This is a genomic window from Pantoea sp. B566 (assembly GCF_024793925.1).
Lineage (GTDB): Bacteria > Pseudomonadota > Gammaproteobacteria > Enterobacterales > Enterobacteriaceae > Pantoea > Pantoea ananatis.
Map to the genome: position 1 here is coordinate 402,388 of NZ_JANUQL010000003.1, position 230,686 is coordinate 633,073.

207 protein-coding genes, 2 tRNA genes, 3 other RNA genes, 3 pseudogenes and 1 other annotated feature (1 of these 216 cut by a window edge) are annotated in these 230,686 nt (G+C 53.9%); of the genes and pseudogenes, 106 read left to right on the top strand and 109 right to left on the bottom strand.

Translation table 11 applies throughout. From position 1 onward, the window contains the following. The 3 genes from NYE92_RS03600 to NYE92_RS03610 form a co-directional block, all read right to left on the bottom strand. Nucleotides 1-736: the 5' portion of an MFS transporter gene (locus tag NYE92_RS03600; RefSeq protein WP_013025797.1), read on the bottom strand. Its footprint begins 494 nt before the window's first position; 736 of the gene's 1,230 nt are visible here — the first part of the coding sequence; the start codon lies at nucleotides 734-736; the stop codon falls past the left edge of the window. Nucleotides 737-847: 111 nt separating this feature from the next. Continuing rightward, the gene (locus tag NYE92_RS03605) at nucleotides 848-1,285 is read right to left on the bottom strand and encodes a GNAT family N-acetyltransferase (RefSeq protein ID WP_029568780.1); all 438 of its coding nucleotides are present in this window, start codon (nucleotides 1,283-1,285) and stop codon (nucleotides 848-850) included. Next, the gene (locus NYE92_RS03610) at nucleotides 1,282-2,616 is read right to left on the bottom strand and encodes a glycoside hydrolase family 10 protein (RefSeq protein WP_170934914.1); all 1,335 of its coding nucleotides are present in this window, start codon (nucleotides 2,614-2,616) and stop codon (nucleotides 1,282-1,284) included. Before NYE92_RS03610 ends, NYE92_RS03605 begins: the two co-directional genes overlap by 4 nt. Nucleotides 2,617-2,770: 154 nt before the next feature. Here NYE92_RS03610 and NYE92_RS03615 point away from each other — a divergent pair, with 154 nt between their 5' ends. The 7 genes and pseudogenes from NYE92_RS03615 to NYE92_RS03645 all read left to right on the top strand — a co-directional run bounded on the left by NYE92_RS03615 (nucleotide 2,771) and on the right by NYE92_RS03645 (nucleotide 9,462). After that, nucleotides 2,771-2,935 (top strand): DUF2256 domain-containing protein, encoded by a 165-nt coding sequence (locus NYE92_RS03615; RefSeq protein ID WP_013025800.1) that lies wholly within the window; start codon nucleotides 2,771-2,773, stop codon nucleotides 2,933-2,935. 152 nt (nucleotides 2,936-3,087) lie between these two features. Then, nucleotides 3,088-5,415, top strand: a complete 2,328-nt coding sequence (locus NYE92_RS03620) for an FdhF/YdeP family oxidoreductase (RefSeq protein WP_014593727.1) — start codon at nucleotides 3,088-3,090, stop codon at nucleotides 5,413-5,415. Nucleotides 5,416-5,724: 309 nt separating this feature from the next. Beyond that, nucleotides 5,725-6,438 carry an MgtC/SapB family protein gene (locus NYE92_RS03625; RefSeq protein ID WP_014605821.1) on the top strand — a complete coding sequence of 238 codons (714 nt, stop codon included), beginning with the start codon at nucleotides 5,725-5,727 and terminating at the stop codon, nucleotides 6,436-6,438. 627 nt (nucleotides 6,439-7,065) lie between these two features. Continuing rightward, nucleotides 7,066-7,683, top strand: a complete 618-nt coding sequence (locus NYE92_RS03630; protein WP_259018542.1) for a hypothetical protein — start codon at nucleotides 7,066-7,068, stop codon at nucleotides 7,681-7,683. Between the two features lie 92 nt (nucleotides 7,684-7,775). After that, the gene (locus NYE92_RS03635; protein ID WP_259018543.1) at nucleotides 7,776-8,465 is read left to right on the top strand and encodes a hypothetical protein; all 690 of its coding nucleotides are present in this window, start codon (nucleotides 7,776-7,778) and stop codon (nucleotides 8,463-8,465) included. 31 nt (nucleotides 8,466-8,496) lie between these two features. After that, nucleotides 8,497-8,745: a hypothetical protein gene (locus NYE92_RS03640; protein ID WP_259018544.1), complete on the top strand. Its 249-nt coding sequence runs from the start codon at nucleotides 8,497-8,499 to the stop codon at nucleotides 8,743-8,745. A gap of 180 nt (nucleotides 8,746-8,925) precedes the next feature. Beyond that, nucleotides 8,926-9,462, top strand: a pseudogene (locus NYE92_RS03645) (C40 family peptidase). Nucleotides 9,463-10,568: 1,106 nt separating this feature from the next. Here NYE92_RS03645 and NYE92_RS03650 read toward each other — a convergent pair. The 10 genes from NYE92_RS03650 to NYE92_RS03695 form a co-directional block, all read right to left on the bottom strand. After that, the gene (locus tag NYE92_RS03650; RefSeq protein WP_019105202.1) at nucleotides 10,569-10,979 is read right to left on the bottom strand and encodes a VOC family protein; all 411 of its coding nucleotides are present in this window, start codon (nucleotides 10,977-10,979) and stop codon (nucleotides 10,569-10,571) included. A gap of 414 nt (nucleotides 10,980-11,393) precedes the next feature. Next, complete coding sequence (locus NYE92_RS03655) at nucleotides 11,394-11,855, bottom strand: NUDIX hydrolase (RefSeq protein ID WP_210494471.1); 462 nt, start codon at nucleotides 11,853-11,855, stop codon at nucleotides 11,394-11,396. Between the two features lie 35 nt (nucleotides 11,856-11,890). Beyond that, nucleotides 11,891-13,087 (bottom strand): PotD/PotF family extracellular solute-binding protein, encoded by a 1,197-nt coding sequence (locus NYE92_RS03660; protein WP_013025806.1) that lies wholly within the window; start codon nucleotides 13,085-13,087, stop codon nucleotides 11,891-11,893. A gap of 4 nt (nucleotides 13,088-13,091) precedes the next feature. Then, nucleotides 13,092-14,111: a GTP-binding protein gene (locus NYE92_RS03665; RefSeq protein ID WP_105087553.1), complete on the bottom strand. Its 1,020-nt coding sequence runs from the start codon at nucleotides 14,109-14,111 to the stop codon at nucleotides 13,092-13,094. Nucleotides 14,112-14,134: 23 nt separating this feature from the next. Continuing rightward, nucleotides 14,135-14,419: a hypothetical protein gene (locus NYE92_RS03670; RefSeq protein ID WP_014605818.1), complete on the bottom strand. Its 285-nt coding sequence runs from the start codon at nucleotides 14,417-14,419 to the stop codon at nucleotides 14,135-14,137. Between the two features lie 10 nt (nucleotides 14,420-14,429). Continuing rightward, nucleotides 14,430-15,176: an SDR family NAD(P)-dependent oxidoreductase gene (locus NYE92_RS03675; protein WP_259018545.1), complete on the bottom strand. Its 747-nt coding sequence runs from the start codon at nucleotides 15,174-15,176 to the stop codon at nucleotides 14,430-14,432. 9 nt (nucleotides 15,177-15,185) lie between these two features. Next, nucleotides 15,186-15,959: an SDR family NAD(P)-dependent oxidoreductase gene (locus tag NYE92_RS03680; RefSeq protein ID WP_259018546.1), complete on the bottom strand. Its 774-nt coding sequence runs from the start codon at nucleotides 15,957-15,959 to the stop codon at nucleotides 15,186-15,188. Between the two features lie 9 nt (nucleotides 15,960-15,968). Then, the gene (locus NYE92_RS03685) at nucleotides 15,969-17,339 is read right to left on the bottom strand and encodes an MFS transporter (protein ID WP_014605815.1); all 1,371 of its coding nucleotides are present in this window, start codon (nucleotides 17,337-17,339) and stop codon (nucleotides 15,969-15,971) included. 34 nt (nucleotides 17,340-17,373) lie between these two features. Beyond that, nucleotides 17,374-18,249: a polysaccharide deacetylase gene (locus NYE92_RS03690; protein WP_013025811.1), complete on the bottom strand. Its 876-nt coding sequence runs from the start codon at nucleotides 18,247-18,249 to the stop codon at nucleotides 17,374-17,376. A gap of 19 nt (nucleotides 18,250-18,268) precedes the next feature. After that, on the bottom strand, nucleotides 18,269-19,645 hold the full coding sequence (locus NYE92_RS03695; protein WP_259018547.1) for an amidase family protein: 1,377 nt from the start codon (nucleotides 19,643-19,645) through the stop codon (nucleotides 18,269-18,271). Between the two features lie 284 nt (nucleotides 19,646-19,929). On the opposite strand from NYE92_RS03695, the gene NYE92_RS03700 reads away from it, so the two are divergent. Both NYE92_RS03700 and NYE92_RS03705 read left to right on the top strand, forming a co-directional pair. Continuing rightward, nucleotides 19,930-20,976, top strand: a complete 1,047-nt coding sequence (locus NYE92_RS03700; RefSeq protein ID WP_019105199.1) for a GntR family transcriptional regulator — start codon at nucleotides 19,930-19,932, stop codon at nucleotides 20,974-20,976. 364 nt (nucleotides 20,977-21,340) lie between these two features. Then, nucleotides 21,341-23,221: pseudogene (locus tag NYE92_RS03705) on the top strand (M48 family metallopeptidase). 81 nt (nucleotides 23,222-23,302) lie between these two features. Here NYE92_RS03705 and NYE92_RS03710 read toward each other — a convergent pair. The 4 genes from NYE92_RS03710 to NYE92_RS03725 are packed head-to-tail and all read right to left on the bottom strand — an operon-like array spanning nucleotide 23,303 to nucleotide 27,692. Further along, nucleotides 23,303-23,692 (bottom strand): RidA family protein, encoded by a 390-nt coding sequence (locus NYE92_RS03710; protein WP_064373800.1) that lies wholly within the window; start codon nucleotides 23,690-23,692, stop codon nucleotides 23,303-23,305. A 10-nt stretch (nucleotides 23,693-23,702) separates the two neighbouring features. Then, the gene (locus NYE92_RS03715; protein WP_064373802.1) at nucleotides 23,703-25,034 is read right to left on the bottom strand and encodes an FAD-binding oxidoreductase; all 1,332 of its coding nucleotides are present in this window, start codon (nucleotides 25,032-25,034) and stop codon (nucleotides 23,703-23,705) included. 24 nt (nucleotides 25,035-25,058) lie between these two features. After that, on the bottom strand, nucleotides 25,059-26,531 hold the full coding sequence (locus NYE92_RS03720) for an aldehyde dehydrogenase (protein ID WP_064373804.1): 1,473 nt from the start codon (nucleotides 26,529-26,531) through the stop codon (nucleotides 25,059-25,061). A gap of 30 nt (nucleotides 26,532-26,561) precedes the next feature. After that, complete coding sequence (locus tag NYE92_RS03725) at nucleotides 26,562-27,692, bottom strand: DSD1 family PLP-dependent enzyme (RefSeq protein ID WP_015700275.1); 1,131 nt, start codon at nucleotides 27,690-27,692, stop codon at nucleotides 26,562-26,564. 92 nt (nucleotides 27,693-27,784) lie between these two features. Here NYE92_RS03725 and NYE92_RS03730 point away from each other — a divergent pair, with 92 nt between their 5' ends. After that, entirely contained in the window at nucleotides 27,785-28,693 is a 909-nt protein-coding gene (locus NYE92_RS03730) for a LysR family transcriptional regulator (protein WP_064373806.1), read from the top strand. A gap of 36 nt (nucleotides 28,694-28,729) precedes the next feature. Here the strand turns inward: NYE92_RS03730 and NYE92_RS03735 are convergent, their stop codons facing one another. Further along, nucleotides 28,730-29,125 (bottom strand): cupin domain-containing protein, encoded by a 396-nt coding sequence (locus tag NYE92_RS03735; RefSeq protein ID WP_081091685.1) that lies wholly within the window; start codon nucleotides 29,123-29,125, stop codon nucleotides 28,730-28,732. Between the two features lie 226 nt (nucleotides 29,126-29,351). On the opposite strand from NYE92_RS03735, the gene NYE92_RS03740 reads away from it, so the two are divergent. The 3 genes from NYE92_RS03740 to NYE92_RS03750 are packed head-to-tail and all read left to right on the top strand — an operon-like array spanning nucleotide 29,352 to nucleotide 31,154. Next, nucleotides 29,352-29,915, top strand: a complete 564-nt coding sequence (locus NYE92_RS03740; protein ID WP_014593752.1) for a fasciclin domain-containing protein — start codon at nucleotides 29,352-29,354, stop codon at nucleotides 29,913-29,915. A gap of 40 nt (nucleotides 29,916-29,955) precedes the next feature. Further along, nucleotides 29,956-30,510 (top strand): RNA polymerase sigma factor, encoded by a 555-nt coding sequence (locus NYE92_RS03745; protein ID WP_013025822.1) that lies wholly within the window; start codon nucleotides 29,956-29,958, stop codon nucleotides 30,508-30,510. Next, complete coding sequence (locus NYE92_RS03750) at nucleotides 30,507-31,154, top strand: anti-sigma factor domain-containing protein (protein WP_014605805.1); 648 nt, start codon at nucleotides 30,507-30,509, stop codon at nucleotides 31,152-31,154. Before NYE92_RS03745 ends, NYE92_RS03750 begins: the two co-directional genes overlap by 4 nt. Before the next feature lie 80 nt (nucleotides 31,155-31,234). Here NYE92_RS03750 and NYE92_RS03755 read toward each other — a convergent pair whose 3' ends face one another. Continuing rightward, complete coding sequence (locus tag NYE92_RS03755) at nucleotides 31,235-32,875, bottom strand: methyl-accepting chemotaxis protein (RefSeq protein WP_064373810.1); 1,641 nt, start codon at nucleotides 32,873-32,875, stop codon at nucleotides 31,235-31,237. 873 nt (nucleotides 32,876-33,748) lie between these two features. On the opposite strand from NYE92_RS03755, the gene kup reads away from it, so the two are divergent. Together kup and NYE92_RS03765 are read left to right on the top strand one after the other, a co-directional pair. Further along, the gene (gene kup / locus NYE92_RS03760) at nucleotides 33,749-35,617 is read left to right on the top strand and encodes a low affinity potassium transporter Kup (protein ID WP_259018548.1); all 1,869 of its coding nucleotides are present in this window, start codon (nucleotides 33,749-33,751) and stop codon (nucleotides 35,615-35,617) included. Between the two features lie 450 nt (nucleotides 35,618-36,067). Beyond that, a complete protein-coding gene (locus tag NYE92_RS03765; RefSeq protein WP_014605803.1) occupies nucleotides 36,068-36,484 on the top strand; it encodes a GFA family protein in 417 nt (138 codons plus the stop codon). Nucleotides 36,485-36,529: 45 nt separating this feature from the next. Here the strand turns inward: NYE92_RS03765 and NYE92_RS03770 are convergent, their stop codons facing one another. Then, the gene (locus tag NYE92_RS03770) at nucleotides 36,530-37,639 is read right to left on the bottom strand and encodes a HipA domain-containing protein (RefSeq protein WP_064373812.1); all 1,110 of its coding nucleotides are present in this window, start codon (nucleotides 37,637-37,639) and stop codon (nucleotides 36,530-36,532) included. Further along, nucleotides 37,639-37,878: a type II toxin-antitoxin system antitoxin HipB gene (hipB, locus tag NYE92_RS03775; RefSeq protein WP_013025828.1), complete on the bottom strand. Its 240-nt coding sequence runs from the start codon at nucleotides 37,876-37,878 to the stop codon at nucleotides 37,639-37,641. Before hipB ends, NYE92_RS03770 begins: the two co-directional genes overlap by 1 nt. Nucleotides 37,879-37,992: 114 nt before the next feature. Here hipB and NYE92_RS03780 point away from each other — a divergent pair, with 114 nt between their 5' ends. After that, nucleotides 37,993-38,436, top strand: coding sequence for a GNAT family N-acetyltransferase (locus NYE92_RS03780; protein WP_013025829.1), 444 nt, complete (start codon nucleotides 37,993-37,995; stop codon nucleotides 38,434-38,436). A 63-nt stretch (nucleotides 38,437-38,499) separates the two neighbouring features. Here NYE92_RS03780 and NYE92_RS03785 read toward each other — a convergent pair whose 3' ends face one another. Next, a complete protein-coding gene (locus tag NYE92_RS03785; protein ID WP_259018553.1) occupies nucleotides 38,500-40,875 on the bottom strand; it encodes a glycoside hydrolase family 3 N-terminal domain-containing protein in 2,376 nt (791 codons plus the stop codon). 22 nt (nucleotides 40,876-40,897) lie between these two features. Beyond that, the gene (locus NYE92_RS03790; RefSeq protein ID WP_014605798.1) at nucleotides 40,898-42,286 is read right to left on the bottom strand and encodes an MFS transporter; all 1,389 of its coding nucleotides are present in this window, start codon (nucleotides 42,284-42,286) and stop codon (nucleotides 40,898-40,900) included. 526 nt (nucleotides 42,287-42,812) lie between these two features. On the opposite strand from NYE92_RS03790, the gene NYE92_RS03795 reads away from it, so the two are divergent. Continuing rightward, nucleotides 42,813-43,445 carry an acyl-homoserine-lactone synthase gene (locus NYE92_RS03795; protein ID WP_019105188.1) on the top strand — a complete coding sequence of 211 codons (633 nt, stop codon included), beginning with the start codon at nucleotides 42,813-42,815 and terminating at the stop codon, nucleotides 43,443-43,445. Here the strand turns inward: NYE92_RS03795 and NYE92_RS03800 are convergent. Continuing rightward, nucleotides 43,417-44,166 (bottom strand): LuxR family transcriptional regulator, encoded by a 750-nt coding sequence (locus NYE92_RS03800; RefSeq protein WP_013025833.1) that lies wholly within the window; start codon nucleotides 44,164-44,166, stop codon nucleotides 43,417-43,419. The genes NYE92_RS03795 and NYE92_RS03800 overlap by 29 nt on opposite strands. A 610-nt stretch (nucleotides 44,167-44,776) precedes the next feature. On the opposite strand from NYE92_RS03800, the gene NYE92_RS03805 reads away from it, so the two are divergent. Then, nucleotides 44,777-45,670 (top strand): SDR family oxidoreductase, encoded by an 894-nt coding sequence (locus NYE92_RS03805; protein WP_064373816.1) that lies wholly within the window; start codon nucleotides 44,777-44,779, stop codon nucleotides 45,668-45,670. Nucleotides 45,671-45,728: 58 nt separating this feature from the next. Here NYE92_RS03805 and ampC read toward each other — a convergent pair whose 3' ends face one another. Then, nucleotides 45,729-46,871 (bottom strand): class C beta-lactamase, encoded by a 1,143-nt coding sequence (gene ampC, locus NYE92_RS03810; RefSeq protein ID WP_013025835.1) that lies wholly within the window; start codon nucleotides 46,869-46,871, stop codon nucleotides 45,729-45,731. A 532-nt stretch (nucleotides 46,872-47,403) separates the two neighbouring features. Continuing rightward, nucleotides 47,404-48,585 carry a glycosyltransferase gene (locus NYE92_RS03815; RefSeq protein ID WP_105080250.1) on the bottom strand — a complete coding sequence of 394 codons (1,182 nt, stop codon included), beginning with the start codon at nucleotides 48,583-48,585 and terminating at the stop codon, nucleotides 47,404-47,406. Nucleotides 48,586-48,845: 260 nt separating this feature from the next. On the opposite strand from NYE92_RS03815, the gene hpxO reads away from it, so the two are divergent. Continuing rightward, nucleotides 48,846-50,003 carry an FAD-dependent urate hydroxylase HpxO gene (hpxO, locus tag NYE92_RS03820; protein ID WP_013025837.1) on the top strand — a complete coding sequence of 386 codons (1,158 nt, stop codon included), beginning with the start codon at nucleotides 48,846-48,848 and terminating at the stop codon, nucleotides 50,001-50,003. Between the two features lie 30 nt (nucleotides 50,004-50,033). Here the strand turns inward: hpxO and dcp are convergent, their stop codons facing one another. From dcp to guaD, 5 genes are read right to left on the bottom strand one after another with little or no spacing between them, the layout of a single operon-like run. Beyond that, entirely contained in the window at nucleotides 50,034-52,076 is a 2,043-nt protein-coding gene (gene dcp / locus NYE92_RS03825) for a peptidyl-dipeptidase Dcp (protein WP_014593762.1), read from the bottom strand. 48 nt (nucleotides 52,077-52,124) lie between these two features. Next, complete coding sequence (xdhC, locus tag NYE92_RS03830; RefSeq protein WP_029568799.1) at nucleotides 52,125-52,913, bottom strand: xanthine dehydrogenase accessory protein XdhC; 789 nt, start codon at nucleotides 52,911-52,913, stop codon at nucleotides 52,125-52,127. After that, nucleotides 52,900-55,266 carry a xanthine dehydrogenase molybdopterin binding subunit gene (xdhB, locus tag NYE92_RS03835; protein WP_029568800.1) on the bottom strand — a complete coding sequence of 789 codons (2,367 nt, stop codon included), beginning with the start codon at nucleotides 55,264-55,266 and terminating at the stop codon, nucleotides 52,900-52,902. Before xdhB ends, xdhC begins: the two co-directional genes overlap by 14 nt. Further along, nucleotides 55,256-56,695 carry a xanthine dehydrogenase small subunit gene (gene xdhA, locus NYE92_RS03840; protein ID WP_259018556.1) on the bottom strand — a complete coding sequence of 480 codons (1,440 nt, stop codon included), beginning with the start codon at nucleotides 56,693-56,695 and terminating at the stop codon, nucleotides 55,256-55,258. The genes xdhB and xdhA overlap by 11 nt, the downstream gene beginning before the upstream one ends. Continuing rightward, nucleotides 56,692-58,020 (bottom strand): guanine deaminase, encoded by a 1,329-nt coding sequence (guaD, locus tag NYE92_RS03845; protein WP_014605790.1) that lies wholly within the window; start codon nucleotides 58,018-58,020, stop codon nucleotides 56,692-56,694. Before guaD ends, xdhA begins: the two co-directional genes overlap by 4 nt. 372 nt (nucleotides 58,021-58,392) lie before the next feature. Between guaD and ydfG the strand changes: the two genes are divergently transcribed. Further along, on the top strand, nucleotides 58,393-59,139 hold the full coding sequence (ydfG, locus tag NYE92_RS03850; protein ID WP_014605789.1) for a bifunctional NADP-dependent 3-hydroxy acid dehydrogenase/3-hydroxypropionate dehydrogenase YdfG: 747 nt from the start codon (nucleotides 58,393-58,395) through the stop codon (nucleotides 59,137-59,139). A 28-nt stretch (nucleotides 59,140-59,167) separates the two neighbouring features. Here ydfG and NYE92_RS03855 read toward each other — a convergent pair whose 3' ends face one another. After that, entirely contained in the window at nucleotides 59,168-59,494 is a 327-nt protein-coding gene (locus NYE92_RS03855; protein ID WP_028715174.1) for a YnfA family protein, read from the bottom strand. Nucleotides 59,495-59,626: 132 nt separating this feature from the next. Here NYE92_RS03855 and NYE92_RS03860 point away from each other — a divergent pair, with 132 nt between their 5' ends. Beyond that, nucleotides 59,627-59,950 carry a DUF1283 family protein gene (locus NYE92_RS03860; RefSeq protein WP_259018557.1) on the top strand — a complete coding sequence of 108 codons (324 nt, stop codon included), beginning with the start codon at nucleotides 59,627-59,629 and terminating at the stop codon, nucleotides 59,948-59,950. A 45-nt stretch (nucleotides 59,951-59,995) separates the two neighbouring features. Then, the gene (locus tag NYE92_RS03865) at nucleotides 59,996-60,292 is read left to right on the top strand and encodes a DUF1161 domain-containing protein (protein WP_013025845.1); all 297 of its coding nucleotides are present in this window, start codon (nucleotides 59,996-59,998) and stop codon (nucleotides 60,290-60,292) included. 85 nt (nucleotides 60,293-60,377) lie between these two features. Here the strand turns inward: NYE92_RS03865 and NYE92_RS03870 are convergent, their stop codons facing one another. After that, nucleotides 60,378-61,841 carry an MDR family MFS transporter gene (locus NYE92_RS03870; RefSeq protein WP_014605787.1) on the bottom strand — a complete coding sequence of 488 codons (1,464 nt, stop codon included), beginning with the start codon at nucleotides 61,839-61,841 and terminating at the stop codon, nucleotides 60,378-60,380. A 377-nt stretch (nucleotides 61,842-62,218) separates the two neighbouring features. On the opposite strand from NYE92_RS03870, the gene NYE92_RS03875 reads away from it, so the two are divergent. The 4 genes from NYE92_RS03875 (at nucleotide 62,219) to osmV (ending at nucleotide 65,656) form a co-directional block, all read left to right on the top strand. Then, nucleotides 62,219-62,935, top strand: a complete 717-nt coding sequence (locus NYE92_RS03875; protein WP_013025847.1) for an ABC transporter permease — start codon at nucleotides 62,219-62,221, stop codon at nucleotides 62,933-62,935. A gap of 64 nt (nucleotides 62,936-62,999) precedes the next feature. Beyond that, a complete protein-coding gene (locus NYE92_RS03880) occupies nucleotides 63,000-63,863 on the top strand; it encodes a glycine betaine ABC transporter substrate-binding protein (protein WP_227008738.1) in 864 nt (287 codons plus the stop codon). A 9-nt stretch (nucleotides 63,864-63,872) separates the two neighbouring features. Next, entirely contained in the window at nucleotides 63,873-64,520 is a 648-nt protein-coding gene (osmW, locus tag NYE92_RS03885; protein WP_013025849.1) for an osmoprotectant ABC transporter permease OsmW, read from the top strand. Further along, nucleotides 64,520-65,656, top strand: a complete 1,137-nt coding sequence (gene osmV / locus NYE92_RS03890; protein ID WP_013025850.1) for an osmoprotectant ABC transporter ATP-binding protein OsmV — start codon at nucleotides 64,520-64,522, stop codon at nucleotides 65,654-65,656. Before osmW ends, osmV begins: the two co-directional genes overlap by 1 nt. 124 nt (nucleotides 65,657-65,780) lie before the next feature. Here the strand turns inward: osmV and bioD are convergent, their stop codons facing one another. The 3 genes from bioD to NYE92_RS03905 form a co-directional block, all read right to left on the bottom strand. Beyond that, complete coding sequence (gene bioD / locus NYE92_RS03895; RefSeq protein ID WP_019105177.1) at nucleotides 65,781-66,479, bottom strand: dethiobiotin synthase; 699 nt, start codon at nucleotides 66,477-66,479, stop codon at nucleotides 65,781-65,783. Between the two features lie 115 nt (nucleotides 66,480-66,594). Beyond that, nucleotides 66,595-67,812, bottom strand: coding sequence for an ROK family transcriptional regulator (locus NYE92_RS03900; RefSeq protein WP_110021506.1), 1,218 nt, complete (start codon nucleotides 67,810-67,812; stop codon nucleotides 66,595-66,597). Nucleotides 67,813-67,945: 133 nt separating this feature from the next. Beyond that, nucleotides 67,946-68,833, bottom strand: a complete 888-nt coding sequence (locus NYE92_RS03905) for a LysR family transcriptional regulator (RefSeq protein WP_014593769.1) — start codon at nucleotides 68,831-68,833, stop codon at nucleotides 67,946-67,948. Between the two features lie 94 nt (nucleotides 68,834-68,927). Between NYE92_RS03905 and NYE92_RS03910 the strand changes: the two genes are divergently transcribed. The 6 genes from NYE92_RS03910 to NYE92_RS03935 all read left to right on the top strand — a co-directional run bounded on the left by NYE92_RS03910 (nucleotide 68,928) and on the right by NYE92_RS03935 (nucleotide 73,601). After that, nucleotides 68,928-70,175: an MFS transporter gene (locus NYE92_RS03910; protein ID WP_014605783.1), complete on the top strand. Its 1,248-nt coding sequence runs from the start codon at nucleotides 68,928-68,930 to the stop codon at nucleotides 70,173-70,175. 165 nt (nucleotides 70,176-70,340) lie between these two features. Next, entirely contained in the window at nucleotides 70,341-70,598 is a 258-nt protein-coding gene (locus NYE92_RS03915; RefSeq protein ID WP_014605782.1) for a hypothetical protein, read from the top strand. Nucleotides 70,599-70,800: 202 nt separating this feature from the next. Next, nucleotides 70,801-71,346, top strand: coding sequence for a cytochrome b561 (cybB, locus tag NYE92_RS03920; RefSeq protein ID WP_014593771.1), 546 nt, complete (start codon nucleotides 70,801-70,803; stop codon nucleotides 71,344-71,346). Nucleotides 71,347-71,511: 165 nt separating this feature from the next. Further along, entirely contained in the window at nucleotides 71,512-72,696 is a 1,185-nt protein-coding gene (locus NYE92_RS03925; RefSeq protein WP_259018564.1) for a sugar transporter, read from the top strand. A gap of 456 nt (nucleotides 72,697-73,152) precedes the next feature. Continuing rightward, nucleotides 73,153-73,476, top strand: a complete 324-nt coding sequence (locus tag NYE92_RS03930; RefSeq protein ID WP_259018565.1) for a hypothetical protein — start codon at nucleotides 73,153-73,155, stop codon at nucleotides 73,474-73,476. A gap of 26 nt (nucleotides 73,477-73,502) precedes the next feature. Beyond that, nucleotides 73,503-73,601, top strand: a complete 99-nt coding sequence (locus NYE92_RS03935) for a YoaK family small membrane protein (protein WP_015700245.1) — start codon at nucleotides 73,503-73,505, stop codon at nucleotides 73,599-73,601. Nucleotide 73,602: 1 nt separating this feature from the next. Here NYE92_RS03935 and NYE92_RS03940 read toward each other — a convergent pair whose 3' ends face one another. Then, a complete protein-coding gene (locus tag NYE92_RS03940) occupies nucleotides 73,603-73,869 on the bottom strand; it encodes a DksA/TraR family C4-type zinc finger protein (RefSeq protein ID WP_014605780.1) in 267 nt (88 codons plus the stop codon). A 102-nt stretch (nucleotides 73,870-73,971) separates the two neighbouring features. Next, entirely contained in the window at nucleotides 73,972-75,567 is a 1,596-nt protein-coding gene (locus NYE92_RS03945) for an ABC transporter substrate-binding protein (RefSeq protein WP_014605779.1), read from the bottom strand. A gap of 127 nt (nucleotides 75,568-75,694) precedes the next feature. Here NYE92_RS03945 and pepT point away from each other — a divergent pair, with 127 nt between their 5' ends. Next, nucleotides 75,695-76,921 carry a peptidase T gene (gene pepT / locus NYE92_RS03950; protein ID WP_014605778.1) on the top strand — a complete coding sequence of 409 codons (1,227 nt, stop codon included), beginning with the start codon at nucleotides 75,695-75,697 and terminating at the stop codon, nucleotides 76,919-76,921. Between the two features lie 56 nt (nucleotides 76,922-76,977). Here pepT and NYE92_RS03955 read toward each other — a convergent pair whose 3' ends face one another. Further along, complete coding sequence (locus tag NYE92_RS03955; RefSeq protein ID WP_013025862.1) at nucleotides 76,978-78,648, bottom strand: methyl-accepting chemotaxis protein; 1,671 nt, start codon at nucleotides 78,646-78,648, stop codon at nucleotides 76,978-76,980. 210 nt (nucleotides 78,649-78,858) lie between these two features. After that, nucleotides 78,859-80,379, bottom strand: a complete 1,521-nt coding sequence (locus NYE92_RS03960) for a carboxylesterase/lipase family protein (RefSeq protein WP_259018566.1) — start codon at nucleotides 80,377-80,379, stop codon at nucleotides 78,859-78,861. 172 nt (nucleotides 80,380-80,551) lie between these two features. On the opposite strand from NYE92_RS03960, the gene NYE92_RS03965 reads away from it, so the two are divergent. Continuing rightward, complete coding sequence (locus tag NYE92_RS03965; protein WP_014605776.1) at nucleotides 80,552-80,986, top strand: DoxX family protein; 435 nt, start codon at nucleotides 80,552-80,554, stop codon at nucleotides 80,984-80,986. Nucleotides 80,987-81,019: 33 nt separating this feature from the next. Here the strand turns inward: NYE92_RS03965 and NYE92_RS03970 are convergent, their stop codons facing one another. Both NYE92_RS03970 and NYE92_RS03975 read right to left on the bottom strand, forming a co-directional pair. Beyond that, nucleotides 81,020-82,360: a VOC family protein gene (locus NYE92_RS03970; RefSeq protein WP_029568809.1), complete on the bottom strand. Its 1,341-nt coding sequence runs from the start codon at nucleotides 82,358-82,360 to the stop codon at nucleotides 81,020-81,022. Between the two features lie 67 nt (nucleotides 82,361-82,427). After that, nucleotides 82,428-83,768 carry an aromatic acid/H+ symport family MFS transporter gene (locus NYE92_RS03975; protein ID WP_259018568.1) on the bottom strand — a complete coding sequence of 447 codons (1,341 nt, stop codon included), beginning with the start codon at nucleotides 83,766-83,768 and terminating at the stop codon, nucleotides 82,428-82,430. Nucleotides 83,769-84,086: 318 nt separating this feature from the next. Here NYE92_RS03975 and NYE92_RS03980 point away from each other — a divergent pair, with 318 nt between their 5' ends. Further along, a complete protein-coding gene (locus NYE92_RS03980; RefSeq protein WP_013025867.1) occupies nucleotides 84,087-85,007 on the top strand; it encodes a LysR substrate-binding domain-containing protein in 921 nt (306 codons plus the stop codon). Here NYE92_RS03980 and smrA read toward each other — a convergent pair. Next, nucleotides 85,004-85,570 carry a DNA endonuclease SmrA gene (gene smrA, locus NYE92_RS03985; protein WP_014593778.1) on the bottom strand — a complete coding sequence of 189 codons (567 nt, stop codon included), beginning with the start codon at nucleotides 85,568-85,570 and terminating at the stop codon, nucleotides 85,004-85,006. The genes NYE92_RS03980 and smrA overlap by 4 nt on opposite strands. A gap of 318 nt (nucleotides 85,571-85,888) precedes the next feature. Between smrA and NYE92_RS03990 the strand changes: the two genes are divergently transcribed. Continuing rightward, a complete protein-coding gene (locus NYE92_RS03990) occupies nucleotides 85,889-86,629 on the top strand; it encodes an FNR family transcription factor (protein ID WP_013025869.1) in 741 nt (246 codons plus the stop codon). A gap of 119 nt (nucleotides 86,630-86,748) precedes the next feature. Further along, nucleotides 86,749-87,702 carry a universal stress protein UspE gene (gene uspE / locus NYE92_RS03995; protein ID WP_013025870.1) on the top strand — a complete coding sequence of 318 codons (954 nt, stop codon included), beginning with the start codon at nucleotides 86,749-86,751 and terminating at the stop codon, nucleotides 87,700-87,702. A gap of 48 nt (nucleotides 87,703-87,750) precedes the next feature. Here the strand turns inward: uspE and pntB are convergent, their stop codons facing one another. Then, nucleotides 87,751-89,139 (bottom strand): Re/Si-specific NAD(P)(+) transhydrogenase subunit beta, encoded by a 1,389-nt coding sequence (gene pntB, locus NYE92_RS04000; RefSeq protein WP_013025871.1) that lies wholly within the window; start codon nucleotides 89,137-89,139, stop codon nucleotides 87,751-87,753. 3 nt (nucleotides 89,140-89,142) lie between these two features. Then, entirely contained in the window at nucleotides 89,143-90,675 is a 1,533-nt protein-coding gene (gene pntA / locus NYE92_RS04005; protein ID WP_259018570.1) for a Re/Si-specific NAD(P)(+) transhydrogenase subunit alpha, read from the bottom strand. Nucleotides 90,676-91,208: 533 nt separating this feature from the next. On the opposite strand from pntA, the gene ydgH reads away from it, so the two are divergent. Together ydgH and NYE92_RS04015 are read left to right on the top strand one after the other, a co-directional pair. Beyond that, on the top strand, nucleotides 91,209-92,162 hold the full coding sequence (ydgH, locus tag NYE92_RS04010; protein WP_013025873.1) for a DUF1471 family protein YdgH: 954 nt from the start codon (nucleotides 91,209-91,211) through the stop codon (nucleotides 92,160-92,162). Nucleotides 92,163-92,372: 210 nt separating this feature from the next. After that, entirely contained in the window at nucleotides 92,373-93,761 is a 1,389-nt protein-coding gene (locus NYE92_RS04015) for a basic amino acid/polyamine antiporter (RefSeq protein WP_015700238.1), read from the top strand. Here NYE92_RS04015 and NYE92_RS04020 read toward each other — a convergent pair. Then, a complete protein-coding gene (locus NYE92_RS04020; protein WP_013025875.1) occupies nucleotides 93,758-94,168 on the bottom strand; it encodes a hypothetical protein in 411 nt (136 codons plus the stop codon). The two genes, NYE92_RS04015 and NYE92_RS04020, sit on opposite strands and share 4 nt — an antisense overlap. Nucleotides 94,169-94,342: 174 nt before the next feature. On the opposite strand from NYE92_RS04020, the gene rstA reads away from it, so the two are divergent. From rstA to NYE92_RS04045, 5 genes are all read left to right on the top strand, one after another. Further along, entirely contained in the window at nucleotides 94,343-95,068 is a 726-nt protein-coding gene (rstA, locus tag NYE92_RS04025; protein ID WP_022623195.1) for a two-component system response regulator RstA, read from the top strand. Then, nucleotides 95,065-96,366 (top strand): two-component system sensor histidine kinase RstB, encoded by a 1,302-nt coding sequence (gene rstB / locus NYE92_RS04030; RefSeq protein ID WP_013025877.1) that lies wholly within the window; start codon nucleotides 95,065-95,067, stop codon nucleotides 96,364-96,366. Before rstA ends, rstB begins: the two co-directional genes overlap by 4 nt. An 18-nt stretch (nucleotides 96,367-96,384) precedes the next feature. Beyond that, complete coding sequence (locus NYE92_RS04035) at nucleotides 96,385-97,872, top strand: carboxypeptidase M32 (protein WP_259018571.1); 1,488 nt, start codon at nucleotides 96,385-96,387, stop codon at nucleotides 97,870-97,872. 166 nt (nucleotides 97,873-98,038) lie between these two features. Beyond that, complete coding sequence (asr, locus tag NYE92_RS04040) at nucleotides 98,039-98,536, top strand: acid resistance repetitive basic protein Asr (protein ID WP_013025879.1); 498 nt, start codon at nucleotides 98,039-98,041, stop codon at nucleotides 98,534-98,536. 278 nt (nucleotides 98,537-98,814) lie between these two features. After that, complete coding sequence (locus NYE92_RS04045) at nucleotides 98,815-99,624, top strand: serine protease (protein WP_013025882.1); 810 nt, start codon at nucleotides 98,815-98,817, stop codon at nucleotides 99,622-99,624. An 88-nt stretch (nucleotides 99,625-99,712) separates the two neighbouring features. Here NYE92_RS04045 and hrpA read toward each other — a convergent pair whose 3' ends face one another. Beyond that, nucleotides 99,713-103,612, bottom strand: coding sequence for an ATP-dependent RNA helicase HrpA (gene hrpA, locus NYE92_RS04050; protein ID WP_259018572.1), 3,900 nt, complete (start codon nucleotides 103,610-103,612; stop codon nucleotides 99,713-99,715). A gap of 247 nt (nucleotides 103,613-103,859) precedes the next feature. Here hrpA and azoR point away from each other — a divergent pair, with 247 nt between their 5' ends. Next, a complete protein-coding gene (azoR, locus tag NYE92_RS04055) occupies nucleotides 103,860-104,459 on the top strand; it encodes an FMN-dependent NADH-azoreductase (RefSeq protein WP_013025884.1) in 600 nt (199 codons plus the stop codon). A 71-nt stretch (nucleotides 104,460-104,530) separates the two neighbouring features. Here azoR and NYE92_RS04060 read toward each other — a convergent pair whose 3' ends face one another. The 3 genes from NYE92_RS04060 to NYE92_RS04070 are packed head-to-tail and all read right to left on the bottom strand — an operon-like array spanning nucleotide 104,531 to nucleotide 107,681. Continuing rightward, a complete protein-coding gene (locus tag NYE92_RS04060) occupies nucleotides 104,531-104,851 on the bottom strand; it encodes a YdbL family protein (protein ID WP_259018573.1) in 321 nt (106 codons plus the stop codon). Between the two features lie 11 nt (nucleotides 104,852-104,862). Beyond that, nucleotides 104,863-105,051, bottom strand: a complete 189-nt coding sequence (locus NYE92_RS04065) for a YnbE family lipoprotein (protein ID WP_014605768.1) — start codon at nucleotides 105,049-105,051, stop codon at nucleotides 104,863-104,865. Then, a complete protein-coding gene (locus NYE92_RS04070) occupies nucleotides 105,048-107,681 on the bottom strand; it encodes a YdbH family protein (RefSeq protein ID WP_309600930.1) in 2,634 nt (877 codons plus the stop codon). Before NYE92_RS04070 ends, NYE92_RS04065 begins: the two co-directional genes overlap by 4 nt. Before the next feature lie 142 nt (nucleotides 107,682-107,823). Here NYE92_RS04070 and NYE92_RS04075 point away from each other — a divergent pair, with 142 nt between their 5' ends. Beyond that, nucleotides 107,824-108,816, top strand: coding sequence for a 2-hydroxyacid dehydrogenase (locus tag NYE92_RS04075; protein ID WP_015700235.1), 993 nt, complete (start codon nucleotides 107,824-107,826; stop codon nucleotides 108,814-108,816). A 33-nt stretch (nucleotides 108,817-108,849) separates the two neighbouring features. On the opposite strand, the gene NYE92_RS04080 is transcribed toward NYE92_RS04075, so the two are convergent. Then, a complete protein-coding gene (locus NYE92_RS04080; RefSeq protein WP_014605765.1) occupies nucleotides 108,850-109,125 on the bottom strand; it encodes a DUF333 domain-containing protein in 276 nt (91 codons plus the stop codon). 182 nt (nucleotides 109,126-109,307) lie between these two features. Between NYE92_RS04080 and NYE92_RS04085 the strand changes: the two genes are divergently transcribed. Beyond that, the gene (locus NYE92_RS04085) at nucleotides 109,308-109,964 is read left to right on the top strand and encodes an MgtC/SapB family protein (protein WP_013025890.1); all 657 of its coding nucleotides are present in this window, start codon (nucleotides 109,308-109,310) and stop codon (nucleotides 109,962-109,964) included. A gap of 440 nt (nucleotides 109,965-110,404) precedes the next feature. Further along, nucleotides 110,405-111,340, top strand: coding sequence for a tRNA 2-thiocytidine(32) synthetase TtcA (gene ttcA, locus NYE92_RS04090; RefSeq protein ID WP_014605764.1), 936 nt, complete (start codon nucleotides 110,405-110,407; stop codon nucleotides 111,338-111,340). A 54-nt stretch (nucleotides 111,341-111,394) separates the two neighbouring features. Here the strand turns inward: ttcA and NYE92_RS04095 are convergent, their stop codons facing one another. The 3 genes from NYE92_RS04095 to NYE92_RS04105 all read right to left on the bottom strand — a co-directional run bounded on the left by NYE92_RS04095 (nucleotide 111,395) and on the right by NYE92_RS04105 (nucleotide 114,534). After that, on the bottom strand, nucleotides 111,395-111,523 hold the full coding sequence (locus NYE92_RS04095; protein WP_022623200.1) for a hypothetical protein: 129 nt from the start codon (nucleotides 111,521-111,523) through the stop codon (nucleotides 111,395-111,397). Between the two features lie 290 nt (nucleotides 111,524-111,813). Further along, nucleotides 111,814-112,797, bottom strand: coding sequence for a zinc transporter ZntB (gene zntB / locus NYE92_RS04100; RefSeq protein ID WP_013025892.1), 984 nt, complete (start codon nucleotides 112,795-112,797; stop codon nucleotides 111,814-111,816). Between the two features lie 117 nt (nucleotides 112,798-112,914). Further along, nucleotides 112,915-114,534 (bottom strand): ABC transporter substrate-binding protein, encoded by a 1,620-nt coding sequence (locus NYE92_RS04105; RefSeq protein ID WP_014605763.1) that lies wholly within the window; start codon nucleotides 114,532-114,534, stop codon nucleotides 112,915-112,917. A 152-nt stretch (nucleotides 114,535-114,686) separates the two neighbouring features. Here NYE92_RS04105 and mpaA point away from each other — a divergent pair, with 152 nt between their 5' ends. After that, nucleotides 114,687-115,418, top strand: a complete 732-nt coding sequence (gene mpaA / locus NYE92_RS04110; RefSeq protein WP_029568816.1) for a murein tripeptide amidase MpaA — start codon at nucleotides 114,687-114,689, stop codon at nucleotides 115,416-115,418. Here the strand turns inward: mpaA and ycjG are convergent. Next, nucleotides 115,369-116,352: an L-Ala-D/L-Glu epimerase gene (gene ycjG, locus NYE92_RS04115; RefSeq protein WP_210451557.1), complete on the bottom strand. Its 984-nt coding sequence runs from the start codon at nucleotides 116,350-116,352 to the stop codon at nucleotides 115,369-115,371. The two genes, mpaA and ycjG, sit on opposite strands and share 50 nt — an antisense overlap. A gap of 150 nt (nucleotides 116,353-116,502) precedes the next feature. Here ycjG and tpx point away from each other — a divergent pair, with 150 nt between their 5' ends. Next, nucleotides 116,503-117,006, top strand: coding sequence for a thiol peroxidase (gene tpx / locus NYE92_RS04120; RefSeq protein WP_029568818.1), 504 nt, complete (start codon nucleotides 116,503-116,505; stop codon nucleotides 117,004-117,006). A gap of 37 nt (nucleotides 117,007-117,043) precedes the next feature. On the opposite strand, the gene tyrR is transcribed toward tpx, so the two are convergent. The 7 genes from tyrR to pspA all read right to left on the bottom strand — a co-directional run bounded on the left by tyrR (nucleotide 117,044) and on the right by pspA (nucleotide 122,887). Then, entirely contained in the window at nucleotides 117,044-118,609 is a 1,566-nt protein-coding gene (gene tyrR / locus NYE92_RS04125; protein ID WP_024471800.1) for a transcriptional regulator TyrR, read from the bottom strand. A gap of 252 nt (nucleotides 118,610-118,861) precedes the next feature. After that, complete coding sequence (locus tag NYE92_RS04130; protein ID WP_013025899.1) at nucleotides 118,862-119,929, bottom strand: YcjF family protein; 1,068 nt, start codon at nucleotides 119,927-119,929, stop codon at nucleotides 118,862-118,864. After that, complete coding sequence (locus NYE92_RS04135) at nucleotides 119,926-121,323, bottom strand: YcjX family protein (protein WP_028715187.1); 1,398 nt, start codon at nucleotides 121,321-121,323, stop codon at nucleotides 119,926-119,928. The genes NYE92_RS04130 and NYE92_RS04135 overlap by 4 nt, the downstream gene beginning before the upstream one ends. Beyond that, on the bottom strand, nucleotides 121,304-121,552 hold the full coding sequence (gene pspD, locus NYE92_RS04140; RefSeq protein ID WP_014605759.1) for a phage shock protein PspD: 249 nt from the start codon (nucleotides 121,550-121,552) through the stop codon (nucleotides 121,304-121,306). Before pspD ends, NYE92_RS04135 begins: the two co-directional genes overlap by 20 nt. Before the next feature lie 57 nt (nucleotides 121,553-121,609). After that, on the bottom strand, nucleotides 121,610-121,960 hold the full coding sequence (gene pspC / locus NYE92_RS04145; RefSeq protein WP_014593793.1) for an envelope stress response membrane protein PspC: 351 nt from the start codon (nucleotides 121,958-121,960) through the stop codon (nucleotides 121,610-121,612). Further along, a complete protein-coding gene (pspB, locus tag NYE92_RS04150; protein WP_013025903.1) occupies nucleotides 121,957-122,184 on the bottom strand; it encodes an envelope stress response membrane protein PspB in 228 nt (75 codons plus the stop codon). The genes pspC and pspB overlap by 4 nt, the downstream gene beginning before the upstream one ends. Before the next feature lie 37 nt (nucleotides 122,185-122,221). Next, nucleotides 122,222-122,887: a phage shock protein PspA gene (pspA, locus tag NYE92_RS04155; RefSeq protein ID WP_014605758.1), complete on the bottom strand. Its 666-nt coding sequence runs from the start codon at nucleotides 122,885-122,887 to the stop codon at nucleotides 122,222-122,224. Between the two features lie 162 nt (nucleotides 122,888-123,049). Here pspA and pspF point away from each other — a divergent pair, with 162 nt between their 5' ends. Then, a complete protein-coding gene (gene pspF, locus NYE92_RS04160; protein ID WP_015700227.1) occupies nucleotides 123,050-124,063 on the top strand; it encodes a phage shock protein operon transcriptional activator in 1,014 nt (337 codons plus the stop codon). Between the two features lie 278 nt (nucleotides 124,064-124,341). On the opposite strand, the gene NYE92_RS04165 is transcribed toward pspF, so the two are convergent. Continuing rightward, nucleotides 124,342-124,818: a GNAT family N-acetyltransferase gene (locus NYE92_RS04165; protein WP_242640113.1), complete on the bottom strand. Its 477-nt coding sequence runs from the start codon at nucleotides 124,816-124,818 to the stop codon at nucleotides 124,342-124,344. 191 nt (nucleotides 124,819-125,009) lie between these two features. Between NYE92_RS04165 and sapA the strand changes: the two genes are divergently transcribed. The 7 genes from sapA to NYE92_RS04200 all read left to right on the top strand — a co-directional run bounded on the left by sapA (nucleotide 125,010) and on the right by NYE92_RS04200 (nucleotide 132,516). Beyond that, the gene (gene sapA, locus NYE92_RS04170) at nucleotides 125,010-126,638 is read left to right on the top strand and encodes an ABC transporter substrate-binding protein SapA (RefSeq protein ID WP_019105147.1); all 1,629 of its coding nucleotides are present in this window, start codon (nucleotides 125,010-125,012) and stop codon (nucleotides 126,636-126,638) included. After that, a complete protein-coding gene (gene sapB / locus NYE92_RS04175) occupies nucleotides 126,639-127,604 on the top strand; it encodes a putrescine export ABC transporter permease SapB (RefSeq protein ID WP_014605757.1) in 966 nt (321 codons plus the stop codon). Then, nucleotides 127,591-128,481 carry a putrescine export ABC transporter permease SapC gene (sapC, locus tag NYE92_RS04180; RefSeq protein ID WP_013025909.1) on the top strand — a complete coding sequence of 297 codons (891 nt, stop codon included), beginning with the start codon at nucleotides 127,591-127,593 and terminating at the stop codon, nucleotides 128,479-128,481. Before sapB ends, sapC begins: the two co-directional genes overlap by 14 nt. Then, complete coding sequence (gene sapD, locus NYE92_RS04185) at nucleotides 128,481-129,476, top strand: putrescine export ABC transporter ATP-binding protein SapD (protein ID WP_013025910.1); 996 nt, start codon at nucleotides 128,481-128,483, stop codon at nucleotides 129,474-129,476. The genes sapC and sapD overlap by 1 nt, the downstream gene beginning before the upstream one ends. 1 nt (nucleotide 129,477) lies before the next feature. Continuing rightward, a complete protein-coding gene (gene sapF, locus NYE92_RS04190) occupies nucleotides 129,478-130,281 on the top strand; it encodes a putrescine export ABC transporter ATP-binding protein SapF (RefSeq protein WP_014593797.1) in 804 nt (267 codons plus the stop codon). A 141-nt stretch (nucleotides 130,282-130,422) separates the two neighbouring features. Then, the gene (gene fabI / locus NYE92_RS04195) at nucleotides 130,423-131,211 is read left to right on the top strand and encodes an enoyl-ACP reductase FabI (protein WP_014605755.1); all 789 of its coding nucleotides are present in this window, start codon (nucleotides 130,423-130,425) and stop codon (nucleotides 131,209-131,211) included. Between the two features lie 189 nt (nucleotides 131,212-131,400). Continuing rightward, nucleotides 131,401-132,516 (top strand): oxidoreductase, encoded by a 1,116-nt coding sequence (locus NYE92_RS04200; RefSeq protein WP_029568819.1) that lies wholly within the window; start codon nucleotides 131,401-131,403, stop codon nucleotides 132,514-132,516. Here the strand turns inward: NYE92_RS04200 and NYE92_RS04205 are convergent. The 3 genes from NYE92_RS04205 to NYE92_RS04215 form a co-directional block, all read right to left on the bottom strand. Beyond that, nucleotides 132,513-133,409 carry a LysR family transcriptional regulator gene (locus NYE92_RS04205; protein ID WP_033774475.1) on the bottom strand — a complete coding sequence of 299 codons (897 nt, stop codon included), beginning with the start codon at nucleotides 133,407-133,409 and terminating at the stop codon, nucleotides 132,513-132,515. The two genes, NYE92_RS04200 and NYE92_RS04205, sit on opposite strands and share 4 nt — an antisense overlap. Before the next feature lie 271 nt (nucleotides 133,410-133,680). Further along, complete coding sequence (locus NYE92_RS04210) at nucleotides 133,681-133,818, bottom strand: hypothetical protein (protein WP_187664306.1); 138 nt, start codon at nucleotides 133,816-133,818, stop codon at nucleotides 133,681-133,683. A gap of 256 nt (nucleotides 133,819-134,074) precedes the next feature. Next, nucleotides 134,075-135,661: a PTS transporter subunit EIIC gene (locus NYE92_RS04215; protein WP_013025915.1), complete on the bottom strand. Its 1,587-nt coding sequence runs from the start codon at nucleotides 135,659-135,661 to the stop codon at nucleotides 134,075-134,077. 250 nt (nucleotides 135,662-135,911) lie between these two features. On the opposite strand from NYE92_RS04215, the gene NYE92_RS04220 reads away from it, so the two are divergent. The 5 genes from NYE92_RS04220 to pdeR all read left to right on the top strand — a co-directional run bounded on the left by NYE92_RS04220 (nucleotide 135,912) and on the right by pdeR (nucleotide 144,943). After that, the gene (locus NYE92_RS04220) at nucleotides 135,912-138,215 is read left to right on the top strand and encodes an FdhF/YdeP family oxidoreductase (protein WP_029568821.1); all 2,304 of its coding nucleotides are present in this window, start codon (nucleotides 135,912-135,914) and stop codon (nucleotides 138,213-138,215) included. Between the two features lie 111 nt (nucleotides 138,216-138,326). Then, nucleotides 138,327-140,261: an exoribonuclease II gene (locus NYE92_RS04225; RefSeq protein WP_015700221.1), complete on the top strand. Its 1,935-nt coding sequence runs from the start codon at nucleotides 138,327-138,329 to the stop codon at nucleotides 140,259-140,261. 190 nt (nucleotides 140,262-140,451) lie between these two features. After that, nucleotides 140,452-142,518, top strand: coding sequence for a carbon starvation CstA family protein (locus NYE92_RS04230; protein WP_013025918.1), 2,067 nt, complete (start codon nucleotides 140,452-140,454; stop codon nucleotides 142,516-142,518). Continuing rightward, nucleotides 142,511-142,801 carry a YbdD/YjiX family protein gene (locus tag NYE92_RS04235; protein ID WP_014605743.1) on the top strand — a complete coding sequence of 97 codons (291 nt, stop codon included), beginning with the start codon at nucleotides 142,511-142,513 and terminating at the stop codon, nucleotides 142,799-142,801. The genes NYE92_RS04230 and NYE92_RS04235 overlap by 8 nt, the downstream gene beginning before the upstream one ends. 156 nt (nucleotides 142,802-142,957) lie before the next feature. Next, the gene (gene pdeR / locus NYE92_RS04240; protein WP_014605742.1) at nucleotides 142,958-144,943 is read left to right on the top strand and encodes a cyclic di-GMP phosphodiesterase; all 1,986 of its coding nucleotides are present in this window, start codon (nucleotides 142,958-142,960) and stop codon (nucleotides 144,941-144,943) included. A gap of 4 nt (nucleotides 144,944-144,947) precedes the next feature. Here pdeR and NYE92_RS04245 read toward each other — a convergent pair whose 3' ends face one another. After that, the gene (locus NYE92_RS04245; protein WP_013025921.1) at nucleotides 144,948-145,814 is read right to left on the bottom strand and encodes a crotonase/enoyl-CoA hydratase family protein; all 867 of its coding nucleotides are present in this window, start codon (nucleotides 145,812-145,814) and stop codon (nucleotides 144,948-144,950) included. 307 nt (nucleotides 145,815-146,121) lie between these two features. Beyond that, nucleotides 146,122-146,820, bottom strand: a complete 699-nt coding sequence (gene araD / locus NYE92_RS04250) for an L-ribulose-5-phosphate 4-epimerase (protein WP_022623210.1) — start codon at nucleotides 146,818-146,820, stop codon at nucleotides 146,122-146,124. A gap of 346 nt (nucleotides 146,821-147,166) precedes the next feature. On the opposite strand from araD, the gene osmB reads away from it, so the two are divergent. After that, complete coding sequence (gene osmB / locus NYE92_RS04255; RefSeq protein WP_014593802.1) at nucleotides 147,167-147,382, top strand: osmotically-inducible lipoprotein OsmB; 216 nt, start codon at nucleotides 147,167-147,169, stop codon at nucleotides 147,380-147,382. A gap of 82 nt (nucleotides 147,383-147,464) precedes the next feature. Here the strand turns inward: osmB and yciH are convergent, their stop codons facing one another. The 5 genes from yciH to pgpB form a co-directional block, all read right to left on the bottom strand. Continuing rightward, nucleotides 147,465-147,788, bottom strand: a complete 324-nt coding sequence (gene yciH, locus NYE92_RS04260) for a stress response translation initiation inhibitor YciH (protein WP_014593803.1) — start codon at nucleotides 147,786-147,788, stop codon at nucleotides 147,465-147,467. Further along, nucleotides 147,785-148,498, bottom strand: coding sequence for an orotidine-5'-phosphate decarboxylase (gene pyrF / locus NYE92_RS04265; RefSeq protein ID WP_014593804.1), 714 nt, complete (start codon nucleotides 148,496-148,498; stop codon nucleotides 147,785-147,787). Before pyrF ends, yciH begins: the two co-directional genes overlap by 4 nt. A gap of 194 nt (nucleotides 148,499-148,692) precedes the next feature. Then, nucleotides 148,693-149,862, bottom strand: a complete 1,170-nt coding sequence (gene lapB, locus NYE92_RS04270; RefSeq protein WP_259018603.1) for a lipopolysaccharide assembly protein LapB — start codon at nucleotides 149,860-149,862, stop codon at nucleotides 148,693-148,695. A 6-nt stretch (nucleotides 149,863-149,868) separates the two neighbouring features. Then, nucleotides 149,869-150,180, bottom strand: coding sequence for a LapA family protein (locus NYE92_RS04275; RefSeq protein ID WP_014593805.1), 312 nt, complete (start codon nucleotides 150,178-150,180; stop codon nucleotides 149,869-149,871). A 129-nt stretch (nucleotides 150,181-150,309) separates the two neighbouring features. Then, nucleotides 150,310-151,074: a phosphatidylglycerophosphatase B gene (gene pgpB, locus NYE92_RS04280; RefSeq protein WP_259018606.1), complete on the bottom strand. Its 765-nt coding sequence runs from the start codon at nucleotides 151,072-151,074 to the stop codon at nucleotides 150,310-150,312. Nucleotides 151,075-151,302: 228 nt separating this feature from the next. Here pgpB and ribA point away from each other — a divergent pair, with 228 nt between their 5' ends. After that, nucleotides 151,303-151,896, top strand: coding sequence for a GTP cyclohydrolase II (ribA, locus tag NYE92_RS04285; protein WP_015700216.1), 594 nt, complete (start codon nucleotides 151,303-151,305; stop codon nucleotides 151,894-151,896). A gap of 31 nt (nucleotides 151,897-151,927) precedes the next feature. Here the strand turns inward: ribA and acnA are convergent, their stop codons facing one another. The 5 genes from acnA to topA all read right to left on the bottom strand — a co-directional run bounded on the left by acnA (nucleotide 151,928) and on the right by topA (nucleotide 159,609). Next, the gene (gene acnA, locus NYE92_RS04290; RefSeq protein WP_014605739.1) at nucleotides 151,928-154,609 is read right to left on the bottom strand and encodes an aconitate hydratase AcnA; all 2,682 of its coding nucleotides are present in this window, start codon (nucleotides 154,607-154,609) and stop codon (nucleotides 151,928-151,930) included. A 400-nt stretch (nucleotides 154,610-155,009) separates the two neighbouring features. Then, a complete protein-coding gene (locus tag NYE92_RS04295) occupies nucleotides 155,010-155,156 on the bottom strand; it encodes a hypothetical protein (RefSeq protein ID WP_227022862.1) in 147 nt (48 codons plus the stop codon). A 36-nt stretch (nucleotides 155,157-155,192) separates the two neighbouring features. Continuing rightward, entirely contained in the window at nucleotides 155,193-155,351 is a 159-nt protein-coding gene (locus NYE92_RS04300; RefSeq protein ID WP_013025931.1) for a YmiA family putative membrane protein, read from the bottom strand. A 495-nt stretch (nucleotides 155,352-155,846) separates the two neighbouring features. After that, nucleotides 155,847-156,821 (bottom strand): HTH-type transcriptional regulator CysB, encoded by a 975-nt coding sequence (gene cysB / locus NYE92_RS04305; RefSeq protein ID WP_013025932.1) that lies wholly within the window; start codon nucleotides 156,819-156,821, stop codon nucleotides 155,847-155,849. 190 nt (nucleotides 156,822-157,011) lie between these two features. Beyond that, nucleotides 157,012-159,609: a type I DNA topoisomerase gene (gene topA / locus NYE92_RS04310; protein ID WP_013025933.1), complete on the bottom strand. Its 2,598-nt coding sequence runs from the start codon at nucleotides 159,607-159,609 to the stop codon at nucleotides 157,012-157,014. A 368-nt stretch (nucleotides 159,610-159,977) separates the two neighbouring features. On the opposite strand from topA, the gene NYE92_RS04315 reads away from it, so the two are divergent. After that, the gene (locus NYE92_RS04315) at nucleotides 159,978-160,226 is read left to right on the top strand and encodes a YciN family protein (RefSeq protein WP_105080272.1); all 249 of its coding nucleotides are present in this window, start codon (nucleotides 159,978-159,980) and stop codon (nucleotides 160,224-160,226) included. A 30-nt stretch (nucleotides 160,227-160,256) separates the two neighbouring features. Here NYE92_RS04315 and sohB read toward each other — a convergent pair whose 3' ends face one another. Continuing rightward, nucleotides 160,257-161,303 (bottom strand): protease SohB, encoded by a 1,047-nt coding sequence (gene sohB / locus NYE92_RS04320; protein ID WP_019105137.1) that lies wholly within the window; start codon nucleotides 161,301-161,303, stop codon nucleotides 160,257-160,259. 173 nt (nucleotides 161,304-161,476) lie between these two features. Between sohB and NYE92_RS04325 the strand changes: the two genes are divergently transcribed. From NYE92_RS04325 to NYE92_RS04335, 3 genes are all read left to right on the top strand, one after another. Then, the gene (locus NYE92_RS04325; protein ID WP_064373868.1) at nucleotides 161,477-162,238 is read left to right on the top strand and encodes a YciK family oxidoreductase; all 762 of its coding nucleotides are present in this window, start codon (nucleotides 161,477-161,479) and stop codon (nucleotides 162,236-162,238) included. Beyond that, on the top strand, nucleotides 162,238-162,828 hold the full coding sequence (gene cobO / locus NYE92_RS04330) for a cob(I)yrinic acid a,c-diamide adenosyltransferase (protein WP_259018623.1): 591 nt from the start codon (nucleotides 162,238-162,240) through the stop codon (nucleotides 162,826-162,828). Before NYE92_RS04325 ends, cobO begins: the two co-directional genes overlap by 1 nt. A 531-nt stretch (nucleotides 162,829-163,359) precedes the next feature. Beyond that, the gene (locus NYE92_RS04335; RefSeq protein WP_013025938.1) at nucleotides 163,360-164,673 is read left to right on the top strand and encodes a CitMHS family transporter; all 1,314 of its coding nucleotides are present in this window, start codon (nucleotides 163,360-163,362) and stop codon (nucleotides 164,671-164,673) included. 92 nt (nucleotides 164,674-164,765) lie between these two features. Here the strand turns inward: NYE92_RS04335 and rluB are convergent, their stop codons facing one another. After that, nucleotides 164,766-165,650 (bottom strand): 23S rRNA pseudouridine(2605) synthase RluB, encoded by an 885-nt coding sequence (gene rluB / locus NYE92_RS04340; RefSeq protein ID WP_014593812.1) that lies wholly within the window; start codon nucleotides 165,648-165,650, stop codon nucleotides 164,766-164,768. Nucleotides 165,651-166,136: 486 nt separating this feature from the next. Continuing rightward, nucleotides 166,137-166,346, bottom strand: a complete 210-nt coding sequence (locus tag NYE92_RS04345; RefSeq protein WP_259018624.1) for a hypothetical protein — start codon at nucleotides 166,344-166,346, stop codon at nucleotides 166,137-166,139. A 466-nt stretch (nucleotides 166,347-166,812) separates the two neighbouring features. Here NYE92_RS04345 and NYE92_RS04350 point away from each other — a divergent pair, with 466 nt between their 5' ends. Next, the gene (locus NYE92_RS04350; protein WP_014605735.1) at nucleotides 166,813-167,454 is read left to right on the top strand and encodes a hypothetical protein; all 642 of its coding nucleotides are present in this window, start codon (nucleotides 166,813-166,815) and stop codon (nucleotides 167,452-167,454) included. Between the two features lie 5 nt (nucleotides 167,455-167,459). Here the strand turns inward: NYE92_RS04350 and NYE92_RS04355 are convergent, their stop codons facing one another. Beyond that, a complete protein-coding gene (locus NYE92_RS04355) occupies nucleotides 167,460-168,080 on the bottom strand; it encodes an L-threonylcarbamoyladenylate synthase (protein ID WP_013025941.1) in 621 nt (206 codons plus the stop codon). A gap of 9 nt (nucleotides 168,081-168,089) precedes the next feature. After that, the gene (gene rnm / locus NYE92_RS04360) at nucleotides 168,090-168,977 is read right to left on the bottom strand and encodes an RNase RNM (protein ID WP_014605733.1); all 888 of its coding nucleotides are present in this window, start codon (nucleotides 168,975-168,977) and stop codon (nucleotides 168,090-168,092) included. Between the two features lie 154 nt (nucleotides 168,978-169,131). Then, nucleotides 169,132-169,236, top strand: a sequence feature (Trp leader region). Between the two features lie 23 nt (nucleotides 169,237-169,259). Here rnm and NYE92_RS04365 point away from each other — a divergent pair. The 6 genes and pseudogenes from NYE92_RS04365 to NYE92_RS04390 all read left to right on the top strand — a co-directional run bounded on the left by NYE92_RS04365 (nucleotide 169,260) and on the right by NYE92_RS04390 (nucleotide 176,279). Next, nucleotides 169,260-170,822, top strand: coding sequence for an anthranilate synthase component 1 (locus NYE92_RS04365; RefSeq protein ID WP_014605732.1), 1,563 nt, complete (start codon nucleotides 169,260-169,262; stop codon nucleotides 170,820-170,822). After that, nucleotides 170,822-172,415: pseudogene (trpD, locus tag NYE92_RS04370) on the top strand (bifunctional anthranilate synthase glutamate amidotransferase component TrpG/anthranilate phosphoribosyltransferase TrpD). Before NYE92_RS04365 ends, trpD begins: the two are co-directional and overlap by 1 nt. Before the next feature lie 2 nt (nucleotides 172,416-172,417). Further along, entirely contained in the window at nucleotides 172,418-173,779 is a 1,362-nt protein-coding gene (gene trpCF / locus NYE92_RS04375; RefSeq protein ID WP_259018625.1) for a bifunctional indole-3-glycerol-phosphate synthase TrpC/phosphoribosylanthranilate isomerase TrpF, read from the top strand. 47 nt (nucleotides 173,780-173,826) lie between these two features. Further along, a complete protein-coding gene (trpB, locus tag NYE92_RS04380; protein WP_022623219.1) occupies nucleotides 173,827-175,017 on the top strand; it encodes a tryptophan synthase subunit beta in 1,191 nt (396 codons plus the stop codon). Continuing rightward, the gene (gene trpA / locus NYE92_RS04385; protein WP_014605730.1) at nucleotides 175,017-175,820 is read left to right on the top strand and encodes a tryptophan synthase subunit alpha; all 804 of its coding nucleotides are present in this window, start codon (nucleotides 175,017-175,019) and stop codon (nucleotides 175,818-175,820) included. Before trpB ends, trpA begins: the two co-directional genes overlap by 1 nt. 144 nt (nucleotides 175,821-175,964) lie before the next feature. Beyond that, nucleotides 175,965-176,279 (top strand): BON domain-containing protein, encoded by a 315-nt coding sequence (locus NYE92_RS04390; protein ID WP_014605729.1) that lies wholly within the window; start codon nucleotides 175,965-175,967, stop codon nucleotides 176,277-176,279. Between the two features lie 47 nt (nucleotides 176,280-176,326). Here NYE92_RS04390 and ompW read toward each other — a convergent pair whose 3' ends face one another. Continuing rightward, nucleotides 176,327-176,959 (bottom strand): outer membrane protein OmpW, encoded by a 633-nt coding sequence (gene ompW / locus NYE92_RS04395; protein WP_015700211.1) that lies wholly within the window; start codon nucleotides 176,957-176,959, stop codon nucleotides 176,327-176,329. A 251-nt stretch (nucleotides 176,960-177,210) separates the two neighbouring features. Between ompW and NYE92_RS04400 the strand changes: the two genes are divergently transcribed. From NYE92_RS04400 to yciA, 4 genes are read left to right on the top strand one after another with little or no spacing between them, the layout of a single operon-like run. After that, complete coding sequence (locus tag NYE92_RS04400) at nucleotides 177,211-177,627, top strand: YkgJ family cysteine cluster protein (protein ID WP_024471791.1); 417 nt, start codon at nucleotides 177,211-177,213, stop codon at nucleotides 177,625-177,627. 27 nt (nucleotides 177,628-177,654) lie between these two features. Continuing rightward, nucleotides 177,655-178,389, top strand: a complete 735-nt coding sequence (locus NYE92_RS04405; RefSeq protein WP_013025951.1) for a YciC family protein — start codon at nucleotides 177,655-177,657, stop codon at nucleotides 178,387-178,389. 56 nt (nucleotides 178,390-178,445) lie between these two features. Beyond that, nucleotides 178,446-178,985, top strand: coding sequence for a septation protein A (locus tag NYE92_RS04410; RefSeq protein ID WP_014605727.1), 540 nt, complete (start codon nucleotides 178,446-178,448; stop codon nucleotides 178,983-178,985). Nucleotides 178,986-179,040: 55 nt separating this feature from the next. After that, a complete protein-coding gene (gene yciA / locus NYE92_RS04415) occupies nucleotides 179,041-179,463 on the top strand; it encodes an acyl-CoA thioester hydrolase YciA (RefSeq protein ID WP_013025953.1) in 423 nt (140 codons plus the stop codon). Between the two features lie 115 nt (nucleotides 179,464-179,578). Here the strand turns inward: yciA and tonB are convergent, their stop codons facing one another. Then, a complete protein-coding gene (gene tonB / locus NYE92_RS04420) occupies nucleotides 179,579-180,331 on the bottom strand; it encodes a TonB system transport protein TonB (RefSeq protein ID WP_015700208.1) in 753 nt (250 codons plus the stop codon). A 197-nt stretch (nucleotides 180,332-180,528) separates the two neighbouring features. Between tonB and NYE92_RS04425 the strand changes: the two genes are divergently transcribed. Both NYE92_RS04425 and NYE92_RS04430 read left to right on the top strand, forming a co-directional pair. Continuing rightward, nucleotides 180,529-180,825: a YciI family protein gene (locus NYE92_RS04425; RefSeq protein ID WP_014605725.1), complete on the top strand. Its 297-nt coding sequence runs from the start codon at nucleotides 180,529-180,531 to the stop codon at nucleotides 180,823-180,825. A gap of 69 nt (nucleotides 180,826-180,894) precedes the next feature. Beyond that, complete coding sequence (locus NYE92_RS04430; protein WP_013025956.1) at nucleotides 180,895-181,068, top strand: hypothetical protein; 174 nt, start codon at nucleotides 180,895-180,897, stop codon at nucleotides 181,066-181,068. A gap of 29 nt (nucleotides 181,069-181,097) precedes the next feature. On the opposite strand, the gene NYE92_RS04435 is transcribed toward NYE92_RS04430, so the two are convergent. After that, nucleotides 181,098-181,271: a YciY family protein gene (locus NYE92_RS04435; RefSeq protein ID WP_006119368.1), complete on the bottom strand. Its 174-nt coding sequence runs from the start codon at nucleotides 181,269-181,271 to the stop codon at nucleotides 181,098-181,100. 162 nt (nucleotides 181,272-181,433) lie between these two features. On the opposite strand from NYE92_RS04435, the gene cls reads away from it, so the two are divergent. Both cls and NYE92_RS04445 read left to right on the top strand, forming a co-directional pair. Then, on the top strand, nucleotides 181,434-182,894 hold the full coding sequence (gene cls / locus NYE92_RS04440) for a cardiolipin synthase (protein ID WP_013025958.1): 1,461 nt from the start codon (nucleotides 181,434-181,436) through the stop codon (nucleotides 182,892-182,894). 38 nt (nucleotides 182,895-182,932) lie between these two features. Further along, nucleotides 182,933-183,262 carry an HI1450 family dsDNA-mimic protein gene (locus NYE92_RS04445; protein WP_196492568.1) on the top strand — a complete coding sequence of 110 codons (330 nt, stop codon included), beginning with the start codon at nucleotides 182,933-182,935 and terminating at the stop codon, nucleotides 183,260-183,262. A gap of 46 nt (nucleotides 183,263-183,308) precedes the next feature. On the opposite strand, the gene oppF is transcribed toward NYE92_RS04445, so the two are convergent. The 7 genes from oppF to NYE92_RS04480 all read right to left on the bottom strand — a co-directional run bounded on the left by oppF (nucleotide 183,309) and on the right by NYE92_RS04480 (nucleotide 191,907). Next, the gene (oppF, locus tag NYE92_RS04450; RefSeq protein ID WP_013025960.1) at nucleotides 183,309-184,310 is read right to left on the bottom strand and encodes a murein tripeptide/oligopeptide ABC transporter ATP binding protein OppF; all 1,002 of its coding nucleotides are present in this window, start codon (nucleotides 184,308-184,310) and stop codon (nucleotides 183,309-183,311) included. Then, a complete protein-coding gene (locus tag NYE92_RS04455) occupies nucleotides 184,307-185,320 on the bottom strand; it encodes an ABC transporter ATP-binding protein (RefSeq protein ID WP_013025961.1) in 1,014 nt (337 codons plus the stop codon). The genes oppF and NYE92_RS04455 overlap by 4 nt, the downstream gene beginning before the upstream one ends. Before the next feature lie 11 nt (nucleotides 185,321-185,331). Continuing rightward, the gene (oppC, locus tag NYE92_RS04460) at nucleotides 185,332-186,240 is read right to left on the bottom strand and encodes an oligopeptide ABC transporter permease OppC (protein WP_013025962.1); all 909 of its coding nucleotides are present in this window, start codon (nucleotides 186,238-186,240) and stop codon (nucleotides 185,332-185,334) included. Between the two features lie 14 nt (nucleotides 186,241-186,254). Next, nucleotides 186,255-187,175, bottom strand: coding sequence for an oligopeptide ABC transporter permease OppB (oppB, locus tag NYE92_RS04465; RefSeq protein WP_013025963.1), 921 nt, complete (start codon nucleotides 187,173-187,175; stop codon nucleotides 186,255-186,257). An 87-nt stretch (nucleotides 187,176-187,262) separates the two neighbouring features. Continuing rightward, nucleotides 187,263-188,903: an oligopeptide ABC transporter substrate-binding protein OppA gene (gene oppA / locus NYE92_RS04470; protein ID WP_029570076.1), complete on the bottom strand. Its 1,641-nt coding sequence runs from the start codon at nucleotides 188,901-188,903 to the stop codon at nucleotides 187,263-187,265. Nucleotides 188,904-189,060: 157 nt separating this feature from the next. Further along, nucleotides 189,061-190,677 carry an ABC transporter substrate-binding protein gene (locus tag NYE92_RS04475; protein WP_259018626.1) on the bottom strand — a complete coding sequence of 539 codons (1,617 nt, stop codon included), beginning with the start codon at nucleotides 190,675-190,677 and terminating at the stop codon, nucleotides 189,061-189,063. 582 nt (nucleotides 190,678-191,259) lie between these two features. Beyond that, complete coding sequence (locus NYE92_RS04480) at nucleotides 191,260-191,907, bottom strand: YchE family NAAT transporter (RefSeq protein WP_013025965.1); 648 nt, start codon at nucleotides 191,905-191,907, stop codon at nucleotides 191,260-191,262. A 437-nt stretch (nucleotides 191,908-192,344) separates the two neighbouring features. Here NYE92_RS04480 and adhE point away from each other — a divergent pair, with 437 nt between their 5' ends. Beyond that, a complete protein-coding gene (gene adhE, locus NYE92_RS04485) occupies nucleotides 192,345-195,032 on the top strand; it encodes a bifunctional acetaldehyde-CoA/alcohol dehydrogenase (RefSeq protein WP_259018627.1) in 2,688 nt (895 codons plus the stop codon). 65 nt (nucleotides 195,033-195,097) lie between these two features. On the opposite strand, the gene NYE92_RS04490 is transcribed toward adhE, so the two are convergent. Together NYE92_RS04490 and tdk are read right to left on the bottom strand one after the other, a co-directional pair. After that, nucleotides 195,098-195,232: a mediator of RNA polymerase II transcription subunit 1 gene (locus NYE92_RS04490; RefSeq protein WP_246871566.1), complete on the bottom strand. Its 135-nt coding sequence runs from the start codon at nucleotides 195,230-195,232 to the stop codon at nucleotides 195,098-195,100. A 32-nt stretch (nucleotides 195,233-195,264) separates the two neighbouring features. Continuing rightward, nucleotides 195,265-195,888 (bottom strand): thymidine kinase, encoded by a 624-nt coding sequence (tdk, locus tag NYE92_RS04495; RefSeq protein ID WP_176697735.1) that lies wholly within the window; start codon nucleotides 195,886-195,888, stop codon nucleotides 195,265-195,267. 415 nt (nucleotides 195,889-196,303) lie between these two features. Between tdk and hns the strand changes: the two genes are divergently transcribed. Beyond that, nucleotides 196,304-196,711: a histone-like nucleoid-structuring protein H-NS gene (gene hns / locus NYE92_RS04500; RefSeq protein ID WP_014605719.1), complete on the top strand. Its 408-nt coding sequence runs from the start codon at nucleotides 196,304-196,306 to the stop codon at nucleotides 196,709-196,711. Nucleotides 196,712-196,795: 84 nt separating this feature from the next. On the opposite strand, the gene NYE92_RS04505 is transcribed toward hns, so the two are convergent. The 5 genes from NYE92_RS04505 to rssA form a co-directional block, all read right to left on the bottom strand. Then, on the bottom strand, nucleotides 196,796-197,803 hold the full coding sequence (locus tag NYE92_RS04505; RefSeq protein ID WP_014593826.1) for an NAD-dependent epimerase: 1,008 nt from the start codon (nucleotides 197,801-197,803) through the stop codon (nucleotides 196,796-196,798). Between the two features lie 14 nt (nucleotides 197,804-197,817). Next, on the bottom strand, nucleotides 197,818-199,158 hold the full coding sequence (locus tag NYE92_RS04510) for a UDP-glucose/GDP-mannose dehydrogenase family protein (protein WP_013025970.1): 1,341 nt from the start codon (nucleotides 199,156-199,158) through the stop codon (nucleotides 197,818-197,820). 21 nt (nucleotides 199,159-199,179) lie between these two features. Beyond that, complete coding sequence (galU, locus tag NYE92_RS04515) at nucleotides 199,180-200,088, bottom strand: UTP--glucose-1-phosphate uridylyltransferase GalU (protein ID WP_014593827.1); 909 nt, start codon at nucleotides 200,086-200,088, stop codon at nucleotides 199,180-199,182. A 195-nt stretch (nucleotides 200,089-200,283) separates the two neighbouring features. Then, entirely contained in the window at nucleotides 200,284-201,300 is a 1,017-nt protein-coding gene (rssB, locus tag NYE92_RS04520) for a two-component system response regulator RssB (RefSeq protein WP_013025972.1), read from the bottom strand. A gap of 99 nt (nucleotides 201,301-201,399) precedes the next feature. Then, a complete protein-coding gene (rssA, locus tag NYE92_RS04525) occupies nucleotides 201,400-202,311 on the bottom strand; it encodes a patatin-like phospholipase RssA (RefSeq protein ID WP_014593828.1) in 912 nt (303 codons plus the stop codon). A gap of 97 nt (nucleotides 202,312-202,408) precedes the next feature. Here rssA and NYE92_RS04530 point away from each other — a divergent pair, with 97 nt between their 5' ends. From NYE92_RS04530 to xthA, 8 genes are all read left to right on the top strand, one after another. Continuing rightward, a complete protein-coding gene (locus tag NYE92_RS04530) occupies nucleotides 202,409-202,864 on the top strand; it encodes a YchJ family protein (RefSeq protein WP_072138097.1) in 456 nt (151 codons plus the stop codon). A gap of 56 nt (nucleotides 202,865-202,920) precedes the next feature. Further along, nucleotides 202,921-203,769 (top strand): formyltetrahydrofolate deformylase, encoded by an 849-nt coding sequence (gene purU / locus NYE92_RS04535; protein WP_013025975.1) that lies wholly within the window; start codon nucleotides 202,921-202,923, stop codon nucleotides 203,767-203,769. A gap of 144 nt (nucleotides 203,770-203,913) precedes the next feature. Beyond that, nucleotides 203,914-203,998: transfer RNA gene (locus NYE92_RS04540), tRNA-Tyr, on the top strand. Between the two features lie 35 nt (nucleotides 203,999-204,033). Further along, nucleotides 204,034-204,118, top strand: a tRNA-Tyr gene (locus NYE92_RS04545). 41 nt (nucleotides 204,119-204,159) lie between these two features. Then, a non-coding RNA gene (locus NYE92_RS04550) (RtT sRNA) lies at nucleotides 204,160-204,287 on the top strand. 41 nt (nucleotides 204,288-204,328) lie between these two features. Then, nucleotides 204,329-204,456: non-coding RNA, RtT sRNA (locus NYE92_RS04555), on the top strand. Nucleotides 204,457-204,497: 41 nt separating this feature from the next. Beyond that, nucleotides 204,498-204,610, top strand: a non-coding RNA gene (locus NYE92_RS04560) — RtT sRNA. A 112-nt stretch (nucleotides 204,611-204,722) separates the two neighbouring features. Beyond that, nucleotides 204,723-205,529: an exodeoxyribonuclease III gene (xthA, locus tag NYE92_RS04565; RefSeq protein WP_022623226.1), complete on the top strand. Its 807-nt coding sequence runs from the start codon at nucleotides 204,723-204,725 to the stop codon at nucleotides 205,527-205,529. A 35-nt stretch (nucleotides 205,530-205,564) separates the two neighbouring features. Here xthA and NYE92_RS04570 read toward each other — a convergent pair whose 3' ends face one another. The 3 genes from NYE92_RS04570 to NYE92_RS04580 form a co-directional block, all read right to left on the bottom strand. Further along, nucleotides 205,565-205,861, bottom strand: coding sequence for a YnjH family protein (locus NYE92_RS04570; RefSeq protein ID WP_013025978.1), 297 nt, complete (start codon nucleotides 205,859-205,861; stop codon nucleotides 205,565-205,567). Beyond that, on the bottom strand, nucleotides 205,861-207,777 hold the full coding sequence (locus tag NYE92_RS04575) for a DNA topoisomerase III (RefSeq protein ID WP_014593831.1): 1,917 nt from the start codon (nucleotides 207,775-207,777) through the stop codon (nucleotides 205,861-205,863). The genes NYE92_RS04570 and NYE92_RS04575 overlap by 1 nt, the downstream gene beginning before the upstream one ends. Nucleotides 207,778-208,026: 249 nt before the next feature. Beyond that, complete coding sequence (locus NYE92_RS04580) at nucleotides 208,027-208,578, bottom strand: NAD(P)H nitroreductase (protein WP_013025980.1); 552 nt, start codon at nucleotides 208,576-208,578, stop codon at nucleotides 208,027-208,029. Between the two features lie 173 nt (nucleotides 208,579-208,751). Between NYE92_RS04580 and sppA the strand changes: the two genes are divergently transcribed. The 3 genes from sppA (at nucleotide 208,752) to pncA (ending at nucleotide 212,338) form a co-directional block, all read left to right on the top strand. Further along, a complete protein-coding gene (gene sppA / locus NYE92_RS04585; protein WP_014605713.1) occupies nucleotides 208,752-210,614 on the top strand; it encodes a signal peptide peptidase SppA in 1,863 nt (620 codons plus the stop codon). 85 nt (nucleotides 210,615-210,699) lie between these two features. Next, the gene (gene ansA, locus NYE92_RS04590) at nucleotides 210,700-211,713 is read left to right on the top strand and encodes an asparaginase (protein WP_013025982.1); all 1,014 of its coding nucleotides are present in this window, start codon (nucleotides 210,700-210,702) and stop codon (nucleotides 211,711-211,713) included. 16 nt (nucleotides 211,714-211,729) lie between these two features. Then, nucleotides 211,730-212,338: a bifunctional nicotinamidase/pyrazinamidase gene (pncA, locus tag NYE92_RS04595; protein WP_013025983.1), complete on the top strand. Its 609-nt coding sequence runs from the start codon at nucleotides 211,730-211,732 to the stop codon at nucleotides 212,336-212,338. A gap of 83 nt (nucleotides 212,339-212,421) precedes the next feature. Here pncA and NYE92_RS04600 read toward each other — a convergent pair whose 3' ends face one another. Then, nucleotides 212,422-212,703, bottom strand: a complete 282-nt coding sequence (locus NYE92_RS04600; protein ID WP_013025984.1) for a YeaC family protein — start codon at nucleotides 212,701-212,703, stop codon at nucleotides 212,422-212,424. A 2-nt stretch (nucleotides 212,704-212,705) separates the two neighbouring features. Further along, complete coding sequence (msrB, locus tag NYE92_RS04605) at nucleotides 212,706-213,116, bottom strand: peptide-methionine (R)-S-oxide reductase MsrB (protein ID WP_259018628.1); 411 nt, start codon at nucleotides 213,114-213,116, stop codon at nucleotides 212,706-212,708. Nucleotides 213,117-213,456: 340 nt separating this feature from the next. On the opposite strand from msrB, the gene gapA reads away from it, so the two are divergent. Both gapA and NYE92_RS04615 read left to right on the top strand, forming a co-directional pair. After that, on the top strand, nucleotides 213,457-214,455 hold the full coding sequence (gene gapA / locus NYE92_RS04610; protein ID WP_014593833.1) for a glyceraldehyde-3-phosphate dehydrogenase: 999 nt from the start codon (nucleotides 213,457-213,459) through the stop codon (nucleotides 214,453-214,455). A 72-nt stretch (nucleotides 214,456-214,527) separates the two neighbouring features. Continuing rightward, nucleotides 214,528-215,406 (top strand): D-hexose-6-phosphate mutarotase, encoded by an 879-nt coding sequence (locus NYE92_RS04615; RefSeq protein ID WP_015700203.1) that lies wholly within the window; start codon nucleotides 214,528-214,530, stop codon nucleotides 215,404-215,406. Between the two features lie 8 nt (nucleotides 215,407-215,414). Here NYE92_RS04615 and NYE92_RS04620 read toward each other — a convergent pair whose 3' ends face one another. Beyond that, nucleotides 215,415-216,266, bottom strand: coding sequence for an aldo/keto reductase (locus tag NYE92_RS04620; protein ID WP_015700202.1), 852 nt, complete (start codon nucleotides 216,264-216,266; stop codon nucleotides 215,415-215,417). Between the two features lie 70 nt (nucleotides 216,267-216,336). After that, on the bottom strand, nucleotides 216,337-217,086 hold the full coding sequence (locus tag NYE92_RS04625; protein WP_259018629.1) for a MipA/OmpV family protein: 750 nt from the start codon (nucleotides 217,084-217,086) through the stop codon (nucleotides 216,337-216,339). A 420-nt stretch (nucleotides 217,087-217,506) separates the two neighbouring features. On the opposite strand from NYE92_RS04625, the gene yeaG reads away from it, so the two are divergent. From yeaG to NYE92_RS04655, 6 genes are all read left to right on the top strand, one after another. Further along, the gene (gene yeaG / locus NYE92_RS04630) at nucleotides 217,507-219,441 is read left to right on the top strand and encodes a protein kinase YeaG (RefSeq protein WP_259018630.1); all 1,935 of its coding nucleotides are present in this window, start codon (nucleotides 217,507-217,509) and stop codon (nucleotides 219,439-219,441) included. Between the two features lie 92 nt (nucleotides 219,442-219,533). Next, on the top strand, nucleotides 219,534-220,808 hold the full coding sequence (locus NYE92_RS04635; RefSeq protein WP_259018631.1) for a YeaH/YhbH family protein: 1,275 nt from the start codon (nucleotides 219,534-219,536) through the stop codon (nucleotides 220,806-220,808). A gap of 246 nt (nucleotides 220,809-221,054) precedes the next feature. Then, on the top strand, nucleotides 221,055-222,782 hold the full coding sequence (locus tag NYE92_RS04640) for a potassium/proton antiporter (RefSeq protein WP_013025993.1): 1,728 nt from the start codon (nucleotides 221,055-221,057) through the stop codon (nucleotides 222,780-222,782). A gap of 76 nt (nucleotides 222,783-222,858) precedes the next feature. Further along, the gene (locus NYE92_RS04645; protein ID WP_013025994.1) at nucleotides 222,859-223,092 is read left to right on the top strand and encodes a DUF1480 family protein; all 234 of its coding nucleotides are present in this window, start codon (nucleotides 222,859-222,861) and stop codon (nucleotides 223,090-223,092) included. A gap of 376 nt (nucleotides 223,093-223,468) precedes the next feature. After that, the gene (gene wbaP / locus NYE92_RS04650; protein ID WP_014605710.1) at nucleotides 223,469-224,935 is read left to right on the top strand and encodes an undecaprenyl-phosphate galactose phosphotransferase WbaP; all 1,467 of its coding nucleotides are present in this window, start codon (nucleotides 223,469-223,471) and stop codon (nucleotides 224,933-224,935) included. A 121-nt stretch (nucleotides 224,936-225,056) separates the two neighbouring features. Next, nucleotides 225,057-226,250, top strand: a complete 1,194-nt coding sequence (locus NYE92_RS04655) for a multidrug effflux MFS transporter (RefSeq protein WP_014593839.1) — start codon at nucleotides 225,057-225,059, stop codon at nucleotides 226,248-226,250. On the opposite strand, the gene dadX is transcribed toward NYE92_RS04655, so the two are convergent. After that, on the bottom strand, nucleotides 226,243-227,313 hold the full coding sequence (dadX, locus tag NYE92_RS04660) for a catabolic alanine racemase DadX (protein WP_259018632.1): 1,071 nt from the start codon (nucleotides 227,311-227,313) through the stop codon (nucleotides 226,243-226,245). The genes NYE92_RS04655 and dadX overlap by 8 nt on opposite strands. Before the next feature lie 18 nt (nucleotides 227,314-227,331). After that, nucleotides 227,332-228,633: a D-amino acid dehydrogenase gene (locus NYE92_RS04665; RefSeq protein WP_064373891.1), complete on the bottom strand. Its 1,302-nt coding sequence runs from the start codon at nucleotides 228,631-228,633 to the stop codon at nucleotides 227,332-227,334. Nucleotides 228,634-229,136: 503 nt separating this feature from the next. Here NYE92_RS04665 and NYE92_RS04670 point away from each other — a divergent pair. Next, nucleotides 229,137-230,672, top strand: a complete 1,536-nt coding sequence (locus tag NYE92_RS04670; RefSeq protein WP_013025999.1) for a SpoVR family protein — start codon at nucleotides 229,137-229,139, stop codon at nucleotides 230,670-230,672. The last annotated feature ends 14 nt before the right edge of the window (nucleotides 230,673-230,686 follow it).

The following is a 230,686-nucleotide window of genomic DNA, read 5'->3' on the forward strand; positions in this document are numbered from 1 at the left end:
TATAGGTAAATTTTGCCAGCAGCAGCACGCCAACCACGGACAACGCCACTTTGACGTCCCGCGAAGAAAGCGACCGCAGCGCCTGAAGGTTGTGTTTTTTCATGTGCGCATGGCCGTGTTTCACCGTCCAGCGGCTGATGCCGGAAAGAATAATGACCGCAAACAGCGCAATGATCATCAGCCAGCCGACCGCTATCTGTCCGTGCGGAATAATCAGCATCGCCGCCACTAAAGGCGCAAACGCCGTGCCAATATAACCGCCGACCTGAAACGTTGACTGTGCCGTACCAAAGCGGCCGCCCGATGCCATCCTTGCAACCCGCGAGGCTTCCGGGTGAAAGGTTGCAGAGCCAACGCCAATCAGCGCCGAAGCAACCAACACCACGGAAAAGTGCGGGGCCATCGCCAGGAGTCCGATGCCAATCAGGGTCGAAACCATGCCAGACGGCAGCAGCCAGGGTTTGGGATGTTTGTCGGTGTACAGGCCGATCCAGGGCTGCAACAGCGACGCCGTCATCTGATAGATCAACGTGATCAAACCAATCTGCGCGTAGCTCAGCGTAAAGTTGGTTTTCAGCAAGGGATAAATCGATGGCAGCATGGCCTGGATAAAATCGTTACAGCAGTGGGAAAATGCGACCGCGCCAAGAATCGACACCAGAATCTTCTGGCTGTCGTCAACGGCGGGGGACAGATCCGGCTGGCTTGATTTTACGTCACTGGTGTAATCAGACATGAAGATTTCCGCTTAAGGCTTTACGTTTATTGACGTATCTTACTCCACGAAAAAATGGCGGTGCTGACAAACGTGCTATTTATGGCAAATTAGTAAAATAATTGTTAATGCTCATAGCGTTTTACTCAGGCAAACCGACACAGGCTTATCCTTGTACACACCATAGCGCGCGGTTTGTTGATAGCCGTGACGCTGGTAAAACGCCACCGCACGGGTATTAACGACGCGGGTAGAAAGGCGAATTGCCTTGTAGCCGCGCGCCCGGGCAAGCTGCTCTAGGGCTGAGAGCAGCGCCGCGCCGGTTCCCGCGTGCTGTCGGGTTGAAAACATGCGTTTCAGTTCGGCGGTTTCAGCGGAAACATGCACGAGTGCGCCGCAGCCAACAGCGTTACCCACTTCATTGGTGGCAAGTATCCACAGCGCCCCGTCTGAGGGATTAAAGTGATGGGTTCCGTTGTCGCCGGTTATTGCCAACAGCTCGGCTGACAGGCGGGCCGTCAGCGTCTGTAGCGCGGGTGCGCTGCCGGGGACGATGTCGGTATGAATCATCGAGTCTGCCCCCAACGGCTGCGCAGATAATTCACGGCATCCTGCGTTTGCGGCTGATTCAGGAAATCTTCACGAAACAAGATAGTGCCATCAATCTGCGGGAGGGAATCGTTAAGATCCAGCTGTCTTTTCAGCTCCGGCACGCCACCGTTAATCGTCCATTCCGGCTCATTTTTGGCCGGCACGCCAACTTTATATAAGGCGATACCGATATACAGGCGAGTTTTGGTCGGCTTGACGACGTTAGCCCACCAGTTTGCCAGCACATCATAGCGGGCAGCGCTGCGCGAGAAGGGCCAGTAGATTTGCGGCGCGATATAGTCCAGCAACCCTTCCTGCACCCAACGGCGCGTATCCGCGTAAGATTCATCGTAAGCCGCCGCGCCGCGCGTGTCTGAGCCTGCCGCATCATGTGAGCGGTTGCGCCAGACGCCCGCAGGGCTGACGCCAAATTCTACATTCGGCTTGAGCTGCTTGATGGTGTGGGAAACCTGCTCGATTAACAACTGTGTATTATGTCTGCGCCAGTCTGCTTTGGACGCAAAGCCCTGACCGTATTTAATAAAGGTCTGGCTGTCGTTCAGGGCAGAGCCGGGGGACTCGGCATAGAAGTAATCGTCAAACTGCACACCATCGATGTCATAACGCTTGACCACCTCAGCCACAATACTGGTTATCCAGTCACGGGCATCGGGAATGCCCGGATCGAGCACATAGCGATCCCCCGCGGTACGAATCCAGTCACGATGGAGCACAAATACGCTGGCAGGGTGTTGCGACAGCGTGCGGTTTAGCTCGGCTACCGTTGAAGGTTTGGTATTCACCGATACACGGTAGGGATTGAACCAGGCATGTACCCGCATACCGCGCCGGTGCGCTTCATCGAGCATGAACTGCAGCGGGTCAAAGCCCGGATTCTGCCCAATTTTCCCGGTCATCATGTCTGACCAGGGCAGGATTTTTGAGTCCCAGAGCGCGGTTCCGTCAGGTTTAACCTGGAAGAACACCGTGTTGATTCCCAGACTTTTCAGTTTATCCAGCTTATCCGTCAACGCTTTTTTCTGCACCCGAATGCGCACGTCGTCGCTGCTGATATTCACCGAGGCGAGCGGCGGCCAGTCGAGGCGTGAAACCGTGGTGAGCCAGACGCCGCGCATGGGTGCGTTGTGCGGCACCGGTTGAGAAGGCGGCGCAGGTTTACTGGCGGGCGGAAAAGGCGTAACCAGAGACTTAGGCGGCGTCGAGGCACAGCTGACCAGCAGTAAAGCCGAGGCTAACAGGCCGGGTTTTACCGCCGCGTTAAGGCGGAAAAGATCGCGAAGGCTGATGATGATAAACTCCGTGTAGCGCAGTCCTTGATGCAGGCTATTCTGATCCTATTTGCCGCAAAGTCAATCAACCCTGCCAGCATCTGGTCACGCAGTTTGCCTTACCCGGCGCCTGAACTTTTTATGCTGAGGCGTAACCTGAGCAAAGGAGCGATAAATGAAAACATTTAAAGGCAATAAACAGTCATTGCCGGTTCGCTATTGCAAACAGTGCCAGAAACCGATGACCTGGCGCAAAAAGTGGGAAAAGTGCTGGGAAGAGGTGCAATATTGCTCCGAGCGCTGCCGTCGGCAGCGGCGAGCCACAAATGCCGATGCCTGAAAGCCGGTAAAATCCTGTGGTTTTGCCTGCGATAACCCGCCATGTAACATTTAGCAAAAGTTATCCTGGCTTTTACATCACTGTTCCCACGCACCAACGCAATTACTGTACCAGGCTTAAAGAAAAGCCAATAACAGTGATTGTGGAGCAATATGAAAGAGCAAGAGAGCACATCAGGCATTCATACCTATGACGGTGCGGCGGGCGGCTGGGGCGCGTTAAAAGCTGTGGCCGGTGCCATTCGCGGACAGATGGCGGTAACCCAGGATGTCATTGCGCTGTTCAAGGTCAACCAACCTGAAGGTTTTGACTGTCCGGGCTGTGCCTGGCCCGATCCCAAGCATACTTCATCGTTTGAGTTCTGTGAAAACGGCGCAAAAGCGGTTTCATGGGAAGCGACCAGCAAACGCACCACACCTGAATTTTTTGCGGCGCATACCGTTACCGAGCTATGGGGGCGTAATGCCCATGAGCTTGAGGGAGAGGGCAGACTGACGCATCCGATGAAGTATGATCCCGCCAGCGATACCTATCAGCCCATTGCATGGGAAACGGCCTTTAACGAAATTGGCGAGCGACTGCGGAGTTATCAGGATCCCGACAGCGTGGAGTTTTACACCTCGGGCCGCGCCTCTAACGAAGCGGCGTTTCTCTGGCAGCTGTTTGCCCGCGAGTTTGGGACCAACAATTTCCCCGACTGCTCAAACATGTGCCATGAGCCAACCAGCGTAGGCTTGCCAGAATCCATTGGCATCGGCAAAGGCACGGTGGAGCTGGATGATTTTGACCACTGTGATCTGGTGATTTGCATCGGTCACAATCCTGGAACCAACCATCCCCGCATGCTGGCAACCCTGCAGGAGGTGTCAAAACGCGGTGCCAAAATCGTCGCCATCAACCCACTGCGCGAGCGCGGTCTTGAACGTTTTACCGCGCCACAGAGTCCGGTTCAGATGATAACCCTCAGCTCAACGGAACTCGCCTCAACCTATTATAAAATTCGGGTAGGCGGCGATGCCGCGATGCTGAAAGGCGTGATGAAATGTTTGTTGGCGATGGATGATGAAGCTAAAGCGAACGGCAACCCTGGCATCTTCGATGAGACCTTTATTGAACAACATACGCAAGGCATTGACGCGTTAAAAGCCGATTTGGCTGCGACAGACTGGGATCATATCCTGAAAGTGTCCGGTATGACGCGCGAGCAAATCCAGCATATTGCTCACCTTTATGCCAATGCTGAACGCACAATCATTTGCTACGGCATGGGGATTACCCAGCACCAGTATGGAACGCAAAATGTTCAGCAGATTGCCAATCTGCTACTGTTGCGCGGCAATATGGGCAAGAAGGGCGCAGGAATCTGCCCTTTGCGCGGTCACTCTAACGTGCAGGGCGATCGTACCGTTGGCATCACTGAGATTCCCTCCGAAAGCCTGTTGAACAGCCTCGAAAAGGTCTTTGGCTTTACGCCACCGGCCAAACATGGTCACAGTGCGGTACAGGCCGTTCAGGCGATACGGGATGGAAAAATCAACGCGTTGCTCTGCCTCGGCGGTAACCTGGCCGAAGCGATGTCCGATCCCCAGGTGACGTTCCCTGCCATGCGCAAGCTGGACATGGTCGTGCATATGGCCACCAAGCTGAACCGGTCGCATTTGCTTCTGGCAAAACACAGCTATCTGTTCCCGGTGTTGGGCCGCACAGAGATCGATCGGCAGCAATCCGGCGCGCAGAGCGTCACGGTTGAAGACTCCATGTCGATGGTGCACGCATCACGCGGTACCCTTGATCCTGCCTCACCGCATCTGAAATCCGAACCCGCGCTGGTTGCCGGCCTGGCGAAAGCCACGCTTCCGGGCACGGTAGTGGACTGGGACAGCATGATCGCCGATTACAGCCTCATTCGCGATGCCATCGAGAAAGTGGTGCCGGGCTTTGAAAACTTTAATGAGCGCCTCCAGCAGCCGGGCGGGTTTCGTTTACCCAACGGCGCCTCCGAGCGAGTCTGGCACACGTCCTCGGGCAAAGCGCAGTTCCTGGTCATGGAAGGCATCAATGAAGATCCGCGTTCGCTGAAGTGCCACGACCTGGTGTTGACGACATTGCGCAGCCACGACCAATATAACACCACGCTGTACGGCCTTGACGACCGCTATCGCGGAATCAAAGGACGCCGTGATGTGTTGTTTATCAGTGAAAATGAGGCGGAAAAAAACGGTGTCCGCATGGGCGATCGGGTGAATGTGATTGCGCTGGATCCTGACGGAAACCCAACGCATCGTCGTATTGATAATCTCACCATTGCCGTACATGACATGGCTGAAGGTTCGGTCGCAGCTTATTATCCCGAGGCTAACGTACTTATACCGCTGGACAGCTACGACACGAAAAGCGGTATTCCTTCCTATAAAAGCACCCCGGTAATGATGGAACTGGCCCAGACAGAGGCGCCAGCGGATAGTGCAACGCGCCGCTAACGGTTTTCTGCTGGTCTAAACCAAACCTTAACGAACGGCCATCTGAGTGGAAATCTCTACTCAGATGGCTATACAATCGCCGGGAATTTTACTCATGAGGCAATCAACCTTGGACACAAGTCCCGAACGATTACACCTGGCTTCTGCAGTAAGATAGTCTTCTGGCTGTCTTAACTGCGCGTTAAGATGGCGGCTCAATCTTCCCTCCATAACGTGATGTGCTCTGTGCATCAGCGCCCGCTGTAATCCATTTTATTCATCTTTATTTTTCCGTACTGCGCATACGTGCGTGGCGGAGAGAGGTTTATCATGGACTGGAAAATATTTTTACTGCGCGTGTCGGCTGCGCTGATTCTTGGCGCGCTGATTGGCAGCGAACGCCAACTGCGCCAACGTATGACCGGCTTGCGTACGAATGCGCTGGTGAGCACCGGCGCCTGCTTGTTTGTTCTAATGACCCAATGTGTGCCGGGCATTGCCAGCGACGCGACGCGCGTTGCCGCCTATGTGGTTTCTGGTATTGGTTTTCTCGGCGGCGGGGTGATTATGCGCGACGGATTAAACGTTCGTGGCCTGAACACTGCCGCCACCTTGTGGTGTACCGCGGCCGTTGGGGTGCTGTGCAGCATGGGATTATTGCTTGAAGCCGCGATTGGCTGCATGGTGATTCTGTGCGCCAATATCCTGCTGCGCGAGCTGGCGCTGGGCATTAATCGTCAGTCCATCGTCTCCGCCGACGAAGCGGTGCAACATTATAAAGTACAAATTGTCTGTCTGGCTCAGGATGAAGTTCAGGTACGCAGCCTGATGCTGCACAGCCTGGGCAACAGCGGCTTGCGCCTGCAGTCGCTCCATAGCGAAGATATGGATCCGCCACATCGTATGGAAGTGAATGCTGAAGTGATGGGACAGCCCAGCATGACCGGACAGCTGGAAAGTCTGGTGAGCCGCATCAGCCTGGAGAAAGGCGTCAGTTCCGTGCGCTGGCAGGTGTGCGGGTTGGATCCGAGTGAAAACGGATAGAACAAAAAACAGGCGTCGCTACGTGAATTCTGAGGAACGGGCAGGGGAAGTTATGGGTCAGAATTGGCGTAGCGTTGTTATCCTGCTTTTAAAATACTTAGCTAAAAACATCCAAAATTTAATTTTTATGTAAAATAAAATGCTGAGGAAAACGCCTTTAAGTATATCTTATTTTGGCATGAGATATCTGAACATAAAATAAAGAGTTAACACCCTCGGGGGGGATGTTAATCTCGCTAATGTTTTTCTTTCTTAATACATTAAAGAGATGTGTTTGTGTTACTAGATGTATATTTTTATATTTTAATGTTGGATGTTGTGTCAATAAATTTCCGTCATTGGGGTCTAATTGCGCAATTCAATTCAGGAGGCTAATGGATTTCCGTATTTAAACAGAGTGTAAACAAAGGGTAGGAAAAAAAATTATCTAATAAGAAATTCATTATGATTTTATTTATTTTGAACATGCTCAAATTAACCATGTTTTAGTTTAACATTTACCAGTCAAGTTTTTGAGCGTTTTAAATTTACGACTCATGAGCGGTTTATATTTTTAATAAATTATAGGTTTGATGTTAAAAAAAGGAAGTTTTTCCGCCACGGCTTCATCATTATAAAGGATACGGAATGTCGCACTTTATACATTCATTCATTTTCTGTTCTACATTCGCATTGAGTACTCTGGCTACCAAAGCCTATTCCTCTGATCATATCAGCGCCTCAGCGTGGAGAGAGACAAAGGAAACTGCCTATCCAACGCTCTGTGATAAACATCAGATTGAATTATTCTCATGCCCTGATAAATCACGGCACACTATTGCATTGTGCATGACTAGAAAAGATGAATTGATAAGCTTTGTCTACCGGCAGCATCGAATAAAGAAAAGCATTCAGCTGAACAGCATCCAACGGGCTATGGATAGCCCGTCAAATGGACCATCTACCATATTGCAAGCTGAAACAGGAAAAGGCTTATTTCGATTTTATCTTGATGAAAATTCTTCAGATTCAGATGAAAATTATCTAGGAGTGGTGACTCTGAACGGAAAGGTCGCTTTCGCATGCATCCACGACCAGAGAACATATCGAACCCCTACATATATTATTAAATCGAAACAAGGTGAAGATGATCTGGTAAATCTCTGGCATATTAAATTCAATGCTTTTTTTGAAAAAGAACAAAAAGATAATCCAGAATTACATGAAGATAAAATGTATGATCTATGGGGATCATGGCCGGAGTAATCATTTAATTTGTAAGCGAGTGCATTTTAAATTAAGAGTGAATTAAGGGTTACTTAAACCGATTATGCCGTTAAGTCAATGATGAGGAAAAAATGGGATTTTGTAAGGAAAAAAAAGAAAGTAATTATAAATTCAGAAAAAAAGTAAAGCCAACTATGTTTACATTGGTTTTACTCCTGTCGCTTCCTGGTGCTTATATATATTTTGACTTCACAAAATACAGCGCTTTTGGCCATTTAAACTCAACAATAGAATTCATTATTATTATTTTATATGTACTGATTTTCTTTTTTAGCTTAATAAAAAGGAAGTGGCATTATTTATTTGTTCTTGTGTTGTCAGTTACCATGGTCGTTATTTATCCTTATTCAGGTTTGAAAGATTTAATTATTCATAAAGGATTTTATACACTTAGAGGTCAGTTTTATAAAAACTTATCACACTGTGCTCTGGAACATTATGGTAAAAATCAGGAGCAAACACTCGCCTATTGTTTTAGAACATACCCTGAAATAGAGGGGGGGAATTATGATGTTTTTTATGATACTGGTGGAGAATTGATGTTACCGGAAGATAGTCGTTCTTGCTCGTGGTATAAAGCCTGGTACTCAATTGCCAGAGAAAAGAATGACAGCATACTCTACGGTGTTGCTAAAGAAATAAGTATGCCTTCAATACTCTTTAAAACATCTGATGTTGGTCATTCTTTTTACGCTGTTGAATATGATTTGTTTGATAAAAATTTCAATTATTACCCCAGCTATCACTGCGCCATAAAATAAAAAACCATAATATTGTCTCAAAGAGCGTAAGGTGGTTGTAACTAAAGAAGGGCATGATGCTGCTTCAGTCGGTGATGAATTACAAGCAAGAACGGCCTGGTCACAGTCTAAAACTGAGAAGGGGAAAGCAGAAAATACGCTTGAGAATGATTTAGGTGTTATTGTTATTTCTATCGATATGGGGTTATGCCCAGACTGTTACATAAATCTGGCAAATGCCCAGGAAGGTCTAAAACCAGATTTTAGATTTAAGGAATCAGTTACAGCATCAATCGAATAATCAAAGAACAACTGCAACGGAATGTGAAGAAATGTAACTATCAAAGTATGAGTAAAATCTAAGCAGCCTGCTATTGTAAGTTTCAGTAAACCAGACTACTGTTGTTTATATAAGATTCTGAATAGGTTATAAAAGCCCTTAACTTTGCTGACTCTTTATCTTTACTGTGCGGATCACTCGATGAAGCGTAGAACATCTTTCTTTTTACTTTCCGGCCTTATATTGCTGATTTCCGGCTGCAGCCATCATCCTCGTCCCGAAGCTCCAGAGGACGTATCCGCATCGGATTCAGCTCAAAATCCTGATTTAATTCCCATTGTTGCTGCACTTCACGACCAAATGCACACCTGGCATGATACGCCATACCAATGGGGCGGCACGCAGCTGTCGGGCGTGGACTGCTCTGGTTAGGTCTGGCGTACTTTGCATGACCGCTTTAATCTGCCGATGGACCGCGTGACTACCGCCGATCTGCTGCATATGGGCGTACGCGTAGCACCGGAACATTTACAGCCGGGCGATTTGGTGTTTTTCCGTATCGGCGGTGGTATGCATGTCGGCTTCTATGACACAGACCATCAGTTTATTCATGCCTCGGCCAGCAAAGGCGTGATTCGTTCGTCACTGGATAACCCATACTGGAAATCCGTTTATTACCAGTCGCGCCGGCTGACGCGTGAATACGGCGCGCAGGTGACGTTGAACCGAACAAGTTGACGCGAAGAACGCAAAGCGGTTTGCTGGCGAGTGCGTAACTGGAAAACTTGCTGCCGTAGAGCTGAAAACACAGTGCTGAAACTACAACGCCGAAATCTGTGCAGCGGCAGTTTGCGCGCGGGTGATTATTCTTCGCGTTGTTATGATTGCTTGCTGATGAGTACGTGCGAGAGCAGCCTGAACGATCAAAGCGCATGACGCATGAATAACGGAGTGTGATGACGCTGCCGTGCAGCTGAAAGTGGGCAATAGTCAGATCATGACAGGCAACGCTACGTGAATTATGTATAACCCGCAGGGGTTCTGTGCGCCAGTTTTCACGTAGCGCGCCCGGTGATTAACGGGCTTCAGGTCCAGAGGGGACGCAGGTGAGGTGCCGGGTACGTGTCGGGATGTATTATTTAACATAATATACATTATGCGCACTTTTGCAGGTAGACTTTGATATGGCCGTTTAGCCCGTCTTTTTCGGATACGAAGCCATTTCTGTCTCTTTTCGCCCTGGCTTTAAGTTTTCCTGATGACCTACATCTCATTCATTTCGTCATCAGGCCACAATCGAAAAAACTGCTTTGTCGTTTTGCGACTTTCCTCTTTACTCAGTGAGATTAAATGATGATGAACTTTTGCGACGCATGTTCATGGTTCGAAATGCGCATCAGCATCTCTGCTCTATCGAGATTCACTTAGCATAGAGAAAGCGTGTTTATGGAAGATGCACACAGTCCCGGCATGTCGCATCTTAATTTTTTTATCAGGCTGCATGGGCTGCATGGGCTGCATGGGCTGCATGGGCTGCATGGGCTGCATGATTACCTGCAAACCAAACTGACGCTGCCAAATAAAAGTTAGTGCACCAGGTTGCCAAATTCTCCACAGAATTCAGCATAATCGATCAAGGCGAAATTTATACGATTGCCAATTGAGGTCTGTTTATAGGTATGATTATTCAGGAACATGTCAGTTCACCTGCAATGACAACCTTACAACGGATACTTTCACCTGTTTACACCATAACGATATCCCTTAAATAACCGCGCTGCCCTTTTCTTCTTTGTCATGAATGAGAACTAATGGCTTATGATCTGACGTTGTTACCGTCCAATTTAACCCTCCCGCAGTCTCTCCTGAGACATCGCCAGGTTTTCCTTCGCTTCTGAGTACTGATAAGACGTCAGTTCAATCTGATTTCCATCAGGATCGGAAAAATAAACGGACATCGACACCTGATGATCGCTGACTATAAAAGGTATGGATTGCGCTGCCAGAATGTGCAGTAACGGACAAAAACTCGTGGCTTCAAGACTGAATGCCACGGTATTGCCGGGCGGCTGATGTGTTCTTAAAAACAGCGAAATCGCTGCAGCGTTATTTTTTAAAACCAGAGGGCCACCTTGCTTAAACCAGAACAGCAACGACTCATCGCGTGAAAACCCCAGTACGTCGTTATACCAGCGCTCGGCCTTATCCAGGTCATGCACATAAATGTGGACGTGGTCGATTTTAACTAAGTTCACTTTCACCTCAATGACAACCTATAAAGAGAATCAGCATCGAACATATCGTGCAGTGATGCAAAATAATGCGCACACCATGAGCTCTGATTTAACATAACTGGGTATGGAATATAGAAGCGCGCCCATTCTCTGATGCATCCCCCCTTTCAGCATGTTCTTAAACTTAGAGCGAATAAGGGATGTTTTCCTGATGATGTCTGTGTGGGTTAGCGCTATGATCAATAAAAAGTAATTTCAGCATCCTATATGCTTAGCCTATGAAATTAATAAATACATCATTAGATGATGTATTTAAATTTTCAAGTATCGTCGATATGTCTTATTTATGGTCTGGATAATTGCATGATCGTATCGCTATAAACGGGTTAACCGACCTTCTTCTGGCTTAGTCAGTTTTTCCAGCATTTATTTTTTCTACTTCCCAGATGAATCTGAATCCATGCTGGTCAACATTTCTACGAGATCGCCTGGATATACCGTTTCGGTTGTGGCATTAAGTGCACTAATCGACCACCAGTGATAGCTGGCAATAACCGACTTTTCGTTTTCACTCCAACCCAGGGTATCAATCTCGTCTCCCGAGACATTAATGATAAAAAAACGCTCATGTGCCTGAACGCGTTCGCCCGAGGGCAGCGTCATGACAAAGCATCGCTCTCTTCGGGACGGGCCAGGATCGTTCCGGCGAATACCGGTTTCTTCATAAAGTTCTCTGAGCGCCGCCTGCTCGAAGGATTCGCCCTCCTCTACGCCGCCGCCCGGCGTTGCCCAGTAAGCATGGCCTGCGAGTGCATCCTGTGTATGCACAAAACGAAACAACAACAGGTTATGCGAAGCATTGAGGATCAGTAGTCGGGCCGAGCGGCGCGTACGCATGCCTTCTTCCTTCTGTTTTAGCTTGGCGCAGTCCTTCAACTGGCCCGCAAAAAATCCTGCCAGCGGCGCGTCAGGTAGTTATGTTCATCCATGACGGCGTTCCAGACGGCAATATGGCTCATGCGCGCGTCGTAGCTACCACCGTCGCGCACTTCACCCTGGGGGATCAGCGGTGCGCCCCATGCATCCAGTAGCACCTCTCTCGCAGGCTGGCCGCCGTACCAGAAATCCCACTCTGCAGCTGACAGATGCGCCCGGCTGCGTTCCGCGTTGGAAATATAGTAACCCTGCCGCGCCATCACTGCGCCAGGCCAGCCGGACTGCCACCAGTTTAAATAGTCGTAGGCCGCGTCTTTTATTCTGCCGGTCGCGCAGCGCGAAAGCGACATGCCGCCGTACCAGGCGCGGTAGCCTTCACGCGGACGTGCCATTTTATAGCCACGTTGATGAAAGTGATGACGGAAATAGATGGGCGCCCACAGGCTCTGCACTTCCACCTGCTGATTGGCAATGAGGTCGCAGGCTTCATCCTGGGAGGCCCAGAATGCCGCAAAATGCCCGTTACGATTGAGGCGCGCCAGTTGCTGCGTCAGCAGGTCGATCTCTTCGAGCGTCAGATTGCCCGTGTTGGCAAAGCGCGCCAGACCTGCGCCCTGCATGGCAAGCGCCGCATCGATGCCGCCCATTGCCGCATCTTCCTGTAAGGCAACCTGGCCCGTTAGTGAAGGATGCAACAGCCATCCCCAGCTTTCCTCCTGCTGCTGCAACGCGGCCGGGAGCCTGTCGGCGTGATAGGCAAAGCTGTCAACGTTGTGCGTCAGCGGCAACATGCTGATGTGATCGCTGGCATGGCTGCCCAGATGCCTGTCGCGCTGCACATAAAGCCGTTCAGAGGGCACGCTGCCGTCAGCGAGCGGCAGATCCGGACGCAGCCTGCCGGTTTTAGCCAGCGGGGTGATCTCGTCCCAGTATTTGAGTCGTTTAATCTCCAGCGGCTGAATGGCCTGCGCGGGCCAGACAAAATCAATATTGTGAAACCACTGATCGTAAAGGTCATAGCTCTCAGGCTGCATGACGGCAATGCGCTGCGCATCTTCCACACTGTGCAGCAAATATTCAATGCGAATGCCCAGATCTTTCTCGGCGCTGACGCGTAGCATTTCGAGCAACGTGACGGAGGTCCCGAGCACGCGTAAAGTGAGTTGATCGTTGACCTTCGCTGCAGAATTCATCGTTTTACCTGTCCTTTAACGCCTGCTGGAAGCGGTTAAATCCCTGTTTCAGCCGCTCTGCGTCGAGTCCGCGCAGAATAAAAACCAGTTTGGAAGTGTCTAAATCCCCCGGCCAGTCGTTCATATGTACGGGCGGATGCAAGGTATGCTGAACGCCGTGAATCACCACCGGCGCACTGGTGCCGCTAAAACGCAGAATGCCCTTCATTCTCAAGACCGATTGCCCATGGCTATGTAACAGCATTGACAGCCAGATAGCAAACGCGGGCCAGTTCAGTTCGTCTTCCAGAGTGATCACGCAGGTCTGGGTTAGAGGGTGATGATGCGTTTTTTGTCCGGGAGTCAGATTGTAGCGGGCATCGCCCACGGCACCAAGCCAGCGAAACCGCTGTGCGTGTGTTCCTTTGGCGAGGCGAAGCGCGAATAACTGCCCGGGTTCGGCCAGCGCGTGTTGCGTATCGCCTGGCTCCGCCAGAGGGTTTAAACCGCCAAGCCATGTCTGGAGGGCGAGCAAACCGTCGTGATCGATCCGATCGCATTTGCTGAGCAGCAGTTTGTCAGCCGCGCTCACCTGGGCTAACCATTCGGGGTGATGGGCCGACTGTAAACGGGCGTGCTCTGCATCGACCAGCGTCACCAGCGTGCCCTGACTGAAATGGTGTTTAAGCTGCGGATCGTGCAGCAAGGTTGACAGAATGGGTGCAGGATCGGCCAGCCCGGTGGTTTCGAGTATCACCTGACTAAACGGTGGTAGCTCGCCGCGCGTACGGCGTTCGTAGAGGTCCAGTAGCGCCGTTTTCAGTTCACCGCGAATTTGGCAGCATACGCAGCCGCTGGGTAACAGCACCGTATCCGGTGCCACTTCATTTAACAGATGGTGATCAATCCCGACTTCGCCAAACTCATTCACCAGCAGCGCAACATCGTTAAGATTCTGGTGCGTCAGCCAGCCCTTCAGCAACGTGGTTTTACCACTGCCGAGAAAGCCGCTCAGGATATGCAGCGGCAGTTTTTCATTTCGCATCGCGGACTCTCCGTTACTCGCCATCAAAGCGCCGCCAGCCAGGTCTCATCCAGCGGATCGAGAGTGCGTCGGGTCATCTTCTCGGCTTCTTTCCACAGCAGGTCCAGCGAGCTCACCATGACCTGCTGCCCCGTGGGACTGGACAGCACCCAACTGGTGTGAAACTCGGTTAAGCTCAGTCGCCAGGGCTTAAGCGCCCGGTTAAGCAGCGCCAACTGCTGCAGGCGGAGCTGACGCTGGGGCAGATTGTTTTCCAGCGCATCGCTCCACTGCGGCCCATTATCCAGCAATCCGCACATTCCACACATCGCGTGCTCCTTAGGGCATTACATCGCCAGAATTCGGCCCCAGCGTCTGACCGACAAACAAGTTGCCGCCCGGCTCACTGGCCAACAGCAGCGCAACCGGTGCCACTTCTTCTGCCCGGCCGAAACGCCCCAGCGGTAGCTCAGCGGCCTTGGCGGTTTTCCACGCCTGATTGATGCCATCGATCAGCGGGGTTTCAATTGGCCCCGGCGCGATCGCGTTCACCAGCACGTTATCGGCAGAGACTTCCAGCGCCAGAGACTTGGTAAAACCAATCACCCCCGCTTTGGCGGCGGCATAATGGCTTAGTTCGGCGCCGCCCTTTATTCCCAGTTGCGAGGCGATATTGATCACCCTTCCCCAGCGCTGCGCCAGCATGGAAGGCAGCGCACGTTGGGTGGCGAGAAAGACGCTGCGTAAATCCACCGCCATCATCTGCTCCCACATGGTCAGCGTGATATCCGTGCAGCGGGCCTGCGTGAGCATACCGGCATTGTTAACCAGAATATCAATCCCATCGAACCGTTCCAGGCAGGCATCCACGCCCGCCGTGGCCCCGTCGACCTCCCCGACATCCGCTACCACACCAAAACAGGGCACACCTAAGGCGCGACAGCGTGTCACCATGGCCTCCAGGTACTCGCTGTTCCGGTCGGTCAGTATCAGGTGTGCGCCCTCGCGGGCGAACAGCGTAGCGATGGCGGCCCCGATTCCGCTGGCCGCCCCGCTGACAACGCAGCGTTTGCTTGCTAACTGCATACTCTCTCCTTAATCAGGCCAGCGGACGGTCAGCCCGCCGTCGACAATCAGGCTTTGCCCGGTGAGATAACTGCTTTCTTCGCTGGTGAGAAACGCGATTGTTTTTGCCACCTCGTCCGCCCGGCCGACTCGCCCAAGGGGAATCGCGTGCGCCGCTTTCGCCAGCCCTTCCGGGCCAAGCGAGTTGTGTTTATCCAGCGACTGCGGCGTTTCGATCAGGCCGGGAATAATGGCGTTACAGCGGACGCCGCGCGGTGCCAGTTCCACCGCCAGCGACCGGCAAATGCCCGGTACGGCGGCTTTCGCCGCCGCGTAATGAGCATGGTCCTGCCAGCCATAAACCCCGCCTGCAATCGATGACACAGCAACCAGGCTGGCCCCGGAATGCAGATGCGCGGCGGCAGCGCGGAACAGCCGCATCACGCCCGTCAGATCGACATTCAGCATCTCATCCCAGCGTGCATCGCTCATCTCATCAATGCCTGCGCGGCGCAGAATGCCGGCGTTAGCCACCACGTAGTCAAGCCGACCAAAGTGCTGAACGCCCTGGGCGATAAATGCATCGACGGAGGCGGTGGAGCCAACGTTGAGCGGCAGCCAGAGTGCCTCTCCGCCCGCGGCTTTAACCTGTGCTGACGCCAGCGCCGGATCGTGCGGATCCTGCGGGTAATAACCCGCAATCACCCGCACGCCACGCTGCGCATACAGCGTGGCCAGCGCCAGACCAATGCCGCTGGCGGCACCGCTGATAGCGGCGACCGGCGTTCCGTTTTCATTCTGCATATGCTGTCCTTAAGCCTGAGGCTGGGTCGAGGTGGCGCTGACCTGGGTATCCAGTTGCGCCGCCGGTCGTGCAAACAGAATAATGATGCCGGAGACAAAACAGGGTACGGCACCGAACCAGAGAGCGGCTTCCTGCCAGTGGCCGCCCTGACTCAGCACCGAGGTAGTACCAATACCGGCTACGATGGCACCGACCGGTCCCATAGCCATGATGAGGGCACCCGCCGTCGCGCGGATTGCGGTAGGAAAGCTTTCACTGATAAAAAACAGGGCAGCGGCATAGGGTCCGATCAGGAAGAACAGACCGACGCTGTACAGCGCAACGATGATGGCAAAGTTGTCCGGACAGAACAGCATGGCGGCAAAGGCAATACCGCCCAGCATCCAGCCTCCGGCAATGGTGTTGCGGCGGCCAATCCGATCGCCGAGCCAGCCGTGCGCCAGGTAACCGCAGTAACCCACCAGATTCGACAGAATCAGGATCAGCAGCGAGTTATTGAACGACACATCGTGGGTTTTGGTGATGACCGTCGTGCCCAGCACGCTAAAGATCTGGATTGCGAACCAGTTCAGCAGAATGGCAATGCCGAGCACTAAGGTCGAACGCAGGGCGGTGCCACGAAACGCCGAAGCAAAACCCGATTTAGGCTGATCTTCATACGGCACCAGATAGTCGGCAGCCACCTGACGGGCATCCTTGTCTTTGCCCTGCTCGCGCAGCGTTTTGATTTTTTTCTGCACTTCAAACTGTGGCGTTTCTTTGAGTCTGAGCGCCAGCAGCGCAATGACCAGCGAGGGGAACGCGGCGAAAATAAAGCTCCCCTGCCAGCCAATGATCGGCAGCAGAATCGCGGTCAGGGCTGATGCGACCAGCGCACCCACCGGCCATCCGCCCTGCACCAGGCTGTAAACGAAGCCCTTGCGCTTGTTGAGTTTAGGATCGTCGAGTGCGGTATAAAGCTCAGATAAATAGGTGGCGTTTACCGTCTGCTCTGCATAGCCCAGGCCAGCGACGGAGCGAATAGCGGTTAACGCGCCCTTGCCCCACAGGCCGCCAATTGCGGTCAGCAGCGAGCACAGCGCCGCGCCGCCCACCGTAATCACGATGCCCATGCGACGCCCCAGCCGGTCGACAAGTGGCCCAATGGCCAGGGCGATGACCGCCCCGCCGAAAGCGACCCAGGTGGCAATCTCCGACTGCTCAACTTCACTCCAGCCAAAATGGCCGCCGATTTCCGGCAGTAACGTGCCGAAAAGAATGAAGTCGTAAACGGCAAAAATCCAGGCGAAGAAGGCAATCCATGTGGCGAATTTCACATCCCTGATGGTTAACTGCTGTGGCTGCCAGCCGTTAACGGATTTTTTTTTGTAGATGCTCATGTCGTGATCGCTCTGCAAGATAAAGGAAAGAAACTTAACGCGGTTTGCGCGCTAAGAAGTCATCTGCGATTTCGTCGAAGGTGACAAATCGCACACCCTGGTGGCTCTGGATGTACTTGATCAGACGTTCCAGCATCAGCAGCACCTGCGGACGACCTGAAACGTCGGGATGAATGGTCATGGTAAACACCGCGTAGTCATTTTCGCGGTAGACCCAGTCGAACTGGTCGCGCCAGATCTCTTCCAGATGACGGGGGTTCACAAAGCCGTGGCTGTTTGGCGATTTTTTGATAAACATCATTGGCGGCAGGTCATCGAGATACCAGTTAGCGGGGATCTCGACCAAATCGGTCTCTTCACCACGCGTCAGCGGCTTCATCCAGCTGTCGGGATGCTGGCTGTAATCAATTTTGGTCCAGCTGTCGCCGACGCGAACGTAATAAGGATGAAAGTCGTTGTGCATCAGACTGTGATCGTATTTGATGCCCTTTTTCAGCAGCAGCTCGTTGGTCACGTTGCTGAATTCCCACCAGGGCGCCACATAGCCTGTCGGACGTTTTCCGGACAGCTGGGTGACCAGCTCAATGCTGCGGTCCAGTACGGCTTCTTCCTGCGCGGGTGTCATGGCGATGGGGTTTTCATGGCTGTAACCGTGAACGCCAATTTCATGCCCTGCGTCCACCACCGCTTTCATCTGCTCAGGAAAGGTTTCAATGGAGTGACCGGGGATAAACCAGGTTGTACGCAACTGGTGTTCAGCAAACATTTTCAGCAGGCGCGGTGCACCCACCTCCCCGGCAAACAGTCCGCGTGAGATATCATCCGGCGAGTCTTCCCCGCCGTAAGAACCCAGCCAGCCCGCAACCGCATCCACATCAACACCAAATGCACACAAAATTTCTTTAGCCATGAGTCTTTCCTCTAAGGAGTTAAGCGCAGACGGAATGGTCTGCCGTAAACGTGCCTGCGACCGTGCTGGCAGCGTGAAGAAGCCGGCGATCCTCGCCAGCAGGAAGGGAAAAAAGCAGGCTGGTATACAGCCCGTTTGCGTCTTTGCCGGTCGGCAAAGCGATTCCCGGCATATCCAGCAGACTGCCCGGCATGGTTAACCGCAGCGTGGCAAGATTGGTCTGGGCAAACAGATCGTCGTCTTGCATCAAGGGGGCCAGTTCCGGTGCGGTGTGGGCAACGGTAGGCGTAATCAGCACCGCCCCGTCCAGTTCTGCCGCCAGTACCTGTTGCCACGACTTGCGTTGCGCCAGAAACGTTTCAAGCACCGCAGGATCCTGATGGCTGGCGGCAAGCAGGCGTTCCCGTACGCGCGCATCCATCAATGCCGCGTCAGGCGAGGCTAACAGTTCGCGATGCAGCAGCCAGGCCTCACGTCCACCGGGCCAGCCCTTATCGGCAATCCAGGCCAGTGCCTGGTTAAAGGCCTGAAGTGGCGCGTGATCAATTCTGAACCCGGCGGCCGTCAACTGGGCTATCCGGCGACAAGCGTTCTCACGCACGGCCGGCTGGCACGCGGCCAGTAAGGCCTCGTCGACACGAAAGTGCGGCGCAGGAAAGCGCATTTTTTGCGCGCCGCACAGAATGTCATCCAGGGCAATAGCATCACGTACGCTTCGGCATAGCGGCCCCACCGTGTCCAGCGAGTGCGCCAGAGGATAGACGCCCGTTGTCACATAGCGCTGGCGACTGGCGCGATAGCCAATCGTGCCGCTGAATGCGGCAGGAATCCGTATTGAGCCGCCGGTGTCGGTGCCAAAGGCGATACAGGCGAGACCTTCCGCAATTGCCCGTCCCGCGCCGCTGGACGATCCTCCGGGTGCAAAAAGCTGCGACGTGGTGCCCCGGATGGCCGGCGTACCAAAACTGGGATTGAGTCCAAGGCCGGAAAACGCGAATTCACTCAGGTTGGTTTTACCCAGCGTCACCAGTCCTGCTGCCGAACACTGTGCCACCAGCGCGGCATCCTGTGGTGCGACAGGGACATTGCTTCGCGTGGCCGACCCGGCGGAGGTCTGGCTTGACTGAATATCGAACAGATCTTTCCAGGCCACCGGAATACCATCCAGTGGGCTCAGCGGGCGGCACGCTTGCCAGCGCAGCGTTGAGGCTTCGGCCTCTTCGCGGGCACGGGCGGCGGTCATTGAGATGAAAACGGAAGGCGCGTTTTCAGCCGCTTTTAGACAGGCTGTGGTAAAGGCCAGCGGCGACAGGCGCTGTTGTGCATAGAGCGCACTGATTCCCAGCGCATCAATCTGACCAGCCATGAATAACTGACGAACATTTTCGGCCTGCACAGCATCACCTTTAAATGTATATTACGTTTCAATGTACATTTGAAGATAGCAATAACGGTGCCATAAAAAGCACTGTTAAGTTGCATAATTGTGATCATGTCGATCCTTATAATTAAATATTATGAGTTATCAAGGGGTTATTTGCCGCATTTTCGATAATTTCGTCACGTCACAGATGAAATTGCGCGCAGACATTAAATGTATTAATTTAAAAGTGATCCATTATTGGGCAAGGTGCACTACATCAGTGCTGTTGATAGCCTGCACCGGGAGTGCTGTCAGATATGCTAATGTGGCTGGCAGGACGGAGAGCAGAAGATGAAACAATGCAAAACAAGGTGACGGGAACGGACATGGACGATGCAGGCTCTGCGCGTTACGAAAGTATTCGCCAGGTTTTACTGAAGGTTTTTCAGCAGAATAGCGTGCCTGCGGGGCTGGTGCTGCTGGAAGGTCCGCTGGCGCAGCTGTTTGGCACCAGTCGTGTTCCCGTCCGGCGGGCGTTAAGCATGCTGCATGATGAAGGCTGGATTGCTCGTTTTGAAGGTCGGGGATTTATCGTTGCGCGCGATAATGAGGACGTTGAGCCGGTTCGCATTGCGCTGACGCGCGAGCTGTTCGGCCTTGAACAGCGCGACGAGCTGGTTGATACGCGCAGCACGGGTGAAAAAGTGCTGGAAAACCTGCAGGGGATCCTGTCTACCGCGATGGTATTCGGCTGCTACCAGGTGGATGAAACGGGCGCGGCGAAGCACTATAACACCAGCCGCGCGGTGATACGTGAGAGCCTGATGCGCCTGCGCGACAAGGGGCTGGTAGAAAAAGAGCCCTATTCTCAGTGGCTGACAGGCCCCTTAACCGCGCGCGAACTGGCTGACCATTTTGAAATCAGGGCGCATCTGGAGCCGGCCGCATTACGAAAAGCAGGCGAACGGTTAAGTGTTGCCTGGCTTAACGCGCGGCTGGATAACGTGCAAACCTGCCGGGGCAAACAGCTTAATGCCGCGGAACTCGAAATGCTGGAAGAAGATCTGCACATTCGCAGCCTGGAGCCTGCGGGCAATAAGCTGATGATGCAAATTTTACGGCAAAATCAATCGCCGTTTATCGTCACCCGAATTTTTTACGAGCGGCTCAGCATTCCTGTCGACAGCGCAATGCTGGATGAACACAGCCTGGTCTATGAATTTTTACTGAAAAGGAACTGGGAACTGGCGGCCGCCTGTATGCGCGATCACCTTGAGCGGGCGCAGGTCAGAACATTACAGCGCCTGAAAGTCTTATCCGTGTTACCGGTGCCTGAATTGCCGGTCTTTATGGAGCGCCAGTAAGCCCTTCCAGCGAAAAAATCCAAAACGAAACGCGCCGCATTAATCAGGTTCAATCATAAATTATCAGACGAAAATCGCGTGACTGATGAACATGCGGCCATCCTGCCGCAGGATCGCTTTCCTGTGAGCCCTGCCGCGAGCCTCTCGCATTGACAGATCGGCTGTCTGCCGCTGAACGCCACGAGTGTTAAGAAGACGTAAAGTAATTGCTGGCATATAATCCATCTTGCTCTTCTAAGACACGCACAAATAAGACACGCACAAAGCTGAAGCATGCTGAGACGGATCTCACGCCATTTTCCTGATGTCGGAAACGCCCTGTCAGTATCGCCAGATAATAAACAGCTTGTCCCCTCCACCGACAATGAGCGAGCGAATTATTGTGAATAAATTAACGGCATTGAAAAAAGGATATGCAAAAGTTTTCTTATGGCTTTTGCTCACGCTGTTTTTAACCCCTGCGATTACATTGGTTTTTGCTCACTACGGCAGTCACGAACTCGATCAGGAATACACCCAGATTTTTATCGATAATGCGCGTGCGCAGAATCAAAGTCTGGGTAAATTAATGCAGTTTCTGCAAGCCAATCCGCCTTCCAGCGTCTGCGGACCGGTCGCCGACAATTTGATTGACTATAAAAATGCCGTCTGTGGACCGGGTTCCGAACTGTCGCAATTTTATCTCATCGGCAAAGTCGCTCTATGGACGATGGTTTTCAGCGGCGTCATTCTGCTGATGATCCTTCTGTTCAGTGCGCTGGCATTTAAAAGCCGCCGGGGGCAGTTACTCAGCCTCCGCCTGGCGCGTCCCTTTCTGATGCTGGCGTGCTCGCTGCAGGTGCTGGTATAGGGCGCCATGTTGGTGTGGCTTTCTTTCTGGGGCACCGCCTTTTTCACGCAAAAATACTATCCAAAGCTGGTGATCCTGGTCGCGCTGCTGGTGTTGGCTGCGATGTATTACATGATCAAAGGCATCTTTAAAAAGCTGCCGCCGGAGGAGAGCATTGAAGGCGACGTGGTCAGCCGCGAAGCAGCCCCGGCACTCTGGGCGCGTGTTGACGCGCTGGCGGCCAGCGTGGGCACTATCCCGCCGGATCACATCATCGCCGGTATCGATACCAACTTCTTCGTGACAGAAGCACCGCTGAGCGTGAACGACCAGCCACTGCAAGGCCGAAAACTGTATGTCAGTATTCCCCTGCTGCGTCAGCTGAGTACCGCGCAGGCTGACAGCGTGATGGTGCATGAACTGACACACCTGCACGAAGGCGATACGGCATCGGGTGCCTTGCTGGGTCCAAAGCTCCATCGGTTCGATATGTATACGCAGTTAATGAGCGAGAATCTGTCCACGCTTATTGTCTTTTATCCGCTCTATCTTTATCGCCTGTTCTTCGAACTCGCGTGGCAGCGTAACAGCCGTGAACGCGAATTTATCGCCGACCGGAACGCCGCCGCGCGCGTCTCCTCTGCGGCGATTATTGAATCGTTAATCAAAATCTCAGCCTATGCCAGCTATCGTTACGAAGTTGAGCGTAAGCTTTTTGCAAATAAAACGCTGTATGAAAATGCACCCGGGATCAGTCAGGCCATCGCCGTTGGCCTGCCGCAACACGTGAGTTCCGCGGACTTTGTCAGCACGATGCGTGAACAGAATATCCCTCATCCCTTTGATTCCCATCCCCCCCTGTCTGAAAGAATGCGCAACGTTAACTATGCCGTGGAAGAGGCGGATTACGCCGTCATCGCCGCGACATCACCGGCGGACAGTTGGGTCGATGTAATCCCGGTCGCCGATCAGATTGAGCAGCGGCTCTGGCAAAAATATGAGCGAGACTTCACCTTGCAACATGAAGAGAGCCTGGCCTGGCGTTACCAACCGACGGGTGAAGAAGAGACCGCGCTGGTCTTAAAGTATTTTCCGGATGTGCCTTTTACACTTAAAGATGGTTCGCAGATGATCATTACCTGGCAAGGCATCGTGCAGCCGCATTCAGCCGGTTTGCTTGAGTGGGATAACGTCAAAAATATTAACGTGCTGCGTCAGTTCGGCAGAGACAGTGTGTATGTGCAGCATGTTCAGCCCAATGCACAGGGCAAAAAGCGCAGCAAAATCCGCCTGCCCGGTCTGAAAAAAGAGATTGAACACGTTAAATACACGCTCAACTATTACTGGCATCGCCATCAGACGGTGCGGGCGCTGAAAGAACAGGTGCAGCCGGAAACCACGCAAGGCACGGCCTGACCTCTGCCGTCGCGGGCGCGCCTGCGACGGTTTTTATTTTTTTACACACCACGGCTGCCGGACAGGCTCACGTCCGGCGTTTTAGCGGCCCGTTGCCGCCGTTGCTTCAACCTCCAGCAGCACGCCGTAGTGGAGTTCCGGCACCGGCACGATAGCTCTGGCGGGTTTCCACTCGCCGAGCCATTGTGCATACAGCCTGTTAAATTCTGCCCACAGCCCGACATCCACCAGATAAACCCTTACCATCACCAGATGATGCTTATTGAGGCCTTCCTGCTGCAGGCAGGCCTCCAGATTGGCCAACACCTGCGACGTCTGCTCAGCAAAGGAGGCCGTGCTGCGCATTTCTCCGGCTGGCGTGACCGGCAACAGGCCGGAGATAAACATCAATCCCGAGCCCAGAGCATAGTGCGAATAGTGGCCCGGATGCGGTGTGTCCTGTATATCGCGCGTGCGTATTAATGGTTGCATCTTCACCTCTTTACATCATGCCCGGCTTTTTCAGCGTTGTGCCGTCGCGGAAACGCGAATAGCGGAACGCGGTGGGATCGACAATCGGCGCATCCCCGGTGACCAGGTCCGCCGTGAGACGTCCCGCACCGGGGCCAATACCAAATCCATGGCCGCTGTAGCCGCAAGACAGGATCAGCCCCGGAAGCTGCGGTACGGCAGAAATGACCGGAATGTCGTCCGGCATGCAGTCAATCACGCCGCCCCAGGCCTGAGTCACCCGCAGCCCGGCCAGCGCCGGAAACTCCCTGCCTATCGCCGCCAGCCCCTTTTCAACGATGCCGTCTGAAACCTGAGGATCCAGCACCCGAAGTTTCTCGAAGGGTGAAAGGCCATCCATAGACCAGCTTGCCCGGGATTCAGGGCCTTGCAAAAACGATGAGAACCGGATTTTGGTTTCCAGATTTAACCGGCGGGCTTTGTATAAGGGGAAAAACTCTCGGGCATAGCGTAAGCCCTGGAACCCCGGCTCCAGCCGTCCGGTTCCAGACAGCGCAATGGTATAACCTCCGTCCTGGCGTGGACGACAGGCAAAGGCATCCGTATAGAAAGGCAGAGTGAGCGGCTGCTCTGCAGGATGGGTACGAAACGCACTGCCAATGACGTTACCGGCGGGCAGATCGATGCCGTGGCGGCGGCAAAACAGCGATGTCCAGGCGCCCGTGGCGCATACGACCTGGGCGGTTTTGATCAGGCCGCGTTCGGTTATCACCCCACTGACCTGTCCTGCCGAGATATCCAGCCCGCGAACCGCACAGCGCTGAAACAGAAACGCGCCCTTTTTCACCGCGGCTTCCATCAGCCCCGGCGCGGCTAAAGCCGGGTCGGCATAACCGTCGTCAGGGGAATGTACGCCGCCATGCCAGTTTGTGGTACTGCCCGGCGTCATCGTTTTGGCCTCGGCGGCACTCAGCATTCGACTGCGAATGCCGTACTGCTTTGCCATCTTGCCCCAGTTATCCCAGTTGCGAATATCCTTCTCCGTTCGCGTGGCATAGACCAGCCCGCTGGCGCGAAACCCTACGTCCATTCCGATGTCGTCGCTCAGCGCATGCCAGCGTTGCAGGGCGTGCAGAATGAGCGGAATTTCCCGCTCGTCGCGGTTAAGCTGACGGCACCAGCCCCAGTTACGGCTGGACTGCTCTGCGCCGACAAGGCCCTTTTCGATCACGGCAACCCGATAGCCTTTTTTGGTCAGCTCCCAACAGGTCGCTGCACCTGCAATCCCGGCACCGATAATCACCACATCCACCGAATCGGGGAAATGTGTACTGTCCTGAACAAGCCTGAGCGGTGCGGGCATCGTCTGTGATCTCCAGTAAAGGTGTTAAAAATCGATTAAGACACTCTTGTAGCGCTGACATGACTCAAAGGCCTGGCGCCCAAGATCTTTGCCAAAACCGGACCCCTGAAAGCCGCCGGTTGGAATGATAAAGTCCCAGGTTCGACGATAGCGGTTGATCCAGACCGTACCGCTGTCCAGGGCTTTCATCAGCCGCATCGCACGTGGCATGTTGAGCGTATGCACGCCTGCACATAAGCCAAAAACGCGATGCTGTGCGAGCGCCAGGGCTTCTTCTTCATCGCTAAACGTCTGGATGGTCAGCACCGGTCCGAAGATCTCCTCCTGAATCGCGACGTTATCCTGATTCACATTGGCTAACAGCGTCGGTTGCCAGAACCAGCCCTGCGCGGTGTTTTCGTAACGCTGGCCGCCGGCCAGAATGCTGGCCCCCTGCGCCACGGACCGCGCGATAATCGTCGCGACTTTTTCCCCCTGACGTTGATCGATCAGCGGACAGTAACGCGTGGCGGCCTGCCAGGTCATACCGGGCAGCGGTGTTTTGCACAGGGCGATAAGCTTTTCGATGACCCGTTCCGCGATACCTTTCTGAATGATCAGACGCGTCCCTGAAACACAGGCCTGACCGGCGTTGACGGTGAAGCCCAGAAACAGGCGCTTGGCGATTTCATCCGCATCGCCTGCATCGTCAAAAACCAGCTGCGGGCTTTTTCCGCCCAGTTCCAGCGTCACGGGCTTGGTACCCTGTAACGCGGCCTGGCTCATGATCGCCGCCCCGGTCGCGGTTGAACCGGTAAAGGACACCTTTCTGACCAGAGGATGGGTCACCAGTGCATTGCCGGTGACCTGTCCGCCGCCCTGAACGACGTTGAGCACGCCGGGCGGAATACCGGCCTGCACGGCCAGCTCAGCCAGCCGGGCGGTGGAGAATGGCGTCAGCTCAGAGGGCTTGAGCACCACCGCGTTTCCCGCAGCCAGCGCCGGGCCGCACTTCCACGACGCCATCGACAGCGGGAAATTCCACGGCGTGATCGCGCCGATCACGCCATAAGGTTCCGGCACCAGCATTCCCAGGCTACTGTTCTGGGTTGGAAACACATCTCCGCTGTACTTGTCTGCGCATTCTGCATAAAAACGCAGAGCAGCAGCGGTGAAAGGCACTTCAATATTGATCGTGTCCGTTATCGGACGCGTGGAGCCCACCGCCTCAAGCTGCGCCAGATAATCTTTGTCGGCATCGATCAAATCCGCCCAGCGGGAAATGGCCGCGCCCCGTTCGCGTGGCGAGCAGCTTGACCAGCCGCTGCGAATGCGCGCGTCTTCCGCGAGGCTTACCGCCTCGCGGACCGTTTCTGCGCCCGCTTCGTTGATGTCGGCATAATGCTGGCCATCCGAGGGACGTTTAATCCCCATTGTTTTGCCGGATGCCGAAACAAACTGGCCGTTGATAAAATGTCCGGTCGAAAGACGGACCTTATCAGGATCAAAATCTGACATGATGTCCTCTCACAATGAATGGAAAAAACGCTACCAGCCAACGATGCGTTGCCAGACCTCATGTTCGCCGTTTCGGGTGTCGATCACCTGATAGTGCGTATGCATCGCGGCGGTCGCGCAGGCGTGGTTGGGCAGAATGCGCAGCAGGGTACCGAGTGGAAAATCTCCGGTGGAATACGCACTGTCGCGCGGCAACGCAATAATTCCGTGCTCCTGATTGGTGGTTGTCAGCAGCAATCCCAACGGACAACCCGCGTCGTCGCACACCAGCCCGTAGCCATAATCGGTATCCTGTGAGGCGGTGCCGCGATCGCGTGACATGGCCATCCAGCCGGCATCAACAAAAACCCAGCCCTTGTCGTGGTTGTGGCCGATCACCGTTGTCACCACCGAAAGCGCAATGTCGTCCTGGGTGCAGACGCCCAGATTGTGCATAAACAGATCGAAGGTGGAAAACACCCCGGCCCTCACCTCGGTTACGCCCGTGAGGTCCGTAGCCGCATGCGCCGTGGGCGTGGAGCCAACGCTGACGACCGGGCACGGGATCCCTGCGGCACGGATATGCTGGGCAGCGGTAATGGCAGCCTGGCACTCTTGCTGCGCCGCCCGCTGAATGTCTTGCGGCGTGCGGCAATGGTAGGACTCGCCCGCGTGGGTCATTACCCCTTCCACCACCATCCCGTGCTGATGCAGATGACCGGCAATCTCGGCCAACGTCCCGTCGTCAGGTCGAATGCCGCCGCGATGGCCATCGCAGTCGATCTCAATGAAAACGGAAAACGTTACCTGATGCTGTAAAGCGTAATCGCTGATGGCCTGCGCCTGCGCCATGCTGTCCAGCAACACATGCACCTGTTTGCCGCTGCACCGCAGGGCGGCAATACGCGGCAATTTAGCGGGCGCAATCCCCACGGCGTAAAGCACATTGCTGAAGCCAGCGGCGACAAAGGCTTCGGCCTCTGCCAGGGTAGAAACGGTGGCAGGTGAAGAGGATGCTTTGAGCAGATAAGGCGCAGACTGGAGAGTGCGAAGCGTTTTCAGATGCGGGCGAATCTGACAGCGTTGCCCTTCGATTCGCTGATACAAGCGGTTGATATTGCGTTCAAACTTAACTTTATCTAACAGCAGATAAGGCGTGGTTATGGTTAAGTGATTGAGCATCTTTGAATTCCTGTAAGGTTTTATTGATGCTCTCATCGTTTAAATCTGTTTAAAATGCCGTCAGGCCCAATTAATGATTAGGTTTGAACCTAATGATCAACAGCGAAGATTTACGTTTTTTTCAGGTCATTGCCCTGCATCCGACGCTGGCGGCGGCGGCGCGCCATCTGGATATCACGCCGCCTTCCGTGACGCAGCGCCTGCAAAGTATTGAACAAAAGATCGGGGTGAAGCTGATCCTGCGTCCGGCAAAACGCATCATTCTGACCGATGAAGGCGAAGCTCTGCTGGGTCGCGCCCGGGTGATTTTGCATGAGATAGACCAGTTGCAGGATGTGATCGATCAGACGCGAAACCGCATCAGCGGAACGCTGAGAGTGCTGGCCCCGTTGGGCTTTGGTTCCGAACACATTGCCCCGCTGCTGGCGGAGTACGCCGACAGCCATGCCGATCTCAGTATCGATCTCACCCTCTCCGATAACCCTGACTGGATGCAGGCCGATAAGTGGGATGTGGTGATCTATATCGGCCATCTGCGCGACTCCACGCTCTACAGCACCCGGCTCGCCGCCAATCCGCGTTTACTCTGCGCCTCGCCGGCTTATCTGCAGCAGCAGGGTACGCCGACGCATCCTGATGCGCTGCAGCACCATCACTGTCTGGTGATCAGGGAAAATGCGGAAGATGTGACGCGCTGGACATTCAGCCACAACGGGGACGAAACGACCGTAAGGATTACGCCACGTCTCGCCAGCAATGATGGTCGTATCATTAAAAAATGGGCGCTGAGCGGTAAAGGGATTATGGTGCGCTCCGCCTGGGATATCAGCCGCGAGATCCGCCAGGGCCTTCTTGTTCCCTTGCTGCCCGCGTTTACCTTGCCGTCTGCCGATATCGTCGCCCTGACCAGCCTGCAGGAAAAAAAGCGGCTTCCCCGCACTCAGGGCTTTATCGATCTGATGAAACACACCTTCAGCGCACCGCCTTGGGAGATCGATTAGGCCTCCCTGGTGTTGCACCGGCTCAACAGGTGTTGCTTACGATAAAAACTCGTGCTCCGTGACCTTCTCAAGCCAGGTCACCGGACTGCCGTTAAGGGATTCCGCGATGGCAATATGCGTCATTGCATGGCTGTCGGTGGCGCCGTGCCAGTGACGAACATCCTCCGGTATCCAGACGATATCGCCCTGATTAATCGTCTGCTTCTCTTCGCCTTCACACTGAATCCATCCCTGACCGGCGGTGACGATCAGCGTCTGACCCAGTGGATGCGTATGCCAGGCCGTACGGGCACCGGGCTCAAAGGTGACGGTAGTGCCGCCAACCCGTGCCGGGGCCGCTGTGCTGAAAGGGGAATCAATGCGGACCTGGCCGGTAAAATACGCCTCAGGACCTTTCGCTGAGGGAACGGCGGCATTTTTGATGATTTTCATTATCGGCTTACCTTTGATGTCGTGTGACAGAGGACAGGGACGGACGTCTCTCATTCTGGCCGCTGCTTGCTTGTGCGCACAGGGCCGAAAAACACGCGCAGGCTGATGAATTGGGCAGGCTAAGCGCAGAGTTAAAAATATTTAATTTTTTCTGCATCCACTTTCGTCCCCCTACTCGTATATCTCATTGAAAGCCACTTACTCCACGCTCTAATGAGGATTTACGATGAAAAAGCTAATCGCTGTGACTGTTGTATCAAGTGCATTACTGTTTACCACTGCCTCTCTTGCCGCTATGGAGTCGGGTTCTGTCATGGTAGGCGGTGCCGCCATGTTCCCGCAAAAAAATATTGTTGAAAATGCGGTTAACTCAAAAGATCACACCACCCTGGTGGCTGCGGTAAAAGCAGCCGGTTTGGTTGATACCTTACAAGGTAAAGGCCCTTTTACCGTGTTTGCTCCAACTAACGCGGCGTTCGCTAAGCTCCCTGCAGGCACCGTAGACAGTCTGCTCAAACCGGAAAATAAAGCGAAACTGACCAGCGTACTCACCTATCACGTGGTTGCCGGTAAGTACGATATGAAGGCGCTGGAAGCCAAAATCAAACAAGGTGGCGGTCATGCCGAGCTGAAGACCGTTAACGGTCAGCCGTTATGGATCATGAACAATGGCCCCCACAATATTCAGCTGAAAGATGGCCAGGGCAACGTCGCGAATATCAGTACCTATGACGTCAACCAAAAAAATGGCGTGATAGATGTGATTGATACCGTATTAATGCCGAAGTAATAATTTATACTCGAACGGAAACAGATCATTCGGGACGCTTATGGACAAGGTGCAGGCAGTGGAGCAGGTGAAATTGATGCAGGCAATCGCCGACGGCGATCGTCAGGCATTTGAACAACTTTACCGGCTGACATCGCCTCACCTTTTTGCCATCGCGTTGCGCATGTTGCAGCATCGCCCCTGGGCTGAGGAGGTGCTGCATGATTGCTACATCACCATCTGGAGCAAGGCGGAAACCTATAATGCCGCGCTGAGCTCCCCGTTGACCTGGATGACCCACATTGTTCGTAATCGGTGTATCGACTGGCTCCGCAGCGGACAGGCACGCCTTGCCAGCGCGGAAGAAGCCCATAACGATGACCTACTGGCCGCTGAACATGACGAACTGCATAACAGACAGGATGATGCACAAGCCGCACGCTTACAGCGCTGTCTGGGAAACCTCAGCAGTGAGCAGCGCCAGAGCATCACGCTGGCCTACTATCAGGGCATGTCCCACGGCGATATTGCTCACTGGCTCCAGCAGCCGGTTGGATCGGTGAAAAGCTGGATCCGCCGGGCGATGGCGCACCTTCGGGAGTGTGTCGGACTATGAATAAACGCCAACGTGACGACGCGCTCTCTGCGGAATACGCGCTGGGTACGCTGCGCGGCAATGCGCGGTTACGCTTTCAGAAGCGTCTGCAGAGTGAGCCGGAACTGACTGAGCAGGTAGCCAAATGGCAAACCCTGCTTGCCGGACTGGATCGCAGTCTGATGCCTCAGATTCCACCGGAATACGTCTGGAAAAAAATAACGTTAAGTCTGCCGACAAAGATAACGCCACGCGTCAGGCGCGGTTATGTAGGCTGGCTGGTTGCCGCAGCCCTTGCCGCGCTGACGCTGGTGTCGTATCAGGTTATCAGAACGCCCGACTTTACCCCGCTGACCGTAATGCGGGGCGCGGAGCAACAGGGGCAATGGGTGGTCAGTGCAGATAAGGCGTTGACGCAGCTGCGTGTAACACCGTTGCAGCCGGTCGCTATTGGCGCAAACAACAGCCTGCAACTGTGGCTCATCCCTGCCGGTCAACAGCCCGTTTCGTTGGGGCTGCTGAATGTCCAGGAGACCACGCAGCTCAAACTTGCCGCACGTGATACGCTGAAAAACGCGGTGATTGCGGTCAGCCTTGAGCCCCAGGGCGGTTCACCCACCGGGCAGCCTACCGGCCCGGTGCTTTACAGTGGCAGGACAGGATAACGCCATTCTGGCTGCGGGTTGAGCGGGCGGGACGATGGTATGCCTTTATCCCGTGTTATCGCCCCACCCGCCGCACAGCCCTAAAAACGTTGCCAGTTATCTTCCTGCTTAGCATAGGCCGCACGAGCCTGAACAAAGGCGGAAGAAACCCGTGCGGGGCTGGATTGGGCAACAGGCGCGGCATCGGTCAGCACGAACGTGGCGACGAGCTGATTCAGTGCTGAGGCCTGATCCATGAGCGAGCGAGATGCCGATGAGGCTTCCTCCACCAGCGCCGCATTCTGCTGTGTTACGTCATCCATCTGATTGACGGCCTGATGCACCTGACCAATCCCCAATGACTGCTCCTGAGACGCGACGGCAATTTCGTCAACGAGGTCGGTTACCTGTCGCACCGCGTCCTTCATTCGTCCGATATTGTCACCCACCTGTTCAGCCTGATTAACGCCGGTTTCCACATAGCGCATCGAGGATTCGATAAGTTCTTTAATCTCGCGCGCTGAAGCCGAAGAACGCTGCGCCAGGTTACGCACCTCACCGGCGACAACGGCAAAACCTCGTCCCTGCTCGCCAGCCCGGGCGGCTTCAACGGCAGCGTTGAGCGCCAGAATATTGGTCTGGAAAGCCACGCCTTCGATCAGGCTAATAATGGCGGTGATTTTTTCAGAACTCTGTTTAATATCGGTCATGGTGCCGAGCATGGTGTGAACTTTCGTGGCGCTGTCGTCCGAAATGTCCCGGGCGTTTTTCGACAGCTGGCTGGCCAGTCGGGTGTTTTCAGCCGTCTGGCGCACGGTTTCACTCAGCTCTGACATACTGGCAGCCGTCTGTTCCAGCGAGGCCGCCTGCTGCTCGGTGCGTGAAGAGAGATCTTCGTTGCCGGCCGAAATTTGCGAGGTGGCAGAACTGACAGAATGGGCCGAACGTTCAACGGACGACAGCGAGTGGGCTACATTCCCGATAAGGTTGTTAAACGCTTTGGCCGTAAGACCAATTTCATCCTGACGGGAGTCATCCGCACGCAGGGTAAGATCCAGTCGCTCGCTGGCACGTTCCATGGTGATTCGCATACCGTTAAGGTGCCTGCGGATCCCCAGAATCGTTCTGACGGAGAACGCGCCCAGCAGCAGAATGATGGCGGCCGAACCGGCAATTAGCCACACCAGCGTTTGCCGGTAAACCTTGTTGTTATCTTTTTCAAATGCCGCCCCTACCTCCACATTAAACTGTAACTGTTTCTGGTAACTTTCAATTAAATCTCGAATAGACTGCCCGACCCCGCTATTGCCCTGCAGATCGGCCAGCGCAGCGTCGTCATGCAGACGGGAATTCGCCATAAAACCGGGCAAACGGTCATCCATCTGCTTAATCAGCGCTAAGGCATGCTGACTCAGCCTGATGTCCTGATCGTTAGTGGTTTCATTTTTCAAATAAAATTCAGTCAGCGCTTTAACGGTATCCAGCCGCGTTGTTATTTCCTTTTCGAACTCGGCCTGTTTGCCTTGATCTTTTGCACTCAAATGTCGGTAAAGCGAGACGTTAAGCCGGTTACTGCCATTGACCATTTTATCCAGGTCAACCAGTGAAGGCAGCGTATTGGTTTGTACGTATTGAAAGCGCGACTGGAAGCCGCTCAATACCATGATGACGATCACCACCATGGCAATCATCGATGCCGAGAGCAGTGAAAACGTCAGGAAAAGCCGCTGAGTAATAGTCATATTAAATTCCCCGAATACTGTGTTCGTTATTCATTACGTTATGCTGAAGCACGCTAGCCATAAAGATATCGACAGGGCGTGAATGAGCATTAATGCGCTGAATGGTAAATCCGCTGAATAATGGGGGCGGACGCTGCATTACCGTTAAAAAGCATTAGCCCGTTGAATGCATAAATAAAGACGTACGGATTTATGACTCAGAAAATACAAATGGATTTAATGGATGGAGGAAAGTCAATTTTTATTTAAGAGGAGGGAAATAATCTTTATTCAAAATGGCGCGCGCGTTTAATTAATAAAATTTCGCTTAAGGCCAGCTTAAAATTGTGCCTGAATATACCGGCTGCGCCGTTGTTTAATGCCGCCGTTTTTGAAATAAATTAACGCTGCAACAAATGCGAACGAATTAATCATAAGTAAGGACTATTTTAAAAATTTTTTTATTTTTTTTGTTAACGCCGGGACGTTCTTCTCCATTCGTTCGGGCCGGGCGTTAAAAACCCGCATAGCGCTGGCTTCCCTGTCTCCGCCGCGACACAGCCTTGTCATTCGCCGCATTCACGCCGCGGGTCGGCATGGCTGACAAAGCAAAAGACATAATTTGGCTTAATGCAACACGCTGACTAAACCGGTTTTAAACAGCCTGCTCGTTACGGCGGATTTACGCCACTTCTCGCGCGAAATAACTGCTGAGTTAATCGACAGTCGTGTAAAAATGTCGTAAAAAAAAGGTACAAACCTGTAAAAATGCAGTTCATAACTTAACCACCTACTCCCTAACTCACGCTAAACCGCGTAATCTCGTGCTGATCGCTGACCGGATAACCTTTCCGGCGAAGGTGGATAATTACGTGAAGCAAAACAGGATATTAAATGGCGCAGTCTGAAAAACAGTCTCTTCCTGCAGGCATGCTGGCGGCAGCGGGGATCGTATTTGGTGATATCGGCACCAGCCCGCTCTATACCTTAAAAGAGTGTCTGTCTATTCTTCCCTCTGGGGCGGTGACCGAAGAGGCGGTCATGGGGTTTCTTTCTCTGATATTCTGGGGACTGACGCTGATTGTGACGGTGAAATACGTCATCTTTATCATGCGTGCAGATCATGATGGCGAAGGCGGAATACTGACGTTGATGTCCCTGGCCCGGCAAAATGTCGGCGCTCGGCTCAGCCGCATCATCGTACTGGCAGGCCTCACAGGAGGAGCCTTCTTTTACGGTGACGGCATTATCACCCCGGCAATCTCGGTGCTTTCCGCCGTTGAGGGGATTGAAGTCGTGGCCCCGGCGCTGGATCGCTTTATTGTGCCGCTGGCCATGGTCATACTGGCGGTACTCTTTGTGATTCAGAAGCACGGCACCGAGCGCGTCAGCCGCGTTTTTGGCCCGATCATGCTGGTGTGGTTTATTACCCTGGCGATACTCGGTGTGCGCGGCATCGCAATGAATCCGCACGTTTTACATGCGCTCAATCCGGCCTTTGCCCTGACCTTTTTGCTTCATCATGAAGCCCTGTCATTTGCCGCGCTCGGCATGGTGGTGCTGGCCGTCACCGGTGCTGAAGCCCTGTATGCGGATATGGGACATCTGGGCAAAACCCCCATCAGGCTGGCCTGGTTGATCATTGCCCTGCCCGCTCTGGTGCTGAACTATTTTGGTCAGGGCGCTCTGGTGCTTGCCGAACCCAGCGCGGTGCAAAATCCGTTTTATATTCTCGCGCCCGTCTGGGCACAGATCCCGCTGATTGTCCTGTCAACCCTGGCCACGGTCATTGCTGCCCAGTCAATCATCAGCGGCGTTTACACGCTGACGCATCAGGCCATTCGCCAGGGGTTTCTGCCGCCGATGCGAGTGATCTTTACGTCTGCTACGGAATCAGGACAAATCTACATCCCGGTCGTAAACTGGCTGCTGTTTGCGGCGGTAACTGTCGTCATCCTGGCTTTCCGCCAGTCCTCAGCGCTCTCATCCGCTTACGGTATCGTGGTGACGGGCACGATGGTGCTGACGGCCTGTCTGGCCGGTATTGTGGCCTTTAAAAACTGGAAGTGGCCATTGCCGGTGGCGTTGGTTTTTCTGCTCTGCATGCTGTTAATTGATGTGCCGCTGTTTGCCGCCAATCTGATGAAGCTCCTGTCTGGCGGCTGGGTGCCGGTGCTGCTGGCGATGACCATGCTGGTGCTGATGCTTATCTGGAGCAGTGAGCGTTCCCGGCTTATCCGCCGTCTCACTGACGATCCGGTGCGGCTGAAAGCGCTGATTAGCTCCCTGGAAGCCTCTCCGCCGATGCGGGTGGGGGGAACGGCTATCTTCCTGACGCGTAAAGAGTATGAAATTCCGCAGGCGCTGCTGCATAACCTGAAACATAACCGGGTACTGCATGAGCGCACTGTCTTACTGCATATCAAAACGGTCGATCTGCCCCGCATACACAATCAGCAGCGCATTGCGTTGCGCCAGATGTCCCCGTCGTTCTGGCAGGTGACGGCCACCTATGGCTGGCATGAGCGTCCGTCGATGCAGGATGTCCTGCATCTTTGTGGGCTGGAAGGCTTTGGCTGTACGTTAAATGAAGCGTCGTTTTTTACCTCGCACGACACGCTGGTGATGAAAAAGCGCCGCGGTCTGGCCCATGCCAAAGGCGTTATCTTCCACTTCTTCCAGCGCAATGCACTACGCGCGCATGAGCAGTTTAGAATCCCGGCTAACCGGGTGATCGAACTGGGCGGGCAAAAAGAGTTCTGATAAGGGCGTTTGCGGCAGAGCGCGTCACGGGCTCTGCCGTTTTCTTTTGTCAGGATGCCCGCGTGTTCCCCGCTCGCGTTCTGCACCCTTTCACCACCCGTCGTAACGGCCTTCTTCACGCGTCTCCTGGATCTCGTCAGGCTTTGCCAGGCAAAATGTATGCTCATACAGGCATAACGGGACAGCAGGCGCCGCTGTGGCGCAAGTACCGCCTGCCGCGTTATCCCGTCAATAGTGCCCGTTGAACTCAACGCTGACTTGCAGAACGGCCCTCATCAGCGCACCAAACGCAGGATGCTGAAGAAAAATCTGTAGGCTGCGGGATCCCGTCTGGTGTCTTTGACCTTAACCCGTCACAATACCAGCCGGGATCCCCTGTTTTACCTGTGCCACCAACGCTTCATCCCTGTCACCTCCCCAGAGGTTGCAGGATGAAAAAAGGAGCAAATCATGTCTGATGCGACATCGGCTCAGTGCCACTGTGGCGCTGTAGCGTTTAACGTAAAACTGCTGGATGGCCTGAACACGGCCCGGCGCTGTAACTGCTCTTTCTGCCGTATGCGCGGCGCGGTCGTGGTGTTTGCGCCCGTCTCGGGGCTTGAGGTGGTGAAAGGCAAAGAGACGCTAAGCGAGTACCGTTTTAATTCGGGTGAGGCAGTCCACTACTTCTGTTCCATTTGTGGCATCTACACGTTTCATCAAAGCCGGTCCAATCCTGAACAGTACGGCGTGAATGCCGCCTGTCTGACGGGCGTTTCGCCTTTCGATTTCGCCTCCGTGCCCGTCACCGATGGCAATAATCATCCCCGGGATGGCGGCAAAGGCGGCGTAGTCGGCCATCTTAACTATGTTGCAGTAAAACCCTGACATTGCAGTAAAACCCTGGCGCCGGGCACCAGAAGGCCATTAACCTCAGATCGCCTGGCGCACCCTTTCCAGCATCATCATTGCGTGGCTGAAAACCGCATCGGCGAGCGTCAGGGGATAATCATCGGGCAGGCTGTCCCGCACCTTAATAATCGCGGCAGGCAAGCCCGGAATAAAGGCCGCCAGTATCTGCCGCATCGCTGCCTGACTGAACCCCACGCTCCCCGCAAGGGCAAGAAAATGCGCGGGCCCAATCGCGTCAATGTGATGCTGTTTGCCCTCAGGGCCTGTCAGGCCCATCCCCAGCTGGAAATCCCGTCTGTCTGTTGTGCGCAGAGAAAGGCCCGGGCAGGCGGAAAGGAGATGCTTAAAAGGCGCGAGCCGGAAGCTGCCACCGCGAGCAATCAGCAGCGAAAGATGTTTAGCGTTGACGCGTGTGATGCCCGTCAGCCACTGAAATACCAGACAGCGCATCAGATCCTCACGGTCTTTCATGGCGGAGCTTGAGCCCATCAGCAAGGCCATGATGTCATCAATTCCCGGACCGCCCTGCTGCTCATCGCGGCCAGAGAGCGGCACGCCGAGCGCCTGACACACGTCTTCTTCGGGAAGATGATAAAGGTGTTGTCCGTCGTGACGCCAACGGCGATCGTATCGTTCTGTTCTCAATTTACGGATGCCGTTCTCATGAACTAACACGGCATCCGGCACCGGGATAGTCAGCTCCCGGGCCAGGGACAGACACAGATACGCATTATCGATATCGAACTGCTGTGCCTCATCGGCGGGGCTGAAGACGCTGTGCGTTGCCTGGTCCGGCGCGACGGGCTGCCGCTTTGCCGGCAGCAGACTGAGCGCCCCGGGTAATGTGTGTCCCACTTTCTGCAATGCTGCAAACACCTCACAGGATTTTATCGGGTGAGTCGGGTAAAAATCCTTTTCGATCAACGTGCTGGGATAGAGAAGGTTTTCGAAAAAGTGCACGACTTTCTCAGAATGCATCGCGGCGCGCTGTAAGGGCAACGAAAGCGAGAGAGGTCTGGCAAGCGGATGCTGAAGCCAGTTGGCGTCATACTGGAAATGCAGCGCGCCGTTGTGATGCAGCGTCAGCGTTCCCGTACGCTCGCCGTTTATCCAGGCAATGAGCTTTGCCATTACCAGGCATCCTCAGCCGGGGCTGAGGATGCGCTGTTTTCATGAAGCGACAGAGCAAGATCGAGCGCCTGTAAGATTTTGAACAACGTTGCCAGTGAGGTCGTATCCGGGGCATTTTCGAAGTGAGACAGGGTTGCCTGTTTCAGGCCCACTTTTTTCGCCAGTTCGACCTGGGTCCAGCCGTTTTGCTGCCGCAGTAGCCTGACCTGATTTGCCAACTGGCGGGGACTGTAAATCATGCGGTATGCTCCCTGATAAGTGAGGATTTATCCCCGTTAGAGGATATTATCAGACTTGCTGCTCTTTCGCCTGATAACTTAATTATCCCCGATAGCGGATATTTTGGAGGTACAATGACCAAATGTAACTTTCCTCTGGCCGTCACGCGGTCTTACACCGAGAACGATAAGCAGGATTTACTGGCCGGGCTGCGCGCCTATAACAACGCGTTCATCGATACTTCGACATGGGGGCCGCTGGCGGTATTTTGTCGTGATCCGCAGGGAAAATTGCTGGGCGGACTGATTGGTAGCCAAAAAGGGCACTGGCTTTGTATTGAGTTTCTCTGGGTGAGTGAATCCGTGCGCGGTTCAGGCCTTGGCCAGCAGCTGGTTCATGCAGCCGAACAGGATGCTGTCACGGCGGGTTGCCACAGTGCCCTGGTGGATACCTTTAGTTTCCAGGCACTTCCCTTCTACCAGAAGCAGGGTTATGCCCGACAGATGTCGTTAACGGATTTCCCTCAACCGGGCATGCAACGTCATTATCTGACGAAAGCGTTAAGCGCAGCGCGCTGATCTTCACGCTGCAAAAACGCAAGGGTTGCCCCTGCCCATCTCTCAATGGACAGGGTTAAGGCATCAGATGATATTGACCTTGCAGTCGCTTAACATGCGCCAGTGGCAAGGCAGAACACGCGTTTCGCCTCTTACCGTTACCGTGCTGACGCCATGAATATCGCGACAGGACGATCCGACCTGGAGCTCAAACTCGCCCGGCTCAACAATGCGCTTGCCATCGCGACGGGTAAAGTTGAGCATATCGACGGGGAGCGTAAAGCACAGCTCAGCCGTTTCACCCGGTTGTAACGTGACGCGCTGAAAAGCTTTGAGCTCCTGAAGCGGGCGCACCATGCTGGCGACCTTGTCGCGGATATAAAGCTGAACCACTTCACTGCCCTGCCGTTGGCCGCTATTGGTTAGCGTCATTCTGAGGCGGATTTCGCCGTCAATAGCGACGCTGTCCTGCTCGGACTGGAGCGTCCCCCAACTAAATGTTGTCCCGCTCAGACCGTAGCCAAACGGATAGCGTGCGCCAAAATGGAAGGCGATTGGCGTGCCGCCGCTTTTCAGTTTGTGGTTGTAATAGAACGGCATCGCACCGACGTTCTTCGGAACGCTCACCACCAGGCGGCCCTGCGGCTCTGCGCGGCCGGTGAGGATATCCGCTATCGCCCAGCCGCCCTCCTGTCCCGGCGCCCAGGCCAGCAGAAAGGCGGCGACCTTGTTCTCCAGGCCCTGCAGGTTATAAGGTCGCCCACCGGTCATGACCACGATCACCGGTTTTCCGGTGGCCACAAGGGCCTCCAGCAATAACTGCTGCACGCCTGGCAGATTCAGGCTGTCGGTATCAGAACCTTCTCCTACGGTGCCGCTCTGGAACAGGCCCGCCAGATCGCCTACGCAGGCAACAACGACATCGCTTTTTTGTGCCACGCGAACCGCCTCCGCAATCAGATGCGTATCCTGTGAAACAGGCGACTGCTGCACAGGTTTCGCCCCGCTGTCTCCGGGGAAAACGGGAGCGCCTGCCGCGCGTTTCTCAATAATATGGCAGCCTTTGGCATAGCTGACGTTTTGCTGCCCTAGCGTATGGCGCAGGGCGGCGAGCGGCGTCGTTACCTGCGAGGTTTCCTCCAGCATATCGCTAATGATCAGGTGAACAGGAAAACTGTAGCCACTCAGTAGCGCGAGTGGATCGTCTGCACAGGGGCCCACAACCGCAACGCGACTGGTTTTTTGCAGCGGCAGAATGCCGTTGTTTTCCAGTAGCGTGATCGACCGCGTGGCAACCTCCCGGGCGACCTGACGGGTTTCCTCGTCCTGCAGTGAAATCGTCTCTTCATTAATGTAGGGCTGCTCGAACAGGCCCAGACGAAACTTTTCGGTTAAGATGCGGCCAACAATTTCATCCACCTTCTCCATCGACAGCAGATTACGTGATACGGCGTCCGCCAGATGGCGAGCGCAGTCATCTTTGGGCAGTTCGACGTCCAGCCCGGCGTTAAAAGCCAGCGCGGCAGATTCTGCCGCATCCTGCGCCACGCCATGATGCTGATGAAGCAGGCTGACGCCGCCGTAGTCAGCGACGACAATGCCGTCGAATCCCCACTGCTCCCGCAAGACCTCCGTCAGTAAAAAACGATCGCTGTGACCGGGTTGATTATCGATGTCATGGTATGCCGGCATGACTGAACCCGCATTCGCCAGCTTGACCGCCATTTCAAACGGCAGTAAGAAGATATCGTTTAACTCGCTGAAACCCAGGTGTACCGGCGCGTGATTACGGGCGCCCTCACTGAATGAGTGGCCAACGTAGTGCTTCAGCGTGGCTAACAGATCGCGCGTGTCGCCCTGCAGGCCCTCGACGTAGGCGGTGGCCATAACGCCCACCAGCCAGGGATCTTCCCCGAAGGTTTCTTCCGTCCGGCCCCAGCGGACATCGCGGGACACATCCAGTACCGGCGCCAGCCCCTGCTTACAGCCAACAGAACGCGCCTCTGTGCCAATGCGCTGTGCCGCCCGCCTGATGAGTTCAGGATCCCAGGTCGATCCATAGTTGAGCGATGAGGGAAACAACGTGGCGCCTTTGCAGAGCAAACCGACCAGGCACTCTTCATGCAGCAGCGCCGGGATGCCCAGGCGTGAGCCTTCAGTCACGTCGCGCTGCAGGCGATTTGCCGCCCGGACGCCAGTCAGCGCGTCAACGATATGCGTTCCCAGCGGACGGGTAATCTGACCTATACCGCGGGTTAATCTTTCTTTCAGTGCTGTCTGGGCACTGACGCCAGTAAACTCATCGCTTAAATCTGTGCGTTCCTGGTGATTGCCCTCTTCATCCAGAATGAGCCAGTAAGCATGCATCTGCGCGAACTTTTCTTCCGCCGTCATGCGCGGCAGCAGATCCGCGACGCGTTCAGCGACCGGACGATGAGGATCCTTATAGATTGCAGTCATGTTTCACTCCTTTATGCAGATTTCAGATAGTCTTGCTGGCGTCCATTTTCTCTTCAGCGGCGCGCTTCGCGGCCAGCTCAAGGGCGATAGCATTCACCCGCGCGCTGTTCAGTTTGTAGAGAAAAAGCAGCAGCAACATGCAGGTAAACAGAACGCCGGGAATAATGTTGTGCATCAGGTTGATGGTGGTGATGACGCGAGGTGTTTGTGCGGCCACGCCGGGCTGGTAATGAACCAGTCCCAGAATCCAGCCCACGACAGCCCCGCCCATGGCAAGGCCAAATTTGATGGCAAACAGCGCCGTTGAAAATACGAGGCCGTCCAGTCGTCTTCCGCTGCGCTGTTCTTCAAAGTCCACCACATCCGAGAACATGTTCCATTGAATGGGCGTGGTCAGGTTCTGAACAAAACCAAAAACAATATTCACGGCAATGATCAGCCAGACCTGAGAAGGCGGAATAAAATAAATCGTGGTGACAAAAAAAACAAAACTGGCAAGGCAAATCTGATAAGTGCGCACGCGATCAAATTTTCCCAATAACCGCTCTGAAAAAAAGGCCCCGCACAATGCCGCTATCATGCCGGTAATTATAAAAGTGAATACGAGGTCAGGACGCAATAAAACGTAGTTCATGTAATAAATGGTGGAGGAGCCACGGGTTACCACCGCCGTGAGCAGCAGGATGTTAAAAATAACAATGATGCACCACTGGCTGTTTTTACTCAGCGCCTTGAGGTCGGACCACATCGAGTTTGCGCTGTCACTGCGGGGTAAATAACGTTCCCGGGTCATAAAGAAGCAGCAGTAGATTAAAACCACCCCTAAGAACCCCATGAAGCCCATGGCAAAAAGGTAGCCTTTTGCCTTGTCACCCTGACCTAACAGATCCACCAGCGGCAGCCCGATGACGGTCACCACCAGCCCGCCGATAAACGCGCAGGCAAACCGCCAGGATTGCAAAGAATGGCGTTCGCGGGGATCGAGCGTCAGTGCACCGGGCATGGCGCAGTAAGGGACGTTTACCGCAGAGTAAATAAAGCTGAGAATCGTGTAAGTGACACAGGCATAGACGATCTTCGCCGTGGGGCCGACATCCGGAACATAAAAGGTAATGAGACAACTGACGCCAAACGGAATCGCAAACCACATCAGCCAGGGCCGAAAACGACCGTGCTTGGTTCGGGTGCGATCGACCAGCGCGCCGATACAGGGATCGACAAAGGCATCGGCCAGACGAACCACCAAAAACATCGTCCCCATAATGGCGGCCGGTAACCCAAACACATCTGTGTAAAAGTAGGCGAGGAACAAGGTGGCGGTTTGCCACACCATTGAACTAGCGGCATCACCGATGCCGTAACCCATTTTATCTTTTGTCGTGAGCACAGAGGATACAGAGGATATAGTCATTGTTATGAGCCTTATAATTAGGTGAAAAACCTGTTCAGTCAGCTTTCCACGCGCTGCCTGTACAGGCAGGCCAGGCTCAAGTATTAGTAGTCTGGAGGAGTAGCAACAATTCCAGAAATTAACAGCCAATTTATGATATTTAGTTTTTTTGCGGGTTTGTGATGCAGTGCATATTGATAACTTATCGATCAATACATTTTTGACGAAATATTTTTGACACCAGGTGGGGTTACTTTGTTATAAGCCTGTAATGTTCTCATATAAAATCGCTATGGAATGGCGAATATGCACGCTTGAAATAGTACAGCCTTGTTACTATTTGTATTGTTTTCTGTTGCGTTATGGCAAATAATATCTCTTCAGGGAGAATTTTACCGCCCGAGATGCGTTATCCTGCCCACTGAACGACTGAGCAGCCCTATTTTCAGATGAATAAAATGTTATTTAGCTGAACGTCAGAGTGAAAAGTTAGTAAAATCAGTACAGGATAGCCGTGAGGGCTGCAGTAACTTTTAGAGGAAATGGAATGCTTGAACTGTTTGACGTCAGTTATGAAGAGCTGCAAACCACACGTTCAGAAGAACTTTATAAGCTCAGAAAAAAAACTTTTAGCGACCGCCTGGGATGGGAAGTCGTGTGCAGTCAGGGCATGGAGTCAGATGAGTTTGATGGCCCAGGAACGCGTTATATTCTGGGTATCTGCGAAGGGCAGTTAGTATGCAGTGTCCGCTTTACCTGTCTGGATCGCCCCAATATGATTACCCACACCTTTCGTCACTGTTTTGACGACGTTCCCCTGCCCGCTTACGGCACCGAGTCCAGCCGTTTTTTTGTTGATAAAGCCCGCGCGCGCGAACTGCTGGGTGAGCACTATCCTGTCAGCCAGGTACTGTTTTTGGCTATGGTTAACTGGGCGCAGAACAATGCTTATACGCATATCTACACGATAGTCAGCCGGGCAATGCTGAAAATACTGAAACGGTCCGGATGGCAAATCAGCGTGGTCAAAGAAGCTTTTCTGACGGAAAAAGAGCGTATTTATCTGCTGACGCTGCCAGCCGGGGAAACCGATAAACAGCAGTTGGGTGGGGATATTGTTGCACGTACGGGCTGCGCGCCCGTCGCCGTAACTACCTGGCCGCTGACGCTGCCGGTCTGATAAGATCTAACTCAACACCCAGTCTGATAGCCTGTCGGGCGTTACTGACGCCCAGTTTAACCACCACATTTTTGATGTGAAATTTTACAGTGCTGACAGAAATACCGGTAATGGCGGCAATCTCAGAGTAGGTTTTCCCCATACTCGCCCAGTACAACACTTCATTCTCACGCGAAGAAAAGATGGTTTTATCGGCGTTTTGATTCACCGTCGGTGCTCTTTCCGCTTCTGCGCCAGCCAGTCGATACATCTGCTCATTAAAATCGATCAGTAACATCTGCATCGTGCCCTGCTCTGAGGCAAGACGCTGTTCCAGTGCGGCCTGGTCGTTGCCTTTAATGATGACCGATAGCAACGCCAGGTTGTTCATATGGTCGTGGAGCACGTAGGTAAAGCCATTAACGATGTTGTATTGCTTCGATAATGAGAAAATTTTAGTAAACCGGAGATCGGACATCAAAGTGATGTTCTCGTCCCAGGCAAAGGGTGAGGTGCGTTTAAAGGCGGTAAGGATAACCGGATCGGTTAACTGAAAGTTATTGGCGCGGTATAACCTAACCCATTCGTCAGGATAACTGGAAATAATCAGAACATTTGAAGGATTTTTTTTGCTCACAACAGTGTAAGCGTACTCAGGACTGCCAAACGAAGATAACTTTCTCTGTATGTAAGTCTGAAGCGTATCCGTTATTGTTTGATTTTCAAGAAAAAAAGAAAACATTCAGGCTCCATGCTGCTTCTTTTACTTAACGATGACATAACCTGCACTTTAGTACAGGTAAGATAATACTTAAGAATAACTTACAATGATTCAGCCAGAGGTTACAATGGGTTCAGTTGTTTAGCGGTAAAAAAAAACCTGACCTGCAAGGCCAGGTCGCTGAAACAGCCAACACCAGGGAAAAACTTTCCGGCCAGACTTCACAAACTATAAAGTGATGCTGGCCGGGACACTCAGAGTAACATCTCAGAAACATTTGTACAAACATTTACCTTCGCTTTCCCACACCTGATTGTCCGCCTTTATCATATGCAATGATCTCCCCTCTTCTTTCATGCCATAAGCGCCTTTTATTCAATGCGTTAGCCTTCACCTGCGCGTGTCGCCAGGAAAGAGGATGCGCTCTTTTTGGCCTGATGACGCTCACCCTGAAGGAAAAATCAACATATTCTGCTACTTCCGCTGCGCTTATCTGCAATATCGTCGGTAAACCCTCGCCATAAAGCCTGTTTTCATCTGCCAGTACGGATTAAATAAGCATTTGAATGTGACAAATATCACATCTGTGCCAGGCTTAAACTCTCTGACCACCCTGTTCAAGGAGTTCACTATGACGACGTCAAATAACCACATTCAAGACCCGGATCGCTTTCCGAAGCCGCCGTTCAGGCAGCAGCCGCAGCAGGCACCCGGATTAGCCAGTGAAATGGATCCTGCTCCCGATCATGGTGAAAAAAGCTATCGTGGACATGGTCGCCTTACCGGCCGTAAAGCGTTGATCACCGGCGGCGACTCAGGTATTGGCCGTGCGGTTGCAATCGCCTATGCGCGTGAAGGTGCAGATGTGGCCATTAACTATCTGCCGGAAGAAGAGTCCGATGCGGTTGAAGTGATTAAACTGATTAAAGCCGAAGGGCGCAAAGCTGTGGCCATCCCCGGCGATCTGCGTTCTGAAACCTTTTGCCAGACGCTGGTTAACGAAGCGGCCGAGAAGCTGGGCGGGCTGGATATTCTTGTCAATAACGCCGGACGTCAGCAGTTTAATGAATCCATCCGTACGCTGAGTACAGAAGATTTCGATGCCACCTTTAAAACCAATGTCTATGCGCCATTCTGGGTAACGAAAGCCGCGCTGGCGTATTTGCCGCGCGGGGCCTGTATCATTAACACCTCTTCCGTGCAGGCCTTTAAACCCAGCGATATCCTGCTGGACTACGCGCAGACTAAAGCCTGCAACGTCGCCTTTACCAAAGCACTGGCTAAACAGCTCGGCCCGGAAGGGATTCGCGTGAACGCGGTCGCACCGGGTCCGTACTGGACGCCACTGCAGCCGAGCGGCGGTCAGCCGCAGGAGAAAGTGGAACAGTTTGGCGCAGACGCGCCGCTGGGACGCCCCGGCCAACCCGTAGAGATCGCCCCACTCTACGTCACCCTTGCGTCGGACGAGTGCAGCTTTGCCTCCGGGCAGGTATGGTGCTCTGACGGGGGAACCGGAACCTTGTAAGCGTTTTTAATACGCCATGGCCGCACTGCGCGGCCATTTTTTTGCCTGCTTTTCGGCATTACTGTAACGCGTCGAGAATCGCCACGGCCGCCTTAATGCGTTCCGGATTGGGATAGTTTTTATTCGCCAGCATAACGATGCCGCTGTTGAGCTGAGGGACAAAGGCAATGTAGGCCCCAAACCCGTTTGTGGAGCCGGTTTTGTGGATCCAGCTGGCGCGGTCCGCGGCTTTTACCGGGTTCACCAGCGTGGCAGGCTGAGCCTCCAGCGCGGTTTTCGTGTCGCTGGCGTCGATGAGCGTTTGCTCCTTCACCGGCCATGGATAGATTTCCCATCCCAGCCCCTGAGAAAGTTGACCTGCCGTTAAATAGTGCGACTGTGCGGTGAGTATGCCGTTGCGTAAAACCGTATTGCCGGACGATAACCCGTTGGGATTCGCATTGGCCTGCATAAAGGTCATCATGTCGCGCGCGGTGGACTTCACTCCATAGGTTTCTGCCGACAGCATTCCGGGAGAGACGCGCACGGGCTGGCCGTCTTTATAGCCCCACGCATAGTCGAACATCATGGACGCCGGAACGGTATAAAAAGTGCGCGTGAGCCGCAACGGTGTAAAGACGTTCTTCTGCATGGCTTCTTCAAACTCGCCCTTTACCATGAGATAACCCAGCAGGCCGAGACTGACATTGGAATATTGCCGCTGAATGCCCGGCGCGACACCGGGCTGCCACTGCTGCGCGTAACGGAGTAAGGAATCCTGATCGACCACGCTGGCAGGAAGCTGTAACGGCATGCCACCTGCGCTGTAGGTGGCGAGGTGCACCATCCTGATCGCCTGCCACTGCGGGCCTTTTAGCGCGGGCCAGTACTTTTGTACCGGATCGTTCAGGCGAAGTTCGCTGTTACGTATCATCACGCCAGCCAGTACGCCGGTAAAGGTTTTGCTGACGGAACCGAGTTCGAACAGCGTATTTTCCGTCACCCGTCGATCGGTTGCGGTATCCGCTACGCCAAAGTTCAGGTACTGCGGGCGGCCTTTATACAGGACCGCGACGGACATGCCAGGAATCCCCTGCTCCGCCATTAATGGCGTAATCACGTCCTTAACCCGCGAGGCAATCTCCTGTGAGGATAAATCCGTCGCGCTGCTGCTGGCGCTAAGGGCGACGAGTAATGCAGTAAAATATATTTTCATCAGCACTCATTCAGGTGACAGTTTATCAGTTTGCGCGTAAGACTTCGCCCAATCGGGCGGAGATATAAGCGCGCGACCATGATCGCGACATTAACGCAGCCCGTAATAGAAAAGCTGCCGGGCTGGCAGTGTTAGCTCACGGAGAGCCTGTAAATCCTAAATTGCTTAACGCGGTTCAGGTTCGGCTCGGTGAAGTGGGAATCCTCGCCCAGGGCGGGGAGCCGTCAATGACACTGAGCAGCGCATGATTGCACGCAAAGCTGCGCCTGGGTACTACAGGCACCGGAATTACGCGTATTACAATGAGATTGCTCAACATAACAGCGAGTCTGACAGCTGGAGAGATCACATTTTGCGGCGATGAGCATCAGTTGAGGAAGCGGCGCGCGCGCCGGAAAGCTGTGTGCGGGTTGTGCCAGTGCGCTGCTGGCCATCAGGCAGGACAGCAGCAAAGCAAAAAGACATTTCATAACCGATCTCCAGAGATACGCGTCAGTTAAGTATGGTAACTCTGACGCGTAACGTCTGATAAATCTTGTTAAATTGAGAGCGCGGGCGGATGTTCAACACATTCCACAACGCCGCGACGATAAATATCGTTAAGTCGGACGCCGTACTGACGCGGGTCATGCTGCTGTTTAATGCGTAAAATTGACCCTTCTCCCTTTTCCGTCAGGCAGGCCGGGTGTGCCAGAATGTCCAGCAGGGTCGATTTTATGCCGTCGATCAGCGCCCGGCGCAGGCGATCTTTATCGGCTTCGCTGTTGACCTGATATTCACGATCGTCATTCAGCTCGCCGCCGATCGTCCAGCCTGCACTGGCCGGGTTGATTTCCGGCAGAGCACGCACATTACTGGTTAACACCGGACAGCCGCTCGCCTGCATCTCCAGCACGGAAAACCCGTAGGTTTCCTGCCAGGTCGGTAACAAACCGAGGTCACTGTTCTGGAACAGTTTCAGGAGTGCCGAGTTTGCCATCTGCGCATGATGGGTGACGAAGCTCAGGCGGGAGATACGATCCTGGATATTTCGGTAAAAAGCCTCGTCGTCCTGGAATTTACGGTGTGCCACGTTATGACGCTTAGTCAAATCGCCGATAAGCTGCACGTCAAGCTGGGATGCATCGATCTGACCCGCTTCGACAAGCTCACTCAGCGCCAGCACAATTTCGGCCCCGCCCTTGCGATAAAACTCATTGCCGACAAAGACCAGACGGATTTTGTCGCTGTGACGTGCGCTTTTCTGCGGGGTAAACAGCGTTTGTGGCGGATGCATCACCAGCGTTTTAGCCCGAATTTTTGCCGCCACATCCGGTTTAAACAGCTTCATCTGGATGTGCAGCGTCGCCTCTGAAATAGCAATCAGACCGAAACAGTTATCTTTGAGCAAATAAGGGATCAGCTGTTTCAGCTCTGGATTGTCGTGTTTGGCCACGCCTGCTACCGGCAGAACGCGCGGCAGCTCGGTTTCAAACGTCGCGACCCAGTTCATTTGCGTTATTGCCACTTCATTGAACAGATGGAGAATGTCGGGCTTCTGCCCCATTGCAAACGGGACAGGTAAGAAGACGAAACGTTTATTTTTTTTCAGTAAACGCGTACGCAGCGGATTGAGGAAATAGAAAACGTTACGTTTTTTCAGGTTAATGTAGTCGTTTTCCGGATTGACCAAAATATTGCGCTGCTCCGGATAGTGATTATTACTTATGCCGATTTTCATGAAGGGTTCCGAAGTCGTAGTGAGTGCGAACGTGATCTATATCACGCTGAATATGAAACAGATCATAGGTAACATCTTAAAAACATGTGATTACTGTGGTTTACAGATTTCTCTGCACCCGACAGGTGCAGCCTGTTGCACAGCGACCGTGCATCTGCGCCATTTTCACCCTTCATGCCCCCCATTCAGACGCGCACTCCGCGCGTCGCGCTTCTGGTACAAAAGTTGCAAATAACTGATATGTGCACAGGAGATAACATATGAAAGCGATCGTCATTGGTGGCGGGATGGGTGGCATGACCGCCGCGCTGGCTCTGGAACAGGCAGGTTTCGACACTGAGGTTTTTGAGGCGGTCAAAACGATACGTCCCGTTGGTGCGGCCATTTCCGTCTGGCCTAACGGGGTGAAATGCCTTAATGCATTGGGACTGAAAGAAAAAGTGCGCGCCCTGGGCGGCAACATGGCCTATATGGCCTATAAAGAGGCCTTTTCGGGTGAAACCCTCACCCGTTTCAGCCTTTCCCCCCTGGTGCAGCAGGTGGGCGAGTTTCCCTATCCCATTGCCCGCGCCGAGCTTCAGGCCATGCTGCTGGATGCTTACGGCCGCCATCGGGTGAATTTTGGCAAGCGTATCGTGCAGGTGGAGCAATATGCCAGCGGCGTGATCGCGACCTTCGAAGATAACAGTCAGGCCCAGGGTGACTTTCTGGTTGCGGCCGATGGAACGCATTCGGTTATTCGTGATTACGTACTGGGGGAAAAACTGCCCCGTCGCTACGCAGGCTATGTGAACTGGAACGGCCTGGTTAGCGTTGATGAGTCCATCGCGCCTGCCGATCAATGGACCACCTTTGTGGGCGAGGGTAAACGCGTCTCTCTCATGCCGGTCAGCGGCAACCGCTTCTACTTCTTTTTCGATGTGCCGCTGCCCGCCGGGCTGGAGCAGGATCGATCAACGATGCGGCACGATTTGCAGCACTACTTCAGCGGCTGGTCTGAACCGGTTCAGAAGCTCATCGCGGCAATTGATGTGGAAACCACTAACCGCGTGGAGATTCACGACATCGAGCCTTTTCACCGCTTTGTAAAAGGCCGGGTGGTCTTACTGGGCGACGCAGCACACAGCACCACGCCGGATATTGGTCAGGGCGGTTGCGCGGCAATGGAAGACGGGATTGTACTGGCCTCGGCATTGTCTGCACATTCGCTTGGCATTGAGGATGCGCTGTTACGTTACCAGATGCGCCGCGTTGAACGCGTTAAGGATCTGGTGTTGAAAGCGCGTAAACGCTGCGACATCACGCATGCTAAAGATCCCCATCTGACATCGGCATGGTATCAGTCGCTGAAAACGGAAACGGGTGAACGGGTGCTGGCGGGACTGTGCGAAACCATTGAAGGTGGACCGCTGGGATAGTCAAAAAGGGCGGTATAACCGCCCTTTCGCTTATTCGGCTAAGCCGCGATTTTTTAGCATCGGCTCCAGTTGAGGTGCCCCGCCGCGCCAGGACTCATACAACGCTTTAAGATCGCTGCTGTTGCCCCGCGACAGGATTTTTTGCCGAAAGATGTCGCCATTTTCCCGAGTTAATCCGCCGTGTTCGACAAACCACTGGTAGCCATCGTCGGCCAACATCTGGGTCCAGATATAGGCATAATAGCCGGCAGAATATCCCCCGCCCCAGATATGCTGAAAATAGCTGGAACGGTAGCGCGGTGGAACAGCGGCCAGATCAATATCATCGCTGCGTAAAGCCTGCTGTTCGAACGCGTCGACCGACTGCACCGGGGTTTTCCCCTCCAGGCTATGCCAGTGGAGATCCAGTAACGCGGCCGCCAGCAGCTCGGTCATCTCATAACCTTTATTGAACTTGCCTGCTCTGATGATTTTTTCATGCAGCGCCGCTGGCATGGCCTCCCCGGTCTGATAATGACGGGCGAAATGACGAAACACCTGTGGCTCACTGGCCCAGTGCTCGTTGATCTGCGATGGAAACTCGACAAAATCACGTGGCGTTTCCGTGCCGGAGAGGCTGGGATAGCGCTGGCTGGCAAACAAGCCATGCAACGTATGGCCAAACTCATGGAACAGCGTAATTACGTCATCCCAGCTTAGCAGTGCAGGCTCACCGTTGGCGGGTTTCGTGTAATTACAGACGTTGTAAATCACCGGTTTCTCGTCTAGCAGCGTGGACTGGTTAACAAAGTTGCTCATCCATGCGCCGCCGCCTTTGCTGTCGCGCTTGAAAAAATCGGTATAGAACAGCGCCATTCCGCTGCCGTCGGTATCAAAGATTTCGTACACCTGGACATCGGGGTGATAAACCGGCAGGTCGTGACGTTGGGTAAACTGGATGCCATAAAGTTGAGTCGCGGCCCAGAATACGCCCTTTTCCAGCACGCTGTTCAGTTCGAAATAGGGTTTAATCTGGCTTTCATCGAGATCGTACTGCGCCCGCCGAACCTGCTCCGCGTAAAAGTTCCAGTCCCACGCGCCAAGGGTAAAATTCCCCTGCTGGCTGTCGATGGTTTGCTGAATGGCCGCGGCTTCCCGCTCGGCCCGCGCACGGGCCGCAGGAACGATATTGCGCATAAACGCAAAGGCGGCATCGGGGGTTTTCGCCATCTGATCCTGTAGCTGCCAGGCGGCAAAGCTGGCAAACCCTAACAGCTTCGCCTGCTCTGCCCGCACCTGTGCCAGGCGCAGCACTAACGCTCGCGTGTCGTTGTCATCATTTTTCTCACTGCGCGTCATAGCAGCGTGGAACAGCGCCTGACGCGTTGAGCGATCTTCCAGAGACTGCAGTGCAGGCTGCTGCGTGGTGTTTTGCAGCACCAGCAGCCAGGCATTCTCCAGGCCTCGTGCCGCCGCCGCCGCTTGAGCAACGGCCAGATCGGACGGGCTCAACCCCGCTAACTGCTGCACGTCATTGACCACTAAACCGCCCGCCTTGGTTGCAGCAAGCAGCTTATTAGTAAACTGCGTACTCAGTCGTGCAGCCTCCTGATTCAGCGCCTTTAACTGCTGCTTCTGTGTTTCCGGCAGGTTGGCACCCGCCAGTTGAAAGCGCTGCCACAGCACCTCGACCAGGCGTTTCGATTCAGCATCAAGCGAGTTGCGCTGCAAATAGACCTGGTCGATGCGTGAAAACAGCGGCCGGTTCAACATTATTTCGTCGTTAAGCGCGGTAAGCTGTGGCGCAATATCCTCGTCAACCTGCTGTAAATAGGGGCTGGTGTGGGCGGAGGTCATGGCATTGAATACCAGGCTCACACGGGTCAACAGTTGACCGCTTTTTTCCAGGGCCTCGCAGGTATTCAAAAAGGTTGCCGCTTCCGGATTGGTGGCGATGGCCAGGACTTCCTGGCGCTTTTCTTCCATTCCGGCCTGAAGCGCGGGCAGAAAGTCGGTTTCCTGAATCTGATCAAAAGGTGGCGTGTGATAAGGCAAGCTGCTGACGTTAAAAAAAGGATTTTGACGGGCGTTCATAGGCGCTCCTGGTGAACAACACAGAGTCTCATAGTGGCAGGTTGCCTCTTACAGAACAACCTGACCGCGTTGTTGCTGATACACCGCAATGATTTCCCCGGCAATCGCAACGGCGATTTCGGCAGGCAGTTTCCCTTTTACATCGGGCAGGCCCATGGGGCAGCGTAACCGCGCCAGCCGGTCTTCGGCAATGCCTTTGCCTTCCAGCCGGTAGCGAAAACGCTGACTTTTCGTTTGCGAACCGATCACGCCCACGTAGCGGAAATCACCGCGCCGCAGAATAGCCTCACACAGCGCAAGATCCAGCGGATGATGGTGCGTCATCACAATATAATAGCTCCCCGCCGCCGCCGCGGCCACGCAGTCCAGGGGATCGTCGGGCTGTTGCACGCTGACGCCGGGTGGCACAGAGGCAAACTGATTGTCCCGACCGTCAATCCAGTTAACGTGACAGGGTAACGTAGACAGCAGGCTGACCAGCGCCTGCCCAACGTGGCCCGCGCCAAAAACCAAGATTTCCGGCTGCGCCTGCATCAACGGTTCAAACAGAATGGTGGTCATCCCGCCGCAGCACTGGCCTAACCGGGCGCCCAGGCTGTAGTCTTCGGTATGAGGACGACGCTCTCCACTTTCCAACAGCGCGCGCGCCTGCGCAATGCACTGAAACTCAAGATGGCCGCCACCGATGGTCAGAAAACTTTCGTTGGCCGTCACCACCATCTTCGCGCCGCCGTCACGCGGGACTGAACCCCGATCGCGCAACACGGTGACCAGCACGCAGTGTTGCCGCTTCTGGCGCAGGTCGTGCAAAATCGCTATCCAGTCATGATAAATCATGGGTGCCTCCCGCCATGCGCTGTACGCCCCAGAATACTCGCTCCGGCGTAGCGGGCGCGTCCAGCGCGGGATGCTGACGATAGTCGGCGACGCTGGCTACCGCATCCTGTAACGCACACCAGGCGGCTATCCCCAGCATAAACGGCGGTTCACCCACGGCTTTGGAATGGAACACCGTGTCCTGCGGATTTTTGCGGTTTTCCACCAGCGTAACCCGCATATCGGCCGGTACGTCAGCGATCGCCGGGATTTTGTAGCTCGCGGGACCGTCGGTCATCAACTGGCCCTTGTCATTCCAGACCAGTTCTTCACAGGTCAGCCAGCCCAGCCCCTGGACAAAGCCGCCCTCTACCTGGCCAATATCGATGGCCGGATTCAGCGACGCGCCCACGTCGTGCAGAATATCCGCCCGCAGCAGCCGGTATTCGCCCGTCAGCGTGTCCACAATGACTTCACAACAGGCCGCGCCATAGGCGAAGTAGTAAAAAGGTTCGCCGCGACCGGCCTGACGGTCGTAATGGATGCCGGGGACGCGATAATAGCCCGTCGCCGATAGCGGTACCTGATTCAGCCAGGCAAGCTGCGCGACCTGGGCGAAGGTGTAATAGTGCTCGGCAGCCCGAACGATACCGTTACTGAACATCACCGCCTCTGGCCCGCATCCGTGCAGCGTACACAGCATGGTCGTCATGCGCTCACGCAATATCTCGGCGGCATTTTGTGCCGCTTTGCCGTTGAGATCTGTGCCACTGGACGCCGCCGTGGGCGAAGTGTTAGGGACTTTCCCGGTATCGGTGGCGGTGATCTGAATACGATCGACCTCGATTTGCAGCACCTGCGCCACAATCTGCGCCACCTTGGTGTTAAGCCCCTGGCCCATTTCCGTTCCGCCGTGGTTGAGCTGCACCGTGCCGTCGGTATAGATCAGAATCAGCGCTCCGGCCTGATTGAGGAAGCTGGAGGTAAATGAAATGCCAAATTTAACCGGCGTCAGCGCCAGTCCACGTTTCAGCACGGGACTGCTGGCATTGAAGGCTGCGATCGCCGCGCGGCGCGCATCATAGTCACTGCTGGTTTGCAGTTGCGCCGTAATCTCATCCAGCAGGTTGTCTTTCACCTGCTGATGGTAATGGGTGATATTGCGTTCGTTCTTGCCGTAGTAGTTGCGTTTTCGCAGCGTAAGCGGATCCAGACCGCGCTCGCGGGCGATGTGATCCATAATCTGCTCAATCGCCACCATGCCCTGCGGCCCGCCAAAGCCGCGAAAAGCGGTATTTGACGCGGTATTGGTGCGACAGCGGTAGCCGGTGATGCGCGCATCACCCAGATAGTAGGCGTTATCGGCATGAAACATGGCCCGATCCACTATCGATCCGCTCAGATCGAGCGAGTAGCCGCAGTTACCGGCAAGATCGATTTTTACCCCACACAATCGGCCATCGTCTTCAACGCCCACATCATAGCGCACGTAAAAAGGATGTCGCTTGCCGGTTATCCGCATGTCATCGCGTCGGGCCAGGCGCATTTTAACCGCCCGGCCGGTCAGGCTTGCCGCGACGGCGCACAGGCAGGCCACGCCCGCCGCCTGGGTTTCTTTACCGCCAAAACCGCCACCCATTCGGCGCATATCAATCGTGACCTTGTTCATGCTGATGCCCATGACCTCTGCCACCAGCTTTTGGACCTCCGTGGGGTTTTGCGTGGAGCAGAACACCTGCAGCGCGTCGTCCTCACCCGGGATCACCATGGCCGTCTGGGTTTCCAGATAGAAGTGTTCCTGCCCGCCAATATGAAACGCGCCCTGTATGCGGTGCGGCGCACGGGCCAGCGCCGCCTCGACGTCGCCGCGCTGGTGGATATGGGGCTCCTGCACAAAACTGCCCTGCAGCAGAGCCTGTTCTACATCCAGCAGCGCGGGCAATACCTCATACTCGATCACCGCCGCCATCGCGCCCTGTCGGGCCGCATCCGGCGAGTCGGCGAGCACGGCAATAATAATTTGCCCAACATATTCGACGCAGTCCTGAGCCAGCAGCGGGTCGCCGGGCTGCAGCGGGCCGACATCGTTGACGCCGGGCACGTCCTGCCAGGTGAGGACGCGGACGACGCCGGGAACGTCGTAGCACGGCTGGACATCAACGTGAGTGATACGGGCATGGGCATGATCGCTCAGGCGAGGACAGAGATGCAGCAGACCGGGCTGCTCCGCTTTGTCATCGATATATATCGCCTCGCCGGACACGTGTTTATCGGCGCTTTCATGCTTATTGCTGCGCCCCACGCCGCTGCTGATGTCGCGCGCATGAGCAATGGGTAATGCTGAATCGGGCAGAGCCGGACGATTATGGGACATAGCGGCTTACCTCAGTCAGGGACAATCCGTTGAGACGGTAAAAGTAACGGCGCAGCAGGTTGCTCGCCACCTGCAGGCGATAACCGGCGCTGGCGCGAAAGTCGCTGAGCGGCTCAAAGGTCTCTTCCAGCGCCTGACAGGCCGTGGCTATCGTTTGTGCGGTTAAGGCCGATCCAATCATGGCCTGCTCACAGCCTGTGGCGCGCAACGGCGTTGCCGCCATCCCGCCAAAGGCAATGTGTGCCGCTGTCACAATGCCGTTATCGGTTTGGATATTAAAAGCGGCAAACACGGCTGAAATGTCGTCATCCAGCCGTTTCGAGACCTTCCAGGCAACAAAATCAGGTGACACCGTCACTTTTGGAATGATGATGGTATGGATAAACTCACCGGGTTGCAGCACGGTCTGCCGGTAGCCGGTAAAAAACGCGCTGAGTGGCAAAGTGCGTTGCGTGTCGCCCTTCTGCAGCAGCAGAGAGGCGTCTAATGCCAGCAGCGTTGGCGATGCATCGCCAATCGGGGAAGCATTAGCAAGGTTACCGCCCAGTGTGCCAAGCTGGCGAATTTGCAGCGAGGCAAAACGCGTCAGCATCTCCGTTACTCCCGGAATGCGCGTCGCCATAAACGCTGCGATCTGGTCGAGCGAGGCGGCGGCACCTAAGTGATAGGATGCGTCGTCCTCATAACAGTGTTTCAGTGCATCCACCTGCCCCAGCGCAATCATCACTGGAATGCCCTGGTAGCGTTGGGTAATCAGCAGGCTCAGGTCCGTGCCGCCCGCCAGTAACGCGGCATCGGGGTGCGCGACACAGAGTGCAGCGAGCTGCGCGACGGTGGTGGGAAGGTAACAGTGACGGCCTTTGTCCTGAATTACCCGGACCTCCTGATTCTCCAGCGCGCGCAGGCGCTCAACCACGCCCTGCTCACAGCGATCAAAGCTGTCCGGCTGTGCCCGCGTCACCAACTGTTCGGCCGCCGCCATAATGGAACGATAACCGGTGCAGCGACACAGGTTGCCGGCCAGCGCATGCTCTGCCTGCTGCCGGTCCCAGTCGCTGTGATTTTTTTGCAAACTGAACAATGACATCACAAAGCCCGGCGTGCAGAAGCCACACTGCGAGCCATGACAGTCCACCATCGCCTGCTGAGCCGGATGCAGGGTTTTCCCCTCACGTAAATCTTCGACGGTGATGAGCTGCCTGCCCTGTAATCCACTGACCAGCATCAGGCAGCTGTTAACGGTCTGATAGTGCAACCTGCCGTCCACCACGCTCCCCAGCGTGACGCTGCAGGCACCGCAGTCGCCGGACGCACAGCCCTCCTTGGTGCCACAGCGACGCTGATGCGTGCGCAGATAAGAGAGTACCGTCAGATTGGGATCGATACGTTCTTCTGTGACGAGCTGGTCGTTAAGCAGAAACTGAATCATGCGGCATTCTCCTTTGTGGTGGATTGCCAGACCGGTCGGCCGTTAACCCACGTCTCTACGATGTTTCTGTCATCACCCAGCGTCATCAAGACGAACAGTTTTTCCCAGATATCCTTGCAGTTCCCCATACGCAGCTTTTGCAGCGCCGATACGGCGGGATCCAGCACGACAAAGTCAGCTTCTTTACCTGGTGCAAAATTACCGATGTGCTGGTCAAGATCCAGCGCACGGGCCCCGCCCAGCGTGGCATGGTAAAAGGCTTCTGCAGCACTCAGCCTGTATTGCTGTAGCTGGCCGACCTTGTAAGCCTCGCCCAGCGTTTGCAGCATATTAAAGGTGGTTCCGGCGCCAACATCGGTGCCGATGCCCACTTTGATGCCCTGCTGCCAGCTGCGCTTGATATTAAACAGGCCGCTTCCCAAAAACAGGTTTGAGGTCGGGCAAAAGGCAATGGCGGAATCCGTATCGTGCAGACACTGCCATTCATGATTTTCCAGATGCAGGCAGTGTGCAAAGACGCTTCGCCGGCCGGTCAGCTGATAGTGGTGGTAAACGTCCAGATAGCCATTGCGTTCGGGAAACAGCGCGTTGACCCAGGCTACTTCCTGTGGGTTTTCGCTGAGGTGCGTGTGGAGCCAGACATCCGGGTAAGCCGTGCGCAGCGCCTGCACTTTCTTTAACAGGTCGGGTGACGAGGTGGGCGCAAAACGCGGCGTCAGGGCATAGCTCAGTCGGCCGCGGCCGTGCCAGCGCTCAATCAGATCGCGGGAATGTTGATAGCTTTCTTCCGGCGTTTCGGTGAGGTAATCAGGCGCATTGCGATCCATCATGACTTTACCGGCGATGATGCGCATCTCAAGCGCTTCGGCCGCGCTAAAAAGCGCCTCTACCGACTGCGGATGCACCGTGCCAAAAACCAACGCACTGGTGGTGCCGTTAGCCAGTAGCTGATGGAGAAAAAACGCTGACATTTGCGCGGCATGCTCGGCACAGCGGTACTGCCTCTCAACCGGAAACGTATACTGATTCAGCCATTCGAGAAGCTGCTCACCATAGGCGCCGATCATTTCTGTTTGCGGGTAATGAATGTGGCAGTCGACAAAACCCGGCAGGATCAGCTTACCGCGCAGATCGATAACGCGCTCTGCTGCCTGACTGCTGCTGACATCACACCAGGGATGCAAACCAACTACGCGGCCCTCACGCAGAATGAGCAGACCATCTTCGATATAACGCGCCTGAGACAGAATGGCCTCAGGCTCGTTCGCCACCGCGGCAAAATCAAAAAAACTGGCACGAATCGCCGTGTTCTGGCATGTAGACATATCGTTTCCTCTTACCGGGCGCCTGATGTTGTCGCCCTGTTCATCTCCTACTCTCTTTAAACACTCTGCAAGACGCATGCCAGATCAGAACCTGATAAATCACTTTATTATCAATAATTTATGAATATCATCCTGTTGCGCAACGCTTTCGCTGACAAAATCGCCACGCAATCGGTTGCTCATCCAACGCAATCGGTTGCCAGTAAAAATGCCCCCTGCCACGTTACCTTGCTGCCCCGTTCTCTGCACGATTTCGGGGCAGCGTGCGCTAAAAGCGCGCAAAAGCGCCTCCCCACGGAATTCAGCGGACACAGGCTAAAATGCCGTGATAAGGTGAGGAGACATCACGAAACTGGAAGAGGGAAAAGTGAGATGATTATTTTTGTTACGGGGGCCACAGCCGGTTTTGGCCAAAGCATTACCCGCCGATTCATCGAAACAGGTCACAAGGTGATTGCCAGTGGACGTCGTGCTGAACGCCTGAAGGCGCTGAAAACGGAGTTGGGTGAGAATCTGTATACCGTACAGTTAGATGTGCGTAACCGGGCATCGATTGAAGAGGCTATCACACAGCTGCCTGCCGAGTGGCGCAATATTGATGTCCTGGTGAATAACGCCGGTCTGGCGTTGGGCATCGAACCCGCGCACCGGGCAGATGTGAACGACTGGGAAAATATGATCGACACCAATACCAAAGGGCTGGTCTATATGACGCGTGCGGTTTTGCCTGCCATGGTAGAGCGTAACGTCGGTCACATTATTAACATTGGTTCGATTGCCGGCAGCTGGCCTTATGCCGGGGGCAACGTTTATGGCGCCACCAAAGCCTTTGTGCGCCAGTTCAGCCTTAACTTACGCACCGATTTACACGGTACGGCCCTGCGTGTGACCGATATTGAGCCGGGCCTGGTCGGCGGTACGGAGTTTTCTAACGTGCGCTTTAAAGGGGACGATGGCAAGGCCGAACAGGTCTACGAGGGCGCCACGGCCCTGACGCCTGAAGACGTTACCGAAGCCGTTTACTGGGTGGCCACGCTGCCGAAGCACGTCAACATCAATACGCTTGAGATGATGCCCGTCAGCCAGACGCTGGCAGGGCTGAAAGTGCATAAACCCTGACCGATAAGCCAGCCGCAAAGGCTGGCTTTTACGCTTTGCCCCATCCCGCTACGATAATCAGCATGCCGCTCAGCGCAATCAGCGCACCACTCCAGTCCCATGCGCTCAGCTTGACACCTTCGACCACGCGCAGCCAAAGCATGGCCGTCAGCACATAGACGCCGCCGTACGCCGCGTAAACCCGGCCGCTGGCCGCAGGATGTAAGGTCAGCAACCAGACAAATAACCCGAGGCTCAATGCGGCAGGCAACAACAGCCACATGGACGCCCCCTTCTTTAGCCACAGCCACGGCAGAAAACAGCCGATGATTTCCGCCAGCGCGGTGATAAAAAACAGCAGCGTGGTTTTAAGCAGCACAATAATCTCTCTGACAGGTAAACAACATGCACACAGCTGGTGAGCAAGTAATCGGCAATGGTATACTATTCTCATTTGATGCAATAGTTTTACCCAAGAGTAAAACAGTGTTAACCGAAGGATATTACGATGAAAAAATTGGTTCCGGTTCTGATGGTGGCCCTGCTTTCTGCCACCGCGATGCGTGTCAGTGCGAACACCGAACACGTGATTATTGAAAACGGCAGCAGCGCATTGAGCAACGAAGCGGCACGTCAGAGTAAAGAGCAGTGGAATGATACGCACATGCTGCGCAACAAAGTGAACAGCCGGGTTGAGAAAGAATTCGATAAAGCCGATCGCGCATTCGACACACGCGACAAATGTGAACAGAGCGCTAATCTGAATGCCTATTGGGAACCCAATACGCTGCGCTGCTTAGACCGCCGCACGGGCCGCCCGGTATCGCCGTAAATTTCGGCTATAGTAATGACTGACGCATGACAAAAGGAAAGGGTTATGAAGATCAAGAGTGCATTACTGACAGCGACGTTTTTAGCCTTCCCCCTGCTGGCTCAGGCATCCTGCGAATCTGTAAAAGCGGATATCAGCCAGAAAATCATTCAAAACGGCGTGCCTGAATCAGGCTTTAGCCTGGATGTGGTCGCCAACGATCAGGTTGATCAGGCTGGCGGTCAGGTCGTCGGCCATTGCGATAACGACACACAAAAAATTGTTTATAAAAAGCTGGGCCGTGATGAGGGCGCCTCGGTGCCCGACAGCGCAGGCAGCTCGCAAGACTCCTCTACACAATAATGTTCAGGGCGACGATGATGTCGCCCTGTCTTTTCCTGTCTTTTGCTGGCCCTTCTCTGCCCATCTCGCCTGAGGTTTCAGCGCACTATTCCGTTTGTTGCGGCTGCTGGCGCGGCATCTTCCACGCTACCCACAGGGTGAGGAACGCAATGACCAGTGCCACAATAAAGACCCAATGTAGCGATGCGGCTATTGCCTGCAGCATAGGCTGAAGCACGTCCGGTGCCAGGCGGTCGCGCGTTTCCTGCGACATGATTTGCTGAACCGGATCCTGCGCATGGGGCAACCGCCATTGCAGGTTCAGGTTAAGCACCGCGCCCATCACCGCTGTCCCCAGCGCCGATCCAATCATACGGCTAAACATGACCGACGCTGTACAAATGCCTTGCACGTTAAAGTCGGCATGATTCTGGACAGATACCAGAAATGTCGTGCTGGTCATTCCCATGCCGGTTCCGATGACAAAGGCGGTGAATCCCGCCTGGAACAGCGTGCTTTCTGTGTGCAACAGCAGTAGCAAGGCGCTGCCGCCGATTAATAACAGTGCGCCCAGCTGCGCGGTAAAACGGTAGGAGGTCAACAGCATCAGACGGCCACTTAGCGTACTGGCCAGCGGCCAGCCGACAGACATCATAGCCAGCGCAGTCCCGGCCTGAAGCGGCGAACCGCCGGTCACGCCCTGAATCCAGGTCGGCAGAAAAGCGCTGACGCCCATCATGGTTGCACCAATGATGAAGTTGCCGAGATTGCCCGCGATAATCAGTGGGCTTTTCCACAGGCTGAGCGGGAACAGCGGCGAGCGGGTGCGCTGCTCATGACGGGTTAACTGCCAGCCAGCCACCAGGCCAATGGCTAAGAACAGCAGCAGCCAGTAGCCAAGCTGTTCAGCCTGCAGCAGCGCAATCAGAACGGCGCTGATACACAGCGTGAGCCAGCCGCTCCCGGTCAGATTCAAAGACTGGGAGGGTTGTGTCTGCGTATAGGCAGGCAGCAAGGCTGCCAGCATCAGCATGCTGATGATGCCGATCGGTACGTTGACCCAGAAGATGACGGACCAGCTAAAGTGCTGGACCAGCCAGGCACCGGACAGCGGACCGACAATCGCCGCAACGCCCCAGACGCTGGACAACCAGCCCTGCACGCTGGCGCGTTCCCGGGGGGAATAGATGTCTGCCACGATGGTGGAACTCAGCGGCATGATCGCGCCCGCCCCCAGCCCCTGAAATGCCCGGAAGACAATCAGCCAGAGCATCGTGTGGGCGAAACCGCAGAGCACCGACCCGGTAAGGAAGATCGCGATGCCCAGAAACAGCATTTTTTTGCGGCCCCACAGGTCCGCCAGCCTGCCATAGAGCGGCACGCTCACCGCCTGGGTAAGGAGATAGACAGAGAAAACCCAGCCAAACTGCGAAAAACCGCCGAGATCGGCCACAATAGTGGGCATTGCGGTCGCCACAATCGTGACTTCAATCGCAGCCATAAACATGGCAAGCATACAGGCAAAGAGAATCCAGTGGCGACGGCGTGGTGCGGAGGTGCTGTTGGTCATGATGCTCCCTTTTTTGTTCCCTAAGGCTAGCGCATATTTCACCAGACGGGAACCGATTCAATCCAAATTGTGACACTGTCACTTAAAAAAGGCCTTTTCAGGTCGTTTCACTCTGAAACCTGTTGCTGTAAGGGCTGAGGCGTTTTTTGGCTCATGCTATCTTCCTGATTTTTCCGATAAAAGCTGGCGCGCTCCGCTTACCGCTGCTATAGAAATAAAGCGCTATTTTCCGCACTTGGTGAAATTACGCAGAAATTCACTGCGGTTTGCCGCATTTAGCGACCGGCATGGTTTTGGAAGGGGCGCTGACGATAGCCACTTTTGTCATGCTGGTTTAGGTAGCTATAACAACAGATCCGTAAACAGGGAGAAACCGTATGCATAACGCTTCACTGGCCAGGCGTGCCGGTCTGGCACTGCTGGCTGTGGTCGCAGTGGCAGGTGCGCTGGTATGGGGGCTTGGCTGGGATACGCTGGTCGCCCGCAAAGACGATCTGATTTACCTCGGACAGCAGCACCTGTTTCTGGTGTTTTGGTCGATGCTGTTCGCCCTGCTGGTCGGTATACCCAGCGGTATTCTACTCAGCCGCCCTTTTGCCCGGCGCTGGGCGGAATATGTCATGCAAATCTTTAACGTCGGCAATACGCTGCCTCCTCTTGCCGTTCTGGCGCTGGCGATGGTTGTCATTGGCATTGGTGATAAGCCCGCCCTGGTCGCGCTGTTTCTGGCATCACTGTTGCCTGTCGTCCGTAACACCTACTCCGGACTCAGCGCCGTACCGCCTTCGTTGATCGAAGCCGCGAACGGCATCGGCATGACCAAATGGCAGCGCTTGCGTCAGGTTGAGATTCCTAACGCCCTGCCGGTTATTCTTGCGGGCGTGCGCATTGCCACCGCCATTAACGTGGGCACCGCCCCGCTCGCCTTCCTGATTGGCGCCAGCAGCTTTGGCGAACTGATTTTCCCCGGCATTTATCTTAATGACTTCCCTGTGCTTATCCTGGGTGCCGTTGCTACGGCGCTGGTTGCACTGGTGCTGGATATGCTACTGGCGTCATTAGGGCGCTACCTTAGCCCGCACGCTGCGGCATAACGATAAGGGGTTTGTAATGCTAACGCGCTGGATTAAGAGCTATACCCTGGCACTGGTGGCCTCAATGGCACTCAGCCAAAGCGTACAGGCGGCCACGCCGCTGGTGCTCGCGACAAAAAGCTTTACCGAGCAACATATTCTTTCAGCCATGACGGTTATGTGGCTGCAAAAGAAAGGCTTTGAGGTTATCCCGAAACGCAACATCGCCACCACCATCAGTCGTAATGCCATGATTAACAAGCAGATCGACATGACCTGGGAATATACCGGTACTTCACTGATCATCTTTAACCATATTAATAAACCGATGTCCTCCGAGGACGCCTATAAAACCGTGAAAAATCTGGACGGCAAACTGGGTCTTATCTGGCTTAATCCCGCCCCGATGAATAACACCTATGCCTTTGCCATGCAGCGCGCGCGCGCGGAAAAAGAAGGTATTTCGACGCTGTCGCAACTGGTGGCCAAAATGGATCAGGTGCGTAAAACAGATCCGAAACATAACTGGCGACTCGGGCTGGACCTGGAGTTTTATGGCCGTTCAGACGGCATGAAGCCACTGCAGAAGACCTACAACCTGACGCTCGACAGGCCACAGATTCGCCAGATGGATCCGGGGCTGGTCTATAACGCCGTGCGCGATGGTTTTGTGGATGCCGGCCTGATCTACACCACGGACGGGCGCGTGAAAGGTTTCGATCTCAAGGTGCTGGAAGACGATAAACACTTTTTCCCCAGCTACAACGTGACGCCGGTTGTGCGTCAAGACGTGCTGGCGAGCCATCCCGGTCTTGAAGCCGCCCTGAATCAGCTTTCCCCGCTGATCACCGATGAGGCCATTACCGAGATGAACAAGCGCGTGGACATCGATCACCAGTCGCCTGAACAGGTGGCGCGCGATTTCCTTCAATCCAAAAACATGCTGTAAGGAGGCATCGTGGATACCCTTCATTACATCATTGATAACTGGAATAACCTGCTCACGCTGACCTGGCAACATACCTGGCTGGTGCTGGTTGCGGTAGGATGCGCGATTGTTATTGGCGTACCCCTTGGGATTTTAATTGTGCGCTTTAAATGGCTGGCCACGCCGGTGCTCGGCATTGCCACCGTTGTACTGACCATCCCGACGATTGCGTTGTTTGGCCTGATGATTCCGCTTTTCTCGCTGATTGGGAAAGGGATTGGTGCGCTACCGGCTATCACGGCGGTCTTCCTGTATTCATTACTGCCGATTGTGCGCAACACGCATACCGCATTGGAAAATCTGCCGGACGGCCTGCGTGAAGCGGGTCGTGGCATTGGCATGACGTTCTGGCAGCGCCTGCGTTGGGTTGAGATCCCGATGGCGCTTCCGGTGATTTTTGGTGGTATTCGCACCGCCGTGGTCATGAACGTTGGCGTGATGGCTATCGCGGCCGTGATTGGTGCTGGCGGGCTGGGCATGCTGCTGCTGGATGGCATTAGCGGCAGTGATATTCGTATGCTGATTGCCGGGGCGCTGATGATTTGCCTGCTGGCGATTGTTCTTGACTGGCTGCTGCACCGTTTGCAGCTGGCGCTGACTCCTAAGGGAATTCGATAATGATAAAACTTGAAAATCTGACGAAAACCTTCAGCCAGAAAAACGGCACGCTGATGAAAGCGGTGGACAATGTGAGTCTTGAGGTTCCTGCTGGCGAGATGTGCGTGCTGCTTGGGCCTTCGGGCTGTGGGAAAACCACCACGCTGAAAATGATTAACCGCTTAATTCCCTCTACCAGCGGGCGGATTCTCATCAACGGGGAAGACACCAGCACTCAGGATACCACCACCCTGCGTCGCAATATTGGTTACGTGATCCAGCAAATTGGTCTTTTCCCCAATATGACGATTGAAGAGAACATCACCGTGGTGCCACGCATGCTGGGCTGGGATAAAAAGCAGTGCCGCGAGCGGGCAACGGAGTTAATGAGCATGGTGGCATTGGATCCGAATAAGTTTCTGCATCGCTACCCGCGTGAAATGTCCGGTGGACAACAGCAGCGCATTGGGGTGATTCGCGCGCTGGCGGCTGATCCGCCGGTACTGCTGATGGATGAGCCTTTCGGCGCGGTTGACCCAATTAACCGGGAAGTTATTCAGAATGAGTTTCTGGATATGCAGCGTCAGTTAAAGAAAACGGTGATGCTGGTCAGCCACGACATTGATGAAGCGCTCAAACTTGGCGACCGCATCGCGGTCTTCGGCCAGGGCAAAATTGTCCAGTGCGCCAGCCCCGATGAGTTGCTGGCGACGCCGGCTAACGATTTTGTCGGCTCCTTTGTTGGCCAGGACCGTACGTTGAAACGTCTGCTGCTGGTACAGGCAGGCGACGTGACCGACCAACAGCCCACCATCACGGTAAAACGCTCGACGCCGTTAACGGAGGCTTTTGGCACCATGGACGAAAACGACATGCGTTCCATCACCGTGGTTGACGACGACGGCAAGCCGTTAGGATTTGTGAAACGCCGTGAGGCGCGTCACGCGAGCGGGCGCTGTGAAGAGATGCTGCATACGTTTAAAGTGACCGGCAAAGCAGAAGAAAACCTGCGTGTGGTTCTGTCGAAACTCTATGAACACAACACCGTCTGGATGCCGATTGTGGACGAAGATGGCCGTTACAGTGGCGAGATTTCCCAGGACTACATTGCTGATTATCTCAGCTCCGGGCGCACCCGTCGCCGCCTGAATCCATAATGAATCAGGGCCGCACGTTGGTTGCGGCCCACTTAATCCTGCCTCTCATTCCGTATCACTGTTGGTCAGTTATCTCTGATGAATGGCACCGTCGCGCGCGTGGCGCCATCCTGCTCTGGTTCTCTCAGGCTGTTTTTGTCCGGGCGTAGTGCAGGTTATTGCTATTCAGCAGGGAGATATCCAGATAACGGGACAGATCGCGCTGCTCTGCGCGGGGCAAATAAGGCAACTCGCCGAGAAGCGGTGCCGTAATCTGTTCACGCAGGACGGAAATGATATCGGCATAGTGCGCCAGCCCCGGATTAATACGATTAGCCACCCATCCGGCCAGCGGCAATCCGTCGGCCTGGATCGCCTGAGCGGTCAGTAGCGCATGGCTGATACAACCTAACTTAATCCCGACCACTAAGATGACGGGCAGTTGCTGCTCGATCACCCAGGCCGACAGCGGCTGGGCATCGTTCATCAGGCTGCGCCAGCCCCCGGTGCCCTCGACCACCACGCGATCGGCAAGCTGATTGAGATGCTGAAGCCCCTGCGTGATTTTCGCATAATCGACCTTATTGGGCGGATAGCCGCAGATTTCTTCTTTCTCAAAAATGACCGGATTCACTGCCTGATAAGGCAGCGCAAGGGAAGAGGCGCTCTGCAAAAACAATCCATCCTTGTTTCTCAGGCCCTCTTCTGTTTTGACGCCCCAGCGGGCAACAGGTTTGTAGCCCGCAGCCCGCTCGTTCGCCTGGGTAAAACTTTGCAGCAGGGCGCGTGCGACCACGGTTTTCCCCACTTCGGTATCGGTTCCGGTAATAAATAGCGTTTTCACTCTACTTCTCCTTCACAAGCGGTGTCAGCTCACTGACGATTCGGCTTTCATGCGAATGATCATTCTAAGGAAGGAAAAGGGGGAGCAGATTGCGTTAGCGCAAGGTTAGTGTTGCTTAACCTTGCAGTAACTTAATTAACAGGTAGCCGCTGTAAAGCGAATCCTTGATCAACGCGGCGGCACCCAGCGTACCTGGCTCAGTAAATTCAGTGGGTGCAAGCTGAATCACTGCGCTGTATGCAGGTAAAGACTGCTGGTGAATGGTATTTTGTACTGCCGGAAAGAGAACATCTGCCGCCTGATTTAGCGGCGAACCGATAAGAATTTGTTGAGGATTAAAGATATTGACCATCATGCCGAGGATCCTGCCAACATGATGCCCCACTGTCGCGATGGCATCCCGCGCCAGCCTGTCGCCGCTCTGTGCTGCCTCACAAACGGAAGAAAGCGTTAAGGGCTGATGGTGTAACAGGCTGTCGGGCTGACCCGGAAGTCGGTGCGCAATCAGCGCCAGCAGGCTGCCGGTACTGGCGACCGTTTCAAGACAGCCGTGATTGCCGCAGTAGCATTGCTGGCCGTAAGGATCGACCTGTGTGTGGCCGACTTCCACCAGCGCGCGTCCGCTTTTGTGCAACAGCTGACCGCCAGTGATCACGCCAGCCCCTACCGTTTCGTCGATCACAATCTGAATCACGTCCTGCGCACCGCGTGACGCACCAAACAGCGACTCGGCAAGCGTCCAGGCGGAGATATCGTGCTGGATAAATACCGGCAGGCCGGTCCGCGCCGCCAGGGTGCTGCCCAACGGCATATCATGGCAGGTATAGCCGGGTAGACGGTGCACCACACCGGATGCGGCATTAATCAGCCCCGGTAGGGTGATGGCAATGGCGGTCAGCCTTTCCAGCCGTTTCTGATGACGGATAAAAAACGCGTCAACATGGTCGGTCAACCGCGTCAGCAGCGGCTCCGTGGCGTCATCAATGAGCGGCAGGTTGTCTTCGACCAGCGCCCTGCTGCTGAGGTCACGCAAGGTCAGCGTCAATATGCCACGGTGCAGACGAATCGCCAGATAGTGCCAGGCGTCCGTATCAAGGATTAAACCAATCGCCGGACGGCCGCGAGCGCCTGGCTCCTGAAACTCGGTTTCCTGAACCAGGTGGGCATCCAGCATTTCCCGCACGATTTTGGTAATACTGGCAGGCGCCAGCTGGGCCCGTTTGGACAGTTCAATACGCGAGACTGGCCCATGCTGATCGATTAACCGGTAAACGACGCCAGCATTAATTTGTTTAATTTGGTCAATATGGCCAGGTTGACTGTCCGAACTCACACCCTGCTCCGGTTATTTTCGCGCTTCTAAATAAATATCCGCTATGGTGCGGCAGATTCACTTTTTGCGGCAAATATTTGCTTAGATATGTGATTTAACACACATAATTTTTCTGGCTTTGGCGGATAAATTGTCACTCACGGCGCAGTAACGCCATCATATGCGCCATCTGCGCACTCATTTCGCGTTCGCCCGACCAGACCAGCCACATCTCCGACTGCGCATCAGGCTCCTCCAGCGGTAACCACACCACGTTCGCCAGACGCGCGTGGCTGAAGGAGGCAGGCAAGATAGATACACCCAGCCCGGTCGCGACCAGTCCGAGAATGGTCATGGCCTCGCCCACTTCCTGGGTAATGTAGGGCCGGATCTGATAGCGCTGAAGCAAATCCAGGATTTCGCTGTACAGTGCCGTTCCCACCTGAGGATCAAAAAACACAAAGGGTTCCCGCGCCAGCGCCTGCAAGGTGATCCGCCCTGCCGTCGCCAGCGGATGGGCTTTATGCACCACGGCGCACAATGGCTCGCGCAGCAAAAGCTGATGATGCAAATCGGCGGGGAGCGGCGTGTTGCGCATGACGCCGAGGTCCAGCTTGCCCTCATGCAGCGGAGCCAGCTGCTGACGGGTGTTAATTTCCTGCATCTGAACATGTACGTTGGGCCAGCGCTGGCGAAACACATAAAGCGCATCTGACATCACGCCAATAAAAGCCGCAGAGGAGGTAAATCCAATGCGCAGCTCTCCTTCTTCACCGCGATGCAGACGCGCGGCGCGCTGGGTTGCCTGCTCGACCTGTAACAGGATTGCCCGCGCATCCTGTAAAAACTGCGCGCCGGCCGGCGTAAGCTGCACGCTACGGTTGGTGCGGTTAAACAGCTGCGCGCCGGTTTCCGCTTCAAGCTGCATGATTTGCTGACTCAACGGCGGCTGGGAGATGTGTAAGCGCTGGGCTGCGCGGCCAAAATGCAGCTCTTCCGCAACGGCAATAAAATAGCGCAGGTGACGCAGTTCAATATTCATAGGTTAAACGTCTTATTTAAGATGATTAATATATTAGACAACCTAATAGACCTTTTCTACAGTAACACTCTGTTTTTACTCATAAGGATCCCCTGTGAATCGCTCTTCACCTGCGGTGCCGCTGGACAGCGACATGCCTGCGCAGTCTGAGGCTTCCTCGTCTGACTGGATTGTGCGCGGCACCCGGCCTTTTATGCGCGTCACGCTCGCCTTGTTTTCTGCCGGGCTGGCCACCTTTGCCCTGCTGTATTGCGTGCAGCCTATTCTGCCGGTGCTCTCTGCACAGTTTGGCATTTCTCCCGCCGCGAGCAGTATTTCGCTTTCCATTTCCACCGCCATGATGGCCCTGGGATTACTGGTGACAGGCCCGCTGTCCGATGCCATAGGACGGAAGTCCGTGATGGTAACGGCGCTCATGCTGGCCGCAATCTGTACCCTGCTCTCTGCCACTATGACCAGCTGGCACGGCATTTTACTGATGCGGGGCTTGATCGGCTTATCGCTGAGCGGTGTGGCCGCGGTGGGCATGACCTATCTGAGTGAAGAGATTCATCCCAGTGTGGTGGCCTTTTCGATGGGGCTGTACATCAGCGGAAACTCGATTGGCGGCATGAGCGGCCGCCTGATAAGCGGTGTATTAACCGACTTCTTTTCATGGCGCATAGCCATTGCGGCCATTGGCTGTTTTGCCCTCGCCGCTGCCCTGATGTTCTGGAAAATCTTACCGGAATCGCGCCATTTCCGTCCGGCCTCGCTGCGCCCGCGCCATCTGACCATTAACTTCCGTCTGCACTGGCGCGATGCGGGATTGCCGCTGCTGTTTGCCGAAGGCCTGCTGCTGATGGGCGCCTTTGTGACGCTGTTCAACTATATCGGCTATCGCCTGCTGGGCGCGCCGTGGCATTTAAGTCAGGCTGTGGTGGGCTTGCTGTCGGTGGTTTATCTGACCGGGTCATGGAGTTCCCCGAAAGCCGGCGCGTTAACCAGCCGGTTTGGGCGCGGCCCGGTTATGTTTGGCTCGACCTTTATTATGCTGATGGGGTTACTGCTGACGGCATTTAACGGTATCGTGCTGATCTTCATTGGTATGATGCTGTTTACGGCAGGATTTTTCGCGGCGCACTCCGTGGCGAGCGGCTGGATTGGCCCACGCGCTCGTCGGGCAAAAGGTCAGGCTTCTTCGCTCTATCTGTTCAGCTATTACGTCGGCTCAAGCGTGGCGGGTACGGCTGGCGGCTTTTTCTGGCATCAGTTTGGCTGGGGCGGCCTGACACTGTTTATCTCCGCTTTACTGCTGTTAGCGTTGTGGGTTGCCTGGCAGCTGCACCGCCGCAAACTCTAGCAAAACTTAATGAATATTCCGGGTGTTTGACTGCCCGGAATGCGGCCCGTACAAGAATTGTCCGTATTATCAGTATGATTGCCTAAAGCACGCGTTTCCCCGCTATAATCGGTTTGATCCCAAAGATTAATGTCATCTTTGAATTCACAGCAAGGGGGAGACCTAATGGCGCGATACTATTACGTCAACAAACAATCAGGCTACAACGATAATCACGTGGTTCATGCAAGCGGCTGTAAATATCTTCCGGATTTGGAAGGTCGGCTGTTTCTCGGCACATTTTATTCCGCAACCGCAGCCATTCAGCAGGCCCGTAAGTACTATCCCGGTTCATTAGGGTGCGATGCGTGTTGCCCGGTTGCCCCGGGTAAAAATGTGCACACTCAGGACAGTGTGGCGCTTAAACACGGCGTGGATTTCTGATTACGCAACGCCCGTTTGACGTCAGTATGGCGGTTGCTGGCCGCCATTCTCAGCCCAGCCCGTGTGCCGGTTATCCTCGCCTTCTCTGCCCCCGAGTCTGCTGTCTGCGGTTGGTCTGTCATCCCACAGAGTCGTCATTTCGTTAAGCTTTTTCATTTTTTTCCGTTATCTTAGAACCCTTACTTTTATACAGGGCTCTACCATGCGTAATAAATTCGCATCGTCTCAAATTGCGCTTCACTGGCTTACTGTTCTGCTGCTCATCATTGCCTATGCCACGATGGAGTTACGCGGCTATGTCGAGCGGGGTTCCTGGCAGCGCTTTGCGATGATGGTGACGCATTTCAGCGCCGGGGCGACGATTCTGGTGGTGATGCTGTCGCGATTACTGCTGAAACTCCGTCATCGTAGTCCCGCCATTGTTCCTCCGGTGCCGCGCTGGCAAACCGGGCTGGCTCACCTGACGCATACGCTGATTTATGCGCTTTTCATCACGCTTCCGGTGCTGGGACTGGCATCGCGTTATCTGAAAGGTCGCGAGTGGCAGTTATTTGGTATACCGATGCCGGTGGCGGCCGAACCTGACTTTGATCTGTCGGATACGCTGACCGACTGGCACGAAACGCTGGCCCCACTTGGCTACTGGCTGATTGGCTTACATGTGGCGGCGGCGCTGTTTCATCATTACGCCCTGAAGGACAATACGCTGCTGCGGATGATGCCCGGACAGCGTCATCGCGAGCCGTAAACGCCATACGGCCGTATCGGGCAAAAAAATTTCATCTTAATCTGCGCCTGGTGGTTCCACCCGGCGCGTAATTCCTCCACAATAACCGCTAAAGTGTGACGCAGGTCACTATCATGGGGTGATCGCCCTGACTCCTTTTTGACGCACAGACTGATTTAAATTCTCATGCCATTAACAACTGTTTCCCGTAAAACGGCCTGGCTACGCGTGGTCTTGTTGGCCATCGCCGCTTTTGTGTTCAATACCACCGAATTTGTGCCGGTCGGTTTACTGTCCGATATTGCCGCAGGCTTTTCGATGAAAACGTCTGAAGTGGGCATTATGCTGACGATCTATGCCTGGGTGGTGGCCTTACTGTCACTGCCTTTGATGCTGCTGACGCGGAATATTGAACGCCGGTTCCTGTTAACGGTTCTGTTTATCGTCTTTATTGCCAGTCATGTGCTTTCTACGTTTGCGTGGAGTTTTACTTCCCTGATCGTATCCCGTGTGGGAATTGCGTTGTCCCATGCGGTGTTTTGGTCAATTACAGCATCGCTGGCAATTCGTGTTGCCCCCGCAGGTAAAAAAACCCAGGCACTCAGCATGCTGGCAACCGGCACCGCGCTGGCAATGGTTTTGGGCGTGCCGATTGGACGCGTGGTCGGTCAGGCGCTGGGCTGGCGCACAACGTTTGGCGTGATCGGGCTGTCCGCCCTGGTGCTGATGATTATGCTGGCGCGTATCCTGCCACGGTTGCCCAGCGAGCACACGGGTTCGCTTAGCAGCGTTCCCCTGCTGTTCCGCCGACCGGCGCTGGTCGGGATGTATCTGCTGGTGACGTTAATTGTGACCGCGCACTATACGGCCTACAGCTATATTGAGCCTTTTATGCAGCTCGTTGCTAATGCCAGCGAGGGGTTCACCACCTTACTGCTGCTGCTGTTCGGTTCGGCGGGCATTATTGGCAGCCTGTTATTCAGTTCGCTGGGGAAAAAATTCCCCTCTGCGTTGCTGATTGCCGCTATCGCGCTGGTGACGCTGTGCATGGGACTGTTAATCTTCGCCGCAGTCCGGCCCGGCGCGATCATTACCCTGTGCGTGGTCTGGGGAATGGCAATGATGATGATTGGCCTGGCGATGCAAATCCGCGTGCTGTCTTTAGCCTCGGACGCGACGGACGTCGCGATGTCATTGATGTCCGGTATTTATAATATCGGTATTGGTGCGGGCGCGCTATTAGGCAGCCAGGTCAGCGCTTACATGAGCCTGTCTGGTGTGGGTAATGTGGGAGCGATCATCGGACTCGCGGCGCTGTTATGGTGTATTTATATTTTCAAACGTTATCCGCAACTGCGTTCCAACGGGTGACAACAGCAGGCTTCGTGATGACGGAGCCTGCTCTGGTTTATTCCTCACAGACACAATGCGTGAAAACAGCCGCTCGGCTACCGGCACCGGGATAATGCCGCCGCGGGTTGGCGGTTATCTGCGTCATCGATCACGCCGCGTCACCAGCCTGCCCGACGTTAGCCAGCACGAGTCAGTGAATTAAGGTCACAGACAACCCTAAACATTAAATAACGGAATACGCACCGCCCCCCGCGTTTTTAACGTCGTAACCTGAGACAGCGTATTGGCCGGTATAAAATTGGCACGTGTAAATTGGTAATTTAAGCCGCATCGTTAAGGTATAAAACGTCTGGGAATTCGCCTGCCGTTAATAAGCTAAAAAAGTTCGTTAAATATCATTACCCTATTCTCAACACTTCCATTACCTATGTTTACCCCGTATAACGGAGAAAATCGTTAACGTCAGGTGTCATAATGACGAGGAAGTGGTTAACTCTATATTTGTCACGCAGCGTCAGCCGGGTCATGCTGGATGATATTCGGGCGATCTTGCCCACTGATGGGGTGAAAATTTTTCTCAATGACTTAGACGATACCTGCCATGCCACAGTAGAATGTGTGCAGGCAGAGAATACCTGCGCGCTTGTGGCCTCGGCGATTGTTGTGTGGCGTCAACTGGGTCATATCCACACAATGATTTACACCAAAGGCGAGATACGGCGTGCGGTAAATGAGGCGACCCAGTTTGAACTCTTTACGTTGCTGAAGAACCATCACGCCGTGTTACGGCTGGCTTAATCTCTGAATAGACTCACAGGATAAACATGAGAATTGGTCTGTTGTTCCCCATTGCTATCATCGTGGCCGGCATCGGTTTTCTCGCCTGGTTCATCGGCAGCGGCCTGGCCATGCCGGGATCATAAGTCAGCGAAGCTGGCTGTCTTTACTGCCGCGACGGTTGTAAAGGCTGGTTTCTTTTTGCTGCTTATCGATTTTTTCCTGACAGGTGACACAGTAGCGCACGCCTTTCAGTGCCTGACGGCGCGCCGCCGGTATCGGTTCGCCGCACAGTTCACATTCCGTGGCGCTTTCGCCCTGACCGATCGACTGGCGCACGCGTTCGATCCCGTCGTTAACGGTACTGTCGATCTGTTCCTGAACCGCCCCTTCTGAAGCCCAACCGTTCGCCATGTTATTTCCCTTCTGAACACCAAACACACTCTTAACTGTACAACATATCTGACATTTTGCAGGCAAGGCGGCACACGTCCCTGTGAGCCGCCGCATCATGGATTACGGCTTGATATCGACCTGATAAAAAATATGCTTGCCGAAGGGATCCACTTCATAACCGCTGACCGTCGTGCGTATCGGTTCATAAATGGTGGAGTGGGCAATCATGACGGCGGGCATCTGGTCATGCATGATCTGCTGCGCCTGCAGGTACATGTGAGTCCGTTTGCGCTGATCCGGTTCGGCCCGGGCTTGGGTGATCAGGGTTTCAAACGGCTGATAGCACCACTTTGATGAGTTTGAACCGCCTTTCGCCGCGGTGCAGGTATAGAGCGGTCCGAAAAAGTTATCCGGATCGCCCGTCGCCGTTGTCCAGCCCATCAGAGCAGCCTGATGTTCACCGTTGCGCACGCGTTTGAGGTATTCGCCCCATTCATAACTCACGATGTTGGCCTTGATGCCGACTTTTGCCCAGTCGGCCTGAATCATCTCCGCCATCCGGCGCGCATTCGGATTATAGGGGCGCTGAACCGGCATCGCCCACAGCGCGATTTCCGTTCCCGGTTTCACACCCGCTTCGGCCAGCAGGGCTTTAGCCTTTTCCGGATCGTAATCGTAGTCTTTGAGATCCTTGTCTGCGCTCCAGACGCCAGGCGGAAGAATATTTTTGGCGACCGTGCCCGTGCCTTTAAAAATGGCCTCAATAATGGCGGGTTTGTTTATCGCCATGGCCAGCGCCTGACGGACTTTCACATTATCAGTGGGCGCTTTAGTGGTGTTGAATGCCAGAAAACCGGTATTCAGCCCTGCTGCCTGTTTGAGCGTGATCGCCTTATTCTGTCGCATTTTGTCCAGGTCGGCCGGATTAGGGAATGGCATCACCTGACACTCATTTTTTTCCAGTTTGGCGTAGCGCACGGCGGCATCCGGCGTGATGCTGAAAATCAGCCGATCCAGTTTGGCTTTCCCCTGCCAGTAGTCAGGAAACGCCTTATAGAGAATGCGTGAATCTTTTTGATACTGCACTAGCTGGAAAGGTCCGGTGCCTATCGGGTCCATATCCACCTTCTCTGGCGTGCCGGCCTTTAGCATCTTGTCCGCGTATTCCGCTGAATGGACAGAGGCAAAGTACCAGGCCAGGTCGGCCAAAAACGGCGACTCCGGATGGGCCAGGGTGAAGCGCACGGTGTGATCGTCGATGCGATCGATATGGGTGATAAGCGTCGCCAGCTGCAGGCTGTCGAAGTTGGAATAATTGCCACCAGAGACCGCATGATAGGGATTTTTGCTGTCCATTTGCCGCATAAACGAGAAGATCACATCATCTGCGTTGAAATCGCGGCTGGGCGTAAACTGCTTATTGCTCTGAAATTTGACGTTGTGCCGAAGATAAAAGGTATAAACCTTGCCGTCCGGGCTGATATCCCAACGTTCTGCCAGGCTGGGAATCAGTTCGGTCGTGCCCGGTTTGAAGTCCACCAGGCGATTGAATACCGGTACAGCACTGGCATCCACGCTGGTTCCCGAGGTGTAAAGTTGCGGATTAAAATTTTCAGGGGAGCCTTCGGAGCAGTACACCAGCGTTTTTGCATGAACGCCGCCCGCCAGAGCCACACCTGCAGTAAGCAGTGCCAGGGTCGTAAACCTGTTTCTCATTATTGTCCTCGCTTTCTGTTGACTTCCGTTAGTCTGAATATCTAAATGAATGATTTAGCGCTTTGATAGATAGCATGAATCACCACCATAGCGAACCCCGCAGTACGTCAACTAATAAGGATTAGTGATGACCGACAAACTTCAGGCGCAACTCATTACGCGTTTTTTTCGTTACCTGGCGGTAAGCAGCCAAAGTGATGCAAAGTCCAGCACCTTACCCAGCACCCCCAGCCAGCACGCGATGGCGCAGCTGCTGGCGGACGAATTACGCGACCTTGGCCTTGAGCAGGTTGTGATTGATGAACATGCCACGGTAACGGCGCTGAAACGAGGAAACTGCCCCGATGCGCCGCGCGTGGGGTTTATCACCCATATCGACACGGTTGACGTGGGGCTGTCCCCTGACATTCACCCGCAGATCCTCACCTGGCAGGGTGAAGACCTTTGTCTGAACCCACAGCAGGACATCTGGTTACGTCGGGATGCGCACCCGGAGATCGCGCCCTATATCGGCCAGCAGATTATTTTCAGCGACGGCACCAGCGTGCTGGGCGCCGATAACAAGGCGGCCGTGAGCGTCGTCATGACGCTGATGGAGAATTTGCAGGGCAAACACGGCGACGTCGTGGTGGCGTTCGTGCCGGATGAGGAGATCGGGCTGCGCGGCGCGAAAGCGCTGGATCTTGAAACCCGTTTTAATGTGGATTTCGCCTGGACGATTGATTGCTGCGAGCTGGGCGAAGTCGTTTATGAGAACTTCAACGCGGCCGCAGCAGAAATCCGCTTTACCGGTGTGCCGGCGCATCCGATGTCGGGCAAAGGCGTGCTGGTCAATCCCTTACTGATGGCTCACGATTTTATCAGCCACTTCGACCGGCAGGCGACGCCGGAACATACCGAAGGTCGCGAAGGCTATATCTGGTTTAACGAGATGCAGGCCAACGCCAGCATTGCCACGCTTAACGCCTCGATTCGCGATTTTGATCTGGCAGGCTTTGCTGCACGCAAACAGCAGTTGCAGGCGGTCAGAGATATCATCGCCGCGCGCTATCCCACGGGCAAAGTTGAGCTAACCCTTCGCGATATTTACAGCAATATCAGCAATGCGATGGGCGAAGATCGTCGGGCGGTTGATCTGATTTTCGCCGCCCTGCAAGCGCTGGATATTGCGCCTAAGGTGATCCCCATGCGCGGCGGCACCGATGGCGCGGCTTTGTCGGCGAAAGGTCTGTTAACACCCAACTTCTTTACTGGCGCGCATAACTTCCATTCGCGCTTTGAGTTCCTGCCCGTGACCTCCTTTGTGAAGTCATACCAGGTGGCAGAGAAGCTGTGTTATCTGGCGGCGGAGTAATGGGATACAGGCAGTAAAAACCGCCTTCGCGATGAAGGCGGTGGTCAGATGCGGGTTTAGAAAGTTACCCAATCGCCGTTATCCGCCGACGCGGCTTTAGGCTGGAATGAGGTCGTTGGGCTGGCCGGCTGTGAGGGCGGCTTCCGCGTTGACGTCGGTGCCAGGGGCGCATCGCTGGACAGGCGGAACTGTGCGACAGAGGCCTGCAAGGCTTCCGTCTGCAGCGCCAGCGCACTGGCGGCGGCGGAGACTTCTTCCACCAGCGCGGCGTTTTGTTGGGTTACGCTGTCCATTTCCGTTACCGCCGTGCCAACCTGCGAAATGCCTTTGCTTTGTTCTTCTGAGGCGGCCGCGATTTGCTTCATGATCGCGTCAACATCCTGCACCGATTTCAGAATACCGCTCATGGTGCCGCCGGTCGTGCTGACCAGTTGCGCTCCCTTTTCCACGCGCTCAACGGAATCCGCAATCAGGCCAGCGATCTCTTTTGCCGCACCCGCACTACGCTGGGCCAGATTTCTGACCTCACTGGCCACAACGGCAAAGCCACGGCCCTGTTCCCCGGCGCGGGCGGCTTCTACTGCGGCGTTAAGCGCGAGGATATTGGTCTGGAACGCAATGCTGTTGATGACGTTAGTAATCTCTGCAATTTTCTTCGAACTGTCAGAGATTCCGTTCATCGTGGTGACCACTTCACCGACAAGACTACCGCCCTGTTTGGCCGTGATCGTTGCGGCTTCGGTCAGGGTACTGGCCTGACGCGCATTTTCCGCATTGAATTTCACGGTCGCCGTCAGTTGTTCCATACTGGCTGCGGTTTGCTCCAGCGCGGCAGCCTGCTCTTCCGTACGTGAAGACAGATCGTTATTACCAATCGAAATCTCAGCGGCTCCGCGTGAAATGTTTTCCGTGCCGCTGCGAATCGCACTGACGGCTTCGCGCAGGCTGTCCTGCATGGCGCTCAGTAAGGGCACCAGTTTGCCGACGCAGTTACGGCCCATATCTTCAACCGGCTTGCTGAGATCGCCTTTGGCGATGACTGAAAAATGTTCGCGAATTTTTTCCAGCGGCTTAACCAACATTTTTACCAGATAACGGTCGGTAAACAGCAGAATCAGCAAGCCAATCACCACGGTGACTGAAATCAGGGTTTTGGTCATCGCGGTCATACGATCGACTTCAACCCGCGTTTGACCCAGTTTGACACTTGCCACTTTATTGAAGTTTTCAGTACTGGCACCAAAGGCACGGCTCAGCGCAGGGGTGACGTCATTTGCCTGTTGGCGATAGCTGTCCAGCGAATCCTGACGGGCACGCTGAAGCTGAACCGTCACGCCCTGGTCGAGCAGTTTTTGCCATTTATCAATGACGTCATTGGCAACGGCTGCATCCATTGGGCCTGGAGAGAGCTGTTTGAACAGGGTCAGCTGCTGAGACATACTGTCCAGTGCCTGCTGTACGGGCGCGAAAGCCTCATCGTTTTGCGCTGTGCCTGCCGCTTTTTTCTCCATGACGCGCGACAGGCGCGTAATCATACGAAAGTACTGATCGTTGCCCTTACTCAACGCGGTCATCTGTTCCACGATATGGCGATCGACATCGTTGCCGTCACTCAACGAATTGAGCGAATGAATACTGAACAGCCCGATTCCGCTCCACAGCAGGCAAAACAGCCCGAGTATTGTCAGCATTACCGCGCGAATTGTGAAATTTTTAAGCATACCCATACTGAAATCCCTTAAACGTTAACCCGTGACGCCGGGCGTATGGGATATATCGGCAGAAAGGCCGAAAATGTAACAGCGCTGTTAAACTTTTTTATGCTGGTGCACTGCCTCCGCGACAGATCACCGTTTCAGCAAAAATCAGCCTGGAGGGCGCGCAGGATGGCACCCGGCACGAGGGCTGAGGGCTGAGGGCTGAGGGCTGAGGGAGCACTATAGGCGAACCATACGCGACATCATCAGGCGAAACAGCGCCAGCCGCCGACGCATAAAGCGCGGCATGAGTCTGAGCCCCGCTTTCCCCTCGCACCCGAGTGACATTGTCACGTCATTATTCGCCTGCCAGGCAGGCCAGGGCAAGATCCCGTCCAGTTGCGTCGTGCTGGTGTTCACGTCGCGGGCAAAGAGAAACCAGTAGTCACTGACCTGCTGCGCAAACGCGTGATCGGCGGCCGTAAAGCGGCGATCGTCGCTGACAGCGGGCAGGTTATGCAGAGTATTCATGACATAGGGGATTTCGTTACCGTGCCAGGTGCCGTGCGGAAAAAGGTCCCGCGAATGTTCAGATACGTAATCAAACCAGTAGCGCCAGCCCGGCATAGCGACTTTTTGCTGCGCCCGCATCATCAGCCAGGGAAGCAGGCTAAACGTCATATCCCGTGCCACGGCACGTCCGAGCAACGCATCCGTCTCAAGCGGATAAATCCATTTCAACAGCTGATAGCTGAACCGGTTTTGACGACGAAGCCGGTCTACCACCGTGGCGGCATCGACACCGAAATACGCCAGTACGCTGGCTTCGTCGCTGTTGCTTCCGGCCATCAGCGGCAGACGATGCTGACGTCCGGCCATAAACGTCTCCAGTACCGGCGCGGGAAGGACCGCATCGCCCGCGATGGCAACAGGACCCAGCCCGTAGCTGCTGTCCAGTGACCAAAAGGCCTCAGCAGGCAGCGCGCGCAGCTGTTCCATGCTGGCATCAGCGGGCAAACCTAAACGGCTGGCCACCTTCACGCCTTTCTCAAGCGCCGTGGTCCGCGTCACGTCTGGCAGACTATAGGCACTCTGCAAAATTCCCTTGTGGAACAAACCGGCTGACAAGGGCGAACAGCACAGCGATAACAGGCTACGTGCGCCAGATGACTCGCCAAACAGCGTAACGTTACGGGCATCGCCGCCGAATGCGTGAATATGGCGCTGAACCCAGCGTAAGGCCGCGATCTGATCCAGCAAGGCAAAATTGTGAAGCGTCCCGGTCGCCGACTGCTCTTTTTCCATGGCCGGATGCGCAAAAAAGCCCAGATGGCCCAGCCGATAGTTAATCGTGACGATAACCGCGCCGCGTGAGGCCAGCGGTTTGCCGTTGTAGGGAGCCAGCCCGCCGGAACCGAGGGTAAATCCGCCCCCGTGCAGCCATACCATCACCGGCAGAGGCTTATCGGGCTGCAGTTCAGGCGTCCAGACATTGAGATAAAGACAGTCCTCGCTGAAATCGCCGGGATCGCCGCCGCCAATCGCAAGGCAGTATTCGCGGTTCTGCCAGCTCGCGGCAGAAAAATGCAGTGCGCTTCGCACGCCCTGCCAGGGGATGACGGGCTGGGGCGCGCGCCAGCGCTGGTCCCCCACCGGCGGCGCAGCGTAAGGAATACCTTTAAACACAAAGATCCCGTCATCGATGCCGCCTTGCAGCTCACCGTCCGCGATAGCGATCTTCAGGCCGTGCTCATTTTTCATGCATTATTCCTTGTCTGCGTAGGCGGTCATTATTTCAGGCCATCTGTCTTTGTCCAGAAACACAGCGGGTAAAAATACCGAAAATGTGCTGCGCACGTCCGCCGGGATTGACCGCTCCCGGCGAACCTGTTTTTAGTACTGCATGTCGTTTAAAGCGTGAGAGGAATAGAAAATGTTCAGTGGCATCAATCAACTTTTTGTTCGAATGACCGATCATCCTGACCTGGGCAAGCTGTTATTGCGTCTGACACTGGGTGGACTGCTGCTGTTTCACGGTGAGTTCAAGCTGGTGCACGGGGTGGGCTGGATTGCCCAACTGCTGCACCAGCACGGCCTGCCAGGATTTCTTGCCTGGGGTGCCTGGATCGGGGAAATTATCGCCCCGCTGATGCTGATTGTGGGGCTGATGACGCGGCCTGCGGCGTTCATTGTGGCGGTGAATATGGTGGTGGCAACGCTGCTGGTCAAAACCGGGGCACTATGGCATCGCACCGGCGTGGGCGCCTGGTCGCTGGAGACCGAAGCGCTGTTTCTGCTGGGCGCGCTGGTGATCATGCTGCTGGGCGCGGGAAGATTCACGCTGATACGCGATTCACGGCTGCAATAGTCACGCAATCCGGGGCAATCCCGCCCCGGTGGGTTAGCATGCCAGGCCGCAACGTTGTAATGAGGCTTCCTGACGCTGGGCATACAGCGCCATTTCGTCCAGTACTGCGCAGCCCAGTGCGGCTTCAAAGCTGCTGCGACTTGCCTGGCCTGACGAGCGCGCCTGGGTGTGATCCCCGAGGTTGGACTGAAAAATCCCCGCCGCACTGACCGGTAGAAAATCCTCATAAATAATGGGATCGGCCAGAATGCGGCCCTGTTCGATCAGGGCGTCCAGCGGTTCACCGGGCTGAGGCGGTTCAGCCCGGCCTTTATCACTCAGGCGATAATGAAACCAGGCCAGAGCCTCCCGGCGTAGATCGGTTTCGTTATCCGGAAAAGCCTGAAATACAGCAGACAACCGTTGCTGATGCTGTTGATTGTCAGCGCCGCTTCCGGCCTCAGTCAGCAGCCGATCGTAAAGCGCGCGCCCCTCTGGGGTTAAGGCTGCGCCGCGCTGTTCTATCTCACCAAATCTTGCCGTATGGGTGCCCTGATAGCCATCTTTGAAAACGACAGGTTCCTCCAGCGCTTTAAAACTGGTCTGGCGTAATAAAATCGGCACCTTGCGCCGAGGCGGGCCTTCAATAACGTTTTTGGGATCGATACCACGTTCGGGCATTAACGCCTGAACGCGATCAATGTCCAGGGTTCTCGGTGTCAGGTGGTTGATATGACAGGCAGGAAAACACACGACGTCCGCAATTAGCCGGTGTTGTTGATTAAGGGCCTGATAGGTGTGGCTTTCAACAAGGCTATGCGAGTGCCAGCGAAAGGTTTCTAACGCCTCGGTAATAAAGCGCTGCGCCTGCGTCTCAGTCAGACCGCCCTGCTGTTGATGCTGTTGAATTAATGCGCGACAGCCTGCGGTGAAAATGTCCCGCGAGGCCAGGATTGCGGCAGCTTCATCGCGCAGCGCCGGGTCTTCAATCAATTCAAGCCGCAGTAATGAGGTAAAAATACGGAACGGATTACGACGCAACGCGTCGTCGTCAACAGGGCGAAACGCGGTTGAGTGTACCGGTACGCCCGCCTGAGAAAGGTCATAATAGCCGACCGGGAACATGCCCATAACGGCGAACATCTGACGCAGCATGGCCAGTTCTTCGGCGCTGCCGACGCGGATTGCACCGTGGCGTTCCAGGCTTAAACGGCTCAGCTCATCGGCTTGCGCCAGGCGCTGCTGCAGGGCGCTGTCCGCCGCCAGCGAGGCCTGATTAACGTCTTTGACCAACTGCATCAACGTGCCGTACAGCGGCACTTCCTGCTGATACATGTCCGACATTGCCTTTGAAAAGCCCGTACGGATGGCATCCGCACTGATAACGTTATCCATAATCACCACCTGAAAGCATGAGCGTTGCAGCTACTGTAATCCAACGCGTTGCCGTCAGCGGAAAAAATCATGAATTTGTGATCGGCTTAAAACCATAACGGTTTTTAATCACCAGCATCGCTGTCGTGAGGACGGCCGGAATCGCCAGAAGCAAAAAGATCAGGTTAAAAGACCAGCCGAGCGACAGCATTTCTGCTCCCACAAACGCGCTGAGGATGGCACCGATTCGGCCCACGCCATGCATCCAACTGGAGCCGGTCGCGCGGGCATGGGTAGGATAATAGCTGGCTGATAAGGCATTCATTCCGGTATTAGCACCGTTAAAGCAAAAGCCGCTACAGAAGGCTATGCTGCTCATGACGGTGACCTGCGCCGGTGAGAAACCCAATGCCACGATGGCAATCCCGCCACAAAAGTAGATGACGGCCAACGCCAGGTTGGCATTAAATCTGTCCATCAGCCAGCCGGCAAATAACGAGCCCAGGGTGCCGCCCGCCTGATACATGGCGGTGATAATGGCGGCCTGGGTCACGGTCATCCCCTGTTTACTCACCAGCGAAGGCAGCCAGCTACCTATCAGATAAACCAGAAAGAGCCCCATAAAATAGCCGCTCCACAGCATCAGGCTGCCGGTACGGTAGCGGGGAGAGATAACCGTGGCGATTGCGTTTTTGTCTGGCTGAGTGGCGTCCGCTTCGGAGGATTGAAACTGACTGTGCGGGTTCGTACTGCCCGGAATCATACGCTCCAGAATGGTTCGGATGCGTTCTGCCGGCGCACCACGGCTAATTAAGAAACGCACTGATTCTGGCAGTTGCCGTATCAGCACCGGGAGCACCAGCAGCGGTAAAATACCGCCCAGCAACAGAACAGAATGCCATTCGTAACGCGGTAACAGCCAGGATGCCGCAAAGCCTCCGCTGGCTGCGCCAAAGGTAAAGCCGCAGAAAACCACGGTGATGATGAATGAGCGACGGCGCTCGGGGGCATATTCTGCGACCAGGGTGCTGACGTTCGGCATGGCTGCGCCCAATCCGAGTCCGGTCAAAAAGCGGAACAGGATCATCTGCTCAATGCTGTGCGAAAACGCGGTGACCAGCGTCCATAAGCCAAAAAACAACACGCTGAATATAATCATTAAGCGACGACCAAAGCGGTCGGCCAGTGGACCGGCGATCATGGCGCCCAGCGCCAGGCCAATAAGCGCCGCACTGATGACAACGCCTAACTGATGGTTCGTGACGTTCCAGGACGCTTTCAGCGAGGGCGCGATAAACCCCATGATGGCGATATCCATCCCATCAAGCGCCACGACGATAAAACAGAGTACAATCAATCGAATTTGGCCACCGCTCAGGGCACCCTGATTGATTAACCGGCGAACGTCTACCGACTCAACGCTGCTCACGGACGTACTCTCCTTAACGAAATAACTATCAGTTTTGGTAAAAAAAACGGCGCTTATGATAGCCGATCGTTAACGATAAAACGCGTGAATTTTACACGAGAATAATAATCATTCAAAAAATGGTTAGTTAAGTTAATGATTTTTCAGTCACGACTGGCGGCTGCGTTATCCCACGATAGCGCCTCAAGCATTATTTATCAGTAACTTAAATGAAAACCCGATAAAAAGTACACATTGTTAATAAAAATTTGCAGCAAAGTTAACAAAATCCAGCTTAAATAGTTGCCAGTTACCTGGCAATGTCATTAAGTTTGGGAAATGGAAAAAAATATCCTTTTCAATCAGCGCATTCGCTTGCGTCATTTACATGCCTTTGTTGCCGTTGCGCAGCAGGGAACGCTGGGGCGTGCAGCCGAGACGTTAAGTCTTAGCCAGCCTGCACTCTCTAAAACCCTTAACGAACTCGAGGAACTGACGGGCGTCAGGCTGTTCGAACGCGGCCGACTGGGCGCACAGCTCACCACCATGGGAGAGCAGTTTCTGACGCATGCGGTAAAGGTGCTGGATGCACTGAACCATGCCGGTCAGAGTTTTAACGAACAGATCAACGAGCGTCCTGCCGTGATTCGGCTTGGCGCGCTTACGACTGCCGCGATGGGCATGTTGCCACAGATTCTCGATCGCTTTCATCAACTGCGTCCTAACACCACCATTCAGGTTGCCACGTTGCACAACAATGTCTTGCTGGCCGGACTGCGCGCGGGCGAATTTGATATCGGCATTGGTCGTATGGCTGATAAAGAGATGATGACCGGCTTAACCTATGAGCTGCTGTTCCTCGAATCATTAAAACTGGTTGTCAGGCCGGAACATCCCCTGTTAAGTGACAACGTCACCTTATCCCGCGCCATGCAGTGGCCGGTAGTGATTTCCCCCGAAGGAACGGCTCCGCGCCGCCTGGCCCAGCAGATGCTTGACGAGCAGGGCTGCTGTTTACCGCCACATTGCGTTGAAACCTCTTCCACCTCGCTGGCCCGCCAACTGGCGCTACGCTATGACTACATCTGGTTTGTGCCTTCAGGCGCCATTAAAGAAGATCTCAGTCACAACGCCGTCTTCTCGCTGCCCATTACCTCTCCAGGCCCTGGCGAGCCGGTCGGTATTATCACCCGAACCGGCGATACCTTAAGCCTGAGCGCTGAGGTTCTGATGAGTACTATTCGTAAATTTCACAGTTAGCGACTGCGTTTTGCATGTCGCTCCCAGTTGTCCTGACGCGCTTTCTCGGTCTTACGTAATCCGACGTAAAGCGCGCCCGCCCCGCCGTGCTGCTTTTGCGCCACACAGAAGGTCTGCACCTCATCCAGCTCCCGTAGCCAACGATCCAGATAACTTCGTACGATGTTGGCGTGGGATTCACTGTCGCGTCCTTTACCGTGAATGATAAGCAGGTTGCGAAACCCGGCTTGCCGCACCTCACGAATGAAATTAAACAGGTTCTGGCGACAGACCTCTACAGGCTGACGCAGTAAATTAAGGCTGGCGTCCAGCGTATACTGTCCCTTGCGTAGCTTATCTAACACGCCCTGCTGAATGCCCTCTGCTTTGTATTCCAGAGGCTGATCCAGCGGGATAATATCCAGATAACCGCGCGTTAATATGTTTTCATCTTCCTGTTCTGGCGGCAGTTGACGTGCTTTTTTACTGGCGGAGAGCGGATTCCACCGCGTGTTGTCCGCATCTCTGAGTGGCGTAACGTCATTCATCGCGTCACGGAACAGATTGTCATCGTCAAGGTTCATCGCTCGCCCCTGTAAAATGATATGACGCAAAATAGTGCTTAACCCGAATAGTAGCAAAATCGGGAAAGTCTGCGCTAACCCCGTTTTTAACCCTTATTCCCGGCCTTAAGATAAAGAAAGATCCTGTCTGAAATCATAAAACCGTAAACATATATTGACGGCCGTTACACTTTGACATCAAGAAAGCCAGTAATAACAGCCTTCAGCGAAGTGTAACAGACCACACTTTTTGTATGCCTAAAAACTGCTCGGATGAGTTCCTTTGCGAGCGAAAAATGGTAAAATTGACCGCAGTCAATTATCGTCGAGCAAACCACTATGTTCCCTGAAAAACGTATACAGTCAGGCGGTTGTGCGATTCACTGCCAGGATTGCAGCATTAGCCAGTTATGCATCCCTTTCACACTGAACGAACATGAGCTTGATCAGCTAGATAACATTATTGAGCGAAAGAAACCCATTCAGAAAGGTCATACGCTGTTTAAAGCCGGTGACGACCTCCGCTCCCTTTATGCTATCCGTTCCGGCACGATCAAAAGCTATACCATCACTGAACAGGGCGATGAACAAATTACCGGGTTCCATCTGGCGGGTGATCTGGTCGGTTTTGACGCCATCATGAATGCCAGTCATCCAAGCTTTGCCCAGGCGCTGGAAACGGCGATGGTCTGTGAAATCCCCTTTGATACGCTGGATGATTTATCGGGCAAAATGCCGGCCCTGCGTCAGCAGATGATGCGTCTGATGAGCGGCGAAATCAAAGGCGATCAGGACATGATCCTGTTGCTGTCCAAGAAGAACGCTGAAGAGCGGCTGGCGGCCTTTATCTGGAACTTATCCCGCCGTTACGGTCAGCGGGGGTTCTCACAGCGTGAGTTCCGTTTGACCATGACGCGTGGCGACATCGGCAACTATCTGGGGTTAACCGTTGAAACCATTAGCCGTTTGCTGGGGCGTTTTCAGAAATCAGGCATGCTGGCGGTGAAAGGGAAATACATCACTATTGAGAACCACGCCATGCTGGAAGGTCTGGCGGGCCAGAGCCATCAGGCAGCCTGATGGTTAAGCCGGGTTAATAAATGTTATTTTATTGATCCGGCTACATCTTTTTCACTTTCTTACTGCGTTGAACATAGGCTATCTTTAATCCAGTCGCTTTGGTTTAAGGAGAGTAGCCTATGTCCCAGTATCAAAATATTCTGGTCGCCATCGATCCTCAACAGGATGACCAGCCCGCGCTGCGACGTGCGGTATATCTCAACCAGCTTATCGGCGGCAAAATCAAAGCTTTTCTGCCTATCTACGACTTCTCATATGAGATGACCACCCTGCTCTCACCGGATGAGCGCACCTCAATGCGTCAGGGCGTGATCTCTCAGCGCTCAGAGTGGATACGCGAACAGGCCCAGGCCTATCTGGATGCAGGCGTGGATATTGATATCAAAGTGATCTGGCATAACCGTCCTTACGAAGCCATCATTCAGGAAGTGCTGGCTCATCAGCATGATTTGGTGCTTAAGATGGCGCACCAGCACGATCGGCTGGAAGCGGTGATCTTTACCCCGACGGACTGGCATCTGTTGCGTAAATGTCCTTGTCCGGTGTGGATGGTCAAAGATCAGCCCTGGCCCGAAGGTGGCAAAGCCCTGGTGGCGGTTAACCTCGCCAGCGAAGAACCTCACCACGATGCACTGAATCAGAAACTCATTCGTGAAACCGTTAAACTGGCAGAAAGCGTAAACCATACCGAAGTTCATCTGGTGGGCGCCTATCCCATCACGCCGATCAATATTGCCATTGAGCTGCCCGACTTTGATCCCAGTGTGTACAACGACGCGATTCGTGGCCAGCACCTGGTGGCGATGAAAGCGCTACGGCAGAAGTTCTCTATCAGTGAAGAGTTCACCCATGTCGAGAAAGGTTTACCGGAAGAAGTCATACCCGAACTTTCAGGGCATCTGGGCGCGGGGATTGTGGTATTAGGGACTATTGGCCGAACCGGACTGTCGGCCGCTTTCCTGGGCAACACGGCGGAACAGGTGATCGATCACCTGCGCTGCGATCTACTGGCGATAAAACCGGATGACTTTGTTTCGCCGATTACGCTTGAAGAGGATGACGAGCACGACTAATCAGGCGAGGTTCGCAACAAGGGCGACACAATGTGTCGCCCTTGTTTATTACAGCGCTTTAAGAATATTTTCCACGCTGGCTTTGGCATCACCAAACAGCATTTGGGTGTTTTCTTTGAAGAACAGCGGGTTTTGCACACCGGCATAGCCGGTATTCATTGACCGCTTAAACACAATCACGTTTTGCGCCTTCCACACTTCCAGCACCGGCATACCGGCAATTGGGCTGCCGGGATCGTCCTGAGCGGCGGGATTGACCGTATCGTTGGCACCGATCACCAGCACCGTATCCGTGTCGCTGAAGTCATCGTTAATTTCGTCCATCTCCAGTACCACGTCATAAGGCACTTTTGCCTCAGCCAGCAGGACGTTCATATGGCCGGGTAAACGCCCAGCGACCGGATGAATACCGAAGCGTACCTTGATGCCACGGGCGCGCAGTTTTTCGGTGATCTCGGCCACCGGATACTGTGCCTGTGCCACCGCCATCCCGTAGCCGGGCGTGATAATGACGCTCGTGGATGACTTCAGCATTTCTGCGGTGTCTTCCGCACTGATCTCGCGGTGTTCGCCAGCCTCTTCGCTGTCCGTTACCGCGCTGCTGTCGCTGCCAAAGCCGCCAGCAATGACGCTGATAAACGAACGGTTCATCGCCTTACACATAATGTAGGAGAGGATGGCACCCGATGACCCCACCAGCGCGCCGGTTACGATAAGCAGATCGTTGCTGAGCATGAAGCCTGCCGCCGCCGCAGCCCAGCCTGAATAGGAGTTCAGCATAGAAACGACGACAGGCATGTCTGCCCCGCCGATGGAGGCAACCAGATGCCAGCCGAAAGCCAGTGCAATGACCATCATGACAAACAGGGCAAATCCCTGCGCGCCGCTACTGTCTGTGTTGACGAACCACAGCAACAGCAGGAATGACACGATCAGCGCCAGCAGATTCAGCTTATGCCGGTGAGGCAACATCAGCGGTCTGGACGACAGTTTTCCGCACAGCTTACCGAACGCAACCAGCGATCCTGTAAAGGTGACCGCACCAATAAAGATACCGATAAACACTTCGCTGAGATGGATATTTTCCATGACTGCGGGCAGTCCGGGGGCATGATCGATATAGCTGTTGATCCCCACCAATACTGCAGCCAGCCCGACAAAGCTGTGCAGAATGGCAACCAGCTCGGGCATTTCTGTCATTTCAACCCGTCTGGCTAACCGGATGCCGATGGCCCCGCCGATAACCATCGCCAGCAAAATCCAGACGACATTGCTGCTATCGGGACCAAAAATGGAGGCGATGAGCGCAATTGCCATGCCGCTGATGCCAAAGAGATTCCCTTGCCTTGAGCTTTCATGTTTAGAAAGCCCGGCAAGGCTCATAATAAAAAGTATTGCGGCAACAATGTATGCTGCTGTCACTAATCCGCCAGACATGTGTTACCCCTTACGAAACATTTTCAGCATGCGCTGCGTGACGGTGAAGCCACCGAAAATATTGATGCTGGCGATCAATACGGCAATAAAAGACAGGAAGCTGACCCAACCGCCATGTCCCATTTGCAGCACAGCGCCTACCACGATAATGCCGGAAATGGCATTGGTGACAGACATCAGCGGTGTATGCAACGCATGGCTCACGTTCCACACCACGTAGTAACCCACTACGCAGGCGAGCGCGAAGACGGTGAAATGTGACAGGAATTCACGGGGTGCGACGTTCGCCAGGCAGGCAAAAAGCACGATGGCCAGCGCCAGCAGCAGATAGCTGCGTCGTGGCGATCCCGTCGCAACCTCACTCTTTTTCTGCACCGGTGCAGACGTGGTTGTGGCTTTAGGTGCAGCTGAGACCTGAATCGGTGGCGCAGGCCAGGTCACCTCGCCATCGCGCACGACGGTAACGCCACGGATGACAACATCGGCGAAATCGATAGCAATTTCACCGTTTTTCTCTTTGCACAGCAACTTCATCAGATTAACGAGGTTAGTGCCGTAAAGTTGTGAAGACTGGGTGGGTAAACGGCTCGGTAAATCGGTGTAGCCAATGATTTTCACGCCGTTGGCGGTGACGGTAACCTGATCGGCAACCGTCAGCGCACAGTTGCCGCCAGTCTGCGCCGCGAGGTCCACAATAACGCTGCCCGGCTTCATGCTGGCCACCATCTCTTCGGTGATGAGCGTTGGTGCGGGTTTTCCCGGAATCAGCGCCGTGGTGACGATGATATCGACCTCTTGTGCCTGCTGAGCAAACAGCGCCATTTCAGCTTGAATAAAGGCATCGGACATCACTTTGGCGTACCCATCGCCGCTGCCCGCGTCCTCTGCAAAATCGAGTTCAAGGAATTCCGCGCCCATACTCTGGACCTGCTCTTTGACCTCAGGACGCGTATCAAAAGCGCGCACAATGGCGCCAAGGCTGCCGGCTGCACCAATCGCCGCCAGGCCAGCCACGCCGGCACCAATGACCATGACTTTTGCCGGTGGCACTTTACCCGCCGCGGTGATCTGCCCGGTAAAGAAGCGGCCAAACTCATGTGCGGCCTCGACGATCGCACGATAACCGGCAATGTTCGCCATGGAACTGAGCGCGTCGAGCGACTGGGCGCGGGAAATACGGGGAACGGCGTCCATGGCCATCACCGTGACATGTCGCGCGGCGAGCTTTGCAAGCAGTTCGGGATGCTGAGCGGGCCAGATAAAGCTCACCAGCGTGCTGCCCTCGCGGATCAGACCTGTCTCGTCATCATCGGGTGCGTTCACCTTCAGCACGATATCGGCCTGCCAGACCTGCTGGCGGTCAGTCAGCGAGGCCCCCGCGGCAAGATAGCTGTCATCATCAAAGCTGGCGCGCTTACCTGCATCATGCTCTACAGCCACGCTGAAACCCAGCTTGATTAGCTGTTCAACGGTCTTGGGCGTTGCAGCCACACGTGACTCGTTAGCCAATCGCTCTTTGGGTATTCCAATTAACATAGTTTTCCCTTTCATCGATTAAAGGAGGATGATCCTTGCGGTACACATTGCCGTGCCGATACCGACCATCAGGCAATGTGATAAAAAGCAATAACCTAATCGTTTCTAAAGCTACTGAAATTGTTACGGACGATCTACTGCACAGGCGCAGTTATGTCACATTCGCCGTAATATCCAGCCGGAGTGACACAATTCCGCATAACCTCACTGTACAGGGACATTAGCAGCAAACAATCTGCTGACTGTTGCGCGCTTCACCCTGATATTCCTTTTAAAAAAAGCTAAAATTAACAATGCATTAACTATTTTCGTACTGTTATCACAGCGCATTTCATCTTATTGTCTTAAGCCTAAGGCAAAATCGCGCGGCGCGCGGTCAGGATTGAATAATCTGGCTCACAACAAGAGATATATCGCAAAAAATGGCTGCGACAGCGTGTTTATAACATGTAATAATCAGCGGCTAATCTGTTATACATCAAGAGTCCAGCACGTTTTCGTACTCATTTTGCGTAAGGCGAAGGATCATTTTTATGAAGCTGAAGAACACTATTCTGGCATCTACCCTGTTATCTCTGCTGGCGGCAAATGCATTTGCGGCTAAAGAGCTGACGCCAGAACAAGCGGCCGCGTTGAAGCCATTCGAACGTATTAATATCACCGGTCGTTTCAATGCAATTGGCGATGCGGCAGATGCCGTTTCAAAACGTGCTGATGAACTGAATGCAGATTCTTATTACATTCAAGGCATTAACGACAGCAACGGTAACAGCGGCAACTGGCGCGTGACCGCAGACCTGTACAAGGCCAACGCGCCTAAAGCCAGTCAGGAAACTGAATACCGGATGTTCAATGGCCTGAAAGAGCTGCCCAAGGCAGAGGCTTATCGCCTGGAACCCTTCGATACCGTGACCGTCAACGGCTTCTTCCCGAGCCAGCCTGATGTGAATGACGCGATCTCCAAAGCCGCAAAAGAAAAAGGCGCAGCCTCCTTCTTTATCGTGCGTCAGGTTGATGCCAATACCGGCGGCAACCAGTTCATTACCGCGTACATCTATAAGGCCGATGCGAAACAGCGCGTGGTGCAGAGTCCGGACACCATCCCGGCCGACTCTCAGGCGGGCAAAGCAGCGCTGGCGGCAGGCGGTGCAGCCGCTAAGAAAGTGGAAATCCCCGGCGTCGCCTCTTCAGAAACCCCTAGCAACACGGTAGGCCGCTTCTTTGAAACGCAGAGCTCAACCGGTAAACGCTATACGGTGACCTTGCCGGACGGCAAAGAGATCCAGGAAGTGAATGCGGTCACGGCAGCACAGATGCAGCCGTTTGATACCGTAACCTTTAGCGGACATTTTGGTACGCCAACCGAGGTTTCACAGGAAACCGCGAAACGCGCTGCCGAGAAAGGGGCTAAATTCTACCATGTGACGCGTCAGTGGCAGAACCAGAGCGGTGGCAACCTGACCGTGACAGCCGATCTGTTCAAATAAAATACCGCAGGGCGGCGCCCGCCGCCCTGTTGTCTGTTTGCATAATTCCTGCTCGATTTTGCATAGCCACGCATTGCCATCCTTCACCGCACTCCGTAAAATCCTCCGCCTGTTTTTCAGAGTATTTAACGCGCTATACGTAACACAATGACGATATAACGTTGTGTTTATGCTGGTCATCCAGCCACTTATGCTAGCAGGAAGAACGTTTTGGAGAAAAAATTAGGCCTCAGTGCCCTGACAGCGCTGGTTCTCAGCTCTATGCTGGGCGCAGGTGTTTTCAGCTTGCCGCAAAATATGGCGGCGGTCGCCGGTCCGGCGGCGCTGTTGATCGGCTGGCTGATCACGGGCGCGGGGATTATCTTCCTCTCGCTGGCGATGCTGTTACTGACGCGGCTGAAACCTGAACTGGACGGCGGGATTTTCACCTATGCCCGCGCCGGATTTGGCGAACTGACCGGATTTTGTTCCGCGTGGGGTTACTGGCTGTGTGCGGTTATCGCTAACGTCTCCTACCTGGTTATTGTTTTTTCTGCGCTGAGCTTCTTTACGGATACGCCTGATCGGATCATTTTTGGCAACGGCAATACGTGGCAGGCGATGCTGGGCGCATCGGTGCTGCTGTGGCTGGTTCACTGGCTGGTGCTGCGCGGGGTGCAAACCGCTGCAAGCATCAACCTGCTGGCAACCCTTGGCAAACTGGTTCCACTGTTGCTGTTTGTTGTGCTGGCCGTTCTGGCCTTCAATTATGACCGGTTTCACTTCGATTTTTCCGGACTCAGTTTGGGCGTCCCCTTGTGGGAACAGGTCAAGCAGACCATGCTGATCACGCTGTGGGTGTTTATCGGCGTGGAAGGCGCGGTGGTTGTATCCTCTCGTGCAAAGCATAAAAAGGATGTCGGACGCGCGACGCTGTTGGCGGTGCTGGCTGCCCTGCTGGTCTATTTGCTGGTGACGCTGCTGTCACTGGGCATCGTTCCCCGTGCGGAGCTGGCGGAAATGCGGAATCCTTCCATGGCGGGCCTGATGACGCGCCTGACGGGGAGCTGGGGTAACGCCATTATTGTGGTGGGCCTGATTATTTCCGTGTGCGGGGCTTACCTGAGCTGGACGATCATGGCGGCTGAAGTGCCCTTTATTGCCGCACAGCAGGGTGCGTTTCCACGCAGTATTGCCCGGCAGAACGCCCGCAACGCGCCTGCCGCCTCGTTATGGCTGACAAACGGCAGTATTCAGGTTTGCCTGATCCTCATTGCCCTGACCGGCGCAGATTACAACACGCTGCTCACCATTGCCTCTGAAATGATTCTGGTGCCCTATCTGCTGGTCGGACTTTATCTGATTAAAGTGGTGAAAGGACAGCAAAAACCTTGGGCGCTTGCCGTCGGTGTGGGCGCCAGCCTGTATGGCATCTGGCTGTTGTATGCGTCAGGCCCGCTGCATCTGTTTACGTCAGTGGTGCTCTATGCGCCGGGTATTTTACTGTTTATTTTTGCGCGCCGTCGCGGGCATGAGGTGGCATTGAAGCCGGTCGAACGGGTTGCCATGATGCTGATCGTGGCGGCAACCCTTCCTGCGATGTGGGAACTGCTTGCCTAGTGCGCCTGATCCAGTACGACACACAGCAGGTCATCCTGCTGTGTCAGTGCTACAGGCTTAGGGTATTCTTCATGAATAGCCTCAAGCTGCTTGTCTGACAGCGGGTACGGAAGCTGAATATCGAAGCGGGAAATGTGTTGCTGCTCGGCAAGCGTGATCAAACGGGCTATGTTGATTTCATCGCTGACCTGCGTTGAAATGATTTGTAATGCTAATTCTTTAAGCTGATCTTCACTCGCCTGTAAGCTGTGCGCAGATTTGCGTGTCACCATGCCAAATATAGGCAGTACGCCGTAGATTGCATCCACAAAGCTCCATCGTTTTTTACAGGATGCCGACAGGAAATCACTGTAATTAAAGCAGATGCGATCGCGGTATACCGCTGATGCCAGCTCTTTATCAAACACTTTGGCTCCTCAAGGTGATCACAATGAATCCGGAACACACGTTAAACGCAGGGTTAATGACTGTCTATTTTGCGGAATATATCCCAGTTACTCAAGGATATTTCGTGTGATTGCATAGAGCTCTGCGTCAGGAAAAGTTATGCTTTACCCCTCCTTTTTACATTAGAAAGCATCATGCACAAAATCGTTTACGTTGAAGATGAACCGGAAGTGGGCTCGCTGATTGCCGCTTACCTTGGACGACATGATATTGAAGTGATTGTGGAGACGCGCGGCGATCGGGCGGAAGCCACTATTGTCGAGCAGCAGCCCGACCTGGTCATGCTGGATATCATGCTGCCAGGCAAAGACGGTATGTCAATCTGTCGTGACTTACGCGCGAACTGGCAGGGACCGATTGTCCTGCTCACGTCTCTCGACAGCGACATGAACCATATTCTGGCGCTGGAGATGGGCGCCCAGGATTATATCCTGAAAACGGCGCCCCCTGCGGTGTTGCTGGCCCGACTGCGCCTGCATCTGCGCCAGTCCCAGCAGGGCCAGAGCGAAGAAGCCCCGACGCCAGCGAAAAACAATCGCATGTTACGCTTTGGCTCTCTGACGATTGATGCGCTCAATCGTCAGGTCGTGCTGTTTGACGAAAACATTGCCCTGTCTACGGCAGATTTCGATTTGCTCTGGGTGCTGGCGAGCCATGCCGGGCAAATTCTGAACCGTGACGCGCTACTAAAAACGCTGCGCGGCGTCAGCTACGACGGGATGGATCGCAGCATTGACGTGGCGATTTCGCGCCTGCGCAAAAAGCTGCACGACAGCGCCACCGAGCCATTTCGTATTAAAACCATCCGTAATAAAGGCTATCTGTTTGCGCCACAGGCCTGGGACACGCGTTCGGTATGAAAAAACTTTTTATTCAGTTCTACCTGCTGCTGTTTGTCTGTTTCCTGGTGATGTCGCTAATGGTCGGGCTGGTTTACAAATTTACCGCCGAGCGTGCCGGTCGCCAGTCAATGAACGACCTGATGGCCAGTTCGCTCTATCTGATCCGCAGCGAACTGCGTGAGATCCCGCCACGGGACTGGAATAAGACGATTAAGAGTCTCGATCTCGGCTTGTCGTTTGAGCTGCATATTGAGCCAATGAGTAAGTTTGAACTGGATGAAAATGAACTGCGCCGGCTGCGCGCAGGCGAAATCGTGGCGCTGGATGATAAATACACTTTCCTGCAGCACATTCCCCGCAGCCACTACGTTCTGACCGTTGGGCCAATCCCTTACCTGTTTTATCTGCACCAGATGCGCCTGCTGGATATGGCCCTGGTGGTGTTTATCGGGATGTCGCTGGGGTTGCCGGTTTTTATCTGGCTACGTCCGCACTGGAAAGAGATGCTGCGGCTGGAGCACGCGGCTCAGCGTTTTGGTCAGGGACAGCTTGATGTCCGCACGCACTTCGACAGCACCTCTAGCCTGTTCAGGGTCGGCGTGGCTTTTAACCAAATGGCGGAAAACATTAATACGCTGGTCGCCAGTAAAAAACAGCTGATTGACGGCATCGCCCACGAACTGCGAACGCCGCTGGTACGTTTGCGCTATCGTCTGGAGATGAGCGACAATCTGACCGAAGCGGAATCAGCGGCATTGAACCGCGATGTCAGCCAGTTAGAAAGCCTGATTGAAGAGCTGCTGACCTATGCCCGTCTCGACCGGCCCCGCGTCGATCTTAATTTGCAGTCGCTGGATCTGGCGAACTGGTTGCGTGAGCGTATGGAAGACTTCCGGGCGATAAACCCGGAGACACAGATCGATCTCGATTTACCCCAGCGTGAAAACTACGGGATTTCAGATACACGACTGATGGAGCGCGTACTGGATAACCTGGTCAATAACGCGCTGCGTTATGCCGGTCAGCGCCTGCGGGTCAGCCTGTGGTTTGATGGTGCGCTGGGAAACCTGCAGGTCGAAGATGATGGCCCGGGCATTCCCCTTGATGAACGTGAACGCGTATTTGAACCTTTTGTACGACTCGACCCAAGCCGTGACCGCGCCACCGGGGGCTGTGGGCTTGGGCTTGCCATTGTCCACTCTATTGCCCATGCATTAAGTGGCCGGGTTTCTATTGAAACCAGCCCGCTTGGCGGGGCCAGCGTTCGCTTTTGCTGGCCGCTGGATCTTCCCTTTCGGGAACTGCCCCGACGTTAACTCATTCAGGAGCATTATGTGACTTCAGCTTATCAACAACTTTGTGCCACTTTTCAGCGCCTGTCGCGTTTCAGCCACGTCAGCGCCATCGCCGGATGGGATATGCAGACCACGATGCCACCAGGCGGCAGTGCTGCGCGGGGTGAAGCGCTGGCGGAGATGAGTGTTTTGCAGCACCAGATCCTGACAGACAAGCGCCTGGGTGACTGGCTTGAGCAGGCAGAACAGCAATCTCTCAATGATGTAGAGCGCGCCAACCTGCTCGAGATGCGTCGCGCCTGGACCCAGGCGACCTTACTGCCTGCCGAACTGGTCGAAGCAAAATCCATTGCGGGTTCGCGCTGTGAACATGCCTGGCGCAGCCAGCGTCCCGCCAATGACTGGCAGGGCTTTGCCACAAATTTGAAAGAGGTGGTGCGCTTAAGTCGTGAGGAAGCGCAACTGCGCGCGCAAGCCAATGGCTGTTCCCGTTACGATGCCCTGCTCGATGTTTTTGAGCCGGGGATGACCAGCGCCCGACTGGATGAGACGTTTGGACAGTTAAAAACCTGGCTACCGGCGCTGTTGCAACAGGTGGTGGAAAAACAGGCGCAAGAACCCAAGTTAACCCCTCAGGGGCCATTCCCCATTGAGGCGCAGCGCGAGCTGGGGCTGAGCATTATGGCCGAGCTGGGCTTTGACTTTAACCATGGTCGGCTGGATATCAGTGCGCATCCTTTCTGCGGCGGCGTCCCCGACGATGTGCGCATCACCACCCGTTACAATCAGGATGAATTTCTGAGTGCCATGATGGGCGTGATCCATGAAACCGGCCATGCCCGTTACGAGCAAAACCTGCCCAAACAGTGGCGGGGCCAGCCGGTGGCACTGGCGCGCTCCACCGCCATTCATGAATCACAAAGTCTGTTTATGGAAATGCAGTTGGGCCGCAGCGCGCAGTTCCTGCAACGCATCCTGCCGCAGGTGATCGCTAAGATGGGGGCGCAACCGGCACTGCAGGCTGATAACTTTGTGCGTTTAGCTCAGCAGGTAAAACCCGGATTGATTCGCGTGGATGCCGACGAGCTGAGCTATCCGGCCCACGTGATTCTGCGTTATGAAATTGAACGTGCGCTCATTGAAGGTGAGATTGAGGTCGAGGATATCCCCGCACTCTGGGATGAGAAAATGCAGCAGTCTCTGGGCATCGATACGCGCGGGAATTACCGCAACGGCTGCATGCAGGATATTCACTGGACCGATGGCGCGTTCGGCTATTTCCCGACCTATACGTTGGGCGCGATGTACGCGGCTCAGTTGTTCCAGGCTTTGCAAAAAGCGATTCCACAGTCGACAGAGCTGATTTTGCATGGCGAACTGCAGCCCGTTTTTGACTGGCTACAACAGAATATCTGGCAACACGGCAGCCGTTTCTCTACCGATCAGCTGATGCTTAATGCCACGGGAGAGGCGCTGAACCCGGACTATTTCCGCAAACATCTTGAGCAGCGTTACCTGAACAGTTAAGGTAGCAGGCGGTCTGAAGGCCGCCTTTCACTTCCCCCGCCCACTTTGTACAATCGGTTACACGGCGATACCAATGACCCACGGACGCGCCTGTTATTTTCTCATATAGTCATCTCACCGGCCCCGCAGTGGGCTACACATGAAAAAATAGTCCGAGGGTTTTGCAATGAAAAAATTATTTGCACTGGTAATCGCCGCTGCCATGGGTCTGTCTTCAGTTGCTTTCGCTGCCGAGACAACTGCTGCTCCAGCCGCTGCTGCTACCACTACTACTACCGCTGCACCTGCTAAGACCGAACACAAAGCTGCCGCTCACAAGAAGCACCATAAAGCTGCACAGAAAGCTCAGGCTGCTAAGAAAAAAGCAGTGAAGAAAGACACCGCGCAGAAAGCTCAGGCGGCTAAAAAGAAAGTCGCTAAGAAAGATACCGCTCAGAAAGCGCAGGCCGCTAAAAAGCATCACAAAGCTAAACCAGCCCAGAAAGCCCAGGCTGCTAAGAAACACCACAAAGCTAAACCAGCCCAGAAAGCTCAGGCTGCTAAAAAACACCACAAAGCTAAAGCAGCCCAGAAAGCCCAGGCCGCTAAAAAACACCACAAAGCTAAACCAGCTCAGAAAGCCCAGGCTGCTAAAAAGCACCACAAAAAAGCCGCTAAAAAATAAGGTTACCCTTTAGGGTTCCGAGTAAGCGTTAATAATTAAAACACCCGGTTCTGCCGGGTGTTTCTTTACTGGAGTGGCTAATATGGTCCGTCGCTATCGCTTCGAAATTATTCTGATTGTGATGATCTTATGTGGCGTTATCGCGGCCAGTTTTTTTATTTAGTCGCTGTCGCGTACTGATTAACTGAAAAGACTCCCTTTTTTACCGCTCACTGACTATAGTTATGTCACTTCAGTAATAACAAAAACGTTTTCTTTTTCTCGCTATTGAGAGTTCTATGCGCCTGGCTACCCTGTTAATCGTTGGACTTTTCAGTTTCACCGCCGTTGTTCATGCCGATGATAATGATGATTCACCGACGCCTGCCGAAATAAAAATGCTGTTTTTTGGTAAGGATCATCGTCAGGCGATTACCGACGTCAGCGACGCGCCCTGGGATGCGATAGGTCAACTGGAAACCGAAAGTGGTAACCTATGCACCGCAACGCTTATTTCACCACACCTGGCACTGACCGCAGGCCACTGTTTACTGACGCCACCGGGCAAGTTTGATAAACCGGTCGCGCTGCGCTTTATGTCGACCAAAAAAGGCTGGCGCTACGAGATCCACGACATTGATGCCCGCGTTGAACCTTCTCTGGTCCACAGGCTAAAAGCCGATGGCGAAGGATGGATTGTCCCCAGCAGCGCAGCACCGTTCGACTATGGTCTGGTTATTTTACGCAATCCCCCTTCTGCCATTACGCCGATTCCGCTGTTTGATGGTTCACGCAGTGATTTAACGGACGCGCTTAAAGAAGCCGGACGTAAAGTGACTCAGGCTGGCTACCCTGCGGATCATCTTGACAGCCTGTATTCACACAGCGACTGCCTGATCACCGGCTGGGCGCAGCGTGCCGTGTTATCGCACCAGTGTGATACGCTGCCGGGTGACAGCGGTTCGCCGCTACTGTTGAAAGGCGATAAAGGCTGGCAGCTGATTGCCGTGCAGAGTTCGGCACCTGCCGCAAAAGATCGTTATCTTGCGGATAACCGGGCGATTGCCGTGACCTCTTTTAAAGACCGGCTTGAAGCGCTGGCCCAGTAGGTTGCCTGAGGGGTTACACGATCTGAACACATAAAAAAGCCCGCATCCATCAAGATGCGGGCTTTTTTTACGCGAGCTGCCTCGGCAACTAGCCTGCGATTTGCTCCATTGCCTGCAGGATGCGTTTATCCGAAATCGGATAAGGCGTTCCCAGCTGTTGCGCAAACTGGCTGATTCGTAGCTCTTCAATCATCCAGCGGATATGCTGCACGTCCGCGTCATCCTGACGCTGCGGCGGCAATTTATTCCACCATGCCTGCCTCGCTTGCTCGACGGCCTGCACTTTGAGCATTCGGGCGCGATCGCTATGAGGATCGACCGGCAACTTCTCCAGCCGTCGCTCAATGCCGTGCAGATAACGCAGCGTATCTGCCAGATGCTGCCAGCCATTCTGGGTGACAAAACCCCGGTAAACCAGGCCGTTCATCTGCGCTTTGATATCCGCCAGTGCCAGCGCCAGCGTCATATCTACCCGCCCTTTCAGACGTTTGTTAATCGAAAATACCGCTGTCAGAATCTGCTCAACCTGCTTTGCGATCTCTACCACGGTATCATTGAGTTCGGCGCGCACTTTTTCCCTTAGCGCTTCAAACTGCGTTTGCTCCCATGCCGGGCCACCAGCTTCCGCGATTAACTTGTCAACGCCGCAGGCAATGCAGTCATCAATCAGCTCCATGACCTTGCCGTAAGGGTTAAAATACAGCCCCAGCTTGGCTTTGTTCGGCAACTTTTCATGCAGATACTTCACGGGGGACGGAATATTCAGCAACAACAGGCGGCGCTGACCGCGCCACATCATTTTCTGCTGCTCGTGCTCGCTGTCAAACAAGCGGATGCCCACGCTGTCCTTCTCGTCAACCAGAGCAGGCCAGGCTTTTACCTCATAGCTGCCGCGCTTTTGCTGGTAACTGCGCGGTAAATCGCCAAAGCTCCAGAGGTGCAAACCGCTCTGCTCCAGGCCATCGTCCGCCACGTTAGAGAGCGTTTCCTGCACCTTTCCTTTTAACAGGCGTTTCAGCGCAGCAAGATCTTTGCCTTCCTGAAGTTTGCGGTTGTGCTCATCGACAACCCGAAACGTCATTTTCAGATGATCGGGCACCTGTTCCCACTGCCAGTTGTCTCGCTCCAGCGTCACGCCGGTCATCCGGCGGAATTCCCGCGACAGCGCATCCAGCAATGGCATCTCCATGGCGGTAACGCGGCCTAAGAATGCTTCAGCATAGTTAGGAGCAGGCACCAGGTTGCGGCGCAGTGGCTTAGGTAACGATTTAATCAGGGCGATGATCAGCTCGCGCCGCACGCCGGGGATCTGCCATTCAAAACCCGCTTCCTCCACCTGGTTAAGCAGCGGTAAAGGTATATGGACCGTCACGCCATCGGCATCCGCACCGGGTTCAAACTGATAACTCAGCTTGAGTCTAAGGTTTCCCTGATGCCAGACGTTGGGATAGTCGAGCTGGCTGACTTTATCCGCGCCCTCTTTGATCAGCATCTGCTTATCAAAGTTCAGCAGTTCAGCATTGGTTTTGCTAGCCTGCTTCCACCACGTGTCAAAATGGCGGGCTGAAACGACATCCTTGCCCACGCGCCGATCGTAGAAAGCAAACAGCGTTTCATCATCCACGAGAATATCGCGGCGGCGCGATTTATGTTCCAGATCTTCGACTTCGCTGCGCAGTTTCTGATTGGCGCGGAAAAACACATGACGCGTCTGCCAGTCGCCCTCAACCAGCGCATGGCGAATAAACAGCTCGCGGCTGAGCGTGGGATCGATGGTGCCGTAATTCACTTTGCGCGCAGCCACAATCGGCAAACCGTAAAGAGTCACTTTCTCACTGGCCATCACCGCGCCCTGCGATTTCTCCCAGTGCGGTTCGCTGTAGCTGCGTTTGATCAGGTGCTGCGCCAGCGGCTCAATCCACTCGGGATCGATGCGCGCCGCCATGCGGCCCCACAGCCGGCTGGTTTCCACCAGTTCAGCGACCATTGTCCATTTAGGCGGCTTTTTAAACAGTCCAGAGCCGGGAAAGATAGCAAAACGGGCGTTGCGTGCGCCGGTAAACTCTTGTTTATCGGCGTCTTTCTGACCGATATGTGACAGTAAGCCGGTCAGCAAGGCACAGTGAATCTCTCTGTACTCCGCTGGCTCGCTGTTAACGGGAATGCCCAGTTCGCGCACCACCTGACGGAGCTGGGTATAGATATCCTGCCATTCGCGTACGCGCAGATAGTTTAAATAGTCTGTTTTACACTGACGGCGGAACAGGTTACCGGACAGCGCTTTCTGCTGTTCGCCCAGGTAGTTCCACAGGTTCACAAATGCCACAAAATCTGACTCTTTATCCGCAAAGCGTCGGTGTTTTTCATCCGAGGCCTGCTTTTTGTCGGCGGGACGTTCGCGCGGGTCCTGAATCGATAAGCCGGCAGCGATGATCATCACTTCCCGCACGCAGCCGTACTGCTGTGCTGCCAGCACCATGCGCGCCAGGCGCGGATCGACAGGCAACTGCGCCAGCTGGCGGCCGGAGCCGGTGAGTGAGTAATGTCCGTCGTCATTGAGGGTTAATGCCCCCAGCTCCTCCAGGAGCCTTACGCCGTCCTGAATGTGACGTTTATCCGGTGCTTCCACGAACGGGAAGGCCGCGATATCGCCCAGCCCCAGCGCGGTCATCTGCAGAATAACCGAGGCCAGATTGGTACGCAGGATTTCAGGATCGGTAAAGGCAGGACGGCTCAGGAAATCGTCTTCGGCATAGAGCCGTATGCAGATCCCTTCCGACACGCGCCCGCAACGTCCTTTACGCTGATTCGCGGAGGCCTGCGAAATCGGCTCTATCGGCAGGCGCTGTACTTTCGTGCGATAGCTGTAGCGGCTGATACGCGCCGTGCCGGGATCGATAACGTATTTGATGCCCGGTACGGTCAGCGACGTTTCGGCGACGTTGGTTGCCAGCACGATACGCCGCCCGCTGTGCGACTGAAATACCCGGTTCTGCTCGCTGTTAGACAGACGGGCATAGAGCGGCAACACTTCGGTATGGGGCAGATCGCGCTTCATCAGCGCGTCGGCGGTATCGCGAATTTCGCGCTCACCGCTCATAAAAATCAGGATGTCGCCCCGGCTTTCCCGCCCCAGCTCATCGACCGCGTCGAAAATGGCCTGCAGTTGATCGCGGTCAACATCCTCCGCCTCTTCCACCACCGGACGGTAGCGCACTTCTACCGGATAGGTGCGGCCCGACACCTCAATCACCGGCGCGTTGTTGAAATGACGAGAGAAGCGCTGGGGATCGATGGTTGCTGACGTAATAATCACTTTCAGATCGGGACGACGCGGCAGTAACTCCCGCAGGTAGCCCAGCAGGAAGTCGATATTCAGGCTGCGTTCATGAGCCTCATCAATGATGATGGTGTCATACTGCATCAGCATGCGGTCCTGCTGGATTTCCGCCAGCAGAATTCCGTCTGTCATGAGTTTAATCTGGGTCGTTTCGCTGACCTGATCGTTAAACCGCACTTTGTAACCCACACAGCCACCGAGCGAAGTTTCCAGCTCGTCGGCGATGCGGTTGGCAACGGTTCGCGCCGCCAGCCGACGCGGTTGGGTATGACCAATTAAACCGGTGATACCGCGTCCCAGCGTCAGGCAAATTTTGGGCAACTGGGTGGTTTTGCCCGATCCGGTTTCGCCCGCGACGATAACCACCTGGTGTTCACGAATCGCCTCTGCGATGGCCTGCTGCTTCTGGCTGACTGGCAGATTTTCCGGAAACCTGATGCGCGGCGTCGCCGCAACACGTTGTGCAACGCGGCGCTCTGCAACAATGATATCCTGCTCAAGCTCGGCGGCGATGCTTTGCTGAGCGTCGGGATTTTTGATTTTTTTGGCGCCATGTAACCGACGCTGCAAGCGTTGACGGTCACGCAGCATTAACGCATCAAGCCGCGACCAGAGCGGCGTTAATGGGGATGAAACCGGAGAAGACATAGTAGTGACGTACCTTACTCAGACGGTGTGGATTCAGCGTACAGTGCTAAGATAACCCGCTGATTAACGCTAATAATTGCGCCTAGCATAGCACATTCCCTTTTACGCCGTGATGGTCGGCAAAACCGGCTTGTTCAATTAATTCGAATATAGCTCTCGAAATATTGCGCTTTCACCCTAAGGCCGATGTTTGTAAAGTGTAAACCATTGAGCGGAAAGCCTTCCGCATAACAGACAGGAAACTACTATGAGCAAAGTACTCGTTCTGAAATCAAGCATTCTTGCGGGTTATTCTCAGTCAAGCCAGCTGGCAGACTTCTATATCGAGCAGGCACAGGCTAAGGGCGACCAGATCACCGTTCGCGATCTGGCTGCTAACCCGGTTCCGGTACTGGACGGTGAGTTAGTTGGCGCACTGCGCCCTTCTGATGCGCCACTGTCACCGCGTCAGCAGGAAGCGCTGGCACTGTCTGATGAACTGATTGCCGAGCTGCAGGCGCATGACGTTATCGTGATGGCGGCCCCAATGTACAACTTCAACATCCCGACTCAGCTGAAGAACTATTTCGACCTGATCGCGCGTGCTGGCGTGACCTTCCGTTATACCGAAGCAGGCCCGGAAGGCCTGGTGAAAGGTAAACGTGCGGTGATTCTGTCGAGCCGTGGTGGCATTCATAAAGACAGCCCTTCTGACCTGCTGACCCCTTACGTCAAGCTGTTCCTGGGCTTTATCGGCATCACCGACGTTGAGTTCGTGTTGGCTGAAGGCATCGCTTACGGCCCGGAAGTAGCCACGAAAGCAACCAGCGAAGCCAAAGACGCGATTAAGCAGATTGCTACTGCGTGATAATGCTGTTTGACGCGAGAACCGGGCATCAGCCCGGTTTTTTTATGCCTGCATCGCCCTGCTCGATCGGGCTATTTCTGCAACCACTGCCCGTTAATGCCCTGAACGTATTCCCCCGTCCCCGCCCGCGTGACCAGCTTTTGTCCAGCGATGCGGGCCACCTCACCGGTTTTCAGGTTGTTCTGCCCGGCAAGACGCTGGTACTCTGCGCGCCGTCCGTCATTAATGCGTTTAACCAGTGCGAGGGTTTCGCTGTCGTCTGATCGAGGGGCAATATAACCGGACAGGGTTTCGCCGACCCGGCCCGACTGACGGGCCTCATCAAGCGTCAGAGCCCAGGCCGGCTGGCTCATCGTCGTCGCCAGTAAAAGTGCAAGACCAATGCGTTTCATGCTGGCTCTCCTCAGAACAGGCCGCTCTGGTTTTTCAGTAAGGCTTCGACATCCTTGTCCACTTTGATGTGGATCTCATGCTCAATTTTCACATTCATATTAATGGTAATGGGGTCTTTTGGCGCGGCCACTTCGATGCGTGGCACACAACCCATCAGCGGTAGCCAGGCTACCATCAGCAGTAAGGCCCTGAGGCTCATGGTGATTGATCCTTTTTTGACGGCAAGGTGGCATTTTGCTCCACCCAGGATTGCAAATTATCGCCAAAGCGCAGGCTGCGCCACAGCTGGAACAGGTTTTCCTGATGACGATAATTTAAATTAACGGTCTGATTACGATTACTGAAGCGGCTGGTGCCTTTTACCTGGGCTTCCATCGTCAGCTCCCCGAGATTGTCCAGATTAAGCGTGGCCCATGACCGCGAAATCTCCATGTAGCGCAGCCAGTCCATCGCCGCACCGGCGGCGACATTGTTGCGGGTAATGGCATCGGCCATATCTTTATCCATACGGAAAGTCAGCGGCCCGCTGTTGGCAATCCAGCCATTTTCAATAATCCAGTGGGGATTACTGATCCACAGCGGTAACTCGCCATTCACGTTTCCAGACATGGCAAACTGTTTGGGTTTAATGGCGCTGACGAGCTTGCTCAGGCTGATGTCACGGAGCGAAACGCGCGCCGGGCTGTGCTGAGGCAGGCGCAGGGATGGCAGGGTAATGTGTCCGCCCAGCAGATCCATACTGACATCCTGTAACCACAGCGGATCGTTTTCACGCCAGGGATAAGCGCCCTGCAGGTCGGCCCGAATGTTCTGCATCGCAAACTGATTTTTAATCTCGGCGATACGTAACGAAACCGGCCCGCGTAACCCGAAATGCCACTGTTGATTTTGCAGTCGGAATGGCAGCGAAAAATCCACCCCGTTGACCTGGCTGTCCGGCGTCCAGACGCTGCCGTTTTTCACCGTCCAGTGACCGCCAGCCTGAAAGCCCTGTCTGGCGGCGGCAGAAAAAGCCACCTGAGCGCGTAACTCACCTGACTGAATCTTCATTTTAAGTTCAGGGCTGAGGAGCGGCTGGAATACCGTCAGCGACTGCGTTGGCCACCAGGCCTGTCCGCGTAAACGCTCGCTGTCCCATCGGCCGTTAACACGTACCGGCCCCACCTTGCCCGCGTTCAGCTGTCCGCCCCAGACGAAATGCCCGGGATCGCTGCCCGTCGCACCGAAGTCCAGCGTTGAGGCCGCCAGCCTGCCCCCGTAGCTGAAGCGCGTTTCTCCTGCCTGCATCTGGAATTGGCCGGTAAATGACGGGTGGTGCGCATCACGCTGCCAGTTCACCGGCGCCGTTAGCGTTAAGCGCGGCTTCTCTACCCGAACGCTGCCGTATTCCAGCTGATTGAAACCTGTAGACAGGCTATCCAGATGAATCAGCGTATCGCGCCAGCCGCCCGTGCCATTGACGTCCCACTTTGCCTGTAAGGGACGCATTTCTCCCTCGCCCCAGTAACGCCAGTTCCAGACGCCTGAATTCGGCCAGAAGTTATGCGCGCCGCCATCCAGGTGCAGCGTAAAGCGGCCAAAGCTGGGATCGTGAGCGCGGAGAATGGCCTGCAGGCGTCCGGAGATGCCTTGCGAAGATAAGCGCACGCCGGCCAGCGGCCAGCGCGCTTCATCGACTTCCAGCGTGGAGAGCAAACGCCCGCGCAGGCGCAAAAGTGCTTTGGGTTTTATCGTCAGTTGCGGATTGAGCAACGAGCCGTTCAGCTCGCCGGGAATGCTGCCGTAAAGCTGCATCGCCGCGAATTTGCTTTCTCCCGTCAGTTGCAAAGGCAGCTGGCTTTGCGTAAGGCTGAGGTGGCCCGGCCCCATCCCCAGCACCACGTTACCTTTACCGCCCCGGCCCTGCGTGAGCATATTGAGACGACCGACGATTTGGGTCGCCTCCAGCCCGTCCTGCCAGTTATTCAGCGTCAGATTGACGAAACCCGACAGCGGCTGCGAGGCCAGTGGCCAGTAATATTCACCTTTTTCGATATCAATACGGGTTCGGCTGGCCTGCCAGGGAAGATGGAGCAAAGGACGATCGCTGCCCCCCGTGGTGATATTAAGCAGACCACGTTGATGCGCCCAGCTGAGCGCAGCGTCCACGGGTTGCGGGAACGCCGCCAGCGCCAGCGTGCCGGTAATTTCACCGTTCACCGGCAAGCCGTTGGCATATTTGGGCAGTTCGAAGTGGCCATTAAGGCTGAGCGGTTCGGGTAAAGCGGGATGCGTCACCGTCAGTTGACTGATATTGAGCTGCTGTCCTTGTAATGTGGCGTCGAGCTGCAGGTTATCACCGCGGTAGTGTAACTGCTGGCGCGATTTATCCAGCGTCAGATCCAGCCCGCCAGCATAATCCTGCCAGGGGGAAACGGTCAGTTTACCAATGTGAATGTCGGCGCCCGGCAACATTGCCTGCCACTGGGCCAGAGTTTTGGGCGCGGCCTTATCGTTTTGCGTTTCAGGTAGCTGTTGCAGACATTCAGTTTCCAGCGTGACCTGATCCGCATTAAGCGCCCAGCGCGCGTGATGCCAACCCAGCGCGGCGTTTTTGACACTCGCCAGACGACAGTCATCCGCCAGGTAATGGATGTTGGGAAACAGCACCTGCGCGTTCCGCCAGCGTGGCGCGCCCTCCAGTTCGACGCGCGTACCTGCAGGCAGCCAAATGCCCACCAGGCGCGGCAGCCACTGTGTGATCGTCAGTAGTAATCCCAGCAGCAATAAAATCAGCGCCAGAACAGCGGCGAGACGTCGACGGAAAATCCGCGGCATGAAAACAAGCATCCTTTTTTTCTCACTATCCTGAGAATAATGATGGCACGTAACGTCCGGAAGGTGAAGGTTTCACCGCGAAAGGTAAACAGCGACCAGCAAAAAGCAACAGAAAACGTTATTCTTGTTGCATTCCCTTTTCAGGAGCACAACGATGAAAATCGCCGTATACAGTACTAAACACTATGACCAGAAGTACCTTGAACAGGTCAACCAACAGTATGGTTTCGAACTGGTCTTTTTTGATTTTTTACTCAGCGAAAGCACGGCGAAGACGGCGGTAGACTGCGATGCGGTATGTATCTTTGTGAATGATGACGGCAGCCGCCCGGTGCTCGAAGAGCTGGCGGGGCTGGGCGTCCGCTACATTGCCCTGCGCTGTGCGGGATTTAACAATGTCGATCTCGACGCGGCAGCCGAGCTGGGGCTTCAGGTCGTCCGCGTGCCTGCCTACTCCCCAGAGGCCGTTGCCGAGCATGCGGTGGGGCTGATGATGACGCTGAACCGCCGGATTCATCGCGCTTACCAGCGCACCCGCGATGCCAATTTTTCGCTAGACGGCCTGACCGGTTTTAACATGCATAACAAAACGGCCGGCATCATTGGCACCGGCAAAATCGGCATCGCCACGCTGCGCATATTAAAAGGGTTCGGAATGCGTTTACTGGCGTTTGATCCTTATCCCAGCGAGCAGGCTTTAGCGCTCGGCGCGGAGTATGTCGATCTGAAAACCCTGTTTGCCGAGTCGCACGTCATCAGCCTGCACTGTCCACTGACGGCGGAGAACCATCATTTACTCAACGCACAGGCTTTTTCGCAGATGCGTGACGGCGTCATGATCATTAATACCAGTCGGGGCGGATTAATTGATTCTCAGGCTGCGATTGATGCGCTGAAGCAGCAAAAAATAGGCGCGCTGGGCATGGACGTTTATGAAAACGAGCGGGATCTGTTCTTTGAAGACAAATCTAATGATGTGATTCAGGATGATGTATTCCGCCGCCTGTCAGCCTGTCATAACGTGCTGTTTACCGGTCATCAGGCGTTTCTCACCGCCGAAGCCCTGACGGCGATTTCAGACACCACGCTGGAAAACCTCAGCCAGCTAAACCGCGGCGAAACCTGTCAGAATCGGGTTACCGCCTGACGTATCCGGCCGGTGTTATCCGGCCTGAACCCGTTAGCGTGCGCAGTTACCGCCGATCAGCGCTTGTTCGCTGCAGCGGCGGCCGTTAACTAACTGGCACATCCCGATGCGCGATCCGTCCAGCTGACTTGAGAACGCCAGTGTCCCTCCTGCATTGGCACAGTTTGCCTCTGCCATAGACGACATCACCACGTGTGGCTGAACATGGGCGGCAGTAGCTTGTTGTGGTGGCTCGTTGTCATCGCTGTTACTGCTGCAGGCAGACAGTATCAACGCGGCACCAGCCAGCAGAAAAGTAGCGGCTTTCATCAATCAGACTCCGGGAAGGTGAGTTAAAGGCTTAGCAAGAATATGTCAGCCCTGACGCGGGGTCGATAGAAGAAACAGCTTTTTACAAAAAACCTCACAGCTAATTGCAAGCAGAATTATCCTGTTATCACACTGTCACGTAACTGCACTTATCTGAACATGATGATTACCGGAGAAAAACAATGTTAATGGATATGCTGATTCGTATCGCGCTGGCCGGCATTTTAGGCGGGCTGATTGGCCTGGAACGCCAGATGCGTGCCAAAGAAGCCGGGTTACGTACCCATATCCTGGTCGGTATCGGCAGCGCCATGTTTATGCTGGTTTCGAAATACGGTTTTGCCGACATGCTGATGAAAGATCATGTGGCGCTCGATCCCAGCCGCGTTGCGGCGCAGGTGGTAAGCGGCATGGGCTTTCTGGGTGCCGGCACCATCCTGATTCAAAAGCAGGTGGTAAAAGGCCTGACCACGGCGGCCGGACTCTGGGTTACCGCCGCTATCGGGCTGGTGATCGGGAGCGGTATGTATGAGATTGGGATTTACGGCACGGTGCTGGCACTGGTGGTGCTGGAGGTGTTCCGCCGCCTGAGCCATTTATTAATTGGTAAACATCATACGCTGATTGTTTACCTCAAAGCCAAGAGCGTGCCGCTGGTGTTACTGGTGATGCAACGTGAAGGGATCCGCTACGGCAATATTTCGGTGATTAATCGGGATGAAGAAAGCGGCCAGTGTGAATTAAGCGTGCAGGTTACCTTATCGCGCAAATCCAGCGATGCGCACCTGTATGACAAAATCATGGAAGTCAAAGGCGTGCAGTCGCTGGAAATGATGTGATCAGGGCCTGAATAAACGGGACGCTATGGGAATAAAGATGCCCTGCCGGGCGAATGATGAACCGCGCCAGCATCGAAAATGACAGAGGCCTGACAGACCTCCGGATGGTGGCCTGACCTTTGCAAGCAGAATAGCCAGGTCTTCCTGTTTATCGTTATCGCCAGACAGGGCTAACAGACCTGTCGTGGCTGTATCGTTAGCCTTGAACTTTCTGCTGCACGCAGAAATTGATATTGGAAATTGAACGCGTAATCCGTACCATACGCGGCATACTTTTGTCCGCTGGTTTTTACTGCCGGCGGCAAGCCGTCATAGAGAGCCAATCAAAGGGGCGCGGCAGTGCGTAAAAGGTTTGTGCGCATTGACCCACGGGGCCAGGGCCGGGTTAACCCGCACACTGACTCTGTGAACTTCCCTTTTGATGACTGAGAAACAGCGTAATGCAACAAAATCAAGAAACGAGCAAGAAAGAGCAGTACAACCTCAACAAGCTTCAGAAGCGTTTACGCCGTAACGTTGGCGAGGCTATCGCCGATTTTAATATGATTGAGGAAGGTGACCGCATTATGGTTTGCCTGTCAGGCGGCAAAGACAGCTATACCATGCTGGAAATCCTGCGTAGCCTGCAAAAAAGCGCGCCGGTGTCATTCAGCCTGGTGGCGGTGAATCTTGACCAGAAACAGCCGGGATTCCCGGGACACATTCTGCCTGAATATCTTGATGCTCAGGGTGTTGAGTACAAAATCGTTGAAGAAGACACCTACTCAATCGTTAAAGATAAAATTCCCGAAGGTAAAACGACCTGCTCTCTGTGCTCACGTCTGCGTCGGGGAATTTTGTATCGCACCGCTACGGAGCTGGGCTGTACGAAAATCGCCCTTGGCCACCATCGTGATGATATTCTGCAAACGTTGTTTTTGAATATGTTTTACGGTGGCAAGATGAAAGGCATGCCGCCCAAGCTGATGAGTGACGATGGTAAACACATCGTGATCCGTCCTCTGGCTTACTGCCGCGAGAAAGATATTATTCGTTTCTCAGAAGCCCGTCAGTTTCCGATTATCCCGTGCAACCTGTGTGGTTCTCAGCCGAATCTGCAACGTCAGGTCGTCGCAGACATGTTGCGCGACTGGGATAAACGTTATCCTGGCCGTATTGAAACCATGTTCAGCGCCATGCAAAACGTCGTGCCCTCTCACATGGCAGATATCAACCTCTTTGATTTTAAAGGTATTCAACACGGTGATGCCGTGGTCGATGGCGGCGATCTGGCCTTTGATCGCGAAACGCTGCCGGTCACACCGGTTGGCTGGCGCGCCGAGGAAGAAGAAACGCCTGACCTCAGCGAACGTCTTAACGTGCTGGAAATTAAGTAACGCTTATCTGTTCGTTGAAAGTAAAGGGCACGCGTCAACTCGCGTGCCCTTTTTTTATACGTTGCGGTGAGGGGGCGGATCCATTACCGGCGGAAACTCCGGTTCCGGTGGCGGATCGGGCTGCGGCTGCGGAATAGGGGGCGGATCCGTTGGAATGGGTTCGCTGTTGTGAATCGCCATCATGCCGTTCTCCTCTTATGCGAATGGATTTTAAGCTTAGGAAAGAATTGACATCTCAGCCAGCGGGCAAAAAAAAAGCCGGCTAGTTAGCCGGCGTATTTCGAATTAAATATGCTATGCAATAATTCAAAAAAGGAAGTAAGACAATATGGAGCGCAACGCCCATCGCTTGACGTTGCATTCACCTGCGAGAGAGATTTTGCGCGGTTTGCGTCTGGCAGATATTGACGTCGATCAGCTTTAGTCCTGTTAATGGAATTTTCCTGACTGACGCCCTGCTCCTCTCCCATGCCTTACAGCCAGCGTCTCTTGCGCAGATAACCAGCCACGCCTAACGCCAGTACCACGAGTAAAAGACAAAAGACGCTAAAGCCATAGCGCCATGCGCCGCCGGGGATCCCGCCCAGATTGACGCCAAACAGGCCAGTCAAAAAGGTCGCTGGCAGAAAGATCATGGCCATAAGCGACATCGTGTAGGTTCGGCGGTTCATGGATTCCGCCATGACCGAGGCCACTTCGTCTGCCAGCACGGCGGTTCTGGCTACGCCCGCGTCCAGATCGTCGAGGCCGCGGCCCAGTCTGTCAGCAATTTCCTGCATACGGCGGCGCTCGCTATCGTCCATCCACGGCAATTTTTCACTCGCCAGGCGCGAGAAGACATCGCGCTGCGGTGCCATATAACGGCGCATTACGATCAGCTGTTTGCGTAACAGTCCCAGCTCACCCCGCGGCGGAATACGTTGATCAAGTAAGGCATCTTCCAGCTCAATGATTTTATCGTGTAGGTCTTCGATAAATTCGCTGGTGTGCCCGGTTAAGGCATCGCAGACTTCAACCAGCCAGCTGCCACAGTTCACCGGACCGTTGCCGTTTTCGAGATCGGTCAGCACTTCATCTACGGCAAACACTTTGCGTCGGCGGGTGGAGACAATGAGCTGATCGTTAATGAACACCCGCATTGCCACCAGCTGGTCAGGACGTGCATCGCTGTTATGGTTGACGCTGCGCAGGACAATCATAAAACCGTCCCCCAGCCGGGAAACACGGGGACGCATGCTTTCACCAGCCAGCGCATCGCGCACGGCATCCGGAATTTGAGGCGTAGACTGCAGCCATTCGGCGCTGCGGGGATGGGTATAATTAAGATGCAACCAGCAGGGATGCTCGTCGTGCAGCACCTGCGTTTCATCAATGGGGATCATGCCACCCTTGCCATCCAACTGGCAGGAAATAATGGCATCTGTCACCTGAAGCGCTTTTCCTTTTACACCGTCCACACTGTTACCCCGCTATCAAAATCAATACGATACAGTCTAGCGTGGCGCTGTTGAGTTGCAATCCTGAGCCTGTGTACAAAGATGTCAAAAGACGGCCTGATGTCAGGCCGCTGTGACTTAGTGTTTCTCAATCCACAATTCCCGGCTGTAGGCAACGTCTTCGGGGTTAGTAATCGGGTAACCTTTGACCCACGGCTTGATCAGGCGACCATTGGTGTACTGATAAAGGGGCGCGATTGGGACCTGGTCAGCGATAATCTGCTCTGCCCGGTTATAATCCGCATTGCGCGCCTTATCGCTGGTTTCCATACTTGCCTTGGCAATGACGGCATCGTATTCGGCATTACTGAAGCGTGGAATGTTGCTGCTGTTGCCTGAGGTGAGCAGATTCAGGAACGTCGAGGGTTCGTTGTAATCCCCTACCCAGGAGGCGCGGATAACGTCAAAGTTGCCACTGTTTCGGCTGTCTATATAGGTTTTCCACTCCTGGTTTTCCAGCTTCACATCCACACCAAGGTTTTTCTTCCACATCGACGCCACCGCAATCGCGATTTTCTGATGGCTTTCAGAAGTGTTGTACAGCAACGTCAGCTTTAACGGCTTAGCGGGGCTGTAACCTGCGGCTGCCAACAGGGCTCTTGCCTGCGCATCCATCTCTTTTTGATTGTGCTGTTGCTGTAGGGCGGGCAGCGGTGTGAACCCGGCCGTGACGTCAGGGGTAAAATGCCATGCCGGTTTTTCCCCTGTGCCCAGGACTTTTTCGGCGATAACGGCGCGATCGATACTCCACGACAGCGCCTTGCGCACGCGTACGTCGGCCGTTGGCCCTTTCTGGGTATTAAACGCGTAATAGTAGGTGCCGAGCTGATCCGGCGTATAAACCTGGCCGGGCAGCGTTTTCTTCAGCAGCGCGTACATGTTTTTGGGGAAAGATTCGGTGATATCCACATCGTTAGCGCGGTAGCGCTTAGTTGCGCTCGATTCTTCGTTGATGGGCACAAAGGTCACTTTGGTTAAAACGGAGTGGGCGTTGTCCCAGTAATGGGGATTGCGCACCAGAACGATTTTTTCATTCACGACGCGTTGGCTGAGTTGATAAGCCCCATTGCCCACCAGTTTGCCTGGCTGGGTCCAGTCTGCACCTGCGTTTTCAACCACGCCCTGCGGTACTGGATAAAACGCGACGTTAGAGAGCATCGCAGGAAACCAGGGAACCGGACGGGTCAGCGTAATCTTCAGGCGATTCTTGTCCAGGGCGGTGACGCCCAGCTTATCCGGTGTCATTTCGCCTTTGGTAATCGCGCCCGCGTTGCTCATGCCGCTCAGTGCGATAAAGGAGGCCTGAGGCGATGAGGTTTTAGGATCGACAACGCGCTGCCAGCTGTATACAAAATCCTGCGCGGTCACCGGTTTGCCATCAGACCAACGGGCATTATTACGTAAAGTAAGTATCCAGACCTTATTGTCACTGCTGCTCCAGCTCTGCGCGACACCGGGCACAATTTTGCCGTGGGCATCCTGACTGGTCAGCCCTTCATACAAATCGCGCATCACCTGGATTTCAGGCAGGCCCACGGCTTTGGCCGGATCGAGGGAAGCGGGTTCATCTTTGATATGGCGGACAATCTCTTGTTTCGCGGCGAGCTGTGCACCGGCAGGAACCTCGGCGGCCAACGCGGGCACAAACGCGTTAAGCAGGCTCAGGGCCGTTAGCGTTAATGAAAAGCGGATTACCATTATCACCCCTTTGCAATAAAGACGCGCTGGATCAGCGCATTACTGACTCAGCCTGTTAACGGCCACTTTATCGCAAATTGCTGATTGATAAATAGCTATTTTCCCCGCCCGGCTTTTCCGCTACTTTTAAATAAACTCAGGAGAACGTCATTATGTCATCCATTCATCCGCGACCGCTGCGCGGCAAACTGGCTATTTCCTGGCAGCAGTATGGCCGCTCTTTTCTGGGCGCCCCGCTACTCTGGTTTCCCGCCGTGCAGGCGGACGGCGAAAGTGGCCTGATTCTGGCCGGCACTCACGGTGATGAAAACGCGGCGATAGCCGCCCTTTCCGCTGCGCTGCGGACCTTGCCGGAGGCACAGCGTCGGCATCATGTGGTGTTGGCGATGAACCCCGACGGCTGTCAACTGGGCCTGCGTGCCAATGCGAATGGCGTGGATCTGAACCGAAACTTTCCGGCCGCCAACTGGCAGTCGGGCGAAACGGTTTACCGCTGGAACAGCGCGGCAGACGCGCGGGACGTTAAGCTGTCAACGGGGACACATCCGGCATCGGAGCCGGAAACCCAGGCGCTGTGCGCGCTCATTCATCAGCTTAAACCGGCCTGGGTCGTCTCGTGGCACGAGCCTCTGGCCTGTATTGATGACCCCGAACAGACAGACGTAGGCGCCTGGCTGGCGGCCCAGACCCAATTACCGCGGGTGAGCAGCGTGGGCTATGCCACGCCGGGCTCCTTTGGCAGTTGGTGCCACGACCTGAGTCTGCCCTGCGTCACTGCCGAGATGCCGGCTATCTCGGTGGACGAAGCCACAGAGACGTATCTGGAGACGATGCTTACTCTGCTGCGCTGGCAGCCGTCATTAACGCCCCGTCATGTACCTTAAGCGCCGGTTCAACATCCACGGCCAGCCACGTTGCGCCATCGAGATCGGCAAAACGCACCAGCGGCACCAGCGGCAGCGCCGCGCGAATCGCTCTTGAGGTACAGATCATACAGCCGGACATCAGCGTAAAACCCTGCTGCAGCGCAGCATGTGCCAGGGCAAGCGCTTCAGTGAGTCCGCCCGCTTTATCAAGCTTGATATTCACCATCTCATAGCGTCCACGGAGGTCAGGCAGGCTTTCCCGCGTGTGGCAGCTTTCATCGGCGCAGATCGGAAGAGGATGGATAAAGTTCGCCAGCGCCGCGTCTTCACCTGCCGGTAACGGCTGTTCCAGCATGGCCACGTCCAGATCGGCTAACAGCTGGCAACGGGCTGCCAGCCCTTCGGCATGCCAGGATTCATTCGCATCCACAAGTAATGTCGCGTCGGGAACAGCAGCGCGAATCGCCATCAGGCGCTCGGTAATAAAGTTATTGTCCATTTTGATTTTGAGCAGGGTTGCGCCATGTTGCCACAACGCCTGCGCGCTGCTGGCCATCGCTTCCGGCGTATCGATGCTCACCGTGTGTGCAGTCACAACAGACTGGGTCGGTTCCGCGCCCACTAACTGCTCCAGCGTCACATGCTGCTGGCGAGCGGCAAGGTCCCAGAGAGCACTGTCGATGGCGTTTCTTGCCGCACCGGCAGGCAACAGGCTCTGCAAGGCTTCACGCGACAGCCCTTGCTGCAGTTGAGGCATAACGGTCGCAATTTGTTCCAGCACCAGGGCTTCGCTTTCGCCGTAGCGCGTGTAAGGCGTGGCCTCGCCGATCCCTTTCACGCCCTCTTCTTCGATTTCGACGACAACGACCTTGGCTTCGGTGCGACTGCCACGAGCAATGACAAACGGCGTATGCAGCGGCCATGCTTCGGGATAACATTTTACCGTTCTCATTACCTCTCCTTTTCTCTGGGATTCATCATCGCCATTTAACTTTAGGCAACAAATGCTCTCGTAAACCCTTAAAATTTATGTCATAAACAATGGCTATACCTGTACTGACGCTTTCTTTTCTGTCAGATAACATCATTAGAAGGAATTCTTATGTCTCAGACTGTTCACTTTCAGGGCAACCCTGTAGCAGTTGCAGGTCATTTCCCGCAGCCGGGCGATAGCGTTAACGCTTTTACCCTCGTGGCGAAAAACCTGTCTAACGTTTCACTCTCTGAGTATGCAGGAAAACGCAAGATTCTGAATATTTTTCCCAGCGTCGATACCGGCGTGTGCGCCTCTTCGGTGCGCAAGTTTAACCAGTTAGCGGGCGAACTGAATAACACGGTGGTGTTATGTATTTCCGCCGACCTGCCCTTTGCTCAATCGCGTTTTTGTGGCGCAGACAACCTCAACAACGTGGTTACGCTGTCAACGCTGCGCGGCGGGGAATTCAAAAAAGATTTTGGCGTGGAAATTGCTGATGGTGCCCTTCAGGGTCTGACGGCCCGTGCCGTTATCGTACTGGATGAGCATGACAAAGTGCTTTACAGCCAGTTGGTGAATGAGATCACCACTGAACCCGATTATGATGCCGCACTCGCTGCGCTGAAATAATGGCCACAGCGGATAAGCCAGACTTATCCGCTGCGTTTTATTCGTTGTCGCCGCGCTTCTGCCCCAGACCGTACTCCCGCAGTTTATTGGCAATGGCGGTATGGGAAACCCCCAGTCGTTTTGCCAGTTTGCGCGTGCTCGGATAAGACAAATATAACCGCGTCAAAATAGATCGTTCAAAGCGGCTGGTGATCTGATCCAGCGTGCCTTCCATCGCTTCTTCCCCCAGTGACACATCCAGCGCCTGTTCCGGCAAGACGATATCCTGCGGCCGTAACTCATGGCCTTCCAACTGGGTTAATGCACGATACAAGGCATTTTTAAGCTGCCGCACGTTTCCGGGCCAGTTATAGCGCATCAGAAAAGCATTCAGCTGTGAGGAAAGACGCGGCCGTGGAATGCCCTGTTCATCGGCGAAACGCGCCACGAACATTTCCGTCAGCGGCATAATGTCCTGAACGCGCTCGCGCAGCGGCGGCAGATTCAGCGTAAGCACATTCAGGCGATAGAAAAGGTCTTCCCTGAACTCGCCGCGCTGAACCAGCTCAAACAGGTTCTTCTGGGTGGCGCAGATCACGCGGACATTCACGTGTACCTCATGCTCCTCACCGACGCGGCGGAAGGTGCCATCGTTGAGAAAACGCAGCAGCTTCGTCTGCATGGTGGGTGACATCTCGCCAATTTCATCCAGCAGCACCGAGCCACCGTTTGCCTGTTCGAAAAAGCCTTTTTTGCCCTCCAGCGCATTGGGATAGGCCCCGGCTGCGTGACCAAAAAGCTCACTTTCCGCTACGTCATCCGGCAGCGATGCACAGTTAAGCGCCAGAAAGGGCATCTTTCCGCGTGCGCTGCGTAAATGACAGGCCCGCGCCAGCATGTCTTTGCCCGTGCCGGTGTCGCCGATAATCAGCAGCGGTGCATCGTGCATCGCGAGCTTGCGCGCCTGTTCCACGACCTGCCGCATCCTGGGCGTAACAGCGACAATATGATCGAACTCGGTTTCATCGGTCACCACCAGGTTCTGCAGTTGTCGCCCCATACGGGCAGTAGACTTCAGCATCACCATTGCGCCGACGAGCTGGTCGGCCTGGTCGTTGTCCTCTGACAGGTAAATCGGGTGTGCTTCCATCAGGAAGTCGCGCCCTTCTATCACCACATGTTGCGCCTGCGCCTGAACGCGTTCGCTCTCCAGCCAGCGCGCAAAATTAAAACCGTTAATCAGGTGGTCGGCGGTAAAATTGCGGATCTTGTTTTCATCAAGATTAAACAGGTTTTGCGCCGCCGGGTTCGCCAGCTCAACCTTCGTTCTCAAATCGACCGAAAATACCGGCTCTGGCATGGCAACCAGCAAGGCGCTGAGTACCCGATGTTCACGTTCAGACGGCATATAGGGGACCGTGCGGACATCGGTGACGCCGGGTGTACGACGGATTTCCGCCATCAGATTACTGAACTGTTCGAATTCAAGCGTGGAGAAATTGAGATAGATACGGCCTGAGGCGGCGACTTCAATGCCGCGGAGATCGATACTGCGCGCCACCAACAGGTCGAGCAATTCACGCGCCAGTCCGATACGGTCCTGACAAAACACTTCTAAACGCATTGCGTGGGCCTTAATCCGTTTGATATGTCGCGATAATACGCTAAACAGCCCGTCCGCAGAAAGGGGGCTGTCAGGAAAAGTTGACAGCGTTAACGCAAGCGCGTTTTTTTTAAACGTCCGTCGCGCGCGGCGCGCCATAACACGTTGAGTTTTCGACGTCTTTCGCAGTTAATCTTCCCAGTATCCCGGAACGGTCCCCCGCAGATTTGGCGCGCTAAACAGGGGACGTTAAATAACAGCCCCCATCTAAAGTCAGTTTTGTGGATGTTTATTCCCGCCCTTTTGTAGCGCGTCTTTCAACTGCCCTAACAGCTCCCGGCGGTAATCGCCGAGACGAGGTTTATCATTTTCCAGCCAGGGTAAAGGCCGACACAGCTCCATCGCTTTGATACCCAGCCGGGCGGTGAGCAGCCCCGCACCAATGCCCTGCGCGGCACGCGTCGACAGGCGGGCCGCGATGTCCTGCGACATCCAGTCCATTCCGACCTCGCGCACCAGCTCTGAGGCCCCGGCAAACGCCATGTTAAGCAGCACCAGTCGGAACAGGCGCAGTCGACTAAAATAGCCCAGCTCAATACCGTAAATGGCCGCAATGCGGTTGACCAGCCGCAGGTTACGCCAGGCGATAAAGGCCATATCGACCAGTGCCAACGGGCTGACGGCGATCATCAGCGCCGATTCGGCAGCATGGCGGCTGATTTCCCGCCGGGCCTGGCGATCAAGAACCGGCTGCACCAGTTGGGCATAGAGCCGGACCGTTTCACCATCATTGTGGGTTTCGTGAAGCGAGGCATGCCAGCGTTGCAGCGCTGGATGAGCCTGATCCAGTTCGGCCTGACGCGCCAGTTTTTCACAAAAAGCCCGCCCCTGGCCCACGCCGTGGCTGTTGAGCAGTTCCCGGCCCCGATCGCGCTCTTCCGCACGCTGCCGCAGTTGATATAAGCGGCGCCATTCCTGGGTCAGCGCGCCCACACCGGCCAGAACAATCAGTCCGCCGGCGACGCCGCTGCCCAGCGCAAACCAGTCCTGCGCCAGCCAGGCATTGTGGCTCCACTGCACGCCCTGCGCCACAACACTGACGCCAAACAGCGCCAGGCCTGCGCCCACCATTTTGCGCCACAGGCTGCGTTTAGGTTTCAGCGCAGCCTCGACGGCTCTTTCCCCTGCGCTTTCTTCTTCAACCGTCGCGTCGCTGTCTTGCACAGCCAAAAAAGCGGCCTGGGCATCGTCTTCAAACGTTTGAGCAGGCCGCAGCACACTTTCGGGCTTATCCTCCAGCGGGTGGGCAAAATCGATACGCGGTTTTAACGGATCGCTCATCGCAATTTATCTCCCAGTAAAAATTCCAGCGCCGCATCCATGCGGATATGCGGCAGTGGGCGATCGATATCCAGCTGCTGTGGGCGAAACTGCTCAAACTGAAAGCCTTGCTGCTGCCAGAACGCGCTGCCCGGTAGCCGGGGCGGAACGTCACCCGGATAAACGGTTAATGCCTCGCCATCCTGCAGGCGATGACCGCGAAGTGCCGGGATTTTTTCGCCACGGTGATCGACCAGCCCGCTTTGTGTGGCCTGAACCGAGGCCAGGCCAATACAGTCCATGCTGATGCCTTCGAACGCGGCGTTTTGCCAGGCGTCCTGCACAAGCTGCTGCAGCAGAGAGACCATATTGCCGTGCTGGTCGCTGGTGATGTGATCGGCTTTGGTCGCAGCAAATAACAGCTTATCGATGACGGGTGAAAACAGTCGTCGGAACAGCGTACGCTGCCCATAATGAAAGCTCTGCATCAGTTGCGTTAATGCCAGCCGCATATCATTAAACGCCTGCGGCCCGCTGTTGAGCGGTTGCAGGCAGTCCACCAGCACGATCTGGCGATCAAAGCGCAGAAAATGATTTTTATAGAAGTTTTTTACGACATGCTGGCAGTAGTAATTGAATCGCTGCTGCAGCATGGCAAAGTTACTGCCTTTATCGGCCTGCGCCAGCTTCGCCGCCTGAGCTTCATCGTCAGCTGGCCAGGGAAAAAACTGTAGCGCTGGCGCACCGGCCATATCGCCAGGCAGAACAAAACGTCCCGGCTGAATGAAGTGCAGCCCTTCCGCTTTACACTGATGCAGGTAGTCAGTCCAGGCCGCAGCGATGTCGGCCAGGCGGTTCTCATCCGCCGGAGCAAAAGGATCAAGCGTTTGACTCAGTGCACGCCATGGCGCGGCCCAGTTGGCGCGATCGCCCTGTAATAAGCCGTTCATCTGCCGCGACCAGGTCAGATAATCCTGTGCCAGCATAGGCAGATCGAGCAGCCACTCACCCGGGTAATCGACGATTTCAAGATAGAGCGTGGCGGTGTCTTTGAGATGGCGGAGTAACGAATCGTTGGGGCGATAACGCAGTGCCAGGCGCATTTCACTCACGCCTCGCGTCGGGGTTGGCCAGGCGGGCGGTGTGTTGTAAAGCTGCGCCAGCCCCTCATCGTAGGTAAAACGCGCCGTGCCCATGTCCCGCTGGGGGACGCGTTTCACGCCCAGCAGGCGCTCATCGCGCACCACGGAAAACAGCGGCAGCCGGGCACCGCTGTGAACAGACAGGAGCTGGTTAACCAGCGAGGTAATGAAGGCCGTTTTACCACTGCGGCTTAATCCGGTTACCGCCAGACGAAGATGGCGATCGACGCCGCGGTTCATCAATGCCAGCAATTCAGTTTGCAGTCTTTTCATCTTTCTCCTTGATGAAGCGTGATGCCACAGTGTTCATCACGCGTTTCAGCAGTGGCTCAAGCGCCAGTCCTAACAGAATACGCAACGGACGACGCGCCACCGATTTCACCGCCCAGCCGGTCACGCCCGCAGGACCATAAGTTATCGCATTGATAATGATAAATTTAGCGGCGGACTTCAACGCAGGTGTTGCACGATGACGAAAAGCCGCAGTGCGTGAAACAGTCATCACTTCCTCCAAACGGTTCACAAACGGGCCAGACACTGGCCCGCTGCAGAACAACGATTAAATCTGACGGAAACGACTGCGCACGCTGAAGGTTTCAGAGGTGACGTAACGTTCAATATCCCGAACATTACGCTCATCCTGTTGCAGTGTCGTTTCCAGTTGGTCCAGCAGTTCACCGGCGCTGGGCGCGTATTCCCCGTTATCCACGCCGGCCGGTTTAACGTCCAGCACAAAACCCAACACGAAATAGGCGATCACGGTAAACACAAACAGACCAAAGAACAGTGACAAGACGACAATGATGCGAAGCAGTCGTACCGGAACGTCAAGGTATTCGGCTAAACCGGCACACACGCCCATCAGCTTCCCTTCGTCAGGCTTCCGCCATAACTTGCGGCCTTTCATCATGGCTGCCTCCAGTTAGGATGTTCAGCATCGAGGATGGCTTCAAGCGCTTCAATGCGCTCCCGCATGCGCTGGGCATCTTTGGTTACCTGTTGCAAGCGCTGCATCTGACTCTGCGACAGATCGGTGCCCCCGTTGCGTTTGTTACTGTAGTGTAGCCATAGCCAGACGGGTGCCACAAACAGCACAAATATCGTTAATGGAATGGCTAAAAATAATGCGCTCATTGACTCTCCTTAATCCTGTCCAGCAGAAAGCGGCGTCTTATTCGCTGCGATTCATTTTGGCTTTCAGCGCGTTCAGTTGCTGACTGATTTCGTCATCCGCTTTCAGATCGGTAAACTGCTGATCCAGTGTTTTCGGTTTGCCAAAACCGTGGCTCTCTGCTTCTGCTTCCATGTGATCGATGCGACGCTCAAAGGATTCAAAACGCGCCATCGCTTCATCAATTTTACCGCCGTCCAGCTGACGGCGGACGTCGCGTGAAGACGATGCCGCCTGGTGGCGCAGCGTAAGAGCCTGCTGGCGTGCGCGGGTTTCGCTCAGCTTTTTCTCCAGCTCGGTGATTTCGCCTTTCATGCGAGCCAGCGTCTCTTCAACCTGGTCAACTTCCTGTTTCAGGGTGGCGATCAGATCGGTGAGTTTCTGTTTTTCGATCAGCGCGGAGCGGGCCAGATCCTCTTTGTCTTTACGCAGAGCCAGTTCAGCCTTGTCCTGCCATTCGGCCTGCTGAAGCTCTGCCTGCTCAATCCGCCGTGCCAGCTGTTTCTTCTCTGCCAGGGCGCGCGCAGAGGTGGAGCGGACTTCAACCAGCGTATCTTCCATTTCCTGAATCATCAGGCGCACCAGCTTCTGCGGATCTTCTGCACGCTCCAGCAGGGAATTAATGTTGGCATTAACGATGTCAGCGAAACGCGAAAAAATACCCATAATGATGTTCCTCTTGATTGTCATAGTTTCAACTTGCTGTACGGGTTAATTCAAGATGCGTGCCAACTTTTATCTTATTGATTTTTATTGTATTGCTGGCTTTGCAGTTTCTTTTATCTGTTCTAAGATAGTTAAATTGATTAATCAGTGGCGAAATTCATCATGTCTCCTAACAACGATAACCTGCTGGGCGAATCGAACAACTTTCTGGAAGTGCTGGAGCAGGTATCGAAACTCGCACCGCTGGAAAAACCGGTTTTGGTCGTGGGCGAACGCGGTACCGGTAAAGAGCTGATCGCCAGTCGTCTGCACTATCTGTCCGATCGCTGGCAGGGCCCTTTTATCTCGCTCAACTGTGCCGCGCTGAATGAAAACCTGCTGGATTCGGAGCTGTTTGGACATGAGGCAGGCGCCTTTACCGGCGCGCAAAAGCGTCACCTGGGCCGTTTTGAACGGGCAGACGGCGGCACGCTGTTCCTTGATGAGCTGGCAACCGCCCCGATGCTGGTTCAGGAAAAACTCCTGCGGGTTATTGAATACGGTCAGCTTGAACGCGTAGGCGGGAATCACGTTTTTCAGGTGAATGTGCGCCTGATTTGCGCCACCAATGAAGACCTGCCCGCGCTGGCCGCCGCCGGGAAGTTTCGTGCCGATCTGCTCGATCGTCTGGCGTTCGATGTGGTTCAACTGCCGCCGCTCCGCGAGCGCCGTAGCGATATTCTGGTGATGGCGGACCATTTCGCCATCCAGATGTGCCGGGAGTTGACCTTGCCCCTGTTTCCCGGTTTTACTCAGCAGGCTCAGCAAACCTTACTGGAACACCCGTGGCCGGGTAACGTGCGTGAGCTAAAAAACGTCGTTGAGCGGTCGGTCTATCGCCATAACACCAGCGATGAACCTCTGGATAACATCATTATCAACCCGTTTGAACGACGCACCGCCCCCGAAGATGCCCCGCCGCCTGCCCACGTGCCGGACGCGGCATCGGCCCTGCCTTCTTTACCGCTTGACCTGCGTCAGTGGCAGAATCAGCAGGAGTACGATGTGGTAGAAATCAGCTTACAACAGGCGAAGTACAATCAACGTCGTGCCGCCAGCTTACTGGGTGTGACCTACCACCAGCTCAGAGCGATGATGAAAAAGCACGGGATTCAGGCGCGAGACGGACAAGCATAAAGGATCTGGCCGGTTCCGATACGTGGCAAGGCATTGTTTTTCTGCGGCATTTGCCGTGGGCGATTCTTCGATACGACTGAGACAAGAGGGTGAGACAGAAAGCGGGCGGGAGCCTAAAAAAGGGCCCGCCGAAGCGGGCAACTGGAAGCAATGTGAGCAATGTCGTGCTCTTCTTCGGTAGAGCCACCGTCGAAGCGCAACTGAATAATAATCATTCCTGTTCGCATCTGTAAAGCCTTATTGAGAACTTTTCTCATTTCCACATCAACGCTATGCCTTTATTTTTCACGCAACTCCGCGTGCTTACGCGTCATTTGCGTCTCTGCGTAAATAGACCATGTCACGTAACTGTACGCCCTCTTCGATAATCGGTTTGTCATCATTGTCCGTGAAAAAATCCTTGACCCGGTGTGACTCGCGGAAACCGCTTTTATGATAAAAACGACTATGCCTGGCACGTCCCCGGTGCCGACGTACATTGTCTTACACGCTTTTAAAAACGTCTCTGCAAGATAAGCCAGCATTGTGCGTCCATAGCCCTTGCCCTGATCTGGCGGGCAGGTCGCCATATTTTTAAGCTCGCATTCCGTCTCGTTTAAACGCGTCACCACGGCAATGCATTTCACTCCGTTATCCCACAGCCTGAACATGCGTCCGCTGGCAAGATAGCGGTCAATCATATCTTCCTGTTCATCGGCCAGCAGCAATAGCGGCAGGTAGATTTTTTTATTTTTCGTCACTTCATCGATAGTCATGGGTGCTTTCCTCCTGTGTCATCGACACAAACAGGTTCTGCCTGGGTAAAAACTGATCGCGATCGGCAGCGGCAGCCAATCCCACTTTTACGCTGGTGCGCGCGCAAAGAGCTGGCAATCGCTGATGCGTATTTGGGGCCAGGCCCGCTTTGCGATACACTCTGCCTAATGCCTGAGAATCGTTGAGTTCTATGTTAAAACTAATTCCTTCGCTGTTACTGAGTCTCAGCGTGTTGAGCGCGCCTGTGTGGTCTGCGCCGACGCTGGCAGGTGATATCCGTCAAAGCGGATTCGTCTATTGCGTTAACGGCACGCTGAATACCTTCAATCCCCAGATGGCCAGCAGTGGTTTAACGGTGGATACGCTGGCTGCGCAGCTGTACGACCGCCTGTTAGATGTGGATCCTTACACCTACCGGTTGCAGTCCGATCTGGCTGCCAGTTGGGAAGTGCGTGATAACGGTGCCACCTACCGTTTTCACCTGCGTCATGGGGTGCAGTTCCAGCACACCGCAACCTTTAAACCCACCCGCGCCATGAATGCGGATGACGTGGTATTCAGCTTTGCCCGCATGTTCGATCGCAAACATCCTTGGCATAATGTTAACGGTGGCTATTACCCCTATTTCGACAGCCTGCAGTTCGCCGATTCCGTTCAGAGCATTAAAAAAATCGATAACGATACCGTCGAATTCCGTCTGAATAGTCCGGACGCCTCTTTTCTCTGGCACCTGGCGACGCACTACGCGCCCGTTTTGTCGAAAGAGTATGCTGACAGCCTGGATAAAGTGGGCCGCCAGGAAGAGCTGGATCGTTTACCTGTCGGCACCGGTCCTTTCCAGTTGAGTGAATACCGCAGCGGGCAATATATTCGTCTGGCGCGTAACCCGCATTACTGGAAAGGCGTGCCGCGCCTGCAGCAGGTGGTTATCGACCTCGGAGCCGGCGGAACAGGCCGTTTATCGAAGCTGCTTACCGGCGAATGCGACGTGCTCGCCTATCCTGCCGCCAGCCAAATATCCATTCTGCGTGACGATCCCCGACTGCGCATGACGCTGCGGCCCGGGATGAACATCGCCTATTTAGCATTTAATACCCGCAAACCGCCGCTCGACAGGCCGGAAGTCCGTCACGCACTGGCGCTGGCGATGAATAATGAGCGTCTGATGGAATCTATCTATTACGGCACTGCCGAGACGGCTGCATCCATACTGCCTCGCGCGTCCTGGGCTTACGATACCGATGCCAGCATTACCCCTTACGATCCCAAAAAGGCCAAAGAAGCGCTGGAAGCCGCTGGCGTCCACGATCTTCATCTGCGCCTGGTCGTGCCCGCGGCCTCGCAGTCCTGGAACCCTGCACCGCTGAAAACGGCAGAGCTTATCCAGGCTGATCTTGCGCAAATTGGCGTACAGGTCACCATCGTGCCGGTTGAGGGGCGTTTTCAGGAGGCGCAGCTGATGGCAATGAACCACGATCTGACGCTGGCGGGCTGGGCAACTGACAGTAACGATCCCGACAGCTTCTTTCGTCCGCTGCTCAGCTGCGCCGCCATCAGTTCGCAGACCAACTATGCTCACTGGTGTTCACCCACGTTTGACGACACGCTGAAAAATGCCCTGTTGTCACAGCAGCTGTCGGGGCGTATTGAAAATTATGATAAAGCCCAGCAGATTCTGGCGCGCGAGCTGCCCGTTCTGCCGCTGGCTTCATCTTTGCGTCTGCAAGCCTATCGGCATGATATTAAAGGTCTGGTTTTGAGTCCGTTTGGCAATGCGTCATTTGCCGGCGTGTATCGTGATGAGCGAGAGGAACGTTAAGTGGTCATCTATATCCTGCGTCGCCTGGTATTGCTGGTGATTACCTTGTTTTTTCTTTCGCTGGTGAGCTTCAGCCTGAGCTATTTCACCCCTAACGCGCCCCTGGAAGGCGCATCGCTGTTCGATGCCTGGTGGTTCTGGTTTAAAGGCATGCTGCAGCTGGACTTTGGGGTTTCCAGCACCAATGGGCAGGAAATTGGCGTACAGCTGCGTGAGGTGTTTCCCGCTACGATGGAGCTGTGCCTGATGGCCTTTAGCTTAGCCCTGATCGTCGGGATTCCGCTGGGCATTTGCGCCGGTGCGATGCGGCATAAATGGCAGGATAAACTGATCAGCGCTCTCGCCCTGTTAGGGTTCTCGATTCCTGTGTTCTGGCTGGCCCTGCTATTTACGCTGTTTTTTTCGTTGACGCTGGGCTGGCTGCCGGTTTCCGGCCGCTACGATTTGCTCTATCCGGTCCAGAACATTACCGGCTTTGCCTTGATCGATGCCTGGCTCAGCCCCTCGCCGTGGCGGCATGAAATGATGATTAGCGTGCTGATGCATCTGATTTTGCCGGTGACCGTTCTGGCCATGGCGCCAACGACCGAGATCGTGCGTTTATTGCGCATCAGCACCATTGATGTCGTGGATAAAAGCTATGTGAAGGCGGCCGCCACCCGTGGGTTATCCCGTTTTACCGTGATTCGCCGTCACGTTCTGCATAATGCCCTTCCGCCCGTCATTCCACGCCTGGGTCTGCAGTTTTCCAGCATGTTAACGCTGGCGATGATCACGGAAATGGTCTTCAACTGGCCCGGCCTGGGGCGCTGGCTGATTAACGCTATCCGCCAGCAGGATTATGCGGCGATATCGGCCGGTGTGATGGTGACCGGCGGCGTGGTGATTGTGGTGAATGTGCTATCGGACATTGTCGGTGCGGCGCTGAATCCGCTGAAACATAAGGAATGGTATGCCCTACGATAACATCTACGCCGAAAAACGCCTGCCGAGCGCATTTCGTCAGAGCTGGCACCATTTTTATAGCGACATGCCTGCGATGATAGGTCTGTACGGCTTTGGCGCACTGCTGCTGCTCTGTCTGTTTGGGCATTTCCTGGCACCTTATCCCATCGACCAGCAGTTTTTGGGCTACCAGCTGTTACCGCCCTCCTGGTCACGCTACGGTGAAGTGTCGTTCTTCCTTGGAACAGACGATTTAGGGCGTGATTTACTCAGCCGTCTGCTCAATGGCGTGGCCCCGACAGTGGGTTCAGCCATTGTCGTTACGCTGTTTGCCACTTTCTGGGCACTGGTACTCGGTATCGTGGCGGGCATGACGCACGGCGTGCGCTCTGCCGTGCTGAATCACGTGCTGGACACGTTACTGTCAATTCCTTCTCTCCTGCTGGCCATCATCGTGGTGGCCTTTCTCGGCCCACGCCTTGAACATGCGTTGCTGGCGGTCTGGCTGGCGCTGATGCCAAGGCTGGTGCGGGAAATTTACAGCGCCGTTCATGATGAACTGGAAAAAGAGTATGTGGTGGCGGCGCGTCTCGATGGGGCGACCAGCATTAATATTATGTGGCATGCGATTCTCCCTAACGTGTTACCGATGCTGATCAGCGAAATTACGCGTGCGCTCTCCATGGCCATTCTTGATATTGCCGCCCTGGGATTTCTCGACCTTGGCGCGCAGTTGCCCTCACCGGAATGGGGCGCGATGCTGGGCGATTCCCTGGAGCTGGTCTACGTGGCCCCCTGGACCGTGATGTTGCCCGGTGCGGCGCTGATGCTAAGCGTATTAGTGGTTAACCTGCTCGGTGATGGCATTCGTCGGGCCGTCGAGGCGGGAGTGGAATAATGCCGTTACTGGATATTCGTAATCTGACGATTGAATTTATGACCGCGGACGGGCCGGTTAAAGCGGTCGATCGCGTTAATTTGTCCCTCAGTGAAGGTGAAATTCGCGGTCTGGTCGGGGAGTCCGGTTCGGGCAAGAGCCTGGTGGCCAAGGCGATTTGCGGCGTGACTAACGACAACTGGCGCGTTACCGCAGACCGCATGGTCTTTGATGACGTTGATCTGCTGCGTCTGTCTGCCCGTGAGCGCCGCCGCATCGTGGGTCATAACGTATCGATGATTTTTCAGGAGCCGCAATCCTGTCTCGATCCCTCTGAAAGTGTCGGGCGTCAGCTGATGCAGGCGATTCCGCGCTGGACCTATAAAGGCCCGTGGATGAAGCGTTTTTGGTTCTGGCGTAAAACCCGGGCGATTGAACTGCTGCATCGGGTGGGCATTAAGGATCATAAAGACATCATGCGCAGCTTTCCCTATGAGTTAACCGAGGGCGAGTGCCAGAAAGTTATGATCGCCATCGCGTTAGCGAATCAGCCCCGCCTGCTGATTGCGGATGAGCCAACGAATGCGATGGAGCCTACAACCCAGGCGCAGATATTCCGCCTGCTGAGCCGTCTTAACCAGAACAACAACACCACCATTTTATTGATCAGCCACGATCTGCGCACGATGAGCCAGTGGGCTAACCGCATTAACGTCATGTACTGCGGCCAGACGGTCGAAACGGCGCAAAGCGAAGACCTGATGACGACCCCGCATCATCCCTATACTCAGGCTTTGATTCGCGCCATGCCTGATTTTGGTCGTCCGCTGCCGCACAAAAGCCGGCTGAACACCTTATCCGGCGCGATTCCGTCGCTGGAGAGCCTGCCGATTGGCTGTCGCCTGGGACCACGCTGTCCCTACGCGCAGCGTAAGTGCATTGAAACGCCGCGGCTGACGGGCACCCGCTCGCACCTGTACGCCTGCCACTTCCCGCTTAACGTTGAGGGCCAATAACATGGAAACGTTGCTGGAAGTCCGCAATCTCAGCAAAACTTTTCGCTACCGCACCGGCCTGTTTCGCCGCCAGCACGTTGAAGCCGTTAAATCCGTCAGCTTTACGCTGCGTGAAAAGCAGACCCTGGCGATTATCGGCGAAAACGGATCGGGTAAATCGACCTTGGCGAAAATGCTTAGCGGCACCGTTGCCCCCAGCGACGGGGAGATCATCATTGACGATCATCCGCTCAGCTTTGGTGATTACGGCTATCGTAGTCAACGCATTCGCATGATTTTTCAGGATCCGTCAACGTCGCTCAACCCGCGCCAGCGCGTGAGCCAGATTCTGGATCTGCCGCTGCGCCTGAATACCGGGCTGGATGCTGAGGATCGGGAAAAACGCATCATTGCAACGCTGCGTCAGGTGGGATTGCTGCGCGATCACGCGGGTTACTATCCCCACATGCTGGCACCGGGCCAAAAGCAGCGCCTTGGGCTGGCACGGGCCTTGATCCTGCAGCCCAAAGTGATTGTGGCTGACGAGGCGCTGGCCTCTCTGGATATGACCATGCGCTCTCAACTGGTCAATCTGATGCTGGAACTCCAGGAAAAACACGGCATTGCTTATATTTATGTGACCCAGCATCTTGGCATGATGAAGCACATCAGCGATAAAGTACTGGTCATGCATCACGGTGAAGTGGTGGAACGCGGCGGAACGGCAGACGTGCTCGCTTCGCCGCTGCACGAGATGACCAAACGCCTGATCAACAGCCATTTTGGCGAGGCGCTGACCGCCGAAGCCTGGCGGCGTGAGCGTTGATTTTGCGGCATATTGTGGAAAACGCTGAGCGGTTTTCCTGATTTCAAGCAGACGTGCTAGAATCCGCACGTCGATTAACGTCGGTCGTCTATTATTTAAACAACGCGACCGCCAACTACCATGACCATAAGGATTACAGCTATGGGTTTTCTTTCCGGTAAGCGCATTCTGATTACTGGTGTTGCCAGTAAACTTTCCATCGCCTACGGTATTGCACAGGCGATGCGCAAACAGGGCGCAGAACTGGCTTTCACCTACCAAAACGACAAACTGAAAGGTCGTGTGGAAGAGTTTGCCAAAGATTTGGGTTCTGACATTGTGCTGCCATGTGATGTTGCAGAAGATGAAAGCATCAAATCCCTGTTCGTTGAGCTGGCAAAAACCTGGCCGAAATTTGACGGTTTCGTGCACTCCATTGGCTTCGCCCCTGGCGACCAGTTGGATGGCGATTACGTCAATGCCGTAACCCGCGAAGGTTTCAAAATCGCACATGACATCAGCGCCTACAGCTTTGTTGCAATGGCAAAAGAGTGCCGTGCGATGCTGAACCCTAACTCCGCCCTGCTGACGCTGTCTTACCTGGGTGCAGAGCGCGCTATCCCTAACTACAACGTAATGGGCCTGGCGAAAGCGTCCCTTGAAGCAAACGTCCGTTACATGGCGAACGCGATGGGTCCTGAAGGCGTGCGTGTTAACGCCGTGTCTGCGGGTCCGATTCGTACCCTGGCGGCATCGGGCATCAAAGACTTCCGTAAGATGCTGGCCCACTGTGAAGCGGTCACCCCGATTCGTCGTACCGTCACCATTGAAGACGTGGGTAACTCTGCGGCCTTCCTGTGCTCCGACCTTGCGGGTGGGATCACCGGTGAAATCGTTCACGTTGACGGCGGTTTCAGCATCGCTGCGATGAATGAACTGGAACTGAAATAAGTTTCCTCACGGGCGAGCGTTGCTCGCCCTGCGCGCCCCCTGCCCGATCCCCGCGTTATTCCTTATCGCTATTAATTATCACCGATTGGTCTTTTGCCCTGACCTGCCCGTGGGCGACGATAAGTCAGCCCTGCGGCCTGCGACTGAATCACCGCATGCGCCGCATCAGATTTTGCAAAAGGACTGATGATGCAACAACGCCGCTATCCCGGCCAGGACCACTGGTTTTATGAAAGTCAGACCAGTCCGCGCAGCGTACAGGCTGCCCCGCTTTTTCCAGAAGCCGCCCATATCGATGACCGGTTTTTGCTGGGGTTAGCACAGGACGCTTCCGTTATTCAGCCTTTACTTCAGGCCGACCAGCCCGCCATACAGATCGCCCATCACGTTGTTGACCAGCTGTTTCCCGACCAGATTGAAACCACACTGACCCATACGCTTACGCTGTATGACCGGCTAAGCACCGCCTTGACGGTGGCTCAGGTGGCAGGCATTCAACGCCTGTGTAACCACTATTCCGCCCGCCTGAACCCCCTGCCGGGTCCTGATTCCTCTCGTGAAAGCAACAATCGCCTGACGCAAATTACGCAATATGCCCGCCTGCTGGCGATGCAGCCCGCATTAATTACGGCGGAGAGCATCCGCGCGCTGCATGCGGTAGGGCTGAGCGAAGCCGATATCGTCACACTTAACCATCTGGTGGGCTTTGTCTGCTATCAGGCGCGCGTCATCGCCGGGATTCATGCTCTGCTGGAACGGCCGGTGCGCTGGATGCCGGGTATGTCACCGGCTCCTGACGCCGATGTGGCGACGTTTGCCCAGCCCTGCGCGTGGCAGCCTGTGCTGACGCCGCTGGAGCCGCGCTATGCCAGCGAGGCGCAACATGCCGCTGTCGCCGCGTGTCAGCATGCGCAGGTGCTTAAAGATACAGTCTGGCTGCTGGCTCACGCGCCTGCGCTGCTGCAAAGCTGGTTTGCCCTGCGTCAACAGCTGCAAGATGGCGCAAGCGCAAGCGTGGAGGCGACCGCCGCCCGGATACTGGGCAGCCGCTGGATCTGGCAGCATGCTGCAGATGCAGAGAAGCGAATGAGTCAGGCGGACGAGGCGAAAACCGACAGTGAGCAGCAGGCTGTCATTACACTAACCGCTCAGCTCACCCGCCAGCCAGAGCGCGTCAGTGCGCTCGATCTGCAACCGCTGGCGCAAGCTGGCTGGTCGCATGCCAGGCAGTTCAGCGTGATACAGGCTATCGCGCTGGCCAACTGGAACAGCCGTTTGTTTTATGCCTGCGGTGAAGCCAGCTAGCTGGCAAGATAGCTTCGCGCTTCGTCATAAAAATGCTGTGCGAGCGGCGTGGCCCGGCCAGGCTCGGCGATCACCAGCGCGGCCTGACGCGCCATTTTTGGCATCGAAATAGTGCGCTTTTCCAGGCCGTGTAAGGATTCAGGCAGCAAATGGCCCCGTGGCGAGATCAGAACACCCAGACCGACCTGGGTACACTGCAACAGCTGCATGACAGAGGCGCTTTCAACCACCACGCGCGGCACCAGCGCAGCATCGCGAAACGTCATATCCAGATAGCGGCGAAAATAACGGGTTGGCTCCGCCAGACACAGCGGCTGCTGCGCCAGCGTTTGCAGGTCAAGCGTTTCATGGGCGCATAACGGGGGGAAATGGGCGGGATGAAAAACCGCCTCAACGCCGCTATCCGCCAGCAGCGATGCCTGAAAATGCAGTTCCCGCAGCGTCGCCATTTCAAAAAAGCCAATGCCGACATCAACCGTGTGGCTGTTCAGCGCGTCCAGCAGTTGATCGGCACTTAACACGGCAATGCGGTAATCCAGCTGCGGATAGCGAGCCTGCACCGCTTTTAACAGCTCTGCCAACGAAACGCTGCACTGCGGGACCACACCCAGGCGAAGCGTACCGTTCACGCCGTGTTTTAACGACTCGACCTCCAGCTTCAGCCCCTGATAAACCGAAACGATTTCCCGTGCCCATGCCAGCACCCTGTCGCCCTCCGGCGTGAAACCGGCAAAGTTGTTACTGCGGTTGATCAGCGACAGGCCCAGTTCACGCTCCAGGTTTTTTAACCGCATCGATAAGGTTGGCTGGCTGACAAAGCTGGCTTCGGCGGCACGACCAAAATGGCGTTCGCGTTCGAGATTACAGAGATAGATGAGTTGCTTGATATCGATTTTCTTTTACCCGCCGTCACACCGTTCTAATGAACACCTATTATGTGCCGATGGGTTAACAGATTGCCAGTCGGAGATAGCATTGTGGTAAAGAGATCGCGGGCGCTTGCGGTTTCGTGCATGCGGCGTAGTGTGGAAGCGCTATTAAGACGGCGGTACATCAGACAATCAAGTGGAGAACGCCCCATGTGGGCAATAGATTGGGGTTATTGTTGATCTTAACATTGTATTATTTGTAATTTTTATTGGTGTTTCCCTGGTGTTGCGACACTCACTTCGTGGGATACGGCCAGGCGTGATCAATCCCTGTGGAAGACAGGACGCCGGTAGCCAGTAAATAAATCACCACCAGCGCAAAGAATATAATTGCTGATATTTCAACGATTTTAATCAGACTGTGTTTAACCATTAATAACCCCCTTTTGATTGCGTGTATTTGACCTTCACCTCTTACCTTAGAGTGTTACCGGTAAAGTACAAGCCCCGTTCACAAAATGAAACATAAAGCCCTGCTTATATATTGTGACCAGTTTGTTACAAGCGTATGGATTGTCGCGGAGGCGCGCTTTAAGGGGACAGTGGACAGTGAGCAGGAAGGCGGGCAATGCACAGGAGTGACAAACGGCAAAGGCACCGTGCTCGCACCTTTGCCGGGTGAAGGGGGATTATCCGACGCCCAACGCTGATTTCACCTCTTGTGCGATTTTCTCAACCTGTGGGCCATAAATCACCTGCACATCCTGTTCGCTCACGCGGTTAATACCATTCGCGCCGGTACGCATTAACGTCTGATCCACCACTTCTTTCATGTCTTTGACGCGAACCCGCAAACGTGTGAAGCAGCAATCGACATCCTCTATATTGGCCGCCCCGCCCAGTCCGCTGATGATCACGTTAGTGCGCTCGCTGGCTTCAACAAGCTGGGGTTTTTCATCGTCCGTTTCCCGCCCGGGCGTTTCGACATGCATGCGCGTAATCACATAACGAAACGCGTAGTAATAAACCGGTGCGTAGATTGCCCCAAGCACCAGCGTCCACCACCAGTGGGTTTTACTGCCACCCAGCACGCCGAAGACCACCAGATCGATAATGCCGCCCTGCACGTTACCAATCATCAGATGTAGCATGGACATCAGCATAAATGACAGGCCCGTTAGAAATGCATGCAGCAGATAGAGCACCGGCGAAACAAAAATAAAGCAGAACTCCAGCGGTTCGGTGATCCCGGTGGTAAAGGACGTCAGCGCGCCGGCCATGACCAGCGCCTTAACGCGCTGTTTATGCTCAGGCCTTGCGGTGTGATAGATCGCCAGGGCCGCGGCCGGCAGGCCAAACATCATGACCGGTATTTTTCCCTGCGCCAGAAACTGCGTGGCGGTGCGGAGCGTCGCATCAGGAATCATCCCGGGATGGGTCAGCGAGGTATTGAAGATATTTAACGCACCAACAATCGTCTGCCCGTCCACGATGGCCATACCACCGATGGGCGTAAAGCGCACGGTTTCATTCAGGATATGATGCAGGCCCGTCGGGATCAGAATACGTTCTGAAGCGCCCAGCAGGAAGGCACCATACTGCCCGCTCCGACCGATCATCTGTCCTACCCAGGCAATACCTTCACCGATAGTGGGCCAGACGAGCGCCAGAAGCACGCCGATCAGCGGCAGGAAAACCACCGTCACGATGGGCACAAAACGGCGTCCGCCAAAGAAACTGATCGCTGTGGGGAGCTGCTGCGTATAAAAACGGTTATGCAACATGACGGTAAGCAGTCCGGCAATCACACCGCCCAGCACGCTCATGTTATAGGTGAAAATGCCCAGCATCTGGATATATTCCGCCGAGGTCATCATGGCCGTGGTTTGATCCATTCCGGCCTGCTGCAGCGCCTGAGGTGTGGTCGTGGCGGCGGTAATGCCCCTGGCGGCCAGCGTGGCGTTAATGCCGACATTCATGGCGATATAGCCGATAACTGCGGCAAAGGCTGCCGTCGGCTTTTCCGCTTTTGCCAGCCCGATGGCGCTGGCCACGGCAAAGAACAGCGGCAGATTAGCAAAGAGCGCGCCTGCGACTTTGCGAATAAACCCGATGATAAGCTGGGCAACCTGCATCTGTGCGAAGGCTTCACCAGTGACGGCGGGATTCTGCATGGCGGCTGCCAGCCCCAGAAAGATGCCGGCCGCCGCAATCACCGAAATCGGCATCATCAACGCCTTGCCAAACGCATGGATCTGGCTGGTCAGTTGTTTCATGGTGTCGCGCCCTTTTCTGTTTTAAACAGCAAGTATTAGCGCGATGTGCCGATAACACCCGTTATGGCAAGGTTACGAAAAGGTAAAACATGAACACCATCACACTTGGCGTGCCCCACGATAAACGCCAGCTATCGCACCATTAAGCCAATCAATTAGACAAGCTTTGTCGTGAATAGCACACTAATCTTTACCATCAGGATATATCCTTGCAACATTCGTCCAACATAAAAATAAGCCTGCACACATGATGAAATTTAAGCGTCAAATTAAGCCATACCGTGCCGCAGCGGGCGGCTGGGGTTCACTGGAAGCCACCACACGTTTTGTTTTCGACAGTAAAGCTGCGCTGAAAAATTTGCGTAACCTCATGCGCATGAACAAAGCACGCGGCTTCGACTGCCCGGGCTGTGCCTGGGGCGATGACAATAAAAGTACCTTTAGCTTCTGCGAAAACGGTGCGAAAGCCGTCACCTGGGAAGCCACGCGCCGCGTTGTTGATACCGACTTTTTTGCCAAACACAGCGTGGCAACCCTGTATGCACAAAGCGACTATTTTCTGGAATATCAGGGCCGCCTGACACATCCGTTGCGCTACAACGCCGAAAGCGATCATTACGAACCCATCAGCTGGGATGATGCCTTTGCGCTCATCGCACAACATATTAAAGCGATGGATAACCCGGATCAGATGGAGCTTTACACCTCTGGTCGCGCCAGTAATGAAGCCTCGTGGCTTTATCAGCTGTTCGGCCGCATGTTGGGCACCAATAACTTCCCGGACTGCTCCAATATGTGTCACGAGGCAAGCGGTGCGGGCCTGAAACGCAGCATTGGCGTGGGTAAAGGCACCATCCGTCTTGACGATTTTGACCATGCCGATGCCATTTTTGTCTTTGGCCAAAATCCAGGGACAAACCATCCGCGCATGCTGCACAGCCTGCGTCACGCCGCCGACCATGGCGCAAAAATCGTGACCTTTAACACGCTACGCGAGCGCGGTCTGGAACGTTTTGCCGATCCGCAAAAGCCGCTGGAAATTGTCACGTCTAAAGCGGGCACCATAAGCTCTGCCTATTACCAGCCGCATCTGGGCGGTGATATGGCTGCCGTTCGCGGCATGGTGAAAACCCTGCTGGAAACGCATCGTGCACGCCTTGCGGCAGGCGAAAGCGGCCTGTTCGACCAGGCTTTCCTGAATGCCAAAACCCATGGCGTTGAGGCCTATTTTGATGCGGTTGATAACACCGACTGGATGCAGATTGTGGCGCAGTCCGGCCTGACAGAGGCGCAAATCCGCGAAGCGGCGGCAATTTATCAGAGTGCCGATCGGGTTATTTGCACCTGGGCGATGGGCATCACCCAACACAAGCATTCGGTTGATACCGTGCGTGAAATCACCAACCTGCAGCTGCTGTTTGGGCAGTTAGGCAAAAAAGGGGCGGGCCTGTGTCCTGTTCGCGGTCACAGTAATGTTCAGGGTAACCGCACCATGGGCATTGATGAAAAACCGGCTAAGCCTTTCCTCGACGCGCTGGGTCAGCACTTTGGCTTCGAACCCCCGCGTGCTGCAGGCCACAATACTGTTGAAGCGCTCAACGCCATGCTGCGTGATGAAATCAAAGTGCTTATCGCGCTCGGGGGCAACCTCGCAGCGGCGGCACCGGATTCTCCGCGCACCGAAGAAGCCTTGTCCCGTTGTGGTCTGACGGTGCACATCAGCACCAAGCTTAACCGCAGCCACCTCGTGCCGGGTCATGAAGGACTGATTCTGCCTACGCTGGGCCGCACCGAGCGCGATCTGCAGGCTACGGGTAACCAGTTCATTACGGTCGAAGACTCCTTCAGCATGGTTCATGCCTCTGAAGGCGTGGGGATTCCGTTGGCGGAAACGCAGCGTTCTGAAACCTCAATTGTGGCGAGTATTGCTCACGCGGTTCTCGGCGATGACAAGGTGAAGTGGTTAGATCTGGCGGCGGATTACAACCTGATTCGCGATCATATCGCGGCAACGATTCCGGGTTTTGCCGACTTCAATACCAAATGCGATCAGCCTGGCGGGTTCTATCTTGGCAACGCGGCGGCAGAACTGCGTTTTAATACGCCGACCGGCAAGGCTGAGTTTAGCCCTGCTGCGCTGCCCCACTCGCTGTTTCCGCAGTTGGATCAGGACGTGCCCTTCACGCTGCAAACGCTGCGTTCGCACGATCAGTACAACACGACGATCTACGGTCTCGACGACCGCTATCGCGGCGTTTACGGTCAGCGCGAAGTCGTCTTTATCAACCCCGATGACATGGCTGAATTAGGGTTCAACGAAGGGCAGAATGTGGATATTGAAACGCTGTGGAATGATGGCGTCACGCGTCGCGTCAGCGGCTTCAAGCTGGTGCCTTATAACATTCCTCGCGGCAACCTGGCCGCCTACTATCCTGAAACCAACCCGCTGGTTCCGTTAAACAGCTTCGGTGATATCAGCGGCACGCCCACCTCAAAATCCGTGCCGGTTAAGCTCGAACTGACGCAGGCGCTGGCAACCCAACGCATCGCCTGATTCAGGCTTTTCTCCAGGCAAAAAGCCGGTTCGTCCGGCTTTTTGCCTTGCCGCGAGACCCCGATTCGCGTAAAACTGTCAGCCGCTATTAGGCCACGAAACGTAAAAATCATGTTCCAGGATAATCCGCTGCTTGCGCAGCTTAAAGAGAAGCTTCACTCGCAAACGCCCCGTGCAGAAGGCGTTGTTAAAGGCACCGAAAAGGGATTCGGCTTTCTGGAAGTCGATGCACAGAAAAGTTATTTCATCCCGCCGCCACAGATGAAAAAAGTGATGCATGGCGACCGTATCGTTGCCATCGTCCACAGCGATAAAGATCGCGAAAGTGCCGAGCCTGAAACGCTGGTCGAGCCCTTTCTGAGCCGTTTTGTTGGCCGCGTGCAGAAAAAAGATGACCGCCTTTCTATCGTGCCCGATCATCCTCTGCTCAAAGACGCGATTCAGTGTCGTCCGGTCCGTGGACTGAGCCATGATTTCCAGAATGGCGACTGGGCCGTGGCAGAAATGCGTCGCCATCCCTTAAAAGGCGACCGTGGCTTTTATGCCGAACTCACCGAATTTATCGTTAAAGCCGACGACCACCTTGCACCGTGGTGGGTGACACTGTCACGTCATAATCTGGAGCGCGAAGCGCCAGAAATCGGCTTTGGCGAGATGCTGGACGAAAGCCTGACGCGTGAAGACCTGACCGCGCTGGATTTTGTGACCATCGACAGCGCCAGCACGGAAGATATGGACGATGCGCTGTATGCTGAAGCGCTGGACGATGGCGCCCTGCGTCTCACTATCGCCATTGCCGATCCGACCGCTTATGTTGCCGAAGGCAGCGAGCTGGATAAGCTGGCGGCGCAGCGTGCCTTTACCAACTACCTGCCGGGCTTCAATATTCCCATGCTGCCGCGCGAGCTGTCTGACGATGTCTGCTCGCTGCGCCCTGACGTGCGTCGGCCGGTTCTGGCCTGCCGCGTGACCGTGGCTCAGGATGGAAGCCTGGCGGACGATGTGCAGTTCTTTGCGGCCTGGATCGAGTCCAAAGCCAAGCTGGTGTACGACGAGGTTTCAGACTGGCTGGAAAACAGTGGCGAATGGCAACCACAGAGCGACGCGATTGCTGACCAGATTCGTCTGCTGCACCGCCTGTGCCTGTCACGCGCCGAGTGGCGTCAAAAGCACGCGCTGGTGTTTAAAGATCGCCCGGACTATCGTTTCCTGCTGGGCGAAAAAGGCGAAGTGCTGGAAATCGTCGCCGAACCGCGCCGCATAGCGAACCGGATGGTTGAAGAAGCGATGATTTTGGCGAACATCTGTGCCGCCAACGTGCTGCGCGAAAAGCTGGGCTTTGGTATCTACAACGTCCATGCCGGTTTTGACGCAGCAAACGCCGAACAGGCCGCCGCTGTCCTGGCAACTCACGGCATCACGGCCGATCCGCAGGCGATCACCACGCTCGACGGTTTCCGCGTACTGCGTCGTGAGCTGGATGCGCAGCCTACTCAGTTCCTCGACAGCCGCATTCGTCGTTTCCAGACCTATGCAGAGATCACCACCGAGCCGGGCCCGCACTTTGGTTTGGGGCTGGAAGCCTATGCCACCTGGACCTCACCGATTCGTAAGTTTGGCGATATGATCAACCATCGTCTGCTGAAGGCGATCGTGCGCGGCGAACCCATCGGCCGTCCGGACGATGCGCTGACAGTCACCATGAGCGAGCGTCGTCGTCTAAACCGCATGGCCGAGCGCGACGTGGGTGACTGGCTTTATGCCCGCTATCTGTCGCCGTTTGCCGCAACTGACCGCAAGTTTAGCGCAGAAATCATTGATGTATCGCGTGGTGGCATGCGCGTCCGTCTGCTGGAAAATGGCGCCGTCGCGTTTATTCCTGCGCCGTTCCTGCATGCGGTGCGCGATGAGCTGGTGTGCAGCCAGGAAAGCGGTACGGTACAGATTAAAGGTGACGTGGTTTACCGCGTATCTGACGTGATTGACGTGACCATTGCGGAAGTTCGCATGGAAACACGCAGTGTCGTTGCACGCCCTGCCGCCTAAGATACCACCGTCGGAACAGCACAGCCTGCTCCGACGGTCTTTTTTCCTCCGCCGGCCCCTGTATCTTCGCGTTAAATTTGCTCCACGCTTCACAGTTTTATCTTTATTAACTTCCACTTACATTACATTACATTAACGTTAGCTCGTTGTATCCGATCGCCTTCCATTCGGTCTCTACAAGGAGTGAGTTATGAAGAACGTCAAAAACGGCGTGCTCTGGCTGGCAGTGGCGTTAATTGGCGCGGGTGCGTTCGCGATGCTGGCGCTTAACCGCGGCGAGCACGTCAACGCAGTCTGGCTGGTGATTGCCGCCGTAGCCTGTTACAGCATCGCTTATCGTTTTTACAGCCTGTTTATCGCCCGCAACATTTTTGAACTGGACGATCGCCGTCTTACCCCCGCCGAGCGCCTCAGCGATGGTCTTGACTATGTTCCCACCAATAAGTGGGTGCTGTTCGGTCACCACTTTGCGGCGATCGCGGGCGCCGGGCCGCTGGTCGGCCCTATTCTGGCGGCCCAGATGGGCTTTCTGCCAGGCACGATCTGGATCCTGATTGGGGTTATGATGGCGGGCGCGGTGCAGGACTTTCTGATCCTGTTTATCTCTACGCGACGTGACGGCCGTTCCTTAGGTGAAATGGCCCGTCAGGAGCTGGGCGCCTTTGCCGGGGTTATTACCATGCTGGGTGCGCTGGGCGTGATGATCATCATTCTCTCCGCGCTGGCGCTGGTGGTGGTTAAAGCCCTTGCGAACAGCCCGTGGGGGCTGTTCACCATTGCAGCAACGATTCCTATCGCCCTGTTTATGGGCATTTACATGCGCTTTCTGCGCCCGGGTAAGATCGCCGAAGTCTCCTTGATCGGTTTTGTGCTGATGATGGCGGCCATTATCTACGGTGGTGATGTGGCTCAGCATCCTTACTGGGGCCCGTTCTTCACACTGAAAGGCACCTCTCTGACCTGGGTACTGGTCATCTATGGTTTTATCGCCTCGGTGCTGCCGGTCTGGCTGCTGCTGGCTCCCAGAGATTACCTGTCTACTTTCCTGAAAATCGGCGTAATTGTCGGGCTGGCCGTTGGCATCGTCTTTGCCATGCCAGAACTGAAAATGCCCGCTGTGACCAAATTTATTGATGGCTCAGGCCCGGTTTTTTCCGGCGCCCTGTTCCCGTTCCTGTTTATCACCATTGCCTGTGGCGCCATCTCCGGCTTCCATGCGCTGGTCTCCAGCGGCACCACGCCGAAGCTGATTGAGCGTGAAAGCCATATTCGCTTTATCGGTTACGGCGCGATGCTGATGGAGTCGTTTGTGGCAATCATGGCGCTGATATGCGCCTCCGTGCTGGACCCAGGCGTTTACTTTGCGATGAACGCCCCTGCTGCACTGATTGGCACTACGGTAGAAAATGCCGCTCAGGTGATTAACGGCTGGGGCTTTGTCGTCACACCTGAAATGTTAAGCGGTATCGCCAGAGACGTGGGAGAAGCCTCAATTCTGTCACGCGCCGGGGGCGCGCCAACCTTTGCGGTCGGCATGGCGCACATCATTACGGAGGTGTTCAACAGCCGCGCGATGATGGCCTTCTGGTATCACTTTGCCATCTTATTTGAAGCCTTGTTTATCTTAACCGCCGTGGATGCCGGTACGCGCGCTTGCCGGTTTATGGTGCAGGATCTGGTCGGTACGGTTGTGCCTTCACTGGCCAATAACCGCTCATGGCTCGGCAACCTTTCCGGCACGACCGTCGCCGTCGCAGGTTGGGGTTTCTTCGTTTATCAGGGCGTGATCGATCCTCTGGGCGGGATTAACACGTTGTGGCCACTGTTTGGTATTGGTAATCAGATGCTGGCATCGATGGCGCTGATTCTGGGCACGGTCGTGCTGTTTAAGATGAAAAAGCAGCGCTATGCGTGGGTGACGATTCTGCCCACTATCTGGCTCTTTATTACGTCGATGACAGCGGGTTGGCAAAAAATTTTCCACGAAAAACCGTCAATTGGTTTTCTTGCTCAGGCCAATAAATTCCGAAAAGGCCTGGATGATGGCGTGATCATCGCCCCCGCGAAAACCGTGGCCGATATGCAAACCATCGTATTCAGTAACCAGATTAATGCTGCCCTGTGCGGGTTCTTTATGCTGGTTGCCGTTACGATGCTGATTGCGGCCTTCTTTGTCATTCGTCGCGCGCTGCGTAGCGATGTGCCCACTACGCATGAGTCAGACATATCCTTACGTAAGGAGCTTCGTCATGGTTGACAGCATCCATCGCGTAGCGCGCCCACAGGGTCGCTGGCATATAATGCGCTGCACGTTGCTTTCCAGGCCAAAACCCGTGGGTTTTCGCTGGCGAGCGCTGTGGCAGGGACTTCAGCAAAGTTTTCGTTTGATGGTCGGCGTGCAGGATTACCCGAAATACCTGCAGCATATGCGGCAACATCATCCTGACATTGCGCCGATGAGCGAGCGGGACTTTCATCGTTATTGTCTGGATGCCCGCTTCCCCAGCCAGGCCGGTAAGCTGGGAAAATGTCCGTGCTGAACAGAAAGTGTGCCCCGCTTCGGCGGGGTTTTTTCTGCCCGTTTTTTCTGGAAAGCAAAATAAATACAGTTTCGTCTTGTGCTGGCGTCAGTTGATGAATACTGTTGCTAAAATAACGAGATAACGCCAGCAATGTACTTCCTGGAGGGAGTGACCATGACCGATGAACAAGGGCAATCGTTGTTGTATACCTTGTTTGGTACAACCAGCCCTCATTGGCGATTAACCGCAGACAGTGATGCGCTGCTTTTTGCCTTAGATGAATCATCGAACACCAGCGTTGCTGTGCCACTGACGCCCGGCCAGTGCAGTTTATTGCGCGCGATGCCCGTTATTACTTCCAGTATTAATCTGACGTTAACGATTCACGGCGAGCAGGTCGCCATGCATTTTGTTGGCCGGCGGATCAACCAGTCCGTGTGGGCGGGCACCGCTTCGGCATGGGGCGATACGTCGGCGGTGGCGCGCGATCTGACGCTGGGCCTGTCATTTGCTGAACAGGTCGTGTCGGAGGCCAACTCGGTCATCGTTATCCTTGATCAGCGCGGCAACATTCAACGCTTTAACCGCCTCAGCGAAGAGTATACCGGCCTGTATGAACAGGATGTGATCGGCCGTAATGTTTTCCAGCTGTTTATGACCAAACAGGAAGCCGCGGCCTCACGCAGGAACATCGCAGGGTTCTTTCGCGATGGAAATTCCTACGAAGTGGAACGCTGGATCAAGACGATGAAAGGACAGCGACTGTTTCTTTTTCGTAATAAGTTTGTTCACAGTGGCAGCGGTAAAAATGAAATTTTCCTCATCTGTTCAGGAACGGATATTACGGAAGAACGCCGTGCGCAGGAGCGCCTGCGCGTGATGGCTAACACGGATGGCATCACTGGCCTGCCCAATCGCCACGCGATTCACCAGCAAATCAGCCATGCGCTGGAGCGGGCTGAGGGAAGTGAAACCGGCGTGGTCTACCTGGATTTAGATAATTTCAAAAAAGTGAATGATGCCTACGGTCATATGTTCGGCGATCAACTGTTGCAGGCCGTTTCCCTGGCGATTCTGAGCTGTCTGAGCAAGAACCAGACGCTTGGACGGCTGGGCGGTGACGAGTTTGTGGTGCTGGCTGAGCACACCAGTCAGGCTGCGCTGGAAGCAATGGCTACGCGCATTCTCGATCGCCTGCGTCAGCCTTTCCGCATCGGCCTCATCGAGGTTTACAGCGGCTGCTCCGTCGGGATCGCCCTGGCCCCGCTACATGGAGAGGACCGTGAGTGTCTGATTCGTAACGCTGATACGGCGATGTATCACGCCAAAGAGAACAACCGTGGCAGCTATTGTGTTTTTGCCGAAGAGATGAACCGCCGGGTTTTTGAATATCTCTGGCTCGACACCAACCTGCGTAAAGCGCTGGAGCAAGACCATTTATTAGTGCACTACCAGCCCAAAGTGGATGCTGACGGTAAAGTGCGCAGTGCGGAAGCGCTGGTTCGCTGGAACTCACCCGAGCGCGGGCTGGTTTCACCCGGGGAATTTATTCCCTACGCGGAAGAATCCGGGCTGATCGTGCCACTGGGTCGCTGGGTCATGCTTAACGTGCTGAAGCAAATTATTGCCTGGCGGGAGCAGAATATTTATCTGCGCGTCGCGGTTAATGTCTCGGCGCGCCAGTTACTCGACCAGACAATCTACAGTGACCTGAAACAAGCCCTGACGGATGCCGGTTTAACCGAGTGCCCGGTGGATATCGAACTGACGGAAAGCTGCCTGATTGAGAATGAAGCCGAAGCGCTCAAGCTGATGCGTAAATTTCAGGAACTGGGTGCCCAGATTCACCTTGATGACTTTGGCACCGGTTATTCCTCCCTTTCACAGCTGGCGCGCGTCCCTATTAATGCCATCAAACTGGATCAAAGCTTTATCCGTAATGTGAATAAACGTCCCGTTTCTCAGTCACTCGTCAGGGCGATTGTTGCGGTAGCGAAGGCGCTTGATTTGCAGGTGATTGCCGAAGGTATTGAAACCGTCGATGAAGAAGCCTTTGTGTTAAAAAGCGGCGTCGATGGGCGGCAAGGCTATTTTTACGCAAAACCAATGCCCGCCGATCAGTTTGGGCACTGGCTGGCTCAGCATCCTGCCCGCGTGTAATTATCTAACCCGCTTTACGCAGTGATGCGCTATGGCGGTTTTGTAACTGGACTAAACGTTCCATATAGGCAATATCCTTCGCTTCGAGCGTGAATGCATAATCTACCCAGTCCTCGGTGATATCCATCAGTTCCGCGCGTGACAGCTGCAGTACCCGCTGGCGCGCCTTTAGCATGGCGCGTACGCCATTGAGCTTAGGTCGCAACGTATCGATAAAGGTGCGGGTGGCGCGGTAGCTGTCGCCCGGCTGGAAAACCTTATCGACCAGACCACGGGTTTCATACCATTCGGCACTGTGCGATTCGCCTTCCATAATCAGCTCTTCAGCCAGTTTCATGCCCGAACGCCGCGCGACTAATGAGTAGCCGCCCATTCCGGGAAACAGGTTAAAGGCGATTTCCGGAAAACCCATCCGCGCATTGTTTTGCGCCAGAATAAAGTGATGGGCAAGCGCGGCTTCAAAACCGCCGCCTAACGCACTGCCTTCAATCATCGCCAGCGTTACCGCGCCGGTGTCAAATCCGCGCGCCGCCGAGTGGATGCAGTCAACGCAGGCACGGGCATAAGCACGTAACGCTTCGCGCCGGTTGTTGCGGATACATTCCACAAAAAAGCGCAGATCGCCACCGGCATTAAACATTTGTGGAACTAACGAGCCGGTGACCCAGAAGTCGATAGGTAAGCCCGATCGCTGCGCCGTGTAACTCAGATTCATGATCTCTTCAATCAACTCATGATTAAAACTGGGTCGTGGCTGGGCGCGCAACATCATCCACATGGTGCGACGTCCTTCCTCGTAATAGGCAACTAACTGCGTGGTTTGTCCGGCTTCGGAAAACAGTCTGCATGTGGGTTGGTTAATCACGGTCATTGTCTCATCCTCTATTATTTTGATGCGCTAATTGCGCCACATCAGCCTAATCCAGAGTGAGGCCAGACCAAATGAGAGATTGATTTACAACATAAATTCCAGAGTGATCCCCGATGCACCACCTTTAAATGATTAGTAGACTTTCTTGATATCCGCAGCCTTTACCACGGAAAGGCGCGAACCTATAACCGGCATTGATGGGACTGTCCTTCCCTTAAGGCTCGCTCATCACGAGCCATTTCGGGACGCAGGCACCGCTGCGCCCCAGGCATTATTTCTGGCCGCTGGCACCGCTGCGCCCCAGGCATTATTTCTGGCCGTACCAGGCATTTTCACCGTGTTTGCGCAAATAGTGCAGATCAAGCAGGGTCTGCTGAATGGGAGGCAGCCCGGCCGTGAGCTGCTGGCTAAACAATCCCATGTAAGCCACTTCTTCCAGTACCACTGCACTGTGGACGGCCGCATGTGCGTCTTTGCCCCAGGCGAAAGGCCCGTGAGAATTCACCAGCACGGCAGGAATGGCCGAAGGAGAAAGTCCTCGCTCGGCGAAGGTTTCAATGATCACCTCCCCCGTATTCCACTCATACTGATTTTTGATTTCTTCATCGCGCATGGCTCGGGTGCAGGGAATCTCACCGTAAAAGTCGTCCGCGTGGGTGGTGCCCCACGCGGGGATGGCACGTCCGGCCTGCGCCCAGATGGTGGCATGACGTGAATGCGTATGGACGATTCCGCCAACCTCAGGCCAGGCCAGGTAGAGTGCCCGGTGCGTAGCCGTATCGGATGAAGGCCGTTTTTCGCCTTCCACCACCTCGCCGGTCGCCAGGTTGACCACCACCATGTCCTCCATTTTCATGACATCGTAACTGACGCCAGAAGGTTTAATCACTAACAGACCTTGCTCACGGTCAATCGCGCTGACGTTTCCCCATGTGAAGGTGACAAGGTTGTATTTGGGGAGATCCAGGTTGGCTTCCAGAACCTGTTGTTTAAGGTGCTCCAGCATTTTTTTCTCCTGCTGAGAAGGGTTTTCATAGTGTGCGGAGCAGGCAGAAAAAACGTTATGGAGCAAATAGCTAAAAAGCAGCGGAAAATGGCTGTGAATGAAAAATTGTGTCGCGAATTAAGAATTTTCCATCTTCGGAAATTCTGCAAAATGAATAGAATTCTGTCAGGCATCAGACAGGTCCATCTGTTAATGATGCTTTTCAGCCGCTACAAGCAGATTGTCCATGGTGTCTGGCATTTTTATACTGAAAGGATGCGGTAATCATGCCTCACAGGCGGCCTGAAAAAAATTTCACAGCTATACTTACTGTGTTGCATCTGCATACACAATAAAGGAGAAGTTCATGACAATTACAATGAAAAAAGTGACCGCCGCTGTCCTTGCGACCACGCTGGTTGTGGCGTTAAGCGGCTGTTCGAACTGGTCTAAACGCGACCGTAACACTGCGATTGGCGCAGGTGCCGGCGCAATTGGTGGCTCTGTATTAACCAACGGCAGCGCGCTGGGTACCGTGGGTGGTGCAGCTGTGGGTGGTATTATCGGTCACCAGGTTCACTAAGCACGCTATAAAAATAAATCACGGCTACGCAGCGCATCTACATAATAAAAAACCGGGCTACCTTGTAGTCCGGTTTCTTCTTTCAACCCCCAGCCAGTTTTACCTTCATCCCTTTGGCTTCCAGCAGGCTTTTTAATAAATCGCGCTTGTCGCCCTGGATTTCGATCACGCCCTCTTTCACCGACCCGCCACAACCGCATTTTTTCTTCAGTTCAGCGGCCAGCTGATTCAGTGCTGCCTCATCCATATCGACGCCAGAAATCAGGCAGACACCTTTGCCTTTGCGTCCGCTGGTCTGGCGCTGAATGCGAACAATGCCGTCACCTTTGGGCCGTTCCGCCTTTTGTTCGGGCTGAGTGATACGGCCAGCGTCGGTTGAATACACCAAGGGATTATCGCGACTCATTTTACGCTCTCCAAATCCTGCAACAGCGCCTTAAGCGTCGCTGCGGGGTCCGCTGACTGCGTAATGGGACGTCCTATTACCATATAATCGACGCCAGCAAGGCGGGCCTGCTGTGGCGTCATAACGCGGCGCTGATCGCCCGCGTCGCTTCCCTGAGGCCTAATGCCGGGAGTAACCAGCTTAAAATCATGACCGATCGCCTGTTTGAACCGCGCGGCTTCATGTGCGGAGCAGACAACCCCATCAAGACCGCATTCGCGCGTGAGTTTTGCCAGGCGTTCAGCCTGCTCTGCGGGAGACAGCGTGATGCCCAGGCCCAGTAAATCTTCGGCATCCATGCTGGTCAGCACGGTGACGGCAATCAGTAACGGCGCCTGCTCACCATAGGGAAGAAGCGCTTCACGGGCGGCATTCATCATGCGCGCCCCACCGCTCGCATGAACGTTCACCATCCAGACGCCAAGATCGGCGGCAGCAGCGACCGCGCGGGCGGTGGTATTGGGGATATCGTGAAATTTCAGGTCGAGAAAGATCTCAAATCCACGCTGTTGCAGGGTTTTTACCAGCTGTGGGCCGAACAATGTGAACATTTCTTTGCCCACTTTCAGGCGGCAGCTGCCCGGCTCTATCTGATCGACAAAATGCAGTGCGCTGTTCATATCGTGGTAATCAAGCGCCACTAACACCGGTGAAGTCTGGGATAAGGCCATGCTATTTCCTCTGCGGTAGGCACCTGCTGGCGCGTTAGACAAACGGCACGCATTCTACCTGCCCGCTTTTCGCATCACAATCCCTGTTGCGCTGCCAGGCGATAAACGCACGGAGGTCAGGCAATTTCTGCAATTAACAATTTTAGTATGTTGTAACTAAAAAGCATTGAAAACCGAAGACAATAACCAACAGGTTATTGCCCATCCAGTCCGCGAATCGGTTTGACTGATGACCAGGTCCGGCATGACGGACAGTGCCAGTAGAGCGCATGAGCCGTAAAGCCGCATTTCTGGCAGCGATAACGTGGTTTCGTGCGGATTTGCTCGCCGACCAGATCGCGCAGCACCATCAGGCTCTCTTTAGCACGACCATCCTCCGCTTCATGCAGGTGAAACTCCATCAGACGATGGAATACGCGCATGTTGGGGTGACGCTGTAACTGGTTATTGATGTAGTTTTGCGCCGCTTCCGCGCCCTGCTCCTGCTCCAGAATCGCGGAAAGATACAGTTCCGCCGCGGCGCCGGTGTTCTCTTCCACACAGCGTTTAAGAAATGCGGCCCAGGCGTCGGGCTGATTAAGACGCTGAAAACAGGTTTCCAACATCGGCAGCGTTTCACTGACCAGCTCTTTATCCTGATCCAGAACACGCTGCAGATGCTCGATAGCTTTGGCATGCTCCCCTTTCTCCATCAGGATGCGCCCCATCATAATCGAGACGCGTGCGCTCTGACGATCGGCTGACTCCCCCTTTTTCAACAGGGTCATCGCCCTGTCGAGATCGTCGCTGCTCATGGCCTGCAGCGCGAGTTCGCAATAAAAATGGGCAATCTCACCCTTCTGCTTGTCTTTGCCCAGTTTCACCAGCCGCTCAGCCACCTCGATAGCCTGAACCCAGTCGCTGGTTGCCTGATGAATAAGCAACAGCTGTTGCAGTGCACCGATCCTGAAATCTGTCTCATCCGTCAGCTGTTTGAACATGTCTTCGGCGCGGTCATAAAGACCTGCTGCCATATAGTCACGCCCCAGTTGCTGGATGGCCAGCAAGCGTTGTTCGTAGCTTAGCGACGCGCTTTCCATTAAAGACTGATGAATTCGAATGGCGCGGTCAACCTGACCGCGCGAACGGAACAGGTTGCCAAGGGTCAGGTGCGCTTCAACCGTGCCGCTGTCTTCCTTGAGCATGTCAAGAAACAGATCGACCGCTTTATCCTGCTGGTTGGAGAGTAAAAAGTTTACCCCTGCGACGTAGTCACGAGACAGGCGGTTTGATTCCTGTTGCTTATCCTGCTGCGCGCTTCGGCGGCCCATGTACCAACCATAGGCAGCGGCGACAGGAAGTAACAGAAACAGCAGCTCTAACATGGAGACTTATTCCTGCGCGGCCGGCGGTAGCGGTTTACCGACAGGCGCTGGCGTGCTCTGATCAATCTGAGTCTGCAGGCGCTTAACTTTACGTTGTGCATTGGCCAGAGAGACCCGAAGACGTAACCAGAAGAGTCCGCAGATAACCCATCCCAGCAAAAAACCGACGCCGAAAAGCGTTGCCAGTAACGTAGAGATACGGAATTCACCCTGCGCCAGCAGATAGTTAAAGGTGATAACCTGGTCGTTGTGCGCGCCAAGGGTCACGGAAATGATAAAAATGACCAAAACCACTAAAAAAATCAGCAAATATTTCACAGTGCATCCCGTTGTGAGGTTGTCGAATAGAATTATGCCAAAATTACGGCAAAAATACTGCTCCCGGCCGCATCAGACGAAGAGCTTTTGCTCAGTTTCAAGATAAAGATATGGTGCTGAACGGCGCAATTACAATCCTTGTTCCCGTTCAGCCACCTCCTGCTTCTCTTCCGGTGGCAGGCTGAGCGGCCCACAGAAGCGTTGAGCAAGCCAGGTTGCCACCACGACAAACACCCAGGAAATGAATGTTGCCACGGCCAGATCGCGCGGCCAGTGCATGCCCAGCAGCAGGCGACTGCCCATGACGCCTGTCGCCCAGAGTCCGACAAGCACAATCGTTTTGTAATGCCGGCGTGGCCAAAGTAAACCGATGACCAGTAAGGCCCAACTGGCGGCAAACATCGTGTGTCCCGACGGGAAGGCAAACCCTGTTTCAAAGGCCCAGTGCTTTTTCAACCAGCCCGGAATATGGGATTCATCCGCAATCAGCGCCGTGACGCGCTGGCCACGTTGCTCACGATTCAGTTGGTAAAAGGTCTTGTCGTCCAGCCCGTGGGTTTTCTCCAGCCAGACGACATAGGGCCGGGGTTCCTGCACCTGCTCTTTGATAAAGGATTTTGTGTATTGACCGGCCAGGATGGTGGCATTCATGATCACCAGGAGCAGCAGCGCCGGTTTGAGCCTGAAACGCAGGCACCACAGCGCCCACGCGCTTAAAATCAGGCTGGTCAGCATTCCCCACGGTCGTGTGACCGTTTCGGTCATCCAGAACAAGACCTTAAGAAAGGTATTACTTTCGCCAGGCTGCCATTGCCAACCGGACAACCATACTGCAACCGGCATAATAAGCAGCAGCAGCATTCCCGCCAGCGTCCGTTGAAAGATTTTAATCATCCCTTTTCCTTTTTCCCGGTAAAAACCTGTTGCGAAAGCATAACTTTAGCTTAAAAAAGAATAACATAACCTTTTAAGATTAGATAATCGTGCTTTATCACAACAATCGTTTACACAGATTAACAGCCTGCCTCGCGGTTGTGGCACAATATTCCACGTTTGTCGGGCCGCATCGGCCTGTGCACTATTATGATGATAGTGCATCCTTTGAGGGTTCTGGAGAGTCACATGCAGCTTAAACGGGTGGCAGAAGCCAAACTGCCCACGCCATGGGGAGATTTCCTGATGGTAGGTTTTGAAGAACTGGCAACCGGTCATGACCATGTTGCCTTGGTCTTTGGCGATATTAACGATAATCAACCAGTCCTGGCTCGTGTTCATTCCGAGTGTCTGACTGGCGATGCGCTGTTCAGCCTGCGTTGCGACTGCGGCTTCCAACTTGAAGCGGCCCTGAATGCCATTGCTGAAGAAGGCCGCGGTGTACTGCTCTATCACCGCCAGGAAGGTCGTAACATCGGCCTGCTGAACAAGATTCGTGCCTATGCGTTGCAGGATAAAGGCTACGACACCGTTGAAGCCAATCATCAGTTGGGCTTTGCCGCTGACGAACGTGACTTCACGCTGTGTGCCGATATGTTTAAATTACTGGGCGTAAATGAAGTTCGGCTGCTCACTAACAATCCACGGAAAGTGGAAATTCTGGGTGAAGCCGGGATCAATATTGTTGAGCGGGTGCCGTTGGTTGTCGGGCGCAATCCTGAGAATGCGCACTATCTTGATACCAAGGCAGAAAAAATGGGTCATCTTCTGCCGAAGTCCTGAATGAAACAGCCGGGTTTCCCCGGCTGATTTATCAGTTCAGCATGTTACGAATTACGTAGTGCAGAATACCGTCGTTTCGGTAATAGGTCAGTTCATTACCGGTATCAATACGGCAACGCGTATCCAGCTTCTCCTGACTGCCATCTGCGCGCGTTAGCGTGACAGAAACGGTGCATCCGGGTTTAAGCTGCGCCAGGTTTTCCACATCTATCGCCTCATCCCCTTTCAGACCTAACGTTTTACGCGTTACGCCCTGAGGGAACTCCAGCGGCAAAATCCCCATACCAATCAGGTTGGAACGGTGAATACGTTCGAAGGATTCCGCAATTACCACGCGGACGCCTTGCAAACGCGGCCCTTTCGCCGCCCAGTCACGGCTCGATCCTGAACCGTACTCTTTACCCGCAATCACCGCCAGGGGAATGCCGTCAGCCTGATATTTCATCGCCGCGTCATAAATGGCCAACTGCTCACCGCTGGGGTAGTGTTTGGTGTAACCCCCTTCCACGCCAGGCACCATTTCATTTCGAATACGGATATTCGCAAAGGTCCCGCGCATCATCACTTCGTGGTTGCCGCGCCGTGAACCGTAGGAGTTAAAATCATTCCGCTCCACGCCGTGGGACAGCAGATAGCGACCGGCCGGACTTTCCGCTTTGATGCTACCGGCTGGCGAGATGTGGTCAGTGGTGACCGAATCACCAAGAATCGCCAGCAGGCGCGCGCCATGAATATCCTGAACCGGCTTAGGTTCTTTTTCCATGTCGTCAAAGAAGGGCGACAGGCGAATGTAGGTTGATCCTTCATCCCAGTCGTAGGTAGCCGCTTCACTTACCTTAATGGCCTGCCACTCTGGCGTGCCGTTAAATACCTCAGCGTACTCTTTGTGATACATATCGCTGGTGACCTGCTGGACGGCGGTCGCAATCTCTTCAGGTGAAGGCCAGATGTCTTTCAGAAATACCGGCTTGCCCTGATGATCGTGACCGAGCGGGTCGGTTTGCAGGTTGATTTTCATATTACCTGCCAGCGCATAGGCGACGACCAGCGGTGGCGATGCCAGCCAGTTGGTTTTAATCAGCGGATGAATACGGCCCTCGAAGTTGCGGTTACCGGACAGGACGGCCCCTACCGTTAAATCCCCTTCTTTGATGGCCGATTCAATCTCATCCGGCAGCGGACCCGAGTTACCGATACAGGTCGTACAGCCGTAGCCCACAAGGTTAAAACCCAGTTTATCGAGATGAGGTGTCAGCTGCGCGACCGCGAGATAGTCGGAGACCACTTTAGAACCCGGAGCCAGCGACGCTTTGACCCACGGCTGGCGTTTTAATCCCCGCTCAACCGCTTTTTTCGCCAGTAACCCTGCGGCCATCAGCACGCTGGGGTTAGAGGTGTTGGTACAGGAGGTAATCGCCGCAATCGCCACCGCGCCATCGGTCAGCGTGTGGCTCAGGCCGGTCTCGCTGTCGGTATAATCGACCTGCTTATGCGGTTTCTGTGCATGGTTCACTTCCAGCTCATTGCTGGCATCGAAAGCGGCGGGCACATCCCCCAGCGAGACGCGATCCTGCGGACGTTTCGGTCCGGCCAGGCTCGACTCGACATCATTCATATCGAGCGCAAGGCTACTGGTGAAAATCGGTTCATCGCCGGCGTTACGCCACAGGCCCTGTCGCTTAGCATAGTGTTCCACCAGTGCCACCTGCTCGGCATCGCGTCCGGTTAGCGTCATATAGCTGAGTGTAACTTCATCAACCGGGAAAAATCCGCAGGTTGCGCCATATTCCGGTGCCATATTAGCAATGGTGGCACGGTCGGCCAGCGGCAGATCAGCCAGGCCATCGCCATAGAACTCGACAAACTTCCCGACAACGCCGTGCTTACGCAGCATTTGCGTGACGGTAAGTACAAGGTCGGTTGCGGTGATGCCCGCACGCAGTTTCCCGGTTAGCTTGAAACCCACGACGTCGGGGATCAGCATAGAAACCGGCTGGCCAAGCATGGCGGCCTCTGCCTCAATCCCGCCCACGCCCCAGCCGAGTACACCCAGGGCATTGATCATGGTGGTATGAGAATCGGTTCCGACTAACGTATCAGGCCAGGCGTAACGTTCACCGTTAATGTTCTGCTGCCAGATCGCTTTGCCCAGGTATTCCAGGTTCACCTGATGACAGATACCTGTGCCTGGCGGTACCACCCGAAACTGATCAAAAGCCTTTTGGCCCCAGCGCAGAAAAACGTAGCGTTCATGGTTGCGCTCCATTTCCAGCCGCACGTTTTCTTCAAATGCGTTATCGTCACCGAAATGGTCAACCGTGACAGAGTGGTCGATAACCAGATCGACCGGCGACAGAGGATTCACTTTGGCGACGTCGCCGCCAAGACGACTCACCGCCTCACGCATGGCGGCCAAATCCACCACGGCAGGCACGCCAGTGAAGTCCTGCATTAATACACGCGCAGGGCGATAGGCAATTTCCCGATCGCCATGGGCCGTTTTCTGCCAGTCGACCAGTGCCTGGATATCCTCTTCCGTGACTGAATCACCGTCCTGCCAGCGCAGCAGGTTTTCCAGCAGAACTTTCATGGATTTAGGCAAACGATCAATGTTGCCGAGATGTTGTGATGCGCGAGGTAGACTGAAGATGTGATAGTTTTGATTATCTACCTGCAGTGTTTCCTGACTCTGCTCGCGTAGGGTTGACGACATAGCTCCTCCTTAATAATCATGGTCTTTAAACCTCAGAGACAACAAGGTTTAGCTTAAAGATAGACCACTTTTCTGTTAACGTTTTGATTACAACACCAATTGCTACAATCTGACGCAAACAAAAATGCCCCGTAAAATTACGAGGCATTATTTATTAACAGGAAACGATATATTACAAGGCTGCCCAAAGTGCTGCCATCCACACGCTAAAAGAGAAAGCATAGGCACTGAACCAGGTCATTTTAATCATATTCATAAGATCACTCCTGCGCCGAATGGGCAATAGAAAGCCGCACTACCAACCGTTTTAACGGATGACATCTTTTATGCTACGTGTGAAAGGCTTTTTTAAGCAGCCGAATGACAGAAGATGTGTCGAAAAGAAAAGAACGATAATTAATTATTTTACTTTCGGGTCCAGAAACGACTCGATGAAATTGCGTTGATGTTCGTTGAGATCCCAGCTTTCCGGGATAGACACTTTTTCCGCCTTTGCAACCGGCTCTTTAGCTTTGTAGCCAGAGAGGCGATGCTGACGAGTGGTCATTGTGTGCTTATGGCAGAGTGCGTTTGCCCACATGGCTTAACCCCAGATGCGCCAAATCATTAACGCTACAACAACCCAAAACAGCGCTGAGGCAGCAAATACAGTTAACCAGGCGTTGCGACGAGTGTTACCGGAGCGCTTAACCTTGGTGCTTTTAGCCGGGAAACCCGGGTCTACAGTCAGTCTCGTAGTCATAGTTTTTGATAATCACTCTCAACAAAACGATTGATAACATCGATTAAGATTTAGGACGAATCCTAAACCCGTTAAGGCCAAAAATCCAGTAATTTTTATTGCACAAAACGATTAACGCAATTTATCAAAATGGTAAAAATTACTTAAGTGATGATTAATGACTTATTCCAAATAAACGTAAACGGCAGTGACAAAAATTTGAGTTAATTTAACTTTAGATCCAGTCATTACTAAACCCGTCTTTTAATCACCCCCTAATTAACGCTTCTCCATCAAGGCTTAACTGGAGTATGGGAATTATCCTGGCAGCCCGCAAAGATATCGCGTCAAAAATGTGTTGTGTTTCGCATTTAAGATACAGCAAACATTAAACATGTGATCGACGCAGCATTAACAAAAAAATAATAAAACTTATCAACCTAAGCATGGCGCTAACATTCAAACAAAAAAAAGGCTGCACAAGGCAGCCTGAGACTAAGGGATTGGACATCTCTGTTACTTAAACGGCAGTTTGATATCTTTAAACATGGCTTCAATATCTTCGTTTGAGCGTAGTGCGACAGCCGTATCAACGACATCTCGCGTCAGATGAGGCGCAAAGCGCTGGATAAAGTCATACATGTAGCTACGCAGGAAGGTGCTGCGACGAAAGCCAATCTTGGTCGTGCTGTTGGTGAAAATTTCAGAGGCTTCGATTCTGACCAGGTCTGGATCGGCAACGGGATCGACGGCCATGCTGGCGATAACGCCAACCCCTAACCCCAGTCGGACATAGGTTTTGATAACGTCCGCATCCGTCGCGGTAAAAACGATACGCGGCGTTAATCCCGCCCGCATAAACGCGGTATCCAGCTCCGAGCGACCGGTGAAACCAAAGGTATAAGTGACCAGCGGAAAATCGGCCAGCTCCTCAATCGTTACCTGCGCTTTAGCTGCCAGAGGATGATCGGGCGTGACAACGATGGCGCGGTTCCAGTGATAGCACGGCAGCATGATCAGGTCGTCGTACAGATGCAGCGCTTCCGTAGCAATGGCAAAATCCGCATTTCCCTTGGAGACCGCCTCGGCAATCTGCGTTGGGGAGCCCTGATGCATATGCAGTGAAACACGGGGATAGCGCTCGATAAATCCTTTGATCACGCCCGGGAGGGCATAGCGAGCCTGAGTATGGGTAGTCGCCACATACAGGGAGCCCTTATCTGGCCAAGTATGTTCACCGGCGACAGACTTGATTGCGTCGACTTTAGAGAGGACTTCGCGGGCAATACGAATGATTTCTTCACCGGCCGGCGTCACCTGGGTGAGATGTTTACCGCTGCGGGCAAAAATCTGCACGCCCAGTTCGTCTTCTAACATACGCACCTGTTTGCTTATGCCAGGCTGCGAGGTATAAAGACCTTCCGCTGTCGAAGAGACATTAAGATTGTGGTTCACGACTTCTACGATATAGCGCAACTGCTGTAATTTCATATCTTTTTTTATCCTGGTCGGTTACAGAGTCGCATCCCCGGATGACGTACTGTCGCCCCGGCCGGTGGAGGAGTGCTGAGCAGCAAGAAGGGTTCGGAAATGCTATAACCACTATAGCATTTTAAGAAACAATGTAGAACGGATTGATATAAGGCGAGAAAAAAGGCCAGCGTGTGCTGGCCTCTGAGGATTACTTTTTCGCTTCCTGCCACTTGCCGTCAATGTAAAACGCTGACCAGCCCGTCGCTTTACCCTCTTTTTCAGAGGCAACGTACTGTTGTTTCGTTTTACGGCTAAAGCGCACCAACGTTTTATTGCCTTCCGGATCGGTTGCTGGCGCTTCGGCCAGGTATTTCAACTTCTCAGGCAGGCGATCGTGGAAACGTTGCAGTTCCTCCACCAGCGGTGCACGGGTTTCACGTGACTTTGGAAAGGTGTTAGCGGCCAGGAACACACCCGCCGCACCGTCGCGCAGCACAAAGTAGGCATCTGACTTTTCACACGGCAGTTCTGGCAGCGGCACCGGATCTTCTTTCGGTGGTGCCACATCGCCATTACGCAAAATTTTACGTGTATTCTTGCAGTCATCGTTGGTACAGGCCATGTACTTACCGAAACGCCCCATCTTCAGGTGCATTTCAGACCCGCACTTTTCGCACTCAACCACCGGACCGTCGTAACCTTTGATTCGGAACTCGCCCTCTTCGATTTCATAGCCATCGCATTCAGGGTTGTTACCACACACGTGCAGTTTGCGTCCGTTATCAATCAGGTAGCTGTCCATTGCCGTGCCGCACTTCTGGCAACGACGACGTGCGCGTAACGCATTGGTTTCCGCATCGTCCCCTTCCAGAATATTCAGCACTTCATTTTCTGGAATCAGGTTAATGGTTTGCTTGCAGCGCTCTTTCGGCGGCAGTGCGTAACCTGAACATCCCAGGAAAACGCCGGTACTGGCCGTGCGAATGCCCATTTTGCGGCCGCAGGTGGGGCAGTCAATGGTGGTTAACACCATCTGGTTTGGCTGCATGCCGCCTTCTTCAGGATCTTTCTCCGCTTGTTCCAGCTGCTGGCTGAAGTCTGAGAAGAAGCGATCAAGCACCGCTTTCCACTCCGCCTGATTGTTGGCAACCTGGTCGAGGCTGCTTTCCATATGCGCGGTGAAATCGTAATTCATCAGTTCGCGGAAATTTTCTTCCAGGCGATCGGTGACGATTTCACCCATTTTCTCGGCATAAAATCGGCGATTCTCAACCCGGACATAGCCCCGGTCCTGAATGGTGGAAATAATAGCGGCATAGGTCGAAGGCCGGCCAATTCCACGTTTTTCCAGTTCGCGCACCAGCGAGGCTTCGCTGAAGCGAGCCGGTGGCTTGGTAAAGTGCTGGCTTGGCAGCAATGCCTGCAGGCTCAGTTCGTCACCCACGTTCACCGGCGGCAAGGTGCGATCTTCATCGTTCTTGCGCAGGGCGGGCATGACCTTAGTCCAGCCGTCAAAACGCAGCGTGCGCCCTTTGGCCTTCAGTTTGTAATCCCCCGCTGTTACCGTCAGCGTGGTTGAATCATACTGAGCAGGTGTCATCTGGCAGGCAACAAACTGACGCCAGATGAGCTGATACAGCTTTTGTGCATCCGCTTCCATATCTTTGAGCTGCTCAGCCACCACATCCACGTCAGAAGGACGAATCGCTTCGTGCGCTTCCTGTGAATTCTCTTTGCTGGCAAAGGTATTGGCGTTGTCTGGCAGATACTTTTTACCGAAATTCCCTTCGATATAGCCGCGCACCATGGAAACCGCGTCCTGACTCAGATTGGTCGAGTCGGTACGCATATAGGTGATATGACCCGCTTCATAAAGTCGCTGTGCCATCATCATGGTTTTTTTGACGCCAAAGCCCAGGCGGGTACTCGCGGCCTGCTGCAGCGTAGACGTAATAAATGGCGCACCGGGTTTACTGCTGGTTGGCTTATCTTCGCGATCGGTAACGGCAAAGCGGGCTTTTTCAAGCAGCGCCAGGGCGGCATGCGTCTGTTCGTGATTGACCGGACGGAAAGGCTTATCACCCGCATGAGTCACGTCCATCGCCAGGTCATCGCCCTTCGGCGTCGTCAGGTTAGCGCTGAGTTCCCAATACTCTTCAGGAACAAACGCTTTGATCTCGCGCTCACGCTCAACCACTAACCGCACGGCAACCGACTGTACGCGGCCCGCGGATAACCCCCGCGCGACTTTTTTCCACAACAGCGGCGAAACCATGTAGCCCACAACACGGTCCATAAAGCGGCGTGCCTGTTGCGCATTAACGCGGTCAATATTCAGTTCGCCCGGCGTATCAAACGCCTGACGGATCGCATTTTTGGTGATTTCGTTAAACACCACGCGGCTAAAGCGTTTGTCGTCGCCGCCGATGACTTCCCGCAGGTGCCAGGCAATGGCTTCCCCTTCGCGGTCAAGGTCGGTTGCGAGATAAATGTGGTCAGCGTTTTCAGCCAAGGCTTTGAGTTCAGCGACCACCTTCTCTTTATTTGGCAGGATTTGGTAGTCCGCTTCCCAGCCATGATAGGGATCAACGCCCATACGGCTGACCAGCGCGGCCTTCTCGTCCTTCTTTACTTTTTTGACTTTTTTATCTGTCGAGGTTTCAGCACTTTTTTTGGCGGTTGAACCACTGGTCGGCAGATCCCGGATATGGCCCACGCTGGATTTCACCACGTAGCCACTGCCCAGGTATTTATTGATTGTTTTGGCCTTTGCCGGGGACTCAACAATAACGAGTGCTTTACCCATATTTACCTTTACCTAATGAATACGTCCTGCTCTACGGGAGAGGATTGGATGCCCAAAAACCCACGGGGTTCAATATTGCTACGCCTGTTTTTTATTTCAGGACGAGGGGCTCAATCTCTGGTCAGTGATTACAGTCCAATGCAACTTTATGATAAAAATCGCTTTTTCTGCCTGACTTAATCGCACTTCCCGGTGCAATATCCCTGGAATCTGAAACGCCCACACTGTACCTGATAAAATCTGTTACGCAACTTAATTAGCATCTGTTGTGAGTAAAGCCCCTTTTTACCCCTGCAGCCGTTTGTCGAACGATGCGATACGCAAGTAATATAGAAAGAATTGTCAGACTGTCAAAAAGGAGCCGACACATGCACAACCCGACTCAGGGTATTTCGCCCCAGGCACTACTGGAGATTGCCAATGCTCTGCTCAGGCAACATGATGATTATTTAGCCGGTGTCGCGGTGGAGGCGGTCAGTCAGCAGGGTAATGTGCTGGTCTTCCGTGGCCCGCTTTTTTTGGATGAAGAAGGGTTGCCAACGGCAAAAACCACCGCGGTCTTCAATCTCTTTAAACACCTGGCGGTTGAGCTGTCTCCCCGCTACCACCTGCAATAACAACAAACCCGGCTGAAGCCGGGTTTGTACTCATAACATCGGTTTATCACCGCGTTGCCACCACTTTAGCAGCAGGCGTTCAAATACCTGTCCTGAACTGTGGGTCAGGCGATCGATTCTTGAACGGCGACGCACGTAGTTCACGCCCAGCACGGTAAATTTATCCATGTGCTGAATAATCAGATCGTCACTGGTTGAAATACGATCGATCAGGCCTAACGTCAGGGCCTGGCGTCCGTACCAGTGCTCACCGGTGGCGACACGGTCGATGTCCAGTGACGGGCGCATTTCGTGAACGAACTGCTTAAACAACAGATGTGTTTCATTCAGATCCTGCTGGAATTTCTCACGCCCTTCCTCTGTGTTTTCACCAAACAGTGTCAGGGTGCGTTTGTACTGGCCCGCCGTATGCAGTTCAACATCGATATCGTTGCGCTTGAGCAGGCGATTGAAGTTAGGAATTTGCGCGACAACGCCAATTGAACCTATGACCGCAAAGGGCGCCGCCACGATCTGGCTGGCAACACAGGCCATCATGTAACCGCCGCTGGCCGCGACCTTGTCAACGGCAGCCGTAAGTGTTAATCCGGCGTCACGCAGGCGTTGCAACTGAGAGGCGGCGAGACCATAGCCGTGCACCATGCCACCCGGGCTTTCCAACCGCAGCAGGACTTCGTCACCGGGCTGGGCCACTGCCAGTATGGCAGAGACTTCTTCACGCAATGATTTCACTTCGCTGGCATCTATGCTGCCGTTAAAGTCGAGCACATAAAGCGTCGGCCTGGCGGTCTCAAGGCTGCCCTGCTTCACTGCGCGTTTCTCTGCTTTAGCCTTTTGTTTCTCGGCTTTCTTATTATTTTTTAACCACAGCTTTTGTGCCTGAGGTTTCATTTTCTCAAGCTGCAGATCCTCTTTCATTTTGCTGTAGTCATCACCGAGGTGGGTTAAACGGAGTTGCCCACCCTGGTGACGTTTGCGCTGTGCGGCGTTCACAACGATCATGACGATCGCTGCAATGGCAATCACCACCGTCACCGCTTTTGCTAAAAACAGTCCATAATTCAAAAGAAGTTCCATCGTGTCGCCTTATTAAACAGAGGATTACTGACAAAGGGTTAGTTTAACTGGTTTATTTTGGCGCGTCGCCTGAAATGCCAGCACCTGGCACAGAATGTACCTGTTGCTAATTGCGTCATGCCCTGAATTGAGGCATAAAGCGTGAAACCCTCACGTTGCGGGAGGCTCCCAACATGCATTACCAACCCAAACATGATTTACTTGCGAATCGCCTGATTCTCGTGACCGGTGCCTCTGACGGCATTGGACGAGAAGCCGCGTTAACCTATGCCCGCTTTGGTGCGGAAGTCATCTTACTGGGGCGCAGCGCCGAAAAGCTGCAGCAGACAGAAGAGGCGATTAATCAGTTAAACAAATGTCCGGCACACTCGGTCGTATTTGATCTGTCTGAGGCCACGCCGGCGCATTGCCACCAGCTGGCCGGGCAACTGGCACAGCGATTTTCACACCTGGATGGCGTCTTACATAACGCCAGTATTCTGGGTGACATCACGCCGCTGGCCGAGCTTGATCCCCTGGTGTGGCAACAGGTGATGAAGATTAATGTTGATGCGACTTTCTTCCTCACCCAGGCCCTGCTGCCGCTGTTGTTAAAATCAGATAGCGGCTCGCTGGTCTTCACCACGTCTAGCGTAGGCCGCACCGGCCGGGCAGGCTGGGGAGCCTATGCGGTATCGAAATTTGCCACCGAAGGCATGATGCAGGTGCTGGCAGATGAGTATAAAAATCATGCGTTGCGGGTCAACTGTATCAATCCCGGCGGTACGCGGACTAAAATGCGTGCCAGTGCGTTTCCGCAGGAAGATGCCAGCAAACTTAAAACCCCCGCCGATATCATGCCGCTCTACCTGTATTTGATGGGCGACGACAGTCGTCGCAAAACCGGTATCAGCTTTGATGCCCAGCCTGGCAGAAAACCCGGAGCGGCCGAGTAATGACGGATGTACGCCACCAACAGCGACAGCAGCGTTTGAAAGAACACGTCGATGCCCGCATTGCCGCAGCCAGTGAAGTCAGGGGCATTCTGATGGTGTTTACCGGCAATGGCAAAGGTAAGACCACGGCGGCGTTTGGCACCGCGCTCCGTGCCTGCGGGCATGGTAAGCGTGCCGCAGCCATTCAGTTTATCAAAGGCGAGTGGCCAAACGGCGAGCGTAATCTGCTGGAACAGCATGGCGTGGAGTTTCAGGTGATGGCTACCGGCTTCACCTGGGAAACGCAGAATCGCCAGACCGATACCGATGCCTGCCTTGCCGTGTGGCAACATGCTCAGCGCATGCTGGCCGATCCCCGGCTGGACCTGGTGATACTTGATGAAATCACCTATATGGTCAGCATGGATTATCTTCCGCTTGAGGCGGTGGTAACGGCCCTGAAACAGCGACCGGTGCATCAGAGCGTGATCGTTACTGGCCGGGGCTGCCATCGCACGCTGCTGGATATGGCCGATACGGTAACGGAAATGCGCCCCGTCAGGCACGCTTTTGACGCCGGTATTCAGGCCCAACAGGGCATAGACTGGTAGCGTTAATTAACACAATGCCATAAAGGTCAGGCGTGAATTCGTCTGACCCGCCCCTTTTTTTTGTCTTAATCAAATTATCAATCTGTTATCACTTTGCTATAGCTGTCATCCCCATCCCTTGCTCAAACGCGAGATGACCCACCACGCGCCCTTCCCGGTGTCGCGTTAAGGTTGTCGGGGCAATTTGGGCAGGCTGCTCACGGCCTTACCCCATTCAACTGGCGATCAATGTCATTTTTTCGCTTAGGTTTTACGCGCCCTTTCCAGTTAATGATGCCTGAAATTAACCCTTTCCCGCGCCAAAATTCATTGATCACAGTCACATTGTGCCGGGCCAGCCGGGCCGGAAACCGATCGGGATCACCCTTTTATGTTAAAGAAATGATAAAAATAATTTAGCTTTAATATCATCTCTATGTGCATGGTTAATCAAAACAACAGGTTAACTATTAACACGCTAAGTAATTCCATAAATTATTACCTTGCTTACTCACAATTAAATAACTTTTTGCCAATAAGAGGGCTGTTATTTTGCTGACCATACTGGGTTTTACGATGGTTGTTTGTTTCATGTATTTAATCATGACCAAACGCATGTCAGCGCTGATAGCGCTAATTCTTATTCCCACACTGTTCGCCCTGATAGGGGGATTTTACCAGGGTCTGGGCGCCATGATGCTCGATGGTGTGAAAACGCTGGCTCCAACGGGCGTGATGCTCACCTTCTCTATCCTCTACTTCGGCCTGATGATCGATGCGGGTCTGTTTGACCCCCTGGTGCGGTTTATTTTGAAAATCGTACGTGGCGATCCGCTTAAGGTCCTCGTCGGGACGGCCGTGTTAACGTTGCTGGTCTCACTGGATGGTGACAGCTCAACGACTTACATGATCGCGATTGCCGCGTTTCTTCCTCTTTACCGCAAGCTAGGTATGAACGTGCTGGCAATGACCTGTCTGGTTAACCTTGCAAGCGGTATCATGAACCTTTCTCCCTGGGGCGGCCCGACGGCCCGTGCGGCGGCGGCATTGCGCATTGACGCGCTGGACATTTTTATTCCCATGCTGCCGGCCATTTTTATCGCCTGCGTGGCCCTTGTCGGCCTGGCGTTTCTGTTTGGCCTGCAGGAACGTAAGCGCCTGGGGGTCATGAGCATCAACGATCACCATCTGGATAATATTGAGCTGGGCCTGGGCGATGCGGAAGAGTGCGCGGCGAATCGTCGACCCAAAATGTTCTGGCCAAACTTTATTCTTACCACGGTGCTGCTGGTTTTGTTGGTTATTGGCGCGATGCCTATCCAGATTCTGTTTATGCTGGCCTTCGCGATTGCGGTAATGCTGAATTACCCTACGCTGGAAGAGCAAAAGGCGCGTATTGGTTCCCATGCCAGTAATGTGCTGGCCGTCACAGCCCTGATTTTTGCCGCAGGTATTTTTACCGGCATCCTTTCCGGAACCGGCATGGTGGATGCCATGGCGAAGAGCCTGTTGGCGTTTATCCCCCACAGCTTTGGCCCCTATCTCGCGGTATTCACCGCATTAATCAGCCTGCCTTTTACCTTTTTTATGTCCAACGATGCCTTCTACTTTGGCATCCTGCCGGTCATTGCCCAAACGGCGGCCAGCTATGGGATTTCTGCTGAGGAAATTGCCCGCGCTTCGATTGTGGGTCAGCCTTTCCACCTGCTCAGCCCGCTGGTTCCATCGGTTTATCTCCTGGTCGGTCTGGCGAAAGTCGATATTGGTGACCACCAGCGTTTTGCCATTAAGTGGGGCATTTTAATCAGTCTGGTGCTAATGGCCGGGGGATTAATTACCGGCGCGTTTCCACTGTTCCACCGCTAAACCGGCTCAGATCACCTCTCCCTGACAGCAAAAAGCCGCAACGATCACGTTGCGGCTTTTTTATTAATCCGGCGCTTCAGCTCAGCCTGATATCAGGTCGCGTTGCGTTTGCTGCCCGGATTACGACGCGCAGGTCTGCCACTGGTCTGGCTGTGGCGTTTAACGGCACGACGGATCTGGTTGGCTTTGGTGCGACGGCGATCTTTTTCGACAGCCAGCTTGGTGACGGTCTCATCGTCCATTCCCACCATATTGCGCAGATAGTTAACAGCAGGGAGATCAAGCTCCATCCAGCCACCGCGTGGTACGCCTTTTGGCAACGTGATATCGCCATAGCGAACACGCATCAGTCGACTCACCTGAACGCCCACCGCTTCCCACAAACGACGAACCTCCCGGTTGCGTCCTTCGGTCAGGGTTACGTTATACCACTGGTTAATCCCTTCCCCCCCGGCAAAGCGCAGCGTTTTAAATGCCGCAGGGCCATCTTCAAGCTGCACACCTTTACTGAGCTGACGAATTTTGTCGTCATCAACCTGACCAAACACGCGCACCGCATATTCACGTTCAACTTCACGGCTGGGGTGCATCAGGCGGTTAGCCAGTTCACCATCCGTTGTGAACAGCATCAATCCACAGGTATTGACGTCAAGGCGGCCCACGGCGATCCAGCGCGAACCGCGCAGGCGCGGCAGTCGGTCAAAGACTGTAGGGCGCCCTTCCGGATCGCTGCGGGTACAAAGTTCACCTTCAGGTTTGTAATAGGCGAGAACACGGCAGACTTCTGTTGCTGATTCAGCAATCGACACCAGATGACCGTCAATACGGATCTTCAGGGCTTTGCTGTTTTCGATACGATCGCCGAGAGTGGCCAGCTTGCCGTCAACGCTCACGCGCCCGGCAGCAATCATCGCTTCAATTTCACGACGCGAGCCATGACCGGCACGCGCTAAGACTTTTTGTAACTTTTCGCTCATGGAGCTACCTCATTGTCGCCTTCCCAGGCGTCGGATGGATTAGGAATTTAACCTTAAAAATCAATGGTTTATATTTTCCTGTTGGCCCCATTATACAGGATGTCCCTCTTAATGTAACCCGTATTATGGCATTGCCCTGATGCGCGCCGCAGGTAAGTAAAAATCAGCATGAAAACAGATGAAACCCACCGCTCGTCTGTTACGCATCAACACGGCTGAAGGCAAGGTAAGCGAAGCCTGTCCTTTATTATAATAATGAAAACGTCGTCTTTGAAGCCGGGCTCGCGCCACGCCTTGTCTGCATAATTATCAGAAAGGCGCCTCCTCAGATCCTCAGCATACTGTCGTCTGGATTCACGGCTGTCCGCGCTCTTTTCTGTAACAGGTCCCCGGCAGAGATTTATTTGTCCTCAACGCAAAATGTAACGCTTTGTTACTTAATTTTATCTAATGTTTCTCAGATGAGCGACTATAAAACTTTACGCGTCATCTGTTTTTAAAATGGCTATAAAACAGATTTGTATTTAATGATTTCTGTACTATGGATTTACCGTCAAACAATTTAAGCAGAACGCTAACGGCTTCTGCGGTGACAACAACAGTTCCATGAGGAAGGTTATTTAGCGCACCCCATTTAATTTGAGTTAAATAAAATTCGGGCAAAATTTCACTTAACTCAAATAAACGCGTGGCCATTTAGCCTGCACAGGAATGCGCAAAACCCAACCCTTCCATGCCGTACAGCTGCGTTTTTTACCTTGTAAAACAACAGTAGTCGCATGACAAAGCTATACAAAGATAAAAAAATTGTACAATTTTAATTATTGTCCGATAATACCCTTGTGTTGACCTGATTGGGTTGGCCTGCTGCTCATGTAGTCGTACTGTTAATAAAGCAAAAGTTAATTAAAAAAATTGGACTAATATGAATTTTAGCCGATAACCCTTATGCGACCTTTCTGGCCGTCTAATTCTGAGAACCTTACAGGCTTCGGTATCTTTATCGCGGCAGTATGAAAAGACAGCTAACTGGTTGTTATTGAATATTTATAAACCGGCGCATCAGGAATATTGCGTTAATACGGCTCACGATGAGCTTTAATTTGCATGTCTTGAATCTTCACCAGGGATTTTACTGACATGCTCACCTGAAGACATCATTATGCAAAAACAGTTTTTATGCCTGGCGCTTATGACGCTGGCGCTAAGCGGTTGTTCTGTGGGTCACACTGAGTACAGCCGTACGGCAATGCAACACGTGGATATGAGTGTGACAGGCATCCCTACCATTCTCGGTTTAGGGACGCTGGGCACCAGCATTCCTCTGACGCCTGACTACAGCCTGACTGCCGCGCACGTGGCTAAATTTGCCGTGCAGCGCGTGAAGTCCTATCACCCTTATTGCGACCTTGCGATTATTTATCACAAGAATCCCCCGAATACGCTGACCCAGTTCCGCAGCACCGATATTGGTGATGCGGTGAAAATGTACGGATACAGCTATATCTCCGCCATGCCGGTGGAGTCGAAAGGGGTAAACCTGGCGCGCACAGCCATTCGTAATACCTGGAATAAAAGCCCTTGTATCGCGATGGCGTCTAACGCCGGTGTGGTTCAGGGCATGTCCGGCGGCGGTGTTTACAACAGTGATGATACGCTGGGCGGGGTTATCGTAGGTTATTCAGATGCCATTAAAAATGGCCGCAGTGGAAAAGTGATTTTAAAAGACGTGTCACTGTATATCCCTTACGGCCAGTTTAAAAACTGGTTACAGGCGACCCTTCCGGCCACCCGTAAAACCTGAGTGTATTACAGAAAAGGCGTAACATCCCCCACACCTTCACGGACGACTTCAGGTGCATCGCTGGTCAGATCGATGACGGTGGTGGGCTGCTGTCCTAGCGTGCCACCGTCAATAATTAAATCGACCAGTTTGCCAATACTGTGTTGAATATCTTCCGGATCGGATTCAGTAAAGTCATTACCCGGCAGAATTAACGAGGTGGACATCATTGGCTCGTTTAGCGCCTCAAGCAGCGCAAGCGCGACCGGATTTGAAGGTACGCGTAATCCAATCGTTTTACGCTTATCATTCATCAGACGACGCGGCACCTCTTTGGTCGCCTTGAGAATAAAGGTGTAATTACCTGGCGTGTTATTTTTAAGCAGCCGGAAGGCGCTATTACCGACCTGAGAATAGACTGACAGCTCAGATAAATCACGGCACATCAGGGTGAAGTTGTGATGACCGTCCAGCTGACGGATGCGGCAAATTCGCTCCATCGCCCCTTTCTCTTCCAGCCGACACCCCAGGGCATAACCCGAATCCGTCGGGTAGACAATAACGCCACCTTTATTCAGGTACTCTACCGCCTGATTAATCAGGCGCGGTTGCGGATTATCTGGATGAATATGAAACAGTTGACTCATAGAAACCTCTTATCCCCTTTCCGTACATTCGACTGCGGGTGCCAGCGCGGGAAAACGTTCCCACACCGGTTCAACCCCCGCGGGCAGCCACAATTTGCGGCCAAGTTCGATCCACGGGCAGGGTTGATGAAAATCAGAACCTTGCGATGCTGCCAGGCTGTTATCTCGGGCGTATTGCGCTAACGTCGTTCGCTCATCAGGTGCCTGCTGGCACTGCGCCACTTCGATAGCATCCCCCCCCGCGGCGCTAAAAAACGCGACCAGGCGCTTTAGCCATTTTGCCGATAATCCATACCGTCCCGGATGTGCCAGCACGGCACATCCACCAGAATGGTGAATAGCATCAATAGCTTGATTAATTGTACACCATAGGGGCGGGACGTAGCCGGTTTTGCCTCGTGCCAGATAATTTTTAAACACCTGGGCCATATTGTTGGCCTTTCCCACCTCAACCAGGTAGCGGGCAAAATGGCCACGCGTAATCATTCCGCCATCAGCCAAACGCATAGCCCCAGCCAGCGCATCCGGGATCTGGGCCTTTTCAAGCCGTTCAGCAATGCGATGTGCGCGTTCCAGCCGCGTCGCATACTGACCGGCAAGGAACTGAGTCATGACCGGATGCTGAATATCAATATTGAGGCCGACGATATGAATCTCATGGTTTTCCCACAGCGTGGAAATTTCAACACCGGCTAAAACGCTAATGGGCAGTTGCTGATCCCGTACGGTCTGCTGCGCCTCGGTCACGCCCGCAACGGTGTCGTGATCGGTAATGGCCAGCACCCCGACGCGCATGTCGACCGCGCGCTCAACCAGCGCCTGCGGCGACAGTAATCCGTCTGAAGCCCGTGTGTGACTATGAAGATCGTAAAGCGGAAAACGGGCGATATCGCTCAAAACAACTCCTGCTGGCTACTGCTCGGGTCAGCATAATAACGATTTTATCGGTCACTGAAAAAGTGTATTGACATTTTTGTCGCGAACCAGTTAACTAGTACACAAGTTCACCGCAAACGGGTATTTGATCATGAAAACTGTTATTACGCTTTTGATGGGTTGGTGGCGCAATGTTTCCCAGTACGGGCGACGTTGTCGTGCACACCTAGCGTAAACACTGTGCAGATACCTGAGCCCGCCACCGAGCGGGCTTTTTTTTGGACGATATTCAGAGAAATCATCATGCTCAATGCAAAACCTACAGTGAAGTTAATTACCGGCAGCGCGCCCTATCGGGAAGATCCTGCCGCGGTGTTTCACCAGTTATGCGGTGCGCGTCCGGCCACCCTGTTACTCGAATCGGCGGACATTGACAGCAAAGAAAACTTACAAAGCCTGATGATTGTCGACAGCGCCCTGCGCATTAGCGCGTTGGGCAATCGCGTCACCTTTCAGGCGCTGTCTGACAATGGTCGGGCACTGCTGCCGCTGCTGGATGACGCGTTACCCTCTGACATTCTGAATGAACCGCGTCCTGACGGCCGTGTTCTGACCTTTCCTGCGCCTCAGGATCAGCAGGATGAAGATTCCCGCTTGCGCGCCCTGTCGGTATTTGATGCCCTGCGTCTGATCCCGCAGTTGGTGAATTCACCCAGTGAAGAGCGTGAAGCCGTGTTTGTTGGCGGGCTGTTCGCCTATGACCTGGTTGCAGGCTTCGAAGATTTACCCGAGCTCAGCAGCGAGCAACGTTGCCCCGACTACTGCTTCTATCTGGCGGAAACGCTACTGGTGCTGGATCACCAGGCGCGCAGCGCACGCCTGCAGGCCAGTCTGTTCAGCGCTTCCACCTCTGAATTTCAGCGTCTGCAGCGCCGTATTGAGCAACTGCATGGGCAGATGTTACAGGCTGCGCCGGTATTGCCGGTTCAGCCTGTCGAAACCATGACGCTGACCACCAGCCAGAGTGATGATGAGTATTGTGAGGTGGTGCGCAAAATGCAGGAAGCCATTCGCGTTGGCGAAATCTTCCAGGTTGTGCCCTCACGCCGCTTTTCGCTGCCCTGCCCATCTGCGCTGGCGGCTTACGACACGCTGAAACGCAGTAATCCAAGTCCTTATATGTTCTTTATGCAGGACCAGGACTTTTCACTGTTTGGTGCCTCGCCTGAAAGTTCGCTGAAGTACGATGCCGCTTCACGTCAGATTGAAATTTACCCCATAGCCGGTACGCGTCCACGTGGTCGTCACGCCGACGGCTCCCTGGATCGCGATCTCGACAGCCGCATTGAGCTGGAAATGCGCACGGACCACAAAGAGCTGGCAGAGCACCTGATGCTGGTCGATCTGGCGCGCAATGACTTAGCCCGTATCTGTCGCCCCGGCAGCCGCTATGTTGCCGATCTGACCAAAGTGGACCGCTACTCTTTTGTTATGCATTTGGTCTCACGCGTCGTCGGCACGCTGCGCGATGATCTTGATGTGCTGCATGCCTATCGCGCCTGCATGAACATGGGCACCCTTAGTGGTGCGCCAAAAGTCAGAGCGATGCAGTTGATTGCCGAAGCTGAGGGCACCCGTCGCGGCACCTATGGCGGCGCAGTGGGCTATTTCACCGCTAACGGTGATTTAGACACCTGCATCGTGATCCGCTCAGCCTATGTGGAAGACGGCGTGGCAACGGTGCAGGCCGGGGCCGGTGTGGTACTGGATTCGAACCCGCAGGCCGAAGCGGACGAAAGCCGTAATAAAGCCCGCGCGGTGCTGCGCGCAATTGCCACTGCTCATCACTGCAAGGAGATTTTCTGATGGCTGACATCCTGCTGCTGGACAACATCGACTCTTTTACCTACAACCTCGTCGATCAGCTGCGCACCTTCGGGCATAACGTGGTGGTTTATCGCAATACGATGCCGGCGTCGCTGTTGCTCGACCGACTGCACAGCATGAATAATCCGGTGCTGATGCTCTCTCCCGGACCTGGCGCACCGAAAGATGCGGGCTGTATGCCAGCGTTGCTGCGCGAGGTTCGCGGAAAGCTGCCGGTTATTGGTATCTGCCTTGGGCATCAGGCAATCGTGGAAACCTACGGCGGCCACGTCGGCCAGGCGGGCGAAATTCTGCATGGTAAAGCCTCTGCCATCAGTCATGACGGTGAAGCGATGTTTGCCGGGCTCAGCAATCCTCTTCCCGTTGCCCGTTATCACTCACTGGTTGGCAGTAATACACCCGATGAGTTAACGGTGAATGCCAGCTACAACGGCATGGTGATGGCGGTCCGTCACGAGAAAGATCGCGTTTGCGGGTTCCAGTTTCATCCGGAATCCATTTTAACCACGCAGGGCGCACGTCTGCTTGAACAGACGCTGGCCTGGGCGCTGGCGAAGTAACAGGGAGCAAGGTATGAACACGATTCTGGAAAAACTTTACCAGTCGCACATCCTGACGCAAGACGAGAGTCATCAGTTGTTTAGCGCCATCATCACCGGTCAGCTTGAACCTACTCAACTGGCCGCCGCGCTGATTGCTATGAAGGTGCGTGGCGAAAACCCCGAGGAGATTGCCGGGGCGGCCTGTGCCTTACTGGAAGATGCTAAACCCTTTCCTCGCCCGGATTATGCCTTTGCCGATATTGTCGGCACCGGTGGCGATGGCAGTAACAGCATTAATATTTCCACCGCCAGCGCGTTTGTTGCAGCAACCTGCGGCCTGAAGGTGGCGAAACACGGAAATCGCAGCGTATCCAGCAAATCAGGTTCTTCCGATCTGCTGGCGGCGTTCGGCATCGATCTTGATATGCCTGCGGCGCGGGCACGCAAAGCGCTGGACGATCTTAATGTCTGTTTCCTGTTTGCCCCCCAGTACCATACGGGCTTTCGTCATGCCATGCCGGTGCGCCAACAGCTGAAAACCCGCACGCTGTTTAACGTGCTGGGGCCGCTGATTAATCCTGCACGTCCACCGCTGGCCGTGATTGGGGTTTACAGCCCCGAGCTGGTGTTGCCCATCGCGCAGACGCTAAAAGTTCTGGGTTACCAGCGCGCGGCAGTGGTACACGGGGGCGGCATGGATGAGGTGGCCCTTCACGATGTCACCCATGTAGCGGAGCTGCGTGAAGGTGAGATTACCCGCTATCAGCTGGCGCCAGAGGATTTCGGCTTTGGCTTCCATCCTAAAGAGGCGCTGGCCGGCGGCACGCCCGAAGAAAACCGTGACATTCTGACACGTTTACTCCAGGGTAATGGCGAGCAGGCCCACGAGGAGGCGGTTGCCGTCAACGTGGCGATGCTGCTCAAAGTGTTTGGTAATGAAGATCTCCGTGAAAATGCACAGCGTGCGCTCAATGCCATCCGTAGCGGTCAGGCTTATGAGCGCGTGGTGGCTCTGGCAGCAAGAGGATAATCATGCAGGGTACAGTGTTAGATAAAATCGTGAAAGACAAAGCCGTTTGGGTTGAGGCGCGTAAGCAGCAGCAACCTCTGGAGAGTTTCCAGCAGCGAGTGGCGCTTTCCAGCCGTAGTTTTTATGACGCACTGCAGGGCACCCGCACTGCCTTTATTCTGGAATGCAAAAAAGCCTCTCCATCCAAAGGGCTTATTCGTGATGATTTTGATCCTGAGATGATAGCCGGGGTTTATCGCCACTATGCCTCTGCCGTTTCCGTATTAACGGACGAGAAATACTTTCAGGGTGACTTCGCCTTTTTGCCCGTCGTCAGCGCAGCCATTACGCAGCCGGTCCTGTGCAAAGATTTTATTATCGATCCGTATCAAATTTACCTGGCGCGTTACTACCAGGCGGATGCCATCCTGCTGATGCTCTCTGTGGTTGACGACGAGCAGTATCGCCAGCTGGCCGCCATTGCGCACAGCCTGCAGATGGGCGTCCTGACTGAAGTCAGTAACGAGCAGGAGCTGGAACGCGCGATTGCGCTGGAAGCCAAAGTGGTCGGCATCAACAACCGTGACTTACGCGATCTCTCCATCGACCTTAACCGGACCTGTGAACTGGCCCCGCGCCTGGGCCCCGGCGTCACCGTGATCAGCGAGTCGGGCATCAACAACTACCGGGATGTCCGCGAGTTAAGCCACTTTGCGAATGGTTTCCTCATCGGCTCTGCGCTAATGGAAGAAGAGGATCTTCATGCCGCCGTGCGCCGCGTCACCTTAGGCAGCAATAAAGTCTGCGGTCTGACCCGTCCTGAAGACGCCTGCGCGGCCTGCGAGGCAGGTGCCATTTTTGGTGGTTTGATCTTTGTTGAAGGTTCGCCGCGTCAGGTTGATACCGAGCGTGCACGCGCGGTCATGGCTGGCGCACCGCTAAAGTATGTTGGCGTGTTCCGCGATGCCGCTATAAGTGACATTGTCACCAAAACAGAGGCGTTACAGCTGAGTGCCGTGCAACTGCATGGCGATGAAGACCCGGCCTATGTGGCTGAGCTTTATCAGGCGCTGCCAGAAAACGTGCAAATCTGGAAAGCGCTCAGCATCCAGACGACCCTGCCCGAACGTCGCTGGCCCCATGTTGACCGCTATGTCTTCGATAACGGCAACGGTGGCTCGGGCCAGACATTTGACTGGTCGCTGCTAAAAGGACAGGACCTGAAGAATGTTCTGCTGGCAGGAGGACTGAGCGCTGACAACTGCGTCGAAGCCGCTCAGTTAGGCTGTGCAGGGCTGGATTTCAATTCGGGCGTGGAAAGCGAGCCGGGTATTAAAGACGCCAGCAAAATTGCCTCGGTATTCCGGACGCTTCGCGCCTACTGATTGACCTGGCCCGTGTGTTGACGGGCCAAAAAAAAGGATAGCAAAACATGACCTTACTTAATCCCTATTTTGGCGACTTCGGCGGCATGTATGTGCCGCAGATTTTGATGCCGGCCTTGAAACAGCTAGAAGAAGCTTTTGTCAGCGCGCAAAAAGATCCGGAATTCCAGGCTGAATTTACCGATCTGCTGAAAAATTATGCTGGCCGCCCCACAGCCTTAACCCTGTGCAGTAATCTGACCAAAGGGTCGAAAACCCGCCTGTACTTAAAGCGCGAAGACCTGTTGCACGGCGGCGCGCACAAGACCAACCAGGTGTTAGGGCAGGCTCTGCTGGCTAAGCGCATGGGCAAAAACGAAATCATTGCCGAAACCGGTGCAGGCCAGCATGGCGTCGCCTCTGCCCTTGCCTGCGCGCTGCTGGGCATGAAATGTCGCATCTATATGGGCGCCAAAGACGTAGAGCGGCAGTCGCCGAACGTCTTTCGTATGCGCCTGATGGGCGCCGAGGTCATCCCGGTGCACAGCGGCTCTGCCACGCTGAAAGATGCCTGCAACGAAGCGCTGCGCGACTGGTCAGGCAGTTATGAAACCGCTCACTATATGCTGGGCACCGCGGCGGGTCCGCACCCGTTCCCGACGATTGTGCGTGAGTTTCAGCGCATGATTGGTGAAGAGACCAAAAAGCAGATTCTGGAAAAGGAAGGTCGCCTGCCGGATGCCGTGATCGCCTGCGTCGGCGGGGGCTCCAACGCCATCGGTATGTTTGCCGACTTTATCGACGAAGAGAAGGTGAAGCTGATTGGTGTTGAACCGGCCGGACACGGGATTGAAACCGGCGAACACGGTGCGCCACTGAAGCACGGCCGCGTCGGCATTTACTTCGGTATGAAAGCCCCGATGATGCAGACTGACGAAGGGCAGATTGAAGAGTCATACTCAATTTCAGCCGGACTCGACTTTCCTTCTGTCGGTCCTCAGCACGCTCACCTCAACAGTATTGGTCGGGCTGACTATGTTTCGGTAACCGACCATGAAGCGCTTGCTGCCTTTAAAACGCTGTGCCGCGCCGAAGGTATCATTCCTGCCCTGGAGTCGGCGCACGCGCTGGCCCACGCGCTGAGAATGATTAAGGCAGAACCCGAGAAAGAGCAGTTGATTGTCGTCAACCTTTCGGGTCGCGGTGATAAAGATATCTTCACCGTCCACGATATTCTGACTGCGCAGGGAGAAATCTGATGGAACGTTACGATCGACTGTTTTCACGTCTGGCAGAGAAGAAAGAAGGCGTATTTGTGCCTTACATTACTCTGGGAGATCCTTCTCCAGACCTATCGCTACGCATTATTGATGCCCTTGTTGAAGGTGGCGCTGATGCTCTTGAGCTCGGTATTCCCTTCTCTGACCCGCTCGCTGACGGACCAACTATTCAGGGCGCAGGCCTTCGCGCCTTTGCCGCTGGCACCACCACAACACAATGCTTTGAGATAATTGCAAGCGTACGCCAGAAATACCCTGAACTGCCGATTGGCTTGCTGATGTATGCTAATTTAGTCTTTAACAATGGCATCGAAGAGTTTTATACACGCTGTGAACAAGCAGGGGTTGATTCCGTATTAATTGGTGATGTTCCCGTGGAAGAGTCTGCCCCATTCCGCCAGGCTGCCATGCGCCACAACATCGCCCCTATTTTCTTCTGCCCGCCAAATGCAGATGATGAACTTCTGAGACAAATATCTTCACATGGTCGTGGGTACATTTATGTGCTTTCACGAGCTGGCATTACCGGTGCTGAAAATCGCGCCAACCTGCCTCTAAAGCATTTGATCGATAAAATGCGTGAGTACAATGCGCCGCCATCCTTACAAGGTTTTGGCATCTCCGAACCTTCTCAGGTGAAAGAAGTCATTGATGCCGGCGTGGCTGGGGCGATTTCAGGTTCTGCCGTAGTAAAAATTATCGAGAAAAACTTGGCTCAGCCCGAAGTGATGCTGAATGAATTAAAAGACTTTGTCTCAAGAATGAAAGCCGCCACCCGCTAATTCCCCACATGCCTTACCGCCCGGTAAGGCATGATTTCCCTGTTTTTTTTCATTCCCGGTTTGCTAATTTCGGATTTTCTGCACCACAATTAACAGGCGCCGTTATGGTAACGTCGCATCCAATTTGTGACAGGGAGAGAAGCAATGAAATGGTTTAAAGTGCTGGCAAGTGCCATGGTCGCGGCTGTTGTTGCATTAACACTGAGCGCCTGTGCGCCAACGCCAACTAAAGAAGGCACCGGCGGTTATATCGATGACACCGTCATCACCACGAAAGTAAAAGCAGAACTGTTAAAAGATGAGTCGCTGAAATCGACTGAAATCAACGTTGAAACCTTTAAGGGTAAAGTGCAGCTCAGCGGTTTTGTCAGCTCGCCGCAGATGGCTAACCATGCCGTCCAGGTTACCCGCAGCGTGGCAGGCGTAAGATCCGTCGTTAATAACATGCAAATTAAATAACGTCGGTTAAAAAATGTAGGGCCACGTTGACGTGGCCCTTTTTTTTATCAGAAACGGTAACCTGCGCCAAAGAAGAACACCCAGGGATCCACGCGCATATGGATATTCTGCTGCTGATCGCCCGCTTTGAATTTCACCTGCGTATCAATATCCATGTACCACAGGGAAGCGTTCAGCATCCAGTCGCGGTTGATCTGGTAATCCAGCCCCACCTGCCCGGCAACGCCCCACGAATCCTTCAGGCTGAGATCGCTCAAGCCCGCATCCCGTCCGGTCTGGTTAAAATCGGCATCATAGAAGGTGGTGTAGTTAACGCCGATGCCCACATAGGGACGCACCTGACTCTGGCTGTCAAAAAAGTAATACTGTGCCATCAGCGTGGGCGGCAGCTGACGTACCGTCGCCAGGGTGCCGGTTGGGCCCAGCCCGACTTTATGACGAAACGGCGTGGCGGCCAGAAGCTCAACCCCGATATTGTCAGTGGCCATATAGGTAAAGGTTAAGCCCAGCTGAGTGTCGTTGCTTGCGCTAAATGACCCCATTCCCAGCACATTGTCTGAGCCTTCGGTGGGTCGGACTGTGGCACTTCCTGCCCGGACAAAGAAATCGCCCGCCTGGTGAGCCAACGCAAATTGCGGTAATGCAAGCGCCAGCAGCATGGCGCATTTAGCCAGTTTCATATTCACTCCTGTGAGAAATTGAATGCCTGCACTGAATCATTTTTTTGTCCGCACAGATTTAGCGCGATTCATTGTCAATTGCATCTAAATCAACCCGGAAAAATGATTTAAAAAACAATGAATTGATTCAAATCAATTTTGCGTGCTCTGGTGGTCGCTAAATATCCCTTGCCGAAACCGTAACGCCGCATTACTTTGCTGATCTCCCCAGACTGTTTTGCTTCGATGCCTCAGAGGTGGCGAGCGATCAAATGAGCGATACTCTCAACCCTTGTATTAGCTGTGGTGCCTGTTGTGCCCACTTTCGCGTCTCTTTTTACTGGGCAGAAGCCGATGACGCCGGGGGGCTGGTGCCCACGGAATTAACGGAGCCCCTGAGTCTGTTAATGCGGAATATGCGCGGCACGAACGATCGCACACCGCGCTGTGTCGCGCTCAAGGGCGATATTGGCGGCTGTGTTTCGTGCAGTATCTATGAAAACCGGCCTTCTCCCTGCCGTGAGTTTGAGATGTCTGGAGAACAGGGGATTTGGAACGAAGGCTGCGACCGGGCCAGAGCGCGCTTTGGCCTTCCCGCACTTTTTCACCCATCTTTACCTGATATGACAGAAAGTTATCGGGTTGCGGGTGCCAGCGAGCCGTCAGAACATGTACAATCGCCGGGTTAATTAACCCGGTTCTTTCAAGGAGAGTACATGTCTATCACGGCAAGCTCGTTATACCGTGACACTGGAAATTTTTTTCGTCATCAATTGTTCACCCTGGTGCTGATGTCGCTGCTGACCGCGTTTGTCACGGTCATGCTGTTACACGTTCTGACGCCCGGTGACGATCAAATGGCGATATTGCAGCAAGGCGAAATTAGCAGTACCTCGCTGTTCGATATGGTGCAGAGCATGTCACCCGAACAGCAACAGGTGCTGCTGCGCGCTTCTGCAGCGGGAACGTTTGCGGGGCTGGTGGGGAATACGCTGCTGTTGGGCGGTATGCTGTGCCTGATTCCGTTGGTTTCGTCAGGCCAACGCGTAAGTGCGCTGCGAGCGATTGGCGCCTCTGCCCCCTTGCTGCCAAAGCTACTGCTGCTGACGTTTCTCGTTACCCTGGTGGCGCAGCTGGGCTTTATGGTACTGGTGGTTCCGGGCGTATTGCTGACCATTGTGCTGTCGCTGTCGCCAATCATTCTGGCGAGTGAAAAACTCGGCGTTATCGCCGCAATGCGCGCCAGCATGCGAATGGCCTGGAAAAACGTGAAGCTGATTGCCCCTGCCATTATCGTATGGTTACTGGCTAAGCTCGCCGTGATGTTTTTCTTTACCTCATTAACCCTGTTGCCCATGAATGTTTCAACGGTGATTTTCACCGCCATCGGTAACCTGGTTTCGACCCTGTTGGTGATTTATTTGTACCGGCTTTATATGCTGTTACGTTGATTGTCCGTGCGCCTTCCGGCGCACTGGCAGGCCATGCAGCCTTAACTGGAATGACTATGAAGCAGCTACTCGACTTTCTCCCCCTTGTTGTTTTCTTTATTTTTTATAAGTTGTACGACATTTTTGTGGCGTCGGGCGCGCTGGTTGTCGCGACCGGACTGGCGCTGGTTGCGAGCTGGGTGCTGTATCGCAAGCTTGAGAAAATGACGATTTTCACCTTCGTTCTGGTGGCCGTCTTCGGCACGCTGACGCTGGTTTTCCATAATGATGAATTTATTAAGTGGAAAGTCACCGTCATCTATACCCTGTTTGCGCTGGCGTTACTGTTCAGCCAGTGGTTCATGAAACAGCCGTTAATACAGACCATGCTGGGTAAAGAGCTGGAACTGCCTGACCACGTCTGGCGAAATCTCAACATCGCCTGGGCGCTGTTTTTCTTGATTTGTGGCCTGGCAAACATATATGTTGCGTTTTGGTTACCTCAGTCAGTCTGGGTTAACTTCAAAGTGTTTGGACTGACCGGCCTTACGCTGCTGTTTACGCTGCTGAGCGGCGTCTATATCTGGCGTAAGATGCCGCAACAAGAACAAAAATAAACCTGTTGTCCGCTCAGGCGGGCAACGTCTCTCTCAGACTTAAGAAACCAGAGCAATGGACGATAAACATAAATTGCCCAAGGGCGAAATGGTGATGCGCACCCTGGCGATGCCAGCGGATACAAATGCTAACGGCGATATCTTCGGTGGCTGGTTAATGTCACAAATGGATATGGGTGGCGCGATCCAGGCTAAAGAGATTGCTGAAGGCCGCGTCGTCACCGTACGCGTTGATGGTATGACCTTCTTAAAACCCGTCGCAGTGGGCGATGTCGTCAGTTGCTATGCGCACTGTATCCGCACCGGCAACAGCTCGATGACGATTAACGTTCAGGTATGGATCAAGAAGGTGTCATCTGAACCTATCGGGCAGACATATTGTGCTACCGAAGCCGTGTTTATTTACGTCGCGGTGGACAACGAGGGGCATCCTCGCCAACTGCCAGCAGGACGGGATAACCAGTCCTACCCTGCCTGATAACAGGTTTTCGGTGCTGAATCTGCCCTGCAGATAATTCCCTGTTGCCGTAAGCGACGCGCAGGTTGCGATCGCTCACGGCGCCACAAGCGCCCTTCAGACAGCCTTTCTCCGGCTATTCGATGCTGGCCCCGCCGTTAATTTTGAATACGATATTCATCGTCAGGCCGCTGCCCGGTTTTCCACTCTGATAACGCCACGTTCGCATGGCCTGCTTAACGGTACGTTCGAACATATTGCGCGGTTCGGCAGAAAGGATTTCGATATTATCGACCCGGCCGTCGCTGTCTACGTCAAATTTTACCCTGACGCGTCCTTCAACGCGCAAGGCCGCCGCCCGTGGCGGATAAGACGGCTTGCTGATATTAAGCGCTTTGGGCCCGGAGGAAACACTTTGCGTGGGTGCTGCCGACGGCGTACTTTTTGGCGCGGTGGCAGGCTTGCTTTGGGTGGCGGCCGTATCATGGCTGAACGGATTTGCCTGCGGTTTCACGTCCTGACGCGGTTTCACCTCGCGCTTGGGTTGTTCACGCTTAGGCTCGTGACGGGGCTTTGGCTTAGGCTTAGGTTCAGGTTTGGGGATCGGCACCGGTTCGGCTTTTGGCGGCTCTGGCGCAGGTTGAGGCTCCGGTACGGGTTCCGGTTCTGGCTGAGGCGTCGGTTGCGGCGCGGGTTGGGCGATTGCAGGTTCTGGCTGAACGGCCGGTGCAACCATCGTCACGCTAATCGGCTGTGATGCTTTAGGTAACTCAATGGTCTGATGAAAAGACGCATAAAGAACACCCGCAATGACTGCACCGTGCAGTGCAACAGACAAGATCATGGCGACAGGCGTGCGTTTCGGTAAGGGCATAGTCAGCGTGGTCATAGCAATCGCAGTAGTGAAATCAAGTCACGATTTTAAATGCAAATAGCAATCAGTTTCAATAACCTCCTTGTTTTGCGGCTAAAAAAGCCTGTTTAGCCCAATATGCTGCAGAGGCCATTGACGCAAGGTTTCGTTTGCACTCTACTTAACTATCCCTTACCGTGTTGCCAAATTTAAGAGTTAATGGGAGCGCCCAATTGCTTTACGTCATTTATGCTGAAGATAACGCCGATTCTCTGGAAAAACGCAACGCCGTGCGCCCCGCTCACCTGGCACGTCTGAAGCTGTTACATGAAGAAGGTCGGTTAATCGTCGCCGGTCCTATGCCTGCGGTCGACAGTAACGATCCGGGCGTTGCGGGCTTTACCGGTTCCACCGTCGTCGCCGAATTCCCGTCGCTGGAAACGGCGCAGGCCTGGGCTGCAGACGATCCCTACATCGCCGCCGGTGTTTACAAGCAGGTTAGCGTTAAGCCGTTTAAGCGCGTCTTCTGATTTAACTCCGCAGCCAAAAAAGAGCTTCCGGGCAGCCGCTCAGAAGCTTTTTTTTCGAGATGATATTTTATGCAATCGATTATTATCACCCTGTTGCTGGTGATTATGCTGTTAGTAGGTGCGGCGCTTTATCTGTGGCGAAAACACGGCTGGCGGAATAAAAAGCACCTGATCGTCATGCTGATCGTCCTGGCCGCTGCGGTACAGCTGGTGAACGTCAAGTTATTGATGACCGGGCATTAATGTCTCAGCCGCGCCGGGCGGCTGGTCGATTACAGATTTTGTGTGATAAACAGAATCGAACGACGCTGCTGCTGCGCCAGTTGATGGCGAATTCCGTGAATCCGTTTATAGCGACGTGACTGCCCCTCGAGCCAGCGTGAACGTCTGCGCTGTACCTGACGTAACATTCTCCAGCGGGCCACTTCGTTTCTGCTTCGTCTCATCACTTCCTCTCTGGCATCAAACTCACGCGCACGCATTATAAAGATCTCTGAGCGAATGCCAAATCGGATCTCTCATCGAAACGCCGCTATTATTAAGGGTTTCGCTCCCCCTCATCTCCACGTAAACTTCTCTGACTCAAGCGCGAACAGGATGTCCACTTAATGACCACGTTTTACACGCTTATCAGTTGGTTGCTGTTGTTTGGTTACTGGTTACTGATTGCCGGGATCACGCTGCGCATCCTGATGAAGCGACGGGCCGTTACCTCAGCGATGGCATGGCTGCTGATTATCTTTATTCTGCCGCTGGTTGGCATCATCGCGTACTTGTCCTTTGGCGAATTACATTTGGGTAAGCGCCGCGCTGAACGCGCACGTACCATGTGGCCTTCCACCGCTCGCTGGTTAAATGATTTAAAGAAACGCAGCGAAATTTTTGCGACAGATTACAGCGACGTCGCACGATCGCTGTTTCAACTGTGCAACAACCGCCAGGGCATTGCGGGCGTAAAAGGCAATCAGTTGCAGCTTCTGACCAGCTCTGATGACGTCATGAAAGCCTTGATTCGCGATATCCAGCTGGCTCGCCACAATGTCGAGATGGTGTTCTATATCTGGAATCCGGGCGGTCTGGCGGATGAGGTCGCCGAGTCGTTAATGGCCGCGTCACGCCGCGGCGTTCACTGCCGCCTCATGCTGGATTCAGCGGGCAGCGTGGCGTTTTTCAGAAGCCCCTGGGTGGGCATGATGCGCAATGCAGGCATTGACGTCGTTGAGGCGCTCCAGGTGAGCCTGCTGCGCGTATTCCTGCGCCGTATGGACCTGCGTCAACATCGTAAAATGGTGCTGATCGACAACTATATTGCCTACACCGGCAGCATGAACCTGGTTGATCCGCGCTTTTTTAAACAAGAGGCCGGCGTAGGCCAGTGGGTTGACCTGATGGCGCGCATGGAAGGTCCGGTTTCCACCGCCATGGGAATTGTCTACAGCTGTGACTGGGAAATTGAGACCGGTAAGCGTATTTTGCCGCCGCCGCCAGACCGCAATATCATGCCGTTTGAACAGGAAAGTGGGCACACGGTGCAGGTTATCGCCTCCGGTCCCGGTTTTCCGGAGGATTTGATTCATCAGGCCCTGCTCACGGCGGTGTATTCAGCGCGTGAGCAGCTTATCATGACCACGCCCTATCTGGTGCCGAGTGACGATCTGCTTCATGCCATTTGCACGGCGGCCATGCGGGGCGTTAACGTGAGTCTTGTGGTTCCCCTTCACAATGACTCTTTGCTGGTCGGCTGGGCCAGCCGCTCCTTCTTTGGCGAGCTGCTTGAGGCAGGGGTAAAAATCTACCAGTTTGAAGATGGCCTGCTGCATACCAAAAGCGTGCTGGTGGACGGTCAACTGAGCCTGGTGGGAACCGTTAACCTGGACATGCGTAGCCTGTGGCTGAATTTCGAAATTACCCTGGCTGTCGATGATGCCGGATTCGGCAGCGATTTGGCCTGCGTGCAGGATGACTATATTGCCCGTTCGCGTCTGCTCGATCCCAAACGCTGGGCAAAACGTGCCTGGTGGCAGCGGATTGTCGAACGACTGTTTTACTTCTTCAGCCCTTTACTGTAAAACGAGCGAAATTACGAACTGCCCTTAGATAAACGGGACTGAGCATGGATCTGAATAACCGCCTGACAGAAGACGAAACGCTGGAACAGGCCTATGACATTTTTCTTGAACTGGCTGGCGATAATCTTGATCCGGCCGATATCATTCTTTTCAACCTGCAGTTTGAAGAGCGTGGTGGCGCAGAGCTGTTTGACCCTTCCGATGACTGGCAGGATCATGTGGATTTCGATTTGAATCCAGATTTTTTCTCAGAAGTGGTTATCGGTCTGGGCGAAGCGGATGGCGAACCTATTACTGATGTTTTTGCGCGCGTGCTGTTGTGTCGCGAAAAAGATCACAAGCTGTGCCATATTTTGTGGCGTGAATAGCGTAACACCATGAATATAAAGCCGGGCGATTGCCCGGCTTTTTGTTTTACAGCGGATCCACCTTCAGGCAGGACACCGCATGGCGGAAACTGCCTTCAAGCAGCGGTCGGGTTTTCGCACACTCAGGGCCGGCAATCGGACAGCGCGTCCGGAACACACAGCCGGAGGGCGGATTAATCGGTGAGGGTAATTCCCCTTCCAGGAGCTGGATTTGCTTATTCTTCTCCAGGTCCGGATCGGGAATCGGCACCGCCGACATCAGCGCTTTGGTATAGGGATGCTGCGGATTGGTATACACCTCGTCGTAGGTGCCCAGCTCAACGGCGTGCCCCAGATACATCACCAGCACGCGGTCGGAAATGTGTTTAACCACCGCGAGGTCATGGGCGATAAAAATCAGCGACAGGCCCATTTCACGTTGCAGTTGCTGCAGCAGGTTCACGACCTGAGCCTGAATGGACACGTCCAGGGCCGACACCGGCTCGTCGCAGATAATCAGCTTAGGCTCAAGTATCAATGCGCGCGCAATACCGATACGCTGGCACTGTCCACCCGAGAACTCGTGTGGATAGCGGTTGATCAGGTTAGGCAGGAGCCCTACCTTCATCATCATGGTCTTGACGCGATCTTTGACATCCTGACGCGACAGCTCCGGATGATAAGTGCGTAACGGCTCTGCAATAATGTCGCCGATGGTCATACGCGGGTTCAGCGAGGCCAGCGGATCCTGAAAAATCATCTGGATATCGCTTCGCGCCTTACGCCACTCTTCTTCACTCTGCCCCAGCAAGTTACGCCCGAGCCATGAAACGCGGCCCTCGGTGGCTTTTACCAGGCCAATAATGGCCCGCGCCAGCGTAGACTTGCCGCAGCCGGATTCCCCGACGACGCCCAGGGTTTCACCTTCATACAGGCGCAGGCTGACACCGTCCACCGCCTTGAGAGATTTTGGCGGCTGCCAGAACCACTGCTTGCCATCCCTGATATCAAAATGGACTTTCAGATCGGCGATTTCGAGTAACACTTTCTTTTCTGCCAGGCTGCTCATACGAGTTCCTCCACCGGCTTAAAGCAGGCGCGCAAACGCCCTTCTGCAAAAGGTAACAGCGGCGGTGCGTTGGAGCAGATATCCATAGCGTGAGGGCAGCGCGGCTGGAAGGGACAACCCTGCGGCAAACGCAGCAGGTTAGGCGGATTACCCGGTATCGTCGTCAGACTTTCCCCTTCCGCATCCAGTCTGGGTACAGCGTTCAGCAAACCAATAGAATAGGGATGTGCGGGCTGATAAAACACATCACGGGCGCGGCCATATTCCATGGTGCGTCCGGCATACATCACCAGAACTTTATCGCAAATGCCCGCAACCACACCCAAATCGTGGGTGATCATAATGATCGCGGTGTTAAACTCGCGCTTAAGCTCATTCAGCAAGGTCATGATCTGCGCCTGAACCGTGACGTCCAGTGCGGTTGTCGGCTCATCGGCAATCAGCAGCTTAGGCCGACACATCAGGGCCATCGCAATCATCACACGTTGACGCATCCCACCCGAAAACTCGTGGGGATACATTTTCATACGTTTACGCGCTTCCGGCATTTTAACCGCATCCAGCATTCTTACTGACTCTTCAAATGCCTGTGCATTGCTCATCCCTTTATGCAGCTTCAGCACTTCCATCAGTTGCTCGCCGACCCGCATATAGGGGTTCAGTGACGTCATGGGATCCTGGAAGATCATGGCGATTTGCTCGGCACGCAGTCGGTTCAGCTGTTTCTCAGGCAAATTCAGGATCTCTTTACCGTTGAACAACGCCGAACCACCGATGCGCCCGTTGCTGGCCAACAGCCCCATTAACGCAAAGGCGGTCTGGGATTTACCCGAACCCGACTCGCCCACAATCCCTAAGGTTTCACCTGCCCGCAGTGAAAAGTTGAGATCGTTAACAGCGGTGACGTCACCATCGTGCGTGCCAAAGGTTACGCGTAAATCTTTCACTTCAAGCAGCAGTTCGCTTCCCGCGCGCGCAGCCTGAGCAGGCTGAAATTCATGAATAGTCATCGGGAAACTCCTTAACGATCTTTGGGGTCGAGGGCATCACGCAGGCCATCGCCAATAAAGTTGAAACAGAACAAGGTGACGACCAGGAACGTCGCCGGAAACAGTAACAGCCACGGCGAGACTTCCATGGAGTTCGCACCATCGCTGAGCAGTGCGCCCCAGCTACTCAGTGGCTCCTGCGTTCCCAGCCCCAGAAAGCTCAGGAAAGATTCAAACAGAATCATACTGGGCACCAGCAGCGAAGCGTAAACCACCACGACGCCCAGAACGTTGGGGACGATATGGCGCGTCACAATTTTCCAGGTGGAAACACCGCCAACGTGTGCAGCTTCAATAAACTCTTTGCGCTTCAGGCTTAATGTCTGCCCGCGCACGATACGCGCCATGTCCAGCCAGGACACCATGCCGATAGCGGCAAAGATCAGCAGAATATTGCGGCCAAAGAAGGTCACCAGCAGGATAACGAAGAACATAAACGGGAAGGAGTTAAGGATTTCCAGAATACGCATCATCACGGAATCGGTTTTCCCGCCCAGATAACCCGCGATTGAACCGTACAAGGTTCCCACGATCACGGCGATCAGCGCGGCAGCAATCCCGACCATCAGTGAAATGCGCCCGCCAATGGCTACGCGCACCAGCAAATCGCGCCCCGAGGAGTCGGTGCCAAACCAGTGTCCCGACGTGGTATCGGGCGGTGATGACATCATTCCCCAGTCGGTATCGAAATAGGAGAATTGCGACAGCATAGGCGCAAAAATCACAAACAGCGTGATGAGCATCAGCACCATCAAGCTGATTAATGCGGCACGGTTATGAATGAAACGACGACGGGCATCCTGCCACAGGCTTCGCCCTTCGACTTCCAGTTTTTCACTGAATGCATCAAGAGCTTCGCTATTTTTCTTACTTAACATCATGGCGAACTCCAGAATCAGTAGCGGATTTTCGGGTCGATAACGGCATACAGCACATCGACGATCGCATTAAACAGGATGGTCAACAGCCCCACCAGGATGGTCAGGCTCAGCACCAGTGAATAGTCACGGTTAAGTGCACCGTTCACGAACAGCTGACCAATACCCGGCAGTCCGTAAATCGACTCGATGACCATAGAACCGGTAATGATGCCCACAAAGGCCGGCCCCATATAGGAAATGACCGGCAGCAGCGCAGGCTTCAGTGCATGACGTAACACGATACGACGCAGCGGCAGCCCTTTCGCTCGCGCGGTACGGATAAAGTTGGAGTGCATAACTTCAATCATCGAGCCGCGGGTGATGCGCGCAATACTGGCAATGTAGGCCAGTGAGAGCGCCACCATCGGCAGCAGCATGTAATTCCATTGACCGCCATTCCAGCCGCCACCCGGCAGCCACTTAAGCGTGATCGCGAACACCAGAACCAATAGCGGCGCTACCACAAAACTCGGTATCACCACGCCGGTCATTGCCACCCCCATCACAACGTAATCCCACAGGCTGTTCTGCTTCAGCGCCGCGATAACGCCCGCCGTGACGCCCAGAACCACCGCCAGGATAAAGGCAGCAAGGCCGAGTTTGGCTGAAACCGGGAAGGCATGGCCGACCAGGTAATTGACCGAATAGTCTTTGTACTTGAACGAGGGCCCGAAATCGCCATGCGCCAGTTGAATCAGATAATCAACGTATTGCTTACCGATAGGATCGTTGAGGTGATATTTCGCCTCGATATTTGCCATGACCTCTGGCGACAGGGTGCGCTCGCTGGTAAAAGGGCTGCCGGGCGCCAGTCGCATCATAAAGAAGGAAATGGTAATCAGAACGAAAAGCGTCGGAATTGCTTCAAGCAACCGACGCAGAATGAATTTTAACATTGCCGTACCTACCAGGCTGGTGCTTCACATTGCATTAAAAAAAGTACTGGCGGCGCGTAACGCGCCGCCGCTGTTCTTGGTGTTTTATTAGTGCTTGATGATGTACAGGTTTCTGTCTGCTACGTTATCCAGCGGATCCTTACCGGTATAACCGCCAACATAAGGTTTCACCAGGCGCGTGTTAACGTAGTAGTAAAGCGGCACGATCACAGAGTCTTTATCCAACTGCTGCTCTGCCTTCTCGTAATCAGCCGAACGCGCTTTATCGTCTGTAGTGGCCAACGCATCTTTCATCAGCTTGTCGAAAGCTGGGCTCTTATAGTGCGCGGTATTGTTGCTGCTGTCAGACAGCATGGTGTTCAGGAACGATGTCGGTTCGTTGTAGTCTGCACACCAGCCTGCACGCGCAACGTCAAAGTTGCCCTGGTGGCGGGTATCCAGGAAGGTTTTCCACTCCTGGTTCTCCAGCTTGACTTTCACACCCAGGTTTTTCGTCCAGATAGACGACGCGGCAATGGCCAGTTTCTTATGCAGGTCAGAGGTGTTGTACAGCAGATTAAAGGTCAGCGGTTTTTCTGGCGTATAACCGGCTTCGGCCAGCAGCTTTTTCGCTTCGGCATTACGTTTTTCCTGTGACCAGGTAAACCACTCAGGCTTCGCCAATTCCATACCATCTGTCGCTGGCGGCGTGTAGCTGTAAGCCGGTTTCTGGCCCTGCGCCAGGACTTTGTCTACGATAATGTCGCGATCGATGCCGAGCTTAAGCGCAGCGCGAACGCGCGGATCGTTAAATGGCGCTTTCTGGTTGTTGATTTCGTAGTAGTAGGTACACAGATACGGATCAACATGCAGCTCTTTACCATTGTCACGCTGCAATTTTTTAAACAGCTCAATAGGCAGGTTGTTATAGGTCATGTCGCTGCCGTTATCAGAGAAGTAACGGTTTACATCGCTGACTTCCGACGAGATTGGCAGGAAAGTGACTTTGTTCAGCACGGTATGCGCGTTATCCCAGTATTCAGGGTTACGCACAACGGTGATACGTTCGTTGATGACGTGTGATTCCAACTTAAACGCACCGTTACCCACCCAGTTTTCTGGCTGAGTCCACTTGTCACCGAATTTTTCGATTGCAGCTTTATTAACTGGCGACATTGAGGGGTGAATGAGTAATTTATAGAAATAAGGCACCGGCTCGCTTAAGGTCACTTGCAGTGTATGATCGTCAATCGCCTTTACGCCCAGGTCTGTTGGGGGCTTCTTGCCAGCGATAATATCATCAACGTTAGCCAGATGGCCGTATTGCAGATAGCTGGCATAAGGCGATGCGGTTTTCGGATCGGCCAAACGCTCCCAGCTGTAGACGAAATCCTGAGCAGTGACAGGTTCACCATTTGACCATTTTGCATTTTTACGCAAGTGGAAAGTCCAGACTTTAAAGTCTTTGTTATCCCAGCTTTCAGCCACACCAGGAATGGGATGACCATCCGTATCGCTGATGACCAGACCTTCCAGCAGATCACGACTCACGTTAGATTCCGGAACGCCTTCGATTTTATGCGGATCCAGTGACTGAACCTCGCTACCGTTTCCTTTAACCAGCTCCTGCTTCGCGGCCAGTTCTACGCCGGCAGGTACTGTGGCTGCCATAACGCTGTTCGCTGCGAGCGCACTCATCGCTGCAAAGACGCTGGCAGCAATCAAGGTTTTTTTCGTGATGTTGTTCATTCTTAACTCCAGTTTTTTATTTTCACTGAGGGTGTTTGCGACCTCAGCGTTCCCCGTATTCGGGTCCCCGGTGTTTGCCACCTGGGGCGTATTGACCCTGTTGTGTGGTCTGCACGGCCACGCCCTTCCCGACTGTGCCGCCGGTTAAGCGCGTGACTCAGTGTTTTTTAATGAAATAGTATTTCAGGTCTGTCATGTCCTGCGGATCGTGGCCAGTAAAACCGCCAACCCAGGGTTTAACCAGCCGCACGCTGACGCGATAGTAAACTGGCACAATTGCTGAGTCTTTGTCGAGTTGTGTTTCTGCCTGCTGATACAATGATGCGCGGTCCGCTTCATTTTCAGCCGTTAATGTTGCGGCTAACAGACGGTCGTATTCCGCACTGTGGTAAAACGCGGTATTGGTCGACGACTGGCTCTGGAACATATTCAGGAATGTTGAGGGCTCATTGTAATCCGCACACCAGGTGGCGCGCACAACGTCATATTGTGCCTGATGCCGGGTTTCCAGCAGGGTTTTCCATTCCTGATTCTGCAACGTAACCTGCGCGCCCAAATTGCGTTGCCACATGGACGCGGCGGCGATGGCCTGGGTTTTGTTTTGATCGGATGTGTTATAGAGCAGCGTAAAGCGCAGCGGATTTTTATCGTTGTAACCCGCCTCGGCCAGCAGTTTTTTCGCAGCCGCGTTTTGCTGCGGCTGTGTCCACGCCATCCAGTCTGGGGAAGATAACGCAGCGCCTGCGATGTAAGGCGGCGTAAAGCTGTAGGCCGGAATTTGCCCTTGCCCCATGATCTTACGAGCGATGATATCGCGATCCAGCGTCATTTTGATCGCAGCGCGCACGCGGGCATCGGTGAACGGCGGTTTTTTGTTATTAATTTCGTAATAGAAGGTGCAGAGCAGCGGACTGACTTTAACCTCATCACCCATATCTTTGCGCAATTTAGCAAACAAGTCGGGCGGAACCGCGCTGTTGGTCATATCAATGCCACCGCTGCGATAGCGATTGATATCACTGTTTTCCGAGCTGATGGCCAGAAACGTTCCCTGCTCAATAACGGTCTGAGCATTGTTCCAGTAAAGAGGATTACGCTTCAGAACAATTTTCTCATTCACCACCCAGTCATTCAGCGTATAGGCGCCGTTACCGATATAGTGACCGGGTTGGGTCCAGCCCTCACCCCACTTTTCGATGGCAGGTGCGTAAACGGGTTTCATCGCGGTGTGCGCCAGCATGGCCACTAAATAAGGCACCGGTTCGGTCAGGGTAATTTGCAGATGGCGATCGTCCAGGGCTTTCACGCCCAGTTGATCGGGGGCAACTTTACCGGCAAGAATCGCATCGACATTCGCAATATGGGCAGCCTGCAGATAGCTGGCATAGGGCGACGCAGTTTTAGGATCGGCAAGACGACGCCAGCTGTAAACGAAGTCCTGTGCCGTAACCGGCTCCCCATTGCTCCATTTGGCATTGCCGCGCAGGGTGAATGTCCAGATTTTACCTTGCTGGTTTTCCCAGCGCTCAGCCACACCCGGCACCACATTACCGTTATTGTCCGTGTTAACCAGCCCATCCAGCAGGTTGAAGATGATGTTTGACTCCGGTACACCTTCGACTTTATGCGGATCGAGCGAGGCAACTTCCGAACCGTTATTAATCACGATTTGCTGGACGGCGGAGAGCGTCACGTCTGATGGCACGGTGGCAGCACAGGTGGGCAATGCGGTTAAGGTTAGTGCCAGACAAGCCAGGTAGTGCTGCGCGTTCATTTCCCACACCCTTGTTAAATGCCAATTTTTATTCTGATATCCCAGCATCAATAAGGAATAAATCTTTTGCTTTTGACGTTTGGGAAAACATTATTAATGCGCCGAAAATTAGCAGATGCTGCAGAGGGGCGCCAAAACTAAATCGCTAAAATGTTACCTGTTTCTCTTTTATCATGAGATTTTTCCCAGTGGAAGTGTTAATTTTTGCCCTAAAAATAGCTTAACAGACTGATTAATAAACAATCTCATCACTTTGATGTCAATTTAACCAAAAAACAACATTTAGACCCTGGCGTTGCGTTGTTGTAGTGTTAATACACACCGTCACATCATTTAAAAAACGGTTTAAGCGACGTAGACCAGCATTAATCATGCCAACTTCCGCTGCGAAAGCAGAATATAGTGTGAATATAGTGACATGCCGCGATGCCAGCACTGGCGCTGCAGCGAAGGTTATTAGCGGAAGTGATAACTGAAGAAGGATGTGAAGAGAGATAAATAATTGCATCAATACGGTGCAAAAAAATCGTCTTTTGCACCCTATTGGTTCATTTCTTCTTAAGCGCGATTAAATAAGTCGGTTTACCCAACCAGACCGGGAAAAATTGCCTTGATGCCAGTCACCACAAATTCAATACCTAGCGCCATTAACAGCAATCCCATGATACGGGTAATCACGTTAATCCCTGTCTGCCCTAACAGCCTGACCATTAAAGGCGCAGCGCGGAACAGCAGCCAACAGCTAAAGGCAAAAACAGCAATCGCAACGGTAAACCCCAAAAGGTTGAGCCAGTTGTTATAACGTGTGCTCCAGACGATAGTCGAACTGATGGCGCCTGGACCCGCCATGAGCGGCAGCGCAAGGGGAACCACGCCAATACTTTCCCGAATTGCCGTTTCCGTTTTTTCCTGCTTATTTTGCTTATCCTCGCCCAGCTTGCCGCTAATCATCGACATAGCGATGGTCACCACCAGAATCCCGCCCGCAATGCGAAACGAGTCAATAGAGATACCGAAGACATGCAGGATTGCATCGCCCAGAAACAGCGAGGTCCAGAGAATAATCGCCACCGCGAGGTTGGCCGTCAGGTTGGTTTTATTGCGTTCTGCCACGCCCTGATAGCGGGTCATGCTAATAAATACCGGAATGATGCCGATGGGATTAACCAGTGCAAACAGGCCTACGAAAAACTTGATATAGCCAGACAGATCTAATAACGCAGGATTCACGGTTAACTCCCCATCCCAGATGAAAAACGCGCCTAATGTAAGTGAAAAAAGCCGTGGGCGCCAGATGCCTAAGCAGTTATTTATGCTGTTATTTTACTTACAATTTAGTGGCTTTAACCACGCATTAACTATCTTGTGGAAGATGTTACTTTTACGCCGCGTTTATTATCCCCCAGCCCGGCCCCCCTGAATACAGAGCTGAAAGGAGTCAGCTTGGGTTTAAATTGATCTAAATCATCATTGTTCTCTCCCAAACCCGATACTCTTTCTCTGTCAGTAACGCAGGTCTCATTATTTCGAAACAGAGAGAAGCTCTTTTAGTAAACAATTGAAAAACCACTGCTTTATTCCCGTAAACCGTGCCGTTTGCACCATGGCTATACTCAGGGATTCAGGCTTGTTTACTAAAAAAAGTTTAACTTCCTCAGGAGAGCACAATGGCCGTTACTAATGTCGCTGAACTCAATGCACTGGTTGAACGTGTAAAAAAAGCCCAGCAAGAATTCGCCAATTTTTCTCAACAACAGGTCGATGCCATCTTCCGCGCAGCCGCACTGGCCGCCGCGGATGCCCGAATTCCACTCGCTAAAATGGCGGTGGCAGAATCGGGCATGGGCATTGTTGAAGACAAAGTCATTAAAAATCACTTCGCTTCTGAATACATCTACAACGCCTATAAGGATGAGAAAACCTGCGGCGTACTGGACACCGATGATACGTTTGGCACCATCACCATCGCTGAACCCATCGGCCTGATTTGCGGTATCGTCCCCACCACTAACCCTACCTCCACCGCGATTTTCAAGGCACTTATCAGCCTTAAAACCCGCAACGGGATTATCTTCTCCCCCCATCCTCGAGCCAAAGATGCGACGAATAAAGCGGCGGATATTGTCCTGCAGGCAGCGATTGCCGCTGGCGCGCCCAAAGACATTATAGGCTGGATTGATGCACCTTCAGTGGAACTGTCCAATCAGTTGATGCACCACCCTGATATTAACCTGATTCTGGCGACGGGTGGTCCCGGCATGGTTAAAGCGGCCTACAGCTCAGGTAAGCCGGCGATTGGCGTGGGGGCCGGTAACACGCCCGTTGTCATCGATGAAACAGCTGATGTTAAACGCGCCGTTGCCTCCATCCTGATGTCAAAAACGTTTGATAACGGTGTGATCTGTGCCTCTGAACAGTCGGTTATCGTGGTGGATGCCGTCTACGACGCCGTGCGCGAGCGCTTCGCCAGCCATGGTGGCTATCTGCTTCAGGGACAGGAGCTGAGTGCGGTACAAAATATCATTCTAAAAAACGGTGGGCTTAACGCCGCCATTGTGGGCCAGCCTGCGGTGAAGATTGCGGAGATGGCCGGCATCAGCGTACCTGGTGAAACCAAAATCCTGATTGGCGAAGTTGAACGGGTCGATGAATCAGAGCCTTTCGCTCATGAAAAACTGTCGCCGACACTGGCGATGTACCGTGCTAAAGGTTATCAGGATGCCGTCAGCAAAGCGGAGAAACTGGTGGCGATGGGTGGTATTGGTCATACGTCATGCCTGTATACCGACCAGGACAATCAGACAGCGCGCGTGCACTATTTTGGCGACAAGATGAAAACAGCCCGCATTCTGATCAACACGCCAGCTTCTCAGGGCGGTATTGGTGATTTATATAACTTCAAACTCGCCCCTTCTCTGACACTGGGTTGTGGTTCCTGGGGCGGTAACTCCATTTCTGAAAACGTGGGGCCCAAACATCTCATCAACAAGAAAACCGTCGCTAAGCGAGCTGAAAATATGTTGTGGCATAAACTTCCGAAGTCCATTTACTTCCGTCGCGGCTCTTTACCCATTGCGCTTGAAGAGATCGCCACTGACGGTGCCAAACGCGCGTTTGTGGTGACTGACCGCTTCCTGTTTAACAACGGTTATGCCGATCAGGTCACCCGCGTTTTAAAATCTCACGGCATCGAAACCGAAGTTTTCTTTGAGGTTGAAGCGGATCCCACCTTAAGCATCGTGCGTAAAGGTGCAGAACAGATGAACAGCTTTAAGCCAGACGTGATCATCGCCCTGGGCGGCGGTTCGCCGATGGATGCAGCCAAAATCATGTGGGTCATGTATGAGCATCCAGAAACCCATTTTGAAGAGCTGGCACTGCGGTTTATGGATATTCGCAAACGTATCTATAAGTTCCCTAAAATGGGCGTGAAAGCGCGCATGGTGGCCATTACGACAACCTCAGGCACAGGTTCAGAAGTGACGCCTTTTGCCGTGGTAACGGATGACGCGACCGGACAGAAATACCCGCTGGCCGATTATGCGCTGACGCCGGATATGGCTATCGTTGATGCCAACCTGGTCATGGATATGCCACGTTCACTTTGTGCTTTCGGCGGTCTGGATGCGGTGACGCACGCGCTGGAAGCCTATGTGTCGGTCCTGGCCAATGAATACTCCGATGGTCAGGCCCTGCAGGCGCTTAAGCTGCTTAAAGAGAACTTACCGGCGAGCTATGCAGAAGGTGCAAAAAATCCGGTTGCCCGTGAACGTGTACATAATGCCGCCACCATCGCCGGTATCGCCTTTGCGAACGCCTTCCTCGGGGTTTGTCACTCAATGGCGCATAAGCTTGGCTCTGAGTTCCATATTCCTCATGGACTGGCTAACTCGCTGCTGATTTCCAACGTTATTCGCTATAACGCCAATGACAACCCTACTAAGCAAACCGCATTCAGCCAGTACGATCGTCCCCAGGCGCGGCGTCGTTATGCTGAAATTGCGGATCATCTTGGTCTCACCGCGCCGGGCGACCGCACTGCCCAGAAAATTGAGAAGCTGCTGGTATGGCTGGATGAGATCAAAACGGAACTGGGTATTCCGGCATCGATTCGTGAAGCCGGTGTGCAGGAGGCAGACTTCCTGGCGAAAGTTGATAAACTGGCGGATGATGCCTTTGATGACCAGTGTACTGGCGCGAATCCACGTTATCCGCTGATTGCCGAACTCAAACAGCTGATGCTGGACAGCTACTACGGACGTAAATTTGTCGAGCCGTTCGCCAGTGCCGCCGAGGCTGCCCAGGCTCAACCTGTCAGTGACAGCAAAGCGGCGAAGAAAGCTAAAAAAGCCTAATCCGCTCCGCGCCCGATGAACGGGCTGCCGAAACCCCTTGTCTGGCCCGTGCCTCAAGGGGTTTTTTATGGCGGATTTATCGCTTCGATAAACACTGCTGCCTGGTGCATCAGCGTAGTGAAGAGAATATCGACCTGAGCCGGATGGGAAAAGGGATAGAGTCCGTGATCGCATCGCCTGGCGCCCTTAACGAGCGCCATGGATAAGCAGCCTGGCGCTGGTTGAGGGCTATTTAGTCCCCCACGGGGGTTTGCGCCCCATGGATGGCGTGCAAACAACCCTGCTCTATCGCCTTTTTATAATGCTTACGGCATACGGAGATATAGCGTTCGTTGCCGCCGATGACGACCTGCTCCCCCTCTCTGAAAGGTTTACCGTCACTGTCCAGACGCAGCACCATGCCCGCTTTACGTCCACAATGACAGACCGTTTTTAACTCTACCAGCTTATCCGCCCATGCCAGAAGATACTGGCTACCGATGAAGAGTTCACCAAGAAAATCGGTACGCAGCCCGTAGCAGAGTACGGGAATATCCAGATTATCTACCACGTCAGACAAGGCCTTAACCTGCTCACGCGTCAGGAACTGGCTTTCGTCCACCAGCACACAGTGAATGGGTTGTCGCGCATGTTCCTGGGCAATTTCCACATCAAGCTGGCTGGCTGCATTATAAAGCACCGCAGGAGAAGATAATCCAATACGCGAGCTCACCTTGCCTGCACCGAAGCGATTGTCGATCTCAGCGGTATAGACGAGCGTGCGCATCCCGCGTTCCTGATAATTGTAGGATGACTGCAATAATGCGGTTGATTTACCGGCGTTCATTGCCGAATAGTAGAAATAGAGTTGAGCCATTTGCGCCGATTCTCGGATACGATGAAAAAACAGGGCCGATTTTACCATATCTACAGGTTGCTGCTGGGGGGATTTTCACCTTATGCTGTTCAGATTAGCATCACTCATTGATGATGCAGCGGTTAATATGATGCGGCATTGGGTCTTTAGGTCAGGATAAATATTAAAGCACATGTGTGATTAAACATTATTTTTATACCGATAATGTATCAGCGCATTTTCAGCTAAGATCTTAATCTTTTCATTGATTCAACCCACCTGACATCACACTTCATCGGGGTGAATTAATAATTTATTAAATTCCTCGCTTACTCTTTTTAAGCTAAAAATTAATTTAATGTTGAACTTATTTTTCTCCACCACTACTATTAGCGGGCAGAACAACTCTCCTATTAATTATTCAGAGATCAGGACAATGAGCGAAGCACTTAAAAATCTTAATAATATCCGCACGCTGCGTGCCCAGGCCAGAGAGTGTTCTTTGGAAACGCTGGAAGAAATGCTGGAAAAACTGGACGTCGTGGTAAATGAACGTCGCGACGAAGAGTCAAACTCTAAAGCTGAAAACGAAGAGCGTGCGCGTAAACTTGAGCAATATCGCGAGATGCTGTTAGCGGATGGTATCGATCCCAACGAATTATTCAATACCCTTTCAGAATCAAAAACGGCTGGCAAAGCCAAACGTGCTGCCCGCCCGGCTAAATATCAGTTTGTAGATGAAAATGGCGAGACCAAAACCTGGACGGGTCAGGGCCGTACGCCAGCAGCAATCAAGAAAGCCATGGAAGAACAAGGTAAGCAGTTAGACGACTTTCTGCTGTAATGCTTAGCCTGTTTCGCTTATTGTTAGCTTTACGATTATCCGCACCAGAAAAAAAAGGAAGCGATCGCTTCCTTTTTTTTATTTTCAGATTGAATAGAAATTTCGATACCAGTCTACAAAGCGCCTTACGCCTTCATCAACACCGGTTTGGGGTTTAAATCCAATGGTATTAAATAATGCGGTTGTGTCCGCGCTGGTTGCCAGCACGTCCCCCGGTTGCATGGGCATCAGATTTTTATTTGCCTTCACACCCAACGCTTTCTCAATCGCTTCAATATAGTGAATCAGGCTCACCGGCTGGCTATTGCCAAGGTTATATATGCGATAAGGGGCAGAGCTTGACGCGGCAGAACCCGTTTCCACGGTCCAGTCTGCGTCCGCCTGCGGGATAACATCCTGCAAGCGAATAACCGCCTCTGCAACATCATCGATATAAGTAAAGTCGCGCTTCATTTGCCCCTGGTTATAAACATCTATCGCCTCGCCTGCAAGCATTGCGCGGGTGAATTTAAACAACGCCATGTCCGGACGTCCCCACGGGCCATAGACCGTGAAAAAACGTAAGCCAGTGGTAGGCAATTGATAGAGATGTGAATAGGTATGCGACATCAGCTCATTGGCTTTTTTCGTCGCGGCATACAATGACACGGGATGATCGACGCTGTCTTCTGTTGAAAATGGCATCTTGTTATTCAGGCCATAAACCGAACTGGATGAAGCATAAAGCAGATGCTCGATTTTATGGTGGCGGCAGCCTTCAAGAATATTCAGGTGCCCAATGACGTTTGCATCGGCATACGCATGGGGGTTTTCGAGTGAGTAACGCACCCCTGCCTGAGCGGCCAGATGAATAACGCGCTGAAAATTGTGCTGTTCAAAAAGTGTGGCAATAGCCTGACGATCGGCCAAATTGGCTTTAATAAAGGTAAAGGATGGATTGTCACCGATGATATCAAGGCGAGCTTGTTTAAGGTTTACATCATAGTAGTCATTCAGGTTGTCAAGACCGACAACCTGGTGACCGGCGGCCAGCAGGCGTTGACTGACATGAAAGCCAATAAAGCCTGCTGCGCCGGTTACCAGAAAATTCATAAATCCCTCGTTAATCACACAGCCTGGATAGATGCTCCGCGGCCGATTGCATAATAAACGAAGCCGCGTTTGCTGATACGCTCTGGATCATACAGGTTACGTCCATCAAAAATCACGGGTTCTTTCAGTGCGCTCTTAATCACGTCAAAGTCAGGTGCACGGAAATTTTGCCATTCCGTACAAATCACCAGGCCGTCTGCACCGTGCAGCGCCGCTTCTTTGGTTCCCATCAGCTTCAGATCGTCGCGATGACCATAGATGCGCTGCGCTTCGTCCATGGCTTCCGGATCGAACGCCTGAACAGAGGCACCCGCTTCCCATAACGTTTCCATCAACACGCGACTGGATGCTTCGCGCATATCATCTGTGTTGGGCTTGAATGACAGGCCCCACAGCGCAAACGTTTTACCTTTCAGATCGTCACCGAAGTGGCGTTTAATGAAGGTGGGCAGCTTTGTCTTTTGGCTGTCGTTGACGTCTTCCACCGCCTTCAACAGGCGCGGTGTATAACCAATAGACTCCGCTGTGCGGATCAGCGCCTGAACGTCTTTCGGGAAGCAGGAACCGCCATAGCCGCAGCCTGGGTAGATAAAGTGATAGCCGATACGTGAGTCAGAACCAATCCCCTGGCGCACTTTTTCGATATCCGCACCTAAACGTTCTGCGAGATTGGAAATTTCGTTCATAAAGCTGATTTTCGTCGCCAGCATGCAGTTAGCGGCGTACTTCGTCAGTTCTGCACTGCGAATATCCATCAAAATCATACGATCGTGGTTACGGTTGAATGGCTCATACAGCTCACGCAACAGCTCCACCACGTCATCATTGTCGGTGCCGACAACGATACGCTCAGGGCGCATACAGTCGTTAACGGCCGCGCCTTCTTTCAGGAACTCTGGGTTGGATACCACATCAAAGCTGATGTTGGCATCGCGCGCCTGCAGCGTTTCTGTCATGACAGCACGGACTCTGTCAGCAGTTCCGACCGGTACCGTTGACTTATCAATCACGACTTTGTGATCGGTCATGTGCTGAGCAATGGTACGCGCTACGGCAGTAACATATTTCAGATCGGCCGAGCCGTCCTCATCAGGCGGCGTGCCGACGGCGATAAACTGCATTACACCGTGGTTCACGCCCTGAGCAGCATCAGTGCTGAACTTCAGGCGACCCGATTCGTAATTCGACATAACCAGCGGCGTCAGACCCGGCTCAAAAATTGGGATCTTGCCTTTTTTAAGGTTCTCGACCTTGTTTTCATCCACATCAATGCAGAGAACGTCATGTCCGACTTCGGCCAACACCGCAGCCTGAACCAGACCGACATAGCCGATACCAAATACAGTGACTTTCATTGAGCTATCCTGTGTTTAAAATTACTTTTTATCGCTAACAGTATTGTTGAGCCATTCAGTGAACTCTTTACCCAATACCGGATGGCGGACACCATATTCAACGAAAGCCTGCATATAACCCAGTTTGTTACCACAGTCGTGGCTTACCCCTTTCAGGTGATAGGCTTCGACGGTTTCTTTATCCATCAGCATGGCGATGGAGTCGGTGAGCTGAACTTCGCCACCGGCACCTGGAGGCGTTTTCGCCAGCAGTGGCCAGATATCCGCAGACAGAACGTAACGACCGACAACCGCAAGGTTGGATGGCGCTTCAGACGCTTTAGGTTTCTCAACAACCCCGACCATAGGCGCGCTGTCACCAGGATTCAGTTCTGCACCCTGACAATCCACAACACCGTATGCCGTCACATCGCTGACGGGCTCAACCATGATCTGACTACGGCCAGACTCTTCGTAACGGCTCAGCATTTCTGCCAGGTTATCTTTGGTTGGGTTAGATTCGTATTCGTCGATGATCACGTCAGGCAGGATGACCGCAACAGGTTCATCGCCAACCAGAGGATGTGCACACATGACCGCATGGCCCAGACCTTTCGCGATGCCCTGACGGACCTGCATGATGGTCACGTGAGGAGGACAGATGGACTGAATTTCGTCCAGCAGCTGGCGCTTGACGCGTTTTTCCAGCATAGACTCCAGTTCAAAACTGGTATCAAAATGGTTCTCAATGGCGTTTTTAGAGGAATGAGTAACCAGCACAATCTCATTAATACCCGCAGCAATACACTCGTTAACGACATACTGAATTAACGGCTTATCAACCAGCGGCAACATTTCTTTTGGAATCGCTTTGGTAGCAGGCAACATACGTGTACCCAAACCCGCTACTGGAATTACCGCTTTTTTTACTTTGGTCTTATAGGCAGACATCAAAATACCTCTCTTATAGGCCGTTCAAGTTTTAATGCTTGATATGTCGGTTTAAATTCGGAAATGAGTATATCAGTTAGTCGTGAACGGATTTATCCTGGAAGACCGCTATCCGTAGAATTTAAGACTATTACCCAAGTGTAAAGCTAACTTCTGGCCCTGTCTCCCATCAGATAATAAACTATCCATTCGGGTTTACTGGTCAGACGATAACATCAGTCGTATGCGGCCTCCGGCCCCCCAAATATGGCATTGCCAGTCATCAGCGCGCTGGCTTATTTGGTTAGTATGTGTACTGCCCATAGTGCCAAGTGGCACACCGTTACTGAGTTGTATTTGATGGGCCTGAACGTGCAGCGTTGCATTTAATCCGGCTGAAACCAGTACCAGATTTTTTAATCCGCGGTGATAGTAGCCCACCAGCAACGGGAACTGACCGGTCAGATTTGCCTGGCGCAGCAGCAAATTAACCTGTCTGAGCAGACTGCTCAGCTCAGGTAAGCGTTGTTTTTGGCCAGATAACTGTTCCTGAAGGAGTCCGTTAAATAAGGCGCGCAAAAGCAAGGCGGCCAGTACGCCGTTGTCGCCAGCGCGAGTAACGTCAAGACAATAAAAGGCGAGATCTTTGTCCGAAAGCGCCGCAATATCCAGCACCAGACCTGGCTGCTCGGCCATCGTCAGTTGCCGATAGTTGATCCGACAGTTAGCAATGCGTTGTTGTACGGGTGGCTGAAGTTCTTTAAGGAGTTTTGCCGCCGCAGAGGGATCGCGAACCAGAGCGTCCCAGTCCTGAAACAGCTGCTCGTCTTCCTCCACCTTTGAGGTAAACATGGAGGGATAGAGGCATTCGTAAACCGCTTCACGAAAACGCTCAAAGTTTTTTAGCGGCTTAAGCAGCACATCCTGTACGCCAAGACGCAAAACCTGAGCGATATCGGACATATTTTCTGTGGCGGAAATAATCAAAATCGGGACGCTGTTACCGTGGCTGCGCACGTGTTCAACGAATTCGATACCGCTCATGCGCGGCATCTCAAGATCACAAATCACCAGCTCCACGGCATGCTGCTTCAGCTGCTCAATAGCCTCGAGGCCATCTTCTGCCTCAACTGTGACAGCCCCCATCGATGACAGAAATTGGTTTAAAAGCGAACGGAAAACGGCCTCATCTTCGACAATGAGTATCTTTTTGCCGATCAGTGGTTTTTCCATTCCATCCCCCTGCGTACCCGATAATTCAATAGTGGTTCATAAAACGCAGTTGCGCCTTTCAGAATAGACCGAAGTAACATCTGTGCGTGAACAACCAGATTATCTTCTACGGACCAGCGGTAATAATTCATCCATTTGTTTCTCAACGGCAACCTTCCCAGCCGCAATAGCTTCTTCTGCACGATGAAAATCCAACGTGGATATTTGTGGACAAAACGGCTGGATAAGCACATCGGGCGGATCGCCTGCCATCCTGTTTCGCTTCAGGCGATTTTCCAGGACCTGAATGGATGTTGCCATGATCTCCATCGCGCCCGGCACTTGTGATGCCCGTCGCTGGGTAAAACTGACCAGCCTCTGGCGCAGCTTTCCGCGCCAGTCAAGATTCAGTGCGACAGCCGCGGCATGTTCTTCAGAACTCTGCGGCGTCAGCACCATTGAATCAGGCTGCATCAGGTGTGCATCGTGTTGAAGATCGACGGCAATAACCACATCAGCGCCCAGTGCGCGCGTTAGCGAAACCGGCACCGGATTCACCACGGCACCGTCTACCAGCCAATATCCATTGTAGCCGACCGGTGGTAATAAACCTGGCATACTGCAGGAAGCGCGAACCGCCTGATGCAATTCTCCCTCAGTGAGCCATAATTCACGCCCGGTGCTCAGGTTGGTCGCCACTACGCCAAAGGGCTTATGGCATGACTCAAGCGCATCATTCGTGATGAGCTGGCGGACATGGTTGAATACGCGTTCACCGCGCAGGAGTCCGCCGCGCTGCCAGGAGAGATCCATCAGGCGGATCACATCCCAGTAGCTAAAAGCGCTGACCCATTTTTTCATGTGGGGCAAGCGGTGATTGACATAAGCCGCACCGACCAGGGCACCGATTGAACACCCGGCGACTACGTCAATTTCAATGCCTGCGCTTTCCAACGCTTCGATGACGCCGATATGCGCCCATCCTTTGGCGGCACCGGAACCCAGAGCCAATCCAATCTTTTGCTTTCTCATCTTGCTCGGTTCCTGGCGTCAATACGTAGCGTCATAAGCATGGGTCAGATAAAGTAAACGATATCATCAACAACGACTGTGATTAACAGGAGAAAGTGTGTCCGAATCTTGCCCTTGCTGTAGCGGCAAGCAGTATAGCCTATGTTGTCAGCCCTTTGTTAAAGGAGCAGAAATTCCCTTATCAGCTGAACAACTTATGCGCTCTCGCTACTGCGCTTATGTCAAACATGACGTCAACTACCTGGTGTCTACCTGGCATCCTACCCGGCGCGATCCGGCACTTGCGGGACTGTTGTCTGAAAGTTTTGCTGGTACTGAATGGCTGAGCCTGAACATCACGCAGCGTGAACCGGGGCGCAATGATGACGAATCGTTTGTTACTTTTTTCGCCCGTTATCGTGAAAACGGCGCCGATCGGGCAATGTACGAACGTTCACGCTTTCTTCGCGAGGATCAACGCTGGTACTATGTAGACGGAGTGACGCCCGCCATTGGGCGTAACGATCGCTGTCCTTGTGGCGCCGATAAAAAATACAAAAAATGTTGCGGCTAAGGCAGTTGCCTGCGTAACGGTTTTACCCTTAATGCTTTGACAGGACTCTGATTGAGATGCAAGCGCAAACCATGCAAAGAAAAGTTTTACGAACCATTTGTCCCGATGCAAAAGGTCTGATCGCCAAAATCACCAATATTTGTTACAAGCACGAACTGAATATCGTGCAAAACAATGAGTTTGTTGACCATCGCACCGGGCGTTTTTTTATGCGCACAGAGCTGGAGGGGATTTTTAACGACACCACCCTGCTGGCCGATCTCGACAGTGCCCTTCCGCAAGGTTCAGTGCGTGAACTGCATAGCGCAGGCCGTCGCCGTGTTGTTATTCTCATTACCAAAGAAGCACACTGCCTTGGCGACCTGCTGATGAAGAGTGCGTTTGGCGGCCTCGATATGGAAATCGCCGCCGTTATCGGTAATCACGACACGTTGCGTTCGCTGGTAGAGCGTTTCGATATTCCGTTTGTTCTGGTCAGCCACGAAGGCTTGTCGCGCGAAGAGCATGACAACCGCATGGCGGACGAGATTGATCGTTATCAGCCCGATTATGTGGTGCTTGCCAAATACATGCGCGTGCTGACGCCGGGCTTTGTGCAGCGCTACCCAAATCAGATTATTAACATTCACCACTCTTTCCTGCCGGCCTTTATCGGCGCACGGCCTTACCATCAGGCTTACGAACGTGGTGTGAAAATCATTGGCGCAACGGCACACTACGTTAACGATAACCTTGATGAAGGTCCGATCATCATGCAGGACGTGATTAATGTCGATCACAGTTACACCGCCGAAGAGATGATGCGGGCCGGACGCGACGTCGAAAAAAACGTGCTGAGCCGCGCGCTGGATAAAGTATTGGGCCAGCGTGTTTTTGTTTATGGTAACCGCACGATTATTCTTTAAGCGTAAACGGCGCTGGATTGGCTGACATTCCAGCGCTACGGGCAAAAAGTGGGCAAACGATTCACCATTTGCCAGTCGTCGCTTTACAGCCATGGCGCATTTGGTATGATGCGCCCCGCTTCAGAGCACAACAATTCAGTCCCTGGTGGGATTCCCGAGCGGCCAAAGGGAGCAGACTGTAAATCTGCCGTCACAGACTTCGAAGGTTCGAATCCTTCTCCCACCACCATCTGAACCTGCTGCCTGAACACACATATCATCCCCGGTGGGATTCCCGAGCGGCCAAAGGGAGCAGACTGTAAATCTGCCGTCACAGACTTCGAAGGTTCGAATCCTTCTCCCACCACCATCTTAAATATTCTCCTGATCTGCCCAAGATAATCTCAATCACCATCTTCTTCGGGGAGAGGGATGAGAACCTTCGACTAAGGTTCGAGTCGAGCATCGCGAGACAACGCGCGTCAGCGCGGCCCGCAGGGTGAGGCGCAGCGCGCCGAATAATCCTTCTCCCACCACCATCTTAAATATTCTCCTGATCTGTCCAAGATAATCTCAATCACCATCTTCTTCGGGGAGAGGGATGAGAACCTTCGACTAAGGTTCGGGTCGAGCAGCGCGAGACAACGCGCGTCAGCGCGGCCCGCAGGGTGAGGCGCAACGCGCCGAATAATCCTTCTCCCACCACCATCACGAAAATTCTGCCCTTCTGCCCAAAAAAACCAAACCATCATAGTTATCTGGGGAGAGGGATGAGAACCTTCGACTAAGGTTCGGGTCGAGCAGCGCGAGACAACGCGCGTCAGCGCGGCCCGCAGGGTGAAATCATCCTCTTGAACCCGCTTCCCGCTTTCTGACTGAGCCTGTCCACCACTCGCTGAAATTGCCCTGCTCTGCCATGACTTTTCCTGTAAAAATCGCTACCATCCTGCCTATCATTCGCTGAAGGTCATCTCATGAAATTTATTTCATTCAACATTAACGGCTTGCGGGCTCGCCCTCACCAACTTGAAGCGCTGGTAGAAAAACATCAGCCGGACGTCATCGGACTGCAGGAGACCAAAGTTCATGACGATATGTTCCCCTTAGAAGACGTGGCTAAGCTGGGCTACAACGTGTTTTACCATGGTCAAAAAGGGCACTACGGCGTGGCGCTGCTGACAAAAGTCCAGCCGGTATCCGTGCGACGCGGCTTCCCGGGCGATGACGACGATGCTCAGCGTCGGTTGATCATGGCGGAGATCCCCAGCCCGATTGGCGATATTACGGTAATTAACGGCTATTTCCCCCAGGGCGAGAGCCGTGACCATCCGACAAAATTTCCGGCGAAAGAGAAGTTTTATCGCGATTTGCAAAGCTACCTGAGCGACAGCCTGGCGGCCGATAAGCCGGTGCTGATCATGGGTGATATGAATATCAGCAGCACCGATCTCGATATCGGTATTGGAGAAGACAGTCGCAAGCGCTGGTTGCGTACCGGTAAATGCTCTTTCCTGCCGGAAGAACGTGAATGGATGGATCGCCTGCTCAGCTGGGGCCTTGTTGATACCTGGCGGGCACAAAACCCTGAGATTAACGATCGGTTTTCGTGGTTCGACTACCGTTCAAAAGGCTTTGATGACAATCGCGGTCTGCGTATCGATTTGCTGCTGGCCAGCACCGGGCTGGCCTCACACTGTATTGAAACAGGCATCGATTACGAGATTCGCGGTATGGAAAAACCGTCCGATCATGCGCCGGTCTGGTCAACCTTCCGCTTCTGACAGGATCCTGACGCGTGGTGAAATGCCACGCGTCCTTATTTCACTATTTTCCAAATCAGATTATTGGTTCCCAACGACTTCTCATCGCGCGCGCACTGAAGCAGGACACCTTCCGATTTCACCACTGCGCCTTCTGTGTAATTTCGGTTTTCAAAAATACAGCACTGCAGACAGTTTTGCTGACGGTTTTGCCCCTGCGTCCAGACTTCCGGTGGCATATCCACGATCACATCGGTATTGGTGCCACCTGCCGCGCCCTGCTGATGATAGTTAGCATGCGCGGGGCTGCAGGCAGCCATTGCAACCAGAATTAGCCAGGCTGATTTACTCATTATTCAGTTTCCTTCGTTTTACGCCCTGCTTTACGCGGTGGACGTTTTTGGCCGGTGGACGGTAAACCACGAAACGCCTGTCCCGAGGGCTGCTGTCGCGCCTGCTGAATAAGCCCGCTCAGCGTCTGCACCAGGGGTTGCATAAATTCATCATAGCGACAGGCCTTTTCACTGATACGCGTCAGGGTTGATTCCCATTGCGCCGTCATGTCCGGCCTGGCGGCGAGATCCGGTAGCGAGTGGATCAGCGCTTTGCCTGCATCAGTAGAATGAATATAGCGCCCTTTCTTATGCAAAAACGAACGACGGAACAGTAATTCAATAATGCCTGCGCGCGTGGCTTCCGTTCCTAAACCATCGGTCGCACGCAGCACTTTCTTTAATTCTTTATCCTGCACAAAGCGCGCAATGCCGGTCATGGCCGAAAGCAAGGTCGCGTCGGTAAAGTGGCGTGGCGGTTGTGTCTGTTTCGCCAGCACCTCACCCCGCTCGCACAGCAGCTCATCGTCTTTCGCTACAACAGGCAGCGGCATGCCATCGTTTTCTTCATCGCGCTCTTTGCCACCCAACAGCGCACGCCAGCCCGCCTCCGCCAGAAAGCGCGCTTTAGCCACGAATTTACCGCCCGCGATATCCAGATCGATGGTGCATTTGCGGAACACGGCATCCGGACAAAACTGCATCAAATACTGACGCGCAACCAGTCCATAAATCTGCTGTTCGTTTTCATTAAGTTTCACTGCGCTGGCGCGCGCGGTAGGAATAATGGCGTGGTGCGCATCCACTTTTTTGTCATCCCAACAGCGATTTTTTCGATCTGCATCAAAGTCTGCTGGTGGAGTAAGATCGGGTTGATGGGACTGGATCGCATTGAGCACCGCATGACGGCCGGCAAAATGCTCATCGGGTAAGTAGCGGCTATCAGAACGTGGATAGGTGATCAGCTTGTGGGTTTCATATAACCGCTGGCAGATGTCCAGCACCGCCTGTGCACTCAAACCAAAGCGCTTTGCCGCCTCGATTTGCAGGCTGGAGAGTGAAAACGGCAACGGCGCAATGTCGTTTTCTCGCTTGTCACTGTAGGCGGTAACGATAGCGGGCTGACCGCTGATGCGCGCCACCACATGTTCCGCCAGTGAGCGTTTCAGCAGGCGACCTTCTTCATCCTGCCAGGGTTCACAGGCTTCACTGGGGATCCAGTTCGCGGTAAACCGGCTCTCATCCGGCGTGACGATGTGCGCTTTCACTTCAAAGTAATCCTTCGGGACGAAATTCGCGATCTCTTCATCCCGTCGCACCACCAGCCCCAACACCGGCGTTTGTACGCGTCCAACGGACAACACGCCATCATAGCCCGCATTCCGGCCCAGCAGCGTCCAGGCGCGGGTCATATTAATACCGTAAAGCCAGTCGGCACGTGCTCGCGCCAGCGCGGACACGCAGAGGGGAATAAATTCGCGATTCTCACGCAGCCGGTTGATAGCCCGCTCCACAGCCTGTGGGTTGAGATCGTTAATCAGACAGCGCTGCACTTTACTGCGTTTCTCAGCGGGAAGCTGAAGGTAATCCAGCACTTCATCCACAAGCAGCTGGCCTTCCCTGTCCGGGTCGCCGGCGTGCACCACTTCATCGGCCTGGGCCAGTAAGCCTTCCACCACTTTGAGTTGTTTTGCCACCGAAGGACGCGGCTGCAAACGCCATTTTTCAGGAATAATCGGCAGATCGACCAGCGACCAGCGCGCATAGCGGCTGTCGTACACATCAGGCTGCGCCTGCTCCAGTAAATGCCCCACGCACCAAGTGACAATCTGGTCATTGCCGCAGGCGATAAAGCCCTCACCACGCCGGTGCGGTTTAGGCAGTACATCGGCAATGGCCCGTCCAAGGCTGGGTTTCTCTGCAATAAACAAACGCATTAAATCGGGTAATCCTTAACGTCAGCAAACAACAATGATGACAACGCACTACCGGTCAACAAACAGTCGGCAACATGATGCCTGCGCCTCAGTCCAAAGAACGGTTACATCATGCGCACAGGCTGGAAGAGAGTATGCGCTGCCAGATGAAGCAGCGCTATGGTAGCCTGGCGGCGCGCGGCTGATAAGCGCGCCGGGTTCAATGCTGAACTGTTCGCACAATAACCGCGCAAACCCGCTCAGGGGCGATCAGAAATAGCGCACAAACGGCGCAGTGTCGGGATGTATCACGGTGGTGTTGGATTTCAGCTGGGGCGTGCCTAAATAGAGAAAGCCCACAATCGCGTCCTGCTCACGGCAGCCAAAGGCCTCGCGTACCTGGGGATCGTCAGTCCAGGCCCCACTTCGCCAGATACCATTAAATCCCTGTGCGACCGCGGCCATTTGCATAGCCATCACGGCACAGCTTGCAGATGCAATTTGCTCCCAGCGTGGCACCTTGTGATTCAGTTCACAATGGGCCACAACCGTAATGATCATTGGGGCACGATACGGGGCCTGGCTGGCTTTATTGATGGCCTTGTCATCCAGTTGATTGTCACGTGCCGCCTTTTCCAGGAGCTGGCTTAAGCGATCGCGTCCACTGTTTTCAACTATGATAAAGCGCCACGGTTGTAAGGTGCCGTGATCGGGCGCGCGCATGGCTGCGCGCAGAATGTTATCCAGCGCCTCGCCGCCGGGGGCCGGATCCGCCAGACGGGAAGCCGAACGGCGATTAACCAGTAATTCAAGTGCATCCATGTTTTTCTCCAGTGGGGTAAAAGCATGCGTAATCCTGGCACAGGTGGATTTTTTGTAACAGTCCAGGGTGATTTCCTGCTGACTTTTGTTTCGCCGCTCTTTAGGATGAGGTCGTCAACGGAGACCTGGACCGCTAAGCGGCGATTTCCGGTTATATCAATATGGAGAGTGTGATGCGCACATTGTGGCGAATAATTGCTGGCCTGTTCCGCGGGATCTGGCGAGTGCTGAACTTTATCAGGGAATTAATTCTTAATTTGTTCCTGATTTTTTTAATTGTCGTGTGTGTCGGGATCTGGCTTCAGGTCAGTGGTTCAGGCAGTCATTCTGCTCCCATACAGCAAGGTGCGTTAAAAGTTGACCTGACCGGTGTGCTGGTCGATAAGCCTTCCGTCAGTAATCGCCTGAGCAAAATTGGCCGTCAACTGTTAGGCACCAGCAGCGACCGACTGCAGGAAAACTCCCTGTTTGACGTGGTCGATGCGATTCGTCAGGCAAAGGATGACAGTAATATCAAAGGCATGGTGCTGGACCTGCGTGACTTTGCCGGTGGCGATCAGCCCTCGCTGCAGTATGTGGGCAAAGCGCTGCGCGAATTCAGGGAAAGCGGTAAGCCGATTTATGCGTTGGGCGACAGCTACAGCCAGGCTCAGTACTACCTTGCAAGCTATGCAACTAAAATCTACCTCTCGCCTCAGGGTACGGTTGACCTGCATGGTTTCGCCACCAACGGGTTGTACTACAAAACGCTGCTTGAAAAGCTGAAAGTCAATTCACACGTCTTCCGTGTTGGAACCTATAAGTCTGCCGTTGAGCCTTTCCTGCGCGACGATATGTCACCTGCAGCGCGCGATGCGGATACCCGTTGGGTTGGCCAACTCTGGCAAAATTACCTGAACACCGTATCGGCTAACCGTCAGATTACGCCTGAGCAGCTGTTCCCTGGTGCAACGGCCATTATCGCCGGCCTGCAGGCCGTTAAAGGTGATACGGGTCAATACGCGCTGGATAACAAACTGGTCGACGTTCTGGGTTCACGGGCCGATGCCGATCAGATGTTAATCAAGACCTTTGGTTTCGATAAGCAGAGTAGCGATTATCGCAGCGTCAGTATTTATGACTACAACGTGAAACCGGACGCCACTCAGCAGAAAGGCAATATTGCCGTGATCATGGCCAGCGGCGCCATCATGGATGGCGATGAAACGCCGGGCAACGTCGGGGGCGATACCACGGCGGCGCAGATTCGTGATGCACGCCTGGATCCGAAAATCAAAGCGATCATTCTTCGGGTCAACAGCCCGGGCGGTAGCGTGACGGCCTCGGAGGCCATCCGTGCCGAACTGGCTGCAGCGAAAGCGGCCGGGAAACCGATAGTGGTCTCAATGGGCGGCATGGCGGCATCCGGTGGATACTGGATTTCAACGCCAGCCAGCTACATCATCGCCAGCCCGAGTACCCTGACCGGCTCTATTGGCATCTTCGGCGTAATTAATACCCTGGAGAACAGTCTGGCCAGTATTGGTGTGCACACGGACGGCGTGGCGACATCGCCTCTGGCGGACGTCGCCAGCACTAAGGCGCTGCCCCCCGAAGTTCAACAGCTTATGCAGTTGACCATCGAAAACGGCTATCACAACTTTGTTGGTCTGGTTGCCGCCTCGCGTCACAAAACGCCGGAGCAAATTGACGCCATCGCCCAGGGACATGTGTGGACCGGCAGTGATGCGAAAGCCAATGGCCTGGTCGATGCGCTGGGGGATTTTGATGACGCAGTGAAAAAAGCCGCTGAACTGGCGAAGGTTTCCCAGCCGCAGCTTGACTGGTACCAGGAAGATCCCGGCTTTATTGATTTGATGCTCAATCAAATGAATGCCTCCGTGCAGGCTGTTCTGCCTGACCCGATCAAAGCCTGGCTGCCTGCGCCGATGTTCGACGTAATGAGTGCAATGCGACGTCAGCCTGGCCTGTTCGACCATCTTAACGATCCACAAAACCGCTATGCCTTCTGCCTGACCTGCGGCGAAGTGCGATAAACCTCTCAGCCCGACCGCTGGTCGGGCTGCTTTTCCCTGCCATTGCCCTTATACTGCGCGTTTTACGGCAAGTCTGAGTACACCTATGCAAAAGAAAAACATTTACGTTGCCTATACGGGCGGTACTATCGGTATGCAACGTTCCGCTCAAGGTTATATTCCGGTTTCAGGTCACCTGCAGCAAGAGCTGGCAAAAATGCCGGAATTCCATCGCCCGGAAATGCCTGACTTTACGATTCACGAATATCAGCCCCTGATCGACTCGTCCGATATGACGCCTCAGGACTGGCAGTCAATTGCCGAAGATATCCGGCGTAATTACGATCGCTACGACGGTTTTGTGATTCTGCATGGCACAGATACCATGGCTTTTACCGCCTCCGCCCTGTCGTTTATGTTGGAGAACCTGGCCAAGCCTGTCATCGTAACCGGCTCGCAAATCCCCCTGGCAGAACTGCGCTCGGACGGTCAGCAAAACCTGCTAAATTCACTCTATGTCGCCGCTAACTATCCGGTTAATGAAGTGACGCTGTTTTTCAATAACACGCTCTATCGCGGTAACCGCACCACAAAAGCGCATGCTGACGGGTTTAATGCCTTTGCCTCACCCAACCTTTCTGCGCTGCTGGAAGCCGGCATCCACATTCGTCGTCTGAACACGCCACCCGCGCCACAGGGGAAAGGTGAACTCATCGTTCATACCATTACGCCACAGCCTATTGGCGTGGTTACCATTTACCCCGGTATTTCCGCCGATGTGGTGCGCAACTTCCTGCGCCAGCCGGTTAAAGCCCTTATTCTGCGCTCTTATGGCGTGGGTAATGCGCCGCAGAACGCTGAGTTTCTCTCTGAACTGCAGCAGGCCAGCGAGCGCGGCATTGTGGTCGTTAACCTGACGCAGTGTATTTCCGGCAAAGTTAACATGGGCGGCTACGCGACGGGCAATGCGCTGGAGCATGCAGGCGTGATCAGCGGTTTTGATCTGACGGTAGAAGCGGCCCTGACCAAACTTCACTATCTGTTAAGTCAGGATCTTTCAAGCGAGCAAATCCGTGCCAAAATGCAGCAAAACCTGCGTGGCGAACTGACAGAAGACTAAAACGGAGCAAACGGGAATGAAACGGGCACTGATCATTATCGATATTCAGAACGACTTCTGCCCCGGCGGCCCAATGGCCGTGAGAGAAGGCGATCACACCGTCGCGGTAGCAAATCGCTATGCCCGTGCCTTTCATGAGAAAGGCGAATGCGTAGTGGCCTTGCAGGACTGGCACCCGGCCAATCATGGCAGCTTTGCTTCTGTCTCGGGCGAGCCGGTTTATACCTTGGGTGAGCTCAACGGTTTGCCTCAAATCTGGTGGCCCGATCATGGTGTTCAGCATTCGGCGGGCGCTGATTTTCATCCTGGTCTCGATCGCAGCCTGTTTGATGCTGTTTTTCACAAGGGCCAGGATCAGGATGTCGACAGCTACAGCGCTTTTTTTGATAACGGCCATCGCCGTAAAACGGAGCTGGACAGCTGGTTACGTGAACGCGGCATCAGCCATCTGGTTATGCTGGGGCTGGCAACCGATTACTGTGTGAAATACAGCGTTCTGGATGCACTGGAACTGGGCTATCAGGTGGACGTGGTCGCCGAAGGCTGCCGCGGGGTGAATTTGAATCCTGAAGACAGCGACATCGCACTGGCCCAGATGGCCGCCCAGGGTGCGGTCATTGTCTGACGTGCTACGGGCTGGCAGCGTGCCAGCCCGTCATCCACGCTAAACGCTTCTGTCAGCACCCTGACAGAAGCACCTTATCAGACTTAATGCAGGTTGATACGCGTGACGTCTGGTTCGATACCAAACTCTTCTTTCAGTTGCCTTTTCGATTTGGTGACCATCTCACCGTCTTTTCCGATGGTCATATGCTGAGGTGCATCGTTATGACGTGCCTGCCACATCATCACCAGTTGCAGGCTATTATCACGCTGCTGCTGGGTAAGCGCTACGCCGTCCGGCCATTTTCCGGTTTCAACGGCCACAACAAGACGCTCATAAATTTCTGGCGTCAGGGCTTCAAGCATGGCTTCAAGTTGCTGTTTCATGATTATCCTTGGGTCTCCTCACCTCGCTGATCTGTAAAGTTCAGCGAGGCAGAATTGACGCAGTAACGCTCGCCTGTCGGCTGGGGGCCATCCGGGAAAACATGCCCCAGGTGCGCATCACAGCTGCCACAGCGGATTTCGATGCGCTGCATACCATGGGAATTATCTTCCAGATAGCGAATGGCCTCATCGCTTACTGGCTGATAAAAACTCGGCCAGCCACAACCTGAATCGTACTTGGTATCAGACAAAAACAACGGCGCATTGCAGACCAGGCAGTGATAAATTCCTTCCTGCTTGTTATGCAGCAGGGCACCGCTGTAAGGCGGCTCCGTTCCTCGCTGTTGCGTCACATAGCGTTGCATCTCAGTCAGTTGGGCAATTTTTGCTTCGGGTGCGGTTTCTTTAGGCATTTGAGCAATTCCGGGATGTCATTCTGTAAAAATCGACTAGTATTCTAACAAACGATCAACATTAATCGGGTCTTATTTTGTGCTCAACCCTTCAGTCAGTATCTCACAAGGTGGATTTGTGAACTCGATCACCTTTTCTCTGGTATATCCCTATATATTCGGCGAAAAATTCAACAGAGCACGCCGTTTACCGCTGAGTGCAAGCGGTTGCGGCCCCAATAATTCCTGTCTGGTGGATTGACCTGTCGCAACAATTGACACGATTCCGCTTGACGCCTGGTAAGGTTTTTGTAATTTTACAGCCAACCTTTTATTCACTAACAACTAGCTGGTGGAATATATGACTATCAAAGTAGGTATCAACGGTTTTGGCCGTATTGGTCGCATCGTTTTCCGTGCTGCTCAACAGCGCTCTGACATCGAAATCGTTGCTATCAACGACCTGCTGGACGCTGATTACATGGCGTACATGCTGAAGTACGACTCTACTCACGGCCGCTTCGACGGCACCGTTGAAGTACAGGACGGCGCTCTGGTTGTTAACGGTAAGAAAATCCGCGTTACCGCTGAGAGAGATCCGGCTAACCTGAAGTGGGATGAAGTCGGCGTTGACGTTGTTGCTGAAGCAACCGGTATCTTCCTGACCGACGAGACGGCACGTAAGCACATCACTGCGGGTGCTAAGAAAGTCGTTCTGACCGGTCCGTCTAAAGATGACACCCCAATGTTTGTTCGTGGTGCAAACTTCGACAAATACCAGGGCCAGGACATCGTGTCTAACGCCTCTTGTACCACTAACTGCCTGGCACCACTGGCTAAAGTGATCAATGACAAGTTCGGTATCGTGGAAGGTCTGATGACCACCGTTCACGCAACGACTGCAACGCAGAAAACCGTTGATGGCCCGTCTCACAAAGACTGGCGTGGCGGTCGTGGCGCGTCTCAGAACATCATCCCTTCTTCTACCGGTGCGGCCAAAGCCGTAGGTAAAGTGCTGCCAGAACTGAATGGCAAGCTGACAGGTATGGCGTTCCGCGTTCCGACGCCAAACGTTTCTGTTGTTGACCTGACCGTTCGTCTGGAAAAAGCCGCATCTTACAAAGAAATCTGTGCAGCCATCAAAGCAGCAGCAGAAGGCGAAATGAAAGACGTGCTGGGCTACGTTGAAGACGACGTGGTTTCTACCGACTTCAACGGCGAAGTGCTGACTTCAGTATTCGATGCGAAAGCGGGTATCGCGCTGAATGACAACTTCGTTAAACTGGTTTCCTGGTACGATAACGAAACCGGTTATTCAAACAAAGTTCTCGACCTGATTGCGCTGGTTTCTGCTAAATAAGGCAGCCAGACACTAGAGAATAAGGGTGACTTCGGTCACCCTTTTTTTGATCCCTTTCGTAAGGAGTCGGGCATGCAAGACAAACTTTTTTCTCTTCCCGTCATTAAACAGATTACGCCTTACCTGTCACAGCGTCAGGTGGGCGAACTTCCGACTATCGTCGTTAGTCATCCCCGCGTGCGCGCAGCTATCACGTTACAGGGCGCGCATCTCATCGCCTGGCAGCCCAGCGGGGAGAAACCTGTCCTGTGGCTAAGTGACAAAAGCCCCTTCTCACCAGGCAAAGCGATTCGAGGCGGCATTCCCATTTGCTGGCCCTGGTTTGGCCCCGCAGGTGAACCCGCACACGGTTTTGCCCGTAACCAGTCGTGGACGCTGTCCGCCCATGACGAAAACGAAGATGGCGTTATCTTGACGCTGGTGCTGGAAAGTAATCCGCAAACCTTAAAGCTGTGGCCACATGAATTCACGTTAATCGCCCGTTTCCGCCTGGGGCAGCACTGTGAGATCGAACTGGAAGCCTATGGCGACTACACGTCCACCGCCGCCCTGCACAGCTACTTTAACGTGGCGGATATCAACGGCGTAGAGGTGTCGGGTCTGGGTGAGCACTATATCGACAAGGTTAACGACAATCAGCCAGGCACGGGCGACGGCAAACAGCGCTTTACCACCCGGGTTGACCGTATTTTCACCTCGGCCAATGACTGTTCGGTGATTAACGATCAGGCTGGAAAGCGCCAGATTGAAGTCTATCACCACCATCATAGTGACGTTGTCACGTGGAACCCCGGCGTCGAACTCTCCTGCAGTATGACGGACATGCCCAACGAAGGGTATAAAACCATGGTGTGCGTGGAAACGGCGCGAATCAGCAAACCGTTACGCAGCGCGGGCGAAAAACCGGCCCGGCTGGCCACCACGATCCGTCTGAAAGGGAAAGTGAATTAACGCTTAATTCACACCACGTCCAGGGGCATTTTATGCCGCGGTGGCGGGAAAGCCTTGTCGATCAGGAAACACGCCTCATCACTCAGGGTGATATCCAGTGCCGCGGCATTTTCCCGGACGTGCTGAAGGGAACTGGCTTTAGGAATAGCCATCACGCCGGGAGCGCGGATTACCCACGCCAGAAGCAGCTGTGCAACCGTCACGCCTTTCTGCTGAGCCAAAGCGACCAGCGTGGGCTCAGAGAACAAATGGCTGCGCAGCCGCCCTGCCTGTGCCAACGGACAGTATGCCATGATCGGCACAGCACGCTGCTGACACTGCGGTAACAGGTCGTACTCAATACCGCGAGAGGCGAGATGGTAAAGGACCTGATTCGTCGCACATGCTTCGCCCCCGGGTTCCGCCCAGAGCTCGTCCATGTCATCGCTGTCAAAATTTGAAACGCCCCAGTGAACAATCTTCCCCTGCTGCTGAAGCCTTTGCATGGCGCGAATCGTCTCTTCCAACGGGACGCTGCCGCGCCAGTGCAGCAGATAGAGATCAATACGGTCGGTTTGCAAACGGCCCAGGCTGGCTTCGCAGGCCGCTATCGCATCATCTTCACCGGCATTCCATGGGTAGACTTTCGATACCAGCAGCGCGCTATCGCGGCGCCCTTTTAATGCCTCGCCGACCACCTCTTCCGCTCTGCCATCGGCATACATTTCTGCCGTATCGATAATTTTCAGGCCTGCATCCAGACCCGCCTGAAGCGCTGTGACTTCCTGCTGACGGCGAGCGCTGTCCTCGCCCATGTACCAGGTTCCGAGGCCAATAGCCGGGATGCCCTGGTGACCCGCAACATCGAGACGTTGTGCCATTTGACTTTCCTGCACTGTTGTAGAGCAGACAAACGATCAGAGGGCAACGCCTGCCCTCTTAGGGTGCAAATCAGAAGCTGTAACTGACACCGGTCCAGATTGTGAACTGCCCACTTTTTTCGACCATAGGGCTGTCTTTGATTTCACTGGCAAAACGCGTATAGCGACCGGACAGGTTGGCATTCCACTGCGGCGTAATACTGTAGCTGGCGTTCAGCTCAGCATAGGGCGACCAGCTGTCATCAGGATGGTAGCGGCTGATGCCGGTGCGATCGCTCTCATTGCCGGAAACACCATAGTAGTAGCGGTTTTGGTTCGCGCTGTTCCACATCGCCCCGATGCCCGGTGTCAGGGTAAAGTCACCGAAGTTGAAGCGGTAGAGATAGGTCAGGTCCCAGATGATCCCGTTGCTGTTGTTGAGCAGGTCGCCCAGCAGTGAGGTACGGATAATCCCCCAGTCTGCAGTATGTCGGTAGGTTGCCCCGCCCATCAGCGTCATACGGCGCTTATCCAGCCCTTTCATATCCCCCAGATCGTTATCACCGGGGTCATACTCCTGGGGCGAGCCGAGCAGGGTCAGAGACAGCTGATCCTGCGGGTCTTTCCACAGGTAATAGCCGCCCTGCAGCGTGTTAAACCAGAAGTTTTCTCCTTCATAATTGATGATGGGCACAGGCAAATAGCGGTCCTGCCCACCCCGGTAAGGCGACTGGGCATAAATCACTGATGCGCCAAGCGATAAAGGTGCGGCTTGTACTAAATGCCCCAGAAAATAACAAGGGATAAGCGCGATAAGCGTGTTAAGTTTGAATTGGTTCACAATTTATTCATTCCATAAATATAACAATCACTCATACAGTCTAACGCTTTTTACAGACTGAATTAACCTTATATGAAAATCATCTACCGCATTTATGGCGGAATGTGGCATAACCGGGTTGGAGGCATCACAAATTCGCCATTACCCTGTCAAAAAGGTTTCGCAACAAAATGATTTTGTTATTGATATGTGGCTCACTAATCAAAAATCTATGATGAAATTTTCTGAATGCCTTCTACAGTTAAACTTAATACCCGAGGTTTTGTTGCAAGAGTGTCGTCATAAATGTTGTGCATCCCGATAACAATGATCAGGTTGGCATAAGGGTTGCTGTACTAACAGATAATATCTTCCGGGAGCTGTACGAGCACTGATTATTGCTCCTTTACCTGTGCTAAAAACGAAAGGACGGGCATCGCTATGAATATATTCGATCATTATCGTCAGCGTTATGAAGCTGCCAAGGACGAAGAGTTCACACTGCAGGAATTTCTGACAATCTGTCAACAGGATCGCAGTGCATACGCCAACGCCGCAGAGCGACTGTTAATGGCAATCGGTGAACCCGTGATGGTGGACACCGCTCAGGAGCCACGTCTTTCCAGAATCTTTTCTAACCGGGTAATGGGCCGTTACCCGGCGTTCGAAGAGTTTTACGGTATGGAAGAAGCGATTGAACAGATCGTCTCTTATTTGAAACACGCGGCACAAGGCCTTGAAGAGAAGAAACAAATTCTCTATCTGCTGGGTCCGGTCGGGGGCGGTAAATCCTCGCTGGCGGAACGTCTCAAATCCCTGATGCAACGCGTTCCTATCTATGTGTTGAGCGCCGATGGCGAACGGAGCCCGGTCAACGATCATCCACTGTGCCTGTTTAATCCTCAGGAAGACGCCAATATTCTGGAGAAAGAGTACGGCGTGCCGCGCCGCTACCTTGGCACCATTATGTCGCCATGGGCGGCTAAACGCCTCCATGATTTCGGCGGGGATATCACCCGCTTTAAAGTGGTGAAAGTGTGGCCGTCGATTCTGGAGCAGTTAGCTATTGCTAAAACAGAGCCGGGCGACGAAAACAACCAGGATATCTCCGCGCTGGTCGGCAAGGTGGACATTCGTAAACTGGAAAACCATGCGCAGAACGATCCCGATGCTTACGGCTACTCGGGCGCGCTGTGCCGGGCTAACCAAGGCATCATGGAATTTGTGGAGATGTTTAAAGCACCGATTAAAGTGCTACATCCCCTGTTGACCGCCACCCAGGAAGGTAACTACAACGGTACAGAAGGCATTTCCGCCCTGCCGTTTAACGGTATCATTCTGGCCCACTCGAACGAATCGGAGTGGGTGACGTTCCGCAACAACAAAAACAACGAGGCGTTCCTTGACCGTGTGTATATTGTTAAGGTGCCTTACTGCCTGCGCGTGTCCGAAGAGATTAAGATTTACGAGAAGCTGCTGAACCACAGTGAGTTGTCTACCGCGCCTTGCGCACCCGGCACCCTGGAAACGCTGGCGAGATTCTCTATCCTTTCGCGACTTAAAGACCCGGATAACTCCAGTATCTACTCAAAAATGCGTGTGTATGACGGTGAAAGTCTGAAAGATACCGATCCTAAGGCGAAGTCCTGGCAGGAGTATCATGATTACGCCGGCGTCGACGAAGGGATGAACGGGCTGTCAACCCGTTTCGCCTTTAAGATTCTGTCCCGCGTCTTCAACTTCGATCACACTGAAGTGGCAGCCAACCCTGTTCACCTGTTTTATGTGCTGGAGCAGCAAATTGAACGCGAGCAGTTCCCACAGGAGCAAGCGGAAAAATACCTTGAGCACCTAAAAGGTTATTTAATTCCGAAATACGCTGAGTTTATTGGCAAAGAGATTCAGACGGCTTATCTGGAATCCTATTCCGAATATGGTCAGAATATTTTCGATCGCTATGTTACCTATGCCGACTTCTGGATCCAGGATCAGGAATATCGTGACCCTGACACCGGACAGCTTTTTGACCGTGAGTCGCTCAATGCGGAACTGGAGAAAATCGAGAAGCCTGCCGGGATTAGTAATCCTAAAGACTTCCGCAATGAAATTGTCAATTTTGTGCTGCGTGCGCGTGCGCACAATAACGGCCGCAATCCAAACTGGACCAGTTATGAGAAACTGCGTACGGTGATTGAGAAAAAAATGTTCTCGAATACCGAGGAGCTGTTGCCGGTTATTTCGTTTAACACGAAAACCTCTACGGATGAGCAGAAGAAACACGATGATTTTGTCGATCGCATGATGGAAAAAGGCTATACCCGCAAACAGGTTCGCCTGCTGTGTGAATGGTATCTGCGCGTGCGTAAATCGTCCTGATCAGAGTCTGTAAGCAAACCGGCGCGGGATAGCACCGGTCTCTTAAGGTCGGGACAACCCGGCCTGCTTGCAATGTAGTTTGGGGGAACATCATGGCCTATTTTATCGATCGCCGACTAAACGGTAAAAACAAGAGTGCGGTCAACCGCCAGCGCTTCTTGCGTCGTTACAAGTCTCAGATTAAGCAGTCGATCTCCGAGGCCATTAACAAACGCTCGGTCACCGACGTCAGCAGTGGCGAATCCGTTTCTATTCCTATTGATGACATCAACGAACCGATTTTCCATCAGGGACGCGGCGGTCAGCGCCATCGCGTCCATCCCGGCAACGATCACTTTGTGCAAAATGACCGCGTGGAGCGGCCGCAAGGCGGCGGTGGCAGCGGTTCAGGCCAGGGCAACGCCGGTCAGGACGGTGCAGGTCAGGATGAGTTTGTTTTTCAGATTTCTAAAGATGAATATCTGGACCTGCTGTTTGAAGACCTGGCCCTGCCCAACCTGCGTAAAAACCAGCATCGCCAGCTGAATGAGTATAAAACCCACCGCGCCGGTTTTACGTCTAATGGCGTACCGGCCAACATCAGCGTGGTACGCTCGCTACAGAACTCGCTGGCGCGCCGTACGGCGATGACCGCAGGTAAGCGCCGCCAGCTGCATGAGCTTGAGGATGCGCTGACGACGGTTGAAAAATCTGAACCGGCTCAGTTGCTCGAAGAGGAGCGCTTACGCAAAGAAATTGCCGAGCTGCGAGCACGTATCGATCGGGTGCCCTTCATTGATACGTTTGATTTACGCTATAAAAATTTTGAAAAACGCCCTGAGCCGTCCAGCCAGGCCGTGATGTTCTGTCTGATGGACGTTTCGGGTTCAATGGACCAGGCCACCAAGGACATGGCAAAACGTTTTTATATTTTGCTCTATCTGTTCCTGAGTCGAACCTATAAAAATGTCGAGGTGGTCTACATTCGCCACCATACTCAGGCGAAAGAAGTTGATGAGCAGGAGTTTTTCTACTCACAGGAAACTGGCGGGACTATCGTGTCGAGTGCTCTTAAGCTCATGGATGACGTGGTGAAAGAGCGTTACGATCCGGCTCAGTGGAATATCTATGCCGCGCAGGCCTCCGATGGCGACAACTGGGCCGACGATTCCCCCCTGTGCCACGAGATTCTGTCAAAGAACATTTTACCGGTCGTCCGTTACTACACCTACATTGAAATCACGCGTCGCGCGCATCAGACACTGTGGCGCGAATATGAACATCTGCAGTCTGTATTTGATAACTTTGCGATCCAGCACATTCGCGAGCCGGAGGATATCTATCCGGTCTTCCGTGAACTGTTTCACAAGCAGGCGATGGAAGCCTGACACATCAAGCCGACGCTCTGTCGGCTTTTTTTTTGCGTAATAACCTGTTAAAACATGGCCTTTCCTGCAACAACTCCTCCAACTCCTCTATTAATATCGTTTAACCGGATTAACCAAGGCATTAGCAATTGATATAAATTGCAAAATGACCATGACAACTCATTGATAAAACATTATCTTGCAGAGATAGCATGGATGTTTCTACACATTAGCTGACATTGACTGCCGAATCTCAGGAGACCGCGTTTGAACCACACTATTGTTTATAGTCTTTTTATTATTGGCTCCGTGCTGGTTGCGTCGAGTATCTTACTCAGCTCTTTTTCATCCCGTCTTGGCATTCCTATTCTGGTGATATTTCTGGCACTGGGCATGCTGGCCGGCGTGGATGGCATTGGCGGCATCGCCTTCGATAACTATCCCGCCGCTTACCTTATCTCTAACCTTGCTCTGGCGATTATCCTGCTGGACGGTGGGATGCGTACCAAAGCCAGCTCCTTCAAGGTGGCGCTGGGGCCGGCCCTGTCACTGGCAACGGTAGGCGTAATGATTACGGCTGGCCTGACCGGCGTGGCCGCGGCCTGGCTCTTCAGGCTGGATATGATGCAGGGCTTTCTGATCGGTGCCATTATCGGCTCTACCGATGCGGCAGCCGTTTTTTCACTGCTTGGGGATAAAGGCCTGAACGAACGCGTCAGCTCAACGCTGGAAATTGAGTCAGGCAGCAACGATCCCATGGCCGTGTTTCTCACTATCACGCTGATTGAAATGATCGAGCAGGGCAAAACCGGTCTTGACTGGATGTTTCTCGTGCATCTCATCCAACAGTTCGGCCTGGGCATCGTACTTGGACTGGGCGGCGGCTGGGCCCTGCAGCAGCTCATAAACCGCATCAACCTGGCACCCGGCCTGTATCCCTTGTTGGCACTCAGCGGCGGGATTCTGGTGTTCGCCCTGACAACGGTGCTGGAAGGCAGCGGCATTCTGGCCGTGTATCTGTGCGGCTTTTTACTGGGTAACAGCCCCATCCGTAACCGATTTGGCATTCTGCAAACCTTTGACGGTATGGCGTGGCTCAGTCAGATAGGGATGTTTATCGTGCTGGGCCTGTTGGTCACACCTTCCGATCTCTGGCATATTGCGGTTCCGGCAATGATCCTCTCCCTGTGGTTGATTTTGGTTGCGCGCCCCCTCTCCGTGTTTATCGGCCTGTTGCCCTTCCGCGGTTTTACAGGCCGTGAACGGATTTTTATCAGCTGGGTAGGCCTGCGGGGCGCGGTTCCGATCATCCTGGCGGTATTCCCGATGATGGCCGGACTTGAAAACGCATCACTCTATTTCAACATCGCCTTCTTTGTCGTGCTGGTCTCCCTGATGCTGCAGGGCACCTCGCTGGGCTATGCGGCAAAAAAAGCCAAAGTGGTGGTACCGCCCACGGCATCGCCTGTCAGCCGAATTGGGTTAGATATCCACCCGGAAAATCCCTGGGAGCAGTTTGTTTACCAGCTCAGTGCCGACAAATGGTGCGTGGGCGCTGCGCTGCGTGATTTACAGATGCCGCGTGAAACCCGCATTGCTGCCCTGTTTCGGGATAATGTGCTGATGCATCCCAACGGGGCGACACGATTAAAAGAAAACGACGTTATCTGCGTGATTGGACGTGAGCGTGACCTGCCTGCGCTAGGAAAAATGTTCAGTCAGTCGCCGCCCGTCGCGCTGGACCAGCGTTTCTTTGGTGACTTTATTCTGGATGCCGACGCGCGCCTGAACGACGTGGCGCAAATCTACGGCCTTGAACTGGACGAACAGACCAATGCTCAACAATCGCTCGGGCAGCTGATGCTTGGCATGCTGGGTGGCACGCCCGTCGTGGGCGATCAGGTTGAATGGAATCAACTGACCTGGACCGTGGCGGAAAAAGAAGATAATCAGATTGTGAAAATTGGTGTGCGCCCAAGTGAAGACAAAGAATAATCTTACTTCGCTGGCGCGTTAAATGGGCTGAATTGCACTACGCTTTTATAACATTCAGTGAAAACGGGAGTTATCCATGGGTCACGTGGTTAAAATTGGTCGCTACGAAATTGTCGATGCAGAATTCAGCAGCGAAAAACCGCTGACAGTGAGTATTCCCTGCCACACCAACCCCGGACTGAGCTATCAGCTCGACGGCTGGGATCACGACACCAGCGTTCCGGCATGGATCGACGATAAAGAGGTCATTTTACATATCGCTCACTACGATAAGCAGCAAGACCGGTGGGTATTAAAAGAACCGGCCTGAGCCTGAGTATTACCGCCAGTCAGTTGATTTGGCGGTAATTCCTAAAAAGTGGCCCTGGCCGCACGTCTTATAGGTTATACTTTTAAAATATTATTTTCCAAATCAGCCATTTAAGCCAATTCTGCGCAATTTTCACCTGGTTTTTTAAGAATTCTTCCGTATTAACTCCGTCAAATATCTCCTGCATACTCTCTTTCAGTGCTGCAATTTTACGTGACTCAAATCACGCTTAGTAACGGTTTATTTGTAGCATCAATGGCTCTAATGACTGTAACAAACTGAAAACATCCCGGTTTCGGGTTTTCAGTCGTTAACCCCTGAACGCGTACTTGATTCTGGTCAGGCCATCTTTTACTTAATTAAGAGAGCAGGTTTTATGGCAAGTACAATGGTAATAAACAATGCGAGTCGCTCATGGAGCGGTCTTCGTAAGAATATTCTGGTAAAGTTTGCACTGAGTTTTTCAGACCTTATTGCGCTGAACCTGGCGCTGTTTCTCTCTGCCGCTACCGTGCAGGGTATTTGGGGAGATTTGGATGCGTTTATTCCGCCGCATCAAATTGAAAACCGTTTTATTGCGCAGTTTATTATGTCGGTATTATGTACCGGCTGGTTTTGGATGCGCCTGCGTCACTACACCTACCGCAAACCCTTTTGGTTCGAACTGAAAGAAATTGTGAAAACACTGGTTGTTTTCTCCCTGCTCGATCTGGCATTAATCGCGTTTTCTAAATGGGACTTCTCCCGCATGGTGTGGGTGTTCAGCTGGAGCTATGCCCTGCTGCTGCTGCCGCTGCTGCGCGCAGGCGTTAAAAGTGCCATTAATAAAGCCGGTCAGTGGCAAAAAGAAACCATCATTATTGGCTCTGGCCGTAACGCTACCGAAGCCTATGCGGCCTTACAAAGTGAAGAAATCCTGGGATATAACGTTCAGGCATTTATTTCCGTAGAAGATGCGCCGCTGCAGCAGAGCGTGAATGGCGTACCGGTCATTTCTGCCAACGATATTAACTGGAGCACCATCGATCGCGACAACGTGCAGTTTATTGTCGCGATGGAGTACGAGCAGCAGCCGGAGCGCGATCGCTGGTTGAAGTTTCTGTCAAAAATGAACTGCCGGTCAGTGTCGGTGATCCCAACCCTGCGTGGCGTCCCGCTTTACGGCACGGATATGTCGTTTATCTTTAGCCATGAAGTGATGATTTTGCGCGTCAGTAACAACCTGGCAAAGCATTCGTCACGTTTCCTGAAGCGCAGTTTCGATATTGTTGTGGCGTCGTTACTGCTGCTGTTCCTGGCGCCGGTCTTTGCCCTGCTCTGCTATATGGTCAAGCGTGATGGGGGCAATGCCATCTATGGTCACGAACGTATCGGGCAGGATGGCAGAAAGTTCAAGTGTCTGAAGTTCCGCTCAATGGTGACCAATTCCAAAGAGGTGCTGGAAAGCTTGCTGGCAACCAGTGAAGAAGCGCGTCGGGAATGGGACAAAGACTTTAAGCTCAAGAAGGATCCGCGTATTACCCGCATCGGCGGCTTCCTGCGTAAAACCAGCCTGGATGAGCTGCCGCAGCTGTGGAACGTGATCCGCGGGGAGATGAGCCTGGTGGGGCCGCGTCCGGTAATTGAGGCTGAGCTTGAGCGCTACGCCGGCGATGTGGATTACTACCTGATGGCGAAACCGGGTATGACTGGGCTATGGCAGGTCAGCGGACGTAACGATATCGATTACGACACCCGCGTCTATTTCGACTCCTGGTATGTTAAAAACTGGGCGTTATGGACAGACATCGCCATCCTGTTTAAAACGGCCGGTGTGGTTTTCCGCCGCGACGGCGCCTACTGATTTAGCATGCGATGCCTGTTTCAGCAGGCATCGCCATTTCTCCAGGTAATTTGCTTTCCTTTTTCGCTGTTAATCATTACCCTCTTTCCTCGCTTTATCGAACGTTTACCCTCTGGTTGCTATGCAAAAATATACCTTATTGCTATTGAGCCTGGTGCTGCTGGCACCTTTAGGCATTGATCTCTATTTACCCACGCTGCCGCAGATTGCTGAAGGCTTATCGACGCCCGTCGCCCTGGTACAAACCACGATCCCGCTTTTCTTACTGATTATGGGGCTGGGACAGTTGGTCAGTGGCCCGCTGGTGGACAACTATGGCCGTAAGCCCGTCGCCTTATTGGGCCTGGCGCTGTACATCGCCGGCAGCGTCATTGCCGCGACGGCGACCACTTTCCCGCTATTTTTAATTGCCCGACTGGTTCAGGGCTGCGCGGTCTGCTGCAGCGCGGTGGTGGCTTTTAGCGGCGTGCGTGACCGACTCAGTGGTGATGACGCTGCCCGGGCTTACGGCTTCCTGAACGGGGCACTGAATATTGTGCCTGCTCTGGCGCCGTTGCTGGGTGGCATTCTGGCCAGCGCCTTCGACTGGCGCGCGCCGTTCTGGTTCCTGTGTGCCTATGCGGCAGTCGTGATGCTGATGGTCATCATCTGGCTGCCTGAAACGCGTCCGGCGGATACGCTGCGCGTGAAGGGCCTTCCGGTAAACCAGTACGCCGCGATTCTTCGCCAGCCGCGCTTTTTGGCGTTTGCCTTTGCCAATGCCGGCGCGCTGGGGATGGTGCTGACCTATGTCTCGCTGGCCCCGCAGGTATTAATGACCGAAGGGGGACTTTCGCCTCTGGCCTTCTCGTTTGCCTTTGGTGCAAATGGTTTTTGGATCATGCTGGTCAGCGTGGTGGTGAATAAAGCGATTCGCAAAGCGGGCCGACCGTTTTGCCTTGCCATCGGTTTTATCACCATGTTGACGGGTGCCGTTCTGCTCGTGGCGGGAATGACCTTGTTGCCTGACAGCCTGCAGTTCCATTGGGCGCTGTATATGTTCCCGGTGGCGGTCGCCGTAGCCGGGCTGGCTTTCACCGTTGGGCCAGCCACCAGCTATGCGCTGGAACCCTATCAGCAGCAGGCAGGCGTGGCCTCGGCGCTGCAGGGATTTATCCAGATGGCGGGAGGCGCAGCAGGCAGCCTGATCGTGGTGGCTCTGCCGGTAGCGGAGAAACTGTCATTAACGTTGATGATGCTGCTGGGCGCAGCGCTGGCCTTCCTGGCCTGGCGCTGCAGTAAGAAAATGCAAAGCCGGATTACCGCCGTTAACTGATTTTAACCGGAACGCGTGGGGCCAGCGCGCACATCAGCTCATAGCCCACCGTTCCGGCTGCTTTCGCCACCTGATCGATTTTGACATTTTCCCCCCATAACTCCACGGACGAGCCAATGCCAGCCTGCGGGCACGGCGTGAGATCCACCGTTATCATATCCATCGAAACCGCGCCGACAACCTGCGTCATTATCCCGTCAACGGCAACCGGGGTTCCTGTCGGCGCATGACGTGGATAGCCGTCCGCATAACCGCAGGCAACCACGCCGATACGCTGCGGCTGGGTTGCATGATAGCGATAGCCATAGCCGACGCCATCACCGGCCTGCAGCTGCTGTAGGCCGATAATCTCGCTGCTCAGCGTCATGACCGGTTTTAGTCCGCTGCTGGCTATATCCTGCCAGTTCCCGCTTGGCGAAGCGCCATACAAGATGATGCCCGGACGTACCCAGTCGTAATGCGCTTCAGGATGCCACAACGTGCAGGCCGAATTGGATAATGACACCGGACTGTCCAGCCCTTCCGTAGCCTGTGCGATGCGTTTAAGCGGCTCGACGATTCCGTCAGGATTTTCCGCATCGGCAAAGTGCGCCATCAGGGTAATGTCTCCGACATTTTCGAGCGCACGCAGCTTATGCCAGATTCCGTTGACCTGTTCAGGACGAAACCCCAGCCGGTTCATGCCGCTGTTGATCTTGAGATAGAGATCAACGGGCGCAGAGAGCGTGGCGTTTGCCAGGGCGTGAATTTGCCAGTTGCTGTGCACGCTGGTCGTCAGCCGGTAGCGATCAATCAATGCCAGATCGTCAGGGTGAAAAAAGCCTTCAAGCAGCAATATCGGCTTCTTCCAGCCCTGCTCGCGCAGCAAAATGGCCTCTTCCATGTTGAGTAGCGCGAAACCATCCGTGGCGGACAGGCTTTCCCATACGCGGGCGATGCCGTGACCGTAAGCGTTGGCTTTCACCACTGACCAGACGCGTGACGTCGGGGCCGCCCGGCGCACAATCGCCAGATTATGTCGCAACGCCTGTTGATCGATGGTCGCGACAATTGGACGTGACATATTCCTCTCCCTGAAGGCTTAACGTACTGCGTTAACGTTATGAAGCGGCGATCGGGTCGCCGCAAAACCGGGTAAATAACGAAAGACGGTAAGATCGTCCGCGGCTATCGCGGATGAGGTACCGGATATGACGTCAGCCAGTAACTGACCGGAGCCGCACGCCATTGTCCATCCCAAGGTGCCGTGGCCGGTATTCAGGAAAAGATTCGAAAGCGGCGTGGCACCGACCACCGGCGTCCCGTCTGGCGTCATGGGACGCAGACCGGTCCAGAAGCTGGCCTGACTGACATCTCCTCCCTCAGGATAAAGATCTGTGACCACCATCTCCAGCGTTTCGCGACGCGCCTCCAGCAGTTTGGTGTTAAAACCCACAATCTCCGCCATACCGCCGACGCGAATACGGTTATCGAAGCGTGTCACCGCCACTTTATAGGTTTCATCGAGGATCGTTGAAACCGGGGCGGCATCGGGATTGGTCACCGGTATGGTCAGGGAATAGCCTTTGAGCGGGTAAACAGGAATATCGACGATGTTTTTCATCAACGAGGTTGAGTAGGATCCCAGCGCAACCACATAGCTGTCACCTTTGATCACTTCCTCACCGCACTTCACCCCATAAATACGATTACCATCACGCAGGAGCTGATCGATCGGCGTATTAAACCGGAAGACAACGCCAGCCTCTTCAGCCATTTTGGCCAGACGCTGCGTGAAAAGCTGGCAATCGCCGGTTTCATCGTTAGGCAGGCGCAAGCCGCCAGTGAGTTTATGCTGTGTTGCTGCCAGTGCCGGTTCCACGCTGGCCAGCTGGTGCGCCTCCAGCAATTCATAGGGCACACCGGCCTCGCGTAGCACCGCAATATCTTTGCTGGCGCTGTCGAACTGCTGCTGGGTTCGAAACAGCTGCAGCGTGCCGCCCTGACGACCTTCATAGGCGATGCCGGTTTCCGCACGCAACGCTTTGAGACAGTCACGGCTGTATTCGGCCAGGCGGACCATACGGCTTTTGTTTTGCTGGTAGTGACGCATATCGCAATTGCGCAGCATGTTCCACATCCATTCGAGCTGGAAGCGACTGCCGTCCAGACGGATAGCCAGCGGCGCATGGCGCTGAAACATCCACTTCATCGCTTTAAGCGGCACGCCCGGCGCCGCCCAGGGGGCAGCATAACCGGGGGAGATTTGCCCGGCATTGGCGGCACTGGTTTCCATCGCAGGCTGAGGCTGACGATCGATCACGGTGACCTGGTGTCCGGCACGCGCCAGATACCACGCGCTCGTTACCCCTACTACGCCACTCCCAAGAATCACTACGTGCATAAGTCCCCCGCGAAATTAAAAAGCATAATCCACTGTGCAATGGTTTACATTCAGTGTGATCACAAAGTGGAAACATCCTCTAAACAATTCAACTATTTCACCTCTTTTTTCATCCGCAGGTAACTAAAATCATTTCACCCACTTAAATTCAGAGAGTTATGCGCCAATAGTGAAAAAAGCAGGCATAAATGACATTGTCTATAGTTAATTACACCACTTTCAGGAGAATCATTCAAAGCGCGCCTTTTGGTCCAATTCCAGAATATTGTGCTAATAAATACCTGCAATGTAGTCGGTAGAGCTATTTAATCCCAACCCCTTAAACCTGAAATGATTTTTCTGCCAAAGAATTCGTTTGAGTTCCCGGATCGGATAAGCGACAGTGAACTATCATTGATATGTTCACTCAGTTTTTTTGGGTTCCCTTTCTCAGGAAGAGCCTTAAATAAATCGCAACGGGCAACCCCACCGCGTGGGCCCGTTCGCCAAAACAGAGGTGCGCTATGACAACAATCTTTGACGATTCACTCATGGACAGCAAACGCATCAGCGATGGACCCGACTGGACCTTCGACCTGCTCGATGTCTATCTCGCTGAAATCGACCGCGTAGCCAAACATTACGGTCTGGATACATACCCGCACCAAATAGAAGTGATCACCTCAGAACAAATGATGGACGCCTACTCAAGCGTAGGGATGCCCATCAACTACTCGCACTGGTCTTTTGGCAAAAAATTTATTGAGACCGAGCAGCGCTACAAGCACGGCCAGCAGGGCCTGGCTTACGAAATCGTGATCAACTCCAATCCCTGCATCGCCTATCTGATGGAAGAGAACACGATGACCATGCAGGCGCTGGTGATGGCGCACGCCTGCTACGGGCACAACTCCTTCTTCAAGAATAACTACCTGTTTCGTAGCTGGACCGATGCCAGCTCCATCGTGGATTATCTGTTGTTTGCAAAGAATTATATTTCTGACTGCGAGGAGCGTTACGGGGTTGAAGAAGTGGAACGCCTGCTTGATTCCTGCCACGCGTTGATGAACTACGGTGTTGATCGCTACAAGCGTCCCCAGAAAATTTCGTTGCAGGAAGAGAAAGCGCGGCAAAAAAGCCGTGAAGAGTATCTGCAGAGTCAGGTGAACACGCTCTGGCGTACGCTGCCGCGCAAAGAGAAAGAAGCCACGCTGGTTGAGGCCGCGCGTTACCCTTCAGAGCCGCAGGAAAACCTGCTCTACTTTATGGAAAAGAACGCGCCCCTGCTCGAATCCTGGCAGCGGGAGATTCTGCGCATAGTGCGTAAGGTGAGCCAGTATTTCTATCCCCAGAAACAAACCCAGGTCATGAATGAAGGCTGGGCCACCTTCTGGCACTACACCATCCTGAACCACCTGTACGATGAAGGCAAAGTGTCCGAGCGCTTCATGATGGAGTTTCTCCACAGCCATACCAACGTCATCTATCAGCCACCGTATAACAGCCAGTGGTATAGCGGGATTAACCCCTATGCATTAGGTTTTGCGATGTTCCAGGACATCAAGCGCATTTGCCAGTCGCCAACCGAAGAAGATCGTTACTGGTTCCCGGATATTGCCGGTTCTGACTGGCTAAAAACCCTGCATTTCGCGATGCGGGAATTCAAGGATGAAAGTTTTATCAGTCAGTTCCTGTCGCCAAAGGTTATGCGCGATTTCCGCCTGTTTACCGTACTGGATGACGATCGTAATAACTTTCTGGAGATCGCTGCCATCCACGATGAGGCGGGCTACCGTGCGATTCGTCAACAGCTCTCCGCTCAGTACAACCTGAGTAACCTGGAGCCCAACATTCAGGTTTACAACGTCGACCTGCGCGGCGATCGTTCCCTGACGCTGCGCTATGTCCCGCAGAGCCGTGCGCCGCTGGACAAAAGCCGCCGGGAAGTGCTTAAACACGTGCAACGACTATGGGGATTTGACGTTATTCTGGAACAGCAAAACGAAGACGGGAGCGTTGAGCTACTGGATCGTAATCCACCGCGCAACGCCCCGCTTTAAGCGGAATAAAAAAA

Excerpts from the sequence above, each read along its gene's own strand:
- NYE92_RS03605 (WP_029568780.1), bottom strand. The coding sequence starts at position 1,285 with ATGATTCATACCGACATCGTCCCCGGCAGCGCACCCGCGCTACAGACG.
- NYE92_RS03615 (WP_013025800.1), top strand. The coding sequence starts at position 2,771 with ATGAAAACATTTAAAGGCAATAAACAGTCATTGCCGGTTCGCTATTGC.
- NYE92_RS03620 (WP_014593727.1), top strand. The coding sequence starts at position 3,088 with ATGAAAGAGCAAGAGAGCACATCAGGCATTCATACCTATGACGGTGCG.
- NYE92_RS03625 (WP_014605821.1), top strand. The coding sequence starts at position 5,725 with ATGGACTGGAAAATATTTTTACTGCGCGTGTCGGCTGCGCTGATTCTT.
- NYE92_RS03630 (WP_259018542.1), top strand. The coding sequence starts at position 7,066 with ATGTCGCACTTTATACATTCATTCATTTTCTGTTCTACATTCGCATTG.
- NYE92_RS03635 (WP_259018543.1), top strand. The coding sequence starts at position 7,776 with ATGGGATTTTGTAAGGAAAAAAAAGAAAGTAATTATAAATTCAGAAAA.
- NYE92_RS03655 (WP_210494471.1), bottom strand. The coding sequence starts at position 11,855 with ATGCGTACGCGCCGCTCGGCCCGACTACTGATCCTCAATGCTTCGCAT.
- NYE92_RS03660 (WP_013025806.1), bottom strand. The coding sequence starts at position 13,087 with ATGAATTCTGCAGCGAAGGTCAACGATCAACTCACTTTACGCGTGCTC.
- NYE92_RS03665 (WP_105087553.1), bottom strand. The coding sequence starts at position 14,111 with ATGCGAAATGAAAAACTGCCGCTGCATATCCTGAGCGGCTTTCTCGGC.
- NYE92_RS03670 (WP_014605818.1), bottom strand. The coding sequence starts at position 14,419 with ATGTGTGGAATGTGCGGATTGCTGGATAATGGGCCGCAGTGGAGCGAT.
- NYE92_RS03675 (WP_259018545.1), bottom strand. The coding sequence starts at position 15,176 with ATGCAGTTAGCAAGCAAACGCTGCGTTGTCAGCGGGGCGGCCAGCGGA.
- NYE92_RS03680 (WP_259018546.1), bottom strand. The coding sequence starts at position 15,959 with ATGCAGAATGAAAACGGAACGCCGGTCGCCGCTATCAGCGGTGCCGCC.
- NYE92_RS03685 (WP_014605815.1), bottom strand. The coding sequence starts at position 17,339 with ATGAGCATCTACAAAAAAAAATCCGTTAACGGCTGGCAGCCACAGCAG.
- NYE92_RS03690 (WP_013025811.1), bottom strand. The coding sequence starts at position 18,249 with ATGGCTAAAGAAATTTTGTGTGCATTTGGTGTTGATGTGGATGCGGTT.
- NYE92_RS03700 (WP_019105199.1), top strand. The coding sequence starts at position 19,930 with ATGCTAATGTGGCTGGCAGGACGGAGAGCAGAAGATGAAACAATGCAA.
- NYE92_RS03710 (WP_064373800.1), bottom strand. The coding sequence starts at position 23,692 with ATGCAACCATTAATACGCACGCGCGATATACAGGACACACCGCATCCG.
- NYE92_RS03715 (WP_064373802.1), bottom strand. The coding sequence starts at position 25,034 with ATGCCCGCACCGCTCAGGCTTGTTCAGGACAGTACACATTTCCCCGAT.
- NYE92_RS03720 (WP_064373804.1), bottom strand. The coding sequence starts at position 26,531 with ATGTCAGATTTTGATCCTGATAAGGTCCGTCTTTCGACCGGACATTTT.
- NYE92_RS03725 (WP_015700275.1), bottom strand. The coding sequence starts at position 27,692 with ATGCTCAATCACTTAACCATAACCACGCCTTATCTGCTGTTAGATAAA.
- NYE92_RS03730 (WP_064373806.1), top strand. The coding sequence starts at position 27,785 with ATGATCAACAGCGAAGATTTACGTTTTTTTCAGGTCATTGCCCTGCAT.
- NYE92_RS03735 (WP_081091685.1), bottom strand. The coding sequence starts at position 29,125 with ATGAAAATCATCAAAAATGCCGCCGTTCCCTCAGCGAAAGGTCCTGAG.
- NYE92_RS03740 (WP_014593752.1), top strand. The coding sequence starts at position 29,352 with ATGAAAAAGCTAATCGCTGTGACTGTTGTATCAAGTGCATTACTGTTT.
- NYE92_RS03745 (WP_013025822.1), top strand. The coding sequence starts at position 29,956 with ATGGACAAGGTGCAGGCAGTGGAGCAGGTGAAATTGATGCAGGCAATC.
- NYE92_RS03750 (WP_014605805.1), top strand. The coding sequence starts at position 30,507 with ATGAATAAACGCCAACGTGACGACGCGCTCTCTGCGGAATACGCGCTG.
- NYE92_RS03755 (WP_064373810.1), bottom strand. The coding sequence starts at position 32,875 with ATGACTATTACTCAGCGGCTTTTCCTGACGTTTTCACTGCTCTCGGCA.
- kup (WP_259018548.1), top strand. The coding sequence starts at position 33,749 with ATGGCGCAGTCTGAAAAACAGTCTCTTCCTGCAGGCATGCTGGCGGCA.
- NYE92_RS03765 (WP_014605803.1), top strand. The coding sequence starts at position 36,068 with ATGTCTGATGCGACATCGGCTCAGTGCCACTGTGGCGCTGTAGCGTTT.
- NYE92_RS03770 (WP_064373812.1), bottom strand. The coding sequence starts at position 37,639 with ATGGCAAAGCTCATTGCCTGGATAAACGGCGAGCGTACGGGAACGCTG.
- hipB (WP_013025828.1), bottom strand. The coding sequence starts at position 37,878 with ATGATTTACAGTCCCCGCCAGTTGGCAAATCAGGTCAGGCTACTGCGG.
- NYE92_RS03780 (WP_013025829.1), top strand. The coding sequence starts at position 37,993 with ATGACCAAATGTAACTTTCCTCTGGCCGTCACGCGGTCTTACACCGAG.
- NYE92_RS03785 (WP_259018553.1), bottom strand. The coding sequence starts at position 40,875 with ATGACTGCAATCTATAAGGATCCTCATCGTCCGGTCGCTGAACGCGTC.
- NYE92_RS03790 (WP_014605798.1), bottom strand. The coding sequence starts at position 42,286 with ATGACTATATCCTCTGTATCCTCTGTGCTCACGACAAAAGATAAAATG.
- NYE92_RS03795 (WP_019105188.1), top strand. The coding sequence starts at position 42,813 with ATGCTTGAACTGTTTGACGTCAGTTATGAAGAGCTGCAAACCACACGT.
- NYE92_RS03800 (WP_013025833.1), bottom strand. The coding sequence starts at position 44,166 with ATGTTTTCTTTTTTTCTTGAAAATCAAACAATAACGGATACGCTTCAG.
- NYE92_RS03805 (WP_064373816.1), top strand. The coding sequence starts at position 44,777 with ATGACGACGTCAAATAACCACATTCAAGACCCGGATCGCTTTCCGAAG.
- NYE92_RS03815 (WP_105080250.1), bottom strand. The coding sequence starts at position 48,585 with ATGAAAATCGGCATAAGTAATAATCACTATCCGGAGCAGCGCAATATT.
- hpxO (WP_013025837.1), top strand. The coding sequence starts at position 48,846 with ATGAAAGCGATCGTCATTGGTGGCGGGATGGGTGGCATGACCGCCGCG.
- dcp (WP_014593762.1), bottom strand. The coding sequence starts at position 52,076 with ATGAACGCCCGTCAAAATCCTTTTTTTAACGTCAGCAGCTTGCCTTAT.
- xdhC (WP_029568799.1), bottom strand. The coding sequence starts at position 52,913 with ATGATTTATCATGACTGGATAGCGATTTTGCACGACCTGCGCCAGAAG.
- xdhB (WP_029568800.1), bottom strand. The coding sequence starts at position 55,266 with ATGTCCCATAATCGTCCGGCTCTGCCCGATTCAGCATTACCCATTGCT.
- xdhA (WP_259018556.1), bottom strand. The coding sequence starts at position 56,695 with ATGATTCAGTTTCTGCTTAACGACCAGCTCGTCACAGAAGAACGTATC.
- guaD (WP_014605790.1), bottom strand. The coding sequence starts at position 58,020 with ATGTCTACATGCCAGAACACGGCGATTCGTGCCAGTTTTTTTGATTTT.
- ydfG (WP_014605789.1), top strand. The coding sequence starts at position 58,393 with ATGATTATTTTTGTTACGGGGGCCACAGCCGGTTTTGGCCAAAGCATT.
- NYE92_RS03860 (WP_259018557.1), top strand. The coding sequence starts at position 59,627 with ATGAAAAAATTGGTTCCGGTTCTGATGGTGGCCCTGCTTTCTGCCACC.
- NYE92_RS03865 (WP_013025845.1), top strand. The coding sequence starts at position 59,996 with ATGAAGATCAAGAGTGCATTACTGACAGCGACGTTTTTAGCCTTCCCC.
- NYE92_RS03870 (WP_014605787.1), bottom strand. The coding sequence starts at position 61,841 with ATGACCAACAGCACCTCCGCACCACGCCGTCGCCACTGGATTCTCTTT.
- NYE92_RS03875 (WP_013025847.1), top strand. The coding sequence starts at position 62,219 with ATGCATAACGCTTCACTGGCCAGGCGTGCCGGTCTGGCACTGCTGGCT.
- NYE92_RS03880 (WP_227008738.1), top strand. The coding sequence starts at position 63,000 with ATGGCACTCAGCCAAAGCGTACAGGCGGCCACGCCGCTGGTGCTCGCG.
- osmV (WP_013025850.1), top strand. The coding sequence starts at position 64,520 with ATGATAAAACTTGAAAATCTGACGAAAACCTTCAGCCAGAAAAACGGC.
- NYE92_RS03905 (WP_014593769.1), bottom strand. The coding sequence starts at position 68,833 with ATGAATATTGAACTGCGTCACCTGCGCTATTTTATTGCCGTTGCGGAA.
- NYE92_RS03915 (WP_014605782.1), top strand. The coding sequence starts at position 70,341 with ATGGCGCGATACTATTACGTCAACAAACAATCAGGCTACAACGATAAT.
- cybB (WP_014593771.1), top strand. The coding sequence starts at position 70,801 with ATGCGTAATAAATTCGCATCGTCTCAAATTGCGCTTCACTGGCTTACT.
- NYE92_RS03925 (WP_259018564.1), top strand. The coding sequence starts at position 71,512 with ATGCCATTAACAACTGTTTCCCGTAAAACGGCCTGGCTACGCGTGGTC.
- NYE92_RS03930 (WP_259018565.1), top strand. The coding sequence starts at position 73,153 with ATGACGAGGAAGTGGTTAACTCTATATTTGTCACGCAGCGTCAGCCGG.
- NYE92_RS03935 (WP_015700245.1), top strand. The coding sequence starts at position 73,503 with ATGAGAATTGGTCTGTTGTTCCCCATTGCTATCATCGTGGCCGGCATC.
- NYE92_RS03940 (WP_014605780.1), bottom strand. The coding sequence starts at position 73,869 with ATGGCGAACGGTTGGGCTTCAGAAGGGGCGGTTCAGGAACAGATCGAC.
- NYE92_RS03945 (WP_014605779.1), bottom strand. The coding sequence starts at position 75,567 with ATGAGAAACAGGTTTACGACCCTGGCACTGCTTACTGCAGGTGTGGCT.
- pepT (WP_014605778.1), top strand. The coding sequence starts at position 75,695 with ATGACCGACAAACTTCAGGCGCAACTCATTACGCGTTTTTTTCGTTAC.
- NYE92_RS03955 (WP_013025862.1), bottom strand. The coding sequence starts at position 78,648 with ATGGGTATGCTTAAAAATTTCACAATTCGCGCGGTAATGCTGACAATA.
- NYE92_RS03960 (WP_259018566.1), bottom strand. The coding sequence starts at position 80,379 with ATGAAAAATGAGCACGGCCTGAAGATCGCTATCGCGGACGGTGAGCTG.
- NYE92_RS03965 (WP_014605776.1), top strand. The coding sequence starts at position 80,552 with ATGTTCAGTGGCATCAATCAACTTTTTGTTCGAATGACCGATCATCCT.
- NYE92_RS03970 (WP_029568809.1), bottom strand. The coding sequence starts at position 82,360 with ATGGATAACGTTATCAGTGCGGATGCCATCCGTACGGGCTTTTCAAAG.
- NYE92_RS03980 (WP_013025867.1), top strand. The coding sequence starts at position 84,087 with ATGGAAAAAAATATCCTTTTCAATCAGCGCATTCGCTTGCGTCATTTA.
- smrA (WP_014593778.1), bottom strand. The coding sequence starts at position 85,570 with ATGAACCTTGACGATGACAATCTGTTCCGTGACGCGATGAATGACGTT.
- NYE92_RS03990 (WP_013025869.1), top strand. The coding sequence starts at position 85,889 with ATGTTCCCTGAAAAACGTATACAGTCAGGCGGTTGTGCGATTCACTGC.
- uspE (WP_013025870.1), top strand. The coding sequence starts at position 86,749 with ATGTCCCAGTATCAAAATATTCTGGTCGCCATCGATCCTCAACAGGAT.
- pntB (WP_013025871.1), bottom strand. The coding sequence starts at position 89,139 with ATGTCTGGCGGATTAGTGACAGCAGCATACATTGTTGCCGCAATACTT.
- pntA (WP_259018570.1), bottom strand. The coding sequence starts at position 90,675 with ATGTTAATTGGAATACCCAAAGAGCGATTGGCTAACGAGTCACGTGTG.
- ydgH (WP_013025873.1), top strand. The coding sequence starts at position 91,209 with ATGAAGCTGAAGAACACTATTCTGGCATCTACCCTGTTATCTCTGCTG.
- rstA (WP_022623195.1), top strand. The coding sequence starts at position 94,343 with ATGCACAAAATCGTTTACGTTGAAGATGAACCGGAAGTGGGCTCGCTG.
- rstB (WP_013025877.1), top strand. The coding sequence starts at position 95,065 with ATGAAAAAACTTTTTATTCAGTTCTACCTGCTGCTGTTTGTCTGTTTC.
- asr (WP_013025879.1), top strand. The coding sequence starts at position 98,039 with ATGAAAAAATTATTTGCACTGGTAATCGCCGCTGCCATGGGTCTGTCT.
- NYE92_RS04045 (WP_013025882.1), top strand. The coding sequence starts at position 98,815 with ATGCGCCTGGCTACCCTGTTAATCGTTGGACTTTTCAGTTTCACCGCC.
- hrpA (WP_259018572.1), bottom strand. The coding sequence starts at position 103,612 with ATGTCTTCTCCGGTTTCATCCCCATTAACGCCGCTCTGGTCGCGGCTT.
- azoR (WP_013025884.1), top strand. The coding sequence starts at position 103,860 with ATGAGCAAAGTACTCGTTCTGAAATCAAGCATTCTTGCGGGTTATTCT.
- NYE92_RS04060 (WP_259018573.1), bottom strand. The coding sequence starts at position 104,851 with ATGAAACGCATTGGTCTTGCACTTTTACTGGCGACGACGATGAGCCAG.
- NYE92_RS04065 (WP_014605768.1), bottom strand. The coding sequence starts at position 105,051 with ATGAGCCTCAGGGCCTTACTGCTGATGGTAGCCTGGCTACCGCTGATG.
- NYE92_RS04070 (WP_309600930.1), bottom strand. The coding sequence starts at position 107,681 with ATGCTTGTTTTCATGCCGCGGATTTTCCGTCGACGTCTCGCCGCTGTT.
- NYE92_RS04075 (WP_015700235.1), top strand. The coding sequence starts at position 107,824 with ATGAAAATCGCCGTATACAGTACTAAACACTATGACCAGAAGTACCTT.
- NYE92_RS04080 (WP_014605765.1), bottom strand. The coding sequence starts at position 109,125 with ATGAAAGCCGCTACTTTTCTGCTGGCTGGTGCCGCGTTGATACTGTCT.
- NYE92_RS04085 (WP_013025890.1), top strand. The coding sequence starts at position 109,308 with ATGTTAATGGATATGCTGATTCGTATCGCGCTGGCCGGCATTTTAGGC.
- ttcA (WP_014605764.1), top strand. The coding sequence starts at position 110,405 with ATGCAACAAAATCAAGAAACGAGCAAGAAAGAGCAGTACAACCTCAAC.
- NYE92_RS04095 (WP_022623200.1), bottom strand. The coding sequence starts at position 111,523 with ATGATGGCGATTCACAACAGCGAACCCATTCCAACGGATCCGCCCCCT.
- NYE92_RS04105 (WP_014605763.1), bottom strand. The coding sequence starts at position 114,534 with ATGGTAATCCGCTTTTCATTAACGCTAACGGCCCTGAGCCTGCTTAAC.
- mpaA (WP_029568816.1), top strand. The coding sequence starts at position 114,687 with ATGTCATCCATTCATCCGCGACCGCTGCGCGGCAAACTGGCTATTTCC.
- ycjG (WP_210451557.1), bottom strand. The coding sequence starts at position 116,352 with ATGAGAACGGTAAAATGTTATCCCGAAGCATGGCCGCTGCATACGCCG.
- tpx (WP_029568818.1), top strand. The coding sequence starts at position 116,503 with ATGTCTCAGACTGTTCACTTTCAGGGCAACCCTGTAGCAGTTGCAGGT.
- tyrR (WP_024471800.1), bottom strand. The coding sequence starts at position 118,609 with ATGCGTTTAGAAGTGTTTTGTCAGGACCGTATCGGACTGGCGCGTGAA.
- NYE92_RS04130 (WP_013025899.1), bottom strand. The coding sequence starts at position 119,929 with ATGAGCGATCCGTTAAAACCGCGTATCGATTTTGCCCACCCGCTGGAG.
- NYE92_RS04135 (WP_028715187.1), bottom strand. The coding sequence starts at position 121,323 with ATGAAAAGACTGCAAACTGAATTGCTGGCATTGATGAACCGCGGCGTC.
- pspD (WP_014605759.1), bottom strand. The coding sequence starts at position 121,552 with ATGACTGTTTCACGCACTGCGGCTTTTCGTCATCGTGCAACACCTGCG.
- pspC (WP_014593793.1), bottom strand. The coding sequence starts at position 121,960 with ATGATGAAAGGCCGCAAGTTATGGCGGAAGCCTGACGAAGGGAAGCTG.
- pspB (WP_013025903.1), bottom strand. The coding sequence starts at position 122,184 with ATGAGCGCATTATTTTTAGCCATTCCATTAACGATATTTGTGCTGTTT.
- pspA (WP_014605758.1), bottom strand. The coding sequence starts at position 122,887 with ATGGGTATTTTTTCGCGTTTCGCTGACATCGTTAATGCCAACATTAAT.
- pspF (WP_015700227.1), top strand. The coding sequence starts at position 123,050 with ATGTCTCCTAACAACGATAACCTGCTGGGCGAATCGAACAACTTTCTG.
- NYE92_RS04165 (WP_242640113.1), bottom strand. The coding sequence starts at position 124,818 with ATGACTATCGATGAAGTGACGAAAAATAAAAAAATCTACCTGCCGCTA.
- sapA (WP_019105147.1), top strand. The coding sequence starts at position 125,010 with ATGTTAAAACTAATTCCTTCGCTGTTACTGAGTCTCAGCGTGTTGAGC.
- sapC (WP_013025909.1), top strand. The coding sequence starts at position 127,591 with ATGCCCTACGATAACATCTACGCCGAAAAACGCCTGCCGAGCGCATTT.
- sapD (WP_013025910.1), top strand. The coding sequence starts at position 128,481 with ATGCCGTTACTGGATATTCGTAATCTGACGATTGAATTTATGACCGCG.
- sapF (WP_014593797.1), top strand. The coding sequence starts at position 129,478 with ATGGAAACGTTGCTGGAAGTCCGCAATCTCAGCAAAACTTTTCGCTAC.
- fabI (WP_014605755.1), top strand. The coding sequence starts at position 130,423 with ATGGGTTTTCTTTCCGGTAAGCGCATTCTGATTACTGGTGTTGCCAGT.
- NYE92_RS04200 (WP_029568819.1), top strand. The coding sequence starts at position 131,401 with ATGCAACAACGCCGCTATCCCGGCCAGGACCACTGGTTTTATGAAAGT.
- NYE92_RS04210 (WP_187664306.1), bottom strand. The coding sequence starts at position 133,818 with ATGGTTAAACACAGTCTGATTAAAATCGTTGAAATATCAGCAATTATA.
- NYE92_RS04215 (WP_013025915.1), bottom strand. The coding sequence starts at position 135,661 with ATGAAACAACTGACCAGCCAGATCCATGCGTTTGGCAAGGCGTTGATG.
- NYE92_RS04220 (WP_029568821.1), top strand. The coding sequence starts at position 135,912 with ATGAAATTTAAGCGTCAAATTAAGCCATACCGTGCCGCAGCGGGCGGC.
- NYE92_RS04225 (WP_015700221.1), top strand. The coding sequence starts at position 138,327 with ATGTTCCAGGATAATCCGCTGCTTGCGCAGCTTAAAGAGAAGCTTCAC.
- NYE92_RS04230 (WP_013025918.1), top strand. The coding sequence starts at position 140,452 with ATGAAGAACGTCAAAAACGGCGTGCTCTGGCTGGCAGTGGCGTTAATT.
- NYE92_RS04235 (WP_014605743.1), top strand. The coding sequence starts at position 142,511 with ATGGTTGACAGCATCCATCGCGTAGCGCGCCCACAGGGTCGCTGGCAT.
- pdeR (WP_014605742.1), top strand. The coding sequence starts at position 142,958 with ATGACCGATGAACAAGGGCAATCGTTGTTGTATACCTTGTTTGGTACA.
- NYE92_RS04245 (WP_013025921.1), bottom strand. The coding sequence starts at position 145,814 with ATGACCGTGATTAACCAACCCACATGCAGACTGTTTTCCGAAGCCGGA.
- araD (WP_022623210.1), bottom strand. The coding sequence starts at position 146,820 with ATGCTGGAGCACCTTAAACAACAGGTTCTGGAAGCCAACCTGGATCTC.
- osmB (WP_014593802.1), top strand. The coding sequence starts at position 147,167 with ATGACAATTACAATGAAAAAAGTGACCGCCGCTGTCCTTGCGACCACG.
- yciH (WP_014593803.1), bottom strand. The coding sequence starts at position 147,788 with ATGAGTCGCGATAATCCCTTGGTGTATTCAACCGACGCTGGCCGTATC.
- pyrF (WP_014593804.1), bottom strand. The coding sequence starts at position 148,498 with ATGGCCTTATCCCAGACTTCACCGGTGTTAGTGGCGCTTGATTACCAC.
- lapB (WP_259018603.1), bottom strand. The coding sequence starts at position 149,862 with ATGTTAGAGCTGCTGTTTCTGTTACTTCCTGTCGCCGCTGCCTATGGT.
- pgpB (WP_259018606.1), bottom strand. The coding sequence starts at position 151,074 with ATGATTAAAATCTTTCAACGGACGCTGGCGGGAATGCTGCTGCTGCTT.
- ribA (WP_015700216.1), top strand. The coding sequence starts at position 151,303 with ATGCAGCTTAAACGGGTGGCAGAAGCCAAACTGCCCACGCCATGGGGA.
- acnA (WP_014605739.1), bottom strand. The coding sequence starts at position 154,609 with ATGTCGTCAACCCTACGCGAGCAGAGTCAGGAAACACTGCAGGTAGAT.
- NYE92_RS04295 (WP_227022862.1), bottom strand. The coding sequence starts at position 155,156 with ATGACCACTCGTCAGCATCGCCTCTCTGGCTACAAAGCTAAAGAGCCG.
- NYE92_RS04300 (WP_013025931.1), bottom strand. The coding sequence starts at position 155,351 with ATGACTACGAGACTGACTGTAGACCCGGGTTTCCCGGCTAAAAGCACC.
- cysB (WP_013025932.1), bottom strand. The coding sequence starts at position 156,821 with ATGAAATTACAGCAGTTGCGCTATATCGTAGAAGTCGTGAACCACAAT.
- topA (WP_013025933.1), bottom strand. The coding sequence starts at position 159,609 with ATGGGTAAAGCACTCGTTATTGTTGAGTCCCCGGCAAAGGCCAAAACA.
- NYE92_RS04315 (WP_105080272.1), top strand. The coding sequence starts at position 159,978 with ATGCACAACCCGACTCAGGGTATTTCGCCCCAGGCACTACTGGAGATT.
- sohB (WP_019105137.1), bottom strand. The coding sequence starts at position 161,303 with ATGGAACTTCTTTTGAATTATGGACTGTTTTTAGCAAAAGCGGTGACG.
- NYE92_RS04325 (WP_064373868.1), top strand. The coding sequence starts at position 161,477 with ATGCATTACCAACCCAAACATGATTTACTTGCGAATCGCCTGATTCTC.
- cobO (WP_259018623.1), top strand. The coding sequence starts at position 162,238 with ATGACGGATGTACGCCACCAACAGCGACAGCAGCGTTTGAAAGAACAC.
- rluB (WP_014593812.1), bottom strand. The coding sequence starts at position 165,650 with ATGAGCGAAAAGTTACAAAAAGTCTTAGCGCGTGCCGGTCATGGCTCG.
- NYE92_RS04345 (WP_259018624.1), bottom strand. The coding sequence starts at position 166,346 with ATGGCCACGCGTTTATTTGAGTTAAGTGAAATTTTGCCCGAATTTTAT.
- NYE92_RS04350 (WP_014605735.1), top strand. The coding sequence starts at position 166,813 with ATGCAAAAACAGTTTTTATGCCTGGCGCTTATGACGCTGGCGCTAAGC.
- NYE92_RS04355 (WP_013025941.1), bottom strand. The coding sequence starts at position 168,080 with ATGAGTCAACTGTTTCATATTCATCCAGATAATCCGCAACCGCGCCTG.
- NYE92_RS04365 (WP_014605732.1), top strand. The coding sequence starts at position 169,260 with ATGCTCAATGCAAAACCTACAGTGAAGTTAATTACCGGCAGCGCGCCC.
- trpCF (WP_259018625.1), top strand. The coding sequence starts at position 172,418 with ATGCAGGGTACAGTGTTAGATAAAATCGTGAAAGACAAAGCCGTTTGG.
- trpB (WP_022623219.1), top strand. The coding sequence starts at position 173,827 with ATGACCTTACTTAATCCCTATTTTGGCGACTTCGGCGGCATGTATGTG.
- trpA (WP_014605730.1), top strand. The coding sequence starts at position 175,017 with ATGGAACGTTACGATCGACTGTTTTCACGTCTGGCAGAGAAGAAAGAA.
- NYE92_RS04390 (WP_014605729.1), top strand. The coding sequence starts at position 175,965 with ATGAAATGGTTTAAAGTGCTGGCAAGTGCCATGGTCGCGGCTGTTGTT.
- ompW (WP_015700211.1), bottom strand. The coding sequence starts at position 176,959 with ATGAAACTGGCTAAATGCGCCATGCTGCTGGCGCTTGCATTACCGCAA.
- NYE92_RS04400 (WP_024471791.1), top strand. The coding sequence starts at position 177,211 with ATGAGCGATACTCTCAACCCTTGTATTAGCTGTGGTGCCTGTTGTGCC.
- NYE92_RS04405 (WP_013025951.1), top strand. The coding sequence starts at position 177,655 with ATGTCTATCACGGCAAGCTCGTTATACCGTGACACTGGAAATTTTTTT.
- NYE92_RS04410 (WP_014605727.1), top strand. The coding sequence starts at position 178,446 with ATGAAGCAGCTACTCGACTTTCTCCCCCTTGTTGTTTTCTTTATTTTT.
- yciA (WP_013025953.1), top strand. The coding sequence starts at position 179,041 with ATGGACGATAAACATAAATTGCCCAAGGGCGAAATGGTGATGCGCACC.
- tonB (WP_015700208.1), bottom strand. The coding sequence starts at position 180,331 with ATGACCACGCTGACTATGCCCTTACCGAAACGCACGCCTGTCGCCATG.
- NYE92_RS04430 (WP_013025956.1), top strand. The coding sequence starts at position 180,895 with ATGCAATCGATTATTATCACCCTGTTGCTGGTGATTATGCTGTTAGTA.
- NYE92_RS04435 (WP_006119368.1), bottom strand. The coding sequence starts at position 181,271 with ATGAGACGAAGCAGAAACGAAGTGGCCCGCTGGAGAATGTTACGTCAG.
- cls (WP_013025958.1), top strand. The coding sequence starts at position 181,434 with ATGACCACGTTTTACACGCTTATCAGTTGGTTGCTGTTGTTTGGTTAC.
- oppF (WP_013025960.1), bottom strand. The coding sequence starts at position 184,310 with ATGAGCAGCCTGGCAGAAAAGAAAGTGTTACTCGAAATCGCCGATCTG.
- NYE92_RS04455 (WP_013025961.1), bottom strand. The coding sequence starts at position 185,320 with ATGACTATTCATGAATTTCAGCCTGCTCAGGCTGCGCGCGCGGGAAGC.
- oppC (WP_013025962.1), bottom strand. The coding sequence starts at position 186,240 with ATGATGTTAAGTAAGAAAAATAGCGAAGCTCTTGATGCATTCAGTGAA.
- oppB (WP_013025963.1), bottom strand. The coding sequence starts at position 187,175 with ATGTTAAAATTCATTCTGCGTCGGTTGCTTGAAGCAATTCCGACGCTT.
- oppA (WP_029570076.1), bottom strand. The coding sequence starts at position 188,903 with ATGAACAACATCACGAAAAAAACCTTGATTGCTGCCAGCGTCTTTGCA.
- NYE92_RS04475 (WP_259018626.1), bottom strand. The coding sequence starts at position 190,677 with ATGAACGCGCAGCACTACCTGGCTTGTCTGGCACTAACCTTAACCGCA.
- adhE (WP_259018627.1), top strand. The coding sequence starts at position 192,345 with ATGGCCGTTACTAATGTCGCTGAACTCAATGCACTGGTTGAACGTGTA.
- NYE92_RS04490 (WP_246871566.1), bottom strand. The coding sequence starts at position 195,232 with ATGGCGCTCGTTAAGGGCGCCAGGCGATGCGATCACGGACTCTATCCC.
- tdk (WP_176697735.1), bottom strand. The coding sequence starts at position 195,888 with ATGGCTCAACTCTATTTCTACTATTCGGCAATGAACGCCGGTAAATCA.
- hns (WP_014605719.1), top strand. The coding sequence starts at position 196,304 with ATGAGCGAAGCACTTAAAAATCTTAATAATATCCGCACGCTGCGTGCC.
- NYE92_RS04505 (WP_014593826.1), bottom strand. The coding sequence starts at position 197,803 with ATGAATTTTCTGGTAACCGGCGCAGCAGGCTTTATTGGCTTTCATGTC.
- NYE92_RS04510 (WP_013025970.1), bottom strand. The coding sequence starts at position 199,158 with ATGAAAGTCACTGTATTTGGTATCGGCTATGTCGGTCTGGTTCAGGCT.
- galU (WP_014593827.1), bottom strand. The coding sequence starts at position 200,088 with ATGTCTGCCTATAAGACCAAAGTAAAAAAAGCGGTAATTCCAGTAGCG.
- rssB (WP_013025972.1), bottom strand. The coding sequence starts at position 201,300 with ATGGAAAAACCACTGATCGGCAAAAAGATACTCATTGTCGAAGATGAG.
- rssA (WP_014593828.1), bottom strand. The coding sequence starts at position 202,311 with ATGAGAAAGCAAAAGATTGGATTGGCTCTGGGTTCCGGTGCCGCCAAA.
- purU (WP_013025975.1), top strand. The coding sequence starts at position 202,921 with ATGCAAGCGCAAACCATGCAAAGAAAAGTTTTACGAACCATTTGTCCC.
- xthA (WP_022623226.1), top strand. The coding sequence starts at position 204,723 with ATGAAATTTATTTCATTCAACATTAACGGCTTGCGGGCTCGCCCTCAC.
- NYE92_RS04570 (WP_013025978.1), bottom strand. The coding sequence starts at position 205,861 with ATGAGTAAATCAGCCTGGCTAATTCTGGTTGCAATGGCTGCCTGCAGC.
- NYE92_RS04575 (WP_014593831.1), bottom strand. The coding sequence starts at position 207,777 with ATGCGTTTGTTTATTGCAGAGAAACCCAGCCTTGGACGGGCCATTGCC.
- NYE92_RS04580 (WP_013025980.1), bottom strand. The coding sequence starts at position 208,578 with ATGGATGCACTTGAATTACTGGTTAATCGCCGTTCGGCTTCCCGTCTG.
- sppA (WP_014605713.1), top strand. The coding sequence starts at position 208,752 with ATGCGCACATTGTGGCGAATAATTGCTGGCCTGTTCCGCGGGATCTGG.
- ansA (WP_013025982.1), top strand. The coding sequence starts at position 210,700 with ATGCAAAAGAAAAACATTTACGTTGCCTATACGGGCGGTACTATCGGT.
- pncA (WP_013025983.1), top strand. The coding sequence starts at position 211,730 with ATGAAACGGGCACTGATCATTATCGATATTCAGAACGACTTCTGCCCC.
- NYE92_RS04600 (WP_013025984.1), bottom strand. The coding sequence starts at position 212,703 with ATGAAACAGCAACTTGAAGCCATGCTTGAAGCCCTGACGCCAGAAATT.
- msrB (WP_259018628.1), bottom strand. The coding sequence starts at position 213,116 with ATGCCTAAAGAAACCGCACCCGAAGCAAAAATTGCCCAACTGACTGAG.
- gapA (WP_014593833.1), top strand. The coding sequence starts at position 213,457 with ATGACTATCAAAGTAGGTATCAACGGTTTTGGCCGTATTGGTCGCATC.
- NYE92_RS04615 (WP_015700203.1), top strand. The coding sequence starts at position 214,528 with ATGCAAGACAAACTTTTTTCTCTTCCCGTCATTAAACAGATTACGCCT.
- NYE92_RS04620 (WP_015700202.1), bottom strand. The coding sequence starts at position 216,266 with ATGGCACAACGTCTCGATGTTGCGGGTCACCAGGGCATCCCGGCTATT.
- yeaG (WP_259018630.1), top strand. The coding sequence starts at position 217,507 with ATGAATATATTCGATCATTATCGTCAGCGTTATGAAGCTGCCAAGGAC.
- NYE92_RS04635 (WP_259018631.1), top strand. The coding sequence starts at position 219,534 with ATGGCCTATTTTATCGATCGCCGACTAAACGGTAAAAACAAGAGTGCG.
- NYE92_RS04645 (WP_013025994.1), top strand. The coding sequence starts at position 222,859 with ATGGGTCACGTGGTTAAAATTGGTCGCTACGAAATTGTCGATGCAGAA.
- wbaP (WP_014605710.1), top strand. The coding sequence starts at position 223,469 with ATGGCAAGTACAATGGTAATAAACAATGCGAGTCGCTCATGGAGCGGT.
- NYE92_RS04655 (WP_014593839.1), top strand. The coding sequence starts at position 225,057 with ATGCAAAAATATACCTTATTGCTATTGAGCCTGGTGCTGCTGGCACCT.
- dadX (WP_259018632.1), bottom strand. The coding sequence starts at position 227,313 with ATGTCACGTCCAATTGTCGCGACCATCGATCAACAGGCGTTGCGACAT.
- NYE92_RS04665 (WP_064373891.1), bottom strand. The coding sequence starts at position 228,633 with ATGCACGTAGTGATTCTTGGGAGTGGCGTAGTAGGGGTAACGAGCGCG.
- NYE92_RS04670 (WP_013025999.1), top strand. The coding sequence starts at position 229,137 with ATGACAACAATCTTTGACGATTCACTCATGGACAGCAAACGCATCAGC.